This window comes from Acidimicrobiales bacterium (assembly GCA_016716005.1).
Classification (GTDB): Bacteria; Actinomycetota; Acidimicrobiia; order Acidimicrobiales; family JADJXE01; genus JADJXE01.
The window spans coordinates 2,898,956-3,129,641 of record JADJXE010000001.1 but is presented as its reverse complement, the minus strand read 5'-3'; the positions used below and the strand labels follow the sequence as shown (position 1 = coordinate 3,129,641).

The 230,686-nt window shown below is 74.7% G+C and carries 180 protein-coding genes and 2 pseudogenes (2 of these 182 cut by a window edge); 76 read left to right on the top strand and 106 right to left on the bottom strand.

Annotation, left to right across the window (positions count from 1 at the left end; genetic code table 11):
• The 3 genes from IPM45_15170 to IPM45_15160 form a co-directional block, all read right to left on the bottom strand.
• On the bottom strand, nt 1-1,320 hold the 5' portion of the coding sequence (locus IPM45_15170; GenBank protein MBK9180880.1) for a hypothetical protein. 1,173 nt of this gene lie to the left of the window's left edge; only the first 1,320 of its 2,493 coding nucleotides appear in the window; it begins with the start codon at nt 1,318-1,320; the stop codon falls past the left edge of the window.
• A gap of 75 nt (nt 1,321-1,395) precedes the next feature.
• Complete coding sequence (locus IPM45_15165) at nt 1,396-2,115, bottom strand: CPBP family intramembrane metalloprotease (GenBank protein MBK9180879.1); 720 nt, start codon at nt 2,113-2,115, stop codon at nt 1,396-1,398.
• A 51-nt stretch (nt 2,116-2,166) separates the two neighbouring features.
• On the bottom strand, nt 2,167-2,394 hold the full coding sequence (locus IPM45_15160) for a DUF3499 family protein (protein ID MBK9180878.1): 228 nt from the start codon (nt 2,392-2,394) through the stop codon (nt 2,167-2,169).
• Nucleotides 2,395-2,477: 83 nt separating this feature from the next.
• On the opposite strand from IPM45_15160, the gene ftsH reads away from it, so the two are divergent.
• Nucleotides 2,478-4,478, top strand: a complete 2,001-nt coding sequence (gene ftsH, locus IPM45_15155; protein ID MBK9180877.1) for an ATP-dependent zinc metalloprotease FtsH — start codon at nt 2,478-2,480, stop codon at nt 4,476-4,478.
• A 9-nt stretch (nt 4,479-4,487) separates the two neighbouring features.
• Here the strand turns inward: ftsH and IPM45_15150 are convergent, their stop codons facing one another.
• From IPM45_15150 to IPM45_15135, 4 genes are read right to left on the bottom strand one after another with little or no spacing between them, the layout of a single operon-like run.
• On the bottom strand, nt 4,488-4,964 hold the full coding sequence (locus tag IPM45_15150) for a hypothetical protein (protein ID MBK9180876.1): 477 nt from the start codon (nt 4,962-4,964) through the stop codon (nt 4,488-4,490).
• A gap of 12 nt (nt 4,965-4,976) precedes the next feature.
• Nucleotides 4,977-5,672, bottom strand: coding sequence for a glycosyltransferase family 2 protein (locus IPM45_15145; GenBank protein ID MBK9180875.1), 696 nt, complete (start codon nt 5,670-5,672; stop codon nt 4,977-4,979).
• 38 nt (nt 5,673-5,710) lie between these two features.
• Nucleotides 5,711-7,555 carry a hypothetical protein gene (locus IPM45_15140; protein MBK9180874.1) on the bottom strand — a complete coding sequence of 615 codons (1,845 nt, stop codon included), beginning with the start codon at nt 7,553-7,555 and terminating at the stop codon, nt 5,711-5,713.
• Nucleotides 7,552-10,641: a glycosyltransferase family 2 protein gene (locus tag IPM45_15135; protein MBK9180873.1), complete on the bottom strand. Its 3,090-nt coding sequence runs from the start codon at nt 10,639-10,641 to the stop codon at nt 7,552-7,554. Before IPM45_15135 ends, IPM45_15140 begins: the two co-directional genes overlap by 4 nt.
• 160 nt (nt 10,642-10,801) lie before the next feature.
• On the opposite strand from IPM45_15135, the gene IPM45_15130 reads away from it, so the two are divergent.
• The gene (locus IPM45_15130; GenBank protein MBK9180872.1) at nt 10,802-11,170 is read left to right on the top strand and encodes a hypothetical protein; all 369 of its coding nucleotides are present in this window, start codon (nt 10,802-10,804) and stop codon (nt 11,168-11,170) included.
• Nucleotides 11,171-11,330: 160 nt separating this feature from the next.
• On the opposite strand, the gene IPM45_15125 is transcribed toward IPM45_15130, so the two are convergent.
• The 5 genes from IPM45_15125 to IPM45_15105 form a co-directional block, all read right to left on the bottom strand.
• A complete protein-coding gene (locus IPM45_15125; protein ID MBK9180871.1) occupies nt 11,331-12,323 on the bottom strand; it encodes a GDP-mannose 4,6-dehydratase in 993 nt (330 codons plus the stop codon).
• A 50-nt stretch (nt 12,324-12,373) separates the two neighbouring features.
• On the bottom strand, nt 12,374-14,347 hold the full coding sequence (locus tag IPM45_15120) for a S8 family serine peptidase (GenBank protein ID MBK9180870.1): 1,974 nt from the start codon (nt 14,345-14,347) through the stop codon (nt 12,374-12,376).
• Between the two features lie 29 nt (nt 14,348-14,376).
• Complete coding sequence (locus tag IPM45_15115) at nt 14,377-16,503, bottom strand: hypothetical protein (protein ID MBK9180869.1); 2,127 nt, start codon at nt 16,501-16,503, stop codon at nt 14,377-14,379.
• A 93-nt stretch (nt 16,504-16,596) separates the two neighbouring features.
• Entirely contained in the window at nt 16,597-18,003 is a 1,407-nt protein-coding gene (locus tag IPM45_15110; GenBank protein ID MBK9180868.1) for a glycosyltransferase family 4 protein, read from the bottom strand.
• A gap of 3 nt (nt 18,004-18,006) precedes the next feature.
• On the bottom strand, nt 18,007-19,209 hold the full coding sequence (locus IPM45_15105; protein MBK9180867.1) for a glycosyltransferase family 4 protein: 1,203 nt from the start codon (nt 19,207-19,209) through the stop codon (nt 18,007-18,009).
• Nucleotides 19,210-19,274: 65 nt separating this feature from the next.
• Here IPM45_15105 and IPM45_15100 point away from each other — a divergent pair, with 65 nt between their 5' ends.
• Genes IPM45_15100 through IPM45_15085 form a run of 4 tightly spaced genes read left to right on the top strand, consistent with a single transcriptional unit; the run spans nt 19,275 to nt 23,893 of the window.
• Nucleotides 19,275-20,306 carry a glycosyltransferase family 4 protein gene (locus IPM45_15100; protein ID MBK9180866.1) on the top strand — a complete coding sequence of 344 codons (1,032 nt, stop codon included), beginning with the start codon at nt 19,275-19,277 and terminating at the stop codon, nt 20,304-20,306.
• The gene (locus tag IPM45_15095) at nt 20,303-21,274 is read left to right on the top strand and encodes a hypothetical protein (GenBank protein ID MBK9180865.1); all 972 of its coding nucleotides are present in this window, start codon (nt 20,303-20,305) and stop codon (nt 21,272-21,274) included. Before IPM45_15100 ends, IPM45_15095 begins: the two co-directional genes overlap by 4 nt.
• Nucleotides 21,271-22,755 carry a methyltransferase domain-containing protein gene (locus IPM45_15090; GenBank protein ID MBK9180864.1) on the top strand — a complete coding sequence of 495 codons (1,485 nt, stop codon included), beginning with the start codon at nt 21,271-21,273 and terminating at the stop codon, nt 22,753-22,755. The genes IPM45_15095 and IPM45_15090 overlap by 4 nt, the downstream gene beginning before the upstream one ends.
• A gap of 10 nt (nt 22,756-22,765) precedes the next feature.
• Nucleotides 22,766-23,893: a glycosyltransferase family 4 protein gene (locus IPM45_15085; GenBank protein MBK9180863.1), complete on the top strand. Its 1,128-nt coding sequence runs from the start codon at nt 22,766-22,768 to the stop codon at nt 23,891-23,893.
• On the opposite strand, the gene IPM45_15080 is transcribed toward IPM45_15085, so the two are convergent.
• Complete coding sequence (locus IPM45_15080; protein ID MBK9180862.1) at nt 23,860-25,125, bottom strand: ABC transporter ATP-binding protein; 1,266 nt, start codon at nt 25,123-25,125, stop codon at nt 23,860-23,862. The genes IPM45_15085 and IPM45_15080 overlap by 34 nt on opposite strands.
• 7 nt (nt 25,126-25,132) lie before the next feature.
• Nucleotides 25,133-26,026: an ABC transporter permease gene (locus tag IPM45_15075; protein MBK9180861.1), complete on the bottom strand. Its 894-nt coding sequence runs from the start codon at nt 26,024-26,026 to the stop codon at nt 25,133-25,135.
• 79 nt (nt 26,027-26,105) lie between these two features.
• Between IPM45_15075 and IPM45_15070 the strand changes: the two genes are divergently transcribed.
• The 3 genes from IPM45_15070 to cofE are packed head-to-tail and all read left to right on the top strand — an operon-like array spanning nt 26,106 to nt 28,662.
• Nucleotides 26,106-27,017: a GDP-mannose 4,6-dehydratase gene (locus tag IPM45_15070; protein MBK9180860.1), complete on the top strand. Its 912-nt coding sequence runs from the start codon at nt 26,106-26,108 to the stop codon at nt 27,015-27,017.
• A complete protein-coding gene (locus IPM45_15065; GenBank protein MBK9180859.1) occupies nt 27,014-27,949 on the top strand; it encodes a 2-phospho-L-lactate transferase in 936 nt (311 codons plus the stop codon). The genes IPM45_15070 and IPM45_15065 overlap by 4 nt, the downstream gene beginning before the upstream one ends.
• The gene (gene cofE / locus IPM45_15060; protein MBK9180858.1) at nt 27,949-28,662 is read left to right on the top strand and encodes a coenzyme F420-0:L-glutamate ligase; all 714 of its coding nucleotides are present in this window, start codon (nt 27,949-27,951) and stop codon (nt 28,660-28,662) included. The genes IPM45_15065 and cofE overlap by 1 nt, the downstream gene beginning before the upstream one ends.
• On the opposite strand, the gene IPM45_15055 is transcribed toward cofE, so the two are convergent.
• From IPM45_15055 to IPM45_15010, 10 genes are all read right to left on the bottom strand, one after another.
• Nucleotides 28,659-30,005, bottom strand: a complete 1,347-nt coding sequence (locus IPM45_15055; protein MBK9180857.1) for a DUF222 domain-containing protein — start codon at nt 30,003-30,005, stop codon at nt 28,659-28,661. The genes cofE and IPM45_15055 overlap by 4 nt on opposite strands.
• 74 nt (nt 30,006-30,079) lie before the next feature.
• Nucleotides 30,080-31,966, bottom strand: coding sequence for a cell wall-binding repeat-containing protein (locus IPM45_15050; GenBank protein MBK9180856.1), 1,887 nt, complete (start codon nt 31,964-31,966; stop codon nt 30,080-30,082).
• 40 nt (nt 31,967-32,006) lie between these two features.
• Nucleotides 32,007-33,395 carry a cell wall-binding repeat-containing protein gene (locus IPM45_15045; GenBank protein ID MBK9180855.1) on the bottom strand — a complete coding sequence of 463 codons (1,389 nt, stop codon included), beginning with the start codon at nt 33,393-33,395 and terminating at the stop codon, nt 32,007-32,009.
• Nucleotides 33,396-33,971: 576 nt separating this feature from the next.
• Nucleotides 33,972-35,810 carry a cell wall-binding repeat-containing protein gene (locus tag IPM45_15040; GenBank protein MBK9180854.1) on the bottom strand — a complete coding sequence of 613 codons (1,839 nt, stop codon included), beginning with the start codon at nt 35,808-35,810 and terminating at the stop codon, nt 33,972-33,974.
• 21 nt (nt 35,811-35,831) lie between these two features.
• Nucleotides 35,832-36,722 (bottom strand): class I SAM-dependent methyltransferase, encoded by an 891-nt coding sequence (locus IPM45_15035; GenBank protein ID MBK9180853.1) that lies wholly within the window; start codon nt 36,720-36,722, stop codon nt 35,832-35,834.
• 180 nt (nt 36,723-36,902) lie between these two features.
• The gene (locus IPM45_15030; GenBank protein ID MBK9180852.1) at nt 36,903-37,856 is read right to left on the bottom strand and encodes a GDP-mannose 4,6-dehydratase; all 954 of its coding nucleotides are present in this window, start codon (nt 37,854-37,856) and stop codon (nt 36,903-36,905) included.
• A gap of 3 nt (nt 37,857-37,859) precedes the next feature.
• On the bottom strand, nt 37,860-38,873 hold the full coding sequence (locus tag IPM45_15025) for an NDP-sugar synthase (GenBank protein MBK9180851.1): 1,014 nt from the start codon (nt 38,871-38,873) through the stop codon (nt 37,860-37,862).
• Nucleotides 38,874-38,920: 47 nt separating this feature from the next.
• Nucleotides 38,921-40,177, bottom strand: a complete 1,257-nt coding sequence (locus IPM45_15020; protein ID MBK9180850.1) for a glycosyltransferase family 4 protein — start codon at nt 40,175-40,177, stop codon at nt 38,921-38,923.
• A 10-nt stretch (nt 40,178-40,187) separates the two neighbouring features.
• The gene (locus IPM45_15015; GenBank protein MBK9180849.1) at nt 40,188-41,333 is read right to left on the bottom strand and encodes a glycosyltransferase family 4 protein; all 1,146 of its coding nucleotides are present in this window, start codon (nt 41,331-41,333) and stop codon (nt 40,188-40,190) included.
• Complete coding sequence (locus tag IPM45_15010) at nt 41,330-42,442, bottom strand: glycosyltransferase family 4 protein (protein ID MBK9180848.1); 1,113 nt, start codon at nt 42,440-42,442, stop codon at nt 41,330-41,332. Before IPM45_15010 ends, IPM45_15015 begins: the two co-directional genes overlap by 4 nt.
• Nucleotides 42,443-42,494: 52 nt before the next feature.
• Here IPM45_15010 and IPM45_15005 point away from each other — a divergent pair, with 52 nt between their 5' ends.
• Nucleotides 42,495-43,457 (top strand): GDP-L-fucose synthase, encoded by a 963-nt coding sequence (locus IPM45_15005; protein ID MBK9180847.1) that lies wholly within the window; start codon nt 42,495-42,497, stop codon nt 43,455-43,457.
• On the opposite strand, the gene IPM45_15000 is transcribed toward IPM45_15005, so the two are convergent.
• From IPM45_15000 to IPM45_14980, 5 genes are all read right to left on the bottom strand, one after another.
• The gene (locus IPM45_15000) at nt 43,447-44,400 is read right to left on the bottom strand and encodes an SDR family oxidoreductase (protein ID MBK9180846.1); all 954 of its coding nucleotides are present in this window, start codon (nt 44,398-44,400) and stop codon (nt 43,447-43,449) included. The two genes, IPM45_15005 and IPM45_15000, sit on opposite strands and share 11 nt — an antisense overlap.
• Nucleotides 44,397-45,668, bottom strand: coding sequence for a UDP-glucose/GDP-mannose dehydrogenase family protein (locus tag IPM45_14995; protein MBK9180845.1), 1,272 nt, complete (start codon nt 45,666-45,668; stop codon nt 44,397-44,399). The genes IPM45_15000 and IPM45_14995 overlap by 4 nt, the downstream gene beginning before the upstream one ends.
• Nucleotides 45,669-45,705: 37 nt before the next feature.
• Entirely contained in the window at nt 45,706-47,142 is a 1,437-nt protein-coding gene (locus tag IPM45_14990; GenBank protein MBK9180844.1) for an LCP family protein, read from the bottom strand.
• A 55-nt stretch (nt 47,143-47,197) separates the two neighbouring features.
• Nucleotides 47,198-48,358 (bottom strand): acyl-CoA dehydrogenase family protein, encoded by a 1,161-nt coding sequence (locus IPM45_14985; protein ID MBK9180843.1) that lies wholly within the window; start codon nt 48,356-48,358, stop codon nt 47,198-47,200.
• 505 nt (nt 48,359-48,863) lie between these two features.
• Complete coding sequence (locus tag IPM45_14980; GenBank protein MBK9180842.1) at nt 48,864-49,685, bottom strand: biotin--[acetyl-CoA-carboxylase] ligase; 822 nt, start codon at nt 49,683-49,685, stop codon at nt 48,864-48,866.
• Nucleotides 49,686-49,707: 22 nt separating this feature from the next.
• Here IPM45_14980 and IPM45_14975 point away from each other — a divergent pair, with 22 nt between their 5' ends.
• The 4 genes from IPM45_14975 (at nt 49,708) to IPM45_14960 (ending at nt 54,196) form a co-directional block, all read left to right on the top strand.
• Entirely contained in the window at nt 49,708-51,489 is a 1,782-nt protein-coding gene (locus IPM45_14975) for an acetyl-CoA carboxylase biotin carboxylase subunit (GenBank protein MBK9180841.1), read from the top strand.
• Between the two features lie 29 nt (nt 51,490-51,518).
• Nucleotides 51,519-52,013, top strand: coding sequence for a hypothetical protein (locus IPM45_14970; protein ID MBK9180840.1), 495 nt, complete (start codon nt 51,519-51,521; stop codon nt 52,011-52,013).
• A 76-nt stretch (nt 52,014-52,089) separates the two neighbouring features.
• Nucleotides 52,090-53,091, top strand: coding sequence for a hypothetical protein (locus IPM45_14965; protein MBK9180839.1), 1,002 nt, complete (start codon nt 52,090-52,092; stop codon nt 53,089-53,091).
• Nucleotides 53,092-53,122: 31 nt separating this feature from the next.
• On the top strand, nt 53,123-54,196 hold the full coding sequence (locus IPM45_14960; GenBank protein MBK9180838.1) for a peptidylprolyl isomerase: 1,074 nt from the start codon (nt 53,123-53,125) through the stop codon (nt 54,194-54,196).
• 11 nt (nt 54,197-54,207) lie between these two features.
• Here IPM45_14960 and IPM45_14955 read toward each other — a convergent pair whose 3' ends face one another.
• The 7 genes from IPM45_14955 to IPM45_14925 are packed head-to-tail and all read right to left on the bottom strand — an operon-like array spanning nt 54,208 to nt 61,840.
• A complete protein-coding gene (locus IPM45_14955; GenBank protein ID MBK9180837.1) occupies nt 54,208-54,696 on the bottom strand; it encodes an RDD family protein in 489 nt (162 codons plus the stop codon).
• Entirely contained in the window at nt 54,693-56,054 is a 1,362-nt protein-coding gene (locus IPM45_14950) for an FAD-dependent oxidoreductase (GenBank protein ID MBK9180836.1), read from the bottom strand. The genes IPM45_14955 and IPM45_14950 overlap by 4 nt, the downstream gene beginning before the upstream one ends.
• 44 nt (nt 56,055-56,098) lie before the next feature.
• Nucleotides 56,099-57,664 (bottom strand): metallophosphoesterase, encoded by a 1,566-nt coding sequence (locus IPM45_14945; protein ID MBK9180835.1) that lies wholly within the window; start codon nt 57,662-57,664, stop codon nt 56,099-56,101.
• 16 nt (nt 57,665-57,680) lie between these two features.
• Nucleotides 57,681-58,733 carry an ABC transporter ATP-binding protein gene (locus IPM45_14940; protein ID MBK9180834.1) on the bottom strand — a complete coding sequence of 351 codons (1,053 nt, stop codon included), beginning with the start codon at nt 58,731-58,733 and terminating at the stop codon, nt 57,681-57,683.
• Nucleotides 58,734-58,759: 26 nt separating this feature from the next.
• The gene (locus IPM45_14935) at nt 58,760-59,692 is read right to left on the bottom strand and encodes a spermidine/putrescine ABC transporter permease (protein ID MBK9180833.1); all 933 of its coding nucleotides are present in this window, start codon (nt 59,690-59,692) and stop codon (nt 58,760-58,762) included.
• Complete coding sequence (locus IPM45_14930; GenBank protein ID MBK9180832.1) at nt 59,689-60,621, bottom strand: ABC transporter permease subunit; 933 nt, start codon at nt 60,619-60,621, stop codon at nt 59,689-59,691. The genes IPM45_14935 and IPM45_14930 overlap by 4 nt, the downstream gene beginning before the upstream one ends.
• Nucleotides 60,622-60,625: 4 nt before the next feature.
• Entirely contained in the window at nt 60,626-61,840 is a 1,215-nt protein-coding gene (locus IPM45_14925; GenBank protein ID MBK9180831.1) for an extracellular solute-binding protein, read from the bottom strand.
• Nucleotides 61,841-62,036: 196 nt separating this feature from the next.
• Between IPM45_14925 and IPM45_14920 the strand changes: the two genes are divergently transcribed.
• Both IPM45_14920 and IPM45_14915 read left to right on the top strand, forming a co-directional pair.
• Nucleotides 62,037-62,348: a hypothetical protein gene (locus tag IPM45_14920; GenBank protein MBK9180830.1), complete on the top strand. Its 312-nt coding sequence runs from the start codon at nt 62,037-62,039 to the stop codon at nt 62,346-62,348.
• Entirely contained in the window at nt 62,345-62,584 is a 240-nt protein-coding gene (locus IPM45_14915; protein MBK9180829.1) for a hypothetical protein, read from the top strand. Before IPM45_14920 ends, IPM45_14915 begins: the two co-directional genes overlap by 4 nt.
• Nucleotides 62,585-63,107: 523 nt before the next feature.
• Here IPM45_14915 and IPM45_14910 read toward each other — a convergent pair.
• Nucleotides 63,108-65,474 (bottom strand): cell wall-binding repeat-containing protein, encoded by a 2,367-nt coding sequence (locus tag IPM45_14910; GenBank protein MBK9180828.1) that lies wholly within the window; start codon nt 65,472-65,474, stop codon nt 63,108-63,110.
• A gap of 194 nt (nt 65,475-65,668) precedes the next feature.
• Here IPM45_14910 and IPM45_14905 point away from each other — a divergent pair, with 194 nt between their 5' ends.
• A complete protein-coding gene (locus IPM45_14905; protein ID MBK9180827.1) occupies nt 65,669-66,484 on the top strand; it encodes a DUF3445 domain-containing protein in 816 nt (271 codons plus the stop codon).
• Nucleotides 66,485-66,494: 10 nt separating this feature from the next.
• Here the strand turns inward: IPM45_14905 and IPM45_14900 are convergent, their stop codons facing one another.
• The 3 genes from IPM45_14900 to IPM45_14890 are packed head-to-tail and all read right to left on the bottom strand — an operon-like array spanning nt 66,495 to nt 72,870.
• The gene (locus tag IPM45_14900) at nt 66,495-68,738 is read right to left on the bottom strand and encodes a family 43 glycosylhydrolase (protein ID MBK9180826.1); all 2,244 of its coding nucleotides are present in this window, start codon (nt 68,736-68,738) and stop codon (nt 66,495-66,497) included.
• 49 nt (nt 68,739-68,787) lie between these two features.
• Complete coding sequence (locus tag IPM45_14895) at nt 68,788-71,256, bottom strand: cell wall-binding repeat-containing protein (GenBank protein ID MBK9180825.1); 2,469 nt, start codon at nt 71,254-71,256, stop codon at nt 68,788-68,790.
• Nucleotides 71,257-71,310: 54 nt separating this feature from the next.
• Nucleotides 71,311-72,870, bottom strand: a complete 1,560-nt coding sequence (locus tag IPM45_14890; protein MBK9180824.1) for a sigma-70 family RNA polymerase sigma factor — start codon at nt 72,868-72,870, stop codon at nt 71,311-71,313.
• Nucleotides 72,871-72,938: 68 nt separating this feature from the next.
• Here IPM45_14890 and scpA point away from each other — a divergent pair, with 68 nt between their 5' ends.
• The 4 genes from scpA to IPM45_14870 are packed head-to-tail and all read left to right on the top strand — an operon-like array spanning nt 72,939 to nt 78,612.
• Nucleotides 72,939-75,158, top strand: coding sequence for a methylmalonyl-CoA mutase (gene scpA / locus IPM45_14885; protein MBK9180823.1), 2,220 nt, complete (start codon nt 72,939-72,941; stop codon nt 75,156-75,158).
• A 33-nt stretch (nt 75,159-75,191) separates the two neighbouring features.
• Nucleotides 75,192-76,190 (top strand): methylmalonyl Co-A mutase-associated GTPase MeaB, encoded by a 999-nt coding sequence (meaB, locus tag IPM45_14880; GenBank protein ID MBK9180822.1) that lies wholly within the window; start codon nt 75,192-75,194, stop codon nt 76,188-76,190.
• Nucleotides 76,187-77,143, top strand: coding sequence for a flippase-like domain-containing protein (locus IPM45_14875; GenBank protein ID MBK9180821.1), 957 nt, complete (start codon nt 76,187-76,189; stop codon nt 77,141-77,143). The genes meaB and IPM45_14875 overlap by 4 nt, the downstream gene beginning before the upstream one ends.
• Nucleotides 77,140-78,612, top strand: coding sequence for a glycosyltransferase family 39 protein (locus IPM45_14870; GenBank protein ID MBK9180820.1), 1,473 nt, complete (start codon nt 77,140-77,142; stop codon nt 78,610-78,612). The genes IPM45_14875 and IPM45_14870 overlap by 4 nt, the downstream gene beginning before the upstream one ends.
• Nucleotides 78,613-78,619: 7 nt before the next feature.
• Here IPM45_14870 and IPM45_14865 read toward each other — a convergent pair whose 3' ends face one another.
• Together IPM45_14865 and IPM45_14860 are read right to left on the bottom strand one after the other, a co-directional pair.
• Complete coding sequence (locus IPM45_14865) at nt 78,620-79,687, bottom strand: GNAT family N-acetyltransferase (protein MBK9180819.1); 1,068 nt, start codon at nt 79,685-79,687, stop codon at nt 78,620-78,622.
• A complete protein-coding gene (locus IPM45_14860; GenBank protein MBK9180818.1) occupies nt 79,684-80,478 on the bottom strand; it encodes a PIG-L family deacetylase in 795 nt (264 codons plus the stop codon). The genes IPM45_14865 and IPM45_14860 overlap by 4 nt, the downstream gene beginning before the upstream one ends.
• 63 nt (nt 80,479-80,541) lie before the next feature.
• On the opposite strand from IPM45_14860, the gene IPM45_14855 reads away from it, so the two are divergent.
• On the top strand, nt 80,542-81,468 hold the full coding sequence (locus IPM45_14855) for a glycosyltransferase family 2 protein (protein MBK9180817.1): 927 nt from the start codon (nt 80,542-80,544) through the stop codon (nt 81,466-81,468).
• Nucleotides 81,469-81,477: 9 nt separating this feature from the next.
• On the opposite strand, the gene IPM45_14850 is transcribed toward IPM45_14855, so the two are convergent.
• Entirely contained in the window at nt 81,478-82,665 is a 1,188-nt protein-coding gene (locus IPM45_14850; protein MBK9180816.1) for a glycosyltransferase, read from the bottom strand.
• Between the two features lie 66 nt (nt 82,666-82,731).
• Here IPM45_14850 and IPM45_14845 point away from each other — a divergent pair, with 66 nt between their 5' ends.
• Complete coding sequence (locus IPM45_14845) at nt 82,732-84,933, top strand: hypothetical protein (protein ID MBK9180815.1); 2,202 nt, start codon at nt 82,732-82,734, stop codon at nt 84,931-84,933.
• A 25-nt stretch (nt 84,934-84,958) separates the two neighbouring features.
• On the opposite strand, the gene moeB is transcribed toward IPM45_14845, so the two are convergent.
• Together moeB and IPM45_14835 are read right to left on the bottom strand one after the other, a co-directional pair.
• Entirely contained in the window at nt 84,959-86,146 is a 1,188-nt protein-coding gene (gene moeB, locus IPM45_14840; protein MBK9180814.1) for a molybdopterin-synthase adenylyltransferase MoeB, read from the bottom strand.
• Between the two features lie 28 nt (nt 86,147-86,174).
• Complete coding sequence (locus tag IPM45_14835) at nt 86,175-86,939, bottom strand: NAD-dependent deacetylase (protein MBK9180813.1); 765 nt, start codon at nt 86,937-86,939, stop codon at nt 86,175-86,177.
• Between the two features lie 108 nt (nt 86,940-87,047).
• Between IPM45_14835 and IPM45_14830 the strand changes: the two genes are divergently transcribed.
• The 5 genes from IPM45_14830 to IPM45_14810 all read left to right on the top strand — a co-directional run bounded on the left by IPM45_14830 (nt 87,048) and on the right by IPM45_14810 (nt 91,045).
• Nucleotides 87,048-87,686: a hypothetical protein gene (locus IPM45_14830; GenBank protein MBK9180812.1), complete on the top strand. Its 639-nt coding sequence runs from the start codon at nt 87,048-87,050 to the stop codon at nt 87,684-87,686.
• A 57-nt stretch (nt 87,687-87,743) separates the two neighbouring features.
• Nucleotides 87,744-87,989, top strand: a complete 246-nt coding sequence (locus tag IPM45_14825; GenBank protein ID MBK9180811.1) for a ribbon-helix-helix protein, CopG family — start codon at nt 87,744-87,746, stop codon at nt 87,987-87,989.
• The gene (locus IPM45_14820) at nt 87,980-88,390 is read left to right on the top strand and encodes a PIN domain-containing protein (protein ID MBK9180810.1); all 411 of its coding nucleotides are present in this window, start codon (nt 87,980-87,982) and stop codon (nt 88,388-88,390) included. The genes IPM45_14825 and IPM45_14820 overlap by 10 nt, the downstream gene beginning before the upstream one ends.
• Before the next feature lie 566 nt (nt 88,391-88,956).
• Nucleotides 88,957-90,093: a M20/M25/M40 family metallo-hydrolase gene (locus IPM45_14815; protein MBK9180809.1), complete on the top strand. Its 1,137-nt coding sequence runs from the start codon at nt 88,957-88,959 to the stop codon at nt 90,091-90,093.
• A 91-nt stretch (nt 90,094-90,184) separates the two neighbouring features.
• Complete coding sequence (locus IPM45_14810; protein ID MBK9180808.1) at nt 90,185-91,045, top strand: sulfurtransferase; 861 nt, start codon at nt 90,185-90,187, stop codon at nt 91,043-91,045.
• A 99-nt stretch (nt 91,046-91,144) separates the two neighbouring features.
• Here IPM45_14810 and IPM45_14805 read toward each other — a convergent pair whose 3' ends face one another.
• From IPM45_14805 to IPM45_14785, 5 genes are all read right to left on the bottom strand, one after another.
• On the bottom strand, nt 91,145-92,707 hold the full coding sequence (locus tag IPM45_14805) for an SLC13 family permease (protein MBK9180807.1): 1,563 nt from the start codon (nt 92,705-92,707) through the stop codon (nt 91,145-91,147).
• A 57-nt stretch (nt 92,708-92,764) separates the two neighbouring features.
• Nucleotides 92,765-94,264 carry a leucyl aminopeptidase family protein gene (locus IPM45_14800; protein ID MBK9180806.1) on the bottom strand — a complete coding sequence of 500 codons (1,500 nt, stop codon included), beginning with the start codon at nt 94,262-94,264 and terminating at the stop codon, nt 92,765-92,767.
• A 32-nt stretch (nt 94,265-94,296) separates the two neighbouring features.
• Nucleotides 94,297-95,916 (bottom strand): YfcC family protein, encoded by a 1,620-nt coding sequence (locus tag IPM45_14795; GenBank protein MBK9180805.1) that lies wholly within the window; start codon nt 95,914-95,916, stop codon nt 94,297-94,299.
• Between the two features lie 140 nt (nt 95,917-96,056).
• Nucleotides 96,057-97,499, bottom strand: a complete 1,443-nt coding sequence (locus IPM45_14790; protein MBK9180804.1) for a leucyl aminopeptidase — start codon at nt 97,497-97,499, stop codon at nt 96,057-96,059.
• Nucleotides 97,500-97,543: 44 nt separating this feature from the next.
• Entirely contained in the window at nt 97,544-98,080 is a 537-nt protein-coding gene (locus IPM45_14785; protein MBK9180803.1) for a cob(I)yrinic acid a,c-diamide adenosyltransferase, read from the bottom strand.
• An 81-nt stretch (nt 98,081-98,161) separates the two neighbouring features.
• Here IPM45_14785 and metH point away from each other — a divergent pair, with 81 nt between their 5' ends.
• Complete coding sequence (gene metH, locus IPM45_14780) at nt 98,162-101,641, top strand: methionine synthase (GenBank protein MBK9180802.1); 3,480 nt, start codon at nt 98,162-98,164, stop codon at nt 101,639-101,641.
• 22 nt (nt 101,642-101,663) lie between these two features.
• Here the strand turns inward: metH and IPM45_14775 are convergent, their stop codons facing one another.
• The 7 genes from IPM45_14775 to IPM45_14745 form a co-directional block, all read right to left on the bottom strand.
• On the bottom strand, nt 101,664-102,305 hold the full coding sequence (locus IPM45_14775) for a 4'-phosphopantetheinyl transferase superfamily protein (GenBank protein MBK9180801.1): 642 nt from the start codon (nt 102,303-102,305) through the stop codon (nt 101,664-101,666).
• The gene (locus IPM45_14770) at nt 102,302-125,305 is read right to left on the bottom strand and encodes an amino acid adenylation domain-containing protein (protein MBK9180800.1); all 23,004 of its coding nucleotides are present in this window, start codon (nt 125,303-125,305) and stop codon (nt 102,302-102,304) included. Before IPM45_14770 ends, IPM45_14775 begins: the two co-directional genes overlap by 4 nt.
• Nucleotides 125,295-127,121 (bottom strand): non-ribosomal peptide synthetase, encoded by a 1,827-nt coding sequence (locus IPM45_14765; GenBank protein MBK9180799.1) that lies wholly within the window; start codon nt 127,119-127,121, stop codon nt 125,295-125,297. Before IPM45_14765 ends, IPM45_14770 begins: the two co-directional genes overlap by 11 nt.
• A 95-nt stretch (nt 127,122-127,216) precedes the next feature.
• Nucleotides 127,217-128,800, bottom strand: a complete 1,584-nt coding sequence (locus IPM45_14760) for an alpha/beta fold hydrolase (protein MBK9180798.1) — start codon at nt 128,798-128,800, stop codon at nt 127,217-127,219.
• 74 nt (nt 128,801-128,874) lie between these two features.
• Nucleotides 128,875-129,795, bottom strand: a complete 921-nt coding sequence (gene ligD / locus IPM45_14755) for a non-homologous end-joining DNA ligase (protein ID MBK9180797.1) — start codon at nt 129,793-129,795, stop codon at nt 128,875-128,877.
• Nucleotides 129,792-130,664 carry a Ku protein gene (locus IPM45_14750; GenBank protein ID MBK9180796.1) on the bottom strand — a complete coding sequence of 291 codons (873 nt, stop codon included), beginning with the start codon at nt 130,662-130,664 and terminating at the stop codon, nt 129,792-129,794. Before IPM45_14750 ends, ligD begins: the two co-directional genes overlap by 4 nt.
• Nucleotides 130,665-130,713: 49 nt before the next feature.
• Nucleotides 130,714-131,574 (bottom strand): hypothetical protein, encoded by an 861-nt coding sequence (locus IPM45_14745; GenBank protein MBK9180795.1) that lies wholly within the window; start codon nt 131,572-131,574, stop codon nt 130,714-130,716.
• A gap of 34 nt (nt 131,575-131,608) precedes the next feature.
• Here IPM45_14745 and IPM45_14740 point away from each other — a divergent pair, with 34 nt between their 5' ends.
• Complete coding sequence (locus IPM45_14740) at nt 131,609-132,295, top strand: hypothetical protein (GenBank protein MBK9180794.1); 687 nt, start codon at nt 131,609-131,611, stop codon at nt 132,293-132,295.
• 7 nt (nt 132,296-132,302) lie between these two features.
• On the opposite strand, the gene IPM45_14735 is transcribed toward IPM45_14740, so the two are convergent.
• From IPM45_14735 to IPM45_14725, 3 genes are read right to left on the bottom strand one after another with little or no spacing between them, the layout of a single operon-like run.
• Nucleotides 132,303-133,409: an aminopeptidase P family protein gene (locus tag IPM45_14735; protein ID MBK9180793.1), complete on the bottom strand. Its 1,107-nt coding sequence runs from the start codon at nt 133,407-133,409 to the stop codon at nt 132,303-132,305.
• Nucleotides 133,409-135,094 carry a lipoyl synthase gene (gene lipA / locus IPM45_14730; GenBank protein MBK9180792.1) on the bottom strand — a complete coding sequence of 562 codons (1,686 nt, stop codon included), beginning with the start codon at nt 135,092-135,094 and terminating at the stop codon, nt 133,409-133,411. The genes IPM45_14735 and lipA overlap by 1 nt, the downstream gene beginning before the upstream one ends.
• Nucleotides 135,094-136,449, bottom strand: a complete 1,356-nt coding sequence (locus IPM45_14725) for a 2-oxo acid dehydrogenase subunit E2 (protein ID MBK9180791.1) — start codon at nt 136,447-136,449, stop codon at nt 135,094-135,096. Before IPM45_14725 ends, lipA begins: the two co-directional genes overlap by 1 nt.
• A 110-nt stretch (nt 136,450-136,559) precedes the next feature.
• Between IPM45_14725 and IPM45_14720 the strand changes: the two genes are divergently transcribed.
• The 7 genes from IPM45_14720 to IPM45_14690 are packed head-to-tail and all read left to right on the top strand — an operon-like array spanning nt 136,560 to nt 144,113.
• Nucleotides 136,560-137,297 (top strand): sugar transferase, encoded by a 738-nt coding sequence (locus tag IPM45_14720; protein ID MBK9180790.1) that lies wholly within the window; start codon nt 136,560-136,562, stop codon nt 137,295-137,297.
• A complete protein-coding gene (locus IPM45_14715; GenBank protein MBK9180789.1) occupies nt 137,294-138,088 on the top strand; it encodes a WecB/TagA/CpsF family glycosyltransferase in 795 nt (264 codons plus the stop codon). The genes IPM45_14720 and IPM45_14715 overlap by 4 nt, the downstream gene beginning before the upstream one ends.
• A 23-nt stretch (nt 138,089-138,111) precedes the next feature.
• A complete protein-coding gene (locus IPM45_14710; GenBank protein ID MBK9180788.1) occupies nt 138,112-139,290 on the top strand; it encodes a glycosyltransferase in 1,179 nt (392 codons plus the stop codon).
• Nucleotides 139,287-140,822, top strand: a complete 1,536-nt coding sequence (locus IPM45_14705; protein MBK9180787.1) for an O-antigen ligase family protein — start codon at nt 139,287-139,289, stop codon at nt 140,820-140,822. Before IPM45_14710 ends, IPM45_14705 begins: the two co-directional genes overlap by 4 nt.
• Nucleotides 140,819-142,027: a glycosyltransferase family 4 protein gene (locus IPM45_14700; GenBank protein ID MBK9180786.1), complete on the top strand. Its 1,209-nt coding sequence runs from the start codon at nt 140,819-140,821 to the stop codon at nt 142,025-142,027. Before IPM45_14705 ends, IPM45_14700 begins: the two co-directional genes overlap by 4 nt.
• Nucleotides 142,024-143,385: an oligosaccharide flippase family protein gene (locus IPM45_14695; protein MBK9180785.1), complete on the top strand. Its 1,362-nt coding sequence runs from the start codon at nt 142,024-142,026 to the stop codon at nt 143,383-143,385. The genes IPM45_14700 and IPM45_14695 overlap by 4 nt, the downstream gene beginning before the upstream one ends.
• On the top strand, nt 143,382-144,113 hold the full coding sequence (locus IPM45_14690; protein MBK9180784.1) for a class I SAM-dependent methyltransferase: 732 nt from the start codon (nt 143,382-143,384) through the stop codon (nt 144,111-144,113). The genes IPM45_14695 and IPM45_14690 overlap by 4 nt, the downstream gene beginning before the upstream one ends.
• Nucleotides 144,114-144,117: 4 nt before the next feature.
• Here IPM45_14690 and IPM45_14685 read toward each other — a convergent pair whose 3' ends face one another.
• From IPM45_14685 to IPM45_14670, 4 genes are read right to left on the bottom strand one after another with little or no spacing between them, the layout of a single operon-like run.
• Nucleotides 144,118-144,876, bottom strand: coding sequence for an FkbM family methyltransferase (locus tag IPM45_14685; GenBank protein ID MBK9180783.1), 759 nt, complete (start codon nt 144,874-144,876; stop codon nt 144,118-144,120).
• Between the two features lie 3 nt (nt 144,877-144,879).
• Nucleotides 144,880-146,286: a dihydrolipoyl dehydrogenase gene (gene lpdA, locus IPM45_14680; protein MBK9180782.1), complete on the bottom strand. Its 1,407-nt coding sequence runs from the start codon at nt 146,284-146,286 to the stop codon at nt 144,880-144,882.
• Nucleotides 146,287-146,300: 14 nt separating this feature from the next.
• Complete coding sequence (locus IPM45_14675; protein ID MBK9180781.1) at nt 146,301-147,203, bottom strand: hypothetical protein; 903 nt, start codon at nt 147,201-147,203, stop codon at nt 146,301-146,303.
• On the bottom strand, nt 147,204-148,121 hold the full coding sequence (locus IPM45_14670; GenBank protein ID MBK9180780.1) for a class I SAM-dependent methyltransferase: 918 nt from the start codon (nt 148,119-148,121) through the stop codon (nt 147,204-147,206).
• 75 nt (nt 148,122-148,196) lie between these two features.
• Here IPM45_14670 and IPM45_14665 point away from each other — a divergent pair, with 75 nt between their 5' ends.
• The 10 genes from IPM45_14665 (at nt 148,197) to IPM45_14620 (ending at nt 158,651) form a co-directional block, all read left to right on the top strand.
• Entirely contained in the window at nt 148,197-148,334 is a 138-nt protein-coding gene (locus tag IPM45_14665; protein MBK9180779.1) for a hypothetical protein, read from the top strand.
• Nucleotides 148,331-149,440 (top strand): glucose-1-phosphate thymidylyltransferase, encoded by a 1,110-nt coding sequence (locus tag IPM45_14660; GenBank protein ID MBK9180778.1) that lies wholly within the window; start codon nt 148,331-148,333, stop codon nt 149,438-149,440. Before IPM45_14665 ends, IPM45_14660 begins: the two co-directional genes overlap by 4 nt.
• Nucleotides 149,441-149,450: 10 nt before the next feature.
• Complete coding sequence (locus IPM45_14655) at nt 149,451-150,053, top strand: dTDP-4-dehydrorhamnose 3,5-epimerase family protein (GenBank protein MBK9180777.1); 603 nt, start codon at nt 149,451-149,453, stop codon at nt 150,051-150,053.
• A complete protein-coding gene (gene rfbB, locus IPM45_14650; protein ID MBK9180776.1) occupies nt 150,050-151,009 on the top strand; it encodes a dTDP-glucose 4,6-dehydratase in 960 nt (319 codons plus the stop codon). Before IPM45_14655 ends, rfbB begins: the two co-directional genes overlap by 4 nt.
• A 12-nt stretch (nt 151,010-151,021) precedes the next feature.
• The gene (locus IPM45_14645) at nt 151,022-151,783 is read left to right on the top strand and encodes a class I SAM-dependent methyltransferase (GenBank protein ID MBK9180775.1); all 762 of its coding nucleotides are present in this window, start codon (nt 151,022-151,024) and stop codon (nt 151,781-151,783) included.
• 37 nt (nt 151,784-151,820) lie between these two features.
• A complete protein-coding gene (locus IPM45_14640; protein MBK9180774.1) occupies nt 151,821-154,061 on the top strand; it encodes a DUF4012 domain-containing protein in 2,241 nt (746 codons plus the stop codon).
• Between the two features lie 25 nt (nt 154,062-154,086).
• Nucleotides 154,087-154,977, top strand: coding sequence for a dTDP-4-dehydrorhamnose reductase (gene rfbD / locus IPM45_14635; protein ID MBK9180773.1), 891 nt, complete (start codon nt 154,087-154,089; stop codon nt 154,975-154,977).
• A 56-nt stretch (nt 154,978-155,033) separates the two neighbouring features.
• The gene (locus IPM45_14630; GenBank protein ID MBK9180772.1) at nt 155,034-156,785 is read left to right on the top strand and encodes an ABC transporter ATP-binding protein; all 1,752 of its coding nucleotides are present in this window, start codon (nt 155,034-155,036) and stop codon (nt 156,783-156,785) included.
• 52 nt (nt 156,786-156,837) lie between these two features.
• Entirely contained in the window at nt 156,838-157,260 is a 423-nt protein-coding gene (locus IPM45_14625; protein MBK9180771.1) for a LysM peptidoglycan-binding domain-containing protein, read from the top strand.
• 89 nt (nt 157,261-157,349) lie between these two features.
• A complete protein-coding gene (locus IPM45_14620) occupies nt 157,350-158,651 on the top strand; it encodes a 4Fe-4S binding protein (protein ID MBK9180770.1) in 1,302 nt (433 codons plus the stop codon).
• 46 nt (nt 158,652-158,697) lie between these two features.
• On the opposite strand, the gene IPM45_14615 is transcribed toward IPM45_14620, so the two are convergent.
• Nucleotides 158,698-159,177: a PaaI family thioesterase gene (locus tag IPM45_14615; protein MBK9180769.1), complete on the bottom strand. Its 480-nt coding sequence runs from the start codon at nt 159,175-159,177 to the stop codon at nt 158,698-158,700.
• A complete protein-coding gene (locus tag IPM45_14610; GenBank protein MBK9180768.1) occupies nt 159,174-160,460 on the bottom strand; it encodes a saccharopine dehydrogenase NADP-binding domain-containing protein in 1,287 nt (428 codons plus the stop codon). The genes IPM45_14615 and IPM45_14610 overlap by 4 nt, the downstream gene beginning before the upstream one ends.
• A 60-nt stretch (nt 160,461-160,520) precedes the next feature.
• Between IPM45_14610 and IPM45_14605 the strand changes: the two genes are divergently transcribed.
• Together IPM45_14605 and IPM45_14600 are read left to right on the top strand one after the other, a co-directional pair.
• Nucleotides 160,521-161,093, top strand: coding sequence for a mismatch-specific DNA-glycosylase (locus IPM45_14605; protein MBK9180767.1), 573 nt, complete (start codon nt 160,521-160,523; stop codon nt 161,091-161,093).
• 64 nt (nt 161,094-161,157) lie between these two features.
• Complete coding sequence (locus IPM45_14600) at nt 161,158-162,456, top strand: sensor domain-containing diguanylate cyclase (protein ID MBK9180766.1); 1,299 nt, start codon at nt 161,158-161,160, stop codon at nt 162,454-162,456.
• 183 nt (nt 162,457-162,639) lie between these two features.
• On the opposite strand, the gene IPM45_14595 is transcribed toward IPM45_14600, so the two are convergent.
• The 3 genes from IPM45_14595 to IPM45_14585 all read right to left on the bottom strand — a co-directional run bounded on the left by IPM45_14595 (nt 162,640) and on the right by IPM45_14585 (nt 164,229).
• Entirely contained in the window at nt 162,640-162,912 is a 273-nt protein-coding gene (locus IPM45_14595) for a type II toxin-antitoxin system prevent-host-death family antitoxin (GenBank protein MBK9180765.1), read from the bottom strand.
• Nucleotides 162,913-162,980: 68 nt separating this feature from the next.
• Entirely contained in the window at nt 162,981-163,934 is a 954-nt protein-coding gene (locus IPM45_14590; GenBank protein ID MBK9180764.1) for a DUF222 domain-containing protein, read from the bottom strand.
• Nucleotides 163,882-164,229: a hypothetical protein gene (locus IPM45_14585; GenBank protein MBK9180763.1), complete on the bottom strand. Its 348-nt coding sequence runs from the start codon at nt 164,227-164,229 to the stop codon at nt 163,882-163,884. Before IPM45_14585 ends, IPM45_14590 begins: the two co-directional genes overlap by 53 nt.
• 171 nt (nt 164,230-164,400) lie before the next feature.
• Here IPM45_14585 and IPM45_14580 point away from each other — a divergent pair, with 171 nt between their 5' ends.
• Nucleotides 164,401-165,447 carry a hypothetical protein gene (locus tag IPM45_14580; protein ID MBK9180762.1) on the top strand — a complete coding sequence of 349 codons (1,047 nt, stop codon included), beginning with the start codon at nt 164,401-164,403 and terminating at the stop codon, nt 165,445-165,447.
• 166 nt (nt 165,448-165,613) lie between these two features.
• Here the strand turns inward: IPM45_14580 and IPM45_14575 are convergent, their stop codons facing one another.
• A complete protein-coding gene (locus IPM45_14575; protein MBK9180761.1) occupies nt 165,614-165,796 on the bottom strand; it encodes a hypothetical protein in 183 nt (60 codons plus the stop codon).
• Nucleotides 165,797-165,806: 10 nt separating this feature from the next.
• Between IPM45_14575 and IPM45_14570 the strand changes: the two genes are divergently transcribed.
• The 4 genes from IPM45_14570 to IPM45_14555 all read left to right on the top strand — a co-directional run bounded on the left by IPM45_14570 (nt 165,807) and on the right by IPM45_14555 (nt 172,393).
• On the top strand, nt 165,807-167,549 hold the full coding sequence (locus IPM45_14570) for a hypothetical protein (GenBank protein ID MBK9180760.1): 1,743 nt from the start codon (nt 165,807-165,809) through the stop codon (nt 167,547-167,549).
• Entirely contained in the window at nt 167,489-169,948 is a 2,460-nt protein-coding gene (locus tag IPM45_14565) for a hypothetical protein (protein MBK9180759.1), read from the top strand. Before IPM45_14570 ends, IPM45_14565 begins: the two co-directional genes overlap by 61 nt.
• A gap of 1,072 nt (nt 169,949-171,020) precedes the next feature.
• Nucleotides 171,021-171,200: a hypothetical protein gene (locus IPM45_14560; protein ID MBK9180758.1), complete on the top strand. Its 180-nt coding sequence runs from the start codon at nt 171,021-171,023 to the stop codon at nt 171,198-171,200.
• A complete protein-coding gene (locus IPM45_14555; GenBank protein ID MBK9180757.1) occupies nt 171,197-172,393 on the top strand; it encodes an SH3 domain-containing protein in 1,197 nt (398 codons plus the stop codon). The genes IPM45_14560 and IPM45_14555 overlap by 4 nt, the downstream gene beginning before the upstream one ends.
• A 170-nt stretch (nt 172,394-172,563) precedes the next feature.
• Here IPM45_14555 and IPM45_14550 read toward each other — a convergent pair whose 3' ends face one another.
• The 4 genes and pseudogenes from IPM45_14550 to IPM45_14535 all read right to left on the bottom strand — a co-directional run bounded on the left by IPM45_14550 (nt 172,564) and on the right by IPM45_14535 (nt 176,615).
• The gene (locus IPM45_14550) at nt 172,564-172,902 is read right to left on the bottom strand and encodes a hypothetical protein (GenBank protein ID MBK9180756.1); all 339 of its coding nucleotides are present in this window, start codon (nt 172,900-172,902) and stop codon (nt 172,564-172,566) included.
• A gap of 1,000 nt (nt 172,903-173,902) precedes the next feature.
• The gene (locus tag IPM45_14545; GenBank protein MBK9180755.1) at nt 173,903-174,487 is read right to left on the bottom strand and encodes a DUF222 domain-containing protein; all 585 of its coding nucleotides are present in this window, start codon (nt 174,485-174,487) and stop codon (nt 173,903-173,905) included.
• Nucleotides 174,488-174,494: 7 nt separating this feature from the next.
• A pseudogene (locus IPM45_14540) lies at nt 174,495-174,941 on the bottom strand (DUF222 domain-containing protein).
• A gap of 1,521 nt (nt 174,942-176,462) precedes the next feature.
• A complete protein-coding gene (locus IPM45_14535; GenBank protein MBK9180754.1) occupies nt 176,463-176,615 on the bottom strand; it encodes a hypothetical protein in 153 nt (50 codons plus the stop codon).
• A gap of 515 nt (nt 176,616-177,130) precedes the next feature.
• Between IPM45_14535 and IPM45_14530 the strand changes: the two genes are divergently transcribed.
• The 7 genes from IPM45_14530 (at nt 177,131) to IPM45_14500 (ending at nt 183,381) form a co-directional block, all read left to right on the top strand.
• Nucleotides 177,131-177,571: a DUF4214 domain-containing protein gene (locus IPM45_14530; GenBank protein MBK9180753.1), complete on the top strand. Its 441-nt coding sequence runs from the start codon at nt 177,131-177,133 to the stop codon at nt 177,569-177,571.
• Between the two features lie 524 nt (nt 177,572-178,095).
• A complete protein-coding gene (locus IPM45_14525) occupies nt 178,096-179,952 on the top strand; it encodes a cell wall-binding repeat-containing protein (protein ID MBK9180752.1) in 1,857 nt (618 codons plus the stop codon).
• Nucleotides 179,953-180,123: 171 nt separating this feature from the next.
• The gene (locus tag IPM45_14520) at nt 180,124-180,351 is read left to right on the top strand and encodes a hypothetical protein (GenBank protein ID MBK9180751.1); all 228 of its coding nucleotides are present in this window, start codon (nt 180,124-180,126) and stop codon (nt 180,349-180,351) included.
• 75 nt (nt 180,352-180,426) lie between these two features.
• Entirely contained in the window at nt 180,427-180,699 is a 273-nt protein-coding gene (locus IPM45_14515) for a DUF429 domain-containing protein (protein MBK9180750.1), read from the top strand.
• Nucleotides 180,700-180,869: 170 nt separating this feature from the next.
• Nucleotides 180,870-181,727, top strand: a complete 858-nt coding sequence (locus IPM45_14510; GenBank protein ID MBK9180749.1) for a transposase — start codon at nt 180,870-180,872, stop codon at nt 181,725-181,727.
• Nucleotides 181,664-182,173: a transposase gene (locus IPM45_14505; GenBank protein MBK9180748.1), complete on the top strand. Its 510-nt coding sequence runs from the start codon at nt 181,664-181,666 to the stop codon at nt 182,171-182,173. The genes IPM45_14510 and IPM45_14505 overlap by 64 nt, the downstream gene beginning before the upstream one ends.
• Before the next feature lie 557 nt (nt 182,174-182,730).
• The gene (locus IPM45_14500) at nt 182,731-183,381 is read left to right on the top strand and encodes a methyltransferase domain-containing protein (protein MBK9180747.1); all 651 of its coding nucleotides are present in this window, start codon (nt 182,731-182,733) and stop codon (nt 183,379-183,381) included.
• A 460-nt stretch (nt 183,382-183,841) separates the two neighbouring features.
• On the opposite strand, the gene IPM45_14495 is transcribed toward IPM45_14500, so the two are convergent.
• Genes IPM45_14495 through IPM45_14485 form a run of 3 tightly spaced genes read right to left on the bottom strand, consistent with a single transcriptional unit; the run spans nt 183,842 to nt 187,157 of the window.
• Entirely contained in the window at nt 183,842-184,873 is a 1,032-nt protein-coding gene (locus IPM45_14495) for an NAD(P)-dependent oxidoreductase (protein ID MBK9180746.1), read from the bottom strand.
• Nucleotides 184,870-185,871: a Gfo/Idh/MocA family oxidoreductase gene (locus tag IPM45_14490; GenBank protein ID MBK9180745.1), complete on the bottom strand. Its 1,002-nt coding sequence runs from the start codon at nt 185,869-185,871 to the stop codon at nt 184,870-184,872. The genes IPM45_14495 and IPM45_14490 overlap by 4 nt, the downstream gene beginning before the upstream one ends.
• Entirely contained in the window at nt 185,868-187,157 is a 1,290-nt protein-coding gene (locus tag IPM45_14485) for a glycosyltransferase (protein MBK9180744.1), read from the bottom strand. The genes IPM45_14490 and IPM45_14485 overlap by 4 nt, the downstream gene beginning before the upstream one ends.
• A gap of 366 nt (nt 187,158-187,523) precedes the next feature.
• On the opposite strand from IPM45_14485, the gene IPM45_14480 reads away from it, so the two are divergent.
• Both IPM45_14480 and IPM45_14475 read left to right on the top strand, forming a co-directional pair.
• Entirely contained in the window at nt 187,524-188,474 is a 951-nt protein-coding gene (locus tag IPM45_14480; protein ID MBK9180743.1) for a glycosyltransferase, read from the top strand.
• Nucleotides 188,471-189,649, top strand: coding sequence for a glycosyltransferase family 4 protein (locus IPM45_14475; GenBank protein MBK9180742.1), 1,179 nt, complete (start codon nt 188,471-188,473; stop codon nt 189,647-189,649). Before IPM45_14480 ends, IPM45_14475 begins: the two co-directional genes overlap by 4 nt.
• On the opposite strand, the gene IPM45_14470 is transcribed toward IPM45_14475, so the two are convergent.
• From IPM45_14470 to IPM45_14420, 11 genes are all read right to left on the bottom strand, one after another.
• On the bottom strand, nt 189,635-190,303 hold the full coding sequence (locus tag IPM45_14470; protein MBK9180741.1) for an FkbM family methyltransferase: 669 nt from the start codon (nt 190,301-190,303) through the stop codon (nt 189,635-189,637). The two genes, IPM45_14475 and IPM45_14470, sit on opposite strands and share 15 nt — an antisense overlap.
• A 155-nt stretch (nt 190,304-190,458) precedes the next feature.
• On the bottom strand, nt 190,459-191,802 hold the full coding sequence (locus IPM45_14465; GenBank protein MBK9180740.1) for a hypothetical protein: 1,344 nt from the start codon (nt 191,800-191,802) through the stop codon (nt 190,459-190,461).
• Between the two features lie 156 nt (nt 191,803-191,958).
• Nucleotides 191,959-192,669, bottom strand: a complete 711-nt coding sequence (locus tag IPM45_14460; GenBank protein MBK9180739.1) for an FkbM family methyltransferase — start codon at nt 192,667-192,669, stop codon at nt 191,959-191,961.
• 287 nt (nt 192,670-192,956) lie between these two features.
• Nucleotides 192,957-193,772 (bottom strand): NAD-dependent epimerase/dehydratase family protein, encoded by an 816-nt coding sequence (locus tag IPM45_14455; GenBank protein MBK9180738.1) that lies wholly within the window; start codon nt 193,770-193,772, stop codon nt 192,957-192,959.
• Nucleotides 193,769-194,854: a glycosyltransferase gene (locus IPM45_14450; protein ID MBK9180737.1), complete on the bottom strand. Its 1,086-nt coding sequence runs from the start codon at nt 194,852-194,854 to the stop codon at nt 193,769-193,771. Before IPM45_14450 ends, IPM45_14455 begins: the two co-directional genes overlap by 4 nt.
• Nucleotides 194,851-195,945: a glycosyltransferase gene (locus IPM45_14445; protein ID MBK9180736.1), complete on the bottom strand. Its 1,095-nt coding sequence runs from the start codon at nt 195,943-195,945 to the stop codon at nt 194,851-194,853. Before IPM45_14445 ends, IPM45_14450 begins: the two co-directional genes overlap by 4 nt.
• Nucleotides 195,927-196,724 carry a hypothetical protein gene (locus IPM45_14440; protein MBK9180735.1) on the bottom strand — a complete coding sequence of 266 codons (798 nt, stop codon included), beginning with the start codon at nt 196,722-196,724 and terminating at the stop codon, nt 195,927-195,929. Before IPM45_14440 ends, IPM45_14445 begins: the two co-directional genes overlap by 19 nt.
• An 82-nt stretch (nt 196,725-196,806) precedes the next feature.
• Nucleotides 196,807-198,576 carry an asparagine synthase (glutamine-hydrolyzing) gene (asnB, locus tag IPM45_14435; GenBank protein MBK9180734.1) on the bottom strand — a complete coding sequence of 590 codons (1,770 nt, stop codon included), beginning with the start codon at nt 198,574-198,576 and terminating at the stop codon, nt 196,807-196,809.
• A 7-nt stretch (nt 198,577-198,583) separates the two neighbouring features.
• Nucleotides 198,584-199,669 carry a glycosyltransferase gene (locus IPM45_14430; GenBank protein MBK9180733.1) on the bottom strand — a complete coding sequence of 362 codons (1,086 nt, stop codon included), beginning with the start codon at nt 199,667-199,669 and terminating at the stop codon, nt 198,584-198,586.
• The gene (locus tag IPM45_14425; protein ID MBK9180732.1) at nt 199,666-201,039 is read right to left on the bottom strand and encodes a hypothetical protein; all 1,374 of its coding nucleotides are present in this window, start codon (nt 201,037-201,039) and stop codon (nt 199,666-199,668) included. Before IPM45_14425 ends, IPM45_14430 begins: the two co-directional genes overlap by 4 nt.
• 236 nt (nt 201,040-201,275) lie before the next feature.
• Nucleotides 201,276-202,325 carry a glycosyl transferase gene (locus IPM45_14420; protein ID MBK9180731.1) on the bottom strand — a complete coding sequence of 350 codons (1,050 nt, stop codon included), beginning with the start codon at nt 202,323-202,325 and terminating at the stop codon, nt 201,276-201,278.
• Nucleotides 202,326-202,619: 294 nt separating this feature from the next.
• Here IPM45_14420 and IPM45_14415 point away from each other — a divergent pair, with 294 nt between their 5' ends.
• Entirely contained in the window at nt 202,620-203,792 is a 1,173-nt protein-coding gene (locus IPM45_14415) for a hypothetical protein (GenBank protein ID MBK9180730.1), read from the top strand.
• 262 nt (nt 203,793-204,054) lie between these two features.
• Here IPM45_14415 and IPM45_14410 read toward each other — a convergent pair whose 3' ends face one another.
• From IPM45_14410 to IPM45_14400, 3 genes are all read right to left on the bottom strand, one after another.
• Nucleotides 204,055-205,017 (bottom strand): Lsr2 family protein, encoded by a 963-nt coding sequence (locus tag IPM45_14410; protein ID MBK9180729.1) that lies wholly within the window; start codon nt 205,015-205,017, stop codon nt 204,055-204,057.
• Nucleotides 205,018-205,088: 71 nt separating this feature from the next.
• Nucleotides 205,089-205,433, bottom strand: a complete 345-nt coding sequence (locus IPM45_14405) for a type II toxin-antitoxin system PemK/MazF family toxin (GenBank protein MBK9180728.1) — start codon at nt 205,431-205,433, stop codon at nt 205,089-205,091.
• Nucleotides 205,417-205,611, bottom strand: a complete 195-nt coding sequence (locus IPM45_14400) for a hypothetical protein (GenBank protein ID MBK9180727.1) — start codon at nt 205,609-205,611, stop codon at nt 205,417-205,419. Before IPM45_14400 ends, IPM45_14405 begins: the two co-directional genes overlap by 17 nt.
• Before the next feature lie 450 nt (nt 205,612-206,061).
• On the opposite strand from IPM45_14400, the gene IPM45_14395 reads away from it, so the two are divergent.
• Nucleotides 206,062-207,306 carry a DUF222 domain-containing protein gene (locus tag IPM45_14395; GenBank protein ID MBK9180726.1) on the top strand — a complete coding sequence of 415 codons (1,245 nt, stop codon included), beginning with the start codon at nt 206,062-206,064 and terminating at the stop codon, nt 207,304-207,306.
• Nucleotides 207,307-207,372: 66 nt separating this feature from the next.
• Here IPM45_14395 and IPM45_14390 read toward each other — a convergent pair whose 3' ends face one another.
• Both IPM45_14390 and IPM45_14385 read right to left on the bottom strand, forming a co-directional pair.
• Complete coding sequence (locus IPM45_14390) at nt 207,373-207,705, bottom strand: type II toxin-antitoxin system PemK/MazF family toxin (protein MBK9180725.1); 333 nt, start codon at nt 207,703-207,705, stop codon at nt 207,373-207,375.
• On the bottom strand, nt 207,702-207,917 hold the full coding sequence (locus IPM45_14385) for an antitoxin MazE family protein (protein ID MBK9180724.1): 216 nt from the start codon (nt 207,915-207,917) through the stop codon (nt 207,702-207,704). Before IPM45_14385 ends, IPM45_14390 begins: the two co-directional genes overlap by 4 nt.
• Nucleotides 207,918-207,980: 63 nt before the next feature.
• Between IPM45_14385 and IPM45_14380 the strand changes: the two genes are divergently transcribed.
• From IPM45_14380 to IPM45_14365, 4 genes are all read left to right on the top strand, one after another.
• Complete coding sequence (locus IPM45_14380; protein MBK9180723.1) at nt 207,981-208,244, top strand: ribbon-helix-helix protein, CopG family; 264 nt, start codon at nt 207,981-207,983, stop codon at nt 208,242-208,244.
• Nucleotides 208,226-208,549 (top strand): type II toxin-antitoxin system PemK/MazF family toxin, encoded by a 324-nt coding sequence (locus IPM45_14375; GenBank protein ID MBK9180722.1) that lies wholly within the window; start codon nt 208,226-208,228, stop codon nt 208,547-208,549. The genes IPM45_14380 and IPM45_14375 overlap by 19 nt, the downstream gene beginning before the upstream one ends.
• Nucleotides 208,550-208,724: 175 nt before the next feature.
• Nucleotides 208,725-209,933: a cytochrome P450 gene (locus IPM45_14370; GenBank protein MBK9180721.1), complete on the top strand. Its 1,209-nt coding sequence runs from the start codon at nt 208,725-208,727 to the stop codon at nt 209,931-209,933.
• A gap of 23 nt (nt 209,934-209,956) precedes the next feature.
• Nucleotides 209,957-210,286, top strand: a complete 330-nt coding sequence (locus IPM45_14365; protein MBK9180720.1) for a nucleotidyltransferase domain-containing protein — start codon at nt 209,957-209,959, stop codon at nt 210,284-210,286.
• 396 nt (nt 210,287-210,682) lie between these two features.
• On the opposite strand, the gene IPM45_14360 is transcribed toward IPM45_14365, so the two are convergent.
• On the bottom strand, nt 210,683-211,222 hold the full coding sequence (locus IPM45_14360; GenBank protein ID MBK9180719.1) for a YdcF family protein: 540 nt from the start codon (nt 211,220-211,222) through the stop codon (nt 210,683-210,685).
• 202 nt (nt 211,223-211,424) lie between these two features.
• Here IPM45_14360 and IPM45_14355 point away from each other — a divergent pair, with 202 nt between their 5' ends.
• Both IPM45_14355 and IPM45_14350 read left to right on the top strand, forming a co-directional pair.
• A complete protein-coding gene (locus tag IPM45_14355) occupies nt 211,425-212,144 on the top strand; it encodes an HNH endonuclease (GenBank protein MBK9180718.1) in 720 nt (239 codons plus the stop codon).
• Nucleotides 212,145-212,257: 113 nt separating this feature from the next.
• Complete coding sequence (locus IPM45_14350) at nt 212,258-212,983, top strand: hypothetical protein (protein ID MBK9180717.1); 726 nt, start codon at nt 212,258-212,260, stop codon at nt 212,981-212,983.
• On the opposite strand, the gene IPM45_14345 is transcribed toward IPM45_14350, so the two are convergent.
• The 3 genes from IPM45_14345 to IPM45_14335 are packed head-to-tail and all read right to left on the bottom strand — an operon-like array spanning nt 212,973 to nt 217,010.
• Nucleotides 212,973-214,685 (bottom strand): polysaccharide biosynthesis tyrosine autokinase, encoded by a 1,713-nt coding sequence (locus IPM45_14345; protein ID MBK9180716.1) that lies wholly within the window; start codon nt 214,683-214,685, stop codon nt 212,973-212,975. The genes IPM45_14350 and IPM45_14345 overlap by 11 nt on opposite strands.
• 10 nt (nt 214,686-214,695) lie before the next feature.
• A complete protein-coding gene (locus IPM45_14340) occupies nt 214,696-215,853 on the bottom strand; it encodes a nucleotidyltransferase family protein (protein ID MBK9180715.1) in 1,158 nt (385 codons plus the stop codon).
• A 14-nt stretch (nt 215,854-215,867) separates the two neighbouring features.
• Nucleotides 215,868-217,010: a hypothetical protein gene (locus IPM45_14335; protein MBK9180714.1), complete on the bottom strand. Its 1,143-nt coding sequence runs from the start codon at nt 217,008-217,010 to the stop codon at nt 215,868-215,870.
• 292 nt (nt 217,011-217,302) lie between these two features.
• Between IPM45_14335 and IPM45_14330 the strand changes: the two genes are divergently transcribed.
• Complete coding sequence (locus tag IPM45_14330; GenBank protein ID MBK9180713.1) at nt 217,303-217,908, top strand: dTDP-4-dehydrorhamnose 3,5-epimerase family protein; 606 nt, start codon at nt 217,303-217,305, stop codon at nt 217,906-217,908.
• A gap of 27 nt (nt 217,909-217,935) precedes the next feature.
• Here the strand turns inward: IPM45_14330 and IPM45_14325 are convergent, their stop codons facing one another.
• The 7 genes and pseudogenes from IPM45_14325 to IPM45_14295 form a co-directional block, all read right to left on the bottom strand.
• Nucleotides 217,936-218,766, bottom strand: a complete 831-nt coding sequence (locus IPM45_14325; GenBank protein MBK9180712.1) for a hypothetical protein — start codon at nt 218,764-218,766, stop codon at nt 217,936-217,938.
• Nucleotides 218,747-219,544: a hypothetical protein gene (locus tag IPM45_14320; protein ID MBK9180711.1), complete on the bottom strand. Its 798-nt coding sequence runs from the start codon at nt 219,542-219,544 to the stop codon at nt 218,747-218,749. The genes IPM45_14325 and IPM45_14320 overlap by 20 nt, the downstream gene beginning before the upstream one ends.
• Nucleotides 219,545-219,775: 231 nt before the next feature.
• The gene (locus IPM45_14315; protein ID MBK9180710.1) at nt 219,776-220,552 is read right to left on the bottom strand and encodes a zinc-dependent peptidase; all 777 of its coding nucleotides are present in this window, start codon (nt 220,550-220,552) and stop codon (nt 219,776-219,778) included.
• Between the two features lie 4 nt (nt 220,553-220,556).
• A complete protein-coding gene (locus tag IPM45_14310) occupies nt 220,557-221,879 on the bottom strand; it encodes an acyl-CoA dehydrogenase family protein (protein MBK9180709.1) in 1,323 nt (440 codons plus the stop codon).
• A gap of 90 nt (nt 221,880-221,969) precedes the next feature.
• Nucleotides 221,970-223,795: pseudogene (locus tag IPM45_14305) on the bottom strand (polysaccharide biosynthesis protein).
• A 158-nt stretch (nt 223,796-223,953) separates the two neighbouring features.
• A complete protein-coding gene (locus IPM45_14300) occupies nt 223,954-224,919 on the bottom strand; it encodes a transglutaminase family protein (protein ID MBK9180708.1) in 966 nt (321 codons plus the stop codon).
• Nucleotides 224,916-225,935 (bottom strand): alpha-E domain-containing protein, encoded by a 1,020-nt coding sequence (locus IPM45_14295; protein ID MBK9180707.1) that lies wholly within the window; start codon nt 225,933-225,935, stop codon nt 224,916-224,918. Before IPM45_14295 ends, IPM45_14300 begins: the two co-directional genes overlap by 4 nt.
• Nucleotides 225,936-226,112: 177 nt before the next feature.
• On the opposite strand from IPM45_14295, the gene IPM45_14290 reads away from it, so the two are divergent.
• The 3 genes from IPM45_14290 to IPM45_14280 all read left to right on the top strand — a co-directional run bounded on the left by IPM45_14290 (nt 226,113) and on the right by IPM45_14280 (nt 228,247).
• Entirely contained in the window at nt 226,113-226,868 is a 756-nt protein-coding gene (locus IPM45_14290) for a hypothetical protein (GenBank protein ID MBK9180706.1), read from the top strand.
• A 94-nt stretch (nt 226,869-226,962) separates the two neighbouring features.
• Nucleotides 226,963-227,724: a hypothetical protein gene (locus IPM45_14285; GenBank protein ID MBK9180705.1), complete on the top strand. Its 762-nt coding sequence runs from the start codon at nt 226,963-226,965 to the stop codon at nt 227,722-227,724.
• A gap of 148 nt (nt 227,725-227,872) precedes the next feature.
• Nucleotides 227,873-228,247, top strand: a complete 375-nt coding sequence (locus tag IPM45_14280) for a hypothetical protein (GenBank protein MBK9180704.1) — start codon at nt 227,873-227,875, stop codon at nt 228,245-228,247.
• Between the two features lie 15 nt (nt 228,248-228,262).
• On the opposite strand, the gene IPM45_14275 is transcribed toward IPM45_14280, so the two are convergent.
• Entirely contained in the window at nt 228,263-229,768 is a 1,506-nt protein-coding gene (locus IPM45_14275; GenBank protein ID MBK9180703.1) for a circularly permuted type 2 ATP-grasp protein, read from the bottom strand.
• Between the two features lie 88 nt (nt 229,769-229,856).
• Nucleotides 229,857-230,330, bottom strand: coding sequence for a hypothetical protein (locus IPM45_14270; protein MBK9180702.1), 474 nt, complete (start codon nt 230,328-230,330; stop codon nt 229,857-229,859).
• 90 nt (nt 230,331-230,420) lie between these two features.
• On the opposite strand from IPM45_14270, the gene IPM45_14265 reads away from it, so the two are divergent.
• Nucleotides 230,421-230,686: the 5' end (the start) of a DUF4012 domain-containing protein gene (locus IPM45_14265; GenBank protein ID MBK9180701.1), read on the top strand. It continues 2,095 nt past the right edge of the window; the window shows 266 of its 2,361 coding nt (coding positions 1-266); it begins with the start codon at nt 230,421-230,423; the stop codon falls past the right edge of the window.

Below are 230,686 nucleotides of genomic sequence, written 5' to 3'. Positions count from 1 at the left end.
GAGCACGCGCAGCGGGAAGCCCACCACGGCCAGCATGGCCAGGAGGCCGACGATCGGCGTGGCCCGCTCGACGAACCGGAGCGACCGGCCGGCCTCCACCGCCAGCCCGCGTGCCAGGGCCCGGCCCAGCTCGGCGAGCCCGAAGCCGGCGAGCAGGTACAGCAGCAGGTACCAGAACGGGAGGAGCCGGGCGTTCCACAGCCGGTGCTGCGGCATGACCACGAAGGCCACGCCGAACACCGCCGCGAGGAGCACGAGGAACACGCCCGAGCGCTGGCGGGTGGCCACCGCGAAGAGGGCGCCCACCACGGCCAGGCCGAGCAGCCAGTAGTGGTCGGGCCGGAAGAGCTGGTCGGTGTAGTCGGTGAGCTTCTCCCACCCCATGTCGTTCAGGTACGCGTGGCGGTAGAAGAACGGGAGCGTCCAGAAGGCCGTCAGCGCGGCCGCCACCGGCGCCACCGTGAGCGCCCACCTCAGCTGCGCCTTCCCGGGGTGCATGAGGACCAGCACCACCGACCCGGCCAGCGCGAAGCCGGCGGGTATCAGGTGGCAGAGGGCCGTGAGGGCGAGCAGCAGCGCCGCCCACGCCCGGTAGCGCCCGGTCTCGAGGCCACGGGACACCACGCCCAGGGCCAGCAGGGCGAGCGACAGGCTGATGGAGAAGGCGAACTCGCCGGCCAGGGTCGACGGGATGTTGCCGCCGTAGATCGTGAACCCCCGGTCGAACAGGAAGGGCACGGTGGCCACCGCGAGGAGGGCGGGCGCCGGGAAGCGCATCCGGGTGAGCCGCCCGAACGCCCACGCGCTGACGGGCAGGGTGAGCACCCCGAGCACCGTGACGAGCTTGAACGCGACGCCGTAGGGCAGCAGCACGTCGAGGGCCACGATGACCAGCGACGGCACGACCATGTAGAAGGTGTACGCGGGGAAGCCGGCGTACCAGTCGGGCGTCCAGCCGGTGACACGGCCGTGAGGCAGCAGGTGGTCGCGCAGGTAGGCGGGGCCCCAGACGTGGGCGCCCATGTCGCCACCGGCCGGGGTGGTGTTCGCCAGCAACAGCTCCGGCGAGAGCTGCAGCACGGTGAACACGACGCAGGCCGTCACCACCGCGCCGGTGATCCACCCCTCGACGGGCACGCGCCTGGCCCGCGCGACCAGGCGGTCGACCAGCCCCGGGGGCGGGCCGCCGCCGTCGGTGCCGGGCGGGGTGCCGGGCGGGGTGCCGAGCTCCTCGGGCGCGTCGGCGCCACCGCCCCGGTCGGCTTCGGCCGGGGCCGCGGCGCCGAGCGGCGCGGGCGGGGCGTCGACGGCGGCGTCCATGCGGGCCACATCCTGGCACCGCGACCCTCGTCGTCGGTGGTCAGCCGGCGACGGCGCGCCCGGCCACGCCGCAGCTCAACCGATGGCGACGAGCACGATCACGGTGACGGCGTTGAAGCCCGCGTGGGCCCAGATCGCCGGGCCCAGCCGGCCGGTTCGCTGCGTGAGGAGGCCTGCCACCACACCGAACAGCACGAGCGCCGGCAGCTGCAGCAGCTGGAAGTGGAACAGCCCGAACACGACCGACGACACCCACAGGCCCCAGGCGGGCCCGTACCGCTGCTCGACCGAGCGCAGGAGCAGGCCGCGGAAGAAGAGCTCCTCGACGATCGGGGCGCCCACCACCACGACGAGCGCGAGCACGAGGATGCCGATGCCCTCGGCCCGGTCGGTGAGGGCGCGCGCCGGTGCGGACACCTCACCGGGGTCGATGTCGAAGGCCCAGAGGATGGGGACGTAGAGGAGCGGCACGACCACCAGCTGGGTGAGCACGCCGATCCCCAGGCCGATGGGGGCGTCGCGGCGCTCCATGGTGAAGCCGAGCTGCGACCCGAGGGTGCCGCCGCTGCGGCGTACGGCCAGCGCCACGGCGCCACCCAGCCCGACCCACAGCGGGATCTGCAGCAGGGCCACGAGCCACAGCGGCGGATCGCCGGCCCCCTCCGAGAGGTAGCCGCCCGCGGCCAGCACGATGCCTCCGACCAGGTTCGACAGCACGAAGCCGGCGACCAGGCCGAGCACGGCGTCGCGGATGCCCCAGGGCCGGGTGACGGGGGCGGCGGGCTGGGGCTCCACGGCTGCGAGGCTACCGGCGGACCGGGCGCCGCCCGGTGGCGGGCGGGTGCGTCAGCTGGCGAAGAGCTCGCGCACCTCGACGAGGTGCTCCCGCCGGTCGTGCAGGCTCCAGCCCACCGGCACGCCGAGGGCGTCGGCGTGGCCGGCACACAGGTCGTGCGACGCCCGGTCGGGCTCGGGGGCGAGCGGATCGAGCCACACTCGCCGACGGGAGTAGTCGTAGCGGAGCGTGGCCGCAGCGGGGGTGCTGCACCCGGGCTTGGAGCAGTGCCGGCTCATCGGCGGCCACGGTACCGGCCACCGGCGAGCCGGCGGCGGATGGCCGGACGGGTGCGGACGTTCTGCCACAGGCTGCCCGTAGCATGGTGCGCATGAGCAGCTCGCCCCCCCCGCCTCCCCCGCGCGAAGGGCAGAAGCCCCCGGCGCGCAACGGCCGCGCAGGTCAGGGCTGGCCCAAGTGGACGATCTGGGTGCTGCTCGGCCTGCTGGTCGGCTCGCTGCTCCTCCCGAGCCTGCTCCGGCGGAGCACCCCCAGCGAGCAGGTCACCTACAGCCAGTTCCTCGAGAGCGTGCGCGACGGCGACGTCGAGTCCATCAAGGTCAGCAACTCCTCCGGCGAGATCTCGGGCACGTTCGCCGACGGTGGCGAGTTCCGCACCACCGGCCAGGTGCCCCTCCCGGAGGACGACCTCGCCCTGCTCCGCGAGGAGGACGTCGACGTCACCTTCGAGGCGCCCAGCGAGCCGAGCCTCCTGGCCAGCCTCCTGCCCCTCCTGCTCCCCGTGGGCCTGCTCATCCTGTTCTTCGTGTGGATGCAGCGGCGGGCGGCCGGGCAGATGACCGGGGTGATGTCGATCGGCAAGACGAAGGCGAAGACGTACACCACCGAGCGCCCCGCCACCACCTTCGCCGACGTCGCCGGGTACGAGGGCGTGAAGCAGGAGATCCGCGAGGTCGTCGACTTCCTCAAGTCGCCCGAGCGCTTCCGCGAGATCGGCGCCCGCATCCCCAAGGGTGTGCTGCTGGTCGGCCCGCCGGGCACCGGCAAGACCCTCATCGCCCGGGCGGTGGCCGGCGAGGCCGGCGTGGCCTTCCTGTCGGTCACCGGCTCCGACTTCATGGAGATGTTCGTCGGCGTGGGCGCAGCCCGGGTCCGCGACCTGTTCCAGAACGCCCGCAAGATGGGCCGGGCGATCATCTTCGTCGACGAGATCGACTCGATCGGCCGCAAGCGCGGGGCCGGGCTGGGGGGCGGCCACGACGAGCGCGAGCAGACCCTCAACCAGATGCTCGCCGAGATGGACGGCTTCGAGGCCACCGAGGGCATCGTGATGATGGCCGCGACCAACCGGCCCGACATCCTCGACCCCGCGCTGCTCCGCCCGGGTCGGTTCGACCGCCAGGTGGTCGTCCCGCTCCCCGAGGTCGACGAGCGGCTGGCCATCCTCAAGGTCCACTCGCGCGACATGAAGCTGGGTGGCGACGTCGACCTCGACCTCATGGCCCGGGGCACGCCCGGCATGAGCGGTGCCGATCTGGCCAACCTCGTCAACGAGGCCGCCCTGTTCGCGGTGCGGCGCGGGTCGATGGTGATCGAGCGGATCGACTTCGAGTCGGCGCGCGACCGCGTGATGATGGGCGCCCGGCGCGAGTCGATGGTGCTCTCCAACGAGGAGAAGCGCGTCGTCGCCTACCACGAGGGCGGTCATGCCGTGCTGGCCGCGGTGCTCCCCCACGCCGACCCGCTCCACAAGGTGACGATCCTCCCCACCGGGCTGGCCCTCGGCGTCACCCAGCAGCTGCCCGAGGAGCGCCACCTGCACACCAAGGACTACATCGACGACTCGCTGTGCGTCCGCCTCGGTGGCCGGGTCGCCGAGGAGCTGGTGTTCGGGCACATGTCGACCGGAGCCAACAACGACCTCGTCGTCAACACCGAGCTGGCCCGCAAGATGGTGCGCGAGTGGGGCATGAGCGATCGGGTCGGCCCGATGGCCTGGGGCTCGCAGGGCCAGGTGTTCCTCGGCGAGGACCTGGTCCACACCCGCGACTACTCGGACGAGACCGCCCGGGTGATCGACGAGGAGGTCGAGCGCATCCTCCGCACCCAGGAGGAGCGGGCCCGCCAGCTGCTCACCAAGCACCGGCGAGGGCTCGACCTGCTGGCCGAGGCGCTGCTCGAGCGGGAGACCGTCGAGGGGGCCGAGGTGTCCCACCTGGTGCAGCAGGGCCTGGTCGAGAGCGAGCCCGGGAGCAGCACCCCGCCGCCGGTGGCGTCCGACCTCGCCGGCGCGCTCGCCACTCCGCCACCCACCGACGGCGAGGCCGAGCGGGCGCCGGTCGCGGTCCCCACCGACGACTGAGCGGCCTGGTCACCGAACCGGCGGGGCGCCCCCCCGGTCGCTGCGGTCGCACTGGGACTCGGGGGTCGATCCCGGCTCGCGCACCTCGGCCACCGCGGCCCACAGGTCGGTGGCCGTCGGCGGGCCCACGAAGCTGGCCCGCACCACCCCGTCCGCGTCGGCCACGACGACGAGGGGCACGGCCTCGATCCCGTAGCGGCGGTGGATCTCGGGGTGCGTGCCCGCCTCCACGTCGGCCACCACCACCTCGCCGCTCTCGAGCACCGTCGCCTTCCGGACGGTGTCGGCGCACGACTGGCAGGTGGCCGACGAGAACACGGCCACCAGCCAGGGGGCCTCGGGCCTGGCGAAGTCGGCCCGGTCGACCCGGCTCGGCACCGGCCACTCGCGTGGCCGGGTGGGGGCGGTGGCGGCGCGTCGCCGGAGCAGCGCGGCCACGACGACGGCCACCACGACGAGCGCGGCCGCGAGGACGAGGCGCTCCACGGCGGCTCCCCCCTAGCGCCCGCGCCGCGCCCGGGCCAGGCGCTGGCCGAGCCCCGAGTACCGGACGATGCAGAAGAGCGCGCGCACCCCGTCACGCCAGCCGATCTTCTTGCCCTCTTCGTACGTGCGGCCCGAGTAGGAGATGCCGACCTCGTACACCCGCCACCCGCCGCGCGCGACCTTCGCGGTGATCTCGGGCTCGAACCCGAACCGGTCCTCTTCGATGGTGAAGCCGTGCAGCACCTCGCGCCGGAACGCCTTGTAGCAGGTCTCCATGTCGGTGAGGTTCAGGTTGGTGAACATGTTCGACACAGTCGTCAGGAACCTGTTGCCGACCGAGTGCCAGAAGTACAGGACGCGGTGCGGCCGGCCGGCCATGAACCGCGAGCCGTACACCACGTCGGCGCGGCCGTCGAGGAGCGGCTCGAGGAGCTGGGGGTAGTCGACCGGGTCGTACTCGAGGTCGGCGTCCTGCACCACCACGAAGGGGGCGGTCGCCTCGGCGAAGCCTCGCCGCAGCGCGGCGCCCTTGCCCTGGTTCGAGGGCTGCCGGCGCAGGCGGAGCCGTGGATCGGCGAGCGAGCGCAGCTGGTCGAGCGTGCCGTCGGTGGAGCCGTCGTCGACGACGACCAGCTCGGCGGTGTACGGCGACGCCAGCACCCGCTGGGCCACCTCCCGCACGGTGGCGACCTCGTTGTAGCAGGGCATCACGACCGAGAGGCACGGCTGGACGGACGTCGGGTCGGTCACGAGAGGGGCACCCCCATCGAGTCGGCCGTGTCGCCCCCGCCGGGGACGGCCAGGCGGCGCTCGACCACGACCGGTCCGCTGGCCTCGACGAGCAGGGACAGCTGCTCGGCCTGGACGGTGTCGGCCAGGCGGATCTCGACCCGCCCGGCCACGGGCACCTCGACGGCCTCCAACCCCGGCACGAGGGTGGGCTCGCCCTCGCCGTCGAGCGCGGAGACCGACACCTGCACGGCCGGCCCGACGGGGTTGTACAGCACGAGCACCTCGTCGAGGGTGGGGCCGGCCCCGCCCGCGGCGAGCACCCACCGCTCGGCGCCGAGCGGGGAGCCCAGCACGATCTGGGTGCCCTCACGGCCGCTCCCGGCCACCCCGTGCGCCACCCGCTCGACCACCACGGGCACGTCGTTGACCGAGCGGACCGTGACGGCGTAGCCCATGGCCGGCGGCACCCGCTCGTCGGCGCCGACATCGACGGTGGTGTACGAGTCGGGAGGGAGCGTGAGCTCGAACGGCTCCGCGCCCCCTTCGTCGAGGGTGAGCTCGACGTCGACGGCGGCCTCGCGGTCGCCCGGGTTGTACACCTGGTACCGATCGACCACGCCCTCGGCCTTGAAGCCGCCGGGGAAGTACCAGGTCTCCGCGGGGCGGGGCGCGCCGAGGCCCACCGCCAGGCCACCCACGCCCTGGCTCCCGTCGAACACCTGGTAGCGCCCCACCACCAGCCGGCCGGTGCGGCCCCGGACGGCCGTGGACACGTGGGTGCGCCGCCGGACCTGCTCGGTGAGGTCGACGGCGACGAGGCTGCGTCCCGGCACGACGAAGCCCTGCAGCTCCTGGGGCGCGAAGGGACCCTCGTTGGTGGCGAACGACAGGTCGGCCACGGCGTCGTCGGGGAAGGGGTTGAACAGGGTGATCACCTGGCGGGTGTCGCGCGTGGTGGTGCCGGCGGCGAGGTACCAGTCGGGCGACGCCGCCGACGAGCACGGGGACGCGTCGAAGCCGCTGGCGCCGAGCGCCACCTGCTCGACCACGACCTCGCCGCCGCTCAGCTCGACCGTCGCCGCCGCGAGGGGCGCTGCCAGCACGTCGGCGATGCGGATCGAGGCCCGGCCGGCCGCCGGCACGACCAGCGGCGTCGTCACCGGGTCGCCCCCGCCCACGGGGTAGACGGTGAGCGAGCCCGTCGACTCCTCGGCGGTCGGGTTGGCCGCGACCACCGACGCGTCGGCCACGCCGTCGCCCCCCGCCGGCAGCAGGGGGCAGTACCACGTGGACGACAGGGCGCCGGCCGGTGCGGCCGTGGGCATCACGTAGGGGACGTCGCGGCCGAACGAGGCGGGGGCGGGGTCGGAGGCGCCCCGGTCGACCCAGAGACCGGCCGCGAGCAGCGCGGCCACCACGGCCACCACCGGGACCCGCCGGGAGCGGCGCTCGCGGGGGGTGCGCCGCGGCCTGGGTGCCGGTTCGACCTGCGGCTCGATCTCGTCGCCCAGGTCGTGGACCTGCACCCCCACGGGTCCCGGCCCGGCGTCGGGCTCGGGCTCGGCGGCCGGCTCGTCCGGCAGCGACGTGCCCCAGTCGGGCTCGGGGATGCGGGCCAGCTCCTCGGCCTCGGCCGCGGCCCGCTCCTCGGCCGACGGCGGCTGGGCCGGCACGTCCGGCTCGGCCGGGGCGTCCGGCTCGGCCGGGGCGTCCGGGGGGGCGTCCGGCTCGGCCGGCTCGGCCGGCGCGTCCGGCTCGTCCGGCTCGGCCCCGATCGAGGTGTCCTCGGGCGGGAACTCGTCCACGGGCGTGACCTCGGGCTCCGGCGTGCCCTGCCCGCGCCTGCGGCGGCGGCTCACCGAACCACCTCCCGGCGGCGAGCCCGGATCACCAGCACAACGGCCGCGACCCAGAGCCCGATCTGCACCAGCAACGCCAGGTAGCGCCACGGCGGGGTGCGGAACTGCAGCGATCCCTCGGCACCCTCGGCCACCGTGAACCGGTTGGCCCACCCGAAGGCCTCGGCCCGAGGCGCGCCCACCCCGCCCGCTCGCAGCGCCCAGCGCGACGACGAGGCCTCGGCCACCAGCACCTCGCCGGCCGGCACGTCGCCCTGGTAGCGGGCCGGCCCCGGCTGGTCGAGCAGCACCGGCTCGGACCCGGCCAGGTCGACGCCGGCCGCCGCGGTCCAGTCGTCGGACGCCGCCACCGCGGCGGTGTCGGGCGGGAGCAGCGCCCGGGACGGCGCCCAGGCCAGGTTCTCGTACAGGGTGAGGGCGCCGTCGATGGGGATCTGCTCGAGGTCGAGCTGCGAGGCCAGACCCACCGACAGCGCCGCCGGCACCGGGTGCACCGGCATCCCGGTGAGCTCGGGCGCCGCCCGCGTGGGGACGATGACGTAGCGGACGCCCATCGGGGCGACCAACCGCCCGAAGCGGGCGGTGTCGCCCTCGGCGGCCAGCGCCAGCGCGTCGGCCAGCAGGGTGGTGGCCGGCTGCTCGCTCCCCTGCCACTCGTCGTCGATGCCCGGGGTACCGTCGCGCGAGGTGGCGAAGGCGAGGCCGTCGGCCAGACGCCAGCCGGCCAGCGGCAGCACGGCCGGGTCCCCGACCCACAGCACCCGGAAGCCGCCCTGGTCGGCCTCGTCGTCGAGGAAGGCGAGCGAGCGGTCGAAGTCGGAGCGCGGCGCGTCCCAACGGCCGTCGACGGACGCACCGAGCACCGGCAGCACGCCCACCACCGCAGCCACCCCCGCCACGACCAGCGCGGCCTGGCGCCAGCCGAACCGATGGCCGGGCAGGTCGATCTCGAAGGCGGCCAGCCCGAGCCCGGCGGCCAGGGCAAGGCCGGCGGCCGCGGGGGCCAGCAGCACGTCGGCGGGGGGCAGGCCCACCGGCACCCACCCCCGCGCGGCCGCCCACGCCAGGCCCCACGACAGCAACGCCACGCCCCACGCTCGGGCCGCCCAGGCGCGGCGCCACTCGGAGCCGACCACCAGCGGCAGCGCACCGACGATCAGGAAGGCCCAGCCGAGCGGGGCTGCGCCCAGCGGCCCGGTCTCGAAGCGGAGCAGCTGGGCCAGGTCGGGCGTGCTCCCGGCGGCCGGGATGCCACCGAAGGCCGCCCACGAGCGGCCGGGCAGCAGGAAGTCGAGGGTCCAGGGCACGTGGAGCAGCGCGGCCACCGCCGATGCGGCCAACGCCAGGCCGAGGGCGCGCGCCGTGCGGCCCACCCCGCCGACGAGCAGCGAGCCCGCCAGCAGACCCACCGCGACCAGGGGCACCAGCACGACGACGAAGGGGACCACGGTGCCGGCCAGCGCGATGACGAGGCCCAGGGCGAGGGCCTGGCGGGGGAACGAGGCGGTCGGGGCCGGCTCGGCGCGCCGCCCCCACGGCACCAGCTCGGTGGCCCGGGCCAGCGCCCCGAGGATCCACGGCGACGCGCCGTAGAGCACGAGGCCACCCCACTGCCCGGTGGCGATGGCGTTGTAGGGCAGCGGGACGGCGGCGTACACGACGAGGGCGGCGACGCGCGCCCGCCGCGACCCGGTGGCGGCGAGCAGCCGCCAGGCACCGATCAGCCCGACGGGGAGCATCCCGAGCACCACGAGCTGCTGCAGCAGGCCCATGGCGCCGAACGTGGCCAGCCCGCCCAGGCCGAGCATCCCGTAGGCCGTGGGGGCGGGCCGCTCCGAGCCCAGCCCCGACAGGCGCCAGCCCGACAGGAACTCGCGCAGCAGCGGACCGGGACCACCGGGGAAGGGTGCGAAGCCCGACACGGATGGCAACCCGCGACTCAGGAGGTGCCGCGACCCGACCAGCAGCACCAGCGCCACCGCACCCCAGGCCAGCAGGGAGAGCCGGCGCGGCCCGGGGGCGAGGGCGCGGGCGATCGACCGGCTCGCGCTGGTGATCCCGCCGCGCTCCTCCTCGCTGCCCTGGCCGCGCAGCACCGCGGCCACCGGCACGAACCCCTTCACCTGGAGCTGGCGGACCTCGCGGTCGGGCGTCTGGCGGAGGCGCCGCAGCGCCCGCCGGCGACGGAGCACGGTGCCGAGGCGCCGCAGGTTCCAGGGCCACGCGGCCGCGACCGCCTTGGCCTGTGCGCCCCGGCCGAGCAGCGCCGCGTAGACCACCTCGACCAGCGCCAGCACCGCCGCCTGCGGGAGCACGCGGAGCAGGTGGAACGCCGAGTAGCAGGTGAGGGTGGTCCGGAGCCGGTGGCGGGCGGCCAGCCGGCGCAGGTCGTCGTGCGGGCGGCGCTCGGGCAGCTCCTGGCGATGCCGCACCCGGGCCGACGGCGAGACCACCACGCGGGCGCCGGCCACGTGGGCCCGCCAGCACAGGTCGACGTCGTCACCCAGGTAGGTGATGTCGGGGTCGTAGCCGCCCAGCGTGGCGAACAGGTCGGCCCGGATCAGGGTGACGGAGCCGGGCGCGAAGAAGGCGTCTCGCACCTGGTCGTACTGCGACTGATCGAGGTCGCCGGGCTCGGCGTACGGCGACGGCACGCCGGTCTTGTCCACCGCCATCCCCACTGAGAGCAGCACCTCGGGGTCGTCCCAGGTCACGACCTTGGGCGCCACCACCCCGGCGTTCGACCGGAAGGCCTCCTCCACGAGCAGGCGCACGGCCGCGGGGTCGAGCGCCACGTCGTCGTGGCACAGGCAGTAGAAGGCCGCCCCCTCCACCAGGGCCAGGGCGTGGTTGGCGGCCCACCCGAAACCCTGGTCGTCACCCAGCCGGCGCACGTAGGCCGCCGGCAGCACCTGGGCGATCGACGGCGTCGGGTCGTCGGTGCTGCCGGCATCGAGCACCAGCACCGACAGGTTCGGGTAGTCCTGGGCGGCCAGACTGGCCAGGACCTCCTCGAACCAGGGCCCTGGATCCTTGGTGACGACGACGGCGACGACCGGCGGGGCCGTCGACGGTGCGGGATCCACGAAGGACGCAGGCTAGTGCCCGGGTCCCGACCCGACGGTGCACCGCTCGGGCCGGGCCGCGCTCGCGGACGCGAGCGAAACGCTTGCACATGTGATGCAGAGTGCTTACACTTGCAAGCATGACAGCGGGGCAGGGAGCCCCAGCACGGAGGAAGCAGCGATGCCGGAGTTCAAGCCCGAGGACATCACGAAGTACCTGAAGGACGCCGTCTACGTGGCGATCGGGTTCGGCGTCATCGTCGCCCAGCGCCTCCAGGTCGAGCGGGTCGAGCTGCAGAAGCGCCTGGAGGCCACCTTCGGCGAGTCCCGCGAGCAGTTCGAGACCACCCAGAAGACCCTCGAGGAGCGCATGAAGCTGCTCGAGGAGCGCCTCGAGGCCCTGCTCGACGAGGTCGAGGGCCGGCTCCCCGAGCAGGCCGGCGAGCTCATGAAGCAGAGCCGGGCCGCCGCCAAGGACGCCCGTGAGCGCCTCACCGGGTACGTCGCCAAGGGCGGGGTCGACAAGGGCGGGGTCGACAAGGCCGCCTGAGGATCACAGCGACCGTCGGCTGCCCCCCGGAGGCGGCCGGCGGCCGCACCACCTCCGCCCGCCATCCCCCCGGCCGGGCGGACGAGCCGGCACAGCCGGCCCGGAGACGGGCCCTTCCCCCCGAGGGCCCGTCTTCCGCGTGCGGCCCCGGAACGCGGCCTCAGACCCCCCGCTGGGCGGCCTTGCGGGCCTCGATCGCCAGGTCGCTCTCGACCATGCGACGCACGAGACCCGGGAAGTCGACGGTCGGCCTCCAGCCCAGCTCGGTGCGCGCCTTCGTCGAGTCGCCCACCAGCAGGTCGACCTCTGCCGGCCGCAGGAAGCGGTCGTCGGTGCGCACGTACCGGTACGGGTCGTCGATGTCGGCGGCCGCGAACGCGAGCTCGAGGAACTCCTTCACCGAGTGCGTCTGCCCGGTGGCCACGACGTAGTCGTCGGGCTCGTCCTGCTGGAGCATCAGCCACATGGCCCGCACGTAGTCGCCCGCGAAGCCCCAGTCGCGCTTGGAGTCGAGGTTGCCGAGCACCAGCTCGCTCTGGAGGCCCAGCTTGATCCGGGCGACCGCGTTGGTGATCTTGCGCGTGACGAACTCGAGGCCACGACGCTCGGACTCGTGGTTGAAGAGGATCCCGCTGCAGGCGAACAGCCCGTAGGACTCCCGGTAGTTCACCGTGATGTCGTGGCCGAACACCTTGGCCGCGCCGTAGGGGCTGCGGGGGTGGAAGGCCGTGAGCTCGGTCTGGGGGGTCTCGCGCACCTTCCCGAACATCTCGCTGGAGCTGGCCTGGTAGAAGCGCATGGGGGTGCCCCGTCCGCCCACCATCCGCATGGCCTCCAACACGCGCAGCACGCCCAGGCCGGTGATGTTGGCGGTGAGCTCGGGCTGCACGAACGACAGGGCGACGAACGACACCGCGGCCAGGTTGTAGATCTCGTCGGGCTGGGTGTACTCGAGCGCAGCCACCAGCGACGGGAGGTCGGCCAGGTCGCCGCTCACCAGCTCGACCCAGGGGAGCTCCTCGGTGACGAGCTCGGCCTTGGGGTTGTTCTGGCCCTTGATCAGGCCGAACACCTCGTAGCCCTGCTGGTGCAGGTGCTCGGAGAGGTAGCGGCCGTCCTGGCCGGTGATGCCGGTGATGAGGGCTCGGGGCATGGTCACCTCAGGATCCGGAGCGACGGACAGGGCATCCTAGGGCCCGCCCGTCAGGGCACGGCCACGACCGCTCGCACCACGTCGCCGCCCCACCGCGGCGCCCCGCCGCACAGCGGGCCCTCGAGCACGACCTCGGCACCGGCCGCGGTGACCACCGCACCCGACCCGTCCGCCCCCACGACCGCCCCCCTGGCCCCACCCACCGGGACCGACGAGGCCGCCAGCCGGGGCAGCCCGGCGGACCCACCCTCGGGCCGGCGAGGGTGCAGCCTCCCGGTGGTGTCGAGCACCCACACCCCGCGGCCGCCCGGGTCGACGACCAGCCGGACGGCCCGGCGGGCCCCGCCCAGCGCACCGGACGGGACGAGCGGTGGCGCCCCCCCGAACGGGGTCAGCGACCCGTCGGCCGCCAGGACCCATCCGGCGGTGGCGCTCCCCGGGGCGAGGGCGAGGTCGCGGGCCACGTCGAGGCCGGGCCAGATCGGGTCGGGCCGGGGAGCCTGCGGGGCGGGCGCACCGCCGAGCCCCACGCCCCGCACCGCCCCGTCGGCGGTGAGGAGGTACAGGCCGGCGCCGTCGGGCCGGGCGACCAGGCCGCGGGCGACGTCGCCCGCCGGCAGACCCCCGACCGGCGACGCCGGCGGCGCCCCGCCGAAGGCGTCGACCGCGCCGCCGGCGTCGAGCACCCAGCCAGCGGCACCACCCGGCGCCAGGGCCAGCCCCCGGGCCCGGTCCTCCCCCGGCCACCGGGCAGCGGCGCCGCCGGGGCCCGGGTCGGGGGCACCCCCGACGGCGACGAGGGAGCCGTCGGCGAGGAGCAGCAGGCCCCGCACCGTGCGGGGACACGCGGCCATCCCCGGGTACGGGAACCGCACGGCGTCGCCGGCGCTCAGCAGCTCGGGCGGCACGCCGGCCGGCCGGGCGGCCCCGTCGCCCAGCAGACCGGCGACCACGGCCGCGGGCAGCGCCGCCGCCCAGGAGCGGACGAGGGCGGCCGCCCCGGCCACGAACGGCGCGGCCACCGACGTGCCCGACGCCAGCGCCAGGCCTCCCCCCGGCTCGGGCACCAGCACGTCGCGCCCCGGGGCCAGCACGTCGACCCACGCCCCCCGGGCCGAGAACCACAGCAGGGAGCCGTCGCGGTCGGCGGCACCCACCGCGACCACCCCGGGATGGGCCGCCGGGTACTGCGGCACGTCGCCGACGGTGTTGCCGGCCGCGGCCACCAGCACCACGCCCCGGGCCCGAGCGTCGGCGACCGCCGCGGCCAGCACCGGGTCGTCGTCGGGGCCGTTGAACGACATGTTGATCACGGCCGCCCCGGCGTCCACCGCCACTCGGAGGCCGGCCGCCACGTCGGAGCTCCAGCCTCGGCCGAGGTCGTCGAGCACCTTGCAGGAGAGCACCCGCACACCCGGCGCCAGTCCGGCCACGCCCGACGGGTCGCCCCACCCGGCCGCGGCCACCGCGGCCACCGCGGTGCCGTGGCCCTGGACGTCGTCGAGGGTGCGGCTGTTGGTCGCCCGGCAGCCGCGGAGCACGTCCACCCTCCCGACCAGCGCGGGCAGGGTGGGGTCGACGCCACCGTCGAGCACGGCCAGGGCCACGGTGGGCCGGCCGGCGGTGACGCCCCAGGCCCGCGGGCCGTCGACGGCCACGAGGCCCCAGCGGCCGTCGACCGGCGTGCCCGAGACCCGCACCACGGGGCTCGCGACGACCCGGCGATCGGCGGTGACCGACCCCACCGCCGGATCGGCGCGCAGGGCGGCCTCCTCCGCCGGCGTGACCAGCACGGCCACCCGGCGCGGATCGACCCAGCGGAGGGGCTCGCCCCCCGCCCGGCGGACGTCGGCGGCCAGATCGGCCGGGGCGGCCGGCCGCTCGAACGTGACCACCACCCGGCGGAGCGGCTCCTCGCCGCCGTCCGCGCCGGCGGGGCGGGCGGGGCCGGCCGCCCCGGCAGCGGCCACGAGGGCCAACGAGGCGCCCAGGCCGGCGGCGAGGCGGAGGCGGGGTCGGCGCACCGCCCCCAGTGTGGCCGCGCTCCCGGACGTCAGCCCGCGCCGGGCACGAGGGCCACGTCGCGGGCGATCGGGAACCCGGGCCACGTGGCGCCGGGCGTCGGCGCCGCGGCCGAGGCCGGGGCCCGGTAGAGCCCGCCGAAGCGGTCGGCGTACAGCGCCGAGCCGTCGGCCAGGGCGGCGGCGCCGGCCGTGAACTCCGTCATGGTCCGGTACCCGCCGCCGGCGACCGGGGCGGCCCCCCCGATGGCGTGGACCCCACCGAAGGCGTCGAACACGTAGCCGCGACCCTCGCCCACGAGCACCAGGTCGCGGGCCACGTCCCAGCCCGGCCAGTAGGCCGACGAGGCCGGGCGGGCCGGGCGCGCCGCGGCACCCACGGCGAAGGGGTGGAGGCCCCCGAAGGCGTCGAGCACGTACCCACCGGTCCCCGACGGGTTCAGGGCCACGCGGCGGGCCACGTCCCAGCCCGGCCACGACGGCCCACCCGAGGCGGCCGGCGCGCCGCCGAAGGGGTGGAGGCCCCCGAAGGCGTCGAGCACGTAGCCGGCCCCCGGGTCGCCGGCCAGCAGCACGACGTCGCGGGCCAGCGGCGAGCTGAGCGTGGTGCCGCCGGGGGGGCGGGGCGGCGCCGGCGTGCGCGCCGTGCCGAAGGGGTGGAGGCGCCCGAAGCCGTCGAGCACGTAGCCGGCGCCGTCGGGGCGCACCGCGAGCCGCCAGAACACGTCCCAACCGGCGATGTAGGCCGACGGGACGGGGGCGGGGGCCCCGCCGAAGGCGTGGAGGCCCCCGAAGCCGTCGAGCACGTAGCCGGCGCCGGCGCCGGGGCCGGACGGGGTCGCCGGCGGTGCCGGGCCGGCGGCCGGAGGCGCGGCCCCGCCGGCGGAGCCCGCTCCGGCGACGGGCTCGAGCGAGAACCAGTCGGACTTGAGGCCGACGGCGGCCCGGAAGTCGGCGCCGGTCACCTCGACGGCGCCCCCGCCGAACACCAGCCGCAACCGGGTCACCCGGCCCCCCTCGGCACCGAGGCCGTTGCGGGCGAGGATCTCCACGGCCCGCAGGTCGCCCCGCTGGTAGCGGGCCTCGATGACGGCGTCGTCGATCGTCGCCGTCCAGGTCCGGTTGGGGTTGGCGGTGGTGTCGTCGCCCGCGTCGGGCACCGCCGGGAAGACCCCGCCGGCGGTGTACCCGCCGGTCGACGACGAGTACTCGGTGGCCACCGGCACGCCGTTGCGGAGCCGCACCTTGCCGGCGGTGGCCCGGATCGCCCCGTCGATGCGAGGGTCCTCGTTGAGCTGGCGGACGCCGCCGTTCGTGCTGCGGGCGAAGCCGGCGTACGACTGGCACGCGCCCGAGTCGCACACGTCGGCGTAGGCGTAGCGGTTGGACCCGAGGGCGTACGAGCGGGCCGCCACCGCCTGGGCCTTCACGGCCTCGGCCCCCCGGCCACCGCCCGCGTCGACCCACCCCGCCGGCACCTCGCGGGTCACGCTGCTGCGCAGGTACTGCTCGACGGGCACCGCGTTGACCACGCGGGTGGTGCCGTCGGACTCGAGGATCGCGACCGAGCCCCGGTACCAGCGGGTGGTGGGGCCGTCGCACAGCTGGAGCATGTCGTCGGGGTTGTCGTTCGACGCCGGCGGGAGCACGTCGACCCGGGTCGCCTGCACGACCGCGGGTCGCGGGGTCCACGGCCCGGCGCACCCGGGGCCGTCGTACACCTGGAACCGGCCGGGGCCGACCCGCTCGACGTAGAGGGCGCGGCGGGGCTGGCGTCCACCGGCCAGCCCGTCGTCGGCCGACGTCGTGAGCCGCCCGGAGCCCGACGCCACGATCAGGGCCTCGCCGTCGAAGGCGGTGAGCCGGACGCGCACCTGGCGATCGACGGGCACCGTGCCGAGGGTCGTGCCGCCGTAGTAGTGGTCGAGGATCTGCTGGTACGACCAGCCGTCGTCGACGGCGTAGCCGTAGGCGCCGTACTGCCCCATGCCCCGGCCGTGGCCCCAGCCCCGCCCGTACACGACCAGGTCGCCGGTCACCGGCACCTCGCTCGCCGACGCCGGCGCCGGCGCCACGGCGACGGCCAGGACCGGGGTCAGCGCGGCCAGGGCGAGCAGCGCGGCCACCACCCGGGGCTGGGGCTTGGTGCGTCTGGTCACCTGCGCGTCCTCCGAGGGATGAGGCGGCGGCACGCGCACAGGGGCGGCCCGCCGGACCGGATCCGGACGCCCGCCGCCCCTGAGTCCGGGATCCTATCGGCCGGAGCCGCCCGGGGGTGAGCCACCCTCCTCGAGGTCGGCGATGGCGGCGTCGCGGAGCCGGTTGAGCTGGGTGACGAGCGGATCGATCTGCCAGGCGGTGAGGCGCCGCACCCACCGCTTGGCGCCGCTGGCGCCGGGCCGGGCCGACACCGCGCGCGGCAGCCCGAGGGGCGGCACCCGCCGCAGGTTGGCGGCCCGCCGGTCGGCGCCGCGGGTCGCCACCCCGACCCCGAGGAGCGCCTCGCCGTCGACGGCGGGGACGGCGCCGGCGCCGGCCACGTCGTCCTCGGCGGCACGCTCGGCCCGGGCCCGGCGACGCACCTCGGCCTGGAGGGTGTCGTGGTCGGCACCGGCCGGCCAGGGAGCCGACTCGACCGCGGCCGTCGGCAGCGGCTCGTCGGGGGTGGCCCCGACGGCCGCCCACAGCGCGGCGCGCAGCTGCTCGTCGTCGTCGACGAGCGTGGTGCCCGGCGGCGCCTGGTCGGCCAGCCCGCCCACGCGGGTGGCCACGACGGGCCGGCCGTAGAGCCGGGCCCGCTCCATCACGCCCGACGACCAGATGAACCGGTACGGCAGCACGACGGTGTCCGCGGCGACGATCCAGGCGTCGAAGGCCTCGTCGCTCACGTAGGCCTCGTGCAGGGCGGTGCCCGGCGTGGCCGCGACCAGGTCGCGCAGCTCCTCCAGGTGGGCGAGGTACTCGGGCTCCTCGACCCGGACCGACCCGACCACGTCGAGGGCGGCGCCCAGGCGGTCGAGACCGCGGAAGGCCCGCACCGCCCGGTCGAAGCCCTTGTGGGGCTGGACGAAGCCGATGGCGAGGAAGCGGTGGCCGCGCTGGGGCAGGCCGAGCCGGCGACGGGCGTCGGCCTGCGTCAGCCCCGTCCGCCGCTCGAAGTGCCCACCGTGCTCGACGACCTCGATCCGCGCCGGGTCGAGCCGGTAGGCCCGGGCCAGCTCGTCGCGCTCGGTGTCGGTGTGGACGACGATCCGGTCGACCGACCGCCACATGGCCCGGGCGAGGGCCCCGGCGGGGTCGCGCCGCTGGCCCAGCTCGCGGTTCACCTCGTGGGCCCGGACCTCGACCGCCTTCGCGCCCCGGAAGCACACGAGCAGGCCGGCCGTCACCTCCGTGAGCTCGCGGGCGGTGGCCGGGTACGGGTAGAAGACGTCGGGGTGCCACTGCACGATCAGCCGGTCGTACGCCCGCACCCGCTTGGCCAGCGCCAGCGGCCCCCGGCGCCCCTTCAGGTCGAGGTGGTGGTGCGCGGCCGACGGGCCCGGCGACAGCACCTCGACGTCGTGGCCCTCGGCCCGCAGCCGCTTCACGTGCTGCACCGCGTAGTTGGCGATGCCGTCGCGGTTCGGGGCGTAGGGCGTGACCATGAGGATCCGCACGGCTCAGCCCTCGCCCGCGGGGAGCCAGGCGTCGAGGGTGGCCTCGACCCGGTCGAGCACCGCCCCCATGTCGTAGTGCTCGAGCACGTAGGCCCGCCCGGGCTCGGCCAGCCGGCGCGCCGCGTCGGGCGCGTCGGCCACGAAGCGCAGGCACTGCTCCAGCTCGGCCTCGTCGTCGTACACGAGACCCGCGCCGGAGCGCTCGCAGTGCCACCGCACCACCGCCGAGGCCGCGTTGGCGATCACCGGCGTGCCGGCCAGCCACGCCTCCATCACGGTGCGGGAGAAGCTCTCGTACGCGCTCGGCTGCAGGTAGGCGTCGGCCGCCGCGAAGGCGTCGTTGCGCTCGGCCTCGCTGACGAACCCGAGGTCGACGACCCGGTCGGCGATGGCCGCGGGCGGGTGCACGTCGCCCGTGCCCATGGTGACCAGCGAGAAGGGCAGCCGGTGGCGCTCGGTGGCCCGGGCGAAGGCGTCGAGCAGCACCTCCCAGTTCTTGGCGCCCTCCCGGCGGCCGGCGTAGAGCAGGAACCGCCCCTCGACCCCGTGGCGACGCCGGAACCCCTCGGGGTCGTACGCGGTGGGCACCGTGATGCCGGCACCGACGACCTCGCGGGGAGGCAGCAGCGGGTGGATCGCCTCGGCCAGGTCGCGCTCGGGGTCGGCCAGGAACCACAGCCCGGCGCTGCCCGAGAACAGCGGGCGGAACAGCTCGAGGCGAGCCTCCGGCTCGTCGTGGAGGCAGGGCATCAGGATCGTGCGGCTCGGGGCGACCTGGCCGCAGGCGAACGTGGTCCAGAACAGGTAGGGGGCGAACACGAGGGCCCGGTAGCCGTCGCTGTGGTCGAGGAGGTGGTGGAACAGCTCGGGCACCCGCAGGTCGTCGTTCATCCACCGCTGCTGCATCGTGATGTCGACCGGCGCGCCGGTGAGGATGGCGTGGTGGATGGCGGCCCGCTCGGCGCGGGGCGTGTCGACGACCGTGGGGAAGCGCCGCACGGTGACGCCGTCGGGGGTGGCGGCCACCCCGGGCGGGTACTCGTTGGCCCACGTGAAGTGGTCGCGGGCGCAGGTGGTGAGGATCTCGACGTCCCAGCCCCGGCCTGCCAGGCCCTGGGCCAGCTCGGTCACCACCGCCTCGGCGCCGCCCACCACCTCGTCGCCGTAGCGGGGCGGCACGAACCCGATGCGCCCGGTGCGTCCCACGGGAGAGGCACCTTACCGGCGTGGAGCGGGCCGGCCCGACCAGGCTGCGTAGACTCGCCCGCCTCATGGACGTGCTCGTCTGCGGCACCCAGGTGCCCTTCATGTACGGCGGCGCCGAGCAGCTCACCGAGAACCTGGTCGGCGCCTTCCGAGCGGCCGGACACCGCTGCGAGGCGGTGCGGCTCCCGACGGCGTGGGATCGCGAGCGGCTGCTCGACGCGGCGCTGGCCTGGCGGCTGCTGCCGCTGCAGGCCGACCTGGTCGTGGCCACCAACTTCCCCAGCTACTTCGTGCGCCACCCCCGCAAGGTCGTCTACCTGTTCCACCAGCACCGCGGCGCCTACGACCTGGCCGGGAGCCGGTGGAGCGACCTGGCCCTCGACGAGGACGCGCTGGAGACCCAGCGCCAGCTGGCCGAGTGGGACACCCGGGCCCTGTCGGAGGCGGAGCGGATCTTCACCATCTCGGGGGTCGTGAGCGAGCGGCTCGGCCGCTTCAACGGGCTGGCCTCGGAGCCGCTGTACCACCCCGAGCCGCTGGCCGACCGCCTCCACCCCGGCCCCTTCGGCGACGAGGTGTTCTGCGCGCTCCGGCTCGAGCAGAACAAGCGCCCCGAGCTGCTGGTGGAGCTGATGGGTCACGTGCGCTCGGGCGTGCGGATGGCCATCGCCGGGCGCGGCACCCGGGCCGAGGCGCTCGCGTCGCTGGCCCGGGAGCGGGGCGTCGACGGCCGGGTCGAGCTGCTCGGCTTCGTCGACGACGACGACCTGGTGCGGCGCTACGCCTCGTGCCTGTGCGTCGTGTACGCGCCCTACGACGAGGACCTGGGGTACGTCACGCTCCAGGCCTTCCGGGCCGGCAAGCCGGTGGTGACGGCCGGCGACGCCGGCGGCGTCCTCGAGTGGGTGGAGGACGGCGTGAACGGCTTCGTCACCGACGGCTCGCCCGAGGCCATGGCCGCGGCCGTCGACCGGCTGGACGCCGACCGGGCCCTCGCGGCCCGGATGGGCGAGGCCGGGCGGGCCACCGTCGAGCGGATGGCCGGTTCGAGCTGGCAGCCCGTGGTCGACCGGCTCCTCGGCGGGAGCGCGGGGTGACCCTCCCCGGCCGGGCCGACCGGCCCCGGGTGGGCGTCGTCGTCGACCCGCTGCGCCCGGGGCGGCTGGAGCCGTTGCTGCGGGTGCTGCGGTCGTGGTGCGACGTGCGGGCGTGGCAGCCCGACCTGCCCGACGTGGCGGCCGTGGTCGCGACCTCGTGGCGGGCGCCGGTGCTCGACGAGGTGACCAGGGCGTCGCCGGCCGTGCCCGTGGCGGTGGCCGTCGACGCCGCCGACCCGCCCCCGGAGGAGGTGACGGCGCGGGCCTCGGTGCTGATCGTCGACGGCGATCCCGGTGATACCGGCGATTCCGGCGGTGGCCCGACGGTGCTGGCCCTGTCGCGGTTCGGGATCGACGGGCGCGACGTGCGGCCGCTGCCGCCGTTCGTGCGCGCCCGGTGGCGCCAGCGCCTCGGCTTCCCCGACGATCTCGACGTGGCCGTGGGCGTCGGCGGGGCGCCGCCCCTCGACGAGGCCGCGGCCCGCACGGCCCTGGCCCTGGCGCCCGCCGCGGTCGTCGCCGGCGCCTGGCTGGTCCCCGCGCTGGCGCTGGGCACGGCGGTGGTCACCGACGCCCGGTCGGCCGAGGCCGTGGGGGCCGTCGGGGGACGCCACGTGGAGATCGGCGGGGCCGGGCCGGACGACCTTGCCGGCCCCGCGGCCGGCGCGGTCGCGGCGGCCCGCGCGCTGGGGGCCGACTGGCGGCGCGCCGCCGCCGTGGGCTGGGCCGGCCGGCTGCTGGTCGAGGAGCGCCACGACCTGTCGACGGTGGCGCGGGCCCTGGCCGCGGCCCTCGGGCTGGTGGCGCCGGCGACGCCCGGCGGCTCCCTCGACCCCGCCGGGCGGCTGCAGGCCGGCCTCGACCAGCTGCACACGCCGCCGTTCGCCCGGGTCGCCGTCCGCGCCCGAAGCGCCTGGGCGTCGCTGGCGGGGCCGCGGGCCGAGGCGTGGGAGGCGGCGGTGCCGTGAGCGTCCACCCCGACCTGACGGCCGGTCGCGTGGCCCGGCTGCGCGCCGGCCTCGGCCTGCCGCCCCGCCCCCCCGGCCCCGACTCGGGTCGGCCCCTGCTGCCGGCGGGGGCGGCGGCGCCAGCGCAGGGGGCCGACGCCTCTCCCACGGCCTCTCCCACGGCCTCTGCCACGGCCTCTGCCACGGCCTCCCCCACGGCCTCCCCCGCGGCCTCTCCCGCAGCCGGGGCCCGGGCCAAGGCGGCGCTGAGGGCCGGCCTCCGGCGGGTGCTCGCCCCCGTGGCCGGGCCCCTGCTGAACAAGGTGGCCGACTCGGTGGCGTGGCGGGCGGTGGGCCGCTTCGAGGAGCGCCTGAGCGAGGCCCTGGCCGATCGCGTCGACCCGCTGGCCCGCCGGCTCGACGCCACCGACACCCGCCTCGAGCTGTGCCTGGCCCAGATCCGGGCCCTGGTGCCCGCGATCGACGCGCTGACCGCGGTGGACGCCAACGCCCACGTGCTGGTCTCGGGGCGCAAGGCCCTGGACGAGCTCCCGGCGCTCACCGTGAACCTCGAGCTGCTGAAGGCCCAGCTGCTGGCCTACGAGCGCACCCTCGAGCTGCTGGGGCGGGCCATCGCCCCCGACGCCGGCCTGCCCGCCGCCCCGGCCCGTCTGGCCGAGCAGCGGGCCCAGCTGAACCGCCTCGAGCGGTCGCTGCGGGGCGAGCTGGCCGCGCTGGCCGCCCAGGCCCGCCCGGGCGAGACCCCGGTCGCCGAGCCCGCGGGCGAGCCGCCGCGCGGAGCGCTCCCCACCGAGGTCGCGTTCGACTACGTCGACTTCGAACGCCGCTTCCGCGGCGACCCGGCCCAGGTGCTCGACCTGCAGCGCGGGCGCTACCTCGACCTGCTGCGCCACCACCAGCCCGTCCTCGACGTCGGCTGCGGCCGGGGCGAGCTGCTCGAGGTGCTGCGCGCCGAGGGGATCGAGGGGTCGGGCATCGACCTCGACGCCGGGATGGTCGAGGTCGCCCGGGCCAAGGGCCTCGACGTGCACCGGGCCGACGTGCTCGCGCACCTGCGCTCGCTCCCCGAGGGAAGCCTGGGCGCCGTCGTCAGCCTCCAGGTGATCGAGCACCTGCCGTTCGAGGTGCTGGTGGAGTTCGTCGACCTGGCCGTGTCGCGGCTGCGCCCGGGCGGCCTGTTCGTCGCCGAGACGCCGAACCCGACCGCGCTCATCGTGCTCGGGCACTCGTACATCCTCGACCCGAGCCACGTGTGGCCGATCCACCCGTCGCTCGCGGCCTTCCTGTGCGAGCGGGCCGGCTTCGCCGACGTGCGGGTCGAGTTCTTCTCGCCCGCCGACTACTACCGGCTGTCGCTGGTCGACGCCGGGCCCGAGGCCCCGCCGTGGGTCGCCACCATCAACCAGGCCCTCGAGCGCCTCAACACCGTGCTGTTCGGCCCGCAGGACTACGCCGTCATCGCCACGACGCCCCGCGGGTGAGCGCTCGGCCGTGATCCGGGTCGCGCTCGACGGCACGCCGCTGCTCGGGCACCGCACCGGGGTCGGGGTGTTCACCCACGAGGTGCTCGCCGAGCTGGCCCGCCGGCCCGGCCTGCGGCTCACCGCCTGGGCGGCCACCTGGCGGGGCCGGGGCCGGCTGGCCGGCCACCTGCCCCCCGGGGTGCGGGTGCCGGGGATGCCGATGGCGGCCCGGCCCCTCCGGGCGGCCTGGCGGCGGGCCGACCTCCCGCCCCTCGAGCTGTGGACCGGGCCCGTCGACGTGGCCCACGGCACCAACTTCGTGGTGCCGCCCACCCGGCGGGCGGCCCGCCTGGTGACGGTGCACGACCTCACCCCCGTGCGGTTCCCCGAGCTGTGCACGGCCGACACCCTCCAGTACCCGGCGCTGCTCCGCCGGGCGCTGCGCGCCGGGGCCCACGTCCACGCCGTGTCGCACTTCGTGGCGGCCGAGGTGGTGGAGCTGCTCGGCGCCGACCCGGCACGGGTCCACGTGGTCCCGAACGGCGTCACGCCCCGCCGCCCCGACCCGGCCGCGGGCTCGCGCCCCGGCCCCCGGGTGCCCCCGGGGGGGCCGTACGTGCTGGCCGTGGGCACCGTCGAGCCCCGCAAGGACCTCCCCACCCTGGTGCGCGCCTTCGACCTGCTGGCGCCCGGCCATCCCGACCTGCGGCTCGTGCTCGCCGGCGCCGACGGCTGGGGCACCGCCGCCCTCGACGCCGCGGTGGCCGTGGCCCGCCACGCCGGTCGCGTCGTCCGGGTGGGCTGGGTCGGCGACGCCGAGCGCGACGAGCTGCTGCGCGGCGCCGTCGCCGTCGCGTACCCGTCGATCTACGAGGGGTTCGGCCTCCCGCCCCTCGAGGCCATGGCCGCCGGCGTCCCGGTGGTGGCCAGCACCGCCGGCGCGCTCCCCGAGGTGCTCGGCGACGCGGCCGTGCTCGTCGCCCCCGGCGACCCGCCGGCGCTGGCCGCGGCGCTCAGCGGCGTGATCGACAGCGACGCCCTCCGCCGCGACCTCGTGGCCCGGGGGCGGGAGCGGGCGGCCAGGTTCACGTGGGCGGCCACGGCCGACGGGTTGGTCGCGATCTACGAGGCGGTCTCGGGCCGCACCGCGGCCTGAACCCCGACCGCGCCCCTCGGCACCAGCACCCTGGCGTCGAGCGGGAAGTGCACCAGGCCGATGGTGCGGCCCGGGTTCATCACCTCGAACGAGTCGAGCTGCACCCGCTGGTCGTACTCGACGCCCGTGTCGTTGTGGATGCCCACCGAGACGAGGTAGGTGCCGTCCTGCAGCGGGACCCGCTCGAACTCGTACACGCACTCGCCGGCACCGTCGATGGTGCCCACCGGGGTGTCGATGACCTGGGTGTTGACGCCGAGCAGCAGGTTGCCGAGCTGGTCGTGGATCTCGAGGGCGAAGATGGCGTCGGAGGTGGGCCGGGTGGCCAGGTAGCCGATGCGCACCCGCATGGGCTCGTCGGGCAGCAGCACGGAGCCCGTCGACGCCGGGTACTCGACCTGCACCGAGGTGATCCGCACCCGGTACGTCTTGGCCCGCACGTCGCCGGTGGCCTGGCCGGCCTCGTCCTCGAGGTACTCCTCGGGCACCTCGACGCCCCGCTCCAGCAGGGTCTGGCGGAAGGCCCGCACGGCCTCGCCGGGCGGGCCGTCCATCACCAGCTCGCCGTGGTCGAGCACCGCGCCGCGATCGCAGATCTGGCGCACCAGGTCGGCGGCGTGGGTGACGAACAGCATGGTGCGCCCCTCCCGGCGGAAGGACTTGATGCGGTCCATGCACTTGCGCTGGAACGCCTCGTCGCCGACGGACAGCACCTCGTCGATGATCAGCACGTCGGGGTCGACGTTGACGGCGACCGCGAAGCCCAGCCGCGCGTACATGCCCGACGAGTAGTGCTTCACCTGGCTGTCGATGAAGGGCTCGAGCTCGGAGAAGTCGACGATCTCGTCGAACTTGCGTTCCATGTCGGCCTTGGAGAACCCGAGGATCGACCCGTTGAGGAAGACGTTCTCGCGGCCCGTCAGGTCGGGGTGGAAGCCGGCCCCCAGCTCCAGCAGCGCCGCCACCCGGCCGTACGTGCGGATGGCCCCCTGGGTGGGCCGCAGGGTGCCCGACACGCACTTGAGCAGCGTGCTCTTCCCCGAGCCGTTGTGGCCGAGCAGCCCGACCGTCTCGCCCTCGCTCACCTCGATGGTGACGTCGCGGAGCGCGTAGAACTCCTCGTAGGGGTTGCGCCCCAGGCGGATGAAGCGCTCCTTGAAGGTCTTGGGCTTCTCCTTGTAGAGGCGGAAGCGCTTGGTGACCCCGTGGATCTCGACGGCGGGCTGACCCATGTCCGGCTCAGATCTCCTCGGCGAAGTCGTCCTCGAGCCGCCCGAACAGCCACAGGGCGAGCACGAGCAGCACCAGGGAGCCGGCACCGACGATCGCGAGGTTCCGCAGGTACCAGCCGATCCCCACGTCGAGCGGGATGACGCCGGGGTCGGACGGGTTGTAGATCACCCGCTGGAAGGTGAGCACCACGGGGATGATCGGGTTGAAGAGCAGGATCCAGCTCTTGTCGCCCAGCCGCTCGGCCACCTGCTCGTACGGGTACACGATCGCCGACAGCCAGAACCACACCACCAGCACCAGCTCGAGCAGGTGCTGGGTGTCGCGCAGGTACACGTTGACGGCGGCGAGCCCGATGGCGATGGCCGCCGAGAAGAGCAGCAGCACGAGCAGGGCCGGGACCAGCGCCGGGGCGTAGCTCCAGGCCGGGGCGTGCCGGAAGATCGCCAGGGCCGCGAACAGCACGAGCATCTGCAGGAAGAAGTGCACCAGCGAGGCGCCGATGGACGCCAGGGGAAGGATCTCGCGGGGGAACCACACCTTCTGCACCAGCGAGGCGTTGCCCACGATCGACGTGGTCCCGGCCGACACCGAGTTGGAGTACAGGTTCCAGGCGAGCAGGCCCGACAGCAGGAAGATGGAGAACAGGGGCACCTGCACCCGCAGGATCTCCTTGAACACCAGCGTGAACACCACCAGGTACAGCACCGGGTTGAGCAGCGACCACAGGAACCCCAGGACGCTGTTCTTGTACTTGACCTTCAGCTCCTTGCGGACGAGGTTGCCGAGGAGCTCGCGGTAGCGCCACACGATGACGAGGCGCTGGATCGGACCGGGCCGGGCCGAGACCTCGGTGGTGGTCGGCGGGCGCGCCGGTTCGGGCGGGGCGGACGAGGGGCTCACGATGACCGTCGAGGGTACTACGGGCCCCTCCGGCCCCCCGGGCAGGCGCCCGGCCCGGCCGTCCCTAGACTGCCCCGCCGTGAGGGCGCTGGTCACCGGTGCGGGCGGCTTCGTCGGCCACTACCTGGTCGGTCACCTGCGCGCCTGCGGCGACCACGTGACCGCCGACGAGGGCCCGCTGGGCGGCGGCACCGACATCTGCGACCTCGACGCCCTGCGCGGGCTCGTCGCCGGCACCCGGCCCGACGCCGTCTACCACCTGGCCGGCTGGAGCGACGTGGGCGCCTCGTGGTCGGCACCCGTCGAGGTGTTCCGGGCCAACGCCGAGGGCACCCTGAACGTGCTCCTCGCCTGCGCCGACGTGGCGGTCACGAAGGTGCTGGTGGTCACCAGCGCCGACGTGTACGGCGTGGTGGGCCCCGACGACCTCCCCCTCGCCGAGGACCGGCCGCTGCGGCCCGTCAGCCCCTACGGCGCCAGCAAGGTGGCGGCAGACGTGCTCGCCCTCCAGTCGTTCCTCGGGAGCGGCCTGCCGACCGTGCGGGTCCGGGCGTTCAACCACCTGGGGCCGGGCCAGTCCGACCGCTTCGTGGCCTCGGCCATCGCCCGGCGCGTGGCCGAGAACGAGCGCAGCGGCGAGACGTCGGTGCGGGTGGGCAACGTCACCCCGGCCCGCGACTTCACCGACGTGCGCGACGTTGTCCGGGCGTACCGCCTGCTCGTCGAGCACGGCGAGCCGGGCGAGGTCTACAACGTGTGCTCGGGGCCGCCGGTGTCGATCGCCGAGCTGGGCGAGCGGCTGGTCGCCATGGCTGCCACCCCCATGCGGCTCGACCCCGACCCGGCCCTGCAGCGGCCGGTCGACGTCCCCGTTCTCCACGGCGACCCGAGCCGGCTGTGCGAGGCCACCGGCTGGCAGCCCGAGATCCCCCTCGAGCACACCCTGGCCGACGTCCTCGCCTGGTGGCGGGCCCAGCAGGGGCCGGCGTGATCACCGTCGTCGCCGGGGGCGTGGGCGCGGCCCGCTTCCTCACCGGCCTGGTGCAGGTGGTCGAGCCCGGCGAGGTCGCCGCGGTCGTGAACGTGGGTGACGACGTGACGCTCCACGGGCTGCACGTGAGCCCCGACCTCGACACGGTCACGTACACCCTCGCCGGCGCCATCGACCCCGAGACCGGGTGGGGCCTGGCCGGCGAGACCTGGGCGGCCATGGCCGGCCTCGAGCGCTACGGCGGCGTCACCTGGTTCCGCCTCGGCGACCAGGACCTGGCGACCCACCTGTACCGGACCCAGCGCCTCCGCGAGGGCGCACCCCTGTCGGCCGTCACCGCCGAGGTCGTGCGGGCCTGGGGGCTGGGGCTGCGCGTCCTCCCGGCCACCGACGACCGCCTCGAGACGCGCGTCAACGTGGCCGGCGAGGGCGAGATCGGCTTCCAGGAGTACTTCGTGCAGCGCCGCCACGCCGTGCCCGTCACCGCCGTCCGCGTGGCCGGCGCCGGCGACGCCCAGCCCGCCCCCGGCGTGATCGAGGCCATCACCGAGGCCGAGGTGGTGGTGATCGCGCCGTCCAACCCGATCGTGTCGATCGGGCCGATCCTCGCGGTCCCCGGCATCCAGGAGGCCATCGCCGACCGGCGCCCACGGGTGGTGGCGGTGTCGCCCATCGTCGCCGGGGCCGCCCTCAAGGGCCCGGCCGACCGGATGCTCGCCGAGCTCGGCCACGAGGCCTCGGTGGTGGGCGTCGCCCGCCTCTACCGCGACCTGGCCGCCACCCTGGTGATCGACGAGGCCGACGTCGGCCTGGCCGGGGCGGTGGAGGCCACGGGCATGCGCTGCGTGGTCACCCCCACCGTCATGCGCGACCCCCAGGTGGCCGCGGCCCTGGCCGCCACGGTGCTGGCCGCGGGCCGGGCCGGCCGCTGATGCGCCTGGAGATCCTCGCGGTCGAGGGCGTGCCCGAGGTACGCCCGGGCGACGTGCTGGCCGACCTCGTCGCCGCGGCGTGCGCGGCCGGCGAAGCCACCACCCTCCGGCCCGGCGACGTGGTGGTGGTCACCCAGAAGGTGGTGTCGAAGGCGGAGGGGCGGCTGGTGCCCGTCGACCCCGACGACCCCCGCTCGCACAAGGCGCTGGTGGAGCAGGAGGCCGTGCGGATCCTGCGCCGCCGGGGCGACCTGCTCATCACTGAGACCAGCCACGGCTTCGTGTGCGCCAACGCCGGCATCGACCTGTCGAACGTCGACCGCGGGTGGGCCGCGCTCCTGCCCCTCGACGCCGACCGGTCGGCCCGTCGCATCCGCGACGGCCTGCGGGCCCGCACCGGCACGGAGGTGGGCGTGATCGTGAGCGACACGTTCGGCCGCACCTGGCGCAAGGGGCTCACCGACGTGGCCATCGGCTGCGCCGGCGTGGCCGCGGTGGTCGACCTGCGGGGAACCGCCGACGCCTTCGGCCGCGAGCTGCAGGTGACCGAGGTGGCCGTGGCCGACGAGCTGGCCTCGGCGGCCGAGCTGGTGATGGGCAAGGCGACCGGCGTGCCGGTGGCCATCGTGCGGGGCGTCGACCCGGCGTGGCTGCGCGACGGGTCGGTGGCCGGCGAGATCGTCCGCCCGCCCCGGGAGGACCTGTTCCGCTAGCCCTGTCGCCCGCACGGTGGTGGCCGTGCGGTGCGGGCCCGGTTGTGGGGGCCGCACAGGAGCCGGCCGTTGGCCTGGGTGGTGGGCCCGCCGGCCTCCCAGGGCACGATGTGGTCGACCTGGCATCGGCCGGCGGGCACGTCGCAGCCCGAGGGGTGCTGGCAGTGGCGGTCGCGCACCTGGATCACCCGGCGCAGCGCCCCGGTGAAGAACCGCTCGCGGACGCTGACCGACAGGGCCCGCTGGGCCGAGTCGAACACGATCGACTCGATGTCGGCCCGCTCCAGCAGGGGCAGGAACTGCGCTCGGGTGAGCACCGTGCCGTCGTCGAGCTCGCACAAGTGCCCGACCGCGTCGTCCAGGCCGACCACCACCGTGACCAGCGGCTCGGGCCGGCGCCCACCAGCGGGCGCGCTGCGGGACCGCTCGGCCATGCGCACCAGCGCCGCGGCCCGCCGCTGGGCCGGCGTGCGGCCCAGCTCGCCCACCCCCACCTCGTCGCGGCCCAACCGGGCGCGGGCCTCGGCCACGTCGTCGGCGTACAGCTCGTCCTCCAGGCGCTGCAGCTCGCCCTGCACCGCGGTGCCCCACACCGCGTCCAGCCGACCCCGCACGTCGAAGCTGCCCTGGAAGGTGCGCACCACCGACAGGTACACGTCGGCGGCCGAACGGTCGGCGTCGGCGTCGGCACCGTCGGGGTCGGCCTGCTGACGCCAGTACGCCACCGCCCGCAGGAAGTCCCGCAACGACAGCCCCTCGGCCTGGCCGACCAGCACCGCCTCGTCGCGCACGAACGCCTCGTGGGTGCGGGGCCCGTCGAGGCCGGCCAGCACGTCGACGTGATCGGGGCCGATCACCCCGGCCGCCAGCGCCGACGCCACCCGAGGCATCTCCCCCAACCGGCGGGCCCGACGAAGGCGGGCCCGGCCCTCCCGCGGCGACAGGTGCGCGTCGCGGGCCAGCCGGGCCCCGGCCGCACGCGACCCGTCGCCGGCCCACACCCCCCGGGAATCCCAGCGGGCCACCAACCCCGCGCTCACGCCCTCCAGGCGGCTGTGGCGCACCTGCAGCCCCACCACCAGATCGTCGAGCTCGCCGTCGGCCAGCTCGTCGGCATCCACCACCGCCAGGATCAGGGCCGCCTCGTCCAGGCGGTCGAACGCCAGCCGCACCTCATCAGCGACGCCACCCGACCCCCCGCCCGGCCCGCCACCCGACCCGCCACCCGGCCCGCCGCCCGGCCCGCCGTCGAGGCCGTGCACCCGGTGGCGAACCCGCTCGCGCACCCGCCCGAGCACCCGCTCGGCCGCCCGCTCCGGCGCCTGGCCCACTCCGACCGCCATGCCGTCAGCCTACCACACCCGATCGAACGTGTGTTCGTATTTCTCCCGGGGCACCCCCGGCGCCCGGCGGAGCGCTAGATCAGCGGGTTCAGCTGGCCGAGCACCGAGTCGGACACCGCCGCGGTGCCTCCGTACACGAAGCCCCCGCCCAACGAGCCGGCCGCGCCGGTCACCCAGCTGCTGACCGAGGCGGGGAGGGCGTCGGGCCGGGTGAGCAGCAGCGGGCCGCCCCTCGCCGCGATGTGGGCACCGCCGGTGAGGGCATCGGGGAACGTGACGCCCGAGGCCACGCCGAGCACGGTCGGCTGGGCGAAGAACTGGCGGGCCACGAGCACCGCGGTGTCGTAGCGGTCGGCACCCACGAGCGTGGAGGGCAGGCCGGTGGCCACCGTGGCCGGGCCCCCGACGGCGAACACGGCCACGTCGGCCAGGCCGTCGAGGAACTGGGCGGTGGCCGGCGGAAGGGCCGTGCCCGCCGTGAGCACCACCACGCCGCCGCGCGCCGCGGCCGCGGCCCCGGCGGCCAGGGCGTCGGCGAAGTCGGTGCCGGTGGCGACGAGGACCGGGTTGGCCGAGCCCACCTGGCGGGCCACCGCCACGGCGGTCTCGTAGCGGGTCGGGCCGGCCAGGCGGGTGACCGCGAAGCCGGCGTCGCGGAGCGACTGCTCGACGGCCGGACCCAGGGCCGCCGGGCCTCCCAGCAGGTAGACGGGGCCGCCGGGGCGCAGCACCCGCTGGATCTCGGCCAGCACCCGCGTGTCGAGGGCGGTGGGCGGGGTGATGAGGAGCGGCCCCCGCTGGGCGGTGGCGAGGGGCGTGCCGGCGAGGGCGTCGGGGAACGCGTCGGAGCGGGCCAGGACCACCGCCGCGGCCGACGACGGCGACGGGAACGTGCTCTGGGCCACCACGATCCCGGTGCCCACCCGGTCGACGCCGCCCAGGCGCTGCACGGGGCCCGACGGGGCCGGCCCGCCTCCGGCCGCGGCGAGCACGACCTGGGTGCCTCCCGGCACCTGGCGGTAGCTCACGGTGAAGACCTGGCCGCCACCCGACACGGCCGCACCGTCGGGCAGGTTGGCGAAGGTGCCGGTGAGGGGCCCGGCGCTGGCGATGATCGGCAGCTGGGCGCCGGCGGGCACCCCGGCCGTCAGCTCGACCACGAGGGATCCGGCGAGGGTGGTGGCGCCGGCCACGTCGAGCGGGTCGTGGGTGGCCCCGCCCACGGTGGCCACGAACGACCCACCCGACCCGATGCCGAGCGACTGCACGTTGCCCGTGCCGCCGATGGCGCCGCCGTTCACCTGGACCGCGCTGGAGGGCAGCTTGCCGGTGACCCGCAGGAGCCCCTCCTGCACCACGGTGGGCCCGGTGTAGCGGTTGTCGCCCCGCAGCTCGAGGGTGCCGGGGCCGGTCTTGGCCACGCCGCCGGGCGCCCCGACCGGCGCCGGCGGGGCCCCCGCGAGCTCGTTCTTGAGGTCGCCCAGCACCAGGAGGGTGGCGCTGGACGAGCTGCCCACCTTCACGGTGACGGTGGAGGTGCCCGGCTCGGGCCGGAGCCCGACGTCGGTGCGGATGGTGACGGTGCCGGCCGGGACGTCGGTCTCGAGGGCCGGGTCGTCGGGCGCGAAGAGGTTGATCTCCTCGCCCTTCAGCTCGTAGCCGGCTCCCTGGAACACGAGCCGGGCGAACGCCGGGGCGTAGTCCTGGTCGAAGTCGTTGTCGACCACCTTCTTGGGCGTGGCCGCCGGGAACACGAGCAGGCCGCTGCCGTCGGTGGGCGGCGTGGTGTCCTGCGGGCCCCAGTTGGCACCGACCCACATGCTCTCGCCGGGGCCCTGGCCGTCCCACATGAAGGGCCCGGCCAGGGCCGAGGCCGGCGGAGCCATGGTGAGGGTGGCCGCCGTCGCGACGGTGGCGGCCACGAGGGCCGCCACCGCACGCCGGGGCCGGACGCGTCGCACGAGGTGCATGCCAGCTCCGGGGCTCGTTCGGGGAAGGGGGCTAGATGATGCTGGTGAGGGTGGTGACGACGGCCGCGCTCACGGCGGCGGTGCCGCCGTAGACGTAGGCGTTGGTGAGGGTGCCGGCGTTGGCGACCACGTAGGTGTTCACCGACGCCGGGAGCGCCTCGGGCCTGGTGAGCACCAGCGGCCCGCCGAGCTTGGCGATGTGGGCGCCGCCGGTGAGGGCGTCGGGGAAGGCGAGGCCCGAGGCCACGCCGAGCACCGTCGGCGAGCTGAAGAACTGCTGGGCCGCCTTCACCGAGGTCTCGAACCGGTCGACCCCGACCACGGGGCTGGCCGTGTTGCCGGCCGCCCGCGAGGCCGGGCCGCCCAGCGCGAACAGGGTCACGCCCGACCGGGCCGACAGGTAGGCGGCCGTGGAGGCCGGCATGACGTCGCCGTTGGTGAGCAGCACGGCACCGCCGACCTTGGCTGCGGCCGAGCCGGCCGAGAGGGCGTCGGCGAAGTCGGTGCCGGTGGCCAGCAGCAGCGGCTGCGGGCTGCCCAGGGCCTGGGCGATGGCCACCGCGGTGGCGTAGCGCTCGGGGCCGGAGATGCGGCTCACGGTGTAGCCGGCGGCGGTGATGGCGTCGGCCACGGTCTGGGTGATGGCGGCGGTGCCGCCCAGCACGTAGACGGTGGCGCCCGGCGCCAGGACCCGGTTGATCTCGGCCAGCACCCGGCTGTCGAGCACGTTGGTGGGGTTGATCAGCAGCGGGCCGCTCTTGGCCTTGGCCAGCGGGGTGCCGGCGAGGGCGTCGGGGAACTCGTCGCTGCGGGCCAGCACCGCGGCCTGGGCCGAGTCGGTGCCCGGGTAGCTGTTCTGGGCGATGGCGATTGCGGTGTCGATGCGGTCAGGACCCGACAGGCGGGTGACCGGCGTGGTGGGGGGCGCGGCCTGGGGAGTGAGGGTGACATCCGCTCCGGTCATGCCGTCGCCGTAGCTGACCTTGAACAGCTGGCCGCTCGGCTGCGCAGTCACCGTCGCGCCCTCGGGCAGACCGGCGAACTGTCCCGAGAACGACCCGCTGTTGGCGATGATCGTGATGGGCGACGAGCCCGAGACCGTTGCCGTCGCCGTCACCTTGAGCGTGCCGCCGCCCAGCGCCAGGGCGTCGGCGACCTGCAACGAGGGTGTCGAGCCCGACACTGCGACCTCGAACGTGGAGCCGTTCTCCAGCGTCAGCCCGCTCACGGCAGCGCCACTGCCACCGTACGTGAACGTTGCCCCGCTCTTGACGGTGATCTGCGAGCCGGCGACGACGGCGCCGGCCTCGTTCCCGTCGGCCATGTTGCCCCGTACTTCCAGGGCACCCGCGTTGACCGTCGTGGGACCGGAGTAGATCCCGTCACCTGAGAGCACGAGCCTTCCGGCCCCGTTCTTCACGATTCCGGCTGGGCTCGCCTGCGGCACAAGGCCACCGCCACCAAATCCCAGGCTGTTCGACACGTCACCGGTCAGTGTCGTCGTCCCGCTGTTGACGCCGAACGCAACCGTGGGGTCACCGAGCCCAAGGTCAAGGGAGAGGGTCGTCGCGCCAGTCGCCGAGCTGACCGCTGTCTCGACGTTGAGCGGATCGCCGCCGAGCGTGTAGCCGGCGGCCGCGAAATCCAGCGTTCCCACGAGCGCAGGTCCTCCGGCAAGCCCTGGGAGGTCGTTGCTCAGCGACTGTGGGGAGGCGCCGTTGAAGATCAGGACTGTGGTGGGGTCATTCGCCGGAACGCCAGCCGGGCTCCAGTTTGTGGGCAGGTTGAGACTGCCGCTGCCGGCACCACCCGTCCATGTTGAGTCCAGGGCCCAGGCGGGGCCGGCGAGGGCGAGGGTCGAGCCGGCCAGGACGGCGGACGCGACGGCGATGCGGGCGAATCTCTTGACGCGCACGAATACCCTCCTCGGGTCATCGTTCGTGAACGGGAGCAACACTAGCCACACGGCCACCAGCCGCGGTGGCAGCGGGCGGGCCTACAGGGTCTTCAGGTCAGCGACCACGGCTTCGTTCACGGCGGCGGTGCCCCCGTAGACGAAGGCCCGGGTGATCGCGCCCTCGCCCGCGATGTAGAGCCGCACCGGCTGCGGCAGGGCGTCCGGCCGGGTGAGCAGCAGCGGACCGCCGAGCGCCGCGATGTGCGGGCCGCCGGTGAGGGCGTCGGGGAAGTTCGCGCCCGACGCCACGCCCACGGCCGTGGGATCGGCGAAGAACCGCTGGGCCACCGCCACCGAGGTGGTGTAGCGGTCGGTGCCCACGACCGGGGTGGCCTCGGGCACCGCCGCCGCCGCTGGGCCGCCCACCGCCACCAGGGCGGCGCCGAAGCGGCCCTGGATGTAGGAGGCGGTCGCCGCGGGGAGCGTGGCCCCGTCGGTGAGCAGCACCGCGCCGCCGCTGACGGCGGCAGCCGCACCGGCGGCCAGGGCGTCGGGGAAGTCGCGGCCGGTCGCCAGGATGATCGGCGAGGGCAGTTGGAGCTGCTCGGCGATCTCCACCGCCGTCTCGTAGCGGTTGTCGCCCGCCACCCGGTTCACTGCGAAGCCGGCGTCGTCCAGGGCGCCGGCCACCTCCGGGCCCAGGGCGGCCGTGCCGCCCAGCACCACCACGCGGCCCCCGCGGGGCAGCACCCGGTCGATCTCGGCCAGCACCCGCGGGTCGAGGGCGCCCGGCGGGTTCACCAGCAGCGGTCCGGCCTGCTGGCGGGCCAGCGGCGCGCCGGCCAGGGCGTCGGCGAACTGGTCGGAGCGGGCCAGCACCACCACCAGGGCCGAGTCGTTGGCCGGGAAGCCGTTCTTGGCCACCGCGATGCCCGTGGCGACGCGGTCGGCGCCGGCCAGGCGCTGCACGTCGAGCACGCGGGTGGGCGGGGGCGGGGTGGAGCAGCCGCTGCCCGGCGTCAGCACGGTGAGCACGACGTCGTTGCCGTCGCCCCCGGCGTAGGACACGCGGAACTGCTGGCCGGCGCTGGAGACCACGGTGGCGCCCTCGGCGACGCCGGCGAAGGTGCCGTCGCGGCTGGTGGTGGCCAGGGCCGGCACGACGGTGCCGACGGGCGCGTCGGTGGAGCCGGTGAGCGCGAGGTTGCCGCGGAGGGTGACCGGTCCGGCCGCCATGCCGTCGCTGCACACGTCGGCGCGGAACGTGCCGCCGCCGTCGACGACGAGCGTGCCCACCCGGCCGGTTCCCCCGAGCGTGGCTCCCGAACGCACCGACACCGGGCTGCTCGGCTGGTTGCCGTCGACCACGAGCACGCCGCCGGCGACGACGGTGGCGCCGGTGTAGGTGTTGGCGCCGGCCAGGCGGGCGGTGCCCGGCCCGACCTTGTTCACACCGCCCGACGCCCCGCCGGTGACGCCCGGCGCGGTGTACGGGTTGCTGAGCACCCCCGTGACGGCGAGGCTGGTCCCACCGGCCACGTCGAGGTCGGTGGCGCCCACCAGGCCGATGGGCAGCTCGAGGGTGGTGACCCCGCCGCTGCTGTAGTCGGTCATCACGCCGGCGCTGCGCAGGTTGATGGCCGACGGCCCCTTGATCGTGTAGCCGCCCGACCGGAACGTGAGCTTGCCGACCTCGAACACGCCGGGGCTCGGGTTCTGGAGCGTCTTGGTCTCGCTGGGGCCGAACACCAGCGTGTCGCCCTGGTTGGGGATGCAGTTCCAGTTCTGGGCGTCGAGCAGCTTGTCGTTGGCCGTCACCGGATCCCACAGGCAGCTCGCGGCCGCGGCCGGTGCCGCGCTCACGACCAGGGCGCCACCGGCGAGCAGGGCGGTGACCAGCAGGCCTCGGAGGACCAGGGTGGGGGTGCGGGTGCGCACGGGCAGGGGCTCCTCGGGTCGTCAGGCCGGCAGGCCGGTGATGCGGAGCCAGAAGGCCCCGCCGTGGCGCTCGATGCCGGCCAGCAGCGGGTGGTCGAACAGGGAGTCGAGCACGGCCGCCAGCTCGGCGTCGGTCGACACGAACCAGGCCGGGAGCTCGGTCTCGGTGCCGGCCCCGCCGCCCAGGAGGAAGGCGCCGAGCACGTACTGCTCCGAGTAGAAGCGGTCGGCCCAGTCGGGTGGGTAGTCGTCGGGCAGGTGGATGTCGTGGATGCCGAGCAGCACGCCGGGCCGCAGCCGGGGCAGCACCTCGAGCAGCACGACGGTGGCGTCGGAGTTCATGAAGCAGCGGTGCGAGTTGTCGACGAACACCACGTCGCCGGGGCCGGCCCGGTCGAACACGGCCAGGTCGCAGTCCTCGAGGGGCTGGCGGACCACCTCGTCGCAGATGGCGTCGATCTCGGCGCGGGGGTGGGGGTCGATCGACACGATGCGGGTGCGCAGGCCGTGGTCGTCGACCGCCCGCCGAGCGAACTTGGTGGACCAGCCCGACCCGACCTCGAGGTACAGCTCGGGGTCGCGGTCGGCGAGGAACGTGTAGATGGCGGCGCCGTCGAGGGCGGGCAGCCAGCCGTTCACCCAGGCCGGCTCGGCGGGCGACGACGGCTCGTCGCGGGGGATGGCGAGCAGCTGGTCGCGGTACCCCAGGACGGCCTCGAGCACGACCCGGTAGCGGCCGCGCCCCCCGTCGAGCACGGCGTACAGGTACGGGTTGGGCGGCTGGCCCCAGCCGGCGCGGGCCCGCGGCGTGACCGGGTAGTCGAGGGTGACCCGGTCGTACGTGCCGGCCGGCAGCTCGACCCCCTCGGCGCCGAGCCCATCGGGCTCGCGGGGGGCGTGGCCGGGCACCATCGGCGCGGCCGACGGCCCCGACGGGGGGGCCAGGCGCACCGCGACCCGCGAGGCGATGCGGTCGCCGACCCGGTCGACGAGGCCGCCGAGGGTGCGCCGCACCAGCCCGACCGGCCCGGTGTCGGGCCCGGTGTCGGGGGCGGGGGCGGGATCGGACACGGGCCTCGACCTTACCGGCCCTCAGCCGTCCGGGCGGTCGCGGAACCAGCGCAGCACCTCGGCCACCCCGGCGGCCAGCCCCGTCCACGGCCTCCAGCCGAGGTGGATCCCGGCCCGGGACGGGTCGAGGCACGAGCGGGCCAGCTCGCCGGGGCGCGCCGGCGCCCGCTCCGCAGGGGTCGTCACGCCCACCGCCGAGGCCATGGTGTCGTACAGCTCGTTCACGCTGGTCTCGACCCCGGTGCCGATGTTGAGCAGCAGCCCGCTCCCCCGGTCGGCGGCCCGCACGAAGGCGTCGACCACGTCGTCGACGTACACGAAGTCGCGGGTCTGCTCGCCGTCGCCGAAGATCGTGCACCCCTCGCCCGCCAGCAGCCGGCCGGCGAAGATGGCCACGACCCCGGCCTCGCCGTGGGGGTCCTGGCGGGGCCCGAACACGTTGGCCAGGGCCAGCGACGTGAACTCGAGCTGGTGGAGCTGGCGGTACGCGACGAGGTAGTCGGTGACGGTCTTCTTGGCCACGCCGTACGGCGACAGCGGCTGCTGGGGGTGCGACTCGCGCACCGGCAGGTCGGACGGGTCGGGGTCGCCGTAGATGGTGCCGCCGCTCGAGGCGAACACCACCTTGCGGGCGCCGGCCTGCCGGGCCGCCTCCATCACATTGAGGCTGCCGAGCACGTTGACGTCGGCGTCGAAGACCGGGTCGGCCACGCTCACCCGCACGTCGGCCTGGGCCGCCAGGTGGAACACGACCTCCGGGGGCTTGCGGGCCAGCAGGTCGACCAGCTCGGGGGCGCGGATGTCGAGGTGGTGGAAGGTGAGGTCGTAGCTGCGGTCGGCCCGGGCCTGGGCCAGGTTGGCGAGGGAGCCGGTGGACAGGTCGTCGACGACGTCGACGGCGTGACCCTCGGCGAGCAGGCGATCGACGAGGGTCGACCCGATGAACCCGGCACCGCCGGTGACGAGCGCTCGCACCGCTCAGCCGTCCTCGGAGGCGGGCATGCGGGCGCCGTGGAGCACGGCCCCCGCCTCGATCTCCACGTCGTCGCCGACCACGCTGAGCTCGTCCAGCCGGGCGCCCGCCCCCACCACCGCCCGGTGGCCCAGGATCGAGTGCCGCACCTGGGCGCCGGCCCGCACGACCGACCCGGCCAGCAGCACGCTCTCGACGACCTCGGCCCCGGCCTCGACCCGGCACCCGGCGCCGAGCACCGAGCGCTCCACCGTCGCCCGCGGGTCGATCGCCGCCTCCAGCGACACGATGCCCTCGCGGGGTGCGTTCCACACCCCGTCGGCCAGGTCGAGGCACGCTTGCAGGTACGTCGCCGGCGTGCCGGTGTCGACCCAGTAGGCGCCGTCGTGCATGGCGAACAGCGAGCCGTCGGCGACCATGGCCGGGAACGTCTCCCGCTCGACCGACACCCGGCGGCCGCCCGGGATGCGACCGAGCACGCTGGGCTCGAGCACGTACGTGCCGGCGTTGATGAGGTTCGTCGGCGCCTGCCCGGGCGGGGGCTTCTCCACGAAGGCGGTGACCCGCCCGTCGGCGTCGGTGGGCACGACGCCGAAGCGGCTGGGGTCGTCGACGGGGTGGAGCGCGACGGTGCCCTCGGCGGCGTGCTCCCGGTGGAACGCCACCAGGCGGCCGAGGTCGAGATCGGTCAGCACGTCGCCGTTGACCACCACGAAGGTGTCGTCGATGCCGGCCTCGGTGGCCGCGAACCGGATCGCCCCGGCCGTGTCGAGCGGCTCGTCCTCGACGGCGTAGGTGAGCCGCACCCCGGCGCAGTGCCCGTCGGGGAAGGCCGCCAGGAACGCGTCGGGCCGGTAGCCGAGCGACAGCACGCACTCGTCGACGCCGTAGCGGGCGAAGTGGCTCACCACCAGCTCGATGAGGGGGTGGTTGCCGACGGGGAGGAGCTGCTTGGGCGTGGTGAGGGTGAGCGGCCGGAGGCGGGTGCCGAACCCGCCGACCAGCACGACCGCCCTCACGGCGCGCTCCGGCGACGCTGCAGGAGACGGACCATCGGCCGGCGACCTTAGCGCCGGCGCCGGGCCCGCCGTCCCGCCGCCAGCTCCTCGAACAGGGCCTCGTACGCCTGGGCCACCGCGGCGGGCGACGCCCAGCCCTCGACGAAGCGCCGGCCGGCCGACCCCATGGCCGCCAGACCGGCGGGATCGGCGAGGAGCCGACGCAGGGCGGCCGTGAACGCCACCGGGTCGTCGGGCGGCACCGCCAGGCCGGCGCCGGAGCGATCGACCAGCCGGGCCACCTCGGTGCCGGGGTCGACGCTGGCGAGCAGCGGCCGCCCGGCGGCGAGGATCGAGTACGTCTTGGACGGCACGCTCGACCGGGCCAGCCCCCTCCTCAGCGGCACCAGGTGGAGGTCGCCGGCGGCCAGCACCTCGGGGAGGCGCTCCTTGGGTTGCAGCGGGGCGAACACCACGTTGTCGAGGTGCTGCTCGGCGACGGCCCGGCGCAGCCCCTCGAGGGCCGCCCCGCCGCCGTTGACCACAAAGGCGACGTCGGGTCGGTCGTGGCGAAGCTCGGCCGCGGCCCGCAGCACCAGGTCGAGGCTCTGCGAGAACCCGACGTTGCCGGCGTACAGCACGACCGTGCGGCCCTCCAGGCCGTACTCGCGCCGGTACCCGTTGTCGGGCGGGCTCGGGCGGATCCAGTCGGTGTCGACGAAGTTCGGGATCACCCGCACCTTGGCCCGGAGGGACGGGCGGACCTTGGCGGCCACGTTGTCACGGAGATCGTCGGACAGCACCGTGACGGCGTCGGCCCGGGCGTAGCACCAGCGCTCGAGGGCCCGGGCGGCGGCGATCACCCGGGGGCTGTGGAGGACGCCCAGCTCGACGGCGACGTCGGGGAACACGTCCTGGATGTTGAACACGAGCGGCGCCCGCCGGGCGAGGCCCATGAGCCAGCCGGCGGCGCCGAGGGTGAGCGGCGGCGACATGGCCAGCACCGCGTCGGCCCGCGGGCCGGTGCAGCCCACGGCCGCGGCGACGGCGGTGAACCCGGCGAAGGCCAGCGCCCGCCGCGGGATGTCGGTCTTGTCGGTGGGGAACGGGTGGACCCGCCGGACCCGGCCCCAGGGGGTGCGCTCGGAGCGCACCAGCCGGCCCTCCCAACCCGGCTCCACCCGGTGGTGCAGGTACCACGGCAGCGCCGTCACCAGGTCGACGTGGTGGCCCCGGGCGACCAGCTCGGCCACGATGCGCGTCATCACCTCGCCCGTCGGGGCGACGTCGGGGGCGAAGTGGGGGCAGACGACGGCGATCTTCATGGTGGGGGGCTCACGCGCTGAGCGCCCGACGGTACGCGCCCTCGAGGGCGGCGGCGGCACGGTCGGGCGAGAAGTGGGCCAGGCGGGCGCGGCCGGCTCCCACCAGGCGACCCCGCAGGCCGGGCTCGTCGAGGACGGCGGCCATGGCGTCGGCCCAGCCGTCGGCGTCGTCGGGCGCGACGAGCAACCCGGCCCCGGCGACGACCTCCGGCAGGGCGGTGGCGTCGGCCGCGACGACCGGGCAGTCCCTGGCCCAGGCCTCGAGGACCGGGGCGCCGAAGCCCTCGTAGCGGGAGGGGAACACGAGCGCGGTCGCCTCGCGGAGCAGGGCGTCGAGATCGACGGCGCGCACCCGGCCGAGGCGGCGGAACCGGCCCGACACGCCCAGCGCGGCCGCCTCGTCGTCGAGGGCGGCCTCGAGGTCGGGCGCCCCGGCCCGGCCGCCCGTGACCACCACCGTGGCCTCCGGATGGCGATCGGCCAGTCGGGCCAGGGCCCGGACCAGCACGGCATGGTTCTTGTGGGGGTACACGATCGCCGGGTACACGAGGAGCGGCCCGTCGCCCAGGCGGTAGCGCGCCCGCACGCCGCCCCCGACGGCCGAGCGGCTCGGCGGAGGCACCGGGGCCAGGCCCTGGGGAACCACCACCACCCGGCCGGGATCGGCGCCGAACTCGGCGACCAGCGTGCCCTTCACGTACTCGCTGGGCACCAGCAGCAGGCGGGCCCGGCGCACGGCCGCGGGCACCACGCGGCGCAGGAAGGCCAGCTTGGTCCTCGAGAAGTGCTCGGGGTACGTCAGCCACTGCACGTCGTGCACCGTCGCCACCGACGGGGTCGGGTGCACCACCGGCACGTGCCCGCCGGCGTGGTGCACGAGGTCCACCCCGGCGTGGCGAGCCGCCCACGCCAGCCACGTCGACTCGCCCAGCACGCGCACCGGCTTGGGCCGCACCGGCACCGGTGCCCGCACCGTGGGGAACGCCTGCGCCAGGTCGGGGTGGGCCTCGAGGAGCGGTGCCGGCGCGAACAGCACGACCTCCAGGCCGGCGGGGCGTCGCACCGCCAGCGCGCGCAGCAGGCCCACCAGGTACGTCTCGGACCCGCCGACGACGCGCGTCTCCAACCACAGCAGGTTGACCCCGACCCGGCTCACCGGGTCACGTCGGCGTAGGCGGCGACCACCTGGGTGGCGGTGCGCTCCCACGTCAGCTCGCCGGCCCGCCGCCGGCCCCGCGCCCCCGTGGCGGCCGCCAACGCCACGTCGCCCAGCAGGCTCCCGATGCCGGCGGCGATGTCGCCCGGGTCGCGGGGATCGCACAGCACCGCCGCGCCCCCGGCGACCTCCTCGGTGGCCGTCCCGGCCGACGTCACCACCGGGGTGCCCTGGGCCATCGCCTCCAGCACCGGCAGCCCGAACCCCTCCCGCAGGCTCGGGTAGCAGAACACCGAGGCGCCGGCGTACAGCGCGCCCATGTCGTCGTCGGGCACGAAGCCGAGCGGCCGCACCCGCTCTCGCACCTCGCCGGGCAGGGTGTCGAGCAGGGCGCCCAGGTCCTCGTGCCAGCCCTGCGGGCCGGCGAGCACCAGCGGCTCGGCGCCGTCGAGCGCCCGGTACGCGGCCAGCAGCCCTCCGAGGTTCTTGCGGGGCTCGATCGTGCCCACCCAGAGCAGGTAGGGGCCCGGCAGGTCGTAGCGGCGGCGCACGGCCTCGACGTCGTCGTCCGACGCCGGCCGGGGCCGCACCCCGAGCAGGACGAGCCGCAACCGCTCGTCGGGGATCCCCACCGCCCGGCAGTCGGCCAGGGTGGCCGACGACGAGCACAGCACCAGGTCGGCCTCGGCCCGCACCAGGGCCAGCCCCCGGTCGAAGAACTGCAGCCCCCGCTTGGTGAAGTGACCCGGCTCGTGCAGGAACGCCAGGTCGTGCACGGTCACGACCAGCGGCGCCGAACGGGGCGGGACCGCCAGCGTGGTGGCGTGGATCACGTCGACCGGCCCGGCCGCCAGCTCGACACGGGGGCGGCGCAGGCGGTGCCAGCTCTCGTACAGGGCCGGCCGGGGCAACGGCAGGTGCGCGACCGGGATCGACGGCTGGAAGGGCTCGGGCGCCGCTGCCCGGTGCCGGGCGGCCACCCCCACCAGGCTCACGTCGGGCCGCGCCCCCAGGGCCCGCACCAGCTCGAGCGCCGCCGTCGCCGTCCCACCGGGCACCCGGTGCCAGCACTGCTCCAGGGTGACGGCGACCCGTCGCGGCGGCGGCATCGGCGGATCATCGCGCGGCGCCGGGCCCTCCCCGACCCCTACCATGGCGACCATGACCACGTTCTGGACCGACCGGCGGGTCCTCGTCACCGGCGGCTCCGGCTTCCTCGGTCGGAGCGTGACGGCCAAGCTGGCACGACGGGGTGCCGGCCAGGTCGTCGCACCCCGCATGGCCGAGTGCGATCTCACCGACCCGGCGGCCACCGACCGGCTGTTCGCGGAGGTGCGCCCCGACCTGGTGATCCACCTGGCCGCCAAGGTCGGCGGCATCGGCGCCAACATGGCCCGTCCGGCCGAGCTCTACCTCGACAACCTGCTCATGGGCACGTACCTGATCGAGGCCGCCCGCCGCCACGGCACCGACAAGACGGTGATCGTCGGGACGATCTGCTCGTACCCGAAGTTCACGCCGGTGCCGTTCAAGGAGGAGTCGCTCTGGGACGGCTACCCCGAGGAGACCAACGCCCCCTACGGGGTGGCCAAGAAGGCGCTCCTCGTGCACGCCCGGGCCAACCACGCCCAGTACGGGCAGCGCTCGATCTACCTCATGCCCACCAACCTCTACGGGCCCGGCGACAAGTTCCACCCGTCGGTGTCCCACGTCATCCCGGCCCTCATGAAGAAGCTGGTCGAGGCCGTGGAGCGCGGCGACGACACCGTCGAGGTGTGGGGCACCGGCGCCGCCACCCGCGAGTTCCTCTACGTCGACGACGCGGCCGAGGGCATCGTGCTCGCCGCCGAGCACCACGACGACCTCGACCCGGTCAACCTCGGGGCGAACCACGAGGTGTCGATCAAGGAGATCGCCGAGCTGCTGGCCGGGCTCACCGGGTTCGAGGGCCGGCTGGTGTGGGATCCGTCCAAGCCCGACGGCCAGCCCCGCCGCCGGGTCGACGCCACCCGCGCCGAGAAGGCCTTCGGCTTCGAGGCCACCACCCCCCTCGACGAGGGGCTGCGCCGCACCCTCCAGTGGTACCTGGCCAACCGCGAGGCGGCCGAGGCCGTCAGCCGCTGATCGCCCCGCGCAGCCACTCGGCGGTGCGGGCCAACCCCTCACGGAGGGGCACCGTCGGCTCCCAGCCCAGCGCGGTGCGGGCCAGGGTGATGTCGGGCCGGCGCTGGGCGGGGTCGTCGACGGGCAGCGGCTCGCGGACGAGCAGGCTCGACGAGCCGGTCACCTCCAGCACGATGCGGGCCAGCTCGGCCACGGTGAACTCGTCGGGGTTCCCGATGTTGACCGGGCCGACCTCGCGGCCGTCGAGCAGGGCGAGGATCCCGCGGATCTCGTCGTCGACGTAGCAGAAGCTGCGGCTCTGGCTGCCGTCGCCGTAGATGGTGATGGGCTCGCCCTGCAGGGCCTGCACCAGGAAGTTCGACACCACCCGCCCGTCGCGAGGCCGCATCAGGGGCCCGTAGGTGTTGAAGATGCGCACGATCCGCACGTCGAGCCCGTGCGACCGGCGGTACGCCATCGTCATGGCCTCGGCGAAGCGCTTGGCCTCGTCGTAGACCCCGCGGGGCCCCACCGGGTTGACGTGGCCCCAGTAGCCCTCGGTCTGCGGGTGCTCCTGGGGGTCGCCGTACACCTCGCTGGTGGACGCCAGCAGGTACCGGGCCCCCTTGGCCAGCGCCAGGCCGAGGGTGTTGTGGGTGCCCAGGCTGCCGACCTTCAGGGTCTGGATGGGCAGCTCGAGGTAGTCGCGGGGCGACGCCGGGCTGGCGAAGTGCAGCACGGCGTCGACCGGGCCCGGCACCCACACGTACTGCGACACGTCGTGGCGCACGAACGTGAACCCGGGCCGGCCGAACAGCTCGTCGATGTTGGCGGTGGTGCCGGTGGCCAGGTTGTCGATGGCCACGACCTCGTCGCCGCGCGCCAGCAGCGACCGGCACAGGTGGGAGCCGAGGAAGCCCGCCCCGCCCGTGACCACCACGCGGCGGCCGGAGCCGGCGCTCACGAGCGGCCGATGCCCTGGTAGGCGAAGCCCCGCCGGGTGAGCGCGGTGCGGTCGAGCAGGTTCCGGGCGTCGACCACCCGCCGCTCGGCCATCAGCCCGCCCACCTTGTCGAAGTCGAGCCAGCGGAACTCGTCCCACTCGGTGAGCACCACCAGCACGCCCGCCCCCTCGCAGGCGGCGTAGGCGTCGGCGACGACGTCGACGCCGTCGACCCCGCCCCGCACGGCCGGGTCGTAGGCCTGCACCCGGGCGCCCCTGGCCACCAGCCGGCCGATGACCTCGAGGGCCGGTGAGTCGCGGGTGTCGTCGGTGCGGGCCTTGAACGTGAGGCCCCACGCCGCCACGGTCATCCCCTCGACCGAGCCACCGGCCGCGGCCTCCACCTTGCGCACGACCCGCTCGAGCTGCTCGTCGTTCACCGTGACGACGCCCTCGAGCAGGCCGAAGTCGTACCCGGCCTCCTCGGCGATGTGGAGCAGGGCCCGGGTGTCCTTCGGGAAGCACGAGCCGCCCCACCCGGGGCCGGGCCGCAGGAACTCCTCGCCGATGCGCTTGTCGTAGCCCATGCCCAGCACGACGTCGTTGACGTCGGCGCCGACCGCTTCGCACACCGCGGCGATGGCGTTCACGAACGACACCTTGGTGGCCAGGAACGCGTTGCTGGCGTACTTGATCGTCTCGGCCGACGCGGGATCGGTGACGATCAGCGGCGCCGCGATGCCGAGGTAGAGCGACGCCACCCGGATGGCGGCGGCCTGGTCGTCGCAGCCGATCACGATCCGGTCGGGGTGGAGGAAGTCGTGCACGGCCGAGCCCTCGCGGAGGAACTCCGGGTTCGACACGACGGACACGTCGCCACGGTTCAGCACCCGCGCCACGACCTTCGTGGATCCCACCGGCACGGTGGACTTGTTGACGACGACCGACTCGTACGGCAGCACGGGGCCGACCTCCGCGGCCGCGGCCTCGATGAACGACAGGTCGGCGGAGCCGTCGAGGGCCTGCGGGGTGGGCACGCAGAGGTACGCGAACTCGGCGTCGGCCGCGGCCCGGGTGGCGCCCAGCACGAAGGAGAGCCGCTCGTTGCGGAGGCCTTCGCGCACCAGCTCCTCGAGGCCGGCCTCCATGATGGGGACGTCGCCGCGACCGAGCCGGGCGACCTTGTCGGCGTCGACGTCGGCACACACCACATCGTGGCCGAGGTGCGCGAGGCAGGCCCCGGTGGTGAGCCCGACGTAGCCGGTCCCGATGACGGCGATCTTGGCCATGGGCCGACGTTCTAGCGCCTCACGGGTGCGGCGGGGGTCAGCCGCAGGGCACCTCGGCCGGCGGGGTCACCCCGATCGTGGTGGTGGTGACCGTCGGCGGCGGGGCGTCGGCCGGCGCGCCCGTGCTCGGCGGCACCGCCGCGGCCTCCTGGGTGACGGTGGTGAAGTCCTGGCCGAGGATCAGCACCACGTCGGCCGAGTTGACGGTGCTGGTCGCCTCGAGCACGGCCCCGTTGGTGAGGTGCCGGGCCAGCAGGTCGGCGGCCGCCTCCTGCCCGGGGGCGTAGCGGATCGTGGTGCGTTCGTAGGCGTAGCTGTCGGCGTCGCCCGTGCCGCTCACCGTGAAGCCGGCCCCGGTGATCGCGTCGGAGGCCCGGGACGCCAGGCCGCTCTCGCCCACCCCGTTCAGGATGCGCACCTGCACCTCGGACGGGCCGATCGCACCGGGCGGCGGCGGCTCGATGCCGCGGAACACGTCGAGGATGGGCTGGGCCTCGGCCTCCTGGACGAGGAGCACCGCGGCGCCGTTGATCATCGCCGGCGTGGTGGGCACCGAGAACATCTCGATGGTGTTGGGGTCGAGCGAGCGGAACCGCTGGCCCAGCTTGAGCAGGTCGCGGGCCGACAGGCTGTTGTCGACGGCCACGTTCTGGATGCCGACGTCGACGAGGCGCTGCAGCACCACCGGGTTGCGCACGCCCTTGGTGACGGCCTGCTTGAGGGCCCGGCGGATGAAGTCCTGCTGGCGGCTGATCCGGCCCAGGTCGCCGGTGCCGTCGGTGCGCCAGCTGCCGCCCTCGTAGTACTTGTAGTGGCGGCTGCGCGCGTAGGCGAGGGCCTGGTCGCCGCTCAGCACCACGCAGCCCGCCTCGGACACGCTGAGGCCGGTGTTGTCGTCGCGGGCGGGCGCAGCGAAGTACACGGGGACGCCGTCGACCGCGTTCACGAGCCCCCGGAACCCGGCGAAGTTCACCTCGACGTAGTGGTGGATCGGGATGTCGAAGGCGTCCTGGATGGTCTGGATCAAGCGGTCGGGGCCCTCCGAGTAGGCCGTGTTGATGCGCTGCTTGCCGCCGGTGCCGGCGATGGGCACCCACAGGTCGCGCGGGATCGACAGGATGGCGGCCCGCTGCGAGCGGGGGTCGACCCGCACCACCATGATCGTGTCGGAGCGCTGCCCGCCGATGTCCTCGGCGCTGCCGAAGGCGTCGTAGGTGGGGTCGTTCGGGTCGATCACGCGGGAGTCGGAGCCGACCACCAGGAAGTTCTGCGGCTCGCCGGGGTCCTCCTCGGACTCCGGCGTGAGCACGTGGCCCAGGGCGATGCGGGGCAGCTGGCCGAACTTGTAGAAGAAGTACCCGAGCCCACCCGCCGTGACGAGGCAGGTGAGGATGAGGAAGACGTTGAAGCCGAGGAGGAGGCGCTGGGGCCAGGTGCGGCGCAGCCGGCGCGTCCCCGATGACGGGGCGGTCACGGGGGCCAAGGGTAGTGCCGGGGTGGTGGAGGATCAGGTCACCTGATCCTCGCGGTCACCTGACGGGCAGGCCGAGGTCGCGGGCGATCACCAGGCGCTGCACCTCGCTGGTGCCCTCGCCGATCTCGAGGATCTTGGCGTCGCGGTAGGCGCGGGCGACCGGCGTCTCGTCGATGAAGCCGGCGCCGCCGAAGACCTGGGTGGCCTCGCGCGTCGCGGTGACGGCGGCCTCGGTGGCGTACAGCTTGGCGATGGCGGCCTCGCGCCGGAACGGGCGGCCCTCGGCGGCCAGGCGGGCGGCCCGGTAGGTGAGGGCCCGCGCGGCATCGGCCATCACGGCCAGATCGGCGCACGTGAAGGCCACGGCCTGGTTGGCGCCGATCGGGCGGCCGAAGGCGTGGCGATCCTTGGCGTACTGCGTGGCCTGCTCGAGGCACCCCTGGATCGTCCCGACGGCCAGAGCGGCGATGGCCACCCGGCCCTCGTCGAGGATGGCCAGGAAGTTGGCGAACCCCCGGCCCGGCTCGCCGAGCAGGTTCTCCTCGGGCACCCGGCAGTCGACGAAGGCCAGCGGGTGGGTGTCGGACGCGTGCCAGCCCACCTTGCGGTACGGGGGGCCGACCTCGAGCCCCGGTGTGCCGGCCGGCACGAGGAAGCTGGAGATCTGGTCGGGGCCGGTGCGGGCGGTCACCGTGATCACGGAGGTGATGGGGGTGCCCGAGTTGGTGATGTAGGCCTTCTCGCCGTTGATCACCCACTCGCCGGTGGCGGCATCGTGCTCGGCCCGCGTGCGGGTGGCACCGGCGTCGCTGCCGGCCTCCGGTTCGGTGAGGCCGAAGGCGGCGAGGGCCCGGCCGGCGCACAGGTCGGGCAGCCAGCGCTGCTTCTGCTCCTCGGTGCCGAACCGGAAGATGGGGTTGGCGCCGAGGCCCACGGCCGCCTCGAGGGTGATGGCCACCGACGCGTCGACCCGCGCCAGCTCCTCGATGGCCACGCACAGGGCGGTGAGGTCGGCGCCGCCGCCGCCGTACTCCTCCGGGAACGGCAGGCCGAACAGGCCGAGCTCGCCCATGGCCAGCACGGTGTCGACCGGGAAGGTGTGGTCGCGGTCCCAGGCCTCGGCGTGGGGGGCGACCTCGCGCTCGGCGAAGTCGCGCACCACCTTGCGGAACGCCTGCAGGTCGTCGCTGAGGTCGTCGGTCGACTGGAGGCTCATGGAAGGGATGGTAGAGCCGCGACGACCGGCGACCGGCCCCCCCGCCGTCCGGATCGCGCTGGCGACGTCCGAGGCGGTGCCAGCGCGACCGAGACCGCCGCGTCGCGGTCTGCATCGCGCTGGCGACGTCTCAGGCGGACCGGGCGCGTCCCGGAACCCGGGCGCCGGCGCACACGACGGCGAGACCGGGCCACGCTGCGTGGCCCCCTGGCCCGACCGCGTGAATGACGCGGGTGCATCTTGCCGACCGCCGGCCACCGGCGCGAGGAGAGGGGTGAGGCCGTGGCATCGCCGAGGCCTCCCTGTAGCCATTGGTCCCGCACGCATCCAGGGGGCCCGGGGCGACCCGGGCCCCCCTCGCGCCCCGTCTCGCGCCCCGTCTCGATCGCGCGCACAACGCCTCGGACGTCGTGGGCGCGACAAAGCGCCGCCCGGCCCCGTCTCGATCGCGCGCACAACGCCTCGGACGTCGTGGGCGCGACGAAGACGGGCGGGCCGACCCGGCTCAGCCCGCGGGGCGCAGGTGCACGACGTCGCCGGCGGTCACCACCCGCTCCACACCGCTGTCGGCGGCCACCACCAGGTGGCCCTCGAGCGTCACGTCGACGGCCTCGCCCTCCACCGTCTCGCCCGGCAGCTCCACCCGCACCCGCCGCCCCAGGGTCGCCAGCAGCGAGCGGTACTCCATGGCCAGCTCGCGGCGGCCGGACTCGGTGCCGAGCACCGAGTAGCGGTAGTCGAGCCCGGTGAGCAGGGCCACCAGCAGCGACTCGCGGTCGACCTCGCGCCCGGCCAGCCAGCCCAGCGCCACCGCCGAGTCGCCCAGCGCGGCCACCTCGGGCGGCAGCGACGCCGCCGGCGGCCAGTTCACGTTCACCCCGAGGCCCACGACCACGGCCGCCAGGACGCCGTCGTCCACGACCGACTCGGCCAGCACGCCGCCCAGCTTGCGGTCGTCGACCATCAGGTCGTTCGGCCACTTGAGCAGGGGCTGCACCCCGGCCACCTCGTCGCAGGCGGCTGCCGCGGCGGCGGCGACGGCCACCGTGAGCAGGTGCGCCGACGACACCGGCAGCGGCTCGGCGAGCCCCGTGGCCGGCCGCAGCAGCACCGACACGAGCAGCGACGAGCCCGCCGGTGCCTCCCACACCCGGCCCAGCCGGCCCCGTCCGGACGTCTGGTGGTCGGCCACGACCACCCGCCCCTCGGGGGCCCCGTCACGGGCCACGGCGAGCAGCGCGGCGTTGGTGGACTCGATCGACTCGACCCACCGCACATCGGCGAAGCGGCTCCCCGCGAGGAGCGATTTGGCGCGATCCCCTGTCACTCCTGCAACGATAGGGGTCACCATGTTCGGGAAGATCCTCATCGCCAATCGCGGGGAGATCGCCGTCCGCGTCATCCGTGCCTGCCGAGAGCTCGGCATTACGTCGGTGGCCGTGTACTCCGATCTCGATCGCGACGCCCTGCACGTCCGACTCGCCGACGAGGCCTACGCCCTCGGAGGCCAGACCAGCGCCGAGAGCTACCTCAACACCGAGGCCATCCTCGACGCCATCACCAAGAGCGGCACCGAGGCCGTCCACCCCGGCTACGGGTTCTTCTCGGAGAACGTCGACTTCGCGCGCGCCATCACCAGCCGCGGCGTCACGTTCATCGGCCCGCCGCCCGAAGCCATCGAGGTCATGGGCGACAAGATCTCGTCGCGCATCGCGGCCGAGTCGGCCGGCGTGGCGGGGGTGCCCGGCACGACCCAGCCGATCACCCACGCCGACGAGGTGCGCGCCTTCGGCACCACCCATGGCTGGCCGGTCGCCATCAAGGCCGCGTTCGGCGGCGGCGGGCGCGGCATGAAGGTGGTGCAGTCGCCCGACGGCGTCGAGAGCGCCATGGAGTCGGCCCAGCGCGAGGCGCAGGCCTACTTCGGCCGGCCCGAGATCTACATGGAGCGCTACCTCACCTGGCCGCGCCACGTGGAGATGCAGATCATCGGCGACACCCACGGCAACGTCGTGTGGATCTCCGAGCGGGACTGCTCGGCCCAGCGCCGCCACCAGAAGCTCATCGAGGAGAGCCCGGCCCCGGCGTTCCCCGACAAGGTCCGCGAGGCCATGGGCGAGGCCGCCGTCAAGGTGGCCCGGCACTGCGGCTACTACAACGCCGGCACCGTCGAGTTCCTGTTCCAGGACGGCGAGTTCTTCTTCCTCGAGATGAACACCCGCCTCCAGGTGGAGCACCCGGTCACCGAGATGGTGTCGGGCGTCGACCTCGTCGCCGAGCAGATCCGGGTCGCCGCCGGCCTCCCGCTGTCGTTCACGCAGGCCGACATCGAGCGGCGCGGCCACGCCATCGAGTGCCGCATCAACGCCGAGAACCCGGCCGGGGGCCGCTTCCTGCCGAGCCCCGGCACCATCTCCAAGCTCCACGCCCCCGACGGCTTCGGCACCCGCTTCGACGGCGGCTACGAGACCGGCGACGAGATCAGCCAGTTCTACGACAACCTCATCGGCAAGCTCATCGTCTGGGGCTCCGACCGCGAGGTCGCCATCCGGCGCATGCTGCGGGCCCTCGAGGAGATGAAGGTCGAGGGCGTGGCCACCACCATCCCGGCCGACATCGCCATCCTCTCCCACCCCGACTTCCAGAACGCCGAGCACTCCACCAAGTGGGTCGAGGAGCGCCTCGACCTGTCGGGCATCGAGTCACCGGCCAAGCCGGGGGCGAGCGAGGCCCCGCGCGAGGAGGGTGAGGCGCCCCGCGTGCGCCGCGACGTCGACGTCGAGGTGAACGGCCGCCGCTACTCGGTGAGCCTCTGGGTGCCCGACGTCGCCCCCGTCGTGGCCGTGGGCGCGGCCGCAGCGGGCGGCCGGGCCAAACCGGCCCGCTCGGCGGCCGCGGCCGCGGGCGGCGGCGCCGACGCCGGCACGGTGACCGCCCCCATGCAGGGCACGATCGTCAAGGTGCTCGTCGGGGCCGGCGACACGGTGGAGGCCGGCCAGGCCGTCTGCGTGCTCGAGGCCATGAAGATGGAGAACAACATCAACACCGAGAAGGCGGGCACGGTGGCCGAGGTGAAGGTGGCGCCGGGCGACACCGTCGGCTCGGGCGACGTGCTCGTCGTCGTCGAGTAGCAGTGCGCCGGCGGGCGCGCCTCGCCGCCGTGGCCGTGGCTGTGGTCGTGGCACTGGGGCTGGCCGTGGCCGTGGCCGGCTGCGGCGACGACGACGGCAGCGGCGGCGAGCAGTTCGTTGCGTCGAGCACCGCGGCCCCGACCACCGCGGCCGCGAGCACTGCGAGCACGACCACCGCCGGCACCGCGGCGCCCACCACCGCCGCTCCACCGACCGCACCACCGACCGCCCCCGCCACCACGGCCACGGCCACGGTGCCCGACACCCTGGCCGTTCCCGCCGCCGACCGGCTCGCCGTGTTCGTCGACGGCTGCGGCGGCCGCATCGACGACTGGTCGCTGGCCTTCGCGCCCGGCAGCACCACCGTGGTGCGGATCACGGCCCAGATCCCCGAGGTGGGCCCGGTGGTGGTCGACGTCGACACCGCCTCGTCGGCCGACGCCTCGACGTGGACCATGACGGGCGCCGACCAGCCGTCGGCCGACTTCCTCCAGCTCTGCCAGGACGTCGCCCCGGTGGGCTGAGGGGCCCGGACCCCGGCAGGCTCGGACGGGAGCACTCCTCAGCGGCGCCTCAGCCGCCAGGGGGCAGACTCGGGGCGTGCGGATCCTCGTCCCTGCGCTCGTCGCCCTGGCCGTGCTGGCCGGCACCGCCTGCGACGAGACCACGACCACCACCGCCACGACCACCACCGCCACGACGCCCCGCCCGGCGGTGGCCGCGGGCAACAGCACGGGGACGCTGGTGCACGACGGCGTCGGGCGCACGTACGTGCTGCACGTCCCCCCGCAGGTGGCCGACGGCACCACCGGCCCCACCGCCCTGGTGGTCGCCCTGCACGGCGGGTTCGGCTCGGGCGCCCAGCTGGAGCAGACCAGCGGCTTCGACGCCGTCGCCGACCGCGAGGGCTTCGTCGTCGCCTACCCCGACGGCCTGGCCCTCACCTCGGCCGCCTACCCCCGGCCCATCCGCACGTGGAACGGGGGACGCTGCTGCGGCCCGGCCGTGCGCGACCAGGTGGACGACGTGGGCTTCGTGGCCGGCCTCGTCGACGACCTCACCGCGCGCCTGCCGGTGGATCCCGGTCGCGTGTTCCTGGTGGGCCACTCCAACGGGGCGATCCTGAGCTTCCGCACGGCCTGTGAACGGCCCGACCTGGTGGCCGCCATCGTCCCGGTGGCCGGATCGATGGAGGTCGCGGCCTGCACCCCCGCCCCGGGCGTGGAGCCCCGCGGGGTGTCGGCCCTGGTGCTGCACGGCGACGCCGACCGCAACCACCCGATCGGCGGCGGCCGGGGCGAGCGGTCGGTCGCCGGCATCGACTTCACCTCGATGGCCGAGACCCTCCGCCGCTGGACCGCGGCCCAGGGCTGCCCCGCCCCGGGCCCGCCGGCCGCCGCCGGCGCCCTCACGACCACCACCTGGGCACCCTGCGCGGGCGGCACCGCCACCCAGCTCACGGTGATCGCCGGGGCCGACCACCCCTGGCCGGGCAGCGACCCGGACCGCCGGCTGTCACCCCTGCAGGGAGAGCCCACCCAGGCCCTCGACGCCACCGAGGCGGCATGGGCGTTCCTCGCCGCCCACGGCCGGGCGACCTGACCGGGCCGGGCGCCTGTGCCAGCCTGGTCGGATGCCCCCCACCCGCCGCATCCGCCTGCTCGCCCTGGCCGTCGCCGCCCTGCTCGCCGTCACCCTCGTGGCCTGCGGGGGCGATGACGACGGCGGCTCCAGCCCCACCACCTCGGGCCAGGCGGCCGAGGGCACCGCGGCCACGGTCAACGGCACCGAGATCAGCGCGGCCCAGCTGCAGGACGAGCTCGACGCCATCGTCGGCAACGACGCCTACGTCCAGAGCCTGGAGAGCTCCGGCATCACCGTCACCGACGACCAGGGCGAGCTCGACCCGGCCTTCGTCACCCAGGTCCTCGACCGCCAGATCCTGCTCGCGCTGGTCGCGGCGGAGGTCGAGGCCCAGGGCATCGAGCCCAGCGACAGCGTGGTGGCGGCCTCCCGGGACGACGTGATCACGGGCGTCGGCGGCCAGGACGTGTTCGACGCCTTCCCCGAGAGCTACCAGCAGCAGCTGGTCGACTGGGGAGCGACGGCCCTGGCGCTGCAGCTCTCGTTCGTCGACCTCGACGCCGTCGACGACGCCAGCCTGCAGGCCTGGTACGAGGCGAACCCCGACCAGTTCGACGAGGTCTGCGCGCGCCACATCCTCGTGGAGAGCGAGGGCGAGGCCCAGGCCGCGCTGCTGGAGCTGCAGAACGGCGCCGACTTCGCCGAGGTGGCGGCGGCCCGCTCGATCGACACCGGCTCGGCCGAGCAGGGCGGCGACCTCGGCTGCGTGGGCCGGGGCCGGCTCGTGCCCGAGTTCGAGGACGCCGCCTTCGCCGCCACCCCCGGCGAGGTGGTCGGCCCGGTGCAGAGCCAGTTCGGCTACCACCTGATCGTCGTCGACGAGCACAAGACCCGCTCCCTCGACGACCTCGGCGACGAGCTCCTGCCCACGATCCTGGCCTCGTCCGAGCAGGCCTTCGGCGAGTTCGTCGACGGCGCCCTCACCGGCGCCGACGTGCAGGTCGACGCCCGCTACGGCACGTGGAACCCGACGGGTGACGCCGGACCCCGCACCGACCCGCCCGGCACCGAGACCACCACCACCACCACCACGGCCGCCCCCCCGACGACCACGGCGGGCTGACGGCCGGCGGGTCAGGCGGTGCGCACGATGACCATGCCGGCCGCCTTGTCCTGCCAGCCCTGGCGCAGCGGGTCCCAGAACATCCGGGCGTAGACGAGCAGCGACAGGATGCTGACGAACGCCACCGGCACCGCGGCGATGGCGCTGGGGAGCAGCCAGCGGATGGCCGACTGGCCCCACGTGGGGCGGTGCCCGTCGTCGAAGCGGGCCGCCCTCACCTTCAGCATCATCATCGCCAGCGTCTGGCCCCGCAGGGCGAAGAACGCGACCTCGTAGACCCCGCTCACCCCGATGAGCAGCACCACGAACCACGTGGGGAACGTGAACGACGGGTCGGTGGTGTCGACGAACGGGACGGCGAACGGCACCACCACCACCGCCAGGATGAGGCTGTCGATGAGGCGCCCGGCGATCCGCCTCCACGGGCTGGCCAGCGAGTTCGGCCCCGAGGCCGGGAACGACTCCCGCCCGTGCGGGACGATTGAGGGGTCGTCGCTCACTCGGCTGCGTCGGCCAGCGCCTCGGCCAGGGCCGGGTGGACGAGGAGCGATTCGACGATGTCGGTGACCTTCAGACCGGCGGTGACGGCCAGGGCGATCACCGAGATCAGCTCGGCCGCGTGGCGGCCCACGATCGAACCGCCCAGCACCACGCCGGTGGCCGGGTCGGACAGGATCTTCACGAACCCCCGCGGGTCGCCCTCGATCAGCGCCTTGGCCGACGCCGAGAACGGCACCTTGGTCACGCGGATCTTGCGGCCCTCGGCGAAGGCGTCGGCCTCGGCCAGGCCCACGTCGGCGATCTCGGGCTCGGTGAAGATGGCCGAGGCCGCCTTGTCGTAGTCGAGGTGGCGGTGCTCGCGGGTGTGCAGGCCCATGACGTGCTCGGCCACCTTGCGGCCCTGCATCGACGCCACCGACGACAGCGGCAGCCGGCCCGACAGGTCGCCGGCCGCGTAGATGTGGGGCACGTTGGTGACGCAGTGGTGGTTGACCGGCACGTACCCCCCGGCGTCGACGTGCACGCCGGCGGCGTCGAGGCCGAGCCCCTCCGAGTTGGGGATCGAGCCGATGGCCAGCAGGGCGTGGGAACCGCGGGGTCGGCGCCCGTCGTCGCACACCACGGTGACCCCGTCGGCGTCCACCTCGAGCGCCTCGGCCCGGGCGCCCTTGAGCAGCTTCACCCCCCGGCGGAGGAAGTCCTCCTCGAGGGCGGCGGCCACCTCGGGGTCCTTGCTCGGCAGCACCTGCTGGCGGCTGACGATCAGGGTCACCGCGGACCCGAACGAGGAGAACATGTGCACGAACTCCACGCCGGTGACGCCCGACCCGATCACCACGAGGTGCTCGGGGATCTCGGGCGGCGGGTAGGCCTGGCGGGTCGACAGCACCCGGCGGCCGTCGACGGGCGCCCACGCCGGCAGACGCGGGCGGCTGCCGGTGCACACCAGCACGGCGTCGGCCTCGATCTCCTCGACGCCGTTGGCGGTCTGCACCACCACCTCGTGGGGGCCCTGCAGGCGGCCGAACCCCTGGAGGAGGCGCACCCCCTGGCTGGCCAGCAGGCCGACCACGTTGCGCTGCAGGTGGTTCTCGATGGCGACGATGCGCTCGCGCAGGGCCTCGAGGTCGAGGCGGGCGTCGACCGGCGTGAGCCCCATGCGGACGGATCGCTCGAGGGCCAGGCGGGCGCCGCCGGTGGCGATCATCGCCTTCGACGGGATGCAGTCCCACAGGTGGGCGGCCCCGCCGACGACGTCGCGCTCGACGAGGGTGACCTCGGCGCCCAGGCGGGCGGCGTGGGTGGCGGCCGTGTTGCCGGCCGGCCCTCCCCCGATGATCACGAACCGCACGGCCACGGGGGCAGGCTAGTGGGAGCCGCCCGCGACCGGTCAGGGGTCGGTCACACTGCCGGATCGGCCACGCGGAGCACCACGTTGTGGGGGAGGCACCACGTGGGGCGCCCGCCGGTCTCGGCTCGGGTTATCGAGTCGCGCACGAGCGGGGCGTTGCGGGCCAGCACGCGCGACAGCGCGGCCAGGTGCAGCGGGTCACCCGGCTCCGCTGCGGCCGGGCGGGGCGGCGCAGCGTGGTCCACGGCCGTGCTCACCAGCGCCACCGTGCCGCCGCGCTCGCGCACGAGCTCGAGCACCCGGGCCTGCTGGGGCCAGTCGATCAGCGACGCCGACGTGATCTCCACCAGCACCCCTCCCCCCGGTCGATCGTGCTGCACCACGGCGTGGTGGTGGACGTGCCCCGCCAGCCACACGAGCACCCTCGGTTCGGCGGTGAGCACGCCAACCACCTCGTCGGCCAGGACCCGGTCGTCCGCCCCAGGGGGTCGCCAGCCGTTCACGAGGCACCACGATGGGTGGTGCGACGCCACGACGAGGTACTGCTCGGCGCAACGGGCGAGCACGGCGCGCAGCCACTCGAGCTGGCTCCGGTCGATCGAGCCCTCCCAGCCCCCGTGGGGGTTCACCGTGTCCAGCGCCACGAGCCGCACTGCGGCGGTGAGCGGAGCGGTGTAGGCGTTGCCCGGGCCGGGCTCGTGGTCCGGGCCGGCGTGCAGCGCTCCCCGGGCGGCGACCTCGCCCGGTGCCAGCAGCCGTCGCCGACGGTCGGGCGCCACGGAGCACGCCGGCGACGCAGGGGTGTAGGTGTAGCGGGCCGGACCCGTGCGCGGCACAGCCTCCAGCACCACCAACGGCGACTGCCCGGGGGCGAGGTCGGTGTAGCGCACCGGCCCCACGGCCAGGGCCCGCAGGGAGTCGTCGGGGGCGACCGTGCCCTGCAGCAGCGCGTCGTGGTTGCCGTGCACGCCGAATGCCGGCGTCTGCAGACCGGGCGACCGCACCTCGGCCCGCGCGTGGTGCACGACGCCGTCCGCGGTGGGGAACCCGTGGACCGCCACCCACCGGTCCAGGGCTCCGCTGCGGTGGCCCTCCGGGTGCCAGTAGTGCTCGCTCCACGGGGCGTCCGGCGCGCCCACCCACCCGCTGTGATCGGGGTCGCCGCTCGCGGGGCGCACCACGCCCCCGCCCACCACGGCCAGGTACCAGTCGAGCTCGTTGGCCTGCGCGTTGTCGACCAGGTCGCCGGTGAGCACCGTGGCATCGATCGGCTCGCCGGTGACGGGGCCGACCCGCAGGCGGTTCACCGCCTCCACCATGGCCACGGCCACGGGCACCGTGAAGATCTCCTGGGGCCGGTACGTGCCCACGTCGCCGAGCATCCGCTGGAAGGGCGCGCCTTGGTGGGCGTGGTGGTCGAGGTACTCCTGGCGCGCCGGCGACTCGGCGTCGCACACGTGCAGGTCGGACAGGTGCGCCAGCACGGCGATCACCTCGTGCGGTGACGGCGACACCCCGGCGTGGGGCGACCCACCGCACCCGGCCAGATCGAGCCACCCGCCCGGGCCCACGCCGCCCGAGCCGATGCCCTCCAGGTGGGTGGCCAGCGTGGTCACCGGATCCCCGCGGCCATCACACCGTGGACGGCGTGACCGGTCCGTCGAGCACGAGGCGCACCTCGTCGCCCTCGACGAGACCCGACGCCTCGCGCGACGGCAGGTCGACCGCCACCTTCAGGTCGCCTATCACGCAGTCCGCACGCGTGAGCGGCCCCCGGAACGACAGGGCCGTGACGACCGCCGGGTGCCCGTGGTGGGCGTCGCCCTCGTCGTCACCCTCGTCGTCGCCGAGCCGCACGATCCGTATGTGCTCGGGCCGCACGTGCACCCGGGCCGCGTCGCGGTGGCCGTTGTCGAGCGGGCGGCCGAGCACCGTGGCCTCGCCGTGCGCGCCGGGCACCACGGGGAGCAGGTTGGAGGTGCCGAGGAACGTCGACACGAACGAGTCGACCGGGTTGGAGTAGACCTCGGCCGGTGGGCTCACCTGGGCGAGCGCACCGGCGTTCATCACCCCGATCCGGTCGGCGATGGCCATGGCCTCGTGCTGGTCGTGCGTGACGAACAGCGTGGTGATGCCCAGCTCCCGCTGCAGCCGGCGGATCTCGCCGCGGAGCTGATCGCGCACCGCTGCGTCGAGCGCCGACAGCGGCTCGTCGAGCAGCAGCACCGGTGGCTCGGTGGCCAGCGCGCGCGCCAGCGCCACCCGCTGCTGCTGGCCACCGGAGAGCTGGTGCGGGTACTTGTCGGCGTGGACCGACAGGCCCGTCATGGCCAGGAGCTCGTCGACGCGCTGCTTCTGCCTGGCGCCCTTCACGCCCTTCATCTGCAGGGCGAAGCCGATGTTGCGGGCCGCGGTCATGTTGGGGAACAGGCTGTAGGACTGGAAGACCATGCCGAAGCCCCGGTGCCGGGCGTCGACACCGAGCACCGACCGTCCTCCCACCCGCACGTCGCCGGTGTCGGGCACCTCGAAGCCGGCCAGGATCCGCAGGGCGGTGGTCTTGCCGCATCCACTCGGCCCGAGCAGGCACAACAGCTCACCAGCGTGCACGGTGAGGTGCAGCGCGTCGAGCGCCAGAGTGGACCCGAAGCGCTTGGAGATCCCGTCGAACACCACGTCGCTCATGTCAGATCCCTGCCACGTCGGTCACGTCAGATCCCTGCCGCAGTGAACGTGATGCCCCGCCGGCGCAGGAGGCTCACGGCGAAGCCGATGATGGCCGCGGTCAGCACCAGCACCACGAGGGCGAGCGCCAGGCCGGCCCGAGGGTTGCTGCCCTGGATCACCACGAGGTACGTGGGCAGCGTCTCCTTCAGCAGGAGGGATGCGAAGGCGAACTCCCCGAGCACCGTGGCGCCGGTGAGGGCGGCCACGACGAGGATGGACGACGACAGGTTGGGCAGCACCACCCTGAAGAAGAAGGCGTGGCCCGGTGCGCCGATGCTCTGCGTGGCCTCGTAGAGCGTGCGCACGTCGAGCGCGCGCAACCCGGCGTCGATCGCCCGGTAGCTGAACGGCAGGGCCCACAGCGCGTAGAAGGGCACCAGGCTGTAGACCGAGGCGAGGAACCACGGCGCCGCCGTACGGAACGTGCCGGCGACGCCGACCACCAGGGCGATGGGCGGCACCACCCACGGGGCGAGCGTCATCACGAGCACCACGGGCCGCAGCCTGGGCGCCATCACCTCCACGTACGTGGCCACCGGGACCAGCAGCACCAGGGTGAGCACGATCGCACCCGCCGCGAGGAGCAGGCTGCGCTGGGCCACCTCGATCGTCTTCGGGTCGGTCATCACGTCGACGAGCGACTGCAGCGACCACCCCTCGAGCAGGTTGCCCCCGGTGAGCGACACCACCGGGATCCGCTGCAGCGAGAACCGGGCCATGGCCAGCAACGGCACGAAGAAGTAGATGCCGAGCAGCGCCAGGAAGACCAGCCGGCCCAGGCCGAGGCGCTGGCGACCGCCGGCACGACGCGACCGCTGACGGCGCAGATCGGGCGCAGGCGCAGGAGGCGGGCTGGTCACCTCGCCGCCGGTCTCGGCCGCGACCGTGGCCGTGCCGGCGGGACCGGGGATGCTCATCGGGGACTCCACCTCGTCACCCGGCGCTGCAGCACCGAGATCGCGGCCAAAGCGGCGATGAGCAGCAGCACTGTCCAGGCCACGAGCGCGTACCCCAGGTCCTGCTCGCCGCTGATCACGTTGCCCTGCAGGACGAACCGGATCTGCAACGGCACGAGCTGGCCGGCGCCGTTGCTCAGGGCGTAGGCCGTGGCGTACGCCGCGAAGGCGTTCACGAACAGCAGCACGAAGCCGGCCAGCAGCGACGGCGTGAGCACCGGCAGGCCCACGTGCCGCCAGTAGCGGAAGCGGCTGGCACCGATCGACTCGGCCGCCTCCTCCCACGTGCGCTTCAGCCCCTCCACGGCGGGCATCATCACGAGGAGCATCAGGGGGATCTGGAAGTACAGGTAGACGACGACCCAGCCGGAGAACTCCGAGATGTTGAAGCCGCTGGCTCGCAGGTCCCAGCCCAGCTCGGCGAGGACCCTCGTGACGAGGCCCTGCGATCCCAGCGTGGCGATGAACGCGAACGCGAGGGGGATGCCACCGAGCTGCGACGCCACGGCGGCCCACCCGTCGATGCTCGAGCGGAACCACCGCGGGCGGGAGACCCCGCGCAGGGCGAGCGCGGCAGCCACGCCGATGACCCCGCCGATGAGCGACGACAGGAACGACAGGCGCAGGCTCAACAGGAACGAGCTGCGGTACGTGCCGCTCACGGCCCGGGTCATGGCCGCCATCGACAGCTCCCCACCGGGCGTGAAGGCCCGGGTGAGCACGATGGCCGTGGGCCACAGGAGGAACAGCGCCAGGTAGAGCCCGAAGGGCACCAGCACGGCCGCCGCCACCCACGCGGTCCGTGGGCGACGACGGGCGGCTGGTGCCTTTCGAACGGCCGGCGCGTCGGCCGAGGTGTCGACCACACCGGCGTCGGCGGCGAGCGTCATGGCTCTACAGGTCGGCGACCATCGGGCCCCAGTTCTCGGTGAGGGCCTGCTTGGCGGCCTCGGTCTGCTCCGGGGTCGGGAAGGAGATCCCCTCGATGATCTCGGTGTCGGGCAGGTTCTGGGTGAGGTCGTCCGACACGAGGCCGGCCTCGACCAGCGCGGCGTACCGGGCCGGGATGGCGCCACCCTCGAGGTAGCCGAGCGCCCCGTCGTCGCCCGTGATGTGTTCGATCCACAGCCGCGCCGCGCAGGGGTGGTTGGCCTCCGACACCACGGCCTGGGCGTAGTAGCCGCCGTACACCCCGTCGTCGGGCACGACCACCTCGAGCTCGAAGCCCACCTCCTCCAGATCGGGGATGAGCGCCGGGAAGTTGTAGCTCCAGTCGAGGGCGATGGGCACCTCGCCCGACAGAAGCGCGGCCGGGGTCACGTCGACCACCTGCAGGTTGCCGCTCTGGCGCAGCTCCGAGAAGTACTCGATGCCGGGCATGATGTCGTCGAACGAGCCGCCGTTGGCGATCGACGCCGCCATCACGGCGGCGAACGCCGCGCCGGCCTCGCGGGGATCGCCGTTCAGGGTCACCATGCCCTGGTACTGCGGGTCCTTCAGGTCCTCCCAGGTGGTGGGCACCTCGTCGACCAGCGTGGTGTTGGTGGCGATGGCCATGACGCCGTAGTACGAGCCCACCCAGTAGCCGTCGGGATCCTTCAGCGCGTCGGGGATCTCGTCCCACGTCGTGGGCTTGTACGCGTCGACGAGCCCGTCGTCCATGAGCTCCTGGGTGAACGACGGCCCGACGTCGACCGCCTCGGGCATCTCGGGCTGGCCCCGCAGGGTGCGGATGGCCGTGAGCTCATCGGCCGACGAGGCATCCGGGTTGGCCACCGGGGCCTCGATGCCGTACGTGTCCCGGAACGACGCCAGGATGCCCTCGTAGTTCGCCCACGAGTCGGGCAGGGCGATCAGGTTCACCTTGCCCTCCTCCTGGGCCGCCTCGACGAGCTGCTCCAGCGAGCCGTCACCGCAGTCGGGCTCGTCGGTGCCGCCGCCACCGCTGTCGCCGCCGGAGCCACTCCCGGAGCCCTGGTCGGTGCTCGACGCCGCAGTCGTCGTGGTGGCCGACGCGCTGTCGTCGTCGTCGTCGCCGCACGCTGCAGCGAGCAGCCCGAGGCTGAGCGCGACGGCGACGAGACGCAGATGGATGGCTTTCCTGCCCACGTGGGGGCCTCCTCGGGAACGCAGCGACTGCTGCTCCAATGAACCGCCGCCGGACGGTACGCCCGGCTGGTTGCGAGCAGTTGCTGGGCAGGTGTCCAATCGGCGCTGCCGAGGCGAACACTTGGCGGCAGGCCGGGAGCCGTCCGGGGCACGCCACGCCTCGCGCACGGCCCGCTCGCGGGGACATGGTGCGGACGTGACGATCAGCGACGGCGACCCTGGCGCTGCGGGAGGCGACTTCCCCGACTGGGCCCTGTGGGGCCGGGCGCTGGGTGCCTGCGAGGCCGCCGGCCTGGAGCCGGTGGTCGACCTGTTGCACGTCGGCCTGCCCGACCACGCCGGCGGGTTCGCCGAGCCGGGTTGGGTCACGGCGTTCGTGCCGGTGGCGCGCGACGACCCCGGCGACGGTGTGCTCGACGAGATGCGCCGGCGCCGCGCGCTCTCGTGGCTGGTGCGGGACCTGCACCTGGGCCTGGATCCCCTGCCCGACGCGGCCGGCTCCCGGTGACCCAGCGGGTCTCCTGGCTCGAGCACCTGAGCGCCGCCCTGGCCGCGATGCGGCGCGACGACCTGCCCGTGCCCGGCCTCTGCGGGTACAGCCGGGGCGATCAGTTCGACTGGCAGACGGCGTTGGCCGAGCCGACCGGCGCCGTGACCCAGGTGGGGCCGGTCGACGTGCAGCGCCGCCCCCGGCCCGTCGCCGCGGCATTGGCAAAGATGGTGCGGGCGGGGCCTCCCTCCTGAGGGTGGTGCGCGGAGACGGGTTCGTCGGGCCGATCGAGCAGAGCGGCCATGGCCTGGGTGCGGGCGGGCTCGTCGTGTCGCCGGCCGAGTGCCTGCTCGCTGGTGGTGACTTCCTGGCTGATCTGGACCGCGCTGGCGCCGATCGTGCGGGTGCAGTCCTGGCGGCGGTTGCGGTGCCGCCGGCGTCGACGACTGCTCGCACATTGGCCCCGCGCTTCGGGCCCGAGCTCGCCGGCATCGAAGCCGCCTTGGTGGAGACCAGGGCGCGAGCTGTCGAGCTCGCGGAACCGCGGCGGGCGGCGCGGGTGGCGGCCGGCCCTCCCCCGATGATCACGAAGCACACGGCCACGGGGGGCAGGCGACCGCCGCCCCCTCCGCCGCCGTTCTGTGCACCGCAACGTGCGGTTTCCGTCACTTGCCGTGCACAGAACGTCGCGGCCGCGGCCCTGACGCGGCGGGGCCCGGGCCCCCGTGTGGGGAGGCCCGGGCCCTGATGCCGGGTGGCGGTGCCGTCAGGTGCGGGTCACACGCCCCTGATGGCGGTGTTGGCCTCGGTGAGCACGGTGTCGCTGACCGCCGCGGTGCCGCCGTACACGAACCCGCCGACCAGGTTGGTGGACCGGGTCACCAGGTAGTCCTTGACCACCTGGGGCAGGGCCGTCGGGTCGGTCAGCAGGAGCGGGCCGAACCGGGGGGTGCGGGCGATGTGGGCGCCGCCGGCCAGGCCGTCGGGGAACGCCAGCCCGCTGGCCAGGCCCACGAAGCGGGGGCCGGGGAACGGCGGGGTGAGGCCCGAGAAGAAGGTGAGGGCCACCTTCACCGACGTGTCGTAGCGGTCGACGCCGACCACCGGGGTGGCGGTGGGATCGGCCTTGGAGGCCGGCCCGCCGATGGCGTAGCGGGTGACGCCCGTGCGGCCGTTCAGGTAGCCGCTGACCACCGTCGGCATCACGCTGGCGTTGGTGAGCAGCACCGCACCCAGGCCGCCCGGCGTGTCGGTGTTGGCCGCAGCCGCACCGGCCGCGAGGGCGTCGGGGAAGTTGGTGCCGGTCGCCAGGAGGATGCGGGTGGGGTTGGCCAGCCCGTCCCGGGCGATCTTCACGGCGGTGTCGTAGCGGTCGGTGCCGGCCAGGCGCACCACCTGGAACCCGAGGGCCCGCACCGCGTCCTCGGTCGCCTGGCTGATCGCCGCGACCCCACCGAGGATGTAGACGGTCTTGGCGGTGTTGCCGGCGCCCAGCACCCGGGTGATCTCGGCGGAGACCCGGGGGTCGAGCGCCGAGGTGGTGGTGAGCAGCAGCGGGGCGTTCTTCTGCACCGCCAGCGGCGTGCCGGTGAGGGCGTCGGGGTACTCCTCGGCCCGGGCCAGCACCACGTTGCTCGCCGCGCCACCGGTCGGGAAGGTGGCCTGCGAGATCTTCACGGCCGTCTCGATCCGGTCGACGCCGGCGACCCGCACGAAGCTGGCGACCGGGTTGAGCACGACGTCGTTGCCGTCGCCGCCCTTGTAGGTGATCTTGAACACGGCGCCGGTGGTGCTGGTGAGGGTGGCGCCCTCGGCCAGGTTCTGGAAGGTGCCGGTGACGGCGCCGGCGCTCGTCTTGTTGACGATCACGAAGGTGGTGCCGGCGGCGGGCGTGCCCACGACCTTGAGGGGGCCGGCCAGGTTGACCGCACCGTCCACCCGCAGCTGGTCGTGCTCGGTGCCGGGGGTGGCGCCGTTGACGTCGACCTCGAAGGTGGCGCCGACCTGCTGGTCGTAGTTGCCGGTGGCCCGCAGGATGCCGGTGAGCGGCGTGACCTGCCCGGGTGCGACCATGCCGCCGGTGGCGGTGACGGTGCCGACGATGCCGATACCGCCGAGCGTGCCGCCGGCCACGGTGACGGTGTTGCCCGTCTGGTCGCCGTTCACGAACAGCCGGCCCGCGTTCACCGCGGTCGGCCCGTCGTAGGTGTTGGGCTGGGTGAGCACCAGGGTGCCGTTGCCGCCCTTGGTGAGGCCGCCCACGATGGGCAGCGGGCCGAACGAGACCAGCCCGTTGATGGTGAGGTCGACGCCCTCGTCGACGTTGACGGAGTTGCTCCCCTCCAGCTGCACCGGGCCGGACAGCGATGCGGACGTGGCGTTGGTGCCGACGCGGCTCGACTGCAGCGTCCCGCTCGAGAGCACCAGGGGCTCGGCCACGCTCAGCGGGCCCACCAGCTGGAGCGTGCCGCTGGTGTCGGTGCCGGACGCCGTGTTGCCCAGGGCGGCCGAGTTCGTCACCCGCAGGAAGCCGAACGTGTCGACGGCGATGACGCCGCCGTAGGTGCCGTTGGCGCCCGTGAGCTCGACCACGCCGTTGTCGATGCCGATCACGCGCATCTTGCCGGCGCCGGAGATCTGCCCGTTGATGACGAGCCTGCTCGGGGCGTCGACGGAGAGGATGGTCTCGTCGGCGGGCCCCGGCTCGGCCATCACCAGGTCGGCGTTGATGGTGTTGGTCGCCGGCAGGTTCGAGTCGATGAAGGACAGGTTCTCGGGAAAGGCGTCCGTGGCGAGCAGCGTGACGGTCCGGCCGGCGACCCGCTCGATCGTGTAGCCGGTGTTGGTGCCTGCCGGCAGCTGATCGAAGGCGATGCCGGCGAGCGAGAGCGTCGGGTGGTTCGTGACCGTGCGGGTGCCGGACGCGGCGCTGGCCGGGAACACGGCCAGGTCGTTGTTCGCCGGCTGCGTGTCGGCCGCCCAGTTGGCGTCGACCTGCCAGTCGCCGCTGGTGCTGCCGTCCCAATCGGCCTGGGCGCCAAAGGCGCTGGCGGCGGGCGCGACGGCCGTGAATCCTGCGAGGATCGCGGCCGACGCCATCAGGAAGGCCTTGGCCTTGCGTCGTCGTGAAGTGATGGGTCGCATAGCGCGGATCCTCCGGGTCAAGAAGTACTCCGCCGCACCCATCGGTCAAACTACTCGACGCTTGAGCGGAAACCCCGGTAACCGGGCCGTTCGGCCCATCGGCCGGCGGCCGGTACCCTCGAGCGATGGCGTTCTGGGCGGGGCCGCTCACGTTCGACGACCTGCCCTTCGACGACCGGCCCTTCCGCCTCCGGATGGGCCTGAAGCCCCTCGACCTCGACGACTGGATCCAGGTCGGCCCCGAGCGCGACGAGGAGCTGGCCCTGAAGCGCGAGCTGCTGGCCACCCGCCACGACGAGGTGGTGGGCACCCTGCCGGGCAGCGAGGCCGCCTCCCGGGAGGTGCTCGATGCCCTGGTCGAGCACCTGGCGCGGCGCTTCCCCGAGCTGGTCGTCGAGGTGCCCGAGGTCGACGGCGAGGGCCGGCCCCTGCACCCCATCGACGCGGCCGGGCGCCTCGTGCAGGAGGACCTGTGCCTGCACACGCCGGCGGCCGACTCGGCCCCGGTGCTGGTGGCCGCCTCGGTGTGCTTCCCGTCCCGCTGGCGCCTCGCCGAGAAGATGGGGCTGCCGATCCGTGCGATCCACGGGCCGGTGGCGTCGTACGACGAGCAGCTGGGCTCGCCGGTCGACCGGGTGCTGGCCAAGCTGGAGCCGGGCAAGGGCGTGTCCCGCCTCAACTGGAGCCTCCTCGACGACGGCGCGCTGTTCCAGCCCACCGGCCACGGCCGCACCGAGCGCAACGAGGCCGTCACCCCGGCCAACGCCGGCGACCTGCTGTGGCTGCGGGTGGAGCGCCAGACCCTGCGCCGCTTCCCCCGGCACCGGTCGCTGCTGTTCACCATCCGCACCTACCAGCGGCCCCTGCGCAGCCTGGAGGGACAACCCGGCGCGGCCGCCCGGCTGGCCGGCACCATCCGCAACCTGCCCGAGGACACGGCCCGCTACAAGAGCCTCCCCGCCTTCTCGGCCGCCGCCCTCGCCTACCTCGACCGGCTGGCCGCGGCCTGAGCGACCCACCTCAGCCGGGCTGGACGAGGCCGTCGGCCCGCAGCACCCACCAGCCCGAGGGCGCCCAGGCCAGGGCCACGTTCACGTCGGCCGGCCGCCAGGCGCCCCCGGCGGGTCGCACCACCTGGTCGGCCGGGCCGCCCAGGTGCACGCCCCCGAAGCCGTCGAGCACGGCCACCACCGCCAGCGGCGCGTACGGGCTGGGCGGCACGCTCGTCGGCGTCGCCGCCGCCGCCGGCGCGCTCGACGTGGTGGTGGGCGCCACCGTGGTCGGCGCCGCCACGCTCGACGGGGCCGGCGTGGTCGACCCGGTGGTGGGCGGCGGGGCCGTGGTCGACGGCGGGATGGTCGACGGGACCGTGATCGCCACCGTCGTGCCCGGCCGCACCGGCTGCGTCGCCGGGGGCAGGGTGGTCGCCACCGTCGTCGCCACCGTCGTCGGGACCGTGGTCGCCACCGTCGTCGGCGTGGTGGTCGGCACCGTGGAGGCCGGCACGGTCGATGCCGGCAGTGTGGATGCCGATGCATCGGTGCGGGCCAGCACCCGCCCCGCCACCGTGGTGGTGCCCGGCACCACCACGCGCACCGTGCGGGCGATGTCCCAGCCCGGCCACCAGGCCACCGGGTCGAGGCGGGTGGCCCCACCCCAGGGGTGCAGGCCGCCCCAGCCGTCGAGCACCCAGCCGCCCGAGCCGTCGGGCAGCAGGGCCAGGTCGCGGGCGACGTCCCAGCCCGGCCAGTAGGCGCTGCCCGGGTAGCGGGGGGCGAGGCCGAACGGGTGCAGGCCCCCGAAGGCGTCGAGCACCCAGCCGCCCTCGCCCCCCGACAGGACCACGGCGGCGCGGGCCACGTCCCACCCCGGCCACCAGGCCGCCCCGTCGACCGGCAGGCCGGCGGCCGAGCCGAAGCGGTGCAGGCCGCCCCAGCCGTCGAGCACCAGGTAGCCGGCCCCGTCGGACATCGGCACCAGGTCGCGCGCCACCGCGCCGCGCAGGTCGGCCCCGCCAAGGTCGGGCGCGCCGCCGAAGGGGGCGACGGCCCCGCCGGCGGTGAGCACCCAGCCGCCACCCTCGGCCCGCACGGCCAGCGAGCGGGCCTCCGGCGCCACCAGCGGGCGGCCCTGGGCGACCAGCACGGTGGCCAGGTGCAGGGTGCGACGGCCGCCGGCGGCGTAGCCCACCCGGCCCGGGTCCCAGGCGTGGAAGGCCATGCGCAGGTTGCCCCACTGGTCCACCACGAAGCCGGCCCCGCCGGTGCCGACCGCGTGGGGCGCGGTGCGCAGCAGCGGGGCGTCGACGGTCCGGCGGGTGCACGGCCCCAGGTGCGTCTCGCAGGTGGCGTACCCGGTGGCGTAGGCGCCGGTGCGCCAGTCGTTGCCCGAGTAGAAGAGGTAGAGGTGGCCGGCCACGTCGACCAGCTCCGGGTTCTCGACCATGCCGGCCTCCCACCGGGCGCCGGCCCCCAGCAGCATGCGGGGCTCGCCCAGCAGGGCCAGGCCGTCGTCGCCGAGGCGCTGGACGGCGATGCCGGCGTTGCCGGGCTGCTCCCAGCGGAACACCAGCCACCGGCTGCCGTCGGGCGCGCTGTAGGGCGACGGGTCGATCACGTGTCCGCCCGGGGCGCACAGCATGGGGCCGGCGGTGTCGTCGACGAACGGCCCCGCGGGCGAGGGCCCGACGGCCCGCGACAGGCACTGCCGGTCGCGGGCGGCCTCGCGGACCGAGTAGTACATCACCCACCCGGCCGGCGTCCGAGCCACCGACGGCGCCCAGCTCCACCCCCACCGGGCCCAGCCGGGCAGCGAGGGCACGGCCGAGCCCAGGTGGGTCCAGCCGCCCTCGAGGTCGCTCGACGCCATCACCTGGAGGGTCCTGACCTGGTCGGTGGTGGCGTAGGCGTAGTACGTGGCGCCGTCACGGACGATGGACGGGTCGGGGAAGTCGCCGCCCCACGCCGGGCCGTCGGCCAGTTTGGCGCCGGGCGGCGGGTCGGGCGCAGCCAACGCCTCGCCGGCCGCGTCGACCAGGGCGGTCACCAGCTCGGCGCCGGCCGTCGGACCGGACGGCTCGGCCGGAGCGGCCCGCCGGGGAACGGCGCGTGGTGCGTCCGAGGGCCGGGCCCATCCCCGCAGCAGGGTGCCGTCGGCGGCCACGATCAGCAGGGCCAGCGCCACGACCGTGGCCGCGACCCGGCGGGCCGACCACCGCCGGCCCGCCGGGCGCGCGTGCCCCCCGTCCACCCGCTGAGGTGCCATGCGCCCCTCCTGTCGGCAGGGGGACGCCGCACTTCAGCGGCGGGCCGCGCTACTGCAGGCCGGCGTCGAGGCGCCAGGTGAGCACGTCGTCCACCGGGCTCCCGGCACCCCGCGTGTCGAGATCGGCGCTGAACCCGCCGTTGCCGCCACCGGTGAGCGCCGGGCCGGCGGCCAGGCGGACCTCGCCCCGGATGTGCCACACCGCACCCGAGCGGATGGCCTCGCCCTCGAACTCGCCGGCGATGTCGCCGAGCGACGTGGAGAGCGTGACGGTGCCGGTGACCCGGTCGGGGGCGGTGATGGCGGCAGCGTCGTCGCCACGGGCGAGGGCCAGCGTGATCGACGCCCGGGTGAGCGGCGTGGTGGCGCCCCGGATGGTGACGCCGACCCCGCCGAGGGCGGTGTCGGTGAAGGTGAGCGTGCTGGTGCCGAGGGCGTCGCCGTCGAGGTCGCTGCTCGGCCCGGTGGCCGCGTCGGGCCCGACCTGGGTGACGGGCCCCGACAGCGTGAGGCGCTGGCCGGTGGCGTAGCGGAGCAAGGTGGGCGACGGGGCCATGCGGGCCGACAGGCTCACCCCCGACAGCGACGACTGGCCCGACGCGCCGCCCGCGAACCGCACGCACGACGGCGACGACGTGCCCGGCGAGCGGAGGACGCCGTCGGCGTCGGTGCGGTAGGCGCCGCTCAGCATCAGGTCGCCCTGGGCTTGGAAGCCGGTGCGCTCCGGCGTGGCGGTGACCGACAGCCAGCGCACCCCGACCGCCCCGCCCCGCAGCACGCAGGCCCGCGGCTCCCCGGTGTCGCCGTAGGAGCGGAACACGGGGGCCAGGTCGAGCGACGTCACGAAGCCGGACCCGAGGGTGGGGGTGCGCTCGTCGCCGCCGACGGCCGTGCGGGCGCCGTCGACCCGGCGGGTGACGTCGGCCAGCACGTCCGGGGTGATCACCGCCTGACCGCCGAAGGCGACGGCGAAGCCGGGCACCGCGCAGGTGGGTGACGCGGTGGCGCTGGTGCACCAGTCGCCGCCCGGCGCGAAGGCCTCGTCGAGGAGGGTCGCCACCGGTGCGGGGAGGGTGGTGGCCCCGGCCTCGACCAGGAGGATCGGCGCGGCGTCGTGGGCCGGGCGCACGCCGCCGCCGGTGGTGCGGGGGGCGGCCCCGCTGGTGGGGGCGAGGGCCCGATCAGGGGCGCCGGGGGCCCCCTCCCCCACGGCCAGGGTGGCGCACCACGGCCCGGCCCCCAGGGCGTCGGGCCAGCCCTGGGCGGTGGGCCCGTCGCCCGACGAGGCGGCCAGGCACACCAGGCTGCCGGCGTAGGCAGCCGGCCCCGCCGGCCACCACCCTCCCAGCAGGCGCGCCATCTGCACCGAGGTGTCGGCCCGCGTGGTGCCGGCGATGCGGATCACCTCGGCGCCCGCGATCGAGGCCGCCCCCTGCACGGTGGACTCGGGGATGCGGCTGGTGCCGCCCAGCACCACCAGGGTGTCGATGTCGAGGGTGGTGAGGGCGGCGCTGGTGGCCAGGGGCAGGGCACCGCCCGCGCCCGTGAGCAGCACCGGCACCTGCCAGTAGCTCGTCCACCACCCGGCGGCCAGGGCGTCGGCGCCGGTCAGGCCGTCGGTGAGCACCACCGTGCGCGACAGCAGGCGGCACGACGTCGGCGCCTCGCGGTACTCCACCACCGAGTTGGCGTAGAAGGTCGTGCGGCTGCCGTCGGTGGCGTCGGGGTCGGCGCACCCGGTGGTGCCCGGCGGCACCGGCGCGGTGCCGAGGCTGCGGGCCACGCGCCCGGCGGTGTCGTAGCGGTCGACGCCGGCGACCCGGAAGATCTGGGTGTACCCGAGGGTGACGAGGTCGTCCTCGACCCCGGCGGGCACGGCCGCGATGCCCCCGACGACCACCGCGCTGCGGGCCGTCGTGCAGCCGCCCCGCGACAGGTCCTGGGCGCCGACCTGACCGGCCAGGTCGAGGCCGCTCGCCCCGGCGCGCCCCGAGGTGGTGATGAGGATGGGCGCGGCGTCGGTGTCGACGCGGTCGAAGCCGCCGATCGGGTCGAAGAGGGGGTCGGCCGCGGCGGTGCGCTCGAGCAGCGGCTCGGTCGACTGGTCGGTGGGGTCGGAGAGCACCGAGGCCGCCAGCGCGTCGGCGAAGGTGTCGCCGGCCACGACGATGACGGCCGACGGGCACCGCCGGGCGCCCCACCATCCGCTGGCGTCGGCCAGCCGAGCGGCGTTGCCCGACGTGCGGTCGGAGGTGCCGAACGGGAACTGGCCCTGGCCCCGCAGGGTGAGCAGCGACGCCAGGTTCGTCTGGTAGCGGTCGGGCCCCGAGATCCGCAGCGCCTGGGCGGTGGCGATCAGGTCGGGGTCGGCGCCGGGGGCCGACGGCCACGGCGAGGGGTCGTCGAGGTCGAACAGCCCGGCCGCCCGCGCCGGTGAGGCCGGCGACACCGCCAGCAGCACGGCGGCGAGTACCGCCAGGCACGCCGCGAGCCGCGCCGATCGGGGAGGACGACGCATGGGGTCGTGTTCTAGCCCACCGACGGTGCCGACGGGCGCGCGGACCGAGGGCCGCTAGGCGATCGACAGGGACACCGACGACGTGCCGCCGCCCGGCCCCAGGGTGATCGTGCCCGATGCGGTGCCCTCGGCCTGGAGGCCGATGGCCTCGCCGCCGCTGACCCGGGCCGGCGCCCCCGACAGGTCGATCACGCGGGTGCCGTCGGCGTTCGTGGCGACGGCCGTGCGGGCCGCGACCCGAACCTCGACGACGGAGCCGTCGTCGAGGGTGACGGTGAGGGTGGCGTCGATGCGGGACGGCTCGCCGTCGGTGGCGGGAGCGGAGGGATCGCCCACGCTCACCTTGCCCGACAGCGACCCGGTGAGGGTGCGGCCGCCCACGGTGAGGGTGACCGCACCGGAGAGGTCGACCCGGGCGCCGGCATCGGCGGTGCCGAGGGCGGAGGCCGAGACCGAGCCGGGGCCGGGCGTGGGGGCGGTGGGCACGGGTGCGGGGCTCGCCGGCGGGGTGGCGGGATCGGAGGCCGGGCCGGCCTCGGGCGCCTTGACCGGGACGGCGGGCTCGGCGGGCACGGTGGTGGGTGTGGGCTTGCCCGGCTCCGGCGCGGCCACCTCGGCGGCGGCCGGTGCGGCCGGATCGGCGCTGGCGGCCGGGCCGGCGGCGGCCGGTGCCCCGGCGGTGGGCCCGGTGCCCTCGACGACGACGGTGGTGACCGAGGGCGCGGCCGTCAGGGGCGCCGTGGTGCCACCCAGTGGCAGCTGCTCGCTGGTGGCCGTGACGGGCGCGGCGGCCGGCTCGGCCCGGTCGGCGACCTGGGTGGCGGCCACCGGGACCGCGACGGTGGCGATGGCACCGGCCGCGGCCGCGACCACACCGGCCTTGGTGCTGAACACCGGGGCGGCCTCGACGGCCAGGCGGGTGACGGTGGGGCCGACGCTGGCCAGGTTGGCGGCCGCGGCCGACGCCAACGAGGGGTCGGCGGCGCCGACGGCCCCGCCGGGATCGGCCAGGGCGGCCTTCTCGCTGCGGCGCAGGATCGGGAAGAACCCGGCGAAGGCCGCGACCGCACCCCCCAGGAGCCGCTTGAGGGCGGCCTGGCCGCGGTGGACGCGGGCGCGGGCGTTCTCCTCGGAGATGCCGTGGGCCCGGGCGATCTCGCTGTACGAGCGCTCCTCGCCGTACCGCTGCTCGAGGGCGGTGCGATAGCTGTCGGGGAGGGAGGCCAGGGCCTCGGCCACCTTGCGGCGCCGGGCCGGGTCGAGCTCGATGACCTCGTCGGCGCCGGGGGCGGCCGGGTCGGCCACCGCGCCGGCCCGCTCGGCCAGGGCACGGTCGCGGGTGCGGCGGTTGCCCTCGTCGTAGCAGACGTTGGTGAGGATGCGGTAGAGCCAGGCCCGCAGGTGGTACTGGCCGTTGAAGCGGGGCAGCGCCCGGTACGCCCGGAGGAAGGTCTCCTGCACGGCGTCCTCGGCGGCCTTGGGGTCCTGCAGGCGGCGCATGGCGTGGGCGTGGAGCTCGGCCCGGTACTCGCGCACGATCTCGTCGAACGCACGGCCGTCACCGCTCTTGTGGGCTTCGACCAGCAGGCGCTCGTCGATGCTCGTCATTGCCATGACGCGCCACTCCTACGTTGCCGCGGTGCCCCCACAACCCCGCTCGTCGCCCGATGACGACAGCCCGAATGGTACCCCACGGGTCCTCCCGGAGACATGGTTTTCCGTCACCCGGCGATTCGCGGCACGCTGTGGGCGTGAGCGACGCACCGAGCCGACCTTCCCTCGACGACTGGCGGGCCCTGGCCTCCAAGGACCTGAAGGGCGCCGACCCCGACACGTTGATCCGCGACACCCCCGAGGGCATCCCCGTGAAGCCCCTGTACACCGAGGCCGACCTCGACGGGGTGGAGGCCGTGGGCACCCTGCCCGGCTTCGCGCCGTTCGTGCGGGGCGTCCGGGCCACGATGTTCACCCACCGGCCCTGGACGATCCGCCAGTACGCCGGGTTCTCCACCGCCGAGGAGTCCAACGCCTTCTACCGGCGGAACCTGGCCGCCGGGCAGATGGGCCTGTCGGTGGCGTTCGACCTGGCGACCCACCGGGGCTACGACTCGGACCACCCCCGGGTGGTCGGCGACGTGGGCAAGGCCGGCGTGGCCATCGACTCCATCGAGGACATGAAGGTGCTCTTCGACGGGATCCCGCTGGAGAAGATGTCGGTCTCGATGACCATGAACGGCGCCGTGATCCCGGTGCTCGCGGCCTACGTGGTGGCCGGCGAGGAGCAGGGCGCCGCCCTGGACCGGCTCTCGGGCACCATCCAGAACGACATCCTCAAGGAGTTCATGGTCCGCAACACCTACATCTACCCGCCCGCGCCGTCGATGCGGATCGTGGCCGACATCATCGAGTACACGTCGGCCCACCTGCCCCGGTTCAACTCGATCTCCATCTCCGGCTACCACATGCAGGAGGCGGGGGCCACGGCCGACCAGGAGCTGGCCTTCACCATCGCCGACGGCCTGGAGTACGTGCGCACGGCCCTGGCCCGGGGGCTCGACGTCGACCGCTTCGCGCCCCGCCTCTCGTTCTTCTTCGCCATCGGCATGAACCTGTTCATGGAGGTCGCGAAGCTGCGGGCCGCCCGGCTGCTGTGGCACCGGGTGATGTCGCAGTTCTCCCCCTCCAACCCGCAGTCGCTCATGCTGCGCACCCACTGCCAGACGTCGGGCGTGTCGCTCACCGAGCAGGACCCGTACAACAACGTGGTGCGGACCGCCTACGAGGCCCTGGCCGCTGTGCTCGGCGGCACGCAGAGCCTGCACACCAACTCCTTCGACGAGGCCCTCGGCCTGCCGACCGACTTCTCGGCCCGGATCGCACGCAACACCCAGCTGATCCTGGCCGAGGAGACCGGGGTGACCCAGGTGGTCGACCCCCTGGCGGGCTCGTACTACGTGGAGCGGCTCACCCAGGACCTGGCCGACCGGGCGTGGGCGCTCATCCAGGAGGTCGAGGAGCTCGGCGGCATGACCAAGGCGGTCGAGTCGGGCATGCCGAAGCTGCGGATCGAGGAGGCGTCGGCCCGGCGGCAGGCGGGCGTCGACCGGGGCGAGCAGGTGATCGTCGGCGTGAACAAGTACCGGCTGGACGACGAGCCGCCGGTCGACGTGCTCTTCGTCGACAACACCAGGGTGCGCGAGCAGCAGCTGGCCAGGCTCGCCTCGGTGAAGGCGTCGCGCGACGACGAGGCCGTGCACGCGGCCCTCGACGCGGTGCGGGCGGGCGCGGCCGGCGACGGCAACCTGCTCGAGCTGGCGATCGAGGCGACCCGACGGCGGGCGACGGTCGGCGAGATCTCGGCGGCGATGGAGGACGTGTTCGGCCGCTACCGGGCCACGATCCGTACCATCTCCGGTGTGTACGGATCGGCCTACGCCGGCGACGAGGGGTTCGCCGACATCCGGGGGCGGGTGGACGAGTTCGCGGCGGCCGAGGGGCGCCGGCCCCGGATGCTGGTGGCCAAGATGGGCCAGGACGGTCACGACCGCGGGGCCAAGGTGATCGCGACGGCGTTCGCCGACCTGGGCTTCGACGTCGACGTCGGCCCCCTGTTCCAGACGCCCGAGGAGGTGGCCCGCGACGCGGTCGAGAACGACGTGCACGTGGTGGGCGTGTCGTCGCAGGCCGCCGGGCACCGCACGCTGGTGCCGCAGCTCATCGGGGCGCTCCGGGGGCTCGGGGCCGGCGACGTGCTGGTGGTGGTGGGCGGGGTGATCCCGCCGTCGGACTACGACTTCCTCGAGTCGGCCGGCGTGTCGGCGGTCTTCGGGCCCGGGACGAACATCCCCGACGCGGCCGGGCGGATCCTCGACCTGCTCGAGGCCCAGCGGCCGGCGGCCTGACGCGGCCCCGGGCCAGACCTGGGGATTCGGCACATGACCGCTCCCCTCTCGACCGAGGCCCTGGCCGACCGGGTGCGGGCCGGCGACCGGCGGGCCCTCGCCCGGGCCATCACGCTGGTCGAGTCGACGCGAGCCGACCACCGGGCCCACGCCGACGACCTGCTCGGCCGGCTGCTCGACGGCACCGGTGGCGCCGTCCGCATGGGCATCTCCGGCGCGCCGGGCGCCGGCAAGTCGACGTTCATCGAGGCCTTCGGGCTCCAGCTGGTGGACGCCGGGCACCGGGTGGCGGTGCTGGCCGTCGACCCGTCGAGCACCCGCAGCGGGGGATCGATCCTGGGCGACAAGACCCGCATGGGAGAGCTGGCCAACCGGCCCGAGGCGTTCATCCGGCCGTCGCCCTCGCGGGGTTCGCTGGGCGGCGTCGCCCGCCGCACCCGCGAGGCGCTGCTGCTGTGCGAGGCGGCCGGGTTCGACGTGGTGGTGGTCGAGACGGTCGGCGTCGGCCAGAGCGAGATCGCGGTGTCGGACCTGGTGGACCTGATGGCGCTGCTCGTGACGCCGGCCGGCGGCGACGAGCTGCAGGGGATCAAGCGGGGGATCATGGAGGTCGCCGACCTCGTCGTGGTCAACAAGGCCGACGGCGAGCTGGCCGCCGCCGCCCGGCACGCCGCCGCCGACTACCGCACCGCCCTGCACCTGATCCGCCCGCGCACCCCGGCGTGGACGCCCCGGGTCGAGGTGGTGTCGGCGATCGAGCGCCGAGGGATCGCCCAGGTGTGGGACGCCGCCCTCGAGCACCGCGCCGCGCTGGCGGGCTCGGGCGAGCTGACGGCCCTGCGGAGCCGCCAGGCCACGACGTGGCTGTGGTCGGAGCTCACCGACCGGCTGCTCGACGAGCTGCGCGCCAGCCCGGCCGTGCGGGGGCGGCTGCACCGCCTGGAGGCCGAGGTGGCGAAGGGGCGCACGACGCCCTCGGCGGCCGCGTCGGCGCTGCTGGCCGCCTTCCACGCGGGCGACAGCGACCCGTGAGCGACGAGCCCGCGGCTCGCCCGGACAGCTCGACAGGAGGTGGCCCGCCCCGGCGGCGGCGGTGGATCCGCGTCGGCCAGTGGGTGTTCGTCGCCGCCCTGATCGCCGTCCTCGCCCGCCTGGCCGTGCAGAACTGGGGGCAGCTCCGCGACGTCGAGCTGCACTGGCGGCCGGGCTGGCTGGTGCCGGCCGCCATCGCCACGGCGATCGCGTCGGTGGTCCTGCCGCTGGCCTGGCGCCACCTCCTCATCGGCTACGGCGTGCGGCTCGGGCGGCGGGCCGCGCTGCGCATCTGGTGGGTCTCCCAGGCCGCCCGCTACTTCCCGACCGGGCTCGCCGCGGCCGCCTCCCGGGTGGTGCTGTCGGCCCGGGAGGGCGTGCCCCGCTCCCTCGCCGCCGCCTCCTTCGCCCTCGAGACGGCCCTGGTGGTCGGCTGGGCCCTGCTGGTGTTCGCCCTCGCCTCGGCGGCCCTCGGCCCGCCCTGGCTCCGGGTGCTCGTGCTGGTGGCCGGCGTGCTGGGGCTGGCCTTCCTGCCCTGGCTGCTCCGGCTCCTCGGGCGCCTCCTCCCCCGGTTCCCGTCGCTCGCCCCCGGCGAGGTGCGCACCCGGGAGGTGTACGAGGCGGCCGGGCTCTTCGGCGTCAACACCCTCTTCCGGGCCGCCCGGTTCGTGTTCCTGGCCGCCGCCCTGGTGCCGGTGTCGTGGTCCGACGTGCCCCTCCTCATCGGTGCGGCCTACGCCGGCGTGGTCGCCGGGATGATCGGGGTCACGCCGGCCGGCCTGGGGGTGCGGGAGGGCGTGATCACCGCCCTGCTGGCCCGCACGTACCCGCTGGGCGACGCCGCCGCGGTGGCGGTGGCCCTGCGAGCCTGGGACTTCGCCTTCGAGGTGCTGTTCCTCGGGCTGGCCTCCCTCGCCGACCGCAGGCGGCGGCGGGCGCCGGTGGCGGCGTGACGACGGCCCTGGCCGCGGGCCCCGGGGCGACGGGCACCCGATCCCCTTCCCGCGAGCGCTGGACGCGGGCCCAGGCCGTCGCCCTGGTCGCGCTGCTGGCCGTGGCCTCGTTCGTGCTCCTGTTCCGGCTGGGCACCGCCGGGTGGAGCGTCGACGAGCCGGTGTACCGCGACGCCGGGCGGGCCTACGTCGACGGCGACTTCTCCACCAACCGGGAGCACCCGCTCCTCGCCAAGCTGCTCATCGGGGTCTCGCTCCAGGTCGCGGGCGACGGCGAGGTCGGCACCCGCCTCCCCGCCGCCCTGTCGGGGCTCGTGGTCGGCCTGGCGCTGCTGGGGCTGGGGAGCAGGATGGCCGGGCGCTGGGCGGGCCTCGCCGCGGCCGGCCTGTGGTGGCTCCTCCCGGTCGCCCCGGGCACGATCGTCGGCCGGATCGACCGGTACGGCCTGCTCGAGCCGCCGATGCTCGCGTTCGGCACCCTGGCGCTGTACCTGGCCTGGCGGTGGAGCGAGTCGGGCCGGGCCCGCTGGGGCGTCGGTGCGGGCGTCGCCCTCGGCCTGGCCGCGGCGTGCAAGCTCACCGGCGGCCTCGCCCTGCCCGCCGTCGCTCTGGCGGCGTGGTGGTCACCGGGCGCGTCGGCGGGCACCCGACGCCGGATCGCCGCCGTCGGCGTCGCCGCCCTTTGTGCCGCCGGCGCGTTCCTGGCCGTCGCGCTGGTCGCCGGCACCGACGGGCTCCACGCCCTCCGCTTCGCCGTCGACTGGCAGCTCGACCACGCCGCCGCCGGCCACGCCCAGCTGGTCGCCGGACGGACGTACCTGCACCCGCCGTGGTGGTCGCCCTGGTGGTTCCAGGCCCGGTACCTGGGGTGGTTCGCCCTGGCCGCCCTGTGGGGCCTGGCCGCGCTCGGCGCGGCCCTGGGCTGGCGGGCCCGCCGGCGGGCCGTCGCCTTCACGCTCACCGCCCTCGTGCCGGTGGTCGCGGCCGTCTCGCTGGCCGGCCTCAAGCTGCCCCACTACCACGTGGCGTGGATCCCGCCCCTGGCGCTGCTGGCCGGCATCGGCCTGGCCGACGGGTGGCGCCGCGCCGGGCCGGCCCGAGCCGGCGTCGCCGTGGCCGTCGTCGTGCTGGCCGTCGCGGCCGTCGGCCTCGTCGCCCGGATCGCCACGCTCCAACCCGAGGACTACGCCGCCCTGCCCGCCGCCCTCCGGGCCGAGGGCCTCGCCGACGAGCTCGCGGGTGCGAGGGTCGCGGTGTGGGGCTACCCCCACCTGGTGGAGGAGGCGCTCCCGGGCCGCGCCGTCACCACCTCCCCGCCCACCGCCGGCGCGGCGCCGCCCGACGTGGTGGTCGTCGACCCCGTGGTCGCCGACCGCCAGCCCGACTCGCCGTTCCGCGACTTCGTCGACGACCCCGGCCCCTACGACCGCATCCGCGTGGGCCGCCTCGACGTCTACGTGCGCCGCTGACCCGGCCTCACAGGTGGTCGAGGTCGCCCCAGCAGAACGTCCACCCGAGGCCCGAGGCGTCGCGACCGAGGTGGAGGTTGTCGACCACGCAGAAGCGCACCGGCCGGTGCTGGAGCCGGCGGGGCAGCCGCCGCAGCCCGCCCGCGGCGGCGAGCCGGCCGGGCGCGGTGCCCCGCAGCGCCACCGTGACCAGGCCCGACGCCCCGGCGTGCCCGGCCGCGACGGCGGCCAGCAGGGCCCGGCCCACCCCGGCCTCGGCGGCCAGCAGCTCGAGCACGGCCACGAACCGCCCGCCCAGCTCGGCCCGCTCGCACGTGGCCGCCGCGCCCACCAGCGCGCCCCGCTCGTCGCGGGCCGCCCACAGCCGGTGGCCGGTCCCGGTCGGCGCCACGTAGCGCCAACGCCACCACGCCGCGGCCCGCTCGATGCCCGTCGCGTACGACGGCACCACCCGGGCCCACAGCGCGTCGAGGCCGTCGGGCACCGCGCCGGTCTCGGCAACCGCCACCCCCCCGGACCCGGACCCGGACCCGGACCCGGCGCCGTCCGGGCCGCGCCGCGCCCCGGGCCAGTGGTGCACCAGCGGCGCGACCGCCCGCCCGGGCAGGTGCAGGCGCGCCCCGAGCCACACCGGGTCGAGGGGCCGCACCAGCACGTCGAGGCCGGGCACCGGCACCGCGCCGGCCTGCACGAAGCCCCGCAGCGACGACTCGTTGGGGTGGTTCAGGGTGTAGGCCAGGCCCAGCCGGCCGGCGCCTCGGAACGCCTCGCGGGCCAGGCGGACGAAGAGCCCCTGGCCCCGGTGGGACGGGGCGACGGCGGCGTCGGCGCCCTTGCCGAGCAGCACCGGCCGCCCGCCGACGACGCCCGGCACCGGGAACACCGTGTACTGGCCCACGAGCCGGCCCCCGGCCTCGGCCACCCACGAGCTGGGGGGACCCCACGGGTTCGACCAGAGCTGGTGGCCCAGCACCTCCGGGTCGGCCTTGGGGTTGTGGGGGAAGCAGGCGGCCAGCAGCGCCGAGACGGCCTCGGCGTCGTCGGGCCCGGCGGGGCGCAGCGTGGCGCCGCTCACCCCTCGAGCCCGTCGAGCTCGGCGACCACGGTCGCCCACCGGCCGGCCGGCACCGCGAAGAACGCCTCGGCGAACCCCCGCCCGAGCAGGCCGTGCACCGAGCGGTACCGGTTGAGGCCGAGCATCGCCCCCACGTCGAACGCCTGGTGGGCGGTGACGTGCGCGGCGATGGCCTCACGCTTGCGGTCGACGACGGCGGTCACGTCGACCACCCGGGTGGGCTCGAGCGGCGTCCAGGTCTCGTAGCCCCACACCTCGGCCCCGGCCGGCAGCGTGACCGCGGCGCGGGCCAGGGCCCGGGCGACCGCACGGTGGTCGGGGTGGCCGTCGAGCGGCCACGGCGCGAAGACCACCTCGGGAGCCAGCTCGGCGGCCAGGGCGGCCACCACGCCGACCAGCTCGTCGAGCCGCGAGGCCACCGCGCCGTCGGGCAGGCCGCAGAAGCGTGTCGCCACCCCCAGCACCGCCCCGGCCACCTCGGCCTCGGCCCGGCGGCGGGCGGCCGTCTCGACCGCCGAGGCGGTGGCACCCACCGTGGCCTCGCCGTCGGTGACGAACGCCACCGTGACCTCGGCCCCGGCGTCGGCCAGCAGGGCCAGCGTGCCCCCGCACCCGATGCTCTCGTCGTCGGGGTGGGGGGCCAGGACCACGGCCCGTCGGGCGGTGGGCGGGGCGACGAGCGGGCCCGAGCCCACCGCGGAGCGCACCGCGAGCAGCGCCGGCCAGGCCGGCTCGGGGACGTGGCGCTGGGCTCGGGCGGCCAGCCGCACCAGGGCGCGAGGCAGGGGCACGGGACCACCCTAGGCACCCCCTCCACGGGTCGCGCCGGTCCCCTGCCCTAGCCTGGAGGGGTCATGCCGCCCCCCGAGGTGCCCCCCGGCGACGCCGACGAGCTCGACGTGAGCATCGTGCTCCCCGTCTTCAACGAGGCCGGGCACCTGCGCGAGGAGATCGACCGGATCCGCGCCGCCATGGACGCGTCGGGGTACTCCTACGAGATCGTCGCCGTCGACGACGGCTCCACCGACGGCTCGGGCGACGAGCTGGCCGCCATCGACGGCATCCGCCTCATCCGCTTCGCCACCAACCGCGGGTCGGGCTCGGCCCGCAAGGCCGGCACCCACGCCGCCCGGGGCCGGGTGGTGGTGTGGACCGACGTCGACATGACCTACCCCAACGACCGGATCCCCGAGCTGGTGAAGGAGCTCGAGGGCTACGACCAGGTGGTGGGGGCCCGCACCACCGAGCAGGGCCGGCACCGGGCGGCCCGCGTGCCGGCCAAGTGGTTCATCCGGCGGCTGGCCTCGTTCCTGGTGGAGAAGCCGATCCCCGACCTCAACTCGGGCTTCCGGGCGTTCCGCCGGGCCGTCGCCCTGCAGTACCTCAGCCAGCTGCCCGCCGGCTTCAGCTGCGTCACCACCATCACCATGGCCTTCCTGGCCAACGGCTACTCGGTGACGTACGTCCCCATCGAGTACGCGGCCCGGCGGGGGCACTCCAAGTTCCACTGGTGGCGCGACACCCGCCGCTACCTCACCCAGGTCGTGCGGCTCGTGCTCTCCTACAACCCGCTGCGGATCTTCCTGCCCCTGGGCGTCGCCCTCACCCTGGTGGGGCTGGGCAAGCTGGCCTTCGACCTGGTCGACAAGGACTTCCGGGTCGCCACCAACACCCTCCTGATCCTGTTCGCCGCCTTCCAGGTGTTCGCCATCGGGCTGCTCGCCGACCTGGTCGTGCGCGTGGCCAAGCCCGGTGACGAGGTGGACCCCGAGACCCTCTAGCGGGCCCGGCTAGCGGGCCCGGGCCGCGACCACCCGCTCGTAGGCGGCCAGGTGGGCCGCGACCACCACGTCGGGCCGGTGCCGCCGCACCGCGGGCCGCTCCGGCTCCGGCATCGGCAGCGGCAGGCGGGCCAGCCCCTCGGCCAGCGCGCCCGCGTCGCCGGGAGGCACCAGCAGGCCGTCGCCCGCCGCCGGGTCGACCACCTCGACCAGCCCGCCGGCCCTCGACGCGACCACCGGCCGACCCAGGGCGAGGGCCTCCACCGCCACCAGCCCCAGGCCCTCCCGCCGGCTGGGCACCGCGACGGCGTGGGCCGCGGCGATCCGCTCGTGCAGCACCTCCCGGGGCAGCGGGTCGAGGCGCCGCCCCCACCGCCCCAGGCCGGCCAGCGCGGCGTCGACCGCCGCCCGCTGCGGCCCGTCGCCCACCAGCTCGAGCTCCAGCGGCACGCCCGCGGCCCGCGCCCGGCCGACGGCGTCGATCAGCACGTCGAAGCCCTTCTCGGGCGACAGGCGGCCCACGCCCAGCACCCGCCACGGCGGCCCGGGGGGCAGCGGCGGGCGCGCCGCCGGGTCGAGGGCGGCGACGTCGAGGGGCATCCGCAGCACGGCCGTGCGCGCCGCGGGCAGGCGCAGCACCTCGGCCGCCTCGGCCCGGAGGGGCTCCGAGACGGCAGCGACCAGGGCCGCGACCCGCGCCACCAGGCGGGCCGCGGTGGCGAAGCCACGGCGACGGGCCAGGCCGACGTCGCTGCCGTGCAGGGTGATCACCAGGGGGACGTGGCGCAGCAGGCTCGCCGGCGCGGCCACCACACCACCGGGGAGCCACCAGTGGGCGTGGACCACGTCGGGCCGGAAGCGGCCCGCCTCCCCCACCGTGGCCGCGGCCATCCCGGCCAGCAGGGCCGGCACCAGGGCCGCGCCGGCCGGACCGGACGCCGCCCCCAGCAGGCCACCGCGGTAGGCGAGGGTCTCGCGCCGGGCCGGCGCGTAGCGGGCCCGGTGGACCCGCACCCCGCCCAGCACCTCGTCGACGGGCAGGCCCTCGGCGTGCGGCGCGACCACCGCCACCTCGAGGCCGGCGGCCGCCTGCTCCCGGGCCAGGTCGAGCAGAAAGGGCCCGACGGCGTCGTCGACGTGGCGCGGGAAGGAGGAGGTGACGTGGAGCACCCGCCGCAGGGCGGGCCGGCCGGCCATGGCGGGTGGACCCTACCGGCTGGCAACCCGGGACGGCGCCCGGCCGCTGCTAGCGTCTGGCCTCCCGTGCGACGCATCCTGCGCCCCGTCGTGCGCCACCCGGTCCTGGCCGGGTTCGTGGCGCTGCTGGCCGCCCACCTCGTCGCCGGTCTCCTGCTCCCCGGGCCCACCCTGTTCGCCGACGAGGCCGGCTACCTGGGCAACGCCCGCTACCTCGCCGACGCCGGACCGCTGTGGTCCATGGGGCGGGCCAGCTTCTTCCACGCCGGGTACTCGCTGGTGCTCCTCCCGGCCGTCGCGCTCCCCGGCTCGCCCCACGTCACGTGGACGGCGGCAATGGTGACCAACGCGGTGCTGCTCAGCACCGTGTTCCCCCTGCTGTACGCCATCGGCCGCCGGGCCTTCGGGGCCGGCCGGGGCCCCGCCCTCGCCGGCGCCGCCGCCGGGGCCCTCTACCCGGCCACGCTGCTGCAGGGCACCGCGGCCTGGGCCGAGGCCCTGCTCCTCCCCCTGGTCGCGCTGCTCGTGCTGGCCGCCCACGCACTGGCGCGCCGGCCGGCCGGGCCGGTCTCGCCGGCCACCGTCGCCCTGGGCCTGACCGCCGGCGCCCTGTACCTGACCCACCCCCGCACCGTGCCCCTCGTCGCCCTGGCGGCCGGCTACGCCGTCCTCCTCGCGATCCGCCGGGTGGTCACGCCGCTGGTCGCCGGGCTCAACCTGGCCTTCGCCGCCCTCGTCGTGGTGGGCGCGTCCCTCCTCCACCAGCGCCTGCGCGACGCCCGCTGGGTGGAGGTGATCGGCGAGCCGTCGGCGGGGCGCTACCTCGACGCCCTGGAGCCCGCCAACCTGGCCGACACCGTCGCCCAGCTGGCCGGCCAGGGCTGGTACCTGCTGGTGGGCTCGCTGGGGCTGGGGGTCGTGGGCCTGCTCTGGCTGCTCCAGGTGACCGGACGCCCCACCGCCGACGCGGCGCAGCGGGCCCGCCGCTTCACCGCCGGCTTCATCGTGGTCGCGGCCCTGGGCCTGCTGGCGGTGTCGGTCCTGTCCGGCTGGGCCACCGTCAGACGCTTCGACCAGGCGGTCTACGGCCGCTACAACGAGGCCCTCGTACCCGTGCTGGTGGCCGTGGGCACGGCCGTGATCGTGAGCCCCGCCCGGCGCCGCCTCCCCGCCGGGAGCCGCTGGGGGGCCCTCCCCGTGCTGGGCGGCGCCGCCCTGGTCACCGCCATCCTCGCCGTGGTCGCGGTGCAGCTGGCCCCCGCCTTCGCCACGCCCACCTGGAGCGTCCGCAACGTGCTGGCCGTCGGCCCCCTCGTCGGCGACGCCTTCGGGTCCACCGTCGGCCGGGCCACGCTGGCCGCGACCGTGGGCATGGTGGCGATCGGGCTGCTCGCCCTGCGGGCACCGCGGGCCACCGTCGTGCTCGTCGGCGTGCTGTTCGTGGCCGGCGCGGCCGTGACGTACGTTCGGGAGATCCGGCCGACGGCCGTCGACACCTACGACCGCTGGGAGCTCCCCGAGCTGGTCGACCGCATCGGGCCCCCGGCGGTGGCCGGCTACGACCTCGCCCGCCTGGAGCCCTTCGCCTTCTGGGGCTACCCCTTCTGGCTCGCCGACACCGAGGTGATCCCGTACGACTCGTCCGGCGCCGACGACCTCCCGGGCACCCCGGTCGCCGGCGCCACCGCCGTGGTGGCGCCCCCGGGCTGGGCCCCGGCCGAGGCCCTGGGGGGCCGGCTCGCCGCCCTCGACGCCCGCAACGGGCAGGCCCTGTGGATCCTCCCCGGGCCCGAGCAGGACCGCCTGGCGGCCGCCGGCGCGCTCCTCCCCGACGGGTGGCCGGCGCAGCTGCCGGCGGAGGCGGCCCGCTCCCGCCTCGAGGTGGCCGGCGACGGGGCCCCCGGCGGCGCCGTGACGGTCGCCTCCGGCGGGGCGGCCACCGTCGGCCTGCGCCTCACCCACGCCGGGCGGGGGGCACCGTGGCCCGACACGGCCGCCGCGGGGCCGTCGGGCGCCGTCACCGTCGGCGTGGTGTGGGAGCCCCTCGACGGTGACACCCCGGTCCGCCAGGACCGGGTGGCGCTGCCCCGCTGGATGGAGCCCGGCGACACGGTGGAGCTGGCCGTCCCCCTCCGGGCGATCGACGAGCAGGGCCGGGGCCTGCCCCCCGGGGCCTACCGGGTCACGATCGGCCCGGTGCAGGACGGCTTCGCCTGGTTCGACGACCTCGGCGACGACCAGCTGCAGCTGGTGGTGACCGTGACGTGACGGTGGCGCCCCGGCGAGGGCGGCGTCAGCGGGCCGCGGCCCCCACCGGCTCCCGCGGGTGCGGCATGCAGAGCTCGTCGTACTCGGCGATCACGATGTCGTCGGGGGGCAGCGAGCAGGCCGGGCACTCGGGGTCGCGCAGCACCTTGAAGGTGCGGAAGCTCTGCTCGAGGGCGTCGTAGGCGAGCAGCCTCCCCCGCAGCGTGTCGCCCAGGCCGAGGATCACCTTGATGGCCTCGAGGGCCTGGATCGAGCCGATGATGCCGGGGAGCACGCCCAGGACGCCGGCCTCGGCGCAGCTGGGGGCCAGCTCGGCCGGCGGCGGCTCGGGGATCATGCAGCGGTAGCACGGCCCCACGTACGGGTCGAACACCGTGGCCTGGCCCTCGAACCGGAAGATCGACCCGTGCACCACGGGGATCCCCTTCTTGAGGGACGCGTCGTTGAGCAGGTAGCGGCTCGGGAAGTTGTCGGCGCCGTCGACGATCACGTCGTAGCCGTCGACGATGTCGAGCACGTTGCCGGCCGAGAGGCGGGTGTCGTAGGCCTCGACGATCACGTCGGGGTTGAGCTGCGTCAGCGTCTTCTTGGCCGAGTCGACCTTGCGCTCGCCGATCCGGTCCAGGTTGTGCAGGATCTGGCGCTGGAGGTTGCTCTCGTCGACGACGTCCATGTCGACGATGCCGACGGTGCCCACGCCCGCGGCGGCCAGGTAGAGGGCGGCCGGGGAGCCGAGCCCGCCGGCGCCGAGCAGCAGGACCTTGGCGTCGAGCAGCGCCTGCTGGCCCTCTACGCCCACCTCGGGCAGAAGGAGGTGGCGCTGGTAGCGGTTGCGCTGCTCCGGGGTGAGGGCGCGGGGGGCGGCCCAGTCGCGGCCCTCGTTCTTCCACTTGCCGAAGCCGCCGGCCATCGACACCACGTCGCCGTAGCCGAGCAGCTGGAGGGTCTCGGCCGCGAACGCCGACCGCACGCCACCCGCGCAGTAGACGAGGACCGGGGCGTCGCGGTCGGGGATGCGGCCCTCGATCTGGCTCTCGAGGTGCCCTCGGGGGATGTGCACGGCGCCGGGCAGGGCACCCTGCTCGTACTCGTCGGGCTCGCGGACGTCGAGCACGATCACGTCGGGGCGGGCCCGCAGCTGGTCGGCCTCGGCGGTGTCGACCTCGCGGATGCGGGACTTCGTCTGGGCGAGCAGCTCGCGAAAGCTGGACATGACTCCTAAACCCTAGTGGTGTGCTCGACTATTCCGCCAGGGTGAGTGCGGTGCACAGGGCCGGCAGCAGCTCCGACGTGGAGCCGACCAGGACGGCGTCGGCCAGGTGGTCCATGACGGTGGGCTCGCCGTTCACGATCACGATGCGCGCCCCCCGGCCGGCGGCGAGGGGCACGACCCCGTTGATCGGCCCCACCGTGAGGCTGGTGCCGGCCGCCAGGAGCAGGTCGGCGCCCAGGGCGGCCCGCTCGGCCCGATCCAGGTCGTCGGCCACGAGCTGCTGGCCGAACGAGATCGTGGCCGACTTGAGGATCCCGCCACAGGCGCGACAGGGCGGGTCGGCCTCGCCGGCGCGCACCCGCTCCAGCGCCCGCTCCATCGGGGCGCGCTGGCCGCACGACAGGCACGCCACCTCGCGGAGCGTGCCGTGGATCTCGACCACGCGGCTCGGATCGCTGCCGGCCAGCTGGTGCAGGCCGTCGACGTTCTGGGTGATCAGGGTGTCGAGCCGCCCACTGCGCTCGAGCTCGACCAGCGCCCGGTGCCCGGCGTTGGGTCGCGCCTCCCAGGCGGGCGAGTGCAGCCGGTCCTGCCACGCCTGCCGGCGGACCTCGGGGTCGCCGACGTAGTGCTGGAGGGTGGCCAGCCGCTCGGCGCGCGGGTTCTTGGTCCACACCCCGTCGGGGCCGCGGAAGTCGGGGATGCCCGAGTCGGTGGAGAGGCCCGCCCCGGTGAGCACGACCACCCGGCGCGCCTCCTCCAGCCAGCCCCGGACCTCGTCCACGTCGCCCACCCCTCCAGTCTCGCCCTTGACAAGCTGCTGCGTGACGTGACATGAAACAGCATGAAACTTCTTGACACTCCCCGCGGCTGCTCGATCCTCCCGACCTGGAGCGCACCCATGCCCACCCACCCCCTCGACGTCGGCGTCCCCCTCCTCGACTCGCTGGCCGTGCGGCCGTGGCCCGACCCGGTGATCGACCAGGTCGGCCACGACCCCCGGTCGGCGTACGTCGAGCAGTTCTGGCTGGGGATCCTCGGGCCGTCCACCACCTGGCTGATCCGGCGGCTGGTGGCCGGGCTCGAGGCCTCGCCGGCCGGCTACGACCTGCACCTGGGCCACACCGCGGCGGCCCTGGGCCTGGCCAACCAGCAGGGGCGGAACTCGCCCTTCATGCGGTCGCTGGCGCGCTGCTGCCAGTTCGGCATGGCCCGCCTCGACGGCGAGTCGACGCTCGAGGTGCGGCGCAAGCTGCCGCCGCTGACCCGCCGGCAGGTGGAGCGGCTGCCCGAGCCGCTGCGGGCCGCCCACGAGGCGTGGCAGGCCAGCGAGCTGGCCACGCCGCCGGCCGAGGCCCTGCGCCGGCGGGCCCGGCGCCTGGCCCTCAGCCTGGTCGAGCTGGGCGAGGACCTCGAGGCCACGGAGCGCCAGCTCACCCGCTGGCGGTTCTCGCCGCCGCTGGCGCGCGAGGCCGCCGCCTGGGCGTGGGACCGCCACCGGCGGGCGGCGGGCGGCGAGGCGCCGACGCCGGCGCCCTGAGGCCCGCCGTTCGGGCGGTGGCGCTGCGTCCCGGCTCGGTCCGTTTCCGGCAGTGGTATGTTGGCATACATGCAGCGGACGACGGTGAAGCTCCCGGATGAGCTCGATGCTCGCCTGCGCTTCGAGGCCCAGCGACGCGGGGTGACGGTCTCCGAGTTGACCCGGGAGGCGATCGAGGCGCACCTCGGTGGCCGGAGGGCCCGTCGCGCCCTGCTCGCGGCGGGCGCGGGCGCGAGCGGACACGACGACATCTCCGAGCGCATCGAGGAGATCCTCGCCGCCGAGGTTCGGTCATCGCGCTGATCGTCGACGCGGGCCCGCTGTACGCCTATGTCGATCGGGACGATCGCCATCACGACACGAGCCTCGAGCTGCTCGAAGTCCATCCGGGGCCGCTCGTCGTGCCGATGCTGGTCATCACCGAGGTGGCCCACCTGCTCGGGACGCGGCTCGGTGTGCAGGCCGAGGTTCGGTTCCTGGGCGATCTCGCCGTCGGCAACCTCCTGCCCGAACCGGTAGACCCTGCCGACTGGCTTCGGATAGCGGAGCTGGTCGCCCGCTACGCCGATCTCCCGCTCGGTACGGTCGACGCGTCGGTCGTCGCCACCGCGGAACGCCTCGGTGCTCGTGAGGTCGCGACCTTCGATCGGCGGCACTTCGCGGTGGTCCAGCCGACTACCGGTGCGTTCCACCTCCTGCCCTGACCCCGCCACGGAAGGGAGCCCGTTCGCCAGGAGCGCCTGCTCCCACGCAGGAGGCCGGCAGCTCGAGCCTGCCATCGTCCACTGGATCGTCGGTTGGAGCGTCTCTGGCTCTGCCACGGAGCGTGCTCGTCTCGATCGAAGATGGCGCGGCGATGGCGCGGGAGCGGCGCGATCGGGATGCGTTCGGTCCCGGATCTCCAGCGCCGATTCTCTGTGGCCGAACCCGCATCCCATCGGGATTCGTCCACACAGAACGGACGGCAGGCGCGCGGGCGGGCCCGGCGCGCAGGTCTCCAGGGGCAGGGCGGCGGCGGCGAGCGCCTCGAGGTGGGCGGCCCACTCGGCCTCGACCTGCCGGCCCGAGAGGGTGGCCGGGCACTTCGCCTCTTGCCGAAGGGGGCGGAGGGCCGGAGAGTCCGGGGTGGACGGGCGCGTGCGCGATACGCCGTCCGGGGTGACGGGAGGAGGTGGTCGTCGTGGCGTCCCGGTTCCCTCACACCGACGCTGCGCCTTCGGACGGGACGGGGTGCTCGCCGACAGCGCTGGCGGAAGCGGTCGCCGAGCTGGTGCGGATCCCCAGCGTCGATCCGCTGGTGTTCGGGCCGAAGGCCGCCGAGAGCGGGGAGGCCGGCGAGCAGGCGATGGCGCAGCACCTGGCGGCCCGCTTCGAGGATCTGGGTGCCTCCGAGGTGGTGCTCGACGAGGCCGGTCCCGGCCGGCCCAACGTCTATGCCGTGTTCCCGGGGCGCACCGACCGGCTGGTGGTGATCGACACCCACACCGACACCGTCGGCGTCGAGGACATGACCGACCCGCCCTTCGACGGCCGCATCGAGGACGACCGTGTCTGGGGGCGGGGTGCGCTGGACACCAAGGCCACCACGGGCGTGCTGTTGTCGTTGCTGGCGGCCTGGCAGGCCGAGGGGAGGCGCCCCGACCCCACCGTGTTGGTGGTCGGCACCGTCGGCGAGGAGCAGAGCGGCTTCCTCGGGGCTCTCCGGTTCCGTCGGTGGGCCACCGAGCGCGGCCTGGCGATCGACGAGATGGTCGTGGCCGAGCCGACGGGCCTGGCTCCGATCCACGGCCACAAGGGCGGCGTCGGGGTGCTGGTCACCACCATCGGCCGTGCCGCCCACAGCGCCGTGCCCGAGCGTGGGGTGAACGCCGTCGAGGCGATGGCGCCGGTGCTCACCGCGATGCGGGCCGAGCACGACCGCCTGCAGACCGTGGAGCCGACCACCGAGGTGGGTCACGGCACCCTGTCGGTCACGATGATCTCGGGCGGCACCGGCGGAAACGTCATCCCCGACCGCTGCTCGATCGTCGTCACTCGGCGAACGGTGCCCGGCGAGGACCCCGACGACGTCTACGAGCAGATCGCGCACGTGGCCCGCACCGCCGGCCCCGTGCCCGTCGAGGTGGTGACGCTGCTCACGTCTGCCCTCGACGGCAAGAAGGGCTTCGCTGCCTTCTACCAGCCCGCCGACACCGCCCTGGCCCTTCGTCTCGCCCACCTCGCCGGGACCGCGCCGGCCGTCGCCCCCTACGGGTCCAACGCGCTGTTCTACGGGGGGCTCGCCCGCGAGCTCGTCCTGTTCGGACCCGGATCCATCGACGACGCCCATGCGCCGACCGAATGGGTCACCATCGCCGACCTCGTCCGCACCGCCCGGGCGCTCGACGCCTGGCTCACCGCGGCTTGACGCCGTCACCACCGCCCCCTGCACCCTGGTCGGGTCGCGTGCGGCGGGGTGTACGTTCCGATCGCGTGTCGTCGTGACGGGGGCAGGGCGGATGGAGCAATTGGTGAGCGGGGCCTGGCTCGAGGATCACCTGGGGGACGCCGACCTTCGCGTCCTCGATGCCACCGTGGATCTGGACGTGCAAGCCGGCCAGCTGGCGAGTGGACGCCGACGCTGGGAAGAGGGGCACATCCCGGGTTCGGCCTTCGTCGACCTGTTGGTCGAGCTGTCCGAGCCCGATGACCGGTACTTCTTCGCGTTCCCGTCACCGGAGCGGTTCGCCACGGCGATGGGTGCACTGGGGGTCGGCGACGGCACGCGGGTGGTGATCTACGACGCTCGGGACAGCATGTGGGCGGCCCGGGTGTGGTGGCTGTTGCGCTGCTACGGCTTCGACGAGGTAGCGGTGCTCGACGGCGGTTGGACCGCCTGGGTGGCCGAGGGCCGTCCGGTCACCGCCGAGGTGACGACACCGGCCGCGGCGACGTTCACCCCCCGCCCGCGGCCCGGACTGATCGTGGGCAGGGAGGAGGTGCGCCGAGCGATCGAGGATCCGGGCACCCGGATCGTGGACGCGCTCAGCCGGCGGGAGTACAGGGGCGAGCTCGCCTTCTACGGACGGCCGGGCCACCTTCCGGGGGCGATCAACGTACCGGCCCGTACCCTCGTCGACCGCGACACCCAGCGCTACCGGAGCCTGGACGAGCTGCGCGAGCTGTTCGGGCCGGCGGTGGACGCGGACCACGTCATCACGTACTGCGGTGGTGGCATCGCCGCCGCCAGCGACGCCTTCGCCTTGCACCTGCTCGGGCACCGGGACGTCGCCCTCTACGACCGCTCCATGGCCGAATGGGCAGCCGATCCCGACCTCCCGCTCGTCACGGGGCCGCCGCCCGCACCCCGGAGCCCGTAGTCGGCAACGGTCGCCAGGCGTGGCGTCGGAGTCAGCGCGCCCGCGTCGGCCCGGACCGGTCGCCGGACGGGTCGCGCGTCGTCGCCGCCTCGGAGCCGGTCAGAACCGCCAGACGATCGGGACGACGGCGATGGCGATGACCGCGTACCAGCCCATGAGGGGGAGCCCGAGCTTCCAGTAGTCGCCGAACCGGTACCCGCCGGGCTCCATGACCATCAGGTTGGCCGGCGTCGCGACCGGGGTGAGCAGCGCCGCGGTGGCGGCCACGTTGACGGCCATGAGGACCGGACGGGCAGACACGCCGAGCTCGGCAGCAGAGGTCACGGCGATGGGGATGACGATGAGCGCGGTCGCGGTGTTCGAGATGAGCTGGCCCAGCACCGCGACCAGCACGAAGAGCCCCACCAGCAGCGCGTACGGACCGGCATCGCCGACCACCCTGATCAACCCGTCGGCGAGCTGACCCGCGGCCCCGGTGGACTGCATCGCGGTGGACAACGGGATCATGCCGGCGACGAGGATGACGGTGGTCCACGAGATGGCCCGATAGGCGTGGTCGATGCTGATGACCCGCAAGACGACGAGCACCCCGGCGGCGAGCAGGGCGGCGACCGCGGGCGGGACGGCACCGGTCGCCAGCAGGACGACCATGCCGGCGAGGGCACCGAGCGCCTCCTTCGCGCCGATCCCGAGTGGTACGAGCTGGCGGCGGACGGCGTCGGGCTCGTCGACCGTGAGCACGTCGTCGCCGTCGAGGTGCGTTGACAACGCCTCCCAGGTCCCGCGGAGCAGGATCGAGTCGCCGGCGGCGAGTGTGACCTCTCCGGGGCCGAGCTGCTCGCCAGCGCGTTGGATGGCGATCATGACCAGGTCACCGGATTCGGTGACCATCCCGGGGAAGGCGGTCTGGCCGATCAGGCCTGATCGGGGCGGGATGACGACCTCGGCCACTCCCTTCACCGTGTTGTAGATGTCCGCGCCGACGTCGAGCTCGTAGTCCCTGACCAGGGTGGCGGCGAGGGTGCTGAAGTCGGGTGGCATGACCTTGGCGTTGCGACGCGGGAGCACCTTCGGCCCCAGGAGCACCGTGATGGCGACCGTGCCGATGAGCAGGGGGACCCCGGCGAGCGCGAACTCGAAGAACCCGAAGCTCCCCACACCGGCATCGGCTCCTGCTTCCGAGATCAGGACGTTGACGGGGCTGCCGGTGAGCGCGAGGAGGGCGCCGGCGTGCGCGCCGAACGCCAGCGGCATCAGGAACTGCGAGGTGGGCTGGCGTACGCGGATGGCGATGATCACCACGACCGGGACGAGCGCGGCCACCGAGGCGTTCGGGGTGATCAGCGCCGTGATCAGCGCGCACACCACCATCACGATCACCAACACCCGTGAGCGTTGCGTCCCGGCCCGCTGGAGGAGCTGCTGGCCGACCCAGGCGGTGACCCCGGTCGCATCGAGCGCCTCGGCCACGACGAACGTCGCGGCGATGAACAGCACGGTCGGGTCGCCGAACCCGGCGAGCGCCTGGTTCAGGTCGAGGATGCCCGTGGCCCACAACGACAGCGAGACCCCGACCGCTACCAGCGCGACCGGCACCCTGTTGGACATGAACAGGATGACCGCGCCGGCGAGGATCAAGAAGGTGATCGTGCTCTCGGCCACGTCGGCGACCCTCCAGTAGGCGGTGTGGGTGACCCCTCTGGAACGGGGCCGGGTGGTTCAGCGCGTGGGCTCGAAGTCCAGTGCCAGCTGCGCGAGCAGGCGTGCGCCGAAACCGCTGCAACCGACGGGGTGCCACGTCCGACCTTCCTCGTTCTGGGCGGGACCCGCGATGTCGATGTGCGCCCACGGCGTGTCACCGACGAAGTGCGACAGGAACAGCGAGGAGGCGATCACGTCGGGGGTGTCGTCCGACGCGATGTTGGGCAGGTCCGCGACGCTGGAACGGTCGAACTTGCGGCGGTACGGCTGCCAGAGCGGCATCTGCCAGACCGGCTCCTCGGTCGCCGCGGCTGCCGCCTTGACCTGGTCGACGACACCCTGGTCGGTGCCGAGCACCCCGGCCATGTCCGGGCCGAGCGCCCTGACGACCGATCCGGTGAGGGTCGCGATGTCGACCACGGCGTCACAGTCGGACTCGGCGGCCAGGACGAGCGCGTCCGCCATGACCAGGCGGCCCTCGGCGTCGGTGTCGAGCACCTCGACGGTGGTCCCGTTGCGGGCGGTGTACACGTCGCCGAGACCGGTCGCGGTGCCCGAGGGCATGTTGTCGCTGCACATCAGCCAGCCGGTGACCTCGTTGGCGCAGCCCAGGTCGGCGAGGGCGGTGAACGCCGCGATGACCGTCGCGGCGCCCGTCATGTCGTTCTTCATCTGCGCGTGCACGCGGTTCGACGGCTTGATCGAGATGCCACCGGAGTCGTACATGATCCCCTTGCCGACCATGCCGAGCCGACCGGCCGCCGAACCCTGCGGCCGGTAGGACAGCCTGACCATGCGTGGCGGCTCGGAGCTGCCGCGGTTCACCGCCATCAGGCCACCGAGGCGCAGCTCTGCGATCGCGTCCTCGTCGAACACCTCGACGCCGAAGCCGAACCGCTGGCCGAGGTCGACGCACAGCTCGGCGAACGTGGTGGCGGTCAGGTGGCTGTGGGGCGTGTTGGCCAGGTCCCGGGCCAACGTGGTGGCACGGGCCATCGCCGTGCCCCGCGCCACGCCGGGGCCATCCCCGCCGACCACGACCAGCTGCTCCACCGCCGTCGCGCCCGTCCCTCGGCCGAGCGCATCGTTGTTGTGCAACGGCTCGTAGCGGTACCGGGCCAACAGCACGCCCTCGATCGATGCAGCGGTCGCGTCCGTCAACGGCACCTGGGTGCCCTCGGGCAGTCGCAGGGCCAACGAACCCTGCCCACGCGCCGCAGTCGCGAACGCCGCAGCGGCATCGCGCCAGCCCGCGACGCTGAGCGCGGCGGCGTCGCCGATCCCGACCAGCACCACGACCTGACCTGCCGCTGGGGGCAGGACCAACACCGAGCCGACCGTCGCGTCGAAGCCGGCGAGCGCGAGCGTCGCCCGGTCGGACCCGGCCTCGGACGGGAGCCCACCGCTGGTGGCGACGGGCACGCCGAGCACGGTGGCGTCGGGCGCGGCCGCAGCCGCGGTCACCCTCGGGGCTGCAGCGAGGGACGGGATCGGGGAGAACACCTCGGAGGTGGACATGGCGGGCTCTCCTATCGGGGGGTCGTGGGTGATCAGACGGCCACGCCGACCATGAGCACGGCGAGGATGATGACGAGCAGGATGCCCATCAGCGGAAGGATGAACTTCACGTAGGCGTCGAAGCCGACCTTCCCGAGCGCCAGCCCGGCCACGAGGATGGCGTTGAGGGGCAGGATCAGGTTGAGCCATCCACCGATGGCGTTGTAGGTGGTGACGACCAGCGCCCGGTCGACGCCGGCGAAGTCCCCGAGCGGGGCGAGGATGGGCATGACCAGCGCGTTTCCGGCCGCACCGGCGCCGATGAGGAAGGCGAGCGGGACGGAGGCCACCGACAACAACGCGACGAACACGACGTTCGACTGCCCGCCCACGAACCCCTCCATGGCGTTCAGCACGGTGTCGATGGTCTTGGTGTTCGTGAGCACGACCGAGATCCCTCGGGCGACGGTGACCAGGATCGCCGGTCCGGTGAAGTCGACGACACCCTTGATGAACGCGCCGGCGGTCTCGGCCTCGCCGAGGCGGCCGACCACCCCGATCACCACCGCCATGACACAGAACATCGCGGTCAGCTCGGGCAGCCACCAGCCGAGCTCCCACGGGAACGCCTTGGTGATCGTCTCGTGGGTCGCGGGGTCGACGAGCGTGTTGTTCAGGATCGCGCCCCACGGGATGATCGAGAAGGTGAGCAGCGCGAAGGTGAACGCGACCAGTCCGATCACCGCCTTGTGGCGACCGCTCAGGGGTTCGAGCTCCAGGTCCTCGTTGTCCTCGACGAACCCGGCGTCCCCAGACCCCGGCGCGACCAGCGACGCCGATGGATCCTGCTTGACCCGCTTGGCGTAGCGCAGCGTGTACCAGATCATCGCGGCCATGCAGAGCACGAACAGCACGATCCGCAGGGCGATGCCGTCACCGATCGACACCCCTGCCGCCTCGGACCCGATGCCGATGCGGAACGGGTTCACGGTGGACCCGATGATGCCGACGAAGGGCGCGACGGTCACCACCGCCACCGTCGTCATCCGGTCGTACCGGAGCGCCAGGAACAACGGGATCATCAGCGCGTAGAGCCCGAGCGTCTCGTCGCTCCACGACATCACCGAGCCCAGGAGACCGAACAGGATGCACATCGCGACGATGAGCACCGGCCCGCGTGCGCTGAACCGTTTCGCCAGGTGCGCGATGCCGATGTCGAGCGCGCCGGTGCGGAACACCACCGTCATGAACCCGCCGATGGCCAGGATGAACAGGAACACCTGGGCCAGGCCGAACAGGCTGCCCGTGCCGAACGGGCTGACGAAACCGGTCTCGGGGTCCTGGATGCCATAGAGCCCGTTGATCGGCGCGTAGAGCAGGTCCTGGACCCGCTCGCCGAAGTTCAGCGGCGAGTCCACCCGCTCGTAGCTGCCGGCGATCGGCGAGCCCGCGTCATCGAGTCGGTACTGGCCCGACGGGATGAAGAACGCGCCGATCCACACCAGCACGAGGATGAGCGTCAGGATGGTCAGCGGCGACGGGAACCGGCGCTTGGACGGCTCGGGCTCCGCGCGGTCGGAGGGCCTCTCGGCGTGGAACCCCTCGATGATCGCGTCCTCGACCACGTCCTCGGCGCTGACGTGAACGAGCGCATCCGGCTCGGACCCGGTCATCTGGCCCCCTTCTGCTCCGCCGTCGTCGCTCGGTCGAGATGCTGGTCTCGACAGAGGCGTCGCTGTCCCGCCCGATCGGAAAGATAGCCAAGATCACCCCTGCACGGCGGGCCCGGGCCGCGCCCCGAGGCCCGCCGGCGCTACCCGGCGACCTTGGCGGGCTGCGGGCGCTCGAACGAGCACAGCAGCTCGACGAGCGTCCGCACCCCGAAGCCGGTGCCGCCCCGGCTGATCCAGCCGTCGTCGGCCTCGGCCCGGGCCGGGCCGGCGATGTCGAGGTGGACCCAGGGCACGTCGCCGACGAAGGCCTGGAGGAACAGCCCGGCGGTGAGGGCGCCGGCCTGGCCGGGGGCGCCGATGTTCTTCAGGTCGGCCACCTCGCTGTCGAGCTGGCTGCGGTACTCGGCCGGCAGGGGCAGGCGCCACACGGGCTCGTCGGCCCGGGCGGCGGCCGCCTCGACCTGGGCGATCCACCCGTCGTGGTTGCCCATCACCCCGGCAACCTGCTTGCCGAGGGCCACGACGCAGGCGCCGGTGAGGGTGGCCAGGTCGACGATGGCGTGGGGCTTGGCCTCCACGGCGAGGGAGAGGGCGTCGGCCAGCACCAGCCGGCCCTCGGCGTCGGTGTTGAGCACCTCGACGGTCGTGCCGTTGCGGATGCGCAGCACGTCGCCCGGCTTGATGGCACGGCCCCCGGGCATGTTCTCGGTGGCCGGCACGTACGCCGAGACCTCGACCGCGACGCCCAGCGCCGACAGCACCGACAGGGTCGCGACCACCGCGGCCGCCCCCGACATGTCGGTCTTCATCGTCATCATGCCGTCGGCCGTCTTCAGCGACAGGCCCCCGGAGTCGAAGGTGATGCCCTTGCCGACGAGGGCCACCGAGCCGACGGGATCGGCCGGGGCGTACGTGAGCTCGATGAACCGGGGCGGCTCGTCCGACCCCTGGTTCACGCCGAGGAGGCCACCGAGGCCGGCGGACTCGATGTCGACCTCGTCGAGGACGCTGACCCCGAGCCCCTCGCGCTCGGCCACCTCGATGGCCACCTGGGCCAGGTCGCGGGGGGTGAGCGCACCAGCGGGGGCGTTGACCAGGTCGCGGGCCAGGGCCACCGCCTCGGCGATGCGGGCGCCCCGGTCGAGGCCCGCCCGGGCCCGGCGGGGGCCGCCGGCCACCAGGGTGAACCGCTCGAGGTGGCTGGGCTCCGGGTCGGTCTTGAACCGGTCGTAGGAGTACGCGGCCAGCGCGAACCCCTCGGCGACCGCCTGCGCGGCGCCCGCCTTGTCCATGCGGCTGGGGGCCACGTCGAGCAGGGCGCCGCCGAGCCACGAGAGCCGGCGGGCGGCCCGGGCGGTGGCCGCGGCCACGTCGCGCAGCACGGCGGCGTCGACCTTGGCCTTCGGGCCGGCGCCCACCACGAGCATCGTCGGTCCGCCGTCGTGGGCCGCGATCCACTGGGTCTCGCCCACCTTGCCCTCGAACCCCTGCCGGGCGAGGAACGTCCAGTCGAGCTCGCGGCCGAAGTCGTTCAACCGGTCGGAGCAGACGGGCACGGCGAAGGCGTCGGCGTCCTCGGGCATCGAGGACGAGACGTCGAAGGTGATGGGCACGGGATCCTCCGGGATCAGGTCTGCCGGGCGGTGAGCGACCCGCCTTCCTGCCAGCGGGCCATCGTCCACAGCAGGTCGGAGAGCCGGTTGAGGTAGGGCACGACGTGGGAGTCGGGCGGGGCGGCGGCCAGGGCGTGGCGCTCGGCGCGGCGGGTGACGGTGCGGGCCACGTCGAGCAGCGCGGCGACGCGCGTCTCGCCGGGGACGACGAACTCGGTGGGTTGGTCGAACCGGGCGGTCAGCTCGTCGATGCGCGCCTCGAGGGCGGCGACCATGGCCTCGGTGACGAGGCTCTGCCCCGGGGTGAGCTTGGCCCGGTGCTCCGGCAGCGTGGCCAGCTCGGCCATCAGCACCCACAGGTCGCGCTCGAGCGCCACGAGGAGCGCGTCGAGCTCGGTGCCCCTGCCCGCTTCGGCCCGGGCGACGCCCAGCGCGGCCTGGGCCTCGTCGACCGCGCCGTAGGCGGTGGGCAGCTCGGAGTCCTTGCGGACCCGGCCGCCGAAGAGCAGCCCGGTCGTGCCGTCGTCGCCCTTGCGCGTATAGATCCTCATCGCCCGCCGAGCCTACCGGCGGCCCGCACGCGGCCCCTCCCGGCGTCGAGCCGACGCCGACCCCACCGGTAGCCTGGGCAGATGGCCTACCTGGACGCGGTCCGTGATCGGGTCGTCGTCTTCGACGGCGCCACCGGGACCAACCTGCAGCTGCTCGACCTCGGACCCGACGACTTCGGCGGCGCGTCCCTCGAAGGGTGCAACGAGATCCTCGTCGCCACCCGGCCCGACGCCATCGCCGAGCTCCACGCGTCGTTCCTGGCGGTCGGGGTCGACGTGGTCGAGACCGACACGTTCGGCGCGTTCGCGCCGGTCCTCGCCGAGTACGGCGTCGCCGACCGGGCGCACGACCTCAACCTGGCCGCCGCCCGCATCGCCCGCCGCGTCGCCGACGACTTCTCCACCCCCGGCCACCCCCGCTTCGTGGCCGGCGCCCTCGGCCCCGGCACCAAGCTGCCGTCGCTGGGCCAGGTCCGCTTCGCCGACCTGCGCGACGCCTACGAGGTCCAGGCCCGGGCCCTGCTCGAGGGGGGCGTCGACCTGCTCCTCGTCGAGACCGTCTACGACCTGTTGCAGGCGAAGGCGGCGATGGTGGCGTGCCGCCGGGCCATGGGCGCCGTCGGGCGGCCGGTGCCGCTGCAGGTCCAGGTGACCATGGAGACCACGGGCCGGATGCTGGTCGGCACCGAGATCGGCGCGGCGCTCACGGCGCTGTCGGCCCTGCAGCCCGACGTGATCGGCCTCAACTGCGCCACCGGGCCCCGCGAGATGCAGGAGCACCTGCGCCACCTGTCGCAGCACTCGCCCCTGCCGATCGCGGTCCTCCCCAACGCCGGGCTCCCCTCGGTGGTCGACGGGCACACCCACTACGATCTCACCCCCGACGAGCTCGCCGACTTCCACGCCCGGTTCGTGAGCGAGCTGGGCGTGCAGGTGGTCGGCGGCTGCTGCGGCACCTCGCCCGAGCACCTCCGCAAGGTCGTCGACCGCGTCACCGGCCTGGCCCCCCGGGAGCGGACGCCCGTGGTCGAGCCGTCGGTGGCGTCGATCTACTCGCCGGTGCCGATCCACCAGGAGAGCTCGTTCCTCATCGTCGGCGAGCGGACGAACGCCAACGGGTCGAAGGCGTTCCGGGAGGCCATGCTCGAGGGCGACTGGGACAGCTGCACCCGGATGGCGTCGGAGCAGATCCGCGAGGGCGCCCACGTGCTCGACGTCTGCGTCGACTACGTCGGCCGCGACGGCACCGCCGACATGGACGAGCTGGCGTCGAGGTTCGCGACCCAGGCCGCGGCGCCGCTGGTGCTCGACTCCACCGAGCCGCAGGTCATGGAAGCCGGCCTGCGGTGGGTGGGGGGCAAGGCCATCCTGAACTCGGCGAACCTCGAGGAGGGCGACGGCCCGGGCACCCGCTTCGACCGGGTGATGAGCCTGGCCCGCGAGTACGGCGCGGCGGTGATCTGCCTGCTGATCGACGAGGAGGGCCAGGCCCGCGACGTCGAGTGGAAGATGCGGGTGGCCCGGCGGATCCACGCGCTCGCCACCGAGCGCTACGGGGTGCCGCCGACCGACCTGATCTTCGACGCCCTGACGTTCCCCCTGTCGACCGGCGACGACGACCTCCGCGGCGATGCCATGGCCACCATCGAGGCCATCCGGCGCATCAAGGCCGAGCTGCCGGGGGTCTTCACGGTGCTCGGGGTGTCCAACGTGTCGTTCGGGCTGAAGCCGGCGGCGCGCCACGTCCTGAACTCGGTGTTCCTCCACGAGTGCGTGACTGCGGGCCTCGACGCGGCGATCGTCCACGCCGGGCGCATCATGCCCCTGAACCGCATCGACGACCGCCAGCGCGACGTCTGCCTCGACCTCGTCTACGACCGCCGCCGGCCCGCCGACGGCTACGACCCGCTCACCGAGCTGCTGGGCGTGTTCGAGGGCGTGCAGGCGACCGCCGTCGAGCGGGAGGACCGCAGCGGGTGGCCGGTCGAGGAGCGGCTCAAGCACCGCATCATCGACGGCGACCGCGACGGGCTCGAGGCCGACCTCGACCTGGCGCTGGCCGCGGGCACGCCAGCGCTGCACATCGTGAACGACGTGCTGCTCGACGGCATGAAGGTGGTCGGGGAGCTGTTCGCCTCGGGCGACATGCAGCTCCCCTTCGTGCTCCAGTCGGCCGAGACGATGAAGTCGGCGGTGGCCCACCTCGAGCCGCACATGGATCGGGTGGGGGGCGACTCGACCAAGGGCCGGATCGTGCTGGCCACCGTGAAGGGCGACGTGCACGACATCGGCAAGAACCTCGTCGACATCATCCTCACGAACAACGGCTACGAGGTGCACAACCTGGGGATCAAGGTCGGGATCGCCGACATGGTCGACCGTGCCGTCGCCGTGGGGGCCGACGCCATCGGCATGAGCGGCCTGCTGGTGAAGTCGACGCTGATCATGCGCGACAACCTCGAGGAGCTGAACGAGCGGGGCCTCGCCTCCATCCCGGTGCTGCTCGGCGGGGCCGCCCTCACCCGCTCGTACGTCGAGCGCGACCTGCGCGAGGTCTACGACGGGCGGGTGTTCTACGGGCGCGACGCCTTCGAGGGCCTCCGGGTCATGGACCGGCTGATGGAGATCACGCGCTCGGGCGTGGACGACCCCGAGTTCGGGCGGGTGCCCACCGGGCGGGTGCTGCCCGAGCGCGACGCCGCCCGGGCCGGCGCGCCGGCCCCCGTCGTCCCCCGCCGCTCCCCCGAGGTCGACGCCGACAACCCCGTCTTCGTGCCGCCCTTCCTGGGCGCGCGGATCGTGAAGGGGATCGGGCTCGACGAGATCGCCGGCTACATCAACGAGACAGCCCTGTTCCGCAACCAGTGGCAGTACCGGCCCGAGGGCGGCGAGCCCGACGAGGAGTTCAAGGCACGGGTCCGGCCCGTGCTGCGCGAGCAGCTGGCCGCGGCGAAGGCGTCGGGCGTGCTGGTGCCGGCCGTGGCCTACGGCTGGTTCCCCGCCAACGGCGACGGCGACGATCTCGTCATCTGGAAGGACGAGACCCGCACGGCCGAGTGGCTGCGGTTCTCCTTCCCGCGCCAGGCCCAGTCGCCGTGGCTGTGCATCGCCGACTTCTTCCGGCCGGCCGCCTCGGGCCAGCTCGACTACGCCGCGTTCCACGTGGTGACCATGGGCGAGGCCGTGTCGGAGGCCACCGCGCGGCTGTTCGCCGAGGACCGCTACCACGACTACCTGCTCCTCCACGGGCTCGGGGTCGAGATGGCCGAGGCGCTGGCCGAGCTCTGGCACCGGCGCATCCGCGAGGAGTGGGGCTTCGCCGACGAGGACGGCCCGTCGCTCTCGGGGCTGTTCCGCCAGCAGTACCGGGGTGGGCGCTACTCGTGGGGGTATCCGGCGTGCCCCGACCTGGAGGACAACGCCAAGGCGGCCGAGCTGCTCGGCGCCGAGCGCATCGGGGTCTCCGTGAGCGAGGAGACGGCGTGGCAGTTCCACCCGGAGCAGACCACGGCGGCGCTCATCTGCCACCACCCCCGAGCCAAGTACTTCGTGGCGAGGTAGCCGCCGGCGGCTCGCGGCCGGGTCAGGGGGACGCGGCGACGGCCCCGCCGATGGTGGGCTCCAGGCGCCAGTCGTCGCCCGGCGCCGCCACCGACACCACCAGGGCGTCCGCGGCCCACGGGGTCCGGATGCACACCGTGCGCACGCGCACGTCGGTGCCGGGGACCCGCCCGTCGAGGAGCGTGAGGGCCGGGAGGTCGTCGGTGAGGCCCCGGCCGGTCAGCTTGGCCCACGCCTCCTTGCGGGTCCAGCACGCGAAGAACGTCGCGTCGCGCTCCCCCGCAGCGGCACGGTGCACCACGGCCAGCTCCTCGGCCGACAGCACGAGCGCGGCCGCGGCCCGGTCCCACCGGTCGGCCGCCACCACCTCGACGTCGATCCCCACCGGCCGCCGGGCCACGGCCACGGCCGCCACGTCGTCGCAGTGCCCGAGGCTGAACCAGGGCCCGCCCGGGACGTAGGGCCGCCCGCCGGGCTCGACCCGCAGGTCGACCGCGTCCGGCGCGCACCCCAGCTCCACCGAGAGAACCTCGCGGAGCCAGCTCCGGGCGGCGACGTATCGCCGGCGCACCACCGGCCGCCGGAGGCGCCCTGCGCGGGTCCGCTCCGCGGCGGAGAGCACCGACGGGTCGCCCGCCCCCAGGGTCGCGAGCAGCACCCTCACCGGCGCGTGGCTGCGTCGATGGCGGCGGCGATGGCGGCCGCGGCGTGCGGGGCGTTGTCGCCGGCGAGGAGGCCGTCACCCCAGAGCGTGTGCGTGCCCGGGACCCGCACGACCTCGTAGGGGCCGAGCACCAGGGCCCCGAACACCTCGCTCGTGCGGGGGCCGGCGTCGGCGGCACGCAGGAAGACGGTGGCGCCCGGGTAGGGCTGCGGTCGGTACCGGGCCACACCGAGGCGAGCCTTGACGATGCCGCGATCGCCGGCGGCCCGGATCGAGGGCTCCCGGCCGGCACGGGCCTCCCACCACCAGACGGGGATGGCCGATGCGAACCGCCGGACCCGACCGGGGAGCCGCCGCAGCCCCTCCCGCCTGCTGATCGGCACCTTGACCACCCCCGGCTCGGCCTCGCCGGTGGCTCGGGGCGGGGTGGCCTCGATCAGGGCGAGCAGGAGCGGGGTGCGGCCTCGGTCGTGCAGGACCCGCGCCAGCTCGAAGGCCACCAGCCCGCCATAGGACAGCCCGGCGACCACGAGGGGTCGGGCGGGGAGGTGCTCCTGGACGACGTCGGCATAGCGGCGAGCCAGATCCTCCACGCCCTCCGACAGCGAGCCGGCGCCCATCCAGGAGACCTCCTGGATCGCGTAGACGGGCTGGTCGTCACCCAGCTCCCGTGCGACCCGGCCGAACCCGAGCACGCCACCGTCGGCGCCGTGGATGAGCACGAGCGGCGGGCGGCTGCCGGTCGTGCGGATGGGGACGAGCACCCGGCCGACGTCGCGCCCCCGAAGGCTCGCCCGTCCGACCCGCGCCCGCTGGAGCGGGCCGGCCCCGCTCGGCACCTCGGCCGGGGCCGGTCCCGCCGGGCCAGCGGTGTGCTCCCGCACCGACCGGGCGAGCGCGCGGGCGGTCGTGTGCTCGAGCAGCGCGTGGAGCGGGACCGCCGTGCCCGTGTCGCGCTCGATGGAGGCGAGGAGCCGGACCGCGAGCAGCGAGTTCCCGCCGAGGTCGAAGAAGTCGTCGTCGGGGCCCGCCCCCGGGTCGCGGACAGCCGCTCGGAGAAGGCCCAGCACCCGTTCGACGAGCGGATCGTCGGACTCCCCGCGGCTCGGGCGCGCCGCCGGCGCGGGCAGCGCGGTGCGATCGACCTTGCCGTTCGGGGTCAGCGGGAGCGCATCCAGCACGACGATCGCGGAGGGAACCAGGATCGCGGGGAGTCGCGCCACCAGCTCGTCCCGCACGCGATCGACCAGCGGCCGCTCCGCCCCCGGCTCGGCCGGCGACGGGCCCGGGACGACGTAACCGACCAGGTGGGCGCCCTCGTCGGCGCCCACCATCGTGACGACGGCGTCGGCGACCCCGACGATCTCGCGCAGGGCCGCCTCGATCTCGCCCAGCTCGATGCGCACGCCGCGGAGCTTCACCTGGCGGTCACGACGGCCCACGAACTCGAGCGCACCGTCGCCCCGGCGCCGGACCAGGTCGCCCGTTCGGTAGCGCCGCGCCGCCGGATCGGCCGAGAGGGGGTCGGGACCGAAGCGCTCGGCGGTGAGCGCCGGGTCCCCGAGGTACCCGAGGGCGACCCCGTCGCCGCCCACGAAGAGCTCGCCGGTCACACCGGCGGGGAGCGGCTCGCCGGCGGCGTCGAGCACGTGGAGCGTGGTGTGGGCGATCGGATGGCCGATGGGGATGGACGTCGCGCCGGGCGCCGGCTCGTCGATCAGGTACCACGACGCGAACGTGGTCGTCTCCGTCGGGCCGTAGCCGTTCAGGAGGCGACCCGGTGGACCGGCGCGCCGCACGGTGCGGACCGTGTCCGGGTCGACCGGCTCGCCCCCGACCAGGAGATGGCGGAGGGTGGCGAAGGAGTCCGGCCGGGCCCGGGCCAGCACGTCGAAGAGCCGGCTGGTGAGCCACAGGGTGGTGATGCCGTGCCGCCGCAGCGCGTCGGGCAGGCGGTTCGGGTCGAGCAGCGTCTCCCGGTCGATCACCACGAGCCGGGCCCCGGTGAGGAGGGCACCCCACACCTCGAAGGTGGAGGCGTCGAAAGCGGTGGACGAGGCGTGGGCGACGACGTCGTCGGGCCCGAGCTGCACGTAGTCGGTGTCGATGGCGAGACGGGCGATGGCGCGGTGCGGGACGACGACCCCCTTCGGCCGGCCGGTGGAGCCCGACGTGAACATCACGTAGGCCGGGGCCAGGGCGGGCTCGGCGGCCGGTGGGATGCTGGTGTCCCGGCCCGCGCCCGGGCCGGGCGACAGGGTGACGTCGCCCCCCGCTCCCGCTCGCACCACCACCCGCAGCCGGGCCTCGGCGGCGATCAGCTCGCGCCGTGCCTGCGGGTACTCCGGGTCGAGCGGCACGTACGCCGCCCCCGTGAGGAGCGTGGCGAGCATCGCCACCACCATGGCCGCGGACCGTTCGAGCTCGAGCCCCACCGCATCACCGGGGCGGACGCCGGCGGCGGTGAGCAGCCCGGCGAGGTGCTCGGCCCGCCGGAGCAGCTCGGCGTAGCGCAGCACGGTGTCGCCGTCCTCGACTGCGACGGCGTCGGGCCGCGCCCGCACCTGCTCGCCGACTATCTCGGGGAGCGGGCGGTGACGCCAGGGCCCATCGACGGGGCTGGTGGGGCCGGCCGTCAGCCAACGCCGGTCGGCCGGGTCGAGCAGGTCGAACGACGCGATGCTCCCGTCGGGGTCGGCGGCGGCCTCGACGAGCAGCCGGACGAGCTGGTCGGCGAACGCCTCGGCCGCCTCGGCGTCCATGACGGAGAGGCGGTGGTCGATCGTCAGCTCGGTGTGGTCGCCGTTCACGAGGGCGAGGAGGTCGAAGCGGGCCCGCCCGGTGTGGCTGGTGACCCGCCGAGGTGCCAGCTCGACCGCCCCTGCCCGGTGTGTCTGGGGCCGTCCGTGACCAACCGTGTACATCACCTGGAACACCGGGGTGCTCGAAGGGTCGCGCACCGGGTTGACGGCGTCGACGATCAGGTCGAAGGGCGCGTCGGCGTGGTCGATCGCCTCGAACACCCCACGCTGCACCCGGTGGACCAGCGTGCGCATCGTGGGCCGGTCGCTCAGGTCGATCCGCACCGGCAGCGAGTTGACGAGGAAGCCCAGCATCCCCTCGGCGCCGAGGCGCGTCCGCTCGTCGTGTGGGATGCCCACGACCAGGTCCCCGCGCCCGGTCCACCGCCACAGCGTGGCGGCGAGGGCGGCCAGGCCGGTCGCGAAGGGCGTCGCCTGGCAGCGGCGCGCCAGGCTCGCCAGCGCGTCGCGCTCCGCGGCGTCGAGGGGACGCCGGACCACCCCGCCCTCGTCGGGTGGCGGCGGTGTGCCCGGGCCTCCCTGGCGCAGCTGGAGCGGTTCCGGGAGCAGGTCGAGCCGGGCGCGCCACCAGGCGAGCGACGGGTGGAACGCTCCCTCGGCGAGGCGGGCCCGTTGCCACACCGCGAGGTCGGTGGCGGTGAACGGCGGGCCGGTCGGCGCCGGGCCGGTGCCCGTGCGCGCCGCGTATGCGGCGGCCAGCACCGTCGGCAGCCGCTGGCCCGACTCGCCGTCCCACGCGACGTGGTGGATCACGAGGAGCACGACGTGCAGGTCGTCGTCGACGCGGACGAGGGTGGGTCGCCAGGGCCAGGCCTCCGCCAGGTCGAACGGCCGCCGCCGCTCCCGTTCGGCCAGGGCGTCGAGGGCGGCGTCGCGGGCCGACGGCGCCATCGCCGTGAGGTCGACCCGGGCCAGCTCGACCGGCCCGACCGGATCGACGAGCTGGTAGGGCACACCGTCGTCGTGGCTGCGGATGCGGGTCCGGAGCGGCTCGTGGGTGGCCGCGAGGTCGGCGAGGGCGCCGGCGAGGGCCTCGGCGTCGACGGCTCCGCGCAGCTCCACTCCGGTGACCAGGTTGTACTCGGAGCTGTCGGGGCGGAGCCGGTGCAGGAACCAGAGCCGCTCCTGGGCGAACGAGAGCGGGGCCCGATCGAGGTGGAGCCGGGCCGGTCCCGGGCGACCTGCCCGCGTCGGGGCTGCGGCCGGGCCGGGCCCGCTGGCCCCCACCGGACCGGCTCGGCGGAGCAGCTCGGCCTGGGTGGCCACGGTGGGATGGTCGAAGAAGTCGATCAGCGGCAGGTCGAGGCCGAGCTCGTCGCGGACCCGGGCGATCACCCGCCCGGCGGTCAGCGAGTCGCCGCCCACGTCGAGGAAGCGCTCGTGGAGCCCCACCTGATCGAGCCGGAGCACGTCGCACCAGACACGCGTGAGCTGGGCCTCCAGCCCGCTGGGTTCGGCGGGCGGCCGGCGGGCGGGCCCGGCGTCGTCGAGGTCGGCCAGCCCGAAGTGCTCGGCCAGCCCCCGACGGGCGACCTTGCCACTCGGGCCGGTGGCGAGGTGATCGGTGATGACGATGCGGCGGGGGACCTGGTGGGGCGCCAGCCGCTCGGCGGCGTAGGCCCGCAGCTCGCGCTCGGTGGGCGTCGGGGCGGCGTCGGGGCGCAGCACGACGGCGGCGGCGACCTGCTCGCCGAGGCGGCGGTCGGGCACGGCGAAGGTGACCGCCGCGGCGACCGCCGGGTGGGTGAGGAGCGCGTCGTCGACCTCGGCGGGGGCCACGGGGGCACCGCCGCGGTCGATCAGCTCGCGCTCGCGCCCGACGAGGGTGAGGTAGCCGTCGCCGTCGAGACGGCCGAGGTCGCCGGTGCGGAACCAGCCGTCACGGAAGGCGGCCGCCGTCGCCTCGGGGTCGTCGAGGTAGCCGGACACCACGGTGGGCCCGCGCACGGCGATCTCGCCGACCGTGCCGGCGGGCACGGGCCGGCCCGTCTCGTCGACGACGACCAGCTCGCCGACCCGGCACCGCCCGACCGTGCCCGCTCGCCGGTCGCCGGGCAGGTTGGCGGTGACCGGCGTGTTGCTCGTCTCGCTGAGGCCGTAGGCGTCGAGCACCGGCACCCCGAGGGCGCGCTCCAGCTCGGCGGCCACCGGGGCGGCGAGGGCGGCGCCGGTGGAGAGCACGAAGCGGAGCCGGTGGGCGGGCAGCTCGCCGGGGTGGTCGCGCACCCGGTCGAGCACGGCCTGCCACATCGCCGGCGCCATGTTCATCCAGGTGGGCTGCTCCTCGCCCAGCTGGCGGAGCACGTCCGCGGGGCTGGCAGCCGGCGCCGCGACCAGCTGGCCGCCGGCGACGACCGTGCGGAGCAGCCCGGCGCTGCCCTGGCCCTGGGCGAGGGACCGGACGTGCAGCATGCGGTCGTCGGCCGTGAGCCCCAGGTCGGCGACGGACCGCCGTGCGCTCACCAGCAGCCCGCGATGGGTCATCGGCACCCACTTGGGCTCTCCCGTCGTCGCCGACGTGGGTTTGAGGAGGGCCACGTCGTCGGGGTCGGGACCGTCGCCGGCGGCCGGCGTCGAAGGTGCCGCGCCCGACACCTCGACGGCGACGGGGCCGGGCACGTCGGCCGGATCGGTGGTCAGCACGACCAAGGGGAGGCCGAGGTCGTCGGCGGTGCGGCCGGCCGGCGCCGTGGGATCGGTCACGACCGCGGCGCGCACGCCCAGGCGGCGCAGCAGCCGTTCGAGCGCCGCCGGGGGCAGGCCCGGGTCGAGGGGGGCGGCAGCGGCCGAGGCGGCCACCGCGAGGAGCGTGGCCGCCAGATCGGCACCGGACGGGAGCAGCACGGCCACGCGATCGCGCGGGCCCACCTCGGCCCGCCGGAGCGCGGTCGTCACCCGGTCGAGCTGGACGCCCATGCCGCCCCAGGTCAGCGGAGGCCGACCGGGATCGATCAGGAAGGGCGCGTGCGGCCTCGCCGCCGCCTGGGCTCGGATCACCTCGGCGAGCGTGTCGCCGCCGGCCGGGGGGGCCGGGGTCTCGTCGAGGTGCGCCAGCCCGACGTGCTCGGCCAGCCCCACCCTCCTGGGCTTCCCGGTGGCAGTACGAGGCAGGTCGTCGACGAGCAGCACGCGCCGGGGGACCTTGGGCGGTGCCAGCCGGTCCGCAGCGTGGGCCCGAAGGTCGCGCTCGGTCGGTGCGGGATCGGCGTCGGGTCGGAGGATCACCGCGGCCGCGACCTGCTCCCCCAGTCGGCGGTCGGGCACGGCGAACGCGACCGCCTCGAGGACGGCCGGATGGGCCGCCAGCGCGGCTTCGACCTCAACGGGGGCGATCGTCTCGCCGCCCCGGCTGATCACCTCGTCGAGCCGTCCCGCGACCGACAGCGCGCCGTCGGCCTGGAGCACCCCGGTGTCGCCGGTGTGGAACCAGCCGTCGCGGAACCGGGCGGCGGTCGCCGCCGCGTCATCCAGGTATCCCGCCGCCACGGTCGGGCCACGCACGACGATCTCGCCGGCGACCCCAGCGGGCACCGGCGCTCCTGCCTCGTCGAGGATCGCCACCTCGATGGGCGGCACCGGCCGGCCGACCGTGCCGGGCGGGCGCTCCCCCGGCGGAGGAAGCGTCCCGGCGACCCTCCCGCTGGTCTCGGTGAGCCCGTAGGCATCGAGCACGGGGACGCCGAGGGCGGCCTCGAGGCGCTGCCGCAGGTCGTCGTCCATGGGTGCACCAGCGGTGTGCACGTGCCGCAGCCGCGGCGCCCGACGGTGCCGGCCCGGCCGCTCCAGCTGGTCGACGATCGCCCGCCAGGCCGCCGGGACGGCGGTGGTCCAGGTGGCGCCCAGGTTGGCCAGCGCGTCGACCACGTCGGGGGCGGCCGGGGTCGCCGGCCACGCCACCGACCCACCGTTGAGGAGCGACTGGAGGGCGCTCACGAGCCCCTGCGCCCGGGTGAGCGGGGCGATGCTCAGGTAGCGGTCGTCGACGTCGAGACCCAGCGTCGCGCCCCAGGTCGCGGCGGTGCCCAGCAGGTTGGCGTGGGTGAGGGCCACCAGGCGGGGGACGGCGGTGGTGCCCGATGTCGGGAGCACGACGGCCACGCCCGGCGGCGTCTCGCCGGTAGCCGTCCCGGTGAGGGGCATCGTCGCGATCCCACCGTCGCCATCGGCGACGACGGCCATGCAGGCGCCGGCCCGCCGGGCCAGGTCGACCATCGCCGGTTCGACCGGATCGAGCACCACGGCCGCGGCCACCGAGGCGGCGCCCAGCACGGCCACGAGGAGCTCTGGTCCGTCGGGGAGGGCCACCGCCACCCGGTCGTGACCGCCGACGCCCTGGCGGCGGAGCCGGGCACCCAGGGCGTCGACCTCGGCGACGAACGCCCGCCACGACCACGTCGCTCCGCCGGCCGTCATCAGGGCCAGCGCGTCTGGCTGTGCCTCTGCGAGGCCGGACAGCCGTTCGCCGATGGTCGTCTCTGGGGTCGGGGCGGCCGGGTCGCACCCGGTCTCGTCGAGGAGGGCCACGCCGACGTGCTCCGCGAGCCGGCAACGGGCCACCTTGCCGCTGGGCTCGACCGGGAGCCGATCGGTCACGACGATGCGCCGGGGCACCTTGTCGCTGGCGAGCCGGTCGGCGACGAAGGCGCGCAGCTCCCGCTCGGTGACGGTCGAGCCGGGCCGGAGCACGACGGCGGCACCCACCTGCTCGCCCAGCCGGCGATCCGGGACGGGGAACGCGGCCGCCTCCAGCACGTCCGGGTGGTGGAGGAGGACGTCGTCGATCTCGGCGGGGGCGATGGTGGCGCCGCCGCGGTTGATCATCTCGCGGACCCGGCCCGTGATCCTCAGGAACCCATCGCCGTCGACCGACCCGAGGTCGCCCGTGCGGAGCCAGCCCCCGGGGAGGAACGCCGCGGCGGTCGCGTCGGGGTCGTCGAGGTAGCCCGCCATCACGACGTCGCCCCGCACCACGATCTCGCCGATCGAGCCCGCTCCGACCGCCCGGCCGTCGTCGTCGACGACCGCCACCTCGGCGGCCGGCGACGTCGCGCCGGCGGTGCCGGCCCGGCGGTGTGAGGGCGTGTTCGACACGACGAGCCACGTCGTCTCGCTGAGGCCGTAGCCCTCGACCACCGGGGTGCCCAGGACGGCCTCCAGGCCGGAGCGGACCTCTTCGGCCACGGCGGCACCGGCGATCACCGTGAGCCGGACGTCGTGCGGACCGAGGTCTCCGGGGTGCAGCCGGATCCACGCGAGCAGCGACTGGGCGACCGCGGGCGGCAGGGTGAGCCGGGTGGGCCGCTCCCGGCTGACGAGCGCGAGCGCCTCGGGCGGCGTGGCACCCGCGGCACAGATCACCTCGCCCCCGGTCGCGATCGTGCTGAGCACCCCTCCGATGCCGAAGCCGCGGGCGAGCGAGCGGGTGGCCAGCATCCGGTCGGCGGCGGTGTGCCCGAACGGGGCTGCCCACGCCCGCCCTCGCCGGACGAGGTTCCGGTGGGTCAGGGCCACGAGCTTGGCCTCGCCGGTCGTGGCCGACGTGGCCACCGCGAGCGCGAGGTCGGTTGCCGTGGGACCCGCGTCGGCGGGGCGCGCGTCGGGAACCGGCTCGGGCCCGTGCCACCTGGCCACGCCGGGGGCACCGTCGGTGGTCGGCTCGATCCGCAGGACCACGGCACCGAGGTGCTCGGCGACGGATGCCGTGGGCTCGTCGGTCGACGCCACGATCACCGCCTGGGGGCGGAACCTGCGGAGGGCACGCTCGATGGCCGGGCCCGGTTGGTCGACGGCCACGGGATGGGCGAGGGCGGCGGAGATCGTGGCGAACAGCACGGCGACCTGCGTGGCACCGTCGGGCAGCACGACGGCGACCCGGCCATGTGGACCGACCCCGCGGGACCGCAGCGCGGCCTCGGTCGTGTCGAGCAGGCCGGCGAGGTCACGCCAGCGCATGGGCGGCCGCCCGGGGTCGCGCAGCGCGGGTGCGTCGGGAGCGGCGCGGGCGATGCCGCGGAGCAGCCCGCCGATCGTCGTGAGGTCGCCCGTGTCGGTGGGGGTGTCGTCGAGGTCGCGGAGGCCGAAGCGCTCGGCGAGGCCGCGGCGGGGGTGCTTGCCGCTGGGGCCGGTGGGGAGGTGGTCGGTGAACGCGATGCGGCGGGGCACCTTGTCGGGGCGGAGCCGCTCGGCGCACCACAGGCGCAGGTCGCGCTCGGTGGTGGTGGCGCCGGGGCGGAGGACGACGGCGGCGGCGACCTGCTCGCCGAGGCGGCGGTCGGGCACGGCGAAGGCGACGGCGTCGGTGACGTCGGGATGCGCCATGAGCACGGCGTCGATCTCGGCGGGGGGGATGACTGCCCCGCCGCGGTTGATCATCTCGCGGAGGCGTCCGGTGATGGTGAGGTAGCCGTCGGCGTCGAGGTGGCCGAGATCGCCGGTGCGGAGCCAGCCGCCGGGGAGGAACGCGGCGGCGGTGGCCTCGGGGTCGTCGAGGTAGCCGGCCATCACGCTCGGCCCCCGCGCCACGACCTCGCCCGTCTCCCCGGCGGGTACCTCGGCGCCGTGGGTGTCCACGACGAGGACCTCGACTGCTGCGTCGTGGATGCAGCCGACCGTGCCCGGCTTGTGTGCCTCGGGTCGATTGCGGACGCCCGCCCATGCCGCTTCGGTCATCCCGTAGCTGTTGCGGACGGGCCGGCCGAGGGCTGCCTCGAGTCGGGTGCGGAACTCCTCGCTCACGCCGGCGCCGGCCACGCTGACCATGCGGAGGTCGTGGTCGGCGGGGAGCGGATCCTGCTCGAGGACGGCGAGCAGGCCCTGGGCCAGCGAGGGTGGCAGCGAGAGCCTGGTCGGTCGCTCGTGTTCGATGAGGACGCGCACCTCGTGCGCCGTGGCTCCGGCGCAGCACAGCACCTCGCCCTGCCGCGCCAGCGTGCGGATGTACGAGCCCAGCCCGTAGCCGCGTGCCAGGGACTGGACGGCGAGCCGACGCTCGCCCCTGTTCGCGTCGAGATCCCGCAGCACGTCGAGGCCCACCAGCAGGTTCCGATGTGTCAGGGCCACCAGCTTGGGGGTGCCCGTGGTGGCCGACGTGCTGGCGGCGACGGCAACGTCGGTCGGGCCGGGCCGGCCCGACGCTGCCGCTGCCGGTCTGTCGGCTGGACCCTGCCAGGTGGCCACACCCGGCGCTCCGGGGGGCGGCGTCTCGTCGACCTCGAGCACCACCGCTCCCGCCGTCTCCGCCGCTCGGCGCGCGACGACGTCGCCCACTGCGATGATCGCCGCTCGGGGTCGGAACCGAGCCAGCGCCTGCACGAGGGCGGTGTCGGGCTGGTCCGGAGCGATGGCGTGCGCGATCGCCGCCGCCATCACGCCGAGCAGCACGGCCGCCTGCACGGGGCCGTCGGGCAGCATCACGGCCACCCGGTCGGTGGGCCCGATGCCGTGGATCCGGAGCTGGTGCTCGGTCTCCCGCAGCAGAGCACCCACGTCGCGGTAGCGCAGCGGGGGGCGACCGAGCACCCGCAGCGCCGGCGCATCCGGCACGCGCCGGATCGCCGCCTCCAGCAGGTCACCGATGGTGCGGGGTGCCTCCGTCGTCGCGTCGTCGGTGAGCACGACGCGCCGGGGCACCTTGGTGGGGGCGAGCCGCTCGTCGTCCACGGCGGGATGCTCCCGGAGCGCAACCTCGACCTCGACGGGGGCGATGGCCTCGCCGCCGCGCTTGATCATCTCGCGGGTGCGGCCGACGAGGCGGAGCCGTCCGGCCTCGTCGAAGACCCCGAGGTCGCCGGTGCGGAACCAGCCGTCGCGAAAGGCGGCGGCCGTGGCGTCCGGGTCGTCGAGGTAGCCCGCGAACAGGTGGGGGCCGCGGAGCTCGATCTCGCCCTGCCCGCCGGCAGGGACGGGGCGTCCCTCTCCGTCGACCACTCGGACGTCCGTGCCGCTCGGGAAGCCGACGTGGGAGCCCTCGGAGCCCCCGTCCCTCACGGAGGCCGATGTCGCCACGCCGGCACACTCCGTGAGGCCGTAGTCGAGGACCACGGCCACGCCGAGCCGGTCGCGGAGATCATCGGCCAGGGTCGGGTCGGACGTCGCCCCACCGATGCCCACGAACCGGAGGGTGTGCCGGGGCCGGCCCCCGCTCATGAGCTGCTCGAGGATCCCGTTCACGCTGGCCGGCACGGCAGTGAACCACGTCGGCTGCAGATCGGCGATCGCCGCCATCACGGCGGCGGCGGACCGATCGGGGGTGCACACCACCGAGCCACCGTGGACGAGGGCGTTCAGCAGCACCGTCACGAGCCCCTGCACCCGCACGAGGGGCGTGACCACCAAGGCCCGATCACCGCGGCCGAGCCCCTGCACGGCGCCTCGATCGAGCACGGCCGTGAGGACGTTGCGGTGCGAGAGGGGCACCAGCTTCGGCTCGCCGAGGGAGCCCGACGTCGGCAGGACGAGGCACACGTCGTCCGGCCAGGGCTCCACGTCGTCGCGCAGGTCGACGACGTCCGCCACCGGTCGCGGCTCGAGGCGTACGGCGCCCGCCGGACGGTCGAGGTCGGCGTGCACCTCGATGCCGGGCAGGCCGGCCTCGGCGGCGGCGTCCCACACCGTCGGAGCGTCGGCGGCACCGATGACCGCCTTGGCCCCCAGCCGGCGCAGCGACCGGACGAGCTCGGGCGCAGGCGCGTCGGCGGAGAGCGGGGCGCACGCCGCCACCGTTGCCGTCGCCACCATGCAGACGGCCGCCTCGGGACCATCCGGGAGGACGACGGCGACCACGTCCGCGCGGCCCACACCGCTCGCACGCAGCATCGACGCGAGCAGGTCGATCTTCGTCACGAGGCCGGCCCAGGTGAGCGGTGGGCGCCCGGGCGTGAGGATCGCCGGCTCGCCGGGCGTTCGGCGAGCGTGGGCGCGGATCGCGGTGCCGATCGTGTCGTGGCGGCGGGCCGGAGCGTCGCTCCGGGACCGGGGATCCGACAGCTCGTCGCGCAGACGGGCGCGATCGGCCTTGAGGCCCGAGGTGCGCGGCAGGCTCGACCACACCTCGATCCGCTTCGGCACGAAGGGCGCGGGGAGCCGTTCGGCCATCGCCGACCGGACCTGCGCCGCCTCGACGTGCCGGCCGGGGTCCGGCACGACGACCGCAGCCAGCTCGGGCACGCCGGAGGGATCGGTGGGGGTGACCACCACCGCCTCGGCCACTCCGCCCACGGCCCGGAGCGCTGCCTCCACCTCGGCTGGCTCGATCCGGTGCCCTCGTATCTTCACCTGGGAATCGACGCGACCGTGGAACTCGAGCGCACCGTCGGCGCGTCGTCGGACGCGGTCGCCGGTTCGGTAGGCCCGCACCGGACCCGCCCCGGCGTCGATCGTCGAGAACGCCGCTGCGGTGGCCTCGGGGTCGTCGAGGTAGCCGATGGCCAGATGCGGACCGGTGACGTAGAGCTCACCCATCTCGCCGTCCGGCACGGGCCGCCGGGCGGCGTCGAGCACGTGCAGGCCGGCCGTCGGCAGCGCGTGCCCGATGGGGAGCGGCCGGCCCGGGACCACGGGCTCCCTGGTGAGATCGGCCCAGGAGACGGACACCGTCGTCTCGGTGGGCCCGTAGCCGTTGACGAGCCGGACCCGGTCGCCGACCGTTCGCTGCCAGGCTTCGAGTGCCTCGGGCCGCGCTTGCTCGCCGCCGATCTGGAGCTGGTGCAGACATGCCGGTGGCTCGAAGCCGCCGCGGACCAGCTCGTGCCAGTAGGCAGTGGGAAGGTGGGCCACGGTCACGCCGAGCCGCTCCAGCGCAGCGGCCAGCCCTCGCGGCGAGGCCAGGGCGTCGGGCGGACGCACCACGATGGTCGCACCGATGTGGACCGTGCCGAACACCTCGTGGACAGAGGTGTCGAAGGCGGCGGAGTGGAACTGGAGGATCCGGTCGTCGGGTCGCCAACCGTTGCGCTCCTCGAGCGCCGGGAGGTAGATCTCGAGCGCTCGCCGGGAGATCACCGCTCCCTTGGGGTTCCCGGTGGAGCCCGAGGTGTAGATCACGTACGCAGGGTCGTCGGGATCTGCGCTGACGTCGAGGGGGTCGTCGCAGCCCGCGGCGACGAGCGCGGCGATGTCGAGCACCGGGATGGCCGAGGGGTGGTCGAGCGGGCGGTCGGTGAGCACTGCGGAGGGGCGGCAGCGCTGCAGCAGGTCGGCCGTGCGCGCCGATGGCGCGTCGGGGTCGAGGGGGACGTAGGCGGCGCCGGCAGCGAGGATGCCGAGCAGAGCCGGCACCAGGGTGCGATCGGGACCGATGTGGACGGCCACGCGATCGCCGCGGCCCACGCCGCGATCTGCGAGGTGGTTGGCGACCCGGCGGACCTGCCGGAGCAGCTCCACCCATGTCACCGTGACGTCGCCATCGTCCACCGCGACCGCGGCCGGCTTCACGGTGGCCCAGTGGGCCACGGCGTCGAGTGGCGCCGGTTCGCCGCCGGCGAGCCGCTCGACCAGCTGCGGTCGGGCGACCTTCCCACCTGGGGTGCGGGGCAGGGCGTCGAGCACCTCGATGCGGCGCGGCACGCGCGACGGCAGGGTGCGGCTCCGGGCGAAGGCCCGGAGCTCCTCGGCGTCGAGCGCATGGCCCGGACGGCGCACCACGGCGGCGGCGAGGTCGTGGCCCACCTCGGGATCGGGCACGCCGACCACCGCCACGTCGAGCACGGCGGGGTGCTCGAGGAGCACGGCCTCCACCTCTGCCGGGCCGATCAGCTCCCCGGCGCGGTTCACCACGTCGTCGAGGCGCCCGAGCAGCCGGAGGAAGCCGTCGGCGTCGAGTACGCCCACGTCGTTGGTGTGGAGCCACCCGTCGCGGATCGGTGACGGTCCCTCGGCGGCGGCGTCCGCGTACCCTGCCATCACGGCGGGGCCGCGCACCGCCACTCGCCCCGCCGCGCCGGCCGGCAGCGGCGTGCCGTGGTCGTCGACGATCACCACCTCGCAACCTGCGGCGCGGCCGACGGTGCCTGGACGGCGCTCGGCCGGGCTGCTGCAGGTGACGAGTCCGCCGGCCTCCGTCAGCCCGTACCCCTCAACCACGGGCACGCCGAGCACAGCCTCCAGGCCGCTCGCCACGGCCGGCGGCAGCGCCGCCGCTCCCGAGTAGCAGAAGCGCAGGGCACTGGGTGGTGGTGACGCCGGCTCGCCGCGGACGCGATCGAGCACGCCGGCCCACAGCGCCGGGATGCCGACGGCCCACGTCGGCTGCTCGGCGTCGAGCCATCGGCGGGCGGCCGCCGGCGACCCGAGCCCCGGGCACGAGGCCGAACCCCCCGCGACGAGGGCCGTGACCAGTCCCGTCACCACGCCGTGCTCGAACCGCAGCGGGCTCAGGACGAGCGCACGATCGTCGGGCCCGATGGCCAGCCGCTCGGCTCTCGCCCGGGCCGCGGCCAGCAGGTTGGCGTGGGTCAGCGGCACGAGCCGGGGCGTCGCCGTCGACCCGGACGTGGGCAGCAGCAGCGCCACGTCGTCGGGCCGCGTCGCTCGCGCCGCCGGAACGGGCTCGCCGGTCGCGCCGGAACGGGCCGAGCCCGGCGGCACCGTCCGGACCACGGCGAGGCCGAGCCGGCCGGCCACCGCCATCGTCGCCAGAGCCCGCGAGCCCCAGCCCACGACCAGCGCCCGGCACGCCCGCTGGCGCAGCACCCGCTCGAGCTCGTCGAGCGGCGTCTCGGAGGGAACCGGTGTCGCGACGGCGGCGCACATCGCGCCGAGCACACCGGCGGCCAGCTCGGGGCCGTCCGGCAGCACCACGGCGACGCGGTCGCCGGCCCCGATGCCCCTGGCGGCGAGGTCACGGCCGAGGCCCTCTGCGCCGTCGACGAGGTCCCGCCACGTGACGGGCGGGCGCCCCGGCGCCGTCAGGGCCAGGTGATCGGGCCGGCGGCCGGCCCACACCCGCAGGGCCTCCGGCACCGTGGTGGCCGTGGCCGCCGCATCGGCCGGAGGGCTGTCCGTCGCCTGCGGCGTGGCGTGCAGCGGCGGCGCGGGGGCGGCAGGGCTGATCATCGAGGCCCTGCGACGGTGCACGGTGCGAACCATCCCCGCCACCGTGGGGTCGTCGAGCATCGCAGCGAGCGGAAGGGCCACGCCGGTGCGGTCCTCGACGGCGGCGAGCAGGCGGAGGGCCAGCAGGGAGTGCCCGCCGAGGTCGAAGAACGTCACGTCGTCGACGACATCGTCGACGCCGAGCAGCTCGGCCCACACCTGGCGGACCACGGGGGTCAGCTCGTCCGGCGCCCCGGCTCGTTCGCTCCCCGGGTGCTGCGACACGGGCGCACGCCCCAGCTCCTGTCGGAGCCGGGTGCGGTCGGCCTTGCCGCCCGGTGTGCGGGGAAGGGAGGAGCGGATAGCGATGCGGCTGGGGACGAACGGACCGGGCATGCGCTCGCCGAGGGCGGCCCGGAGGGCGTGGGGGTCGAGGCGGTGGCCGGGTCGAGCGACCACGGCGGCGGCCAGCTCGAGGTCGCCAGCGGCGTCGGTCACGGCGACGACGGCGGCGTCGGCCACGCCGGGCAGGGCGCGCAGCGCGGTCTCCACCTCGGCTGGCTCCACGCGGTTCCCCTGGACCTTCACCTGGGCGTCGATGCGGCCCAGGAACTCGAGGGCACCGTCCGGGCGCCGGCGCGCCCGGTCGCCGGTGCGGTAGGCGCGCACTGGTCCGGAGCCGACGTCGATCGTGGGGAAGGCGCGTGCGGTGGCCTCGGGGTCGTCGAGGTAGCCGAGGGCCAGCTGCACGCCGGTCACGTGGATCTCACCCGCCTCGCCGTCGGGCACGGGCACGCCTCGCTCGTCGAGGAGGTGCAGCTCGGCGGTGGCGTGGGGGTGGCCGATGGGCAGGGGCTGCCCGGGCACCAGCCGCTCGTGCGTGAGGTCGGCGTGCGCCACGGTCACGGTCGTCTCGGTGGGCCCGTACCCGTTTCGCAGGATGACGCCGTGCCTCACCGTGCGCTGCCAGGTGTCGAGCACCTCGGGCCGGGCGGCCTCTCCGCCGATCGCCACCATGCGGACGCACGGCGGCGGCACGAACCCACCGTCGACGAGGGCGTGCCAGTAGGCGGTGGGGACGTCGAACACCGTGATCCGGAGGCGGTCGAGGACGTCCGAGACGGCGCTCGGCGAGCCGAGCGCGTCGGCGGGGCGGATCACGATGGTGGCCCCCGCTTCGGCGGCGCAGAACAGCTCCTGGATCGAGCAGTCGAACGCCGCCGAGTGGAGCTGGAGCACCCGGTCGTCGGGGGTCCATCCGGCGCTCTCGACGTAGGTTGGGCAGTAGGCGGCCAGGGCGCGGTGGGGGATCACGACGCCCTTCGGGTGGCCCGTGGACCCCGAGGTGAACATCACGTAGGCGGGGTCGTCGTCGCCGGGCGCGATGCCGGGATCGTGGTCGGGGCCGGTGCCGACCAGCGTCGCGGCGTCGAGGACGGGTCCGCCGAAGGCCGGCTCGGCGCATCCGTCGCCGACGAGCGCAGCGGGTCGGCAGCGGGCGAGCAGGCCGGCGTTGCGTGCCGGCGGGGCGTCCGGGTCGAGGGCGACGTACGCGGCGCCGGCCGCGAGGATGCCGAACAGCACCGGGACGAGGTTCCGATCGGCCCCCAGGTGCACCGCGACCCGATCGCCCCGGCCGATCCCGCTGCTGCGGAGGTGGTTGGCCACCCGGCGCGCCTGCTGGAGCAGATCGGCCCAGGTGACCGTGACCGTGCCGTCGTCGACCGCCACGGCGTCGGGTCGCACCGTCGCCCACGCCGCGAGGGCGTCGAGGGGGGACCGGGGGGAGCCAGGAGGGCGTGTGCTGGGGCGGGCGTCGTCCGGACCGACGAGCGCAGCCAGGCCCCGCACGGTCGGCGCGTCGAGCAGGGCGGACACCGGGAGGCTCACCCCGAGCTCGCGTTCGAGGCGGGCGAGGAGCCGCACGGCGAGGAGCGAGTCGCCGCCGGCTGCGAAGAAGTCCTCGTCGGGGTCGACCCGATCGCGGTCGAGCACGTCGCGCCACGCCGCAGCAACGGTGTCGAACGCCTCGCCAGACGGGCGTTCGTGCGTCCCAGTGGATCGCCCGTGCCGGGCGCCGGGCGCGCTCGCAGCCCCTGTCGCTCCGCCGGCGGGGGCGGGCGAGAGCTCCTGTCGGAGCCGGGCGCGGTCGGCCTTGCCGCCCGAGGTGCGGGGCAGGGAGGCGCGGACATCGAGGTGTCTCGGGACGAAGGGTCCGGGCATGCGCTCACCGAGGGTGGATCGGAGGATGCGCGGATCGAGGTGGTGGCCGGGTCGGGGCACGACGGCGGCCGCCAGCTCGAGGTCGCCGGTGGCGCCGGTCACGGCGACGACGGCGGCGTCGGCCACGCCGGGCAGGGCGCGCAGTGCGGTCTCCACCTCGGCCGGTTCGACGCGGTTCCCCTGGATCTTCACCTGGGAGTCGATGCGGCCGAGGAACTCGAGGGCGCCGTCGGGACGCCGGCGGACGCGGTCGCCGGTGCGGTAGGCGCGCACTGGTCCGGAGCCGACGTCGATCGTGGGGAAGGCGCGTGCGGTGGCGTCGGGGTCGTCGAGGTAGCCCAGGGCGAGCTGCACCCCGGTCACGTACAGCTCGCCCGCCAGGCCGTCGGGAACCGGGTTGCCGTCTGCGTCGAGCACGTGGAGCTCCGCCGTCGGGAGCGGGTGGCCGATGGGCAGGGGCTGCCCCGACAGGGGCTGCTCGTGGGTCAGGTCGGCGTGCGTGACGGTGACGGTCGCCTCCGTTGGCCCGTACCCGTTGCGCAGGATGACGTGAGGGCCGACGCTCAGTTGCCAGGCCTCGAGCGTGTCGAGCCGAGCGGCTTCACCGCCGATCCGCACCATGCGCACGCACGGCGGCGGCACGAACCCGCTCTCCGTGAGCGCGTGCCAGTAGGCCGTGGGCAGCTCGTGGACGGTGACCCGGAGTCGGGAGAGGGCGCTGCGCATGGCTCCGGGCGAGCCCATCACGTCCTCGGGTCGGACGACGATGGTCGCCCCCGCCTCCGCAGCTGCGAAGACCTCTTCGATGACCCGGTCGAAGGCGGCCGAGTGCAGTTGGAGCACCCGGTCGTCGGGCGTCCATCCGGCGCTCTCGACGAAGGCGCGGCAGTAGGCGGCCAGGGCCCGGTGGGGGACCACGACGCCTTTCGGGTGACCCGTGGACCCCGACGTGAACATCACGTAGGCGGGGTCGTCGTCACGGGGCACGACGCCCGGATCGTGGTCGGCGCCGGTGGCGACCATGGTGGCGGCGTCGAGCACGGCGCCGTCGAAGGGCAGCTGTTCGCCCCTGCGGCCGACCAGCGCAAAGGGCCGGCACCGCCCGATCAGGTCGGCGTTGCGGGCCGAGGGTGCGTCCGGGTCGAGGGGAGCGAACGCCGCGCCAGCGAAGAGGACGCCGAACAGCACGGGCACGAGGTTGCGATCGGCCCCGAGGTGCACCGCCACACGGTCACCTCGGCCGACCCCCCGGCTCCGGAGATGGTTGGCAACGCGACGCGACTGCTGCAGGAGCTCGGCCCAGGTGGTCGTGACCGTACCGTCATCGACGGCCACGGCGTGGGGCTGCGTCGTCGCCCACGCCGCCAGCGCCTCGAGAGGGGAACGACCGGGCGACGACCCGTGCCGGTCCGCCCGGCCGGGTGCCGCCACCTCGGCGGCCAGCATGACCCGGTCGGCCTTGCCGCCGGGGGTGCGGGGCATCGTGTCCCGCACCAGCAGGCGCTTCGGCACGTGGGCCTCGGGCAGTGCCTCGGCGAGTGACCGCCGCACCGCAGCCGGATCGAGCTCGGCACCCGGTTCCGGCACGAGCACCCCGACGAGCTCCGGCGTGCTGGCCGGGTCGTGACGCACCGTCACCACGGCCTCGGCGACGCCGGGGAGGGAGGTGAGGGCCGCTTCCACCTCGGCGGGCTCCACCCGGTGGCCGGCGATCTTCACCTGCTGGTCGACGCGGCCGTGGAACTCGTACGCCCCATCGGCCCGCCGGCGCACCCGGTCGCCGGTCCGGTAGGCACGGGTGGGCAGGCCGGCGATGTCGATGGTGACGAACCGTGCCGCCGTCGTGTCGGGGTCGAGCAGGTAGCCGGTGGCCACCTGCCGGCCCGTGAGGTACAGCTCGCCCACCTCGCCGGCGGGTACGGGTGCTCCCGACTCGTCGAGCACGTGGAAGGCGACGGCCGGGTACGGGGTGCCGATGGGCACCGGCCGGCCGGGGGCCGGGCGCTCGTAGGTGAGCTCGGCGTCGGATGCGTTCACCGTGGTCTCGGTGGGGCCGTAGCCGTTGATCAGCCGCACCCGGTCGCCGAAGAGGGTCTGCCACCGCTCGAGCACGTCGGGCCGGGCCGCCTCGCCGCCGATGCGCACGGTGTGCAGGCCCGGCGGGAGCGGCGGGGGGTCGTCGCCGAGCCCGAGCACCAGCTCGTGCCACAGGGCCGTGGGGATGCTGGCGACCGTGATCTCGCGGTCTGCCAGGAGGCGGAGGTACTCGAGGGGTGGGCGCAGCAGGGCGTTCGGCGCCTCCACGCTCGCACCGCCGGCGCGCATGGTGCCGAACACTCGGATGACCGAGGCGTCGAAGGCCAGCGAGTCGGGGTACAGCAGCCGGTCGTCGGGGCCGAGGCCGCACCTCGACACCAGGCCGGACAGGAAGGCCGCAAGAGCTCCGTGGTGGACGACCACCCCCTTCGGGGGGCCGGTGGAGCCCGAGGTGAAGATCACGTAGGCGGGGTCGTCGGCGTGCAGTCGCACCGGCGGCGGCGTGTCAGGCCCCGCAGCGGCAACGGCAGCGGCGGCGAGCACCGGGACGCCGGCCCGATCGGCGGCGGCGGCCAGCTCGGTCGGCAGTGGGCAGTCGGTGATCACGGCCGCCACGGCGGCCCGGTCGCACAGCTGGGCCAGACGGGCCGGCGGTTGGGTCGGCTCGACCGGGACGTAGGCGGCGCCGGCGCTGAGGACGCCCAGGGGCACTGGCGCCCCACGACGGGCGGTCGCCAGGTGGACCAGGACCCGGGAGCCATGCCCGATGCCGCGGTCGAGCAGGTGGTGCGCCACCCGGTTGGCCTCGCGGTGCAGGTCGGCCCAGCGCAGCGGCCCGTCGAGCGTGTCGATCGCGACCCGATCGGGTGTGGCGGCCGCGTGCCGGGCGACTGTCTCGGGCGGAGTCGCCTCTCCCGGGAGGAAGCCTGCGGCCCGCCGGTGGACCGGCCTCGCCGGCTCCCCGGTGAGCAGGCCGACCCACTGCTCGACCCATCGCTGGACCGTCGTCCGGGTGAACCGGTGGTCGTCGTAGGTGACGGAGATCCGCAGGCCGCCGCGCCCGTCGGGCTCGGCCAGCGCCGACAGCCAGACCATCGTGCTGACCGGCTGCGGCACAGGGACCGACGCCACACGGAGCCCGTCCGTGGTCGGGGTGATGGGTGCGTGGTCCCAGTCGCGGAGCTGGAACGCGACCCTCGCCAGCGGTTCGAACCGCGACGACCGGCGAGAGCGGAGCGCAGCGACCAGGCGAGAGCGCGGCACTGGCTCGCTCATCGCCTCGAGCAGGGGGCCCCTGGTGGCGCCGGCGAGCGCATCCAGCGACGGTTCGTCCGGGAGGTGCACGGGCACGAACACGGTGTCGATGAAGCACCCGACGAGGTCGCTCGTCGCCGACTCGCGGCCGGCCACGGGCACCGACACCGTGACCGCCGGCTGCCCGGCGGCGTCACCGATCACGGCGGCGAACGCACCGAGCAGTGCGCCGAACAGCGTGGTGTCGGCCCGGGCGCCGACCGCTCGCAGATGCTCGACGGCGGGCGCAGGGAGGTGCGCATCCACCGGTTCGGGTGCGGTGCGCAGCAACGGTGGTGCTGCGCCCTCGGCCGTTGCCGCCAGGTCCGGGTCGACCGGCATCGTCAGCCGGGGTACCGGGGCCAGGGCGGCCACCCGGCGGGCCAGGCGCTCGTCGGCGCCGGCGTGCCAGCGGTGCACGTTCTCCGCCGCCCACTCGCCTGCGGTGATCGTGAGCTCGGGCAGGTCGGGCTCCGCGCCGGTGCGCTCCGCCTCGTAGAGCGCCAGCAGGTCGCGGGCGAGCACCCGATGCGACCATCCGTCGAACGCGAGGTGGTGCACGCTCCACAGCAGGGCATGGTCGTCGTCGGCGAAGGCGAGGAGCACGACGCGGAAGGTGCGCTCGACGGTGGGGTCGACGGCGCGGGCCGCCTCAACCTGGGCGGCACGCCGCGCGATCGCGGCTCGGTCGTGCGCCGGCACCCCGGGGCACGACCGGACCTCGAACGGAGCGGTCTCGGGTGGCGGGAGCACCACCTGGCGGGGTTCGCCCTCCACGAGCGGGAACACGGTCCGCAGGGGCTCGTGCCGCTCGACGAGCCGGCCGACGGCACGGGCCAGAGCGGTCGGGTCGAGGGGGCCGGTGAGGCGAGCGCCGCCGACCGACACGCGGGCCTGTCCGGATCCGACGATTGCGTGCTCGAGCCAGATCCCCTCCTGGGCGGGTGTGAGCGGCCGGGATTCGGTAGCGACCTCCCGGTGACGGGGCGCTCGCCCCCGTGCCCGCCGGCGCCGGAGCGCCGCATCGGCGCGACCCCGTGCCGATCCACTGTCGCGCATCGGGCGCGGCCCGTCGTCGGGCACGTCGTCGAGGTCGTGGAAGCCCAGGAGCTCGGGCAGTCCGGCGCGCCGCGGCTTGCCGGTGGGGGTGCGCTCGAGATGCTCCACCACCGCGATGCGGCGGGGCACCTTCGAGGGGGCGAGGAGGCCGGCGACGTGCTCGCGGAGCCCAAGCTCGGTGGTGGCGGCGCCCTCGACGAGCACCACCGCGGCACCGACCTGCTCGCCGAGGCGGCGATCGGGCACCGGGAAGGCGACGGCGTCGCGCACGGCCGGGTGCGCCACCAGCGCAGCCTCGATCTCGGCCGGCGCGAGGCTCTCGCCGCCCCGGTTGATGATCTCCTTCATCCGGCCGACGACCGTGAGGTACCCGTCGGCGTCGAGTCGGCCCAGGTCGCCGGTGCGCAGCCAGCCGTCGCGCAGCACCTCGGCCGTCGCGTCCGGGTCGTCGAGGTACCCCGCCATCACGTTGGGACCCCGCACCACGATCTCCCCCTCGGTGCCCGGGGGCAGCGCCTGCCCGTCGGCTGCGTGCACCGCCACCTCGCACCCGTGCGCGAGGCCCACGGTGCCCGGGACCCGCCGACCGTGGGCGGGCGTGCACGTGGCGAAGCCGGCCGACTCCGACAGGCCGTACGAGATGAGCACCGGGACGCCGAGGCGCTCCTCGAGCGCGTGGCGGGTCGGCTCGGCGAGTGCTGCCCCGCCCGAGCGGAGGAACCGCAGGTGGTGCACCGGTGCGACGTCGGGCCGCTGGTCGAGGTGGGCGACGAGCGTCTGCCACAGCGACGGCACGGCCTGCGCCCACGTCGGCCGCTCGGTCTCCGCCGTCTCGAGCCAGTTGGCCGGGTCGAACTCGGGGCCGCAGACGACCGAGCCTCCGGCCAGGAGCCCGGCGAGGACGGCGGGCACGATGGCGTGGGCGTGGGTGAACGGCGTCGACGTGAGGCAGGCGTCGGCGGGCGTCAGGCCCAAGGCGTCGACCCAGGCACGCGCCGCGGCCAGGAGGTTGCCGTGGTCGAGGGCCACCAGGCGGGGCTCGCCCGTGGTGCCGGAGGTACGGAGGACGAGGCGCCCGCCGCCGTCGTCGTCCGTGCTCCGGCCGTGGCCGATGGGGCCCGGGACCTCCAGCTCGAACGATCCGACGGATGCGGTCCTGGCGAGCAGGGCGGGCAGCCCGAGAGCCGAGGCCGCCGGTGCTGCGGTGGCGGAGAAGGCGAGCACGGCGGTGGCGCCGACCCGGCGGGCCAGGGCCTCGATCTCCGGCAGCGGCGTGCGCTCGTGGACCGGAACGCAGGTGCAGGCGTTGGTGACGGCCAGCACGGCGGTGGCGGCGGGAGCGCCGTCGGGCTGCAGGAGGATCACCCGATCGTCCTCACCGAGGCCCGCGGCGCGCAGGGCGGCGGTCCAGCCGGCCACCACATCGAGGAGCGCGGCCCAGTGGATCGGCGGGCGGTCGCGCTCACGGATGGCTGGGGCCGCCGGGCCGGGAGCGGCGGAGCGGAGGGCGTCGAGCAGCGGTGCCTCAGCCGTCATCGTCGGCCAGCAGGAGGTCGTCGAGGAGCTCGGCCTGGCGAGCGATGGTCGGAGCGTCGAAGAAGTCGAGCAACGAGATCTCCAGGCCGATCTCGTCGCGCACCCGGCTCAGCAGCCGGGTCGCCCGCAAGGAGTCGCCGCCCACGTCGAGGAAGCGGTCGTGCACCGCGACCTCGTCGAGCCGGAGGACCTCGCACCACAGCTCGGCGAGGAAGCGCTCCACCTCCGTGCGAGGCGGCGTGGAGGGCCCGACGCCCTCGCCGTCGTCGTCCAGGTCGGCGAGGCCGAGGGCGTCGGCCAGCCGATCGCGCTGGGGCTTGCCGGTGGGGCCGACCGGGACGGACGCGCCGCACACGATCCGTCGCGGCACCTTCCAGGGGGCGAGCCGCTCGGCGGCGAAGGCGCGCAGCTGTCGTTCCGACGGCGCCGTCCCGGGAGCGGGCACCACCAGCGCCGCGACCTGCTCGCCGAGGCGCCGATCGGGCACGGCGAACGTGACCGCCCGGGCCACGTCGGGGTGCTCGAGGAGCACGTCGTCGACCTCGCGGGGGCTGATCGTCTCGCCGCCGCGGTTGATCATCTCCTTCACCCGGCCCACGATCCGCAGGTAGCCGTCGGCGTCGAGCCAGCCGAGGTCGCCGGTGCGGAGCCAGCCGTCCACGAACGCCTCGGCGCTGGCGTCGGGGTCTCCCCGGTAGCCGGGGGTCACGGTCGGGCCGCGCACCCACACCTCGCCCGTCTCGCCGGCGGGGACCGGCCGGCCGGCCGCCACCACGGCGAGGTCGGCCACGAGCGGCAGGCCCACGGTGCCGGGCTTGCGAACGGCCGGGGGGAGGGGGTTCGTCGCGATGCAGCTGGCCGTCTCGGTCATGGCGTAGCCCTCGAGCAGGGGCACGCCGAGCAGCGCCTCCACGTCCGCCAGCACGCTCGGGGCCAGCGGCGCCGACGCCGACCTCACGAACCGGAGCCGGTGGTCGAGGACCTCGTCGGGGTGCGCGCGTCCCCGTTCCGCCAGGGCCGCCCACATGGTCGGCACGGCCGTGACCCAGGTCGGGTGCTCGGACCCGATCCAGTGGAGGGTGGCGGCCGCGGCGAAGCCGTCCGTGCACACCACCGAACCGCCCGCCGCCAGGCCCGCCAGCAGGGCGACGACCAGGCCGTGCACGTGGAACAGCGGCATCACGACGAGGCTCCGGTCGGAGCGGCCGAGCGCCAGGGCTCGACCCCAGGCATCGGCGGCGGCGAGCAGGTTGCCGTGCGTGAGGGGCACGGCCTTGGGTGCCCCCGTGGTGCCCGACGTCGACAGCACGAGGGCGACATCCGAGAGCGCCGCCCCGGAGTCCGCCACGGCGGGGCCGGCGGCCGGACCGTCGATCCGGATCGCGCCGGCAGGGCCGCCCGGTTCGGCCAGCGCGACGAGCAACGGGATCCCGAGCCGCGAGGCGGTCTCACCGAGGGAAGGCCGCGCGTCGGGCAGCGCGACGAGCGCCCGCGCCCCCAGCCGCCGCAGCACGCGCTCCAGCTCGACGGGAGGGAGGCTGGGGCTCACCGGCGCCGAGATCGCCGCACCGGCCGCGCCCAGGAACGCGGTCGCGGCCTCCGGGCCGTCGGGGATGGCGTGGGCCACCAGGTGCTCGCGCCCGATGCCCTTCTGCCGGAGCGTCTCGTGCAGCCCCGCGAGCGTCTCGGCGAGGCCGGCGAAGGTGAGACCCGATCGTCCGGGGGCATCGACGGCGGGACCGGCGCCCCGCTCGATCGCCCACCTCCGGATGCGTCCTGCGACACCGTCAACGGGTCCGCCCGGCCTCGTTGGCATGGAACGCAAGGCTACCGTCCGGCGCGAACCGCGATCCCCCGCCGCCCCTGCCACCCCCACCTCCACCGCCACCCCGGCACCGGGGCTTCGCGCCGTCAGCCGCAGGTGGCCCCGTACTCGGGCACGTCGAGGTCGACGAGGTAGGCGGTGACCAGGTCGTCGATGCACCGGCTGCCCGTGGCGAACCCCGTGTGGCCCTCGGCCCGGTTCACCACGAGCACCCCCGACTCGAGATCTTCGGCCAGCTGGAGGCCCCACTCGTAGGGCGTGGCCGGGTCACCGGTGGTGGTGACCACGAGGATGGGCGGTGCGCCGGTGGCGGTGGGGGCGGCCCGCACCGCCGTCGGCTGGTGGGGCCACTGGGCGCACGGGTCGGTCGCACCGGTCAGCACCGGCCCGACCCGCGGCGCCAGCCGGGCGAGCCGGCCCTGCAGCTCGCTCAAGGCCGCCGCGTCGATCGCGGGGTCGTCGAGGCAGCTGATCGCCAGGTTGGCCGCCAGCACGTTCTGGTAGGCGCCGTCCTCGTCGCGGAAGGCGTAGCTGTCGGCGAAGAGCTGCAGCAGGCTGCCGTCGCCCGCCTCGGCCCCGGTCAGCGCCTCACCCAGCGCGGGCCAGGCCTGCTCGCTGTAGAGGGTGGCGAGGACGCCCGTCCACGCGTAGCCGACGGTGACCGGGCGGGGGTCTCCCGACGACTCCGCCACCAGGGGCTTGGCGTCGATCGACGCCATGATCTCGTCGAACGCGGTGGCTGCGCTGCGCCCCGCCGCGAACCGGCAGGACGCCGAGCGGTCGCACCACTCGAAGAACCGGCGGAGCGCCTGCTCGAAGCCGACCGCCTGGCCCTCGGTGATCTCGGCGCGGGTCAGCTCGGGGGGCGACGCCCCGTCGAGGACGAGCGCTCGCACCCGGTCGGGGAACAGGTCGGCGTACACCGCGCCCAGCTCCGAGCCGTACGAGCCGCCGAGGTACGTGAGGCGCTCGTCACCCACCGCCTGGCGGATCAGGTCCATGTCGCGGGCCGCGTCCTCGGTCGACACGTGCTCGAGCAGGCCCGCCTCGGTGTTCGCCTGGCAGGCGGCCACCAGCTCGGCGGTGGCGGCCTCGATCTCGGCCAGCTCGGCCTGGTCGTCCGGGGCGGGATCGAGCGCCAGGTACCGGTCCAGGCTGTCGTCGTCGAGGCAGGCGACGGCGGCGCTGGCGCCCACCCCCCGCGGGTCGAACCCGATCAGGTCGAAGCGCTCCAGCAGGGCGTCGGGGAACAGCCGGGGCGCCTGACGGGCCCAGTCGATGCCCGACGCGCCGGGGCCTCCCGGGTTCACCAGCAGTGAGCCGATCCGGCGGTCCGGATCGGACGCGGGCCGGCGGACCAGCGCCAGGTCGATGGTGCCGGCCGACGGATCGTCGTGGTCGAGGGGCACCTGCAGGGTGGCCGACTCGAAGCCCCGGGCATCGGGCTCCGACCACACGACGGTGCCGTCGGGATCCTGGCCGTCGGGATCCTGGCCGTCGGGATCCGTGCCGTCGGGATCCGTGCCGTCGGGATCCGTGCCGCCGGTGGTCGTCGTGGTCGTCGGGCCGAGGGGGCCGAGGCCGAGGCCGGGGTCACCGCTGCCGCAGGCCGCCGCCACCAGGCCGATGGCGGCGAGGAGCACGACGGCGAGCACCGAGCGGGAGGGCACCCCCGCAGGCTAGGGCGGGGCCGCCGGCATGGGTGCGCGCCCCGGAGCCGTCCGGGACCGACGGCGGCGGGTCGTCAGGGCCTGCCGGCCGCCGGTCCGGGCAGCGCCTGCTCCAGCTCCAGCACGGGCGCGAAGAGGTCGCCGAGGCGATCGATCCGCTCCTCCACGGCCTGCAGCTCGAAGGTGAGCAGGCGGCGGTCGCCGGCCGTCAGGGCGGCGTCGACCTCGGCCCAGGACACCGGCGTGGAGACCGTCGGCCGCTCCCGCGCCCGCGCCGAGTACACGCAGACCGTGGTCTTGTGGCGGGCGTTCTGGCTCCAGTCGACGAACACCCGGCCCGGGCGCTCGGCCTTCTTCATCGAGACGGTGACCCGGTCGGGGTGGGCCCGCTCCAGCACCCGGGCCACCGCGTACGCGAAGGCGCTGGTCTGGTCGTGGGTCGCCGGGGCGTTCAGGGGGACGTACACCTGCAGCCCCTTCGACCCCGACGTCTTCGCGAACCCCACCAGCCCGACGCCCGCCAGCAGATCCCGGATCCACAACGCCACCCGGGCGCAGTCGATCACGTCGGCCGGGGCGCCGGGGTCGAGGTCGAACACCACGGCCCGGGGCGCCCCGAGGTCGGCGGCCAGCGCCATCGGGGTGTGCAGCTCGATCGCCGCCAGGTTCGCCATCCACACCAGCCCGGCGGCGTCGTCGACGAGGCAGTACTCGACCGGCTCGTCGTCGCGCTCGCCCCCCGGGCCCACGGCCACCCTCATCCAGTCGGGCCGGAACGACGGGCACCGCTTGTTGAAGAACGACGACCCGTCGACGCCGTCGGGGAAGCGGCGCATCGTCACGCAGCGCCCGTGCAGGTGGGGGACGATCACCGGCGCGACCCGCGCGTAGTAGCGGATCACCTCGCCCTTGGTGACGCCCGCTGTCGGGTAGAGGACCTTGTCCAGGTTGGTGAGCCGGAGCCGCCGGCCCTCGACGTCGACGTCGGGCGTCACGCCGACTTGCGCTTGCGGGGGGCCCGCTTCTTCGGCTCCTCGCCCGCTCCGGCAACGGTGCGGGCCGTGGGGTGGCGGCCCCGGGCCACCTTGGCCTCGGCCACGCTGGCCTCCAGCGCGGCCATCAGGTCGACGACCGAGGAGGCCCGCTCGACCGCCGGGGCCTCCACCTCGGTGGTCCCACCCGCCGCCTTGCGCTCGATCAGGGCCAGCACCGCCCGGCGGTGCGTGTCCTCGTAGCGGTCGGGGTCGAACGGCTCCGCCAGCGACTCGATCAGCTGGCGGGCCATGGCGACCTCGCGGTCGGACACCTCGACCCCGTCGAGGGCCGCGAGCTCGGCGATGGTGTCGGCCGGCACGATCTCGTCGGCGTACACCATGGTCGACAGCACGAGGTGGTCGTCCTGCACCCTGATGGCGGCCAGGTACTGCTTCTGGCGCATCACGAAGCGGGCGATGCCCACCTTGTTCGACTGCCGCATGGCGTCGAGCAGCAGCGCGTACGGCTTGGCCGTGGCCTTGTCTGGAGCCAGGTAGTACGCGCTGTCGTAGTGGATCGGGTCGATCTCGTCGAGGTCGACGAACGCGTCGATCTCGATGGTGCGGGCCGCCTGCGGGTCGAGCGCGTCGAGCTCGGCCTGCTCGATCTCGACGTAGCGCCCGGGCGCGACCTCGTAGCCCTTCACGATGTCGGCGTCGGCGACGTCGGAGCCGTCGACCGCCGAGACCCGCTTCAGCTTGATCCGGCTGCTCGTGCGCCGGTCGATCTGGTTGAACGACACCGACTTGCGGGACACCGCGTTGTACAGCCGGACGGGGATCGTCACCAGGCCGAAGCTGATCGCGCCGTTCCAGAGGGGGCGGGGCATGCCCACCAGTCTCCCCCATTGGCCCCATCCTGAACAGGGGCCACACGGACTACGCCAGCAACGCCCGCGCGACCAGGTCGGTGCCGAAGGCGGTGAGGATCGCCAGGTAGAGCAGGCCCGTGGCCGCCATGACCGCCGAGTACTGGCGCTCCTTGAGGGCGGCCCGCGTCACGAGGGCGAGGATCAGCGTGGTCACGGCGCAGGCCACCCAGAACCAGCCGAGCAAGCCGTCCCAGCCGTCGTCGATCTCGCCCGTGAGGACCGACACCATCCCGGTGGGGACGAGGAGCAGCCCCACCTCGAGCGGCCACGTCCACGTGAACCACCGGACCAGCTCGAGCAGCGGCCCCCGGGGCAGGCCGGGCTGGACCAGGTACCAGTGCCCCAGCAGCATGGCGTCGGACACGGCCCCGAGGAACAGGGCCCCGGCGATGGTGCGGGCCACGGCCAGGCCGGTCGGGCCGCCGGCGTCGACGCCCGCCGCGACCAGCCCGATCAGGCCGATGGCCGGGGCCACCAGGTCGAGCGCCGGCGGGAACTCCCTGCCGCCGGCCCGGGCGTCGTCGGCGGCGCCGCTGCGCTCGATGCCCGTCATCGCCGCCACCCGCGCCGTGCGGGCCGCGTGGAGGGCCCGGCCCTCGCGCACCCCGGCCCGGCGCAGGACGACCGACACCGCCAGCACGGCACCGGCGGCGACGGCCACCGCCAGCGAGCAGGCGTCGCGAACCGGGGCGCCGTCGCCGTAGGCGACCCCCACCACGAACGCGCCCAGGGCGAACAGCCCGTACGTGCCGCGGAGCAGCCAGCCGTAGCCCAGGCTGACGATGCGGTGGCGGGTGGTGACCCAGCAGAAGAACAGCCCGCCCACCGACCACTGCAGCAGCACCGTGCCGGCATCGAGGCTGATCACGACCGAGCACGCTACCGGCCCTACGCTCACCCCCATGCCCCGGCTCGGCCCGGCAGTGGCCGCCCTCTGCCTGCTGCTGGCCGCCTGCTCGGCGGGTGGCGACGACCGGCCCACGCTGGGGGCCGAGGCGTCGTCGACGACGACGACCACCGCCGCCGCCGGCACCGCGCTCCCCCAGCCCCCGCTCCTCACCGGCGTCGCGGAGGTCGACGCCCTCCTCGCCCGCCTCGACGCCGCCTCCCGGGCCACCTTCACCGCCACCTACGACGTGCTCCGGCGGCTCGGCCCGGTCGAGTCGACGGCGACCGTCACCCAGCAACCGCCCCGCTCCGCCCTCCGGGTCGGCGACGTCGTGCTGCTCGGCGGCCCCGACGGCCAGGGCACCACCTGCGACCTGGCCGCCGGCGGCTGCACCGAGGGGATCGAGGAGCAGCGCCTCTCCGACTCGGTGCTCACGTCGGGCTTCTGGGCGGCGGCGCCGGCCGCCGCGATCCGCACCGCCATGGCCCGGCGGGTCGCCGACACGGCGCTGAGCCGCGAGACGATCGCCGGGCTGACCGCCGACTGCGTCGCCGTCCCGGTCGCGGGCGGCACCGACCGCTACTGCGTGACCCCCGCCGGGGTGCTCGCCCGGGCCGACACCGCTGCGATGCTGATCGAGCTCACGGCGTGGGCGGACACCGCCGATCCGGCCCTGCTGGAGCGGCCCGCGGCGGGGTGACGGCGAGTCAGGCGTCGACGACGACGAGGGCGTGGTCGGCCCGGTTCAGCGGCTCGGGCCCGCCCTCGGCCGCCACCACGATGTCCTCGAGCCGCAGGCCGAACCGGCCCGGCAGGTAGATGCCCGGCTCCACCGAGAAGGCGTGCCCGGCCCGGAGCACCTCGGCGTTCCCGGCGACCAGGTACGGGTCCTCGTGCTCCTCCAGCCCGATCCCGTGGCCGGTGCGGTGCACGAACGCCTCGCCGAAGCCGGCGGCGGCGATCACGCGGCGAGCGGCGGCGTCGACGTCCTGGCAGGGCGTCCCCACTCGGGCCGCCGCCACCCCGGCCGCCTGGGCCTCGTGCAGCACCGCGTACGCCTCGCGCACCGCGGCCCCCGGCGCCCGGCCGCCGGCCACCACGCAGCGGGTGATGTCGGAGCAGTACCCGGCGAGGGTGCCGCCGACGTCGCAGAGCACCACGTCGCCGGGGGCGATGACGCGGCCGCCGGGCTCGTGGTGGGGCGACGCCGCCGACTCGCCGGCGGCCACGATGGCGAAGTTGACCCGCTCGTGCCCCTCGGCCAGCAGGCGCCGGCCCAGGTCGGCCGACACCTCGGCCTCGGTGCGACCCACCAGGGCCACGTCGCCCCCCTGCAGCCGGGCGGCCACCCGGTCGGCGGCGGCCGCGGCGCGCCGCAGGGCGGCCACCTCGTCGGGGTCCTTCACCGCCCGCAGCGGCGACAGCACCGGCCCGGCGGCGACCAGGCGGGTGCCGGGCAGGGCGCCCAGCAGGCCGACCACGAAGCGGGCCCACGTGCGGTCGCCGACGGCGGCGACCGCGGGGCGGCCGGCGAGCCCGGCCACGACGGCGACCGGGTCGTCGGTCTCGTCCCACGGCCGCACCGCGAACAGCTCGGGGCGGGGCGCCACGCGGGGCTCCTCCAGCCGGGGGACGACCAGGGTGGCCTCGCCGTCGGTCGGCAGCACGAGCATCGTGAGCCGCTCGAGGGGCATCGCCGTGTAGCCCGTGAGCCACGGCAGGTCGGCGCCCACCGACAGCAGCAGCACGTCGACGCCGTGCGCGGCCATGGCCTCCCGCACCCGGGCGAGGCGGGCGAGCCGGGCGTCGGCCATCAGCCGGCCGCCTCCCGCGGGCCGACGGCGCCGGCACCGGCACCGGCGGCCGCGGCGCGGGCGTGGTAGCTCGACCGGGTGAGCGGCGAGGCCTCGACGTGGGCGAACCCCATGGCCTCGCCCGCGGCCCGGAGCGCCTCGAAGCCCTCCGGCGTCACCCACCGGGCCACGGGGAGGTGGTTCGTGGTCGGCCGCAGGTACTGGCCGATCGTGACGATGTCGACCCCGACCCCCCGCAGGTCGGCCAGGGCGCCGAGCACCTCGGCGTCGGTCTCGCCCATCCCCACGATGATCCCGGACTTGGTGGTGAGGCCGGCAGCCCGGGCCCGGGCCAGCACCGCCAGCGAGCGGGCGTAGCCGGCCGAGGGCCGCACCGCCCGCTGCAGCCGGGCCACGGTCTCCAGGTTGTGGTTCAGCACCTCGGGCCGGGCCTCGAACAGCCGGTCGAGGGCCTCGGCCGACCCCCGGCAGTCGGGGATCAGCACCTCCACCGCACAGCCCGGCACCCGGTCGTGGATCGCCCGGATCGTGGCCGCGAAGGCGCCGGCGCCGCCGTCGGGCAGGTCGTCGCGGGCCACGGCGGTGACGACGGCGTGGGCCAGCCCCATCCGCGCCACCGCCTCGGCGACCCGCTCGGGCTCGGCCGGGTCGAGCGGCTCCGGCCGGCGGGTGTCGACCAGGCAGAACCCGCAGGCCCGGGTGCAGCGCTCGCCGTTGATCAGGAACGTGGCCGTGCCCTCGGCCCAGCACTCCGACAGGTTCGGGCAGCCGGCCTCCTCGCACACCGTCACCAGCGACAGCTCCCGCATGGTGCGCCGCAGCCCCAGCACCTGCGAGCCGATGCGCACCGGCGCCCGCATCCAGTCGGGCTTGCGGTCGCCGATGGCGAGACCCTGCGCCACCCCGGCCTCGGCCAGCCGGCCCGAGAGGCGGATGCCGGGCGAGCCGGCCACCTCTCCCGGCCCCTCGCCCCGGGTGAACGCCGACAGGTCGGACGGCCGGACCCGCCAGGCCGTGTCCTGGCGGTCGACGGCACCGCCCCGGCCCCACGCGGCCGCCGCCCGGGCGACGACGGCGTCGACCACGTCCTGCATCCCGGCGGCGACGCCCTCGGCGGCCAGCGAGGTCACCGGGTGCTCGGCGATCCCGCACGGCACGATGTGGCCGAACATGGCGAGGTCGGGGTCGACGTTGAGGGCGAAGCCGTGCATCGACCGCCCCCGGTCGAGGCGCACTCCGATGGCGGCGATCTTGCGGGGCCGCTCGCCCGGCCGGTCGACCCCGACCCACACCCCCGGGTAGCCCTCGTGGCGGGAGGCGCCCGGCAGCCCCAGGTCGGCCAGCGCGTCGATCACCACCTGCTCCACCGACCGCACGTGGGCCACGGTGTCGGCCTTGCCCCCGCCGGCCCCGCCCTTGCCCGGCAGCGACAGGATCGGGTAGCCGACCAGCTGGCCGGGCCCGTGGTAGGTGACGTCGCCCCCGCGGTCGGTGCGCACCAGCTCGGCGCCCACCTCGGCCGGCGGCACCAGCACGTGGCCCGGGTCGGCCCGCACGCCGAGCGTGTAGACGTGGGCGTGCTCGAGCAGCAGGAGCCAGTCGTCGAGCCCTTGGGCGAACAGCGCCCGCTGGAGCTCGAGGGCCTCGTGGTAGGGCACCCGCCCCAGCCAGCGGACCCGCAGCATCAGAGCTCGGCTTCCCAGTCCCGGGTCTCGAGGATCTCCTGCACTCGCCGGAGGAAGCCGGCGGCGTAGGCGCCGTCGAAGGCCCGGTGGTCCCACGCCATGGCCAGGTTGCAGACCGAGTGGATGGCGATCGCCTCCGAGCCGTCGGGCGTGGCGACCACCACCGGCCGCCGCTTCACCGCGTCGGTCGACAGGATCGCGACCTGCGGCTGGTTGATCACGGCCATGGTGAGCACGCTGCCCGCCGACCCGTTGTTGGTGACGGTGAACGTGCCCCCCACCACCTCGTCGGGCGACAGCTTGCGGGCCCGGGCCCGGCTGGCCAGGTCGACGGTCTCGCGGGCGATGGCCCGCAGGCGCTTGGTCTCGGCGTCGCGGATCACCGGGACGATGAGGCCCTGGTAGTCGAGGTCGACGGCCATCCCGAGGTCGACGAAGCGGTGCACGACCACCTCGCCCTCGCCCACGCTGGCGTTGAGGTGCGGGAACTCGCCCAGCGCGTCGATGACCGCCCGGCAGATGAACGGCAGGTAGGTGAGCGAGAACCCCTCCTCGGCCCGCCACGCCTCCCGGTGGGCCCGCCGCACCACCTCGACGCCCTCGAGGTCGACCTCGACCACCGAGAACGCGGTGGCCGCGGCGTCGAGCGAGCGGCGCATGTGCTCGCCGGTGAGCCGGCGGATCTTGGTCATGGGCACGTGCTCGTCCCGCTCGCCGCCCCGGGCACCGGGGACCGGCGCGACGGCCGGCGGGGCGGGCGCCGCCGGGGACAGGGGCGGGGCCTGGGCCTGGGCCGGGGCGGGCGCCGCCGGGGCCGGGGCCGGGGGGGCTCCGCCCGCCTTCAGCCGGTCGACGTGATCGAGGACGTCCTCGCGGGTGATCCGCCCGCCGATCCCCGTCCCCGTGATGGCCTCGGGGTCGAGGCCGTGCTCGGCGACCAGGCGACGGACCACCGGGGAGAGCAGCCGGCCGGCCGACGGCGCGGGCGCGGGCGCAGGTGCGGGCGGCGGGGCCGGGGCCGGGGCCGGGGCCGGGGCCGGGGCCGGGGGAGCCTCGGGGACGACCGGTGCGACCGGTGGCGGGGCGGCGACGGGGGCGGGGGCAGGCGGGGCAGCCGGCACCTCATCGGCCACCACTGCGATCACGGCACCCACGGGGACGGTGTCGCCCTCGGCGGCGCGGATCTCGACCAGGAACCCACCGACGGGCGACGGGACCTCGGTGTCGACCTTGTCGGTCGACACCTCGAAGAGGGGCTCGTCGGCCGCCACCGCGTCGCCCACCTGCTTGAACCAGCGGGTGATCGTTCCCTCGGTGACGGTCTCGCCCAGCTGGGGCAGGGTGACGTCGGCCATCGCTGCGCAGGCTAGCCCCGGGGTGGCCCGTCGACCTCGGGGCCCTGCGGTAAGGTCGTTGGCTCAGGTGCCACCCCACCCCAGGTGGGCACCGACCCCCCACTCCGATGATGAGCGATGCGCTGAAGAAACGACTGTTCGACCTCCTGGTCGGGGTCCCGCTCGTTGTGCTCACCCTGCCCCTCGTGGCGGTCGGTGCCGTCGCCTCCGCGCTCTCGCTGCGGGCCTGGCCCTTCTTCACCCAACGCCGCGTCGGCCTCGGGGGACGGGAGTTCACGGTCCTGAAGATCCGCTCGCTGCCCGTCGCCACGCCCGGCTACGCCGACAAGTACGCCATCCAGCACGTCGAGACCACACGGGTGGGCCGGGCCCTCCGGGCCACGCACCTCGACGAGCTGCCCCAGCTGTGGCTGGTGCTCACGGGCGCCATGAGCCTCGTCGGCCCACGGCCGGAGATGCAGGCCCTCGCGGCGCGCTTCGCCCCGGGCTTCGCCGAGGCCCGGGCCCTCGTGCGGCCGGGGTGCACCGGCCTGTGGCAGGTCTCCGAGGCGGTCGGCGGGCTGATCCGCGAAGCGCCGCAGTACGACCTCTTCTACCTCCGCCACTGGAGCGTCCGCCTCGACGGCTGGATCGTGTGGCGCACCCTCCTCGGCGCCCTCCCCGGCGAGCGCCTCATCTCCCTCGACGACGTGCCCCGCTGGGCCCTCGGCACCGGCGTGTCCGGCCTCGAACGCTCGCCGGCCCCGCCGATCCCGTCGCCCCCCACCCCACCGGTCCCTGCGCCGGTCCCGTCGCGCCTCGCGCCTTCCCCGGTGCTCGAGGAGACGGCCCGCCGGATCGGGGCGTGAGCGCCCCCGACGGCACCGACCCCACCTTCGGCGCCTTCCGATGCTGTGGCGTGCGGATCGACGCGCTGACCCACGAGGCCGCGGTGCGGGCCGTGCTGGCCGGCGGTCCCCGTGCCGTCCACCTGTGCAACGCCTACACGCTGTCGCTGGCCCTGGACGACGCCGGCCTGCACGCCGCCCTCGACCGGGGTGACCTGAACCTCCCCGACGGGATGCCGCTGGTGTGGCTCGGCCGACGGGCCGGCTTCGAGCACCTGCAGACGCGGGTCTACGGGCCCGACCTGATGGCCGCGTCGGTCGACCGCGGCCGGGTCACCGGCACCCGCCACTTCCTGTACGGCTCCACGCCCGCCGTGCTCGACGCCCTGGCGGCGGCGCTCGAGGCCCGTTTCCCGGGCGCCCGGCTGGTCGGCCACCACAGCCCCCCCTTCCGCGAGCTCACCCCGGCCGAGGAGGACGGGGTGACGGAGCTGGTCCGTGCCACCACTCCGGACATCGTCTGGGTCGGCCTCGGGACACCCCGCCAGGACCTGTTCGTCGACCGCTTCCGCGACCGCATCGGTGCCACCCTGGTGGCGGTGGGTGCCGCCTTCGACTTCCTGGCCGGCACCAAGCCCCAGGCGCCGCGCGTCCTGCAGCAGGCCGGCCTCGAGTGGGCATACCGCCTGGCCCGGGAGCCCCGGCGGCTGTGGCGGCGCTACCTCATCGGCAACGGCGTCTTCCTCCAGGGGGTGGCCCGCGGCGGGGTGGCCGTGGAGGTGCCCCCGCGGTCCGGGCGCCCCGCACCGTGACTGGAGGTGACCGGCCGCTCCGGGTGCTCGTGGTCCACAACCGCTACCGCTCGGCCCTGCCGTCGGGCGAGAACCGGGTGGTCGACGACGAGATCGCCCTCCTCGGCGAGGCCGGCGTGGATGTCGACGCCTACCTGCGGGAGAGCGACGAGATCGACGGCTTCGGCCTGGCCGCCCGGGCCGAGCTGGCGCTCCGCCCGATCTGGTCGCGCGAGGACGCCGGGGCGTTGGCGCGTCGGATCGCGGTCCGCCGCCCCGACGTGGTCCACCTCCACAACCCCTACCCGCTCATCTCACCCGCCGCCGTGTGGGTCGCCAGCCGGGCCGGCGTGCCCGTCGTGCAGACCGTGCACAACTACCGCCACGTGTGCGCGGCCGGCACCTTCTTCCGTGACGGGGCGGTGTGCCGCGACTGCGCCGGTCGGCCCGTGCCCTGGCCGGCCGTCGCCCACGGCTGCTACCGGGGCTCGCGGCCCCAGAGCGCGGTGATGGCCGCCGCGCTGACCCTGCACCGGCCCACGTGGCGACGCGTCCAGCGCTTCGTGGCGGTGAGCCCCTACGTCGCCGGCCAGCTGGGCACCACTGGGATCCGCCCCGACCGCATCGAGGTGAAGCCCAACGCCGTGCCCGACCCCGGGCCCCCGACCGCGCCCGGCGAGGGGTTCGTGCTGGCCGCGCGCCTCGAGGAGGAGAAGGGCATCCGGCTCCTGCTCGACGCCTGGGCCCGCAGCGGCCTCGACGGCACCGTCGGGCTCACGGTGGCGGGTGACGGGCCCCTCCGACCGCTGGTCGAGGCGGCCGCGGCCCGGAGCCGCACCCTCGTGGCCGCCGGCCCGCTGCCGCGCGACCGGGTGGCGGGCCTGCTCGACGGGTGCCGGGCGGTGGTCGTGCCGTCCGTGTGGTTCGAGGGCCTCCCGACCACCATCCTCGAAGCCTTCGCCCGGGGCCGCCCCGTGGTGGCCACCACCATGGGTTCGATCCCCGACGTGGTCGACGCCGACGTGGGCTGGCTGGCGGCGCCGGAGCCCGCGGCCCTCGCCGACGCCCTGCGGGCCGCGGCGGGCGCCGACCCGGCGCCACGCGCGGCCGCGGCACGCCGGCGCTACGAGGAGCGCTACACGCCGGCCATCGTCCGGGATCAGCTCCTCGACCTCTACGATCGTGTGTCCACCGCTACGCGCGCGCATCGAGGCTCCCCGTGAGCGACCTGGCCGCCGCCATCCCCGACCCCCGCACGCCGGGGCGGCCGCGCGCCGCCGACCGGCTGCCCGGCGGCGGCGTGGTCGGCCTCGGCCAGGGCGCGGTGAAGGTGCGCCCACGTCGCAGCTCCCCCGACGAGGACGACCGAGCCGCGGCCGACGGCTCGTCGGACGGGGCCGGCGAGCCCGACTCGCAGGGCCCCACCGAACCCACCGACCCCGTCCGACGAAGCGATCCCGGCGCCCCCTCGCCCCGCACCCCGCGCGAGAGGCGGTCCACACCCGTCGCCCGTGACCTCGGGCCCAGTGCCCTCGGCACGGCCCGCACCCTCTGCCTGGTCGTGATCCTGCTCGCCGGGATCGCCGACGCCCTGGTGAGCATGCGGCCCCTCGGGCTGTCCGTGAACTTCGCGGTCACCGTCGGCGTGGGCGCAGCGGCGTGGCTGGTGGTGCTCGTCCACAGCCGCCTACCGGCCGGCACCGGGCGGGTGGTGGTCGCCCTGATGGGCCTGTCGGTGTGGTGCGGGCTCTCGATGGCCTGGTCGATCGCCGGGTTCTCCGGCGCGCAGCTCGTGTTCGCCCTCACCTCCTTCGCCGGCCTCGTGGCCGTGGGCTCGATCGCCGGCAGCCGCCTCGACGCCCGCTTCGACGCCCTCCTCCGCCGGGCCCTGGTCGTGGCCGGGATCGTCCTGGTGGTGCTGTGGCTCCAGACCGCCTACGTGGGCATCCCTGGCCTCCCCGCGGTCTCCGACCGGGGTGCGGCCACCACAGCCGTCGTGCTCGTGGCCGGCCTCATGGCCCGCGTCCGGCTGGGCGACCGCACCGCCGTGCTGGTGTCGATGGCGCTCATCGCGGTCACCGGGCTCTCGCTCTCGCGGGCCGGGCTCGTCGCCGCGCTGGTCGTCGCCATCCTCGCGGTGCCCCGGCGGACCTGGGGCGAGCGGGCCCGCCTCATGGTCCTCGTCGTCACCGCGGCCATCGCCCTCGTGGTGCTCGTGAACCACTTCGCGCCCCTCCACGACCGGTTCTTCACCGGCGACCTGTCGGGCGAGGTCGCCGGCGTGCGCTTCAACGTGTCCGGCCGGATCGCGTTCTGGGACATCGCCGCCGACACCTGGCGGGAGAGCCCGATCGGGGGTCGGGGCCTGGGCGCGGTCACGTCGCGGATCGCCGAGCAGTTCCCCGACAACTTCGCCACCATCGGCCATCCGCACAACGACTACCTGCGGCTCATGGGCGACACCGGGCTCGTCGGCCTCGGGCTGTTCGTCGCCTTCGCGGTCTCCACGGTCGCGGGGCTCCGCGTGCCCGCGCCGAGCACGCGGCGGGCCAGGCGGGCGGCCAACCGCACCGTCGCACCTGGCGAGGTCGACGTGGTCGCCGCCCGGCTCGTGCTGCTGGGCGTGCTGATCCTCATGGTCACCGACAACGTGATCACCTACTCCTTCGTGCTCAGCCCGGCCGGGGTCCTGATCGGCGTCGGGCTGGGCCGAGCCGCCTGGCGCCGCGCGCACCTCGCCCGCCCCTCGCGATGAGGGTGCTGGTCTCGGCCTACGCCTGCGAGCCGGGCCTGGGGTCGGAGCCGGGGCTCGGGTGGGGCATCGTCGAGGGCCTGGCCGGGAGGCACGAGCTGCACGTGCTCACCGCCACCGAGCACCGCGACGGCGTCGAGGCCGCGCTGGCGGCCCGGCCCCTCCCGGGGGTGGACGTCGAGTACCTGGCCTGCCCCGGGGTCCTCGACCGGGCCGCGACCACCGCCTACCTCCGCTACCTGCACTACTCGTGCTGGCAGGCGGCTGCCCGTCGCCGGGCCCGCTCGCTCGTGGCCGCCGGACAGGTCGACGTCGTCCACCACGCCACCTACACCAACGCCTGGGTGCCACCCCTGACGGCCAGGCTCGGTGTGCCCTTCGTGTGGGATGCCGGCGGCTGCGACCCCACACCGCTGGGCGCCCTCCCGGCCATGTCGGCGCGGGCCGCCGCCGGTGAGCTGGCCCGCAACGCGGCCCTGGCGAGCCTCGGGCGGGTCGCCCGGGCGGTCGCGGTGACCGACCGGACCACCGTGGTGACGGCCTCCAGCCGAGCCCGGTGGCCGGGCGTCCCCCACGTAGTCGAGCTGGCCCTGGGCGGGCTGACCGACGCCGAAGCCGACGAGCTGGCCGCGGTGCCGGCGCGCGCCGAGGGGCCGTTCCGCACCGGTTCGGCCGGCCGGCTCCTCGGTTGGAAGGGGTTCACCCTCGGGCTGCGGGCCTTCGCCGCCCTGGCCGCCGAGGACCCCACCGCCGAGCACTGGATCGTGGGCGACGGTGGCGAACGCTCCCACCTCGAGGCCGAGGCGGCCCGGCTGGGCGTGGCCGACCGGGTGCGCATCCTCGGCTGGCGCCCCCGCGCCGAGCTGCCCGCGCTCCTCGCCCAGCTGGACGTGGTCCTGCACCCGAGCCTCCACGACCAGTTCGCCTTCTCGGTGCTCGAGGCCATGGCCGCGGGGCGCCCGGTGGTGGCCCTGGACGTGGGGGGCCCGGCGAGACTCCTCGCCCCCGGCGGAGGGGTCCTCGTGCCCGTGGGCGGCCACCGCGCCATGGTGGCCGGCCTGGTCGCAGCGCTCCGCGGCCTTCGCGCCGACGCCGACGCCCGGCGAGCCCTCGGGGAGCAGGCACGCCGGGTGGCCCTCGGCCGGTGGCGCGCCGACCACCTCGGCGAGGTGTTCGACGGGCTCTTCCGGGAGGCCACGGCGACGTGAGCGTCACCACGAACGCAGACGACGCCTCCCGGCTCCGGTCCCGCCGGGCCGCGGCGGGTACGACCCTCGGGGTCGTCGCGCGGGTGCTGTCGGCCGCGGTGGGCCTGCTCACGGTGCCCATCGCCCTCGACGCGGTCGGCGAGGCCGACTACGGCATCTGGATGACCGTGCTGTCGCTCACCGCCTTCCTCACCGCCGCCGACCTCGGTCTGAACCAGGCGGTCGTGAGCCGAACGGCGGCGGCGCTGGCGAGGGGCCGGCGGGACGAGGCAGCCCGGTACGTGTCGACCGCCTTCACCGCCACCCTCGCCATCGCCGTGGGCGTGGCGGTGGTGCTGGCCGTGGCGATCCCGCTCGTCCCGTGGGCCACGCTGTTCGGTCTCGACCCCTCCGGTGCGAGCGACGCCGAGTCGCTCGCCGCCGTGCTCGGGCTCGTGTTCCTGGTCAACCTGCCCCTCACCACCGTGGCCGAGACCCGCAACGCCCTCCAGGAGGCGTGGGTCCACAACCTGTTCCTCGTCGTCGGCACGCTGGTGGGGGTCACCGGGCTGCTCGTGGCGGTGTGGACCGACGCCGGCATCGCGGCCATGGCCGGGGCGCTGGCCGGCGGGCCGGTCGCGGTGATGGTGGTCAACGGCGCCCTCCTCCTGCGGCGCCACCCCTGGCTCCGCCCGCGACCGTCGCAGGTGCGGCGCCGCGACGTGCGCGAGCTGCTCGGCTCCGGCGGCGCCCTGGTGGTGGTCCGCACGTCGATGCTGCTCCTCACCACGCTCGACGCGGTGGTGATCGCGGCCGTGCTGGGGACCGACGAGGTGACCGGCTACGTGGTGCCGGCGCGGGTGGTCTACCTGGGCACCACCGTGGTGGGGATGGCCCTGCTCCCGCTGTGGCCGGCGGTGGCCGACGCCCTCGCCCGCCGGGACCCGGCCTGGGCCCGCCGCACGGTCGAGCGCACCCTGGCGGCAGTGATCGCCTCGACCACGCTGGCCGGACTCCTGTACGTCGCCTTCGGGCAGGCAGCCGTGCGGGTGTGGACCGGCGGCGCCGTCGAGCCCCCCCTGTCGCTCCTGGTCGCCCTCGCCGTGGCCTTCGTGGTGTTCTCGGTCGCCAACGTGCTGTTCGTCTACCTGAGCGGCGCGCAGGTGCTGCGACCCCAGGCCGTGGCCTGGGCCGTGATGGCCGCGCTGAACGTGGCGCTCAGCGTGATCCTCACCCGCCACCTCGGGATCCTCGGGCCGGCCGTGGCGACCACGATCTCCCTCGGGGTCGCCGTGGTCGTGCCCTCGGTGGCGCTGACCCGGGCCAGCCTGCGGCGGGAGGAGCGCTCCGCCCGAGGCCCTAGCCTTCCCGTCGCGTGACGACGATGCTCAACCTCGGCTGCGGGGTGAAGACGGCGCCCGACTGGGTCAACGTCGACTGGTCCCCCTACCTGCGCCTGCGGGCCAGCCCCGCGCTGCGCCGTGTCGCCGCCGTCGCCCTCTCCGGCGAGCGGCGCCGGCGCTTCGAGCGGCTCGACCCGGCCGTGCTCGTCCACGACCTGCGCCGGCCGCTGCCCTTCGCCGACGGCACGGTCGACGCCGTGTACCACTCGCACCTCTTCGAGCACCTGGACCGCGACCGCGTCGGGGGCTTCCTCGCCGAGGTTCGCCGCGTGCTCCGCCCGGGTGGGCGGCACCGGGTGTGCGTCCCCGACCTCGAGCAGCTCGCCCGCGCCTACCTCGCCTCGCTGGAGGCGGCCCGGGCCGCGGGCCCCCGGGGCTGGGACCGCCACGACGCCAGCGTGGCCGAGCTCTACGAGCAGTCGGTCCGGAAGGACGCGTGGGCGACGGCCGGCCGGCGCGGCGCCGCGGCGGCCGCCGAACGAGTGGTGCTGGGCGACGCCCGCCGCCGCGGCGAGACGCACCAGTGGATGTACGACGAGGTGAACCTGGGAGCCGTGCTGGCCGAGGCCGGCTTCGTCGACGTGCGCCGGCGGGCCTGGAACGACAGCGCCATACCCGGCTGGATGGCGAGCGGGCTCGAGGTCGGGGACGGCGGCGAGTACCGCCCCGGCTCGCTGTACCTGGAGTGCCGAGCGCCGTCCTGAGGGGCTACGCCGCCGGCCAGCCCAGCGCCGCGACCACCGCGCCGGCCGGATGGCCCTCGGGCAGGAGCACCAGGTTGGGGCTGCCGGGCGCCCGCACGGCCCGGTAGCCGGCCGGCACCGAGGTCAGGCCCCGGTGGATCGCCTCGGCGATCACGAGCGGCCGGCAGCGCTCGATCAGGCCGGCGGCCCCGGCGAGCACGGCGTCCTCGGCCCCCTCCACGTCGATCTTCACCAGGTCGACGTGCTCGAGGCCCTCCCAGGCGAGGAGCTCGTCGAGGGGCACGACCAGCACCGAGAAGCCGGCACCCGCCGCCCTGCGGACCAGCGAGAACGAGTTGGGCGCGTCGCGGTTCTCCCACAGGGTGGCGGCTCCGGTGCGCTCGCCGGCCGCCAGCATCCGCACCCGCACGTTGCCCAGGCCGTTGGCCCGCACGTTGCCCTGGAGCCACCCGATCATGTCGGGGTTGGGCTCGATGGCGACCACGGTGCCCGACGGCCCGACCAGCCGGCCGGCCTTCAGGGCGTACACGCCGGTGTTGGCGCCGACGTCGACCACCACCTGCCCGGGCCCGACCAGGCGATCGAGGACCGCGAGCTCGGGCTCGAGGGCGTCGCGGTGGACGAACGCGCCCCGGCCGCCGTGGCCGGCGCGGTTGCGGCCGCGCACCACGGTGCCGTCGGTGAGGTGGGCGGTGAGGGTGGCCCGGCGGGGCAGCACCGCGCACCACGCCTTGCGGCCGAGGAGCCGCCAGTCGGGGGCCACCGATCAGCCGTGCAGGGTCCGGCCGGTGAGGCTCATCACCGTCTCGCCGAACAGCTCCGACAGGGTGGGGTGGGGCTGCACGAACTGGGCAACCTCCTCGACGGTGGCCTCCCAGTTCACCGCCAGGTACGCCTGGCCGAGCTGCTCGGTGACCCACGGCCCCACCATGTGGACGCCGAGGATCCGCCCGCCGGTGCCGTCGGGCTGCTTCTCGGCGATCACCTTCACCAGGCCGTCGGGCTCGCCCACGATCAGGGCCCGGCCGTTGCCGCTGAAGCGGTGCTTGCCGGTCACCACGTCGAGGCCGGCCTCGCGGGCGCTCTGCTCGGAGTGGCCGGCGAAGGCGACCTCGGGCTGGCAGTAGATGCACCAGGGGACCCGCCCGTAGTCGACGGGCACCGGGTCCTCGCCGAGCAGGTCCCGGATGGCGAGGATGCCCTCGGCGAAGCCGACGTGGGCCAGCTGCGGGGTGGCGATCAGGTCGCCGACGGCGTACACGCCGGGCTCACCCGTGCGGCACCAGGCGTCGACCTCCACGAAGCCGCGCTCGGTGACGCCGACCGCCGTGCCCTGGAGCCCCAGCAGGTCGGCGTAGGGCCGCCGGCCGACCGAGACGACCACCTGCTCGACGGCCAGCTCCTCGCCGTCGCCGAAACGCACCGTGGTCCCCCGGCCCGACGGGTCGGGCGCGTGGCCGGTGACGGCCACGCCGGTTCGCACGTCGATGCCCCGCTTCTTGAAGGAGCGCAGCACGACGGCGGCGACGTCGGCGTCGCAGCCGGGGAGGATGTGCGGGAGCGCCTCGAGGATCGTGACCTGCACGCCCAGGTCGGCGTAGAGGGAGGCGAACTCGCAGCCGATGGCGCCGCCGCCGATCACCACCGCCGTCTCCGGCAGCTCGGTGATGGCCAGCACCTCGTCGGAGGTGAGCACGAGGCGCCCGTCGACCTCGAAGCCGGGGATGGAGCGGGGGGCCGACCCCGACGCCAGGATCACGTGGCTGCCGCTGAGCCGGGTGGTCGTGCCGTCGTCGTGGCGCACCGTGACCGCCCGGTCGGGGCCGAGCGAGCCCACCCCGGCGAGGGTCGTGACCTTGCGGCGGCCGAGCAGCCCGGTGAGGCCCTTCCACAGCTGCTCGACGACCCGCTGCTTTCGGGCCTGCGACACCGCGAAGTCGAGCCCGGGCGGCTGGGTGAGCACGCCGAAGTCGCCGGCGCCCACCACGTGGCGGTACACGGCCGCCGTCTCGAGGAACTCCTTGGCCGGCACGCAGCCGCGGTGGAGGCACGTGCCGCCCACCCGGTCCTTCTCGACCAGGGCGATCCGCAGCCCGGCCGACGCGCCGTACAGGGCGGCGGCGTAGCCGCCCGGCCCGCCACCGATGATCACGACGTCGTACTGCTCGGCCACCCGGGGCACCTCCGTCACGGCGACCCGGGCAGGCTACCGGCCCGCCACCACCGGCCCGCGGGGACGGGCGTGCCCGGCCGAGCCGACAGCACGGCCACGCAGTACCCGAAGGCGCGGCGGGCGTGCCGGCGCAGGACCGGGTCGATCGCCGCCCGCTGGCCGGCCGAGCCGTGCGGGCGGTGGGTGACCCGTGCCCGGTGCGTCACCACCACCTCACCGCCGAGGGCGATCGCCTGTTCGGCGAGGAACTCCTCCTCGCCGAACAGGAACAGCGGGTGGTTGAGGTGCCCGCCCCGGTCGAAGAACCCCCGTGACAGCGCCACCAGGCTGCCGTGCACCCCGTAGACGACCTGGTCGGCCGGGGTGTCGGCATCGGGCCGACGGGGATCGGACGGCGACGGCCCGGTGGTGTCGGCCCGGCGGGCCGCCCACCCCAGCCAGGCCCGCGCGGTGATCCCGGTGGCGTAGAGCGCCCACAGGAGCGCGAACCGGGCCGGGCCCGGCCGCCGGACGAAGAGCGGGTTCAGCGAACCGCCGGACGCGTCGACCAGCTCGGGGCCCACCACGAGCACACCGCGGCCTCCCGGGGCCAGCTCGTCGAGCGCCGCGACGAGGGCGGCCACGTCCAGCTCGAGATCGGCGTTGGCGACCACCACCCACCCGTAGGGGGCCAGCCCCTCGGCGTCGGCGACGAGCGACAGCGCCCAGTGGGCGCCGCGCAGGTAGCCGAGGTTGGCCGGGGGGCGCACGACGGTCGCTCCGCTCAGGCCGCCGGCAGCCGCCACCTCGCCGCTGTTGTCGACGACGACCACGTCGACCCGGCCGGCCGCCGGCGAGGAGGAGACCTGGCCGACCAGACGCGCCGCGTCGTCGGGCGCCCGGTGGTGGACGACGAGCAGGAGGAGCCGGTCGACCACTCAGGCCCGCCGCGCCCACGCGGTCATCGACCCGCTCCGCCCGGCGGCCGCCAGACCGAGCGACAGGGGGTACAGCACCGCCTGCGCCCAGAGCGGGCCGGTGGAGGCGGTGCCCGGGCGCCGCCCGGTGCGCCGCTGCTCCCGCTCGAGGCGCACGATCGACGCGCTCGCCACCAGGTCGATGGCCCATCGCTGGTAGACGAGCCGGTCCAGGCGGAAGCCCCCGGCGGCCAGCACGCGGGCGAGGGTGGTCGGGGTGAAGTGGTACAGGTGGTGCGGGACGCTCAGCCCGTACCACCGGGCGCCGAAGGCCCGGAACCCCAGCGAGTCGAGGTTCGGAACGGACACCACGAGCCAGCCCCCGGGGCGCAGCGACGACCGCAGGCGGCGGAGGGCCTCGACCGGGTGGTGGAGGTGCTCGAGCGCGTTCCAGGCCGTCACCAGGTCGAGCCCGGCGGGGAGCTCGTCGCACGACTCGACGGTCCCGTGGATGACGGGCACGCCCCGCGCGGCCGCAACGGCACACGCCGAGGCCGACGGCTCGATGCCCGCGACGGACCAGCCCTGCCGCTGCATCTCGACGAGCTCGGCACCGTTGGCGCACCCCACGTCGAGCACGGCGCCGGGTGCCAGCGGGGGCAGGGCGTGGGCGCCGGTCCGCAGCACGCGCCGCCCGACCCGGCGGAGCGACGCCAGCCGGTCGTCGCTGCGGTCGACGAACGCGTCGTAGCAGTCGGGGTAGAACGCCCCCATCGCCGCCGCCGTGGGCCTGGGGTCGGTCCGGGCGAGCCGGCAGGCGCGGCACCGCACCACCGTGAACCGGCCGGCCGGCCCGGCGCGCCAGTTGGCGGCCGTCACCAGCGGGTCGTCGCCGGCCCGGCAGCCCAGCGGGCACGGCGACCACTCGGTGTCGAGCATCATAGGGAGGCGTCATCCTCGCACGCCGGGCCCAGAGGGCCCGACGCCCGGTCCGAACCGATTCGGAGGCAACCCATGTGCAGCGCCGGCGTCCTCGACTCCGTCACGACGCGCGTGGGCCTGGCGAGGCTCAACGAGTCGTACGCGGCGTGGGTGCCGGCTCGGGTGCAGGAGGCGGTGCACGCGGCCCGGCGGCGGGCAAGGACGACGTGAAGGGCCTGATCCTCGCCGGCGGCGCCGGCACCCGGCTGCGGCCGATCACCCACACCAGCGCCAAGCAGCTGGTGCCCGTGGCCAACAAGCCGATCCTCTTCTACGGCCTCGAGCACCTGGCCGCGGCCGGCATCACCGAGGTCGGCGTGGTGGTGGGCGACACCGCCGACGAGGTGCGCGCCGCCGTGGGCGACGGCTCTCGGTGGGGGGTCCGCACCACGTTCCTGCAGCAGGAGGCTCCGCTCGGCCTGGCCCACGCGGTGCTGATCGCCGGCGACTTCCTCGGCGACGACGACGTCGTCATGTACCTGGGTGACAACCTGCTCCGCGAGGGGGTGACCCGCTTCGTCGACGCCTTCGAGGCGGCACGGGCCGACGCCGCGACCCCCCGCCTCGGCGACCCCGGCTCGGCCCCGCCGGCCGCCCAGATCCTGCTGGCCCGGGTGCCCGACCCCCAGCGCTTCGGCGTGGCCGAGCTCGACGAGCGGGGCGAGGTGGTCCGCCTGGTGGAGAAGCCGGCGGTGCCGCCGTCCGATCTGGCCCTGGTCGGCGTGTACCTCTTCGACCGCCACGTCCACGAGGCCGTGCGCGCCATCACGCCCAGCGCGCGGGGCGAGCTGGAGATCACCGACGCCATCCAGTGGCTCATCGACCACGGCCACCGCGTCGTCCACCAGGTCGTCGAGGACTGGTGGATCGACACCGGCACGCTCGAGCCGCTGCTCGAGGGCAACCGCCTGATCCTCGAGATGCTGGAGCCGCACTGCGACGGCTCGGTCGACGACGCCTCACGGATCGAGGGCCGGGTGGTCGTCGAGGCGGGAGCGAAGGTGGAGCGGTCCACCATCCGGGGCCCGGCCATCATCGGCGGGCGCTCCCGCGTCCACGACTCCTACGTCGGGCCGTTCACCTCCATCGACCACGACTGCGAGATCGTCGGGTCCGAGATCGAGCGCTCGATCGTGCTGGCGGGCAGCCGCATCAGCGGCGTCCCCCGCATCGTCGACAGCCTGGTGGGCAGGAGCGCGGAGGTGACCCGATCCGACGCCCGGCCCCGCGCCACGCGGCTGATGCTGGGCGACCACTCGCGGGTCGAGCTGCCGTGAGGCCCTCCCGATGACGGCCGACCTCGAGCTGTCGTCGACGATCGTCGGGGTCGTCATCGCCTCACCCACCGTGTTCGGCGACGAGCGGGGCTACTTCGTGGAGACGTGGCGGCGCTCGTGGGTGCCCCACGGCCGCGAGATGGTCCAGGCCAACCGGGCCGACCGCCAGGCCGGCTGCCTCGTGGGCCTGCACTACCACCTCCACCAGGCCGACTACTGGTACGTGCCCCACGGCCGGGCGCGCGTGGTGCTGCACGACCTGCGGCTCGGCTCGCCGACGGCCGGCGCCACCCTCACCGTCGACCTGGGCGGCGACGGCGGACCCGGGCACGACCACCGCGGGGTGTACATCCCGCCCGGCGTCGCCCACGGGTTCGCCGCCCTCACCCCCGTCACCATCACGTACCTCGTCGACCGCACGTACGACCCGGCCGACGAGCTCGGCGTCGCCTGGGACGACCCCGAGATCGGGGCCGACTGGGGCCTCGACACGATCGGTGTGCGCGCACCGATCCTCTCGGCGCGCGACCGGGCCAACCCCCGGCGCGCCGAGCTGACCGGCCCCCTCGTGCCCCGCTGGGCGGAGCCGTCGGCCCCCGAGGCGGGCCGGTGAGGCTGCTCGTCACCGGCGGCGCCGGCTTCATCGGCAGCCACTACGTCCGCCACGTCCTGGCCACCACCGACGACGAGGTGGTGGTGTACGACCTGCTCACCTATGCCGGTCGGCTCGAGACCCTCGGCGAGGTGCTCGACGACCCCCGCGTGCGGTTCGTGCGCGGCGACGTGTGCGACCGCCACGCCCTGGGTGCGGCGATGGCCGGCTGCCAGGCGGTCGTCCACCTGGCGGCCGAGACGCACGTCGACCGCTCCATCACCGGCCCGGACGCCTTCGTGCGCACCAACTGCCAGGGCACCAACGTGGTGTGCGACGTGGCCCGCAGCGTGGGGGCGTCGCGCGTCGTCCACGTCTCCACCGACGAGGTCTACGGCTCCGTCCCCGAGGGCTCGTTCGTGGAGACCGACCCGCTCACCCCGTCGAGCCCGTACTCGGCGTCGAAGGCCGGCAGCGACCTCATCGCCCTCAGCCACCACGTCACCCACGGCCTCGACGTGGTGGTCACGCGGAGCAGCAACAACTACGGGCCCTACCAGTTCCCCGAGAAGCTGATCCCGCTGTTCGTCACCAACCTGCTCGACGGGCGGCGGGTCCCCCTCTACGGCGACGGCGCCAACGTGCGCGACTGGCTCCACGCCACCGACAACGCCGCCGCCATCGACGTGGTGCGCCGGCAGGGGGAGCCCGGCGGCATCTACAACGTGGGCGCGGGCAACGAGCGCACGAACGCCCAGATCGCCGAGCGCCTGGTCGAGCTGTGCGGGCGCGACCGGTCGGCCATCGAGGCGGTGGCCGACCGGCCCGGCCACGATCGGCGGTACTCGATCGACACCACCCGGATCCGCGCCCTCGGCTGGGCGCCCCGCGTCGCCCTCGACGACGGCCTGGCCGACACGGTCGGCTGGTACCGCGCCAACCCGTGGTGGTGGCGGCCCCTGCGCGGCCAGGAGTAGACGGGCGCACCGATGGAGTCCCTCACCGAGATCGGCCGGCGCCACGGCACCGACAAGGCGACCGAGCACGGCTACACCGACCACTACGACGCGTGGTTCGCGCACCTGCGCGACCGCCCGGTGCGCGTGCTGGAGATCGGCATCGGGGGGTACGACGATCCCCTCGCGGGCGGCGAGTCGCTGCGGATGTGGGCCGAGTACTTCCCCGAGGGACGCATCGTCGGTCTCGACCTGTTCGAGAAGCGCCTCGCTCTTCCGGCACGCGTGCGCGTGGAGCGGGGAAGCCAGGTCGACGCCGGGCTCCTGGCGCGGATCGTGGCCGACCACGGGCCATTCGACATCGTCATCGACGACGGCAGCCACGTGCCACGCCATGTCGTCGCCACCTTCCGACTCCTCTTCCCGACCCTGGCCACGCCGGGCTTCTACGTCGTCGAGGACACCCAGACGTCCTACTGGCCCGAGTTCGGCGGGTCCCGCCTCCGCTGGTGGCCCCACACCTCCGTCAACTACTTCCGACGGCTCGTCCACGGCCTCAACCACATGGAGCTCGACCGCCCCGGCTACCGCCCGACACCGCTCGACCGGTCGGTCACCGAGCTGCGCTTCCTGCACGACCTCGTTCTGGTGGTGAAGGGCGACAACACCGCGGCGAGCACGATGGTCCCACCGCAACCGATGAGCGTCGGCACCTGGCTGGCCTGGCGGGCCAAGCGCAGCGCCGTCAGGCACCTGCCGCCGGCGGTGGTGCGCCGCGCCCGCCGCCGGGCCTGACCCGCCCGCCGGGGTCGCCCGCCGCTACCGTCCCGTGGTGCCGCTCGTGTGGTTGCTCGCCGCGCTGGCGGCCGTCGACGCCGCCCTGGCCGGCGCCCACCCCACCGGGCTCACCGCCCTCGACGCCGCCCTGGCGGCCGCCCTCGCCGCGCTGGCCGTGCTCGCCGCCGCCCGGGCCGCCCCCTGGGCCGTCACCGCCGCGGCCGCCGCGGCCACCCTGGCGTCGGTGGGGCAGCCCACCACGGCGGTGCCGGCCGGCCTGGCCACGGCCGTGGCCGCGGTGGCCTGGAACCGCGGCCTGCGCCCACCCGAGCGCACCGCGGCGGCCGTGCAGGCGGTCGTGACCGCGGTGACGGTCCACGCCCTCCTGCGCATCCCCTGGGCCCACCCCACGGGGGCCAGCGCCCTGCTGACCGCGGCCCTGCTGGCGCTGCTGGGCGCCTCGGCCTGGCCGTCGCTGTCGAGCCGGGCCCGGCGGCTCGCCCGCCGGGGCGCGCTGGCGCTGGCGGCGCTGGCGGTGGCGTCGGCCCTGCTGCTGGCCGTCGTCGCGCTGGCCGCCCGGCCGTCGCTGACCGCTGGTCTCGACGCCGCCCGGGCCGGCCTCGACGCCGCCGGCGCCGGCGACCGGGACGGCGCGGTCGCCGCGCTGGCGCGGGCCGCCGACCGATTCGCCACCGCCCACCGCTGGCTGGCGTCGCCCCTCGCCCTGCCGGCCCGGCTCGTGCCCGGGCTGGCGCCCCAATCCCGCGCCCTCACCGGCATGGCCGCCGCCGGCGAGGACCTCACCCGGGCCGCCGCCGACGCGGCCGACGACGCCGACGTCGACGCCCTCACGGTGCAGGCCGGCCGGCTCGACCCGGCCCGGGTGGCCGCCCTCCGGAAGCCGCTGGCCCGGGCCAGCGAGGCGCTCGCCGACACCGAGCGGCGCCTCGACGGGCTGGCGTCGCCCTGGCTGGCCGTGCCCCTGGCCGGTGCCTACGACGACCTGGCCGGCCGGGTGGCCGACGCCCGCGAGGGGGCCGACACCGCCACCCTCGCAGCCGAGGTGGCCCCCGGCCTGCTCGGCGGCGAGCGGCCCCGCAGGTACCTCGTGGTGTTCCTCTCGCCCGCCGAGGCCCGCGGCGGGGGCGGCTTCCTCGGCAACTACGCCGAGCTCTCGGTGGTGGACGGCGACATCGAGATGACCCGCTTCGGACGCCACGAGGAGCTGTCGGCCGTGCTCGCCCTCGCCGGCGGGCCGGCGGCGGTGCCCGGCGTGCAGGCCGAGCTCGACGCCTACTTCCCCGACCCGCCGCTGCCCGACCTGCCCTGGCAGCGGGCCTCCGCGCCACCCGACCTGCCGACCCTGGCCGGCGTGGTGGAGCGCCTGTGGGCGGCCTCGGGTGGCGACCCGGTGGAGGGCGTGGTCACCGTGGACCCCCGCGGGATCGCCGCCTTCCTGCAGCTCACCGGCCCCATCGAGGTCGAGGGCCTGTCGGAGCCGCTCACCGCCGCCAACGCGGCCGACGTCGTCCTGCGCCGCCAGTACACCGAGTTCCCCGACCGCGGCGAGCGGCTCGACTTCCTCGACGAGGCCGCCCGCACCACCTTCGAGCGGCTCACCACCGGGGACCTCCCGGGGCCCCGGACGGTGGCCGACGCCCTCTCCCCCGCCGTGCACGGCGGCGCGATCGCGGTCCACCTCGACGACCCCGACGAGCAGCGGCTGTTCGACCGGGTCGACGCCGGGGGCGCCATGCCGCCGGTGACGTCCGACGCCCTCGAGCTGGTCACCCAGAACGCGGGGGCCAACAAGATCGACGTCTTCCTCCGCCGGTCGCTCCGCTACGAGGCCGACGTCGACGCCCGCACCGGCGCCATCGCCGCCACCGCCACCATCACCCTCACCAACGAGGCCCCCGCGGCGGGGCTGCCGGCCAACGTGATCGGCAACATCGTGGGCCAGCCCGACGGCACCAACGTCACGTACCTGTCCCTGTACACGCCCCTGGCGCTCACCGGCGCCACCCTGGGCGGCGAGCCGGTCGACGCGGCCACCGCCGAGCTGCTCGGCCGCCGGGCCCACTCGCTGCTGGTCGACGTGCCCGCGGGCTCGAGCGTCACCCTGGTGCTGTCGCTCGCCGGCACGGTGGACACCGGCGGGGGCTACCACCTGGCGATCGGCCGCCAGCCGGTGGTCGCCCCCGACGAGGTGCAGGTGGACGTCCGGGTCGACGGCGGCCCCGACGTGCACGCCGGCGGGCCCCTGGTCGAACCCCTCGAGCTGCCCGCGCCCTGACGGGCGATCGGCTACAACCGGGGCCGTGCGCGTCCTCGTCACCGGAGCCGGCGGCCAGCTCGGCCACGACGTGGCCGCCGTCTGCCGCGCCGCCGGCGACCAGGTCGCCGCCCTCGACCGGGCCGCGCTCGACGTGACCGACCGCGACCAGGTGCTCGCCGCGGCCGGCGCCGTCGCCCCGGACGCCATCGTGCACTGCGCCGCCTGGACGGCCGTCGACGCCTGCGAGACCGATCCCGAGCGGGCGTTCGTCGCCAACGCCCTGGCCGTGCGGCACGTGGCCGAGGCCGCCCGCCGCACCGGTGCCCACCTCGTGCACCTGTCGACCGACTACGTGTTCGACGGCACCCTCGAGCGCCCGTACCACGAGTGGGACGAGCCCGACCCGGTGAACGTCTACGGCCGCTCGAAGCTCGCCGGGGAGCACGAGGCCCTGGCCGGATGCCCGGGCGCCACGGTGGTGCGCACCAGCTGGGTCGTGGGCGCCCACGGCGCCAACGTCGTGCGCACGATCCTCGCCCTGGCCGCCGACCCCGACCGACCGCTGGCCTTCGTCGACGACCAGCGGGGCTCCCCCACCTGCACCGCCGACCTGGCCCCGCTCCTGCGCACCCTGGCGCGCGACCGCCGGCCCGGCGTGGTCCACGCCACCAACCAGGGCGTCACCACGTGGTACGGCCTGGCCCGGGCCACCCTCGAGGCCGCCGGTGCCGACCCCTCGCGGGTGCGGGCGGTGACCACGGCCGAGCTCGACCCGCCCCGGCCGGCGCGGCGACCGGCCAGCTCGGTCCTCGCCCCGGCCGTGCTGCTCGCCTGGGGCCTCCCGCTGCTCCCACCCTGGCGGCGCGGCGTCGAGCGCCTGGTCGCGCAGCTGGCCGGGTCGCCGCCCGGCCCCGACGAGCGGACCCCCCGCTGACGTCCCTGGCGCGCGACCTCCTCGTCCTGTTCGACCGGCCGACCCGCTGGCGGGCGGTGGCCGTCGCGGTGGGGTCGGCGATGATCGGCCTGGCCGAGATCGTGGGCCTCGCGCTGATCATGCCCCTCATCTCGCTCCTGACCGACGAGGGCGACCCCACCAGCGGCATCGCCGGCACCATCTCCCGGATCACCGGGGTCACCGACACCGACCAGCTCGTCCTGGTGCTGTGCGCGCTGATCTTCGTGGCCTTCGTGACCCGGGGCTTCCTCACCCTGGTCTTCCGGTGGTGGGCGCTGGGCTTCCTGCACCGCAACGAGGCCGACGTCACCGTCCGCCTGGTCGACGGCTACCTCCACGCCCCCTACGCCTTCCACCTGCAGCGCAACTCCGCCGAGCTGCTCCGCACCCTGCAGAGCGCCGTCGAGGCCACCTACCTCCACGTGGTCGGGGGCGTCTTCACGCTGAGCACCGAGCTCGCTGCGCTGCTCGGCGTGCTCGTGGTGCTCGTCGCCTACGAGCCACTCGCCGCGGCCGGCGCGCTGGTCTACTTCGGCGGGGTCGCCGCCCTCTACCAGCGCCTGCTGCGCCGAAGGACGCGCCGCCTGGGAGCCGACTACGCCGAGCTCAGCCGCGAGCTGTTCCAGGAGGTGCAGCAGGGCCTGGGCGGCGTGCGCGAGCTGCAGGTGCGCAACCGCCAGGAGCACGTCGTGCGGCGGGTCCGCGTGAACCGCGACCGCTCGGCCGAGACCCGACGACAGATCCGCTTCCTGGCCGACTTCCCCAAGCACTACGTGGAGATCGCCTTCCTCCTCGGGGTCGCCGTGCTCTCGGCGCTGATCGTGGCCGGCAACGACCGGGCCACCGCCGTGCCGGCCCTCGGCCTGTTCGTCGCGGCCGCGTTCCGCGCCGTGCCCAGCATGGTTCGCCTCAACGTGGCCGTCTCGAGCGTCCGACACGGGCGGCCGTCGCTGCGCCTCGTGGTGGACGACCTGCGCACCGTCGCCCCGTGGCTCCCCGCCGCCCGGCCGGCCGGCTCGACCGTCGTCCCCGAGCCGACGCCGCTGCGCGACGGGATCGACGTCGAGCACCTGTCGTTCACCTACGACGGGGCCGACCGCCCGGCCCTCGACGACGTGAGCCTGCACATCGGCCCCGGCGAGATGGTGGGGCTGGTCGGGCCGTCCGGGGCCGGCAAGAGCACCCTCGTCGACCTGATCCTGGGCCTGCACACACCCGACACGGGCACCGTGGTCGTCGACGGTCGACCCATCGGCGACGACCTCCCGGCCTGGCAGCGGCGCGTCGGCCTGGTGCCCCAGGACGTGTACGTGCTCGACGCCAGCCTCCGCGAGAACGTGGCCTTCGGGTACGAGCCCGACGAGATCGACGACGAGCAGGTGCGCGACGCGGTGCAGCTCGCCCAGCTCGGCGACCTGCTGGCGTCCATGCCCGACGGCCTCGACACCCTGCTCGGCGAGCGGGGCGCGCGCCTCTCGGGCGGCGAGCGCCAACGCATCGGCATCGCCCGCGCCCTCTACTCGCGTCCCTCCCTGCTCGTGTTCGACGAGGCCACCTCGTCGCTCGACACCGCCACCGAGGCCCGCATCACCGGCACCCTCGCCGCGCTCCGCGGCCAGCTGGCCATGGTGGTGATCGCCCACCGGCTCACCACCGTGCAGGGCTGCGATCGCCTCCTGTTCCTCCGCGACGGGCACCTCGAGGCCACCGGCGCCTTCGAGGAGGTCCGGGCCGCCAACCCGGCCTTCGCCGAGCTCGTCCGGCTCGCCGGCATCGCTCCCGCCTAGCCGGGGCTGGCGACGGGCAACCTCCCGGCGCGGCTGCGGCCGCTTCCGTACAGTGGCCGCCGACCCCGGACCTCGACCTGCGGAGGCGACCACCGTGCCGAGCCGAGCCCCCCGCCTCCTCGCCGTCGCCGTGGGAGCGGCGCTGGCCCTCACCGTCCTGGCGGGCTGCGGCGGTGACGACGACGCGGCCACGACCACCGCCCCCTCCACCACCACGACCACCGCTCCCGCCACGACCACGACCGCACCGCCGGTCACGTACGTGGTGCAGGCCGGTGACTCGCTGTCGGCCATCGCCGAGCGGCTCGGCACCACGGTGGCCGAGATCGTGGCCGCCAACGGGCTCACGAACCCCGACCAGATCGCCGAGGGCCAGGTGCTGGTGATCCCGCCCAGCACCACCACGACCGCGCCGCCGGCCCCGACCGCGCCGGCCGCGTCAGCCCCGGCCCCGCCCACCACCGCCGCGCCGTAGCACCGCCCCGCCCACCGCCGGGACCTTCGCCTCTGGCCCCGCCGCCACCGCGGCGGTACGCCGGAGGGGCAGACCTCCGGGAGGCCGCCATGGGGCACGTCGCCGCCACCCTCGACCCCGACTACGCGCTCCTCCAGCAGCGCCTCGACCGCCAGGTCACCGGCGCGCCCGACTCGCCCACGTTCCAGCGGATCCTGCACCTCCTCTTCACCCCGGACGAGGCGGTGCTGGCCCGCCACATCCCCCAGCTCATCGGCGTGCCCGAGCTGGCCGCCCGGGTCGGCCGGCCCGTCGACGAGGTCGACGCCATGATCGACGGCATGGCCGCCAAGGGCCTGGTCGTCGACCTCGAGGACCACGGCCGCCGGGTCGTGTCGCTGGCCCCGGTGGTGATCGGCTTCTACGAGTTCACCTTCATGCGCACCCGCGACGACGCCCCCATGGAGGAGCTGGCCCACCTGTTCGACCACTACTGGGCCGAGGGCGACCTGCCCCGCTCCATCTTCCGGGCCAACACCCAGATCGGCCGCTCCCTCGTGAGGGAGGAGGCCCTGCCGGCCGAGCTCCCCACCGAGGTCCTCCCCTACGAGCGGGCCACCGAGATCGTGGGCACCGCCAGCGCGGTGGCGGTGTCGCTGTGCCCGTGCCGCCACCACGCCCGCCTGGCCGGCCACGGGTGCGACGCCCCGCTGCGCACCTGCCTGACGCTCAACGCCGCGGCCGAGGCCCTGGTGCGGTCCGGCCTGGCCGAGCCGATCAGCAACGACGAGGGCCTGGCGATCCTGGCCGAGTGCAAGGCGGCCGGGCTGGCCCAGACGGGCGACAACGTCAAGCACGACGTCACGTACATCTGCAACTGCTGCGGCTGCTGCTGCGGGATGATGCGCTCGATCAAGCGGTTCGGCCTCCCCCACGCCATCGTGAGCTCCAACTGGATCGCCGAGATCGACCACACCCGCTGCAAGGGCTGCGGCAGGTGCGTGAAGGCCTGCCCGGTCGGCGCCCTGCACCTCGAGCCCACCCACGGCGAGGGGCTGCGCAGGAACTGGGCGGTGCTCGACACCGACGCCTGCCTGGGCTGCGGGGTGTGCCACGAGCAGTGCCGCAACGAGGCCCACGCCATGGTGCCGAGGGAGCGGCGGGTGTTCACCCCGGAGACCACCTTCGACCGGGTCGCGGCCATGGCCATCGAGCGGGGCAAGCTGGGCGACCTGCTCGTCGACCAGCTCGAGGGCGCGGGCGCCCACGCCGTGGCCCGGGTGCTGCACGTGCTGGAGCAGACGCCGCCGGCCCGGGCCCTGGTGGCCATCGAGCCGCTGCGCTCCACGTTCCTGCGCCTGATGGTGGCGGCCATGAGCCGCTCCGGCGCGCCCGAGGGCGCCCCCGTCTGACCGCCTGACCGTCTGACCGGCCCCGGGGTCGGCGCCCGGTGCCGTGCTACGCGTCGCCCAGCGGGCGGTCGAGGGGCACCTCGCGCAGGGTGGTGAGGGCGAACACGGCCAGCTCGCCGTCCTGGAAGAAGCGGGTGGCCACCATGGCGGTGCGGCCCCGCTCTTTCTCCCGGACGCTCTCGATCACGAAGCGGGGGCCGGTGATCGGCTCGAAGTAGTCGATGCGCATGTTGGTGGTGGCCAGCCAGGTGGTGGGCACCTCGCGGGGCCGGCCGGCCCGCACCGTGAACAGGGCGACCAGGTCGACGTACGTGGGCGTGAACCCGCCGAACAGCTGCCCCCGGGGGTTCTTCACGTGGTCGGGCAGCCCGAGCTCGACGCGGAGCAGGCCGGGGCCCTCCTCCAGCAGGTCCCAGGCCCAGGCCTCGAGGAAGTCGCCGGCCGGGTGGCCCCGTCCGATCAGGCGTCCCGGCGGCGGCTGGGCCCAGGCCCGGAGGAACCCGGCGCCCGGGGTGGCGTCGCTCATGCCGGCGCCGAGTCCGTGACCGTGACGCCGGCGGCCGAGAACCGCTCGACCACGTCGGGCCCCAGCGCGGTGGCGGGGGTGAGGAACCCGGCCCGGTCGGGCACCGGGGCCGACGGGTCGGCCAGGATCAGGGCGGCCTCGCCGACCATGGTGGCGGTCGACTTGTAGCCGGGGTGGCCGACCGCCCGGAGCACCACGTCGGCGGTGCCCCCGCCGTCGGTGGTGGCCCGGGCGTCGATCCGGTAGTCCCAGGCGTCGAGCGTGTCGGCGCCGGGGCCATCGCCCGGTTTGGGCCCGATCCGCTCCAGCACGTCGGCGATGGGCCGGCGGGCGACGCCGGGCGCCCGGGCGGCCAGGCCGATGGCGGCCTGCGTGCCCGACAGGGCGGCGGCCAGCGCCGGCGCCATCGGGCCGGCCCGCTCGGGCAGCATGCTCGCCACCACGGTGCCCTCCCGGTAGCGGAACGAGGGGGCGAACGTCGGGTCGCCCTCGGCGCGCAGCAGGGCGGCGCTGCGGTGGACCACCGCCGGGTTCAGGAACGGCGCCGGGAGCAGGGGGGCCAGCCAGGCGCCGGTGCCGGCGTGGCGGCGGGGCCGCAGCCGGTAGCCGGCCCGGTCGGTCGTCGCCCCCGGTCCGGGCCCGGGCGGGTCGAGCAGGTGGGGGTCGCGCACGGCCCGGCCGGGTCCCCGGCGGATCATGCCCACCAGGCTCCCGAACGTGCCGCCCGACACGACGTCGCTCACCCCGCCGGGGCGCAGGTCGCTGCGTATCGACACCGCCGCGTCCACGTCGACCACGGGCCGGCCGTGGCGGGCGTGGGCGGCGCGCGCCGCCACCAGCGCGGCCAGGTCGAAGGGCAGGGCCTCGAACCCGCAGGTGGGCACCAGGCGCGCCCCCGATGCCACCGCGGCGTCGCCGTGGCGGCCGATCATCTCCAGCACCCAGTCGGTCTCGCCGCTCAGGTCGACCTGGTGGGTGCCGTGGCGGGCGCAGGCCTCGTACACCGGCTCGCCGTAGGCCGCGTAGGGGCCGACCAGGTTGGCGACCACGGTGGCCGAGCGGGCGAGGGCGTCGATGGAGGCGGCGTCGCCTACGTCGGCGTACAGCAGCCCGTCGGGGGTGGCGCCCACCGCCCGCAGCGCCGCCTCCACCCGGGCCCGGTCGCGGCCGGCCGCGGCCCAGCGCAGCCCCACCGCCGGCGCCCGGCGCGACAGGTAGCGCGCCACCTCCCGACCGGTGACGCCGGTCGGCCCGAACAGCACCACGTCGTAGTCCCTGCCCATGGGCCGCATCCTCGCTCGCCGGGCGCCCGCCCTGCACCCCGCCCGTGCTAGCACCGCGAGGTGCCCACCCGCGCCGAGCTCGAGCGGTTCCGCGGCGCGACCGTCGACGACCTGCTCGGCCCGGGCCTGCGGCTGCTGTTCGTGGGCATCAACCCGGGGCTGTGGACGGCCGCGGTCAACGCCCACTTCGCCCGGCCCGGCAACCGCTTCTGGCCGGCCCTGCACCTCGCCGGGGTCACGCCCCGGCGCATCGACGCCTCCGAAGGGATGCGCCCGGCCGACGCCGCGCTGCTCACCGCGGCCGGCGTGGGCATCACCAACCTGGTGCGGGTGGCCACGGCCCGGGCCGACGAGCTCACGGCCGACCAGCTGCGGGCCGGCGCCGACGACCTGCGGGCCACGGTGCGCCGGGTGCGGCCCGCGGTGGTGGCCGTGCTGGGCCTCACCGCCTACCGGGTGGCCTTCCGCCAGCCGAAGGCCACCGCCGGGCGCCAGCCCGAGCTGCTCGAGGGGGCCGAGCTGTGGGTGCTGGGCAACCCGAGCGGCCTGAACGCCCACGAGACGCCGGCGTCGCTGGCCGCGTCGTTCCGGCTGGTGGCCGAGGCCGCCGGGGTGCCGCTGAGCGCCGGGTGACGCCGGGCGACGCCGAGTCGGCGGCGGGCTCGTGAGGCGACGGCCCTGGCTACGCTCCGTGGCCGTGACCCCGCCCGACTGCGACGGCGCGGCCGACGGCCCCGGCCGGCCCGATCCGCAGCACCTGGAGGAGCTCCTCGAGCGGGCGGTGGCGCGCACCGGCGGCGTGGTCGGCGGCGGCCCGGCGGCCCCGCTGGCCGAGGCCATGCTGGCCCTGGCCGACGACGAGTCGTGGATGCTGGTCGACCTGGCCGGCGCCCAGCGCTACACGCTCGGCCCGCCCGGCGGGCTGCTGGGCTGGGCCGACAAGCCCAGCGGCGTCCTCGAGCGGCTCCACCCCGACGACCTGGCCGAGGTCAGCGCGGCCCTGCCGGCGGCCCTCGCCCAGCCCGAGGTGGTGCACCGCGTGCGGGCCCGGGTGCGCGACGCAGCCGGCGAGTTTCGCTGGGTGGAGCTGACGATGTGGAGCCGCCTGGACGACCCGGCCATCGCCGGGCTGGTGGTGCGCACCCGGCTGGTGGCACCGCCCGACGACGCCGAGCTGCTGCTCGGGTCGAGCCTGGTCGACCTGCTGCCCACGCCGGTGCTGGCCGCCGCGCCCAACGGGCGGGTGGCGGCGGCCAACCCGGCGGCGGTCGAGCTGCTGGGCCGCGACGCCGCCGCCCTGGCCGGCACCGGCTGGCTCGACGCCTTCGAACCGGCCGCCCGGCCCGCGCTCATCGACGCCGCCCGTGTCGCCCAGTGGCAGGGCGAGCCGACGCGGGTCGACGCCCGCTGCGGCGATCTCGACCTCTCCGTCGCCTTCGCGGCCCAGGGCCCCGCCCCGCCCCACGGGTGGATCGCCACCGTCGAGGACCACACCCAGCACACCCAGGTGGCCCGCGAGCTGGCGGTGGCGGCCGGCGTCGATCCGCTCACCGGGCTGCTGAACCGGCGCTCGTCGATCGACGCCCTGGGCCGGCTCCTCGCCGACGACCGGCCCACCGCCGTGCTGTTCTGCGACCTCGACGGCTTCAAGGCCGTGAACGACACCCTCGGCCACCACGCCGGCGACGTGGCCCTCACCCAGGTGGCCGTCCGCCTGTCGGCGGCGGTGCGAGCCGCCGACCAGGTGGGCCGCTGGGGCGGCGACGAGTTCGTGGTGCTGTGCCCCGACACCCCCGAGGCCCAGGCCGAGGCCGTGGCCGAGCGCCTCCGGGTCGCCATGGCCGAGCCCCTGCAGCTCGGTGACCACCGGTTCACGGTGGGCGTGAGCGTGGGCGCGGCCGCGGCCCAGGGCGCCGGCATCGACCCGGCCACCCTGCTCGACCGGGCCGACCGGGCCATGTACGAGCACAAGCAGCGGCCGGCCCCTCGCGGCTGACGGCGGCCTCGGCTCGGCCAGCAGGCGGACGGCTCGGGCTCGGCCAGCACGGCCCGCCGCAGCTCGGTGCGGAGCAGATCGGAGGAGCAGCGCCGGTGCCGGCCCAGCCAGGCGACGAGCGCGTCCGTCTCGGGCTCTCGCCGCACCAGCTCCACGAACGTCGAGGTGTCGACCTACCAGACGTCAGCGCTCATCGGCGCGGAGCTCGGCCAGCCGATCCGACAGCGGCGCCCCCGCCGTGGGGCCGCCCGCGGCGGCCAGCGCGTCGAGCAGGTCGGCCCCGGCCGGCGAGGCCAGGCCGTCGGCCACGAGCTGCTCGAGGCCTCCCTCGACCAGCGGCACCAGCTGGGCCACGGGCCGGCCGCGGTCGGTGACGGTGATGCGCTCGCCGGCGCGCACCAGCGTCAGCCAGCGGCTGGCGTGCTCGCGCAGCTCCCGCACCCCGATCGTCCTCATGTCCTACGTGGTAGCACCTCGTGCCGGCGACGCCGGTCGGGCGGCCCGAGTGCCCGCCCGCCCCGCCGTCAGGCGGCTCGGGGTGGGGGCCGCGATCTGGGGCGGGCGGTGCGGGCCCGGTTGTGGGGGCCGCACAGGAGCCGACCGTTGTCCTGGGTGGTGGGCCCGCCGGCCTCCCACGGCACGATGTGGTCGACCTGGCAGCGGCCGGCGGGCACGTCGCAGCCCGACGGGTGCCGACAGTGGCCGTCGCGCACCTGGATCACCCGGCGCAGCGCCCCGGTGAAGAACCGCTCGCGGACGCTCACCGACAGGGCCCGCCGGGCCGAGTCGAACACGATCGACTCGATGTCGGCCCGCTCCAACAGGGGCAGCCACTGGCCCCGGCCGAGCACCGTGCCGTCATCCAGCCGGCACAACCCCCCAGCGAAGTCCTCCAAGCCCACCACCACGGTGATCAGCGGCTCCGGCCGGCGGCCACCGGCCGGCGCGGCGCGGGACCGCTCGGCCATGCGCACCAGAGCATCGGCCCGCCGCTGGGCCGCCGTGCGGGCCAGCTCGGCCGACCCCACCTCGTCGCAGCCCAACCGGGCGCGGGCCTCGGCCACGTCGTCGTCGTACAGCAGGTCCTCCAGACGCTGCAGCTCGCCCTGCACCGCGGTGCCCCACACCGCGTCCAGCCGGCCCCGCAGATCGAAGCTCCCCCCGAACGTGCGCACCAGGCTCACGAAGCGCCCGTCGCGCTCGCGTCGGGCCCGCTCGGCCTCACCGTCGGCGTCCACCCGCAACAGCCAGTAGGCCACCGCCTGCTCGAACTGCGCGAACCGCAACGACCGGGCCTGACCCACCAGCACCGCCTCGTCGCGGGCCAGGGCCTCCTCGTGCTCAGGGGTGTGCAACCGCACGAACACGTCCACATGGTCGGCGCCGATCTCCCCCGCCTCGAACGCCTCCCCCACCAACGGCAGGTCACGCAGATGCCGGCCCCGGCGCACCTGGGCCTTGGCCGTGCGCCCGGCCACGTTGGCCTCCCGACCCAACCGGGCCCCCCGCTGCGAGACCCGTCGTCGGCCCACACCCGCTGGCGTCCCACGCCGCCGCCCACCGGGCCGCCAGCGCGTCCAGCCGGGCCCGCTCCACCAGCAGGGCCACCGCCATCTCGTGGCGCACCCCGGCCGGGGCCCCCTCGGGATCCATGGCCGCACACCGCCCGATGGCCTGGCGCAGCGCCCCCAGCACCCCCACGTCCCGCACGGGCGCCACGTCCGCCTCGGGCACCTCGTGCTGCTCGTCCAGCGCCACCGCCATGCCCGCCATGCCCGCCAGCCTACCACACTTGATCGAACGTATGTTCGATTATTCGGGCAGGCGCCGACGAGCCGACGAGCCGACGAGAGGACCTTCGTCCCTTGCCCGCACCCGTTGGCGGGTGCGACGTTGTCGTCGCCGCGGCGGCGTGTGGCCGCTGCGTCTCGGGGGCGCGCCAGGATGGACCCGGACCGGCGATCGAGCGACCGCTCCGTCCGGACGGTCCGGAGCCCGGCCGGCTACGAGCACCGATCCGAGTGGGTGCTGGCGGCGGTGTGCGCGCTGCTGGGCTCCCTCTCGGTGTCGAGCCTGCTGGCGTGGACCGCCGGGCTGGGGTCGTTCTCGTGGTGGTTCCGCCTGGTGAGCGTGCCCTCCGTGGTGGCCCTCGGCGTCATCGCCGTGGTCGTGCACCGCCGCGGCCCGGTACGGCTGCGCAACGCCCTGGTGGCCGGCGCCGTCGGCGGGCTCATCGGCACGGCCCTGTACGACCTGGTCCGCCAGCCGTTCCTCGTGATGGGCCTGCGGCTGATGGTGCCCATCGACTCCTACGGCGTGCTCGCCCTCGACGCCGTCGGCTCGAGCCCGTGGAGCGGCATCGCCGGGTGGGGCTACCACGTGGCCAACGGCGTGGGCTTCGGGGTGACGTACGCCGTGCTCATGCGGGGCCGCCACTGGGCCTGGGGGGTGCTCTGGGGCCTGATCCTCGAGGCGGCGGCGGTGGTGACGCCGTTCTCCGCCGCCTACGGGCTTCGCTGGAAGTGGGACCTCATCCTCATCGCCTTCGGCGCCCACGTCCCCTACGGCGCGGCCGTGGGCCTGGCCGCCCAGCACGCCGACCGCTTCACGGCGTTGCTCGACCGCCGCTGGTGGACCCGCGCCCCGGTGCTGCTGGGGGCCACCGCCCTCGTGATCGTGGTGTGGCAGCGGCCGTTCGCCCCCTCGGCGGCCGTGGACGCCGGCATCGCCGTGGCCCCGGGGCCCAGCGTGGTCATCCGCAGCGGCACCTTCGTCCCCGAGCTGGCCCGCATCCCACCGGGGGGCTGCGTCACGGTCCGCAACGACGACGACGAGGCGCACCTGATCTCCCGGGCCGTCGGTGGTCCCGAGCTCGCTGCCGGGCAGACGGCGTCGGTCTGCTTCGAGGGGCACGAGGGCATGGTGCGGGTGAAGCTCGACGACGGCGAGCCGTACTCGGGCGGGTTCGTGATCCTGGACGCTCACGCATGACGGCGGTGCCTGCGGCCGCCGGGGGTGGCCCCGGGATCGGGTCGCTGGCCCGGGCGACGGGCCGCTGGCTCACCGCCAACCTGCCGGCGGCGGTCCTGTCGGCGGCCATCGGGTTCGGCGTCGGCTGGCTCGTGAACGTGTGGATCATGGGCGAGGTGCTCGACGGCTACCGGGCCGCCACGGTGGGGACGCCCGCATCGGGGTGGTCGCAGGGCCGCGGCGCGTCGGGGATGGGCACGCTCGGGGCGGGGATGCTGTTCTGGGGCCTCTTCTCCACGATCGTCTTCGGCGCCATCTCGTACCGCCGGTCGGTGGGGGCCGAGCGCTTCTGGGGCGAGACCCGCGCCATGCCCCGCCTCGTGGGCGAGGCCTTCCGCACCGACGGGGCAGACGCCTGGTCGACGCTGCTGTGGGGGGTCGCGGTGGCGGTGGCGCTGTCGGGTGTGGTCGGCCCGTGGGTGAGCGCCACGCTCTCGGTCGGCGTCGCCGTGTCGGCCCAGTCGTACCTGGGGCGGGTCGTCGCCGCGCTGTCGAGCCGGGCCACGTCCGGGGTGCTGGGCCGCGCCGGCCAGCGCATGAGCCGGGCGCCGAGCGGCGCAGTCGGGCTGCTGCTCGGCACGGGCGGCGGCGTCGCCTCGATCGTCATCGGGGCGTTCATCGGCAGCCTCCACCTCGGCTTCACGGCCCGACTGGTCGTGTCGCTGGTGATCGCCGCCCTCGCCGGGGTCGGGGCGTTCGCCATCGGCCGGGGACGGCCGCCGACGCCGGCCGCCGTGCTGCTCGTCGTGGCGCTGGCCTCGGGAGGGGCGCTGCTGCTGGCCGCACCGGCGTGGGCCGACGACGGCGGCTTCAGCGAGTGCTCGGGCCAGAGCTGGCTCGGCTGCGAGGGGTCGGGCACCCTCACCGCGCTGGCCGGCCTGGGCGGGGTGGCCGCCGGCGCCGGCGGGGCCATCGGCATGGGCCTCGGCGCTGTGCTCGGTGGCCTGCCGGGTGTGGGTGGCGGGCCCGGAGCCGGCGGGCCCGGAGCCGGCGGGCCCGGAGCCGGAGCCGAGGCGGGAGGCGAGGGCCCCGGATGGGGTGAGGAGGGCGACGAGGGCTGGCCCGGCGAGGAGGGCGGTGACGGCGAGCCCGGCGGCAGCGAGGGCTGGGAGCACGAAGAGCCCGAGGGCGAGGAGGAGGTGCCCGAGGGCGGAGGGTTCGGCGAGGGCGTGGCCACCTGGACCAACGCCGACGGGTCGACGACTCGGGTGGAGCTGACCCCGGACGGGAGGATCACGACCACCGTCACCCATCCGGACGGCCGCCAGGAGGTGACGACCACCTGGCAGGAGGGCGCCGGGGAGGTGCCGGAGCCGCGCGGGGCCGAAGGCGAAGGCGAACCCGAAGACGAAGGCGAAGCCGAAGGCGAAGGTGCCGAAGGCGAAGAAGCCGAAGGCGAAGGTGCCGAAGGCGAACCCGAAGGCGAAGGTGCCGAAGGCGAAGGCGAAGGCGAAGGCGAAGGCGAAGCCGAGGGTGCCGAAGGCGAAGGCGAAGGCGAAGGCGAAGGCGAAGCCGAGGGTGCCGAAGGCGAAGGCGAAGGCGAAGGCGAAGCCGAGGGTGCCGAAGGCGAAGGCGAAGGCGAAGGCGAAGGCGAAGCCGAGGGTGCCGAAGGCGAAGGCGAAGGCGAAGGCGAAGGCGAAGCCGAGGGTGCCGAAGGCGAAGGCGAAGGCGAAGGCGAAGGCGAAGCCGAGGGTGCCGAAGGCGAAGGCGAAGGCGAAGGCGAAGGCGAAGCCGAGGGTGCCGAAGGCGAAGGCGAAGGCGAAGGCGAAGGCGAAGGCGAAGCGAGGGTGCCGAAGGCGAGGGTGCCGAAGGCGAAGGTGCCGAAGGCGAAGGTGCCGAAGGCGAGGGTGCCGAAGGCGAAGAAGGCGAAGGTGCGCTCGAGGGCGCGGCGGCGGTCGGCGCAGCGGCGGGTACGGCAACCGGCGGCGCCGGCGAGCAGGGTGCCGCGCCGGAGGGCGAAGGCGGCGACGCCGAGGGCCGCTACCGCGGGCCCGACGAGCACGTGCTCGACCCGAACGCGGTCGCGACCGACGCCGAGGGCCGATCGCTCGTCGATCCCCTGACCGGCAAGGAGCTGCCGGTCGACCTCAACGGGCAGGTCAAGTACGGCGACACGTGGATGAGCCCCCAGGAGGCGGCCGAGCGGGCCGCGATCGACACCACCTGGCAGCAGGAGCGCGCCGACGGTCAGCGCCTCGTGAACGAGTTCAACGACCTCAACCGCCGGCTGAACGAGGCGACAAGCGACACCGAGCGGGCCGAGCTGGCCGAGGCGCTGCGGAACAAGGCGATCCAGCTGAACGAGGACTTCCAGGCCAAGGCCATCCTGAAGGCGGCAGGAAAGACCCCGGAGGGTGCGGCCTTCGACCGCGCCGTGCACGAGGGGTACGGCGCCGTCGACCGCGCCTCGGCCGAGCGGATGAACGCGCTCGGTCTGCAACGTGGGGGTGGGCCCTTCACGCCGGACGACATGAAGGAGTTCCGCAACGCCAAGAGCGCGGGCACGGTCGGCATGGACCGCGACTACGGCCTCGACGAGTCCAAGGTGCAGGACGCCCGCAAGGCGGTCGACAACTCGACGAACCGCGTGCGCCAGCTCGAAGGCGAGCTGGCCAAGGCCCAGCCCGGCTCACCGGAGGCGGAGCGCCTGGCATCACAGCTCGACGCGGCCAAGACCGTGGCCCAGTTCAACACCCAGAAGCTCTTGGACGCCCGGGCCGAGACGCGGGTCACGCTCGACTACGGCAAGGCCCTGGACGCGCTGCGCAGCGACGTGGCCAGCGCGCCGCCCGGCTCACCCGAGGCCGCCGAGGCGGCCAAGCGGCTGACCGCGCTCGAGAACGACGCCGCCCGGCTGAAGCAGAGCTACGTGAACCAGCTGGAGGGGCGCGCCGCCCAGCTGCCGGAGGGCAGCCCCCAGCGCGCCGCCGTCGAGGCCGAGCTGGCCGCGGCGCGCAACCGGCCCGCGGGCCTCGAGGGCCCGGTCCCCATCTCCAACGGGAAGTGGAACGACTTGGCCAAGGGCGCCTATGGCGACAGCTACCACCAGGTGACCGGCGGGAACGCGGAGAAGGCCTTCAACGCCGTCACGACGTCCACCAACGTGGAGGCCTACGGCGACAAGGCGGTGCTGGCCAACAAGCCCGCCGAGCAGCCGTTCAGCCGCGGCTTCGCCGAGCAGACCGGATCGGTCACCAGCGTGAAGGCCCACGACCTCGAGCGCCTCGTCAAGGAGGGGACGATCTCCCGGGCCACCGCCAACCAGGAGATCGCCCGGGGAACGGCCAAGGACATGGACGGCAAGCTGATCCCGCTCCTCCAGAGCGACCCCGGTGCCGACCCGGCCAAGATCGAGCAGCTGAAGGCGGTGCAGCAGGTGCTCGACAGGGCCGGCAAGGGCGAGATCCCCCCGGGGCGGATCGACGGGGAGCTCCAGCGGGTCACGGGCAACCCCGACATGACCCTGAACAAGGCGGTCTCCATGGCCGACGCCAACCTGGAGGCGGGGATAAAGCTGCGGGGTCAGATGGAGGGCGGTGCCGGCACGCCTCGCGCCCCGACCACGCGCCAGGGGTTCCAGGACGCCCTGGGCACGGTCTCGGACATGGCCACGTTCGACCAGTACGTGAAGGAGAACGTGGCCAAGGGCATGCACCCGACCGAAGCCATGGCGGTGGCCGCCGCGCAGACGCAGGCGGGGAACCTGGCCATCAAGTGCAGCGGGATCGATCCCCGGCTGTCGATGGTGGGTGGCGCCCTCCTCCCCGAGCAGCTCCAGGGGGCGCTGCCCGACCGGATGGTGGAGAACACCGTGGGCACCGGCTACCAGACGGGCAGGGCCGTGATCCAGGACCTGGCCCAGTCGGTGCGCACCGGTGAGCTCACCACGCAGCACCTCGACCAGTTCGCCGAGGGCGTCGTGAACCGCCCGGGCACCGACCCCTTCAAGGGGTACGGGCAGCTGGCCCAAGAGGTGGGCCACTACACCAGCGGGGGCGAGAGCCTCACCCGGGATCTCCGCCAGGTCATCGAGACCGGCGCCGGCGCCGAGGTGGCCAACCAGAGCCTCGAGCAGTTCCAGCAGGACGTGGCCGCCGGCAGGCACGGCCCGGCCCTGCAAGGGCTCGACCACATCACCCGGATCGCCATCGAGACCGGGATGGATCCCCGGACCACCGTGGGCGACTTGCTGAACGACGTGCGCACCATCGCCACCCACGGGGTGGGCGACGGGTACTGGGACGGGGCGATCCAGCAGACCGGCGACACGCTGCGCCAGACCCCGGTGGTGGGCAGCGTGGTGAAGGGGTACGACGAGATCGCAGCCGGCATCGGCGAGCGGGGTGTCGGGGGCTTCGCCAGCGACGTGGTCGAGGGCGGCGGGGCGTGGGTGAGCCAGACGGCCGAGGAGATCGGCGACGGGGCCAGCCGGGCCGCCAACTGGGTGCGGAGCTGGTTCTAGTGCCCGGCCTCCTCCTCGACCCCCGACAGCTGCGGACGCTCCTCGACCTCGGCCGCATCCCGGAGCCGGGCCCGGCGTCGCCGCTGCTCGTCGTCCCGGACGCTCCGGCGCTGGGGCCCGACGACCCCGACTGGGAGCCGCTGGCCCGTCAACAGGCGGTGGTGCCGGCCGACGCCCCACCGGGCTGGCGGGTGAACGCGCTCGTGCGCCTGGCCCTCACCGCGGGCGCGGTCCCGCACGAGGTGCTGTCGCTGACCACCAGCAACCCCGGCGCCCCGGGCTTCACCGTGGTCTGCCGCGGGGAGCTGTGGTGCGAGTGCTCGGTGGGGCTCGACGGGGCCGTGAAGCTCCAGGTCCCGCTGTCGCGCTCCGCTGTGCTCCTCCGGCTGGTCGGCTCGCTGTCGTCGTCGCGCCCCGAGCCGGCCCCCACGGGCATCCGGGTCGCCGTCACGCCGGCCGAGGGGTTCGTGCTCGGATCGGCGCTGCGGTTCGAGCGGCGCGAAGCGCGCGGCGCCACCCGCCCCGAGCTGATCGAGGCCGTAGCGGCCGACGCCGGCGCCGGTGGCTACGCGGCGCCGTTCGCGCTGGTCGCCGGCAGCGGACCGCTCGACGCCCTGCAGTCCTCGCCGGCGGCGCGAGAGGCGACCCTCGACGCGCTCACCCGGGCCGGCCACCTCGTCGAGCGCGACGGCACCATCCGACCGGCCCCGGCGCTGTCCGACCTCCTCGGGGCGCACCCGTGGGCCGGGTTCACCGTGACCCGCACCGAGATCCGCGACGGCGCCCCCCGGCAGACGGCCATGCAGGTCACGCGGGTCGGGGAGCGCCTGGTCGTGTTCCGCATGCGGCACGACGCCGAGGGGGACCTGCTCGACTGGATGGAGGTGAGCCGGCCACAGCTGCGTGCCCTGGTGGCGGCCTTCGCCTTCAGCGAGGCGGAGCTGGACGAGATCGCCCGGGCCGGTGTGGGCGCAGGCGCGACTGCGCCGGTCGCCGCGGCACCGCCTCCCCCACCGCCGCCTCCGCCTCCGCCTCCGCCACCGCCACCCCCGCCTGGCGGCCCACGCATCGCGTGCCGGCCCCCAGCCTCGACTGCCGCGCCGCGGCCGACCCGTCGGCGCCGGTCACCTGGGTGCTGGCCGCCGGCGTCCCGCTGCGGGTCCGCAGCACGCGGGGCGCCTGGGCCGAGGTGGAGACGGAGCAGGGGTGGACCGCCTGGGTGGACGGGCGGCTGCTGGAGGAGGTGCGGTGACGCTGGCGTGGGTGCGGCTGGGCGCCGACGAGCTGGGTGCCCTGCGGGCGGTCCTCGCCCTGCCCGGCCGGCCGGGTGCGCCCCTGCCGGCGGCCCCGGCACCCCCGCAGCCGGCGGCGGTGCTGGCCCGGGCCGGCCTGCAGGTCGACGGCGTGCTCGACGGCGCCCTGCGCGCCCTGGCCGACCCGGCGCGCACCGTGGAGGTCGTGGCCAACCGGTCGGGCCGGCGGGCCTGGTCATCGCTCACGGTGGCCGTCGACGCCCAGGGCCGCGTGGGCGTCGGGGGTGGGACGGCCGCCGCCTTCGAGCTGGCCGGCGCCGCGAGCCGCGACGACGTCGCGGCCGGGTTGGCGGGCCGGGTCGGGGTGGAGGGCGACGCCCCGGCCGAGCCGCTGGGCCGGCTGACCGTGGCCGGCGTCACCGCCCTGCTGGCCGGCGCCGACGCCCTCACCGCGGCCCGGCTGCGCCAGCAGCTCGCCCGCGACGTCGATGCCGGCCCACCCCGCCTGACCCCGGAGCTGCTCGACCAGCAGGTGGCGGCCGGGCGCCAGGCGGCCGACACCCGCTGGGCGGTCACCGCGGGCTCGCCCCTGGTGCCGGGCGGGCTGGTCACCGACCCGGCGGCCCTGGCGGCCGGGCTCGACGAGCTGCACCGTGGCGGATGGCTGGCCGACGGCGCCCCCGCCGCCGGCCCGGCCCGCCGGGCGTGGGGCGCACTGGGCGGCCTGCGGCTGGCGGCCCGCCTGCGCTGGACGGCGCCCCCCAGTGCCCTGGTGCTCGGCCTGCTCGGCTCGGGAGCGCGGACGCTGGTGCTGCGCTGGCAGGACGCGCCGGGCGGGCCGCTCGCCGACGTCGCCCTGGCCGGGGCGGTCGCGGTCACCGGGGCGATCGCCGCCTTCCTGGCCGCCCCGCCCGCACCCGTACCCGCAGCCGCACCCGCACCGGTGCCGGTGCAGCCGCCGCCGCCGACCGGCCCGCCGGTGTGGCTCCCCACCGCCGTGGTCGGCCCCAACGCGCTGGAGGCCAGGCTGGTCGCCGACCCCAACCGGCCCGCCGACGCCAACCTGCCGCCCGGGCAACCCGTCCGGGTGCTCCAGTGGAACGGGGCCTGGGCTCAGGTCGAGGCCGAGAACGGCTGGCGGGGCTGGGTCGACGGCCGCCAGCTCACGGCCCTGCCGCCCACCTCACCCTGACCCCGCCGCCATCTCCGGCGCCCCCCGCCGTTCTGCGTCCCGAACAGCCCGCGAACCGGGCCACCCCGGACGCAGAACCCGACGTGCACAGCCCCTGGCCGTGCACCTGGGCGCCATGTCCCGCCACGCCCCTGATCACCCGCAGGCGGGGCGCAGGCCGGAGCCTCGGTTCACCAGTCGTGAGGCCCCAAGAGCTGGCCCTGCACCCGCTCGCGCAGCACCCGGGCCAGGCTGGCTGCGTCCGCCGGCGACTCCAGCTCGATGATCGCCGGCAGGAGGTTGCGCACCTCTCGGTCGATCTCGTCGAGCACTGCCGCAGGGACGCCTCCCATCTCCTCGTGCTCCTGGCGCCACGCGTCGATCGACCTGGCGTGTCTCCACGAGGAGAACCGGGCGTCACCGGTCAGCTCGCCGCGGTCGCGACACCACACCGCCAAGTCGGCCAGCCGGTCGCCCGGAACGGCCTGCAGGCCGCCGCGGGCGAGGCGCTCAAGCTCGGAGGAGCTCACCACCGACAGGCTCGATCCCGAGATCCCGGTAGGTCACCAGTGGGACGTACGGGATCCCCTTGGCCTCGAAGAACCGCGACGCCATCTCCGCGGTCCACCAGCGTCACCGCGCCGACCACCTCCGCGCCCTCGGCGACGATGGCGTCGTAGGCCCATGGATGGAGCCCCCGTGGTCCGACGTCGTCGACGAGCAGCACCCGCATGCCCGGCACCATCGCCGCACCCTCGACGAGCTTGTCGTTCCGCGGCCCTGGGCTCCTTGCGCACCACGAACCACTGCTTGCTGGCCAGGACGGCCGACGTGGGCGAACTGATCGGCCCCCATCGTCAGCCCTGACCGCCTCGAACGAGATGTCGGCGGTCGCCTCGAGGATCGCCCGGCAGGCCAGCTCGAGGTCCTCGCCGGCCGCCAGCGCACGCTTGCCGTCGATGAACTCCCTGCTCATCTGGCCGGACGCGAGCTGGACAGGCTCGGGGAGACGAAGGAGCCCCTTCGCCCGAACGATCTCGACGACGCTTGCTCGAAGGTCGCTCAGAGTGCTGCGCTCCGGTCTCGGGCCAGCTTCGACGCCGGCAGCGGGAACGTGGGGGTCGGACCATCGCCACGCCCGGGCGTCGCGGCGACACCTTCGCTGTCGCCCAGCAAGCCGGAACGTCGGCTCCGCGGAGGTCCCGAGACGGGATCGCGGCGCCGTGGGTGGACCGTCACGACGACAGGGCCGTGGCCATCCTGACTGGCCGAACGGCAGCGAGCGGGCCTGCCCCACCGGCACGGTCATCCGCGGCCGACCGGCGAACCCCCGACCACCGGCACCCGCGCCAGGCGATCCGGGGATCACGACAGCGATGCTGCAGGAAGAGGCCAGCGGGTTCGGATCGATGTGTGGACGCCCGCCGACGCGCTCGACGCGCTCGAACGGTACGTGCAGCGCCTAGCGGGCGCGTCGCAGGCCTCCCGGTCCTCTCGCCAGGCCGTCTCGACGACCCGCCCGCTCCGCCGTCAGGCGGCTCGGGGTGGGGGCCGCGATCTGGGGCGTGCGGTGCGGGCCCGGTTGTGCGGGGCCGCACAGCAGCCGACCGTTGTCCTGCGGTGGGCCCGCCGGCCTCCCAGGGCACGATGTGGTCGACCTGGCAGCGGCCGGCGGGCACGTCGCAGCCCGACGGGTGCCGGCAGTGGCCGTCGCGCACCTGGATCACGGCGCAGCCGCCCGGTGAAGAACCGCTCGCGGACGCTCACCGACAGGGCCCGCCGGGCCGAGTCGAACACGATCGACTCGATGTCGGCCCGCTCCAACAGGGGCAGCCACTGGCCCCGGCCGAGCACCGTGCCGTCGTCCAGCCGGCACAACCCGCCGGCGAAGTCCTCCAGGCCGACCACCACGGTGATCAGCGGCTCCGGCCGGCGGCCACCGGCCGGCGCGGCGCGGGACCGCTCGGCCATGCGCACCAGAGCATCGGCCCGCCGCTGGGCCGGGGTGCGGGCCAGCTCGGCCGACCCCACGTGGTCGCAGCCCAACCGGGCGCGGGCCTCGGCCACGTCGTCGTCGTACAGCAGGTCCTCCAGACGCTGGAGCTCGCCCTGCACCGCGGTGCCCCCACACCGCGTCCAGCCGGCCCCGCAGATCGAAGCTCCCCCCGAACGTGCGCACCAGGCTCACGAAGCGCCCGTCGCGCTCGCGTCGGGCCCGCTCGGTCTCACCGTCGGCGTCCACCCGCAACAGCCAGTAGGCCACCGCCTGCTCGAACTGCGCGAACCGCAGCGACCGGGCCTGACCCACCAGCACCGCCTCGTCGCGGGCCAAGGCCTCCTCGTGCTCAGGGGTGTGCAACCGCACGAACACGTCCACATGGTCGGCGCCGATCTCCCCCGCCTCGAACGCGGCGCCCACCAACGGCAGGTCGCGCAGGATGCCGGCCCCGGCGCACCTGGGCCTTGGCCGTGCGCCCGGCCACGTTGGCCCTCCCCGACCCAGCCGGGCCCCGAGCTGCGAGACCCGTCGTCGGCCCACGACCCGCTGGCATCCCACGCCGCCGCCCACCGGGCCGCCAGCGCGTCCAGCCGGGCCCGCTCCACCAGCAGGGCCACCGCCATCTCGTGGCGCACCGCGGCCGGGGCCCCGTCGGGATCCATGGCCGCGCACCGCCCGATGGCCTGGCGCAGCGCCCCCAACACCCCCACGTCCCGCTCGGGCGCCACGTCCGCCTCGGGCGCCACGTCGCGCTCGGGCAGTTCGTCCCGCTCGGGCGCCACGTCCACCTTCATGCCCGCCAGCCTACCACACGTGATCGAACGTATGTTCGATTATTCCGCGGGCACGGCGTCGTGCCGGTCAGCGGCCAGACGAGGTGGGGTGAACCGGTCCACGGTCCCGTGGGCGACATCGACGTGCTCGTGCTCGGCGGCGCCGCCAGGGACGCCCTCCCGACGCCATCGCCGCGCTCGAGACCCGCCCCGGCCGTGCTCGTGACCCGCCCCGGCCGTGCTCGTGACCCGCCCCACCCCCGATCCAGCCCATGTCGCAGCGTGCCTGGGTTCGCGGAGCCGCAACCGGCTGCCCCGGGCGGAAGGCGGGCTACGACGCCCCGATCCTGTGCCGAGAACCAGTCGAGGTCCACTTCCCCGTCGGCGGCCGGCGCTTCCGCCCCACGGTCGAGGAGCTGCTGGCTGTTCCTCGACCGCGAGCGGCTCTTCAACGACTGGGCGACGGAGACATGGCAGCAGACTGTGGGGAGCTCCCTGCAGGAGTGGGAAAGTCGACAGGCGAGGGCGACGGCACGCAGGCACCCGATCGAGGTGGCGGAGGAGCTCCGCCGGCTCGGCTACACCGTCGCTGTGCCGCCCGCGTGATCCTCGGACACACGTCGACCCGGGCACGAGCGCCGGGCGAACGGCCGATCCCGAGCAGGTTCCCGGTGGCTCGGGTCACGTGCGCTGCGAGACGGCGGGAGCAGAGCAGACGGCTCGTGCGCCGAGCGGCCCTACCTGTGGGCCACCTGGGGTCGCGACCGGCGGCCCATGCCCCTGCAGCAGGCCGTCCACGAGCCCGCCGCCGCCGCCGCTGCTGCCGATCCTGCGCTCCCAGCAGCAGGCGGAGCTCCTCGCGCTCCTGCTCGGCGACCCGGAGACCGAGCTGAGCGTCACCGTTCTCGCCGCCCGGAAGCGCTCCGCCGCGGAACCCGAGAAGACGCCGGCCTCGGCGACGCCGGCCGCCCGAGCGATCGCCATGGTGATCACCCGCGACCGCGGCCTGCCCACCGGCGCCACCCCCGGCCACGTCCTCCGCAGCCGACCGACGAGCCCCTGACCACCCGCAGGCGAGGCGCCGGCGATTCGGGCCGTTCGGCCCTGCCGCGGGCCGTTGCACGTGCCGATGGCTGAGGTCGGGCCCGTCACGGCAGCGGCGGTACGGGCTCGACAGCGACGGACGGCGGAGGTGCACCATGGCGCGCACGAGGTGGCGGACCGGCACGGCGACGGTGATGGCGGTCGTGCTCGTGCTCGGCGTGGCCGGGCTGTCCGGCACCGGGCATGCCGCAGCGCAGGCCGCGGCGCCCGCCGATCAGCCGGTCTGGGCCGGCCAGCCCGGTCCCCCCTCGGGCGACGCCGCCACCCCGAAGATCGTCGGCGGCTCGCCGGCGTCGTCGGCGCGGTGGGGCGCGGTGGCGCTGCTGCTGCAGTACGACCGGTGGGACACGATCGTCGGCCTGTGCACGGGCACGCTCGTCGCGCCGACCTGGTGCTCACCGCCGGCCACTGCGTCCCCGGCGGCGAGGTGGAGCGCATCAGCGTCGAGCCGGCCGCGGGCGGCCGGGCGTGGGTGCGGTTCGTCCACGCCCACCCCGGCTACGCCGGCGTCTCGTGGGACGCCGGCCTGCTCGAGCTGTGGGATCCCCTCCCCGGCCCCACCATGGCCCTGGCCAGCGACGCCGACGCCGCCCTCCACGGTCCCGGCGCCGACGCCTGGGTCGCCGGCTACGGCCTGACCTCCACGTCGGGCAGGGTCGACCTCGTGCTGCGCGAGGCGCCCTCGTCGCTCCTCTCCCACGCCGACTGCGCACGAATCTGGGGAGCGGAGTACGCCGCGGCCAGCGACCTGTGCGGCGGCTACGTGGGCGTCGGCGTGTGCCGGGGCGACTCCGGCGGGCCTCTCGCCGTGATGACCGCCAGCGGCTGGCTGCAGGTGGGCGTCATCAGCCGCGGCCGCGCGCCTGCGCCACCGCCCCCGACGTGTTCACCCGTGTCGGCGCCGTGCGCCCCTGGATCGAGAGCCTCGCCGGCGGCCTGGCCCAGCCCACGCCGCCACCCGCGCCTGCACCCGCCCCCGCACCCGCACCCCAACCCACGCCGACGCCGGCTTCGCCGTCAGCAGCCTGCCCGGCCCCGGGCGCCGGGCCGCTGGCCCGGCTGTACCGGGCCTACTTCCTGCGCCAGCCCGACGCCGACGGCCTCGCCTACTGGTTCGCCACGCTCCAGCAGGGCACGCCTCTCGGCGCCGTCTCCGAGCTGTTCGCCCAGTCGGCCGAGTTCCAGTCCACCTACGGCCAGCTCAGCAGCGGCGACTTCGTGAAGCTCGTCTACCGCAACGTGCTCGGCCGCGAGCCCGACCCCGGCGGCTACGCCCACTGGGCGCCCTGGTCGAGTCGCGCTCGCTCACCCGCGGCCAGATGATGGTGGGCTTCTCCGAGTCCCCGAGTTCGTCACCATCACCGGCGGCTGCCCGTAGACCCACGGCGCTCGCCGGCCCGACCCGTCAGGACGCACACCGCGAGGCCCATCGGCATCCACCTCGCCACGGAGCACGGCAGGACGGGCGTCTGCGAGATCGAATGGTGCACGGATCGCAGCGCGGGTCGTGTCGGCAGACCCCACGAGCCGCCACGGGCGCGCTAGCGTCTCGGGTTCGTCGGGCTTCGCCTCAGGTCGCCAGCTCGATCCATCCCGCGTCGACGCCCCGGAGGAGTCCTCCCATGAGAGCCAGGCGTTTCGGGCCGATCCTCCTGATCGTGTCGGCGATCGCGGGCGGTGCCGGGCGGCGTGCAGCCGGCGCTGGCTGCACCCCGGCGCCTGTCGGTTGCTCGCCGACGCTGACGACGCTCTCGAACACGACCCCGTCGGCATCCCCACCGGGCCGGGGTCGTCACCTCGACGATCCTCGTCTCGGGCGCTGATCCGTACCTCTCTGGGACCTGGATGTGACCACCTTCATCCAGCACACGTTCGCGGCCGACCTCGACATCACCGTCCAGTCGCCGGCCGGCACGGTGGTGACCCTCACCACCGACAACGGCGCCGGCAACGACAACGTGTTCAACGGCACCGTGTGGGACGACAGCGCCAACCCCGGCGGCCAGGTGCCCTACACCACCAACGACGGCCTCGTCACCGACCACGCCTACGTGAACCTGACGCTCGCCTCACCGCTGGTGCCCGAGGAAGCCCTGGGCGCGTTCATCGGCGAAGACCCGAACGGCACCTGGACCATCACCATCTCCGACGACCTGGCCGGCGACGGCGGCTCCCTCGACAGCTGGTCGCTCACCCTGGCCACGCTGCCCGCGGGCCCGACGGCCGCGACCACGACGGCCACCAACACGACCCCCGTCGCCATCCCCACCGGTCCGGCGGTCGTCACCTCGACGACCGCGGTCTCCGGGGCGGGCACGTCGGTCGTCGACGTGAACCTGCAGACCTCGATCCAGCACACGTTCGCGGCCGACCTCGACATCACCGTCCAGTCGCCGGCCGGCACGGTGGTGACCCTCACCACCGACAACGGCGCCGGCAACGACGACGTGTTCAACGGCACCCTGTGGGACGACAGCGCCAACCCCGGCGGCCAGGTGCCCTACACCACCAACGACGGCCTCGTCACCGACCACGCCTACGTGAACCTGACGCTCGCCTCACCGCTGGTGCCCGAAGAGGCGATGGCCGCGTTCATCGGCGAAGACCCGAACGGCACCTGGACCATCACCATCTCCGACGACCTCCCCGGCGACGGCGGCTCCCTCAACGACTGGTCGCTCACCATCACCACCGGCACCTGCAGCCTGCCGCCGGCCCCGATCGTGCCGCCGATCAACCTGCCCACGCCCCCTCCACGGCCGCCGTCGCCGCCCGTGCCCATCCCGCTGCCCCTCACCGCGGGCCAGGTGGCCCAGATCGGCGGCACCGACCGGGCCGCCACGGCCATCCTGGTGTCGCGTGACGCCTTCCCCGCCAGCGGCTCGGCCGGCGCCGTCGTCATCGCCACGGGCCTCGACTTCCCCGACGCCCTGGCCGGCACGCCCCTGGCCAAGGTCCTCGACGGGCCGGTCCTGCTCTCCACCGTCCAGGCCGACCGGGCCGTCAAGGCCAGCTCCCTCAGCCCCGACACCCTCGCCGAGCTCCAGCGGGTGCTGCCCGCCGGCGGCAGTGTCTACGTGCTCGGCGGCCCCGCCGCCGTCAGCGCCTCCGTCGACGGCCAGCTCCAGGGCCTCGGCTACGTCGTCAGCCGCCTCGCCGGGCCCACCCGCTACGACACCGCCGTCGCCATCGCCAACGCCCTCGGCAACCCCACCAACGTGATCCTGGCCACCGGCACCGACTTCCCCGACGCCCTCTCCGGCGGGGCCGCGGCCGCCAAGATCGGCGGCGCCGTGCTGCTCACCGACGGCGACACCATCCCGCCGGCCACCGGCGCCTACATCGCCGGCAAGACCACCTACGCCGTCGGCGGGCCGGCCGCTGCCGCCTCCCCCTCGTCCGAGGCCATCGTCGGCGCCGACCGCTACGCCACCGCCGCCGCCGTGGCCACCAGGTGGTTCTCCAACCCCAGCGCCGTGGGCGTGGCCACCGGCCTCGACTTCCCCGACGCCCTCACCGGCGGCGCCCACATCGCCATCCGCGCCAACGGCCCCATCCTGCTCACCCAGACCACGGCGCTGCCCGCCCCCACCGACGCCTACCTGGTGGGCAAGAAGGTGCCCATCGACGTCGCCTTCGTCTACGGCGGCCCCACCGCCGTGGCCGCCAGCGTGATCCAGGCCATCCAGGTGGCCATCACCTGATCCGACCCCGCCGAGGCCGATGGTGGGCTTCTCCGAGCCCACGGCCTGGTCGCCGGCCCGACCGGTCAGGGGGGACGCACACCACGAGGACCACCGGCATCGACCTCGCCACGAAGAGCGGAACGACGGGCGTCTGCGAGATCGAGTGGTGCGCGGACGGACCCCGGGGTCGTGTCGGTGGAGGTCGGTGCTCCCTCCGACCACCAGCTGGTCCAACGGATCCGCCGCGTGGTCGACCGCTGCGGGTGGGCCGCCATCGACGCGCCCTTCGGGTTCCCGCTGGCGTTCAGCACGGCGGTGTGCGTCTGGCTCGCTGACGAGCTGATCGGTGACCCGGTGGCCGGTCGCCCCGACTGGCTCTCGCGGAGGCCCCGTGGGACCCGATCAACCGGCGCGTGACCGAGGCCTACGTCTACCTCCGCCAGACGACGGACAGTCGGGCGGGTCGACCGGGTCGGCTTCGACACCAGGATCGTGGAGGCCTACCCCGTCGCCGCGCTGCGCCTCTGGGGCATCCCCACCGACGGCTACCGGAGCCCACAGAACGTGCAGATCCGCGAGGACCTGCTGGACGCCATGGCGGCCGAGGGCCTCCCGCTCAACCTCGGCCGCTGGCGCACCACCCTCATGGCCAGCTCCGACGGCATCGACGCCCTCACATGCGCCCTCGTGGCGCGGCTCGCCTCCCGCCCCGACCGGGTGACGGGGCAGCCGCAGCAGGCGTGCCGATCGACCTCGACGTGGTGAAGGCCGAGGGCTGGATCCACCTACGGCCTCCGGGGGCGCGCCTCGGTGACCTGCACCGCCGCCGCCGGAGATGACCCGGCGCATGGTGGCGTCCGGTCCCTGGTGTAAATGGGCAACGGGCGTAGGTTCCTTCGAAACCTTGCGAGAGCAACGAGGGAAGACCTACACCCGTGGCAAGACGAGTATCCCCTACCGAGCGCCTGCGCGCCCAGATCGACGAGCTGTTCGCCTCTGAGCGGGAGTTGGCGTCGATCCTCGAGGCTGTCGCCCGTCTCAGCGTGCGGCTGATGATGCAGGTGGCCGTCGAGGTCGAAGTCGACGAGTTCCTGGGCCGGACCCGCTACCAGCGCCGGGAGGACGACGACCGTGCCGGGTCGGGCAACGGCTGGCAGCCGCCGGCGGCGGTGAAGACCACGATGGGCCCCGTCGAGTTGCAGCGCCCGAAGCTGCGCGGCACCGACGAGGCGTTCTGCTCCCGGCTCTTCGGCACCGGCGTGACCCGCACCAACGCGCTGGAGTCCCTCGTGATCTCCGGCTGGGTGCGCGGCCTGTCCGACCGCGACATCGAGGCCGCCCTGGCCGAGGTGCTCGGCCCCGAGGCGGCGCTGTCGAGGTCGACGGTGAGCCGGATCTGTCAGCGCATCCGCGACGAGTTCGAGGCGTGGCGCAGCCGTGACCTGTCCGGCATCCGGCTCGACTACCTGTACTTGGACGGCAGCCACTTCAGGATGCACCCGGGCGCGCCGGCCGAGCCGGTGCTCGCCGCGTGGGGCTTCGACACCGACGGCAAGCCGGTGTTCGTGGGCGTCGCCGCCGCTGCATCAGAGTCCACCGACGCGTGGGACGACTTCATCGCCGACCTGAAGGCTCGTGGTCTGCAGCCGCCGTTGCTCGGGATCAGCGACGGCGGGCCCGGGCTGATCGCCGCGTTCGAGCTGCACTTCGGGACCAGCCTGCGCCAGCGGTGTCTCTCCACCGCGCCCGCAACGTGCTCGCGAAGGTGTCCGCCCACGACCAGGCCGAAGTGAAGGCCGACTTCTGGGCGGTCTTCGACGTCGGCGACGCGGAGCCCGGCGACGCCGCCATCGCGGTGGCCCACCGGCAGGCCGGCGAGTTCGCCGCCAAGTGGAAGAGCCGCTATCCGTCCGCGGTCGCGTGTGTCACCGACGACCTCGCCTCACTCACGGTGCACCTGCGGTTCCCAGCCGAGCACTGGAAGCGGATCCGCCACTCGAACTTCATCGAGCGCACCTTCGGCGAGACCCGCCGGCGCGTGAAGGTGATCGGCCGGCTGCCCGGGGAGAGCTCCTGCCTATCGCTGGTGTGCGCAGTCCTCGACCGTGCCAGCCGCGGCTGGCGCGGCCTCACCATGACCCCGAAGGGGTTGCGGCTCCTGCAGGACCTGCGCCGTCAGCTGCTCAACCCGCCAGCCACGAACGAGGTGACCGACGAGGCTGTCTCAGCAGCTGCGTAACATCACCCAGGAGCCTGCGCCCCGAACCATTTACACCGCTCCTGGGACGCCACCCGGCGCATGCGGCGAGCGGGCATGGGTCCTCCAGGTGAACACGCAGCTGGCGGGTGACGCCTTCCGACACGTCAAGGGCCGCGCCGCTGATGGCCGCCATCGCCAAGGCAACGAGCCCCGTCACACCCGACAACTACACTCAGCTCGCCTGACCAACACCGGGATCACCATCCCCACTTCAACGGCGAAGGGGACATCCTCGAATGCCTGCAAGGCCACTAGAGCCGACCTATGACGAACTCGCCGAGCGATGGCAGGAGGCTCAGCATCAACGTCGGTCGCTTCTCCGCCGTCTGCGGGCCAGTTTGGCCAACAACCGCATGCTCCGGCGCAGCTATGACTCAACGTATGGTCGACTATATGTTCGCGCCTTTTCGTCGCCGCCAGCAATCCGTTCGTTCGCTCCCTACCTGGCCCGCTACAAGAACATTCGCTACAGCCCGAGCGGAACTGGGTTCAGCAACCACGAAGAGGTCCGCCGTTTGGCCCGCCATGGCGCAGTCATGGGCAAGCGGGTTCTGCTGATCGGCGTCGAGTACGGACGGGAGGTGGATGGGATGTGGGGTCCGCACCAGCCGGGCTCGGTAATCGGCATCGACATCGGTGACTACGAGCACCGCTGGGTCGAGCCGTCGGATCGCGTCATCCCCATCCAGTTCTCTAAGATGGACGCAGCCGCGCTCGGGTTCCGCCGAGAGTCGTTCGACCTGATCTACAGCCAGGGTGTCCTACCACACATCGTCGACGTGCGCGCGTTTCTCGACGACGCTCATAGGGTGCTCCGACGGGGCGGGGTGTTCTATGCCTTCTGTTGCCCCCTCTGGCACACCTACGGCGGCTCACATGTGTGGGACTTGGGCTACGACCACCTCATCGATGACCCGGGTCTCTTCTTGGAGCGGGCCACCGGAGTGGGCGACGGCTCCCACTGGTGGCTCGAACAGGGGCTCTTCAACAAACTTCGATTCGCTGAGCTCTACGCCCTCGTCGCAGAACGCTTCGAGCTGTTGAGCGTTGGGGTGATCGGCACTCCTGACGGTCGACGCGTCAAGCGAGACGAAGCGGCCACGTGGTGCTCGTTGCGCGGCCGCTACAGCGAAGAAGACCTGATGATTAGGCTCGTGAGCTTCACGGCCCGCAAGCGGGCCACCTGAGTTCGTCCACTGGGCCTGCGCCCACGGAACTGAGCTCCCCACTAGTTGGCACGAAACCGCCACGAAGACCCAGGGCGAACTTCGCCCGGTCCAGCGGGCGCGTCGGTTGTGGGGTTGATTGTGCGAATGTCCGTGGGGATCCCACCCAGCCTACGGCGCACGTTGACGAACACGACCTGGGTCGAGTCGATGAGCTCGATCACCCGCACCGCGACTGCCCGGGTGAGAGACTCGCCCGAAGGTTACATGAAGGAGTCTCGGATCGCCGCCTGCATTCTCGAAGCCGAACGATCCCCCACGCGTCAACGGCCACGCGGAAGCGCCGACCCTGGTCGCCGCCGTCGCCAAGACGACTAGCCCCGGCACACGCCACAACAACCCTCAGCTCGCCTGACCAACACCGGGATCACCATCCCACTTCCACAGCGAACGGGCATCCTCACCCGAGGGAAGCCGCAGCTCATCCTCCGAACTCGAATACGCGCCAGCCTCGTGGGAGCGTCGACAGCGGCCCGAGTGGCGGCAGGGGGTAGGTCCGGAGTGCCGTCCGAGGATCTGCCAGCCCAGGAAGGGGCCGGCGCCCGACCGGACGCCAGCTCGTAGCTTCAGGAACTCCTGCGCTGAGGCTGGTGCTCGCCCGGCGAAACAGGTTCCGCTGCAAGTAGGCGCCGTAGAGGCGCTCACCCGCGGCAGTGGGTAGGTGCTGCGGGACCACTAGCAGCCTGTCCCGGAGGGCCCGACGCAGACGGTCGCGAGACCAGCCCGGTCCACGCCCACGCGAGATCTGTGCTCGCCTCTCGATCGCCTGAGCGTGCTCCTCGTAGACCTGCCTCCAACTCCACTGCGGCCAACTCACCAGATCGTAGACCCCTTGCCGAGCGCGACCGTCGGCAACGTTCATCAACGCCTCGGCGATGGAAGCGACGTAGATGGTGTTCGAATCGCGTTCACCCGCTGCGGGCAAGGAGACGGGCCCCGCCAGGGACCGCTCGATCTCCGTCGATTGTGGTTGAAGCGGCCCTAGACAATGGCCCAATCGAAAGACGAACACGGGCCGATCGTGCCGCGTCCCTGCCCCACGCCCAATCCTCTCGAGGCGGCGCTTCTCCAAGCCGTATGCGTCCGGAAGGACGAACGGAACGTTCGGCGCGTAGACCATTATCGTGCTCGCGAGGACGACAGCAGCCCCGCGGGGCGCGTAGCGGACGCAGTTGACCACGATCAGTCTGTTCTGTAGCCGTGACTGGCGCGTTCTGGGGACGCTGTAGGCGAGCTGGAGAACAACATCGCTGTCAGCGAGGAGCGCTCTCGCCTCGCTGGCGTTGGTGACGTCTCCATGTCGACACTCGATGCCATGCAGACGTAGGAAGGCAGAGCCTGATCGGTTCCGACAGACTCCAACGACCTCTGCGGCACCTCCCGACGCGAGCCGGAGCGCCAGTTCCGTGCCAACGTTGCCATTCGCCCCGACAATCACGATCCGGGGTGTCACGGCCGCCTCGCTAGCTGATAGGTCGCATTGATGAACGAGATGGCCGGAAGGCACGAGACAAGGACGAGGCTATTGTCCTCGGCGTCGCCCGTCCCGAGGACGACCGACCATGCGGTGTTGAACGCCTCGCCGATGGACGAAGCTCCGCCGAGGGCGGGGACGGTTCGCCGCTCGCCGCTCGGCAAGACGAGTTCTACTGACTCCGCTGGCTTCGTACCCGTCGTGACCGATCCGTCCTCGAAGACAACCGTCAGCTCAGGGCGAAGGTCATGCAACCAGCTGACCGCGACACTGGCCTCAACCGTCCCGCCCGATCCGTCCAGACAGAAGTCGAGCCGCACGTCTCGATCGATCATCTCGTCGAAGACGAACCGGCCAGCAAGCGGTACGCCTGCACCGGAGCCCATGATCCAGTGGGCGAGATCGACGGCGTGACACCCGAGATCCATGAGGACGCCGCCGCCGGAGAGCGCGACATCGTCACGAAACCCCGAACGGACACCCGTTGCACCGGTCCGCCCTCCCTCGGATGCGATGAGCCTGAGTGGCCTGCCGAGTGCCCCCTCAGATACTGCTCGAGCCAAGTACCGCACGTTGGCGTACATACGGCGCTGATAGCCTGCGACGACGGGGCCCTTGAGGTCGGAGAGCAGGCGGACGAGGGACATGAGCTCATCCTCAGCTCTGGCGACGGGCTTCTCGAGGTACAGCGCACCAGTGCACGAGACCAACTGCTCGTAGTAATGCTCCCGAGCTCCGATCGGAATCGACAACAGCACCGCATCCGTTTCCGGTAGCGGATCACCATGTCCGGCCAGGAGCCGACCGGATACCCCGAACCGCTGCTCGACCCGGACGAGGGCCGACCGCGAGGTGTCCGCGACGTACGCGACCGTGACGTCCTTCCGGCGCAAGAGCACGGGGAGATGGATGGAAGCGACGATCTCTCCGGCTCCAACGATGCCAACGGTGCGCCGTCGCTTCCCCTCTGCCGTCATGCGCGCTGGCCTCCAACGAGGACGCTCCTGGTGCGGGCTTCGGCAAGGATGGCCTCGAAGGAGAACCGCCGCTCGAACGAGCTCCGGGCCTCGCGGCCAAGCCTGGTAGCCAATCGCTCGTCAGTCAGGACGCTCTTGAGACCGCGCACCCACGCTCCTGGGTCCTCCGCCACGAGCAGATCGATGCCCGGTCGGAGATCGAGCCCTTCGACGAGCTCCGGACTGGCGACGATCGGCGTACCGCAGGCCATCGCTTCGATGAGCTTCAATGGCACGCCGCCCCGGACCCGGATCGGGAATGCCATCACGGAGCAAGACCCCACGAAGGCCCGCGCGTCGGGCACGGCACCCACGACCTCGACGCCGTCGATCCGAGCAAGGGCCTCGGCGTCGGAACGACTGAGTCCCGCACCTGCAAGAGCAACGTGCGCCCTCGGGACCTGTGCTCGCAGCGCCGATGTGACGCGTGTCGCGAGAAAGCGCGCTGCCTCGAGGTTCGGCAGGGACGTGTACGTGCCGATGAACCCGACTCTCTGCCCAGCACCAGACGTGACAGGAAGGCAAAGGCCCGCATCGACGGTGTTGCCAGCAACCAAGACGTTGCAGCCGGGAGCCAACGCCAACAGCTGATGAGCCTCGGCCTCACTCGACGCCCATATCTCGTCGAACGCCCGCAGGAACAGCCGCTCCTGCGCCCGAGAGGCCAGGAAGTTGACGCCTAGGCCAGGAGCGCGGAGGGGCCTGCTGCGCGAAACCGATCTGAGGAGCCGCCAGCTGAGAGACGATAGGACGTCTATCGCGTCTCCGATCACCACCAAGCCCCGCTCTCGCAGCGGTGGCGCATAGTGAGCCATGAGAGTCGGCAAGAGGACCCCTGTGCACCCACTGCGGTCCGCCGCCAGTTGCACGATCTCTCTGCCACCGACCTCGTCGTAGGGGATCGAGTACGGGTAGCAGTGGGAGGGTCGACCGCTGACTGCGGCCGCAGCCATGAGGGCGCGGAGCCCTGCGCGACGACCGCCGGACAGCAGCGAGTACTCAGCACGCCGCCCTCCATCAACGATCCCATCACACAGTTCGTCCAGCTCGGGTACGAGGAGGGGTCGATCCGCCGTTCGAAACACGAGGGCCGTGCTTCGGCAACCGAGCTCGCGGACAAGGCGCAAGTTCGCGACCATCCGGAGGTGGAGTCCGGTGGTCGCTGGCACTGGGACGTCGAGCAAGACCACTAGCACGCTGGCCCTCATGAGACGACCACCGCCGACGCCGCAGAGGTCGGCCGCCACCCGCGGGATCGACGCCGCTGGGGGGCGTCTCCGTCGGGGTAGGGCGCGGCATGGAGCGGGGCTTCGCTGGCACACTCGAACTCGCTCACCCGCCCCTGCCTCTTGCAGCGGTCGGAGGGGGCGAGCGGGAGCGTCACGGCGGGCGCTTCGACCACGACCCTCCGCGCGCTGCTCACTCGCCGGCCTCTCCGCCCGGGTGCACTCACCTCCGGCGAACCTACTGCCTTGGGACCGCCGGTCACGGCACGCCTGCAGCGTGTGACCGGGCTATCCAGAGCCCTGGGGCGGCGCGATGGCCTCGCCCCGCTCGCGTAGGGTCTCCGCTGGCTCCGAAAGGCGAGGTCGAGGGAGCTGAGGGGCGGACAGGTGCGACTGCTGCTGGCCGGCGAGGACGGGACGGGCTCACTCCTCCGCTCGCTCCAACCCGGCCTGCAGCGGGTCTCCGACGTGACGGTCGTGAACCCGTACCGTCCGACGAGGTCCCGGGTCGCGCGGGCGGCGTGGCGGCTCCTGGATCCGGACGAGGGACGGCTACTCGAGGCGACCTACCAGCTCCGGCCGGACGCCTTGCTGCTCGTCAAGGGGAGGGGGATCAGCCCAGCCGCGATCGGCCAGATCCGTCGATCGGGGTGCCGGGTAGCCGTGTACTACCCCGACAACCCTCTCTGGCGGTGGCAGGACGCGCCCGACCCACTCCCCCGACTCCGTCAAGCCGACCTCCTCATCCTATGGCAGGAGCGTCTGGTGGGTTTGCTCGCCTCCTCATCACGACGCGTCGAGGTCGTCCCCTTCGGCTACGACGACCGATGGTTCCCCCTTGTGCCAACAGGCGGGGCACGGCACGGGATCGTGTTCATCGGGCACTGGTCACGGCGGAGGGAGCGCTTCCTTCGAGCGCTGGACGACCTGCCCCTGACCGTGCGCGGCGGGGGCTGGGACCGGTCGAGCCTGAGGGACGCCGGGCCCGGCGTGTTCGAGACCGACGCGGGCCGCCTCCTCGCGTCGGCGCAGATCGGCGTCAACCTGCTCCATCCGCAGTGCACGGGTGCGCACAACATGCGCACCCGTGAGGTGAGCGCATCCGGGGCACTCCAGCTCACCGATGCGGGAGTGGATGGCACGCCCCTTCGTCCGGGGACGTCCTGCGTCTGGTTCCGGACCCCCGAAGACCTCCGGTCGGCCGCAGAGAGCTGGCTCCGCCGGCCGGAGGAAGCCGTCGAGCTCGCAGGCCGAGGGCAGGTTCTCATCGCCAACGACACGTACCGGTCGCGCGGCGAGCAGATCGGCCGGCTCGTCGCGCAGCTGGTTGCCGCATGACCCGCCCACTACGTGTCCTCTTCGTCAACCCGGGCACCGAGGCACAGGGTGGGGCGGAGCGAAGCCTGCTGGGGCTGGTGACCGGCCTGCGGGCCTGGGGTGTCGACGTGATGGTGGCCACGGGTGGCGAGGGTTCGCTCGTTCGCGAGCTGTTGGCCCGCTCCATCCCGGCGCACGCCCTCCCGAGCGGGCGGTTCCGGCCGGCGGCACGGTTCGGGGGACAGGTCGGCAAGCTGACGGCGGTCGCATTGAGCGCGCCGACGCTGGCCCGACAGGCGACCGAGCTCCGCCGCCTCGTCCGTGCCTGGCAACCGGACATCGTCCACACCAACGGCCTGCGCGCCCACGTGCTCACTCCGTTGCTCCGCATCCGAGGAGCGCGGGTGGTGGTCACGCTCCGCGACATCCCCCAATCGGCCCTCGAGCGTGAGCCGCTCCGCCTCGTCGTCGATCGGGCCGACGCGGTGATCGCCAACTCCCGCCTCACAGCCGCGAGCTGGCGGACCAACCGACATCGGACGGTTGTCATCGACAACCCGGTGGAGCCGCCCACACCGAGGCCGAGGGCGGAGGCGCGCCGGCGCCTCGGCGTCCCTCCGGACGCGTTCGTCGTGGCCAACCTCGCCCACTTCCACTGGCTGAAGGGACAGCTCGACCTTGTCGCCGCCGCCGCCTCGCTCAGCGAGAGCGCCCACGTGCTCCTCGCGGGCGGTGACCTCTATGGCGACGCCTCGACGGCCTACCGCGCCGAGGTCGAGGCCGCGGTCGCAGCGTCGCCGGCGAGGGAGCGGATTCACTTCCTCGGCATGGTCGACGACGTGTCCTGGGTCTACGGCGCCGCAGACGTGGTCGCACACTGCTCGGTGCGACCCGAGTCCTTCGGGCGCACGATCGTGGAGGCCCTCCTCGCCGGCGTGCCGGTCGTGTCGTCCGATGCGGGAACGCCCGGAGAGCTGCTTCGGGGCTGCAGTGCCGCCTGGCTCTATCCCGCTGGCGACCACGTTGCGCTGCGAAACGCTCTTGTGCGCCTCGGTAGTGACCCGCAGCTGAAGAACACGATGGCAGCAGCAGCTGCTGCATGGGCACCGACTCGGTACTCCATCCGAGTGCACATCGAGTCTTGCCTTCGCGTCTACACGGCCGTGCTGAGGTGCCCGGAGTCAGTCCCGGACTAGCAGATCCACGTACGAAGACCCCGAGCGCCGCTGGACGGCTTCGACATCTGGGAGGCGCACGCCCTCGGTGATCAACGCACCCGACGGAGCGAATACGTCAGCTCGCGCGTACCCGGCCTCTCCGAGGAGACCGAACAAGCGTTCGCCGCTCGAACCGGCCGCCGCCAGGCGCGAGGGAGTGAACTCGACGAAGAGGGTCGGCCTGTAGCGCGTGAGCACAGAGAGCCCCGAGCTGACGACGTCCGCCTCTAAGCCATCAACATCGATCTTCAGGAGATCCAGGCTCGGGAGATCCGCAACGAGGGCATCGAGCGACACCGGGGCCAGGGCGATCTCCTCGGAGCAGATGCCTCGAACACCTTCCCGCCCTGCAGCGGACGCTGAGGTCGAGCCGACCACCAGGTTCCTCACCGTGGACTCCTCGCCTACGAACGCCAGCCTCAGCGCCGTTCGCTCCCGAAGCCCCGGCTGGTTCGCGTTCGCCAACAGGTACCACCCGAACCTTGCACTCGCCTCCACGGCTACGAGCGAAGCATCGGGGCGGACCGCACCAACACCGAGCAGCGACGCTCCAATGTTCGCGCCGATGTCGACATAGACGAAGCCCTCGCGGCACTGCGTTGCGGCTGTGAGCAGTGGCCAATCCCAGATCACGCCCCTCCGCACGCTGCGGCCGATGAGGCTGGAACTCGGATACAAGAGGCGCCAACCCAAGTACTGCGTAGTCCGAGTCCGCACGGGCAACTGCTCGAGAACGCGTTGCTGCGCAACATGCCACTGCGTGGCAACGACGCGCCGGACTGACGCCATCAGCGGCCAGCCCGCCGGGCCAAGGAAGCGGTTCTCCTCAGCGACTCCACGACGGCCAAGGTAGCCGCGCCTGTAGCGACTCCGGCGACGATGACCACCCGTGCTATCAGGCCGATCTCCGGTACCAGGTTGATGATGCCTCCTGCCACGCCCAACCCGGCAAGCCAGAGGGCCGCCGTGGTCGCCACCGTCCGCACAGATCGGCCAAGCACGATCGCGCCTAAGCCAAGAGCCCAAAGCGCGAACGCTGTCAGGGCCGCGACGGACGTGGCCGTCACGCTGCCGACGGCCAACGACCACACCAACGCGATGCCGAACAGAACGCCCACGGCGCCGTAGAGACGACCGCTGAGACGGACACGGCCGGGCGCGACGTCGTTTCGCGTCACAGATACCTGCGCCACCACAGCACCCACGTAGCCCACCGCCAGGATTCGCAGCGGCCCGTAAGCGCCCCCAGCGAACTCCTCACCGAGCCACACAGTCAGTAGCCCATCCCCACACCAGAAGAGGACTGTCGCTGCCGCACCAGCAAGCGCGACCGAAACGGCGAGCCCCAAGTCATTGAGCCGATCAGCGGCCAGGCCCTCATGTCTGGCCAGGCGAGGCATGAGAGCTGTCGATACAGCGGTGCCGACAATACTCAGCCGCGATGAGAGGCTCAAGGCTATGGAGAATGGGGGAAGCGAGGCCACGCCCCCCGAGTAGCTCAACGCCAGCTTCCCACCGTTCGCGACCGTCGTCTGGCCAAGAGCGCCAACCCCCGACCACAACATGAAGCGGTGGACTTCTGGTCCGACTCCGGTCACTCCCGTCCCCAATCCGGACCCCCGAGCGCCGAGACGGAGAAGAGCCATTCGAATGAGCGCGACCCACAGCACGATCGATCCGCACTGAACCGCAACCTGCCACAGCAGCACGACCTCCACCGCGAGATCAGACGATGCAACCACAGCCCAGACGATGTTCGTTGACGCGAAGCTCGCGAAGGCCAAGACAGCGCTCAAGGGCACCCAGCCCAAGGCACGCCCAATCGAATACGCGACGTTCGCAAGAATCGTGGCGCTCAAGAGCGGAGAGACGAGCATTACCGCAACGCGAACCTCGTCAGTCGGTAGGTCGCCAGCTCCGGCAAGCGAAGTAAGGAAGGGCGATGCCACGAGTGTCAGAGCACCCCCGGCGACGGCAACCCCAACGGCACGAACCCCTATGACGTGGATAAGGTGACGGGCAGCCGCCCCGCCCGCGGTCGCACCCCGAGGGATCATGGACATCGCAGAGAGGTTGAGCCCCTGATCCAAGAAGGAGAGGAGGCCAAGAACTGAGCTCACCCATACGAGCATGCCGTAACGAGCCTCACCCATCCGCTCGAGCTGCACGGGCGTAAGGGCGAGTGCGACGAGGAGTGCTCCGACTTGGCTCAACGCGAGCCACGCGCTATCACCGACCAGAGAGCGGCGGGACGCGTTCAGTGATGGATTCATCGAACCCTTACTAATTCACCCGCGATGGATGGCAACGAACATCCAGAGTCTCCCCGCGAGGAAGTGGTCTTCGAAGCTGCGGAGGGTGAGCGCTTCTCCGCCCTCGATACTGTGCAAACGGTAGCCAAGTTCGCTGAAGAACGAGTGGACACTCTCAGCAGTAGCTCCACCGGCGATAGCGGTCGCGCGATAGAACTCGAAGACAACGATGGGCCGACACCGCTCTAGGGTCTCGGCCGAGCCCTGGAGAATCCTCCACTCAGCCCCCTCGGCATCGATCTTGATCATTTGTGGGCAGTAGTCCGGTGGCAGCTCCGTGTCGAGTCGGTGGATCTCGACCATGAGCCTTTCAGGTCTACCCAACCGACGGGCATGCGGTTGCGGCCAGAAGCTGCTGTAGGACGTTGCAGCCGGGTACGCGACGAAAGGCGCAACTCCATCTTGGTCGGAGAGCGCAACTTGGCGCACTGTAACTGAGGGGAAGCGTCGCCGCAGGTCATCAGCGTGAGCCGCAATGGGTTCGAAGGCCCAATGGTCTCCCCCCGGAGCAGTGCATACAAAGAGATCCAGCAACTCACCTTCGTTCGCGCCAACATCAACGACGTTCGACACCTCGTCCAGAGCGAAGGTGACGAGTGCTGTCAGGAAGCTCTTGTCGCGCTGATCCCTGCGGTAGGTGCGGGAGAAGAACCGCCTCGTCTCCACGTAAGCGCGACCAAGACCCATCTTGAACCCTTTCAGCCCACTCCGCAGAGGATGCGGATTCCCGTTGCAGCGACACCGATTTCACCCATCGGGCGATCGTACGGCGGCCGTTCCCGCGGGAGATCCGGGCGGAAACCCCTCGGGCCTGCGCTCGCTCCGAAGCCCCCCGTCGCCAGGGGCCCCCTGCCCACATTTCGACGCCTCACTCCCCGAGTCGCGCGCTCGTCCCTGTGGACCGCAGTCACCATGGTGCAGGCCTGTCGCGGAGGGCACTGGCACATCGGGCAGGAGGGTGACAACGGCCGGCATCAACACCGCTCGGCCTCCGCCACAGCCTGCTCCAGCATCAGGGGGAGAGGTCTCGGTTGCCACTCGAAGGTCTCGATGGTAATCGCCACATCCGCCATCTTGTCCTCGACAAGCCGGCGAACCTGATCGCGCCGCAGGCCGGTGAGCGGTCCGACCACGGCCATGAGGTGGAGGGCGGCACCGGGCACGTCCAGCACGGCGTAGCGAACGCCCAGCAGCTCACCGATCATGCCGATCAGCTCCCGCACGGGGAGCGCTTCGTCCCCGCCGACCGGGAAGAGCCCACCAGAGGGAGCTTCCCGATGGCGGACCACCAGCGACGCCACGTCCTCGACGTGCACCGGCTGCACCAACTGGGCCCCTCCACCGACGGTCGGCACGATCCGCCACCGGCGGATCGCCCGTGCCAGGCGGGACACGTTGTGGTCTCGGCCCCGTCCGAACACCATGGTCGGGCGGAGCACCGCCGCACCGCGGGCCAGCGCCACCTGCTCGCGTGCCAGGGCCACCCTCGCGTTCGGCGCAGGCGCCCGAGCGGTCAGCTGGGCCGACGAGAAGACGACCCAACGCGAACCGTCGATCCGGTCGACCATCCAGTCCACATCAGAGGAGGTGAGCTGCGGGGTCATCACGACCTGGTCGAAGGCGGTCGTTGCGAGCAGCCCGTCGAGCTCGGCACCGTTCGAGACGCGACGGTCGCCGCCCTCCCGCGAGGTCGCCACCACCTCGTGCCCGTGGCGACGGAGCCCGTCGACGATGGCGCTCCCGATGAAGCCCCTCGCGCCGCCGATCACGAGCGATCGAGCCGGGCTCAACTCAGCACTCCCTCGTAGACGGCCAGGAGAGCGCCGAGGTGGCGGTCGAACGAGAAGTGCTCCTTCGCCCGCGCTCGGGCACCATCGCCGAGCTCGGCACGGAGCCTCGGATCGCGCAGCCGGAGCATCGCCTCGGACAGCGCACCCGGATCGCCCGGCGGGACCACGAATCCTGTGACACCGTCCACGTTCACCCAGTTCGTCGCGGTTCCCAGGCTGGTGCTGATCGCGGGGAGCCCATTGGCCATGGCTTCGACCATGGCCAGGCCGAAGGCTTCTGCTCTCGACACCGACGGCAGGACCAGCAGGTCGTGGCTGGCGTAGGCGTCGAGCAGGGCCCCGTCCGGGACCGGTCCGGTGAACGAAACCCGCTCGGCCAGCCCGAGGCGCTCCGTCATCGCGCGGAGCTCCCCCGCCAACGGCCCGTCCCCCACGACGGTGAGCACCACGTCGGGCGACGACGCGACCGCTCGGAGGAGGACATCCACCCCCTTGTAGTAGACCAAACGACCCACGAAGAGCACCCGGAGCCGGCCACAGTCACCACGGCGGGGTCGACGGGCCACGAGAGACGGCGACACCCCGTAGGGCAGGACCCGCACGCGGTCCCTCACCCGAGCGAGCTCGGGGGAGGCCGCGAGCTGGTCACTGGCGACGAGCACCGCACCGGCCCGGTGCAGCACCCGGTCACGGAGCGGCCGGTACAGGGGTTCGAGGAACGCCTGGCGGCCGAGCTGCGCGTGGAAGGTGACCACCACGGGGCAGTCGGAGCGGTTGGCGACGGCACCGAGCTCGCCCACCGGGTTGGGCAGGTGCAGGTGGAGAAGAGCGCCCTGCATGCCGGCGACCTCGCGCACCAGACCCGGCGCCATCGGGGTCGCCAGCAACCGAGCGACCTCCCGGTGCCGATGGACCACGACTCCGCTGGGCAGCTCGTCCCGGCGCGAGCGCTGCACACCGGCCACGTGCACCTCCACCGTCCAGCCGTGCTGGGCGGCGCCATCGGCGATGTCCGCGATGTACCTCGTGATCCCCGCGGCGAGGGGCGGGTAGTAGTCCTTGAAGACGTGGACGATCCTCATCCCCGGAGCGCCTCCACGTACTCGTGGGCGGTCAGCGCGCTGTCGACCGCCGCCGCCCACTCCCATGCCGCTCGGGCCAACTCCACACGGTGGTCCTCGTCGTTCGCGAGTCGATCTACCGACTCCACCCACGCTCCCAGGTCGTCCGGGTCGATCAGCATGGCCCATGGGGCGACCGCAGCGTCCCTGGCGCCCGCCTCGTCACCCACCAGCACGGGAAGACCGGCGGCGGCGAACTCGTGGATCACCAGGCCGAACCCCTCGAACCCCTCCTCGGCACGTGACCAGCGGCTCGGGAACAGCCCGATGTGACACGAGCCGAGGAGGACGCGGACCTCGTCATCGCGCAGCCAGCCGGTGAACCGCACGAAGGGCGCTGCGCCCCAGCGGCGTGCCCGCTCCTCCAGCGCACCCCGGCGCGGGCCGTCACCGACGACAACCAGCTCCTCGATGGCGCCGACCGGCCCGAGGACAGAGGCGATCCTGAGCGGCAGCTCGATGTTCTTGTAGCCCTCGGCGAGGCGTGCCACGACCACGAGCCGCACCCCCTCCCCGGTGCGACGCGCCGGCGCGGACGATCGCAGCCACGAAGAGCCGAACGCCGGGAGCACCACCCGGACGCGGCCGGGAGCCACCCCCAGCCGCTCGACCATCATCGCTGTGTGGCCGCTGATCGCCACGACACGATCATGGGCGCGAAGCCCCGCCAGCGCCGTGTGGTGCGCGGCGCGACGGGGAACGAGCTCCCTTCCGTAGGCCAGCGCGCCGGTGCGGGCCCTCACGGCCGCCCCCAAGCCGACACCGACCGGTGCGAGGAAGGGATGCCCGGTCACCACCAGCCGGTCGGGAGACGCCCGAAGCCACCTCGCGGCGCGGCCGAGCTCCATCGACGACCGGCCCCAGCCCGGGACCCGTTGGACGCCGGGTTCGACCGGCCCCCGCGAAGTCGTGACCACCCGCCACTCCACCCTGTCCGCCGAGCACTCGACGAGATGCCCCAGCAGGCGCGAGATGCCACCGCTGACGGGCGGATAGTCGATGGCGAGCAGCAGCACTCGGGCCCGGCCGGCGGTCATGGCGAGCCGAGGCACATGGCCATGAGGTCTCGTGCCGGTCGCTCCAGCACCGGCGCGTGCAGCCACGATCCCGCCAGGCGAGCTCGCCACCAGAGCTGGCTCGCCGTCTCCTGCACCCAGGTTGGGCGATCAACCGCCGAGCCCTGCGGCAGTCGGTCGAATCGAGGGAGGAACACGAGCTCGTTCGTGGCGCGATCCTGTCGCACCCCGGGGAGGAGAGACGCGTCGACAGGACCACTGAGCACCAGGCCGGCGGTCCGGCGCGTGATCTCCCGGTCGATCGACGCCCACGTCGACAGCGGAACGCGCTCCCGCACCAGCTCGTCGTCCACGATGTCCTGGGGACCGCCCGGAGCCGCGAGCGTCGCCGGCGCCATCGCCGCTGCGCCCCCCAGCCGGCAGATCAGCCCGGGCGGCGTGCCCGCCGCGAATGGCCCGGCGGTGGTGGCGCTGATCGGAACGATCCCGTTGAGCGCGCGGAGCACGGCGCCGGAGCGGAGGTCGACGGCGAACCACGGGCCGGGGAGCATCTGCACCGCAGGGAGCCCGTAGCGGCGCAGGAGAGCCGCGACCCGATCAGGAGCGATCCGGTAGCCCGGTCGACCCCAGGGATCCGCGCTCGGCATGCCGACGACGAGCCAGTGCCCCACCCGCTCCGCCGAGTCGCCGGCGGTCGCGAGCGAACCCCAGGGCTGACGGGTGATGGAGAGATGCCAACCATGAGGAACGGCCTCGTCGATCAGGTCGAGGAGCTGCTGTGGGGACCGCTCGTGCGCGGCGATCACGAGGGTCACCGCTCGCCCACCCCCGGCTTGCGCGCCGTCACCTGGACGCAATCGGAGAGGGAACGAGCGAGCGTCCTGACCGCCTCGAGCATCACGCAGGCCTTCCCTTGGGATGAGGCGCCGCCGAACGACACCGGAGCCACTCCGCGAGCACCAGGAGCGCCCAACACCGCAGCGCTGCTCCCGGTCCACTCGCGGCGCGATCGATGTGACGATGCGCCTCGGCCGGATCGATCGATCCATGCCAGGGGTCATCCACCTCGAGGGCCTGCCGATTCGCTCTGAGGGTTGCGCCGATCCACGCACGCCAGGGCAACGCGAAGGTGAGCTTCCGGCCAGCCGCGAGCCGCTTCAGGTACGGGTCTTCCCACTGACGAGCCAGGCCGGCCTTGCCCTGCGGGGGAGACCCCAGGGCCGCGTCGACCACCGAGGTGTCGAGAAGGGGCACCCGCACCTCGACACCGACAGTCATCGAGAACACGTCGGCATCGCGCAGCAGGGTCGGGCCGAGGTAGCGGCGGGCGTCGAGGCGCCAGAGCTGGTCGCGCAAGGGCTCGCCCGGGGGGATGTCGACGGGATCCGGGAGCGCCGAGCGACTGCCCGTGAGCCGGACGACCTCGTCCGCCGTGAAGAGAGACCGCCACCCGTCGTACCGCGCCGCCGTGCCGCTCGCCGCCAGGAGCTCGCGGACCTGCGTGTCGGTCCTCAACCCACGGCCGGCCAGCGCTCGCTCGATCGACCCCCGCACCGAAGGCGGCGAGGCACGCCAGACGCGTGCGGCGGTCCCCAGCAGCCTCCACCGGCGGTGGTAGCCGTAGCCGCCGAGCACCTCATCGCCCCCGAGGCCGGAGAGCGCGACAGGGAACCCCACGGAGCTGGCCACCTCGGACACCAGCAGCGTGTTGAGGCCGTCGATGGTCGGCTGGTCCATCGCTGCGAGGAACCGGTCGACGGCCCCCGTGGCATCGGCACCGGCGACGTGGACGACCCGGTGATCGAGGCCGTAGTGCGCAGCGGTCTCCCTCGCCCGCGCCACGTCGGAGGCGTTCGCATCGGTGCTGATGGTCAAGCCGGTGGCCGAGATGCCTTCGGCGCTGAGACCGGCGGCGATGGCCGCAGAATCGAACCCACCGCTGAGGAACACCGCCACGGGCCGGTCGCTGACCGTGTTCTCCGCGATGGCCCGACGCATCACCTCCGGCAGCGGTCTCTCCTCGTGGGCCAGCGGGATCGGCTCCCGAACCACCGCACCATCTGGGCGCCAGAGGGTGACCGTGCCCGGCGGGTGCTCATGCACGCCCTCGTAGATCGTGGTCTCGACCGGTGAGCCGAATCGAAGGAACTCTGCGACGGCCTGCGGGCGGACGGCCGCTCGTTCGAGGCCGGCGAGAGGAGCGGCCTCCGATGCGAAGGCAATCGCACCCGAGCTCAGCCGTCGCCAGTACAGCGGCTTCACACCGATCGGATCCCGGCCCGCCAGGAGCGTCTGCGTGCCCTCGTCCCAGAGGAGGAACGCGAACATGCCCCGCATCCGCTCCAGCCCTCCGGGCCCCCAGTGGACGAGGGCCTTGAGGAGCACCTCGGTGTCTCCGGTCGTGGTGAACGCGAGCCCTGCCGCCTCCAGCACGGACCGCACGGCCCGGAAGTTGTAGATCTCCCCGTTGAAGACGAGGTGGCGACCCGCGAAGCTCATCGGCTGGCCCGCACGCGGCGTCGGATCGAGGATGGCCAACCGGGTCATGGCCAGACTGCAGCCATCCAGGACGAGGGCGCCGCGCCCGTCCGGACCCCGGTGGACCAACCGGTCAGCGAGGGCCTCCGCCCTGGGTCCTGCACCGAGAACGGCCGCGATGCCACACACGGCGAGGTCAGCGAACCGGCAGCGCGTCGACGGCTTCCGCCGCGGCAGCTGCCACCCGCCGGTAGTCGAAGCCGCGCGCTAGCTCACACAAGGCCAAGCCCTTCGCCCGCCTGTCCGGGTCCGCAATCACCTCAGCCAGGCGATCGGCGAGCCGCGCCGGATAGCTCGCGTCCCAGGCCCCCTCGTAGTCGAGCAGCATCTCGGGCGGCAGGACGTCGGCAGCGCTCCCCACCCTCGAGGCGAGGACGTACCGGCCCGACGCGAGATAGGTGGGGAGCTTGCCGGTCGTACGCACCCAGCTCGAGGGATCGTCCGTCTGTGTGAGCAGGCACACGTCGCAGATGCCGAGATAGCGGGCGAGCTCGGCGTAGGGCACCCTGCCGATCACATGGAGACGCTCGGCGACGCCGAGCTCCGCTGCCAGCACCCGAAGCTCCCCGATGCCAGGTCCGTCGCCGATGAGCACGGCGTGAGCGCCGGTGTCCGGACGGAGGGCCAGGGCGTGGACGAGCTCCCATCCGAGCCCTCCACCGAGCTTCGGGTACCACGTGAAATGCCCCTGGATGCCGACGGTCGGCACCCCATCGAGCCCCAGGCGCCGCCGGAGCCCCTCGTCGTCGACCGGCCGCATCACCTCCAGGTCGACCCCGTCGGGGATCACCACGATGTGTCTTGCGCCGCCACGACGTGCCGGCTCGACGTGGTGATGCCCTCTCACCACGACCATGTCCGCGCTGCGGTAGGCGAACCGCTCGAGGGCTCGCGCTGCGAGACGGGCCGGCAGCCGGGCTCCGACCAGGTCGAGGAACGCGGCGGGGGCGTCACCGGTGTCGACCACCAGCCACCTCCGGTGGCGACGGGCCAGGGCATCGGCCAGCAGTGGCACCACGGCCAGGTCCATGGCGTAGACGACATCCGGCTCCGCAGCCCGCACAGCGCGGGCGAAAGCCACCACGTCCTGCACCCGGCTGCCTCGGCGGACGAGCACCGTGCTGCGCTCCCATCCGAGCCCCACGGCGATCCGCTGGGCGCGCTCCGCAGCTGCCGAGCCCGCCCCGCCGTTGACCAGGAAGGCCAACCGCAGATCACTCATCGTCGACCCATGGGGTCAGGGGCGAGCGTGCTCGGCGGCGAGCCGCGTTCCGGGCCGGCGGACCCGATCGACCGGCCACGCACCCGAAGGGAGCCCAGGCCGGCGAGGAGCTCTGCCACGCCGACGCGGATGACGAGCGTGACCAACACGTAGGCGACGTTGCGCTCGATGCCGAGTGCAACCAAGCCGGCAAAGGCGAACATCGCGACGCCGAAGGCGTCGTCGGGCGGGTACCTCCGGTCGTACAGCCCGATCGCCAACCCGAACATCATCGAGACGCCCACGAGACCGAACAGACCGAAGTTGAGGTACCCGTCTCCGGGTACGGTGAGCGCCTGCGACGACGGATCCTCCCGAGGCTGGAGGGACCAGAAGTTGACGGTGAAGTACCGGCCGAGGCTGAGCTGTCGGTACTCGAGCGGGATGACACGCTCGATGCCAGGCACGATCGAAAGGGCGGGCTGAACCAGCGACCGTCCCCGTTGGAACGGGATCTCATCCGGCACCTTCTCCCGCAGGAGGAGCAGGCTCTCCGGTCCGGACACCCGCCGCGAGATGCCGCGCGCGACGTTCCCCACGGCGTCGAGCCCCGAGAAGGGGGCGTCCGTCGGACGCCCAATGCGGAGGTCGTACGCGGTGGCGGCACGCCACGCCGCCGTCAGGAGGTCGGGCGACTCGCCCGCCTGGTAGGCGATCCGGCGCCCCTCCACACCGAGGTAGCCGACGAGGGCCACGATCCCGAGGAGGACGAGCAGCCTCGTGCGGACCTTGCCGGTGGCGGCGAGGGCCCCGATCCCCCAGGCCACGACGGGAAGAACGGTGGCCTCCTTGAAGCTGCTTGCGGCACCGAGAAGGAGCGCGACGACCAGCACCACGACGGACGCGAGCCGAACCCGCCGGGCACGTACGTCGATGAACACAAGCCCCGCGGTGCCGAAGAGCGCCAGCTGAGCCACGTTCGAAAGGAAGCCGCTCGTCGCCCCCAGCAGCGGAAGCGCGACGCCGATCGCGAGCCCGATCACGGCGAACAGCACGTAGTCGGCACGGAGGAGCTTCGCCCGGGGCCGGGGTGATGGGAACCGGACCCGCTGCACCACCCAACCACCGAGCACCAGCGCGGCCAGACCGAGTGTGGAGACGAGCCACGCCCACACCAGATCGGCATCGGTGGACGACCGCACGATCGGGTGAACGTACGGCGAGCTCCTGTCGCTCTGGAGCACCAAGAGCCGGAGCGGGAAGTAGACGAACCACAGGCAGGCGACCAAGAAGCGCAACGCCAGCACCCGGCCGGCGACCCGCCACGCCGCGTACACCAGCCCGAGACTGGACGCGAAGCAGGCCGCTGCAACGCCGGCAAGTACGGGCACCCCGCCGAAACCACCTAGGACGGCGATGAGGCAGACTGCTCCGGCCAAGCAGGCTCCTGCCATCATCGCAGCCGGTGCGAACGCCAGACGGTGCCTGTTCAAGGTCCGATCGAACTCCCGCCTTGCGCTCGCCGAACAGCTCGCTCTTCGACCTGCAGGCTCCAGAGCCGCACCTGCACGTCCTCAGCATAGGCGAGGCATACGCCCGTCCCGGCCGGAAGCAGCGGCCCGGGAAGTCACGGTCGGCGCCGTCGGCGAGCCTCGTCACGGGCGACGCGCCCACCGCCATGCCCGGCCGGCCGCAGCCTCGTGACGACGATCGGAGCGGCGAGGTAGGTGGCTACCGCCAACCCAGCGATCACGACCCCGGCGACGGCACCTCCCGGCCCGAGGAGCGCGAGCAGACCGCCGCCTGACGCTACGGCCGCGCTTGCCGTCACGAGAGCAGTCACCTGGGCGTGCGACCAGCCGACGCGAACGAGCCGCTGGTACGCGTGGTCACGATGCGGCTCCCGCCAGCGCTCTCTGCGACGGGCACGCCCGACCAGGGTCGTCGAGGTATCGGCGAGATAGACCGCCACCGGCGCCACCGCCGCAACGGGCGGGATGTCTCCGCGCAGCGCCATCACCAGGACGACCGCCGACCAGGCGCCGAGTGCGTAGCTGCCGACATCCCCCATGAACACCCTGGCCCTGGGGAAGTTGACGGGCAGGAACCCCAGTCCAGCCGCGGCCAGCACGGCACCGGCGACGGCAACCGAAGGGGCGTCGCGGAGCTCCCCCAGCAACCACCAGGTCGCTCCCGACACGATCGCCTGCATCGACGAGATGCCGTTGATGCCGTCCATGAAGTTGAAGGCGTTCACGTAGGCGACGAGCCAGGCGGCCACCCCGGCCGCGAAGACGACCTGCCAGGCGACCGGGCCCGACAGGTTGCCCAGAAGCCACGGCGCGGCCGCTGCCGCGATGACGAGCTGGAGGAGCAGCCTCGTGGCGACAGGGAGCCCATGGACATCCTCGGTGAGCCCGAGAAGGCCGAGGCCGATCGTCGCGACGGCGAGCGCCACGCAGGCTGAGCTGGACTCAGCAGCGGCGAACGGGAGCGCGACCAACAGGCCGAGCATGGGAGCGAGCCCGCCCCCGCGGGGCGTCGGCACATCGTGCGACGACCGCAGATTCGGGTAGTCGAGCACTTCTCGCCGACGTAGCAGCCAGACCACCAGGGGCGCAGCAGCGGCGGTGACAAACAGCGACAGGGCAGCCGCTGGCCAGGCGAGACTCGTCACCTACGGGAGGCTCCGCCTCGTGCCACCGCGCCCGAACCTACTCGGGTCGGGCCCACCGGCAGGAGGCCCGTGTCCGGGGTCTCGACGGCCACCGTCAACCTCCGGCACGGACACGGCGACCCGAGCACCCACTCGGCTCGCTGGGCGCGGGACAACCACCGCTCGACGCGAGCCGGCTTGCGCCCCTGGCACGACCGGCCGGAGCAGGATGCCCCCGCCTGGCTGACCCGCTGCCGGGCGGCCGTCGGCAGGAGGACTGCCCTCGCCGTGCGCCCTGCGGGGACAATGGGGCGCATGGTGCGATCACGCTGCCGGGCCGCTCTCGTCGTCCTCGCCGTCGGACTGCTGGCGGCCTGCAGCGAGTCCGGCCCGGACACCGACGGGGCCGGGCCGCAGCGGTCGCTGGTCATGTCGGCGTTCGGTGACGCCTCCTTCGGCGAGGCCCAGCCCTACCTGCAGGCGCTGCAGGACACCTCGGACCGCACGGGCGAGTCGGTGTTCTGCCAGAGCGTGCAGGAAGGCACCCTGAGCGGCCAGCCGGTGGCGGTCGTCGTCACCGGCACCGGCTCGGCCAACGCCGGGCCGTGCCTGCAGGAGATGCTCGGCTGGTACGGCGAGCAGGTGAGCGAGGTGATCTGGTCCGGCGTGGCCGGCGCCTCCCCGGCGGTGGGCGGCATCGTCGACGACGCCGGCGTACGCCGGCCCGACGCCGAACCGGTGATGATCGGCGACGTCTGCATCAGCCCGATGATGTGGAGCGACGACCTGCAGTTCAGCAGCGTCAGCGACTGGGCCGCGGCCCGCACCCCCACCGACCGCTACGGCCCCTCCGGCGGCTGGTGGCCCATGAGGACCGCCGACGGGCAGGCCACCATGGACGGCTTCCAGACCGTGCGGCAGTTCGTGGTGGCGCCGACCGGGCTGGCCGACGAGCTGCTCGAGGCCAGCCGCGACGTGGGCTTCCCTGCGCTGGACGGCGACGTGCGCGAGGAGGTCGAGCGCTTCTTCGCGCCGGACGCGATCCGGCCCGTGCGGGTGTTCGACTACACCACCTGCGCCGAGGTCTCCGGCGACGACTTCTTCCACGGCGCCGTCGAGGACGCCCAGGCCCGCGAGTACCTCGCCGGGCTCATCGACGCCTCCGGCTACCCGGGGACCGACGGCCGCACCGCGGCCGACGTGGTCGCCTTCACCGGCATGGAGGCGGCCGGGTGGATGAGCGTGCTGCAGGCCTGGAACGAGCACCACACGCCCGAGATCCCCATGGTGGTGGTGCGGGCCGCCAGCAACTACGACCAGGTGCCCCTGGACGCCGCCGGCGACCCCGTGGCCGGCCCCGACGGCGCTCCCCTCGACGCCATGCAGGACATCACCATCGGCTTCGACGACGCCAGCGCCGAGCTGGCCATCCGGACCGCCTCCCTGCCCGTCCTGCAGCTGTTCGCATCGCGGGCCGGAGCCGGCTGAGGCGGGCTGCGTCTGCCGACGTGCGCTGCCAGGTCGGCGAGGAGCCGTGCGGCTCCTCGGCCGGCTCGACCACGGAGTCGTCCGAACGCACCGGACCGCACCGACGCCGTCCACCTGGCCACCGCGGTCGGCGCCGGCGCCGACCGGTTCGTCACCACCAACCCGTCGGGCTTCCCCAGGACGGTCACCGAGATCGACATCACCGACCCGACGGACCTCCCCGACCCGACGAGCGAGTGATCGGGTCCGCTCGCGCCGGAGGTCAGCAAGAGCCGCCGGCGGCACGGAACGCCGCCCACACCTCGGGTCGCAGCCGGCCCCGGTCGGGCACCTCGATGCCCCTCTCCCGCGCCCACCGGCGCACGTCGGCCGTGGTGGGCTCCGGCGGGGCGACGGGACCCGCCGGCGGAAGGTCGGCCTCCCTGGCCGCGGCGCCCTCGTGGTCGAGGTGGTGGGCGAGCGCTGCGCCGAGGAACCGGTAGGCCCACTCCTGGGCCAGGGGTCGGGTCTCGCAGAACACGATCGGCACCGACGGGAACCGCACCTGGGCCTCGGCCAGCGCCTCGGCCACCACGGCGGGGCGCACCCGCTCCAGCTTGAACACCGCCGACCAGCGGTCCTCCACCACCACGGCGGCCCGCGGCACGGTCGCCAGGTCGGCCAGGAGGTAGCGGGCCTTGCCGCTGGTGAGGCTGGCGACCAGGTCGGCCAGGCTCTTGCGCTCGACGGTGGCCACGACGCGGTCGTCGACGGCCACGGCGTAGTCCCCGGCCGGCAGCGCCCGGCGGGTGGTGGTGGCCTGCTGGCGCTCGAACCGCCACGGGTAGCGCTCGTGCGAGTCGACGAGGATCTCGAGCACCTGCCCGCTCGCCCTCGCCGAGGGCACCTGCACCTGCGGGCGGGCCTGGCGCACCGTGCGGGCGCTCTGCCAGAAGATGACCTCGCGCCCCCGGGCCCGGGTGAACACGAACTGGCTGCGGTGCTCCCGCGCCCGGTCGAGCACCAGGTCGACGGCTGCGCCCCGCCGCACGCACGAGCGCACCGGCACCCGCTCGAGCACCTCGAGGTCGTCGGGCCAGTCGTCGGCCCGGTGGCAGTACACCTTGGCCGTGCGGGGCCACGTTTCGCGCACCTTCAGGGCGATGCCGTGCGGCCCGAGCGGCACCCGCACGAGGAACGGCAGCGACGACGCCGGGTCCGGGTTGCGGGCCACCACGAACTCCACCCGCCCAGTCTGGTCGCCGTGGCGGGCCGGGGTGCGTGAAGGCGTGGCCGGCTGCGCTGCCGGCCCGGCGATCAGCCGGGGACGTCGAGGAGCAGCCCGAGCACCTCACGGACCCGTGCGAGCACCTCCGGTCCGACGTTGCCCCGGATGGCGCCGAGTCGACGGGACGACACGGCCCGCAGGTGCTGGCACTGCGCAGCCGCGGCCACCTCGAGGCCGCTCGCCGGACCCGGCTCGATCTCGACCTCCGACGAGAAGCCCCGCACGGTCGACGTCAGCGGCACCACCTGCACCACGCTCGGGCCCGCATCGAGGATGCGCTGCGCCGTCACCACCACCGCCGGGTGGCCGAAGCCCGCTTCCCTCCCTTCCGGGAGCCCGAGCTCGACGTCGACGACGTCACCCGAGGTCAGCATCGAGCCACGCCGTCTCGTCCTCGCGGAGGTCGCTGGCCAGCTCGGCGCCGATCTGGTCCTGGCGGAGACGGCGCACGGCGATCGCGACGGCGTCGCCAACCGTGGTGCCCAGCGACGCGGCGAGTGCTTTGAGCTCTCGGTGGGTGGCGACGTCGATCCGCACGCTTGTGCTGTGCATGCGATCATGCTAGCTCGATCGCATGCTGGTGCAGCGACAGAGCGGGAGACGGTCAGAGCTCCACCGACACCTCGTGGGCATGGGCAGCCAGGGCCGTCAGGTCACCGGGGTCGCGGGTGAGCACCGTGCCCCCGGGCTCGGCGGTCGCCACCACGACGGCGTCCACGGCGGAGCCGCGCGTGGCCCGGCGGCGCAGATCCGCTCGAGACCGGCCGGCGCTCCCGCGACGCCTCCGCCCCGCCTCCGCCCCTCCTCCGCCCGCGTCCGGGATCCTCGTGGGGTTCCCCAGCCGAGAGGCCCGTGGCGCCGCCCTGCGGCGCCCCGGCGTGTGTGACCGACATCACACACATCTCGCTCGACGGTCGAACAGGTGTTCGATAGTATGAGTGTGCTTCCCCGATCGCCAGGTCCGCCCTGGCCTCCACATGGGTTCGATTCGTTGGAGGAGAGATGGCGATCGTTGTGGAGGACCTACCTCGGGTCGATGCTCCACCGGGTGACGGCGATCCGGACTGGGTGTTCGTGGAGCGCCCGGAGGAGCGCTGGGCCCGCTGCGAGCTGGCCGAGGTGGAAGAGGGGATCCGTCAGCTCGACGCCGCCATCGCGGCGCTGCAGCGGGAGCAGGCGGCGGCGTTGGGCGTGTTCGCTCAGCGCCACGGCCCCGAGCTCGACGGCTGCGCCACCCCGGCCGACTGGCTGATGCTGGCCACCGCGTGCTCCCGGGCCACCGCCCGCAGCGAGGCGGCGGTGGCGCTGGGCCTCGGGGAGCTACCGGCGATCGCCGATGCGTTCGGGCGGGGCGAGCTGTCCCTGGATCAGGTCGCCCAGCTCGTGCGGTTCGCCACCCCGGCCACCGACACGGAGTGGGCCGCCGACGCGCAGGGCCGCTCGGTGGCCGACCTGGAGGCCCTGGCCCGCTCGCTTCGGCCGCCCCGGGTGTCCGACACCGCCGACGCCCGGGCTCGGCGGTCGCTGCGCCTGCGTGACGTCGAGGGCGAGACCCGCATCACCGGCCGCGTGCCGCTGGCCGACGGGGCCGTGCTGCGAGCGTTCCTGGAGCCGCTGGCCGCCGCGGTGCCGGCCGACTGCGTCGCGGGCACCTTCGATCCGTGGGGCGCCCGCCTGGCCGACGCCCTGTGCGCCCGCGCCGCCGAACAGCCCCCCGAGGGCACCCGCAGCCGTCGGGCGGTCGTCACCGTGCACGCCACACCCGAGCAGCTCACCGGCGAAGCCGAGACCGGCGCCGTGCTCGAGGACGGCATGACCCCCCTCGCCCGAGGGGCGCTGGCCCGCATCCTGTGCGACTGCGACCTCGAGGTCCACGTCGACCACCCGGCCACCGGCGCCACGTTGGGCATCGGCCGCGCCTCGCGCACCGTGCCCGCCTGGCTGGCCCGGGTGGTGCTGCTGCGCGACGGCCGCTGCCGGGTCCCGGGCTGCGACCGGCCCGGCACCGAGATCCACCACCTCGTGCCCTGGGAGCACGAGGGGCCCACCGACACGCCCAACCTGGTGGCCATCTGCTGGCACCACCACCAACGCATCCACACCGACGGGTTCGCCCTCGCCGGCGACGCCGACCACGACCTCGAATGGCGCGACCCCAACGGCCGCCACATCGCCACCAGCCGACCCACCCTGCGACCCGACGTCCACCAACGCCTCTTCGGCCACCCCCCGCCCCGCGCAACCTGAGGTGGCGTGATCCGGCGCACCACCCGGCCTCCGAAGGGGGAGCCGGGCCAGTGGCGCGCGCCCGGGTCAGTCCCCGGCCAACCCGAGGAACACCACCATCGACCGCGTCAGCCGCACCAGATCCTCATCACCGAGCTGGCCGAGGCGCTCGCCGATCTTCGACCGGGGGATCGTCGTGAGCTTGTCCACCATCAGGCTGCACGGCTGGTGGAGCCCGTTGCGCTCGTCGGGCTCGACGCGGAGCCTGAGCAGCGGCGCCTCGGTCGGGTCCGTGGTGAACGCGCAGACCGTCACGGATGCGGTGGCGTCGAATCGGTCGTCCTGGACGATCACCACCGGTCGGGGCATGCCGGCGTACCCGGTGCCGGCTGCGGCCGTCCAGATCTCTCCTCGCCTCACTCGTCGTCGAGGCTGACCGCGTCGATGAACGCCTGGTCGTCCGCCGCGTGTGGGCTCGACGCGACGGCGAGCGACTGCCGATGGGCTTCGTCGCGGAACGTCTCCGATCGGACGTCCGGCACCCAGATCTGGATGGGCCGCAACCCCTGGGCGCGCAGGCGCGCCCGGTGCTGGCGGACCCGTTCCGACACCGAGACACGCTTCCGCACCATGCCGGCGATGTTACATGTAACGATGTCGAGGCTCGTTGTCATGCCATTCGGTATGCTCTGGGTATGACCGCCCAGATCGCCGTGAAGCTCCCCGACTCGCTGCTCGCATCGGTTGACGAGCTCGTCGAGCGCGGCGTGGTCGAGAGCCGGTCCGACGCGGTGCGGGTCGGGCTGGGCCTGCTCCGCCAGGCCGCCGATCGACAGCGCATCGACGAGGCGTTCCGCAGCGGGTTCAGCCGCCACCCCGAGGGCGACGACGAGCTCGCCGACGCACGACGCCTGGCCGCCGAGGCCATCGAGGACGAGCCGTGGGAGCCCTGGTGGTAGCCCGGGCCGAGGTCTGGTGGGGCGAGACCCCGGACGAGAAGGGCCGGCCCTTCCTCGTGGTGAGCCGCGACGCCGCCAACGAGGTGATGCAGCGGGTGCTGGTCGCGCCGGTCACCACGAGGGTGCGTGGCGTGCCGAGCGAGCTGGCGTTGGGGGCCGACGAGGGGCTGCCGCGCCCGTGCGTCGCGGCGTTCGACAACGTCCGCCCCTTCCCGAAGGCGATGCTCACCCGGCGGCTGGGTGCCCTGGGCCGGGCGCGGCGGCACCAGCTGTGCTCGGTCGCCGCCGCCACGCTCGACTGCTGAAGGTCGCGCTCAGCGCCAGCCGGGGGCGGGCTCGTCCTGGGCATCGGCCGGGCCGGCCGCAACATCCCCGCCTGGCCGGCCTGTGCTGGCACTACCACCGACCCCAACGGCCGACTCATCGGCACCACCCGACCCGCCCACCACCAGTGAAGCCCCGGCGCGACAGGATGGCCCGATGCTCCCCGTGGCTCACTTCGACCCCGGCCGGCTCGGCCTCGACGGCGACCCCTACGAGCAGCTCGAGCGGCTGCGCGTCCACGGCCAGCTGGTGCTGCTCGAGTCGGGCTTCGTCGCCGCCGTCGGCTACGACACCGCCGAGGCGGTGCTGCGCTCGCCGGCCATGACCAGCTCGCCGATCGGCGAGCGGTACCGCCACGCCCTCCCCGAGGGCGCCGCCCGCGACGAGCTCAGCCACCGCATCAACTTCCTCGACCCGCCCGACCACCCCCGGGTGCGGGGCCTGGTGTCGCGGGCCTTCACGCCCCGGCGCATCGACGGCCTCCGGCCGTTCACCGAGCGCACCGCCTGGTCGCTGCTCGACGGCCTCGACGCTGCCGACGGCCCCGTCGACCTGCAGGCCGCCTACGCCCACCAGGTGCCGTCGCTGGTGATCTCCGAGCTGCTGGGCGTGCCCGCCGCCGACCGCGACCGGCTCACCGCCCTCGCCGACGCCGTCACCCCGCTGCTCGGCATCGGCCTCGACGCCGCCGACAGGGCCGCCGCCATCGTTGCGGCCGAGGAGATGCACGCCTACCTCGGCGCCCTGCTCGACGAGCGGCGCCGCCACCCGGCCGGCGACCTCCTCAGCGCGCTCGTCACCGTGGAAGAGGACGGCGAGCGCCTGTCGCGGGCCGAGCTGCTGTCGCTGGCCGCCACCCTGTACTCGGCCGGGCACCGCACCACCCGCGACCTCACCACCAACGGGCTGTCGGTGCTGCTGGGCCGGCCGGCGCTGGTCGACGACGTGCGGTCCGGCCGCCTCCCGGTGACGTCGGTGATCTCCGAGTTCCTCCGCTACGAGACGCCGACCCTCTACGTCAGCCGCATCCCCGCCGCCGACGTGGCGCTGCCCGGCGGCACCGTGCGCGCCGGTGCGCCGATCCTGGTGTTCCTCGGCGCAGCCAACCGCGACCCCGACGCCTACGAACGGGCCCACGACTTCGACCCGGCCCGGTGGGGCGACGACCCGCCGCCCCAGCCGCCCCTCAGCTTCGCGGCCGGGCCCCACTACTGCCTCGGCGCGTCGCTGGCCCGGATGGAGGCCAGCGTGATGGTGGGCGAGCTGCTGGCCCGGTTCCCGTCGGCGCGCCTGGCCGGCGACCGGGTGTGGCGGCAGCGGGGTCCGTTCCGCAGCCTCGACGGCCTCCCCGTCCTGCTCCGCTGAGACCAGCACCTACGCTGGCCCTCGTGGCCGTGGTGATCTCCCGAGGCGCCGAGCAGCGGGCGGCCCTGCTGGCCGAGCTCCACCGCCTCACCGCCCGGCTGCGGACCCTGCCCGGCGTCATCGAGGTGTGGCTCTTCGGGTCGCTGGTCTCGGGTCACGTGCACGGCGGCAGCGACCTCGATCTGCTGGTCGTCCGCGACACGGCCGAGCCGCCCACCGAGCGCATCGCCACGCTCTGGCGGGAGCTGGCCCCGCGCGTCGCCGTCGACCTGTTCGTCTACACGCCCGCGGAGGCCGCCGAGGGTGGGCGCTTCGTCGACGACGCCCGCCGCCGGGGCCGGCGGATCATCTGACCCGATGGCACGCGACCCCCTGGCCGAGGCCCGGCGGTGGATCCACCAGGCTCGCCGCACGGGGCGACCCCTCTGGCCGAGCCGGCAGCGCCGCCACCCCCTCCCCGCCCAACAGGCCCCAGGGCGCCGGGCGCGACGCCAGCGGCGACGGTGCTGGGCACAGTGGCGGCGCGCGCGCGGGCCCGGCCCCGCCCCCCCCCCCCCCCCCCCCCCCCGCCCCCGCCCCGCCCCCCCCCCCCCCCCCCCCCCCCCCCCCCCCCCCCCCCCCCGCCCCCGCCGGGGCCCCCCCCCCCCCGCCCCCCCGCCCGCCCAGGCCGGCGAGGCCATCGCCACGGCCACCGAGGTCCTGGCGTTCGCCGACCGGGCCGCGGCCGGCTGACACCCGCTCCGCCGGTCTCAGCACGCCCGGGCCACGACGAGGCTGCCGAGCAGCTTGCCCTGCTCGTCCAGCACCGCAGCCCACGGCCGGGGCGACGCGGCCGGCACCATGGCCACGTCGCCGTCCACGCAGCGCCGGAGCAGCAGGCCGGCGCGCAGCAGGTGGTAGTCGCTCGTCACCACCACGATCCGCCGCCAGCCCCGCTCGTCGGCCAGCCGGGCGACGGCCCGGGCCTCGCCCCGGGTGCCGATCCTCGACGACTCGGGCCGGATGCACACGATCTCGTACGGGACGGTCTGGTCGCAGCGCACCCGCTCGTCGACGGCGCCGTTGGACACCACCAGCACGGGGGCCACCCCCTCGTCCATGAGCCGCTCGGCCACGGGCAGCCGCTCCTCGGCACCGCTCAGCACCACCACCGCGTCGGCCGACCCCACGTCGTCGCCCTGCGGGTGCACGAACAGGCCCCGGCTGAGCAGGATCCACCCGGCCACGAACGCGGTGCCGGCGCCCGCCACCACCCACGTCCAGCGGCTCCGCAGGAGCTCCCGCCACACCCCACGCACGGTTGCGCAGCCTGGCACGGCCGCACAGCGTCAGCCGGCAGGATCGAACGGGTCGCGCAGCACCGGCTCGGGCTCGGTCAGGTGACACGTGCTCGACCATCGAGCGCAGCGGCGGGCGGGCCTGGTGTCGACACCTTCTGGCAGCGTTAGTGCCGAAACCATGGCGGGCACGTGACGGGGGATGATGACCGGCGTGCGGAACCTCCCTGCCCGGGGGCGGATGGTGTTGATGGTGGTGGCGGCGCTGGCGGCCGTGGCCCTGGTGGCCCTGGCCGCGGTGGCCCTGGGGTGGGGAGACCGCGCCGACACGCCGGCGGCGCCCACCACCGGTCCCCTCGCGCCCACCACCAGCCGGCCCGCGCCCACCACGAGTCCCGCCGGGCTCGCCACCCTGGAGATCGCCGAGTGGCCCGCCGACCTCCCCCGCTACGACCGCGACCGCTTCGAGCTCTGGGTCGACGCCGACGGCGACGGCTGCAACACCCGCGACGAGGTGCTCATCGCCGAGTCGCTCGACCTCCCCCAGATCGACCCGTTCCGCTGCGACGTGGTGGCCGGCCGCTGGGTCGACGCCTACAGCGGCAGCGAGACCACCAACCCGGGCGACCTGCAGATCGACCACCTGGTCGCCCTGGCCAACGCCTGGCGCTCCGGCGCCTGGGCGTGGGACGACGCCCGCCGGCAGGCCTTCGCCAACGACCTCGACCACCCCGGCGCGCTCAACGCCGTCCCCGGCGAGGTGAACCAGGCCAAGGCCGACAAGGGGCCCGAGGCCTGGCGGCCCCCCGACCCCGACGCCTGGTGCCGCTACGCCCTCGACTGGGCCCAGGTGAAGGCCGCCTGGGGCCTCACCGCCACCCGGGCCGAGTGGGACGCCCTCGTCGCCATGGCCGCCACCTGCCCGGCCGACTGACGCCGGCGGCTGTACCGTGCGCGCCCGGCCCCGGGCACCCGCCCGGCACCACCCAGGAGGTCACCGCCATCGACACCCGATGCTGGTGGGGTGCCGCCGAGGACGGCGCCACCGTGTCGGTCAGCGCCCCGGTCGCCTGGTCGCCGCTGGTCGAGCAGCACTGGCCGTGCTCGGCCCTCGAGCGCGGCGAGGGGGTGGCCACCTCGCCGACCTGCACGGTCGTGGTCGAGCAGGGCGACGACGGCTCGGCCGTCGCGGTCGTCGACGGCCGAGCGGCGTCGGGCGGGTGGGACCGCGTCGAGTCCACCCTCGGCCTCTTCGCGGCCGAGCACCTCGTCACCCGGGTGGCCGTCCACGCCGGCGTGGTCGAGTGGCGGGGCCGGGCCCTGGTGATGCCGGGGCCGTCGCACGCCGGCAAGTCCACCCTCACCCTGGCCCTGGCCGAGAGGGGCGCCGGGGTGCTGTCCGACGAGTACGCCATCGTCGACCCGGCCACCGGATGGGTGTCGGCCTGGCCGAGGGCCGTCCGCCGGCGGCGCGCCGACGGCGGGCTCGACCGCGTGCCGACGCCCGAGCCGCCCCGGGCGCCCGTGCCGGTCGGTCTGGTCGCCTTCGTGCGCCACCGCCCGGCCGAGGCCGGCGCGCTCCGGCCGGTCACCGCCGCCGAGGCCGTCCTCGGCCTGCTCGACAACACCGTGAGCGCCCAGGTGCGCCCCGAGACCGCGCTGACCGCGGCCCTGGCCGTGGCCCGCGCCGCCCCCGCCGTGACCGGCGAGCGGGGCGAGGCCGACACGGCCGCCGGCGAGCTGCTGGCCCTCCTCGACCGCCTCAGCGGCTGAGGCCGGGAGCGGGAGCAGCGGCGCCGCCCTCGGGCTCGTCGACCACCCGACGCTGGCCGTTGCCCGTCGAGGCACCCTCGCCGTAGGCGCCGTAGGCCCCGTAGGCCCCGTACCCGTAGCCGTAGCCGTACCCGTAGCCGTAGCGGCGGGTCCGGCCGGCGGTGAACTGGTTGAGCACGGTGCCGAGCAGCGGGGCGTTGACCTGCCGGAGCCGCTCGACGGCCCGGGTCACCTGGCGGCGGTGGGTGCCGCCAGCCGACGCCACCACGACCACGCCGTCGGCCACCGCCGAGAGCACGAGCGGGTCCGACACCGCCAGCACCGGCGACGAGTCGACGATGACCAGGTCGAACCGGTCGGCCAGGTCGGCCAACAGCCCCCGGGCCCGCTCCCCCGACAGCAGCTCGGACGGGTCGGGCGGGACCGGCCCCGAGGTGACGACCGCCAGGTTGGGCTCCCCCTCCACCGCTCGGGTCACGTCGTCGAGCGTGGCCTCGCCCAGCAGCACGGTGGTGAAGCCCTGCACGTTGGGGAGGCCGACGAAGTCGTGGACGCGGGGCTTGCGCAGGTCGCAGTCGACCAGCACCACCCGCTGGCCGGCTCGGCCCACGACCACCGCCAGGTTCGCGGCCGTCGTCGTCTTGCCGTCGCCCGGCACGGGGCTGGTGAGCTGCACCGTGCGGAGCGGCTTCTCGGTGGCCAGGAACGCCAGCGCGGTCCGCAGGCCCCGGTACGCCTCGGCCGACGGCGACTGCGCCTCGTCCCGGGTGATGAGGAGGGGCAGGTCGCGCCGCTTCCAGCTCTCCAGCCGGGGCACCACGGCCAGCGTGGGCAGCGCGGACGCCGCGGCCAGATCGTCCTCGGAGCGCAGCGAGCGGTCGAGGTACTCGACGAGGAAGGCCAGCCCGACGCCGAAGATCAGGCCCACGACCAGCGCCACCACGGCGTTGCGGCTCACGTCGGGCGAGAACGGGCTCGACGGCTCGGTGGCCCGGTCGATCACCTGGGTGCCCGACGTGCGGGCCAGCTCAGTGGAGATGCCGAGGGCCTCCAGGTCGGCCGCGTAGCGCGACCGCTGCCCCAGCAGGGTGCCCGCCTCGCTCTCGGCGTCGGCCGCGATCGAGCTCAGCTGCTCGTCACGGTCGGGCGCGTCGGGGGGCACCGCCTCGGCGGCCGCGGCCCGCAGGGCGTCCAGGAGGGCGAGCTGCTCGTCGATCTCGGCGATCCGCTGCTCGAGGACCTCGCCGCGGGTGGCGTAATCGGCGATCACCTCGGTGCGGCGCAGCTCCACGAAGGCGTCGGCGTAGGCGTTGGCCGCCCCCGCCGCGTCGGCGGCGTCGGCGCTGGTGGCCGTGAAGACGAAGACGTCGGACTCCTCGTCGGCGCGCACCGACAGCACCGGCTCGGAGCCGAACTCGGCCCGCACCTGCTCGCGCAGGGCGCTGGTCTCGGCGATCCGCAGGGCGTTCTCGATCAGCCGCGGGCTGAGGGAGAGGTCGGCCGCCCCGACCGACGACGACGTGGGCGGCGGGCTCACCAGCACCTGGGCGCTGGCCCGGTAGAGGGGCGTCCTGGTGAGCGACATCCCCACGGCGGCCACCACCACCACCAGCGCCGACAGCGCCACGTACCACCAGCGCCGCCGCAGCACGGCGAGGTAGTCGCGGAGCTCCAGCTCCGCCTGACCCTCGGGCTCCGCCATCCCCGGCACGCTACCGGCCGCCGGCACGCGGTCGGCGCCGCCGCCGTGCCGCCAGCCGGGGGCCGCCCCACGCCTGGACGGTGGCCGCGCCGGCCTCCACATGGGCGCGGAGGCCCTGGCCCGCCGCGGTGGTCGCCACGAGGTCGACGAAGCGGCGTCCGGCGCCGACCGCGCCCGGACGGCGAAGGGCCACCCGCGCGTCGGCGGCCACGGCCCGCTGCTCGGCCCGCTGCGCCGCGGGGCTCCTCGGCCGGAGCTGCTCGGGCCGCAGCGGCAGCGGCGTGCCGAACGCCTCCCCCACTGCGGCCAGCACGTCGCCGACGCGCTGCGCGACGAGCTGCTCGGCGGCGGCGGCGGCGACCGCCCGCCCGTCGAGGTGCGGGTGGGCCACGAGCAGGTGGTGGATGTCGGCGAGGGGATGGGCGACGTGGCCGTTGGCCCGGCGGGCGGCGTGGGCCGCGATGATCACCAGGTGCTGGGCCGGGCCCGGCCGACGCAGGTGCGTGCCGGCGAGGGGGTGGCCGGCCGGCAGCGGCTCGGCGGCCTCCCAGCACGGCGGCTGCCCCGAGCCGCGGTGGGAGAAGGCGCTGCCCGGCCGGCGGTGCAGGTCGATGCTGGGGCCGTCGATGCGGCCCAGGTTCACCGAGTGGCGGCCCGACGGCCACGGCCGCACGACCACCGACGGATCCCGCCAGCCGAGCCCGGTGACGATCCGGTACGCGTCGGCGGCCCGGTCGGGGCGCACCAGCAGGTCGGCGTCGCCGACGGGGCGCAGCCGGTGCTGGGGGTAGGTGTCGCCGAGCAGGCCGAGACCCTTCAGGGCCAGGACCTCGATCCCGGCGGCGCGGAACGCGTCGAGCACGGGGACGGTGGCGTGGAGCAGCCGCTCGTTGAGCCCCCACGCCTCGACCGTGGCCTCGTGGCACCCGGCCCGCACCTGCTCGGGCAGGTCGAGCATTTCGGCCCGGGCGCCCAGCAAGGGCAGCAGCCGCTGCTCCGAGCCCTCCTTCGCCCACACCAGCACGCCCGCCGGGCCGCCGCAGTCGGCCTCGAGCCGATCCCACGCGCCGCGTGCCCGCTCGGCGTCGACGGCGCACACCGCGGCGAGCAGCAGGCTCCGTCGGGTGGGATCGACCAGCGGGCTCGGCGTGGCGGCGAGGTTCGGCACCGTCGGCGACCGGCCTACGGCGTGTACCGGACGATCACGATCCCGTTGGTGCCGCCCGTGCCCGCTTGCGTGTGGCCACCACCGCCACCGGCACCGATCCCCGTCGCCGCAGTGGGGGGGGCAGCACTGCCATCGGCGCCCCCGCCACCGCCACCGGCACCGCCGGCACCGGCTTCGCCGGCGTTGGTCGAGGCGCCACCACCCCCGGGCCCGTAGCGAACCGCCACGCCGGTGATGCTGGATTCGTACCCGGGACCACCGCTGCCGGCAGAGGCGTCGCTGCCGTTCCCGCCGGCGCCACCGGCACCGCCCCCACCGCCTCCCCGCCGAACACCGCCTGGAGTCGTCTGCCTCGAGCTCCCCCCCGCGTTGCCCAGGTTCAGGGCGCTGACGGCCGCTCCACCGGTGGTGTTTCGGCCGCCGCCCCCGCCACCCGACCCGCCGGGAAGACCGTTGTAGTTGACCGAGTTGTCGTTCTTCCCCGCGCCCCCACCGCCACCGCCGTAGCCGACGGTCGAGCCGAGCTGGGAGTTGCCCCCGGTGGCGCCAACGGAAGGGTAGGGCGCTGACCCGGCGGGACCACCCGACCCGACGACGACCGAGGTCGTGCCGCTGAGCCCCACCGTGCCGATGGCCACGCCACCTCCACCTCCGCCCCCCGCCGCCGCGGCGTTGCTCGAGTTCCCGCTGCCGCCGCCGCCGCCACCGCCCACGACGAGGTACTCGAAGGTCTTCGACCCCCCCGCCACCGTGATGCTGCCGGTACCGGTGAACGTGGCGACGATGTCCGAGCCCACCGTCGCCGTGGTGTACTGCCCGGCGAAGGTGACACCGATCGGCGACGCCGCCGCCGGGGCGGCGGGCAGCACCAGCGTGGTGAGCCCCACGGCGGCGCCGGCGGCGCCCAGCTTCAGCAGCCGGCGTCGGCTCCAGCGGGGGTCGGCGAGCAGCCCGGCGTCGGTGACCACCTGCAGGGCCGGCTCGAGGCGGCCGGGGAGCTCGTCGGGCCGGGCGCCCTCTCGCAGCAGCAGCACCACCTCGGCGGCGTCGCCGGTGAGGCGGTGGATGACGCCGGCCGCGGCGTCGAGCACGAGCACCTCGCCGTCGACCTCGTCGATGCGCAGCCCTGGGCGCAGGGATCGGGGGTGTCCCGCCATGCCGATCTGGTCCCTCGCTCTGGGGTCCGGCGACGCTGCCCCGCTGACAGCACGCCCGACCACGGATCGTGGCGGAGTCTACCTACGCTCGGTGGCCGACGTGGGGACCGGGCGGGACACCGGACCGGATCGTTCGAGGCGATCGCGGTGGCCGTCCACGTGGCAGCACCGACGTGTCGAGCAGACACCTGGTCGGGGTGGCAGCCGGACCGCTGCCGTCCTAGCGTCGGGGTGGGCCAGGTGACACCTGACGGTGGCGGCAACGGGGCCGCGACCCCCGACGGGAGCAGCCATGAGCACGGCCGAGGTGACGGCGTCGAGCGAGATCGCCGGCGTGTACGTGGTGACGCCCCGCGTGCTCCACGACTCCCGGGGCGACTTCATCGAGAGCTGGCGGCGCTCGTGGGTGCCCGACAGCCAGGAGGTGATCCAGACCAACCAGGTCACCCGCCGCCGGGGCTGCGTCGTCGGGCTGCACTACCACCTCCTGCAGGCCGACTACTGCTACGTGCCGTCCGGGCGGGCCCGGATCGTGCTGCACGATCTCCGGGCCGGCTCCCCCACCGAGGCGGTCACCCTCACGCTCGACATCGGCGGCGACGGAGGCCCCGACCACGACCACCGCGGCGTCTACATCCCCGCCGGCGTGCTCCACGGCTTCGCCGCCCTCACCGATGTCACCCTCATCTACCTGGTCGACCAGGCCCACAACTCCCTCGACGAGTTCGGCGTCGCCTGGGACGACCCCCAGGTGGCCGCCGACTGGGGCCTCGAGGCCATGGGCGTCACCGAACCGATCCTGTCGGCCAGCGACCAGGCCCACCCCCGCCGGGCCGACCTCGACCCCTACGCCATCCCCCGCTGGCAGGCGCCGCCACCGGCCCTGGCCCGCCGGTAGCAGGCGGCGCCCGGGCGGCCGGCACGGTCAGTCGCCGGTGCGCTCGCCCTGGAACGAGTAGCCGCAGCCGCCCCCCACGTCGTGGGTGAGCAGGCCGTCACGGATCAGCGTGGTCTGGTCGAACAGGTCGAAGCGGCCCCGCAGGCCGATGCCGATACCCGACGGCAGGCTCGCCGAACCGTTGAACGAGAAGTCGGCACCGAGCGGCGCCGTGACCGAGGCCTCGCCCCCGCCGGGGACGAGGGGCCCGGTGACGGTCACGTTGGCGCCGTCGCGGGAGACGCGCACGGTCATGGGCGCCGGCAGCTGGCACACGTCGTTGCCGCCGCCCTGGAACGTGAGCAGGTAGGTCCCCGGGATCACCGGCTCCACCAGCGTGGTGGTCGCCCCCTCGGTCGTCGTCGTGAAGCACGACTGCCATCGCTCCGACGCCAGGGCGACCAGCCCGTTCATGGCGCTCGTCCAGTCGTACACCGCGGGCCGGTCGACCGACGGGTCGCCGGTGAGCACCGGCTCCGGGTAGGAGCCGGGTGCCCGCCAGCCCTGGGACGCGCCCGTCCACTGGAGCCCGAAGCCCTGGGCGATCTGCTGGACACAGGCGGCCTGCTGCTGATCGCTCGGCGGGGCCGGGCCCACGAACGGGATGCTGCGGATCGGGGGCTGGGTGGCCGACGCCACCTGGCCGCTCCCCCACCACCGGCCGTTGCGGATGTCGTTCAGGTCCTGCAGCACCGCGGTCACGAAGGCCGGAGCGAAGGCCGAGGCCACCAGGGCCACCCCGATGAGCACGCCGGCCACCACCTGGGCCGCGCCCCGCTCGCCCCGACACCGGTGCACCTCACCCCGGCCGCGGCTCATCGCCGGGACCGCCACACGTCCACCAGCACCAGGGCGCCGCCGACCAGCACGACCAGCACACCCACGCCCAGGCCGGGGCGAGGCTCGGGGCGCAGCACGCGGGCCAGGGCGAAGGCGGCCGCGTGGCCCCGCCCACGAGGAGGAGGACGGGACCGGCGTCGAGGACGGTCTCGCCGCTGCCGCTGCCGGTGCCCACCAGCAGGAAGCGAAGGGGTGTGTCCCACGCCGAGACGCTCGTGCCCGCGGCGGTGAACCACGGGAGGAAGCTCCCGCCCAGCACCAGGACACCGCCGATCACCGAGAGCAGCCCGAGGTGGACCCGCACGCCGAACCACCGCAGGGCCCAGCCGGCGCTGGAGAGGCCCCCGGTGGCCACCCAGCCCTGCCAGCCCTCGGCCGACACCACGAGGGCCCAGTCGCCCCAGCTGCCGCGGCGCTGCAGCGCGACGCCGGGCGCCAGGGCCACGCCCGGGCCGCTGGGATCGGGAGAGGACCAGGCGGTGGTGCCGGTGCGGGCCACCACGTCGGTCGCCTCGAAGGTGGGGGGCCGCGGGGCCTCGAGCAGCCGGCCGTCGACCCAGCCGGTCCAGCCGGTGACGCAGCGCACCTGCACCCAGGCGTCCCGCCGATCGAGCACCTGGAGCACCTCGCCCGCCCCGAAGCGGGTCGCCGGCTGGGCGCCGCCGAACGGCTCGGCCCAGGCCGACAGGCCGCCACGCGGGCTGACGGCCCAGTCGCCCGGGGGCGCCGTCGCACCGGGTGCGACCCACGCCTCCATGGCCACCTCCCGCGTCGGCGAGCACGATCACCGCCATGGTCCGCCCCGACCCCGGGACCGGCCAGGGTCGTTCGTCCCGACCGCGCCCGGGACGCACCAGACGTCGTCAGCGCGATGGAGAACGGCCACCGCCACTGCCGACCGCGCCCGGGACGCGCCAGGCGTCGTCAGCGCGATGGAGACCGGTCAGGTGGGCGCCGGGGCCGCGCCCGACGAGCGGCGGGCCGACCGTCAGGCGGTGGGCGGCGGCACCCGGGCGGCCGGGTCCTGGCGGTAGAAGCCGGCGAGCACCCCGTACAGGTCGGGGTGCTCGTGGCGCAGCCCGACCGGGTCGTCGAAGAACGCCTCGGTGGCCACCGCGAAGAACTCGCCCGGGTTCACGCCCGCGTACGAGCGCAGCACCGCCCCCGCCTCGCCCCGCTGGAGCTGCTCGTACACGTCGGTGCACACCGCCACCCACCGCTGCAGCTGCTCGTCGGTGGCCAGCGGGGGCGTGCCGTCGATCAGCCCGTAGAGCAGGTCGAGCTTGTGGGCGAACTCGTGGAACACCACGTTGTGGCCCCGGCCGGGGCGGCGCACCTCGTCCAGCACGGCGTCCCACACGATCACCACCGGGCCGGTCTGGCTGGCCTGGCCGAGGATCGGCATCGGCCCGTCGGAGACCAGGCCGGGCACCTGGGAGCGCTCGCCGGTGAGCACCAGCGTGGTGGGGTGCACCACGATCGCCTGCACGTCTCGGTACGAGTCGTCGGGCAGCCCCAGCACCAGCAGCGACGCCAGCCCGGCCACGGTGACCACGATCTCGTCGGTGAGCTCGAAGCCGCGGGCCGCCTCCCAGCGCTTGGTGGCCACCAGCCCCAGGGTGAGGCGCTCGAGGCGCTCCCGCTCGTCGCCGTCGAGCAGGCGGGCGTGCGGCACCCGCTCGTCGAGCAGCGCCCGCCACGCCGGCGGGAGGCCGCCCTGCAGCAGCCGGCGCCGGCGCCGGTGGCGGCGCGTCTCGAGCCGCACCCGGTCAGGCGTTCCTGGGCAGCTCCGAGAACGGCACCACCCGGTCGTTGCTCGGCTCCTTGGGCAGGCCGAGCACCCGCTCGCCGGTGATGTTGCGCTGGATCTGGTCGGTGCCGCCGTAGATGGGCGGGGCCTGGGCGAACAGCGCCATCTCGGTGACCACGCCCAGCACCGGCTGGCCGGTGGCCGCGTCGAGGGCCTTGCGGTCGTCGGCGTCGTAGGCGTGGAGCGTGCCGTAGGGGCCGACGATGGCCAGGCCCAGGTCGCGCTGGAGGCGCATCATCTCGCTCATCGACAGCTTGGAGATGTTGGGCATGCCGGGGACGTCCTGGCCGGCGGCCCGGGCGGCCTTCACCCGCAGGTTGTTGAAGCGCCCGATCTCGGAGATGGTGTGCAGCCTCATCAGCCCCTGGCGGATCGTGGGGTCGGCGATGGCCCCGTTGGCCCGGGCCAGGTCGATGAGCATCTTGGCGGCGCCGCCGAACACGCCGCCGCCACCGCCCCGCGGGCGGCCCGGCCCCTGGCGCACGAAGTCGCCGGCGCGCATCGACAGCTGGCCGGCCACGGTGCCCGGCGTGGCCGCGCTGGCGGCCGCGTGGCCGCCGCCCGAGCCCAGGCCGGCCCGCTCGAACATCAGCGTGCTGTTGGCCACCGCCCAGCCCTTGCCCACGTCGCCGATGACGGCGTCGCTGCCCACGCGGGCGTCGGTGAGGAACACCTCGTTGAACAGGGCCCGGCCGGTCATCTCCCGCAGCGGGCGCACGTCGACGCCGGGCTGGTGCATGTCGAAGGCGAAGTACGTGATGCCCTGGTGCTTGGGCACCTCGGGGTCGGTGCGGGCGATGAGCATGCCCAGGTCGGCCACGTGGCCGGCCGAGGTCCACACCTTCTGCCCGTTGACCACCCACTCGTCGCCGTCTCGCACGGCCTTGGCCTGCAGGCCGGCCAGGTCGGAGCCGGCGCCGGGCTCGCTGAACAGCTGGCACCAGGCCCGCTGGCCGGTGACGATGTCGCGCACGTAGCGGTCGATCTGCTCCTGGGTGCCGTGCGTCGCGATGGTGGGGGCGGCCAGCAGCAGGCCCAGCCCGCCGGGGGCGCCGAGGGCCCCGAACTCGGCGATCTCCTGGGCGACCCGCACCGCGTCGTTGCGGGACAGGCCGCGGCCGTAGGCGTTGGGGGGCAGCGAGGGCGCCGACCACCCGGCCAGGCCCAGGCGCTCCCACCACTCGGCCACCGTCAGGTCGGGGTCCCAGCTCTGCTCGAGCCAGGCGCGCAGCTCGTCGACGACGTCGTCGGTGCTGGTGCTGGGGGCGGCGGTCTCGGTCATCGGTGACCTCCGGGAGGCGCAGGCGGAGCGGGTCCCGCGATCATGGCCGACGGCGAGGCGTCGTGCCCAGACCGGCGCCCGGCGGTCGGGTCAGTCGCCCCCGGAGACGCGCACGTCGAGCTCGGACGCCACCGCGCCCGACAGCTCCCGCAGGCGGGCGCGGGCCGAACCGCCACCGTCGAGCTCGGCGGGTTCGAGGGGCGGCACGGGCACGTGGCTGATGCCGCTGTGGAACGGCCGGTCGTCGGGCTCGCCCGCGCCCAGCAGCACCTCGTGGAGCTTCTCGCCCGGCCGGAGACCGGTGAACACGATCTCGACCGGGCGGGGCGCCTCGGCCACCAGCTGCTCGGCCACCTCGGCGATACGCACCGGCTCGCCCATGTCGAGCACCAGCGACTCGCCCGGCCGGCCGATGGCGCCGGCCTGGATCACCAGGCTCACCGCCTCCTCCACCGTCATGAAGTAGCGGGTGACGTCGGGGTGGGTGACGGTGACCGGGCCGCCCCGCTCGATCTGGGCGTGGAAGGCGGTGAGCACCGACCCCCGGGAGTGCAGCACGTTGCCGAAGCGCACCGACAGGTAGGGGTGGTCGGTGACGTCGGCGGCATGGGCGGTGAGGCGCTCGGCGATGCGCTTGGAGTGGCCGAGCACGCTGATGGGGTCGGCCGCCTTGTCGGTGCTGATGTTCACGAAGCGGCGCACGCCCACCGCGACCGAGGCGTCGAGCAGGGTCTGGGTGGCCACCACGTTCGTCTTCCACGCCTCGTCGGGGTACTGCTCGAGGAGGGCAGGTGCTTGAGGGCGGCGGCGTGGAACACCACCTCGGGCCGGCGCTGGCGGAACACCTCCAGCACCCGGTCGCGGTCGCGGATGTCGCACAGCAGCAGGTCGGGGGTGTCGAGGAGGGCCCGGCCCTCGATCGACAGCTGCACGTCGTGCAGGGCCGACTCGTCGCGGTCGAGCAGCAGCAGCTGGGCCGGCGCGTAGCGGTGGATCTGGCGGCACAGCTCGGACCCGATCGAGCCGCCCGCGCCCGTGACCAGCACCCGCTTGCCGGTGAGGTAGCCGGCGATGGCGTCGACGTCGAGATGGATCTTGTGCCGGCCCAGCAGGTCCTCGTCGGTCAGGGGCCGGATGTCGCCCACGCCCACCCGGCCGCCGATCAGCCCGGCCACCGGCGGCAGCACCATCACGTCGAGGCCGACCCCGACCGCCAGCTCGCTCAGCTCGCGGATCAGCTCGGGCTCGGCGCTCGGGACGGCGATCAGCAGGGCCGACGCCCGCCGGTCGGCCGCCACCGCGGCCAGGTCGTCCCGGCCGCCGGCCACGGGGACGCCCATGAGCCGCAGCTTGCGCTTGGCCGGGTCGTCGTCGAGCAGGGCCACCGGCACGTAGGGGCTGTCGGGGCTGCGCAGCATCGCCCGCACGATCTGGTCGCCGCCGTCGCCCGCGCCGAACACCAAGAGGCGGGTGGTGCCGTCGCCGTCGGCCGAGGGCCGGCGGCTGCGCTCGAGCAGCAGCCGCCAGGTGTAGCGGTTGCCGCCCGCCAGGCACAGGGCGATCACCCCGCCGCCCACGGGCACCGACCCCGGCACCAGCCGGTCGAACAGGACCAGGTTGAGGGCGGTGAGCACCCCGGCGACCACCGCGACGCTGAGCACCAGCGCGGCGACCTCGTCGAAGCTGCCGAAGCGCCACCGGCCCCGGTAGAGGCCCACGGCCGTGCCCACCAGCGCCTGGAGCGCCACCGCCACGACCACCGTGGCGGCCAGCCCGGCCCAGCCGACCTGGCCCCAGTCGAGGTCGTAGCGCAGCAGGGTCGCGCCGAGGAGGCCCACGGCCCAGGCGAAGCCGTCGGCCGCCGCCTGCACCGAGTACCGGTTCCGGCCCAGGAGGGCCAGGAGGCCGGGATGCAACGCGGCGCGCTCCCCGCTGCTACCCGCGCTGTCCGCCGCGCTCTGTCCCCCGCGGTGCCCCGGGCTGTCCGCCGCCGTCTCCGCCGTCACCTGTCGATCTCCTCCACCCGTCCGCCCGACCGGCACGTGGGAGCGTACGCCACCGCCGTGACCGACCCCTACTGCTGCCCGGCCAGGCGGGCCTCGGCGATGCGCTGGGCCGGCAGCACCGGCCGGGCCCGGGCCGCGGCCGGGGACCCCTCCCCGAGCGGGCCCTTGGGCGCGGTGACCCGGCGGATCTCCACGGCCACGTCCAGGCCGTGGACGGCAGGGCCCGAGAACGCTCCCCGCAGGGGCGGCACGTCGTCGTAGTCGCGGCCGTGGCCGATCTTCACGTGGCGCAGGCCCACCTCGGCGCCGTTGGTGGGGTCGAGGGCCAGCCACCCGTGGCCCGGGACGGCGGCCTCGAACCAGGCGTGGGTCTGCACCCACGCCACGTCGCCCCCGACCACGTCGGCCCCGGTGCGGTCGTCGCTGGTGAACAGGTACCCGCTGACGTAGCGGGCCGGGATCCCCACGCTGCGGCACATGGCCACGGCCAGGTGGGCGAAGTCCTGGCACACGCCCTTTCGGGTCTCCAGCACCTCCTCGATGGGCATCCCCACGTAGGTGTGGCCGGGCTCGTAGGTCATCACCGCTCCCACCCGGCGGTGGATGGCCAGCACCAGCCCCACCGGGTCGGGCCCGACCAGCTCGGTGACCCGGCCGGCCTCCTCGACCACCCCCTTGCCCCAGTCGGCGTGGGGGGTGCGCTCCAGGTACTCGACGTGCTCGTCCAGCCAGGCCGGGTCGGACAGCGCCTCCATGCGGGGCGAGATGGTGACCAGCGGCGTGTAGCGGGTCTCCACCACGGCCTCGGCGACCACCTCGAGGTTGCGGTGGGTGGGCGTCACCCCGAACGTGTCGACCCGCGTGCCCCAGTAGTCGGTGAAGGAGAACACCCGGGCCGCAGGCGTGGTGCTCACCCGGTACGACACCAGCTGCTGGCGCACGTCGCTGGCCGGGCAGGCCCGCAGCTCGTTCTGGCTCTCGCGCACCGGGCCGGTGTAGGCGAACCGGGTGCGGTAGCGGATGTCGAGCCTCACCGCGACCACCACCGGGTTCGGGGGGGCCCGCCGGCGGGGTGGAAGTCGACGGCGTGCAGGTCGAGGGCCTCGGCGTTGCGGAAGTAGGTGGACCCCACCGCGTCGGCCACCTCGCGCACCCCCGCCTGCAGCCGGTCGAGGAAGCCGTGGAGGTCCTCGTCGAGCAGCTCGGACACGTCGCGGTACTCGAGCTCGGCCTTGAGCCGGCCGATCAGCCGCTGGGGCCGGTTGAGGTCACCGTCCTCGGTGGTGGGGAGGCGGGTGAGGTCCTTGTCGGCCTGGCGCAGGCAGTAGAGCACCGAGCGGGGGAACGCCCGGTCGAGCAGCAGGAACTCGACCACCTCCACCGGCCGCATCGACGCGCCGTACGTCTTGCGGTACGCCTCGGACGCGCTGGCGCTCTTCAGGGCGCCGAGGAGCAGGTGGTAGGAGTCGGGCCGGCCGGCGTCGGCCAGCTCGGCGTAGCGCACGTTGATCAGCCGGCAGGTCATCTCGGCCCGCTCGAGCATCCAGCCGAGCATCAGGAACCGCCACCCGTCGTCGCGGGGCATGGTCTCGGCGGCCACGCCCGACACCATCTGGCAGCGCCGCTTCACCAGCCCGTACAGCTCGTAGGGCTGGGTGTGCAGCTCGGCATGCAGGTCGCGCCGCTGCAGCTCCAGCCAGAAGCCGTTGATCGCCTCCCACAGCTCGGTCGACACCAGCTCGCGCACCGACCGCACGTTCTCGCGGGCCCGCAGCACGGCGTTGCCGATGGCGCCCGGGTTCTCCTGGTCGAGCACCAGGAACTCCGAGATGGCGCCGGCCAGCTCGGCGCCGTCGGCGGCGTGGGCGTCCCAGTCGAAGGCCTCGTCGAGGGAGAGCACCCGCAGCAGGTCGTGCCAGCTGCCCCGGGCCTGGGCCGGCGGGCTCTCGAGCAGCCCGTGGTAGGTGACGTCGAGCATGCGCGCCGTGTCCTCGGCCCGCTCCAGGTAGCGGCCGGTCCAGAACAGGCTCTCGGCGTGGCGGGCCAGCATCGCCGCCCATGGTACGGACCGCGGGAGGGCCGTCGTCCCCCCGTCACCAACCGCTCACGCGCCGTTCACACCCCGGCCCCACCGGCACCGGCGTCTTGTCGGCACCTGGACCCGGCGCGACGCTCGAAGTGCCCGCGGCGCGGGCCGCGGAGCGATCCCCGCGGAAAGGGGACGATCATGACGACACTGCGGCGCGCCGGGGGGCTGTTGGCCGCGCTCGTGCTGGTGACGGGCTGCGCCTTCGTGTCGAGCAGCCGCACGGTGCCGGCGCCCCTGGTCGCCGGCCAGCCCGGCCAAGTCTGCCTCACCCTCGCCAGCCTGGCGGGGGCCGACTGGCCGTATGTGCGGGTGCAGATCCCGTCGAGCGGGATGTACAGGTACGGGAGCGTTGGCGACGAGTACTGCTTCGACGTCACCTACGCCAACCCCGGGACGCAGACCATCGAGTACGACGTCTGCCCGGCGAGGTGGAACACGAACCCCGAGAACCCCGGGTCCTTCGAGATCAAGGGCGAGAGCTGCACCAAGGGGTCGTACACCTTCACGGTGCAGGCCCCGAACCAGCCCGTCTTCGGCACCGGTGACGTCCAGGTCACGCTGGCCTGGTCCGACGGCGCCGACCTCGACCTGCACGTGGTCGACCCCGGCGGCGCGGAGACGTGGTACGGCAACACCACCTCCGCCAGCAGCGGCCAGCTCGACCACGACACCCGCCCGCAGTGCGGCGACGACAACACCCACTACGAGAACATCTTCTGGCCCACCGGCGGCGCCCCGCACGGCCAGTACTCGGTGGTCATCGTGTCGTTCCACGGGTGCGGCTCCACCAGCGACGCCGAGCTCACCATCAAGGTCGGCGGCCAGGTCGTGCGGGACCAGTCGTTCCCGGTGCCCAGCAACGGCCGCAGCACCACCGTGACCTTCACCGCCTGAGCCGCCGACGCCTTGTCGGCGTCGCTGCCCGGCGCGACGCTCGAAGCGCCCGCGGCGCGGGCCGCGGAGCGATCCCCGCAGAAAGGGGACGATCATGGTCACACTGCGACGCGCCGGCGGGCTGCTGGCCGCGCTCGTGCTGGTGACGGGCTGCGCCTTCGTGTCCAACCCGCGAACCGAGCCCCAGCCCCTCGTCGCCGGCCGACCGGGAAGGATCTGCTTCCCCGTGGGGTACATCGGCGGCATCGTCCCCGACTACATCGTGGTCAACGCCGGGCCCTTGGGCGTGAGGAACGTCGACTACTCAGGAGCGACGACGCCCGCCGCCTGCTTCGACGTGAACTACCCGCAGCCGGGAACACGAACCATCGACTACACGGCGTGCGCCGCCGCGGAATACGTCGGTGAGGACCCCGAGATCGACAGGGATACCTGCACCACGGGCTCGTACACGTTCACGGTGCAGGACCCGAACCAGCCGCCGCCACCCGACCTCGGCACCGGTGACGTCCAGGTCACGCTGGCCTGGTCCGACGGCGCCGACCTCGACCTGCACGTGGTCGACCCCCGCGGCGAGGAGATCTGGTACGGCAACACCGCCTCCGCCAGCGGCGGCCGGCTCGACCACGACACCATCCCCTCGTGCGGCGACAACGCCAGGCACTACGAGAACATCTTCTGGCCCACCGGCGGCGCCCCGCGCGGGCAGTACTCGGTGGTCATCGTGTCGTTCCACGGGTGCGGCTCCACCAGCGACGCCGAGCTCACCATCAAGGTCGGCGGCCAGGTCGTGCGGGGCCAGTCGTTCCCGGTGCCCAGCAACGGCCGCAGCACCACCGTGACCTTCACCGCCTGAGCGATCAGCGGGTGACCGGCTCGGCCTCGATTCGCCGGGCCGGTCCGCGAACACACGGCGTCCACGAGCATCCCCTCTTGCCACCCCCCGGAGCCGGTCGGACAATCAACTCGTGCCTGCACTGCGCGCAGGCGGATGGGAGTGAGCCATGGCAAGGCGGCTCCTGCTCACGGCGACGGTCGTTGCCGTCACCCTGCTGGCCACGAGCTGCGCCACGATCTCGTCGGCGTGGTACGAGCCGGACCCGATGCGTGCCGGGGTGCCCGGACAGTTCTGCGTGGACCTCATCAACGTCCCTCTCGCGGAGGACGCGCCCTGGGAGGTCTACCTGCTCCACGTCGACTGGGGCGACGGCGAGATCCAGCACTACGAGGTGCCGGCCACCCGCGAGATGGTGTGCTGGGCGGTCACGTACGACATCCCCCGCAGCTACCTCGTCACCGTGACCGTGTATCCATGCATGCGCGCCGGCCCGTCCTGTGGCGAGCCCGACGCGGAGACGGTTCCGGTCGAGGTCTGGTGAGCGGCGGGGACCGGGTCAGCCCACCGCATCGGTGACGTCGGCGGCCGGGGACGTGCCGCTGGTCTCGTCGGGGGCCAGCACCCAGGTGTCCTTGGAGCCGCCGCCCTGGCTGGAGTTCACGACCAGGCTCCCCTTGCGCAGGGCCACGCGGGTGAGCCCGCCCGGGATCACCTCCACCCGCTCGCCGGAGAGCACGAAGGGCCGCAGGTCGACGTGGCGTCCCTCGACGTGGTCGCCGGTGAGGGTGGGGTGGCGGCTCAGGCTCACCATCTCCTGGGCGACGTAGCCCCGGGGGTCGGCCTCGATGCGGGCCCGGAACTCCTCGAGGGTGGCCTCGTCGGCCGACGGGCCGATCAACAGGCCGTAGCCGCCCGACGCCCCCACCGGCTTCACCACCAGCTGGTCGAGGCGCTCCAGCACCTCGGCCCGCTGGTCGTCGTCCCACAGGAGGTACGTCGGCACGTTGGGGAGGATCGCCTCCTCGCCCAGGTAGTAGCGGATGATCGCCGGCACGTAGGCGTAGACCGCCTTGTCGTCGGCCACCCCGTTGCCGACGGCGTTGGCCAGGGTGACGTTGCCGGCCCGGGCCGCGGCCAGCAGGCCCGGCACCCCGAGCACGCTGTCGTCCACCATGCACACCGGGTCGAGGAAGTCGTCGTCGATGCGGCGGTAGATCACGTCGACGCGCTCCAGGCCGCGGGTGGTGCGCATGAACACCACGTGCTCGTCGACCACCAGGTCGCGGCCCTCCACCAGCTCCACGCCCATCTGGCGGGCGAGGAAGGCGTGCTCGAAGAACGCCGAGTTGTACACGCCGGGGGTGAGCACCACCACGGTGGGGTCGCCGGCCGCCGGTGGGGCCACGTGGCGCAGCGCCGACAGGAGCGAGGCGCCGTAGTGGTCGACGGGGCGAACCCGGTGGGTGGAGAACAGGTGGGGCAGCACCCGGGTCATCGCCGCCCGGTTCTCCAGCACGTACGAGATGCCGCTCGGGTTGCGCAGGTTGTCCTCGAGCACCTGGTAGCCGCCGTCGGCCCCACGGACCAGGTCGATGCCGGCCACCAGGCAGCGGGCGCCCTGGGGCACCGGGATCCCGAAGGCCTCGCGGGTGAACCCGTCGCTCGAGGTGACCAGCCACCGCGGGACGATCCCGTCGTGGAGCGCGGCCCGCTCCCCCACGTAGAGGTCGTCGAGGAAGGCGTTGAGGGCGGTCACCCGCTGGATGAGCCCGGCCTCGATCCGGCCCCACTCGTCGGCCGGGATCACCCGGGGCAGCAGGTCCATGGGGAAGGTGCGCTCCAGGTCCTCGTCGTCGCCCTCGCCGTACACGGTGAAGGTGATCCCCTGGGTGCGGAAGGCCTGGTCGCGCAGGCGCTCGCGGCGGGCCAGCTCCTCGGGCGTGACCTCGGCCAGGTTGGTGACCAGATTGGCGTAGTGGGACCGGATCGAGCCGTCTCCCGCGAACACCTCGTCGAAGAAGCCGTCGTGCTCGTAGCCGGAGAACAGGTCGGCGGCGGGCATCACCAGGACGGTACCGAATCGCCCGCCGTGGGTGACCCGCGGTCCGGCATCGATCACACAGCGTTCACACGCGACGTTCACACGCGACTCAGACGGTGACGCTCCACGAGGCCCGGTCGTCGCCGCGGCCGTAGATCGCCACGAAGGCGTCGCCGGAGCCGGGCGGCGGCGCGAACGCCACCACGCACTCGACCGACTCGCCCGGCGCCACCGCCAGCCCGGCGCAGGGCCGGGCCTCCCCGCCCGTCACCTCGGCCCGGTCGACGAGCGCCCCCGAGTCGCCCCGCAGCAGGCCCCAGCCGGCCCGGGCGTCGTCGACGCCCTCGTCGGCGCCGGTGGCCACGGCCACGTCGACCACGAGGAGCACCGCGTCGCCGGACCGCTCGGCCGACACCACCCCGGCCGTCACGTCGCCCACCTCGGCCGAGGTGCCCGGCTCGAGCAGGGAGCCGGTCGACGAGCCGTCGTCCTGCCCGGCCAGCAGGAACAGCTGCACCCCGCCGGCCAGCAGGATGGCCATCCCGCAGACCAGGGCCAGGGCGATCAACCGGCGGGTGGGCACGGCCGCCGATGCTACGGGCGGCCCGCCGGCGCGAACGACTCGGGGTCGATCCCGCGGCCGGGCCGGCACCACCTAGCCTGACCGGCCGTCGTGTCCAGCACCGAGCCCACCGAGCCCACCGGGCCCACCGAGGAGCCGCTCCGGCGGCGGACGAAGCGGCGCCGCAACCTGACGACCCAGCAGCGGGCGGCCGTCGGCGTCATCGTCGCGGCCGCGGCCGTCGCCGGCGCGCTGGCCGGCACCCACCCCACCGGAACCGCCGTCGTCGACCAGCTGCTCCCGGCCGCCATGGCCGCGCTGACGGCGCTGGCCGGCGCCCGGGCCCGGCGGTGGACCCTGGCCACGGGGGCGGCCCT

Excerpts from the sequence above, each read along its gene's own strand:
- IPM45_15160 (MBK9180878.1), bottom strand. The coding sequence starts at position 2,394 with ATGAGCCGGCACTGCTCCAAGCCCGGGTGCAGCACCCCCGCTGCGGCC.
- ftsH (MBK9180877.1), top strand. The coding sequence starts at position 2,478 with ATGGTGCGCATGAGCAGCTCGCCCCCCCCGCCTCCCCCGCGCGAAGGG.
- IPM45_15145 (MBK9180875.1), bottom strand. The coding sequence starts at position 5,672 with ATGCCCTGCTACAACGAGGTCGCCACCGTGCGGGAGGTGGCCCAGCGG.
- IPM45_15130 (MBK9180872.1), top strand. The coding sequence starts at position 10,802 with ATGCCGGAGTTCAAGCCCGAGGACATCACGAAGTACCTGAAGGACGCC.
- IPM45_15125 (MBK9180871.1), bottom strand. The coding sequence starts at position 12,323 with ATGCCCCGAGCCCTCATCACCGGCATCACCGGCCAGGACGGCCGCTAC.
- IPM45_15100 (MBK9180866.1), top strand. The coding sequence starts at position 19,275 with ATGGACGTGCTCGTCTGCGGCACCCAGGTGCCCTTCATGTACGGCGGC.
- IPM45_15080 (MBK9180862.1), bottom strand. The coding sequence starts at position 25,125 with ATGGGTCAGCCCGCCGTCGAGATCCACGGGGTCACCAAGCGCTTCCGC.
- cofE (MBK9180858.1), top strand. The coding sequence starts at position 27,949 with ATGCGCCTGGAGATCCTCGCGGTCGAGGGCGTGCCCGAGGTACGCCCG.
- IPM45_15055 (MBK9180857.1), bottom strand. The coding sequence starts at position 30,005 with ATGGCGGTCGGAGTGGGCCAGGCGCCGGAGCGGGCGGCCGAGCGGGTG.
- IPM45_15035 (MBK9180853.1), bottom strand. The coding sequence starts at position 36,722 with ATGGTGCCCGGCCACGCCCCCCGCGAGCCCGATGGGCTCGGCGCCGAG.
- IPM45_15020 (MBK9180850.1), bottom strand. The coding sequence starts at position 40,177 with ATGAAGATCGCCGTCGTCTGCCCCCACTTCGCCCCCGACGTCGCCCCG.
- IPM45_15010 (MBK9180848.1), bottom strand. The coding sequence starts at position 42,442 with ATGCCGCCGCCGCGACGGGTCGCCGTCACCCTGGAGCAGTGCTGGCAC.
- IPM45_15005 (MBK9180847.1), top strand. The coding sequence starts at position 42,495 with ATGACCACGTTCTGGACCGACCGGCGGGTCCTCGTCACCGGCGGCTCC.
- IPM45_14995 (MBK9180845.1), bottom strand. The coding sequence starts at position 45,668 with ATGGCCAAGATCGCCGTCATCGGGACCGGCTACGTCGGGCTCACCACC.
- IPM45_14985 (MBK9180843.1), bottom strand. The coding sequence starts at position 48,358 with ATGAGCCTCCAGTCGACCGACGACCTCAGCGACGACCTGCAGGCGTTC.
- IPM45_14975 (MBK9180841.1), top strand. The coding sequence starts at position 49,708 with ATGTTCGGGAAGATCCTCATCGCCAATCGCGGGGAGATCGCCGTCCGC.
- IPM45_14960 (MBK9180838.1), top strand. The coding sequence starts at position 53,123 with ATGCCCCCCACCCGCCGCATCCGCCTGCTCGCCCTGGCCGTCGCCGCC.
- IPM45_14940 (MBK9180834.1), bottom strand. The coding sequence starts at position 58,733 with ATGAGCGACGTGGTGTTCGACGGGATCTCCAAGCGCTTCGGGTCCACT.
- IPM45_14935 (MBK9180833.1), bottom strand. The coding sequence starts at position 59,692 with ATGAGCATCCCCGGTCCCGCCGGCACGGCCACGGTCGCGGCCGAGACC.
- IPM45_14930 (MBK9180832.1), bottom strand. The coding sequence starts at position 60,621 with ATGACGCTCGCCGCCGACGCCGGTGTGGTCGACACCTCGGCCGACGCG.
- IPM45_14910 (MBK9180828.1), bottom strand. The coding sequence starts at position 65,474 with ATGCGACCCATCACTTCACGACGACGCAAGGCCAAGGCCTTCCTGATG.
- IPM45_14905 (MBK9180827.1), top strand. The coding sequence starts at position 65,669 with ATGGGCCTGAAGCCCCTCGACCTCGACGACTGGATCCAGGTCGGCCCC.
- IPM45_14900 (MBK9180826.1), bottom strand. The coding sequence starts at position 68,738 with ATGGCACCTCAGCGGGTGGACGGGGGGCACGCGCGCCCGGCGGGCCGG.
- IPM45_14895 (MBK9180825.1), bottom strand. The coding sequence starts at position 71,256 with ATGCGTCGTCCTCCCCGATCGGCGCGGCTCGCGGCGTGCCTGGCGGTA.
- IPM45_14890 (MBK9180824.1), bottom strand. The coding sequence starts at position 72,870 with ATGGCAATGACGAGCATCGACGAGCGCCTGCTGGTCGAAGCCCACAAG.
- scpA (MBK9180823.1), top strand. The coding sequence starts at position 72,939 with ATGGTACCCCACGGGTCCTCCCGGAGACATGGTTTTCCGTCACCCGGC.
- meaB (MBK9180822.1), top strand. The coding sequence starts at position 75,192 with ATGACCGCTCCCCTCTCGACCGAGGCCCTGGCCGACCGGGTGCGGGCC.
- IPM45_14855 (MBK9180817.1), top strand. The coding sequence starts at position 80,542 with ATGCCGCCCCCCGAGGTGCCCCCCGGCGACGCCGACGAGCTCGACGTG.
- IPM45_14850 (MBK9180816.1), bottom strand. The coding sequence starts at position 82,665 with ATGGCCGGCCGGCCCGCCCTGCGGCGGGTGCTCCACGTCACCTCCTCC.
- moeB (MBK9180814.1), bottom strand. The coding sequence starts at position 86,146 with ATGTCCAGCTTTCGCGAGCTGCTCGCCCAGACGAAGTCCCGCATCCGC.
- IPM45_14830 (MBK9180812.1), top strand. The coding sequence starts at position 87,048 with ATGCCCACCCACCCCCTCGACGTCGGCGTCCCCCTCCTCGACTCGCTG.
- IPM45_14825 (MBK9180811.1), top strand. The coding sequence starts at position 87,744 with ATGTTGGCATACATGCAGCGGACGACGGTGAAGCTCCCGGATGAGCTC.
- IPM45_14810 (MBK9180808.1), top strand. The coding sequence starts at position 90,185 with ATGGAGCAATTGGTGAGCGGGGCCTGGCTCGAGGATCACCTGGGGGAC.
- IPM45_14800 (MBK9180806.1), bottom strand. The coding sequence starts at position 94,264 with ATGTCCACCTCCGAGGTGTTCTCCCCGATCCCGTCCCTCGCTGCAGCC.
- IPM45_14795 (MBK9180805.1), bottom strand. The coding sequence starts at position 95,916 with ATGACCGGGTCCGAGCCGGATGCGCTCGTTCACGTCAGCGCCGAGGAC.
- IPM45_14790 (MBK9180804.1), bottom strand. The coding sequence starts at position 97,499 with ATGCCCGAGGACGCCGACGCCTTCGCCGTGCCCGTCTGCTCCGACCGG.
- IPM45_14785 (MBK9180803.1), bottom strand. The coding sequence starts at position 98,080 with ATGAGGATCTATACGCGCAAGGGCGACGACGGCACGACCGGGCTGCTC.
- metH (MBK9180802.1), top strand. The coding sequence starts at position 98,162 with ATGGCCTACCTGGACGCGGTCCGTGATCGGGTCGTCGTCTTCGACGGC.
- IPM45_14770 (MBK9180800.1), bottom strand. The coding sequence starts at position 125,305 with ATGACGGCTGAGGCACCGCTGCTCGACGCCCTCCGCTCCGCCGCTCCC.
- IPM45_14765 (MBK9180799.1), bottom strand. The coding sequence starts at position 127,121 with ATGCCAACGAGGCCGGGCGGACCCGTTGACGGTGTCGCAGGACGCATC.
- IPM45_14750 (MBK9180796.1), bottom strand. The coding sequence starts at position 130,664 with ATGCCCCGCCCCCTCTGGAACGGCGCGATCAGCTTCGGCCTGGTGACG.
- IPM45_14740 (MBK9180794.1), top strand. The coding sequence starts at position 131,609 with ATGCCCCGGCTCGGCCCGGCAGTGGCCGCCCTCTGCCTGCTGCTGGCC.
- IPM45_14735 (MBK9180793.1), bottom strand. The coding sequence starts at position 133,409 with ATGGCCGACGCCCGGCTCGCCCGCCTCGCCCGGGTGCGGGAGGCCATG.
- lipA (MBK9180792.1), bottom strand. The coding sequence starts at position 135,094 with ATGCTGCGGGTCCGCTGGCTGGGGCGGGTGCCCTACCACGAGGCCCTC.
- IPM45_14725 (MBK9180791.1), bottom strand. The coding sequence starts at position 136,449 with ATGGCCGACGTCACCCTGCCCCAGCTGGGCGAGACCGTCACCGAGGGA.
- IPM45_14720 (MBK9180790.1), top strand. The coding sequence starts at position 136,560 with ATGAGCGATGCGCTGAAGAAACGACTGTTCGACCTCCTGGTCGGGGTC.
- IPM45_14700 (MBK9180786.1), top strand. The coding sequence starts at position 140,819 with ATGAGGGTGCTGGTCTCGGCCTACGCCTGCGAGCCGGGCCTGGGGTCG.
- IPM45_14670 (MBK9180780.1), bottom strand. The coding sequence starts at position 148,121 with ATGCTCGACACCGAGTGGTCGCCGTGCCCGCTGGGCTGCCGGGCCGGC.
- IPM45_14665 (MBK9180779.1), top strand. The coding sequence starts at position 148,197 with ATGTGCAGCGCCGGCGTCCTCGACTCCGTCACGACGCGCGTGGGCCTG.
- IPM45_14655 (MBK9180777.1), top strand. The coding sequence starts at position 149,451 with ATGACGGCCGACCTCGAGCTGTCGTCGACGATCGTCGGGGTCGTCATC.
- IPM45_14645 (MBK9180775.1), top strand. The coding sequence starts at position 151,022 with ATGGAGTCCCTCACCGAGATCGGCCGGCGCCACGGCACCGACAAGGCG.
- IPM45_14620 (MBK9180770.1), top strand. The coding sequence starts at position 157,350 with ATGGGGCACGTCGCCGCCACCCTCGACCCCGACTACGCGCTCCTCCAG.
- IPM45_14615 (MBK9180769.1), bottom strand. The coding sequence starts at position 159,177 with ATGAGCGACGCCACCCCGGGCGCCGGGTTCCTCCGGGCCTGGGCCCAG.
- IPM45_14610 (MBK9180768.1), bottom strand. The coding sequence starts at position 160,460 with ATGGGCAGGGACTACGACGTGGTGCTGTTCGGGCCGACCGGCGTCACC.
- IPM45_14595 (MBK9180765.1), bottom strand. The coding sequence starts at position 162,912 with ATGAGGACGATCGGGGTGCGGGAGCTGCGCGAGCACGCCAGCCGCTGG.
- IPM45_14585 (MBK9180763.1), bottom strand. The coding sequence starts at position 164,229 with ATGGCGGGCATGGCGGTGGCGCTGGACGAGCAGCACGAGGTGCCCGAG.
- IPM45_14580 (MBK9180762.1), top strand. The coding sequence starts at position 164,401 with ATGGACCCGGACCGGCGATCGAGCGACCGCTCCGTCCGGACGGTCCGG.
- IPM45_14575 (MBK9180761.1), bottom strand. The coding sequence starts at position 165,796 with ATGGCGCGGGTCTCGCCCCAGAAGCGCTCGGCCCCCACCGACCGGCGG.
- IPM45_14500 (MBK9180747.1), top strand. The coding sequence starts at position 182,731 with ATGGGCAAGCGGGTTCTGCTGATCGGCGTCGAGTACGGACGGGAGGTG.
- IPM45_14490 (MBK9180745.1), bottom strand. The coding sequence starts at position 185,871 with ATGACGGCAGAGGGGAAGCGACGGCGCACCGTTGGCATCGTTGGAGCC.
- IPM45_14475 (MBK9180742.1), top strand. The coding sequence starts at position 188,471 with ATGACCCGCCCACTACGTGTCCTCTTCGTCAACCCGGGCACCGAGGCA.
- IPM45_14465 (MBK9180740.1), bottom strand. The coding sequence starts at position 191,802 with ATGCTCGTATGGGTGAGCTCAGTTCTTGGCCTCCTCTCCTTCTTGGAT.
- IPM45_14460 (MBK9180739.1), bottom strand. The coding sequence starts at position 192,669 with ATGGGTCTTGGTCGCGCTTACGTGGAGACGAGGCGGTTCTTCTCCCGC.
- IPM45_14450 (MBK9180737.1), bottom strand. The coding sequence starts at position 194,854 with ATGAGGATCGTCCACGTCTTCAAGGACTACTACCCGCCCCTCGCCGCG.
- IPM45_14430 (MBK9180733.1), bottom strand. The coding sequence starts at position 199,669 with ATGAGTGATCTGCGGTTGGCCTTCCTGGTCAACGGCGGGGCGGGCTCG.
- IPM45_14415 (MBK9180730.1), top strand. The coding sequence starts at position 202,620 with ATGGTGCGATCACGCTGCCGGGCCGCTCTCGTCGTCCTCGCCGTCGGA.
- IPM45_14405 (MBK9180728.1), bottom strand. The coding sequence starts at position 205,433 with ATGCTGACCTCGGGTGACGTCGTCGACGTCGAGCTCGGGCTCCCGGAA.
- IPM45_14400 (MBK9180727.1), bottom strand. The coding sequence starts at position 205,611 with ATGCACAGCACAAGCGTGCGGATCGACGTCGCCACCCACCGAGAGCTC.
- IPM45_14395 (MBK9180726.1), top strand. The coding sequence starts at position 206,062 with ATGGCGATCGTTGTGGAGGACCTACCTCGGGTCGATGCTCCACCGGGT.
- IPM45_14385 (MBK9180724.1), bottom strand. The coding sequence starts at position 207,917 with ATGGTGCGGAAGCGTGTCTCGGTGTCGGAACGGGTCCGCCAGCACCGG.
- IPM45_14380 (MBK9180723.1), top strand. The coding sequence starts at position 207,981 with ATGACCGCCCAGATCGCCGTGAAGCTCCCCGACTCGCTGCTCGCATCG.
- IPM45_14370 (MBK9180721.1), top strand. The coding sequence starts at position 208,725 with ATGCTCCCCGTGGCTCACTTCGACCCCGGCCGGCTCGGCCTCGACGGC.
- IPM45_14345 (MBK9180716.1), bottom strand. The coding sequence starts at position 214,685 with ATGGCGGAGCCCGAGGGTCAGGCGGAGCTGGAGCTCCGCGACTACCTC.
- IPM45_14335 (MBK9180714.1), bottom strand. The coding sequence starts at position 217,010 with ATGGCGGGACACCCCCGATCCCTGCGCCCAGGGCTGCGCATCGACGAG.
- IPM45_14330 (MBK9180713.1), top strand. The coding sequence starts at position 217,303 with ATGAGCACGGCCGAGGTGACGGCGTCGAGCGAGATCGCCGGCGTGTAC.
- IPM45_14325 (MBK9180712.1), bottom strand. The coding sequence starts at position 218,766 with ATGAGCCGCGGCCGGGGTGAGGTGCACCGGTGTCGGGGCGAGCGGGGC.
- IPM45_14320 (MBK9180711.1), bottom strand. The coding sequence starts at position 219,544 with ATGGAGGCGTGGGTCGCACCCGGTGCGACGGCGCCCCCGGGCGACTGG.
- IPM45_14310 (MBK9180709.1), bottom strand. The coding sequence starts at position 221,879 with ATGACCGAGACCGCCGCCCCCAGCACCAGCACCGACGACGTCGTCGAC.
- IPM45_14295 (MBK9180707.1), bottom strand. The coding sequence starts at position 225,935 with ATGCTGGCCCGCCACGCCGAGAGCCTGTTCTGGACCGGCCGCTACCTG.
- IPM45_14290 (MBK9180706.1), top strand. The coding sequence starts at position 226,113 with ATGACGACACTGCGGCGCGCCGGGGGGCTGTTGGCCGCGCTCGTGCTG.
- IPM45_14285 (MBK9180705.1), top strand. The coding sequence starts at position 226,963 with ATGGTCACACTGCGACGCGCCGGCGGGCTGCTGGCCGCGCTCGTGCTG.
- IPM45_14280 (MBK9180704.1), top strand. The coding sequence starts at position 227,873 with ATGGCAAGGCGGCTCCTGCTCACGGCGACGGTCGTTGCCGTCACCCTG.
- IPM45_14275 (MBK9180703.1), bottom strand. The coding sequence starts at position 229,768 with ATGCCCGCCGCCGACCTGTTCTCCGGCTACGAGCACGACGGCTTCTTC.